This is a genomic window from Neobacillus sp. Fa239, assembly GCF_055395235.1.
Genome location: NZ_AP041611.1, coordinates 2,551,132 through 2,781,817, shown reverse-complemented (window position 1 = coordinate 2,781,817; position 230,686 = coordinate 2,551,132). Strand labels below are relative to the sequence as shown.

Here is a 230,686-nt window from a genome sequence, read left to right as displayed (position 1 = left end):
AATTTCAGTTCCATCAATCAGTTGATTTTGATCGACCATTCCCACGGTAAATCCTGCAATATCATACTCGCCGTCCTGATACATCCCAGGCATTTCAGCGGTTTCACCGCCAATAAGTGCACAACCTGCTTGTACGCAGCCTTCGGCTATCCCATTTACAATCGCTTCAATTTTTTCAGGGATAATCTTCCCGCAGGCAATGTAGTCTAGAAAAAAAAGGGGCTCGGCCCCTTGGACGATGACATCATTCACACACATGGCAACAGCGTCGATTCCAATGGTATCGTGCTTATCCATCGCAAAGGCAATTTTTAATTTTGTACCGACCCCATCCGTACCAGAAACAAAAACCGGCTCCTGTAATTCCTTTAAATTTGGCTTAAAAAGCGCTCCAAATCCTCCTAATCCGGATAAAACTTCAGGACGGAAGGTCCTTTTTACATGTTTTTTCATTCGTTCAACGGCTTCATTTCCCGCGTCTATATCGACGCCAGCCTCGCGGTATGAATCGCTCATTCGCCCCACTCCTTTACGGTAAACTTGCTGATATTTCTTGCATATTGACGTTCTTCAAAGCTCCGGCCATAATCTCCGGAATGGCCTTCCGCCAAAACCTTTCTAAGTCGTATATCGACTGTGAGATTACTCTTGTACCATTATGATGAATGGTTAAATCTGTTCCTTTTACTATCCCGATTTCTCTTATTGGAACATTCATTTCTTTGGCTATCTCACTTATTTTTCCAGCGTGTTCAGGTGAAATAGAAAGAACAATGCGAGATTGGGATTCACTGAACAAGCTAAAATCCGTTCGATGTTCATCTGTTACTTGAATTTCTGCTCCCAGATTCCCGCAGATACAGCTTTCGGCAATAGCCACAGCGAGCCCCCCTTCTGCTGTGTCATGTGCAGATTGTACAAACCCTTCTTGAATCACTCTAAGTGTAAAAGCCTGAACCTTCTTCTCCAATTCAAGATTGATTTCCGGTGGACGGCCTTCCGTCTTCCCTGTCCTTAATTTTTGATACTCAGAACCTCCTATTTCAGCTTTTGTTTCACCTATTAAGAAAATCGAATCCCCCTCTTTTTTAAATTCTTGAGTGGTGATATGATCGACATCTTTAATTAGCCCGACCATTCCAATCGTTGGCGTTGGAAAAATCGCTTCCCCTTTTGTTTCATTATAAAGGCTTACATTCCCTCCAATGACCGGGGTATTCAGCTGTCTGCACGCTTCGCTGATTCCGTCTGCGGCCTTTTCAAATTGCCAGAAGATTTCCGGTTTCTCCGGGCTGCCAAAGTTTAAATTGTCGGTAATCGCCAAAGGCTCTGCCCCTGAACAAACCACATTTCTTGCTGCTTCGGCGACCGCGATGGCTCCTCCTGCATACGGATCGAGATAGACATACCTCCCGTTACAATCTGTCGTCATCGCCAATGCCTTCCGGGTCCCGCGGATGGCGACAACGGCAGCATCAGACCCCGGTATAACGGCGGTATTGGTTCTGACCATATAGTCATACTGCTGATAGATCCATTCCTTGCTCGCGATTGTAGGGGATGCCAAAAGCTGCCGGAGAACAAAATTATAATCATTTGGTTCTTCAATTGCCGCTACATGGTCCACCGAAGAAAATTTTTCATAATAGGCCGCTTCTTTTGATGGCTTACAATAGACCGGTGCATCCTCCGCCAGTTTGTCTGCGGGAATATCCACCACGACTTCACCCATGTGAAGCAAGCGGAGCATGTTATCATTTGTCACTTTTCCTATGACAGCAGAATGAAGACCCCATTTATCAAAAATCTTTTCTACTTCCTTCTCTTTTCCCTTCTTCGCCACAACCAGCATCCGTTCTTGCGATTCCGAAAGCATCATTTCATATGCACTCATGCCCTTTTCACGCTGCGGAACAAGGTCGAGATTCAACTCAATCCCATTTCCTGCTTTACTGGCCATTTCCGAGCTTGAGCTTGTCAAGCCTGCCGCGCCCATATCCTGTATGCCAACCACATGACCTGATGCAATGAGTTCTAACGTTGCCTCGAGCAGCAATTTTTCCATAAATGGATCGCCCACTTGGACCGCTGGTCGTTTAGCTTCTGAATTCTCACTTAATTCTTCTGAGGCAAATGTTGCCCCGTGGATACCATCTCTTCCTGTAGCAGCTCCGACATAAATGACAGGATTATCGATACCCTTCGCCAAGCCTTTTTGAATTTCATCATGATTGATTAAACCCACACACATGGCATTAACGAGCGGATTTCCTTCATAGGAGGCATCAAAATAAACCTCTCCCCCAACAGTAGGAATTCCCATGCAATTACCATATCCGGCGATTCCTGCGACCACATTTTCAAATAGATATTTGGTTTTCGGATTATCTAGTTCCCCAAAACGCAATGAATTTAGTAGAGCAATGGGGCGGGCACCCATAGAGAAAACATCACGAATAATTCCTCCAACACCAGTCGCCGCTCCTTGATAAGGCTCGATGGCAGATGGATGATTGTGGCTTTCGATTTTAAAAACGACTGCTTGATTGTCCCCTATATCCACAATACCGGCTCCTTCTCCGGGGCCTTGCAGAACATGAGGGCCTGTGGTGGGAAATCTCTTTAATACCACCTTGGAATTTTTATAGCTGCAATGCTCGGACCACATCACACTAAAGATGCCAGTTTCCGTATAATTTGGTTTTCGGCCAAGGATTTGCACTACTTTTTCAAATTCCTCTTCGGTCAATCCCATTTCCCGATAAATTCTTTGTTCTGAAATTTGCTCAGGAGTCGGCTCTCTATGCTGTTCCATTTTGTTTCCTCCAATAACTTAAAATAGATGAAAACATCCGTTTGCCATCATCTGTTCCAAGCCATTTGTGGACGGCGCGCTCAGGATGGGGCATTAATCCTAAAACATTTCCTCTTTCATTGATCACTCCGGCAATTTCAGCAATCGAACCATTTGGATTGGTACCCTCATATCTAAAAACAATCTGATTATTTTTTTCCAGCCGGTTCAATGTTTCTTCATCACAATAATAGTTCCCGTCTCCATGGGCGATTGGGATACGGATTTTTTCGCCTTCCCGATACTCTAATGTAAAAGGGGTTTGGTTGTTTTCCACTTTTAAACTGATTGTTTCACAATGGAACTTTAACCGCTGATTTCTTCGCAGCGCCCCTGGAAGTAAGCCTGCTTCCGTTAGAATTTGAAATCCGTTGCATACGCCCAAAACTAACTTGCCCTCCTCCGCTGCCATTTTCACTTCCTCCATGACAGGAGAAAGACTGGCCACAGCCCCCGGACGCAAATAATCGCCGTAAGAAAAACCGCCCGGCACTAGGATGGCATCGTATTTTGAAAGGTCTGATTCCAAATGCCACACGTATTCAACAGATTGTTCAATCGTATCTAAAACAGCCTTATACATATCAACATCACAGTTCGAACCAGGAAATACCAGAACAGCAAAATTCAACTTTTAGCACTCCCTTCTCGTCATACTTTTGCTACCTCAAATCGATAATCTTCAATTACCGTGTTTGCCAGCAGTTTCTCGCACATGTCCTTGACTCGTTGTTCAGCCATCTGTTGGTCCTCATTATTGATTTCCAGTTCCATATACTTGCCTATCCGAACATCCCCCACTTCCCCATAACCAAGGGAATGCAGAGATTGTTGAACTGCATTCCCTTGTGGATCCAACACACTTTCCCGTAATGTTACATACACCGTTGCCTTATACACCTAAACTGCCTCCAATTCTTTGTAAAATTTCTTGATAGGCTTCTTCGACATGTCCCATGTCTCTTCGGAAGCGGTCTTTATCCAGCTTCTCTTTCGTATTTGCATCCCAAAATCGGCAGGTATCCGGTGAGATTTCATCAGCTAAAATGATTTTTCCTGTTGAAGTCCTGCCAAATTCCAGTTTAAAATCAACCAAAATGATTTCTTTATTTACTAGAAAAGCTTTTAGGATTTCATTGATTTGGAGTGCCTGATTACGAATTTCCGTTAATTCCGATCCTGAAGCAAGGCCTAGAACAGAAACATGGTCATTGTTAATAAAAGGGTCGTTCAGCTCATCATTTTTATAGTAGAATTCCACTATGGCTTTCGGAAGTTCATTTCCCTCCTCCCATCCCAATCGTTTAGCAAGCGAACCTGCCGCAATGTTACGGACGACAACTTCAATCGGAATAATCACGACTTTTTGAACCAGCTGCTCTCTGGCTGAAATTTTTTCGATAAAATGATTTTCCATTCCTTTCTCCGTAAGCAAGCCAAGGAAAATGGAACTGATTTCGTTATTCATTGTTCCTTTTCCCTCTATTGTTCCTTTTTTCTCCCCATTAAAGGCCGTGGCATCATCTTTATACTCAATCCAGTATTTTTCCGGATCGGATGTTTTGAATACTTTTTTAGCTTTACCTTCGTAAAGCTGTTCTAATTTTTCCACTTTTTTCTCTCCTTTCCAATTTCAATTCCAAATCTGAAGATCTTGGATTTGTTTAACTAAATCATCGATTGTGGAACCTAAAAAATTAATATGGCCCATTTTCCTATTTTCTTTTGCCTCTTTTTTTCCATACAAATGCAATTTGGTTGTTGGAGGAAGCTTTTCGATTTTATCTACCACTTTGCTTAAATGCTGGCCTAAAATATTAACCATTATAATCGGGCTTAAAAGGGATGTATCCCCAAGCGGCAATCCGCAAATGGCCCGAATATGCTGCTCAAATTGGGAAGTGATGCAGGCATCCATGGAGTAATGTCCGGAATTATGGGGTCTCGGTGCCAATTCATTGACCAGAATTTCTCCCTCTTCCGTAAGAAACATCTCAATGGCAATCAAGCCTACGACTTGTAAAGATTCTGCTATTTTTATCGCAAGGGCTTCCGCTTCACGCTTTTGCTCTGCCGTTATCCTCGCCGGGACAATCGACTGGTGAAGAATATTATTGATATGAATATTTTCTGCAGGAGGGAATGTTTTTGCCTCCCCTTGTATATTTCTTGCTACGATTACGGACATTTCCTTGCTAAAGGGAATAAATTTTTCAATGATCATGTCCTTGTCTGCTTTTTTCCAGGTCTCTACTGCACTTGAAATTTCATCATGACTTCTTATCACCCATTGGCCTTTTCCGTCATAGCCGCCTTCTGCCGTTTTCATGACAAATGGAAAGCCGAATCGTTGGGCAGCAGTGCCTATATCATTTTCTGTTTCGATGACCAGAAATGGAGCCACAGGCAGCCCATGGGACTGCAACGTAGACTTTTCACGGACTCGGTTTTGGGTGGTTTTTAGAAGTTCACTTCCTTGCGGCACAAACGCTGTATCTTGCAAAACCGCTGCTACATGCGCATCGACATTCTCAAACTCATATGTAATGACATCGGATGAATTGGCCAATTCCTTTGCAGCATCGAGGTCTGAGTAGGAAGCGATAATTTGGCGGTCGGCGGCTTGTCCGCATGGTGAATCAGTTGTCGGATCCAAAGTAATGAACCGATACCCCATATTTCTTCCGGCAATCGCAATCATTCTTCCTAGCTGCCCACCTCCCAGGATACCAATGGTCGAACCGGGTTTAATAACTTTCATGTAGCCCTCCTCCTTAGAGAAACTCTTCAATTATGTTAACCTCTGTTCTACCTTTTTACTTTTTAAAATTCCAAAACCTTCGTAATTTTTTCAGATTAGAAAATTTAATAGGATAGGAATTTAACTATCGCCCAAAAATAAAAGATGAAAAATGACTGGGAGATGGAAAAATGGATTCTGAAATGAGAGAAAAATGTGGGGTCTTTGGCATATTCAACCACCCGAAAGCAGCAGATTTAACTTATTATGGGCTTCATGCCCTCCAGCACCGTGGACAGGAAAGTGCTGGAATCGTAGTCAGCGATGGAAAGTCGTTTCGACATCACCGGGGAATGGGGTTAGTAAACCAAGTTTTTTCCCGGAATACTCTCGATGGACTGATTGGCCATATGGCGATTGGCCATGTTCGTTATTCCACTTCCGGTGCAAGCCTGCTACAGAATGCCCAACCACTTGTTTTTAAGTACAGCGAAGGTGATTTAGCTGTCGCCCATAATGGGAACCTTGTGAACGCAAGGATTGAGCAAAAAGTACTTCAGCAGCAGGGGGCTATCTTTCAAACAACCACCGATACGGAAATCATTGCCCACTTAATCGCTAGATCCAGCAAAAAATACTTTTCCGAAGCGGGTCCCGAGGTTCTTAAACGGCTTGATGGCCCCTTTGCCGTTCTAATCATGACCCAAAAGCAAATGTTAGTCGGATTGGACCGTAATGGTTTACGTCCGCTCAGCCTTGGCAAAATTGGCGAATCGATTGTCGCCTCCTCGGAAACTTGTGCTTTAAATGCTGTCAATGCCAAGTTCTGGAGAGATGTTGAGCCTGGTGAGTGGCTTCTGGTTGATGAAAATGGTGTTAAAACGGGAAGGTTTGCTGAAATGGGCGAGGTTTCGCTTTGTTCTTTTGAATTTGTATATTTCGCCCGTCCTGATAGTGTGATCCAAGGGAGAAGCGTTTTAGCCTTACGCAAAGAATTAGGGCAAATTCTTGCCGAAGAACATCCGATTGATGCGGATGTGGTGGTAGCCGTCCCTGAATCAAGTGTTCCTGCTGCTCTCGGGTACTCCCAGCAATCGGGAATTCCTTATGAAATGGGGATTATCAAAAATCCTTATGCCGGAAGATCCTTTATTGAACCAACCCAAGAATTGCGGGATTTAGCTGTTCGCCTCAAATTAAGTGCTGTGCAAGAAGTGCTCGAGGGAAAAAGGGTGGTTTTGGTTGATGATTCAATTGTCCGCGGAACAACAAGCCGGCGCATTGTTGATTTGATCAGACAGGCAGGTGCTAAAGAGGTGCACGTTAGAATTAGTTCTCCAATGGTTAAAAATCCTTGCTTTTATGGCATTGATATGCCTACAAAAGACGAGCTGTTCGCCAACAAGCATGAACATGAACGGGCAATGGGGCAGGTAATTGGGGCGGATTCATTAGCCTTTTTAAGTATTGATGGATTATTAAAAGCAGTGGATGTAAATCTTGCGGATACTAGCAATCGTTGTATTGCCTGTTTCAGTGGGGCATATCCAACCAAATTGTACTTAAAATGAACCATCTACGAAAATTAGAAAGAAGGACAATCAAACCTGTTGTCCCGTAAATGTTAAAAATAATGATGATACCGTACACGGCATTCAATTTTTTGCCAAAAGCACACAAAATATGTGTGCTTTTTGACATAGTTTATAATGACCACTGGCTAAAATCAAAATAATTTCTCCTTACCCCTTCAAACCTAACCGCTCAAAAATCATATCTACATGTTTGAGATGGTAGTTATAATCAAAACAATCGGCGATTTCTTTCGGTGTAAGCAATGATGTGATTTTATCCTCAGCCTCAATCAAACTGCGGAATGGTACCTGTTTTTCCCAAGCCTCCATCGCCTTTGGCTGCACTGTATCATACGCTTCTTCGCGTGACAGCCCCTTATCAATCAGGGCAAGAAGAACGCGCTGCGAATAAATCAAACCAAGCGTGCGGTCCATGTTACGCTTCATGTTTTCCGGATACACCGTCAAGTTTTTAATAATGTTGCCAAAGCGGTTAAGCATGTAGTTTAGGGCAATCGTAGCATCCGGCAGGATAACCCGCTCAGCAGATGAATGTGAGATATCTCGCTCATGCCAAAGCGGCACATTTTCATAAGCAGTCAGCATGTAGCCGCTAACACTCGGGCCATTCCTGTCATGTTCTCTGATCCAATCGGGTTTCGTTTATGCGGCATGGCGGAAGAGCCCTTTTGCCCTTTTGCAAAAAATTCCTCCACTTCGCGTGTTTCACTTTTTTGCAGACCGCGAACCTCAACGGCAAATTTTTCGATCGAAGTCGCAATCAAAGCAAGAGTAGCCATATAATGAGCATGGCGGTCACGCTGCAATGTTTGGGTGGAAATCGGCGCCCGCTCAAGTCCAAGCTTTTCACAGACATACTGCTCCACAAACGGGTCTATATTGGCATAGGTGCCGACAGCACCGGATATTTTCCCAACCCGGACGCCATCCGCTGCCTGTTTGAACTGCTCCAGGTTCCGTTTCATTTCCTCATGCCAAAGGGCTAGTTTCAGCCCGAAGGTTGTCGGCTCGGCATGAACACCGTGTGTGCGACCCATCATCACCGTAGATTTATGTTCCATCGCTTTATTTTTCAAAATCTCAATGAAGTTTTCGATGTCTTTCAGCAAAATGGCATTTGCCTGCACTAATACATAAGACAGAGCGGTATCAACAACATCTGTTGACGTCAAGCCGTAATGGACCCATTTGCGCTCTTCTCCCAACGTTTCGGAAACAGCACGGGTAAAGGCGACAACATCATGTCTCGTTTCTTCTTCAATCTCTTTAATCCGGTGAATATTAAAGGAGGCATTTTCCCGCAGCTTTTTGACATCCTCCTTCGGGATTTCCCCTAATTCCGCCCATGCTTCACAGGCAAGGATTTCAACCTCCAGCCAAGCATTAAAGCGATTCTGCTCGGTCCAGATGGAACCCATTTCCGGCCTAGTATAGCGATCAATCATATTTTTATCCTCCGATCTTTTCCATCACTGTTGTCATCCAAATTGGTCCTGAATTTCCGTTTTCTCCGTAATGCGGTTCTGTGTTATGGTTTGGAGCATAATCTTGTTATTCAAGCTCTTCACTACTTTCAAGGACTTCTGTTCTAATGGCCTCACGTCTTTTTTCTAGCTTTTTTGCAAGTTCCATATCTTCAACTGCTAAAATTTGCGCTGCCATAAGCCCAGCATTTGTGGCTCCAGCATTCCCAATCGCAACCGTTGCTACAGGTACCCCGCCTGGCATTTGGACAATGGATAACAAGGAGTCCAATCCATTTAACGCCCTTGATTGAACAGGAACGCCAATCACCGGCAGAGTGGTCTTCGCCGCGACCATTCCTGGAAGGTGTGCTGCGCCGCCTGCACCCGCAATTATTACTTTTATACCTCTATCTCTTGCATCTTCTGCGTATTTAAACATCAAATCTGGTGTACGGTGGGCAGAAACAACTTTCTTTTCATAAGCAATTTCGAGCTGATCCAAAATTTCGCAAGTGTGCTTCATCGTTTCCCAATCGGATTTGCTCCCCATGATGACACCGACCAAAATCTTCATCCTTATCCCCCTTTGTGAAATACAGTATTCTCTGCTAACTTCATTTCTCTTGGATAGTGTGCACATGCTCTAGGATAAAGTGTCTTTACTCTCAAATTTAAATCTCAACTCAAGATTGATTGGAAGTCATGCCATCAGCCATCATTAAATGATCAAGTTTCATTGGTCCTGGCTTAGGATGAACGCTAACGGCGTGCCTAATACATAAATAAATCCAATTACATCCTTATTGTTTTTCATCAATCACCCTTATAATCCCACATTAAGTTTTGTATAACTCCTAAAAACATGTAAAAAAATACGAAGAAAAGAAGAATGGAGTGTTAACATTGTCTTTTTGTAGCTATGAAGAAGGAAAGTTTGAAATTGATTACAATATTAATTATCGTGAGTCCATACCAGACGTTGATCAATTTTAAATGGAGATTATTTGACCGATGATGCCTTTACGGTTTTTTACGATGAAAAAACAGGGGAAGTTATTCCTGTGGAATATCTGAACCGTCATAGTGGATTTACGGAAGATGGTAGAACCTTAATGGTCATTGATGGAATGGTGTATAGTAGGCGATAAATCCCGATACTGGAGGTTTAAGATGCGTTCAAGAGAAATTACTCTTGAAATTTCTCGAATTTAACCAATTTTAACCAATTTGTTAACTTTAAAAAAATATGAGAAAAAAGTGTAAATAAAAAGTAAATAGTCGGCGGCAAAGTGTAAAGAAAGACGCAAATTATGGTGGGATGGAGTTCAAAAGTGGAAATGTAGTCCAGAGAATATAAATTTCGAAAAAAACCTTTAGAAAAACAAATCGCGGATTAAAATCGTGATGTTGAAGCAAAATAATCTAAAAGTTGATAGACTGCTTGATTAAAAAGTGAGGGAAGGAAACGACATGATTAAGCTACCAAACAAATGGAAGGAATTCATACAAAATCTAAAACAATATATCTATATTTTGTATCTTGCATACCGTCATCCGAAAACACCATGGTATGCTAAAGCATTATCACTCGTAATCGTCGCCTATGCATTAAGCCCGATCGATTTTATTCCAGATGTGATTCCCGTATTGGGTTATTTGGACGAAGTCATTTTGCTTCCCTTGGGTATTTGGGGAGCGTTCTCTTTAATACCGAATCATGTATTGCAAGAATGTCGGGTATCAGCAAGCCAAGCCCCTAAAAGGCTGCGGAAAAATTGGACAGCGGCGATTATCATCCTGCTCATTTGGATTAGTCTCGCGACATCGATTCTTTTCAAATGGGTTATTTGAAAAGAATCGAATAAACAAAACCTGAGTCCAAATGTTGTTGGACTCAGGTTTTTTTAATTTTCAGCGTTATTAAGGATAAATCTAATTGTCCATTGGCCCTTTTGATTCAATATCCCATGTGTAATAAAGGTTATATTAGGACTTTCGGGTCTGTAATGATTTAGTTGTGCTTCTATCGTTCCTTTATACTCGTTTTTGCTTACTTCCTTATACGAATCGGAATTCTCACGAACTAACGTATGTCCAATCCAAATATGCGGACTTTCCATTAGGCTCGTGGCATGAGGATTAACTTGAATATTCGAATTGGAATGGATCGTATAATGCAGCCTAATGTTTTGACCGTGGTTTACGATGGAATATCCATTGATCGTTAGCTTGATACCGTTATCTTCGATTGAACCTAAGCCCTGATTTGTTTGGGATTCAGCACTGACCAAAGTAAGGGAAGCAAAGAAAAAGAGCAAGCAACTGAATAAGGCGACACCGATGAATCGCATGGTATAGTTTGACAAAATCCTCATTTTACCACCATCCTTATTTTTCATTTATATGTCTTAAAACAATCTGAGTCCGAATGACAAAATCGGACTCGGATTGCTTAGAGAATACGGGCCTCTGTTGCGGAAACATCCTCACGAACATTTTATTTCTTTTTGGATAACCATTCCGCTAGTGCTTCTGCATCTGCACCTTTTACTAGGCCGGCTGGCATACGATCGCCGCCGTTTAAGATTTGATTCAATATTTCTGCTTTGGACATCGTTTTACCTATATGTTGAAGATTTGGAGCCGTTGCACCTTGAAGATTATCCCCGTGACAAGAAACACAACTTCCTTTGTATATCTTTTGCGGGTCAACAACCACGTCGGCTTGCCCTTGTAAGTTAGCATTTTCATTAGGGGCTGCGATCTTTTCCTTACCGCCGAGTCCATAAACTACAACCCTTGTTCCCCCTGTAATCACCGCGACAAATTGTTTGCCGTCAACCATATAAATGGAAGGAGCCATTTTGATTTGTTTTCCTCCGCTTTTCATGCTCCATAATACTTTTCCATTTCTAATATCAAGAGCATTCACCGTTCCGTCCGCTTCCCCGTAAAAAGCAAGTCCTGAAGCAGTACTTGTCAATCCACCATACATTGGATCGTCGGTGTTGAATTGATAAACTTTTTTCCCTGTATTAACGTCAATAGCTGTAATGTTACCAGAAGGATGTATATTTGCTGGTAAAGGAAGTATCTTCGTACCAGGAAAGGTATTGTTATCTTTCGCAATCTCATTACGGTCTTTTGCTGCTAACATTAAATTCGGACTATTAATACCCGGAATAAGTACATAGTTGGTTTCCGGATCATAAGTCTCTGGGGCATAGCTTTCTCCACCTGGTGTACCCGGCCATTGAAGCTTAACTTTATTCTTATCCTTCGGTGGTATTGAATGTTGAATTTTTACAAACGGTACCCCATCATAAATGGTTTTTCCAGTTTTTGCATCCCATGCATACCATTTCCCATTCTTTCCACCCTCAACTACAATTTTCTGCTTTTTCCCGCCGACCTCGGTATGGAGAACCATCGGTGTAGCGGCAGCGTCATAATCCCAAACATCGTGATTAACTTCTGAAGATGCCCACTTCAATTTCCCCGTTTTACTATCCAAAGCAACAATGGAATCGGTATAGGGATTTTTCCCTTTTCGATCATCATCGTTAAAGTCAGGAGCTGGATTACCCACTGCAAAATACATCATATCCGTATCTGGATCGAACGACATCGGTGTCCATACCGAGCCTCCACCTGTATATTTACCCTTCACCCAGCCCTTTCCTCTTTCAGGAATGGTCCAAAACGGTTCTTTCCAAAGTGGCTCGAGGCTATCTGCATTAAACGCCATGACGAAGCCTCGTGTACCATTATCTCCACCACTGCTTCCAACGTAAATGTTACCATCATAATACATTGGAGCCGAAGATTCATAGTATCGGTTTTCTAATTTTATGGAAGGAACATAATCCCAAAAGTTGACCATTTTTATCAGTTTTCCCGTTTTCGCGTCAAGTTTGGCCAATCGGTCGTCTATCATTAAGACATATACATTTCCATTGGCCACAGCGACACCTCTACTTGCTACGTTGGACTGCCATGGCAGACTATTAAGATGATCAAGTACATCCTTAGGGGGTGTCCAATCCCAAAGTTTCTTCCCGCTATCGGCTTTGATGGCAAACACATGATTTTTTGAACTAGTCACATATAAGACCCCGTTTTGCACGACAGGGAAATCTTCTTGTAAATTTGGAACATCTTTATTCCATTCCATGATATCCTGCTGCCAAACAATCCCCAAATTCTTTACATTGCTTTTTGTAATCTCTTTATAGGGCACATGTCGGGTATGTTGAAGGTCATAACCCCAATTTGGGAATCCTGTTTCCTTTACTTGATTTGCCTGGTTGGATTTCTTTGTTTTTACCTCGTTATTTGCAGTGTTCTGTTTATTATTGGTTTGACAGCCAACCATAACCATACTTGCCAACAAAACAGAACCTGTTGCCTTTAAAAAACGACTCACGAAAATACCCTCCTTACACTGTGAAAAATCAATATGAAGTGAATTCTGATGGTGAACTGTACCACTTTGTGCTTTATTCCCTCCTGAAGACAATTTATTTAAATAAGAACAATGGTATAATTACCTAAAATACCTAAATTATACAGACTGTGAACACTCCACCCTTGCCTTTTTTTTGATTTGAGAGAGAGATGTTTTTTACATCGTCTGCCTCAGATCGATGATTAAACCCTTAAAGATCAACCGTTTCTAAATTAAATTTTTATAATGCTGTGATGTGTGGACAAAAGCATTTTTTAAGCATAAAAAAGCCCCCTGTCAAAATGGAGGCCGCCGAACAACTGACGTTATTTCTTCTTCATTAGCCAGTCCCATAAAAAAAGACGACTCTTGTTCAAATTTTTGAATGTGGAGTCGTCTTTTTTCAATTTCACCATAGGGCAGACTCATTTGCATAATAAAAAAGTGCCTGTCACCGCCCTGTTCCTGTCGAATGAGATTCGACAGGAACAGGGCGGTGACAGGCACCATAATAAAATTTAATACAATGGAATACCCTTCTCTAAATATTCAATTTGTTCTTCTGTGAATTGGACATTTTCCGCTAGTAAGCAATTATTCAATTGTGCATTCGTATAGCATCCGACAATCGGAATTGTCGAAAATGGTTGCGATAATAGATAGCCCAACACTACTTGGGTCACGGTAAGCGAATGTTCTTTAGCTAGCTGTTGTACTCTTTTTAACCTATTTTCGTTTTCCGAGGAATCATTTTATGGCGGTTATCCCTTACTTTCATCCATTTTCCAATTGTTTTCTCACTTATACTAGGTTCGATTGGAAATTTATATATTTCTTTCTTGATTTTACAATGAATTTCTGACTTCAACAATTTAGAATATAAAGGCTAAATTGTTTGCTCTTACATTTGCATTTTCCTCATTCCATACAAATGTTCTAAAAATATAGATTGATATAGTTTTCCAAAATAAGTGGTTCATTTTAATCTTTTCCGTTTAGATTAGGATCAAGACGATTCATAAATTCATACTCCTTTTCAAGATCGCTCAAAGTTAATTCATAAAGATGTTTGTTATTTTTTTTATAAATGCCGACTTTGATGAGTTTATTTATTAAAGTTTGCCTTTTTAACTGGACTGCATTTCGAAGCACGGTTCCCATTTTCAACACCTCTATCCAAAATTTCTTTAAGCTTTTTCATTATAAAAAAACTCGTTTTGAATGTGTGTCGATATTTCTCGAATTTACCCAATTTTAACCAATTTGTTAACTTATAAAAATATGAGATAAAATTGTAAATAAAAAGTAAATAGTCGGCGGCAACGTGTAAAGAAAGACGTAAATGATGGTGGGATGGATCAAGTGAAAATGACGCTTAACTGGACATGCATAGGCCAATCCATGAATAGATGAAGGGGTTTTTGCAAAGTCTTCTAGTAATGAGTTCTATTTTCGGAGGAAAAGATGTTTTCATTACGTGGCGATGCTCATAAAATCTATTTAAAATTAAAAAAGGCGTCAAGGAATGAGCAATCGTTTCATTCTGTAAAAGCATTGAAAGAAATGGAAGAAATTCTAAAATTTTATCATTCCATTGATAGTGACACACTTAAAAAAATCTATCTTTGCATGATTAAAGAAAACAATGGATCAGGAATTATACCACTGCTCGTATCCTCAGGTCCATGGCTCTTACTCTTATTTTCTAAACAATTACAGGATTTTCTTTTCAAAGATGGAAGCTGGCTTTGGGTGTTTTTTGTTTTCATTTATATAACCATACTGACCGCAAGTGTAATCCTTCACTTTCACGAAAAATCTTGGGCTTCCGTACATATCGAAATCATTCAGGAAATTTTACAGGAAAGAAAAGATTCAACTTAGGACCAATGATATTTTTCCATCTCTTGTTTGAATGGCTATTTGTTTAAATAAAAAGGGAAACCAGTAATCCATTGGTTTCCCTTTAAGGTTCATCTTCTCATAAACCATCCCGCTATCGCCGGGAAGCTCTCGAATTCCTTCTTCATATCACGAAATGAAATCGTACCATTTCCTCTAGTAAGCTCCCAATCTAGCGGATATTCGTGGCAGTTCAATGGGGGCTTATGAAATGTATGGGTATAGAATTGGATGGCCGCTTCCTGACTGCTGGCATAGATAAAGACAAAAGCCTTTTGATTCACCTTTAAGGAGTAGATGCCTACCTTATGAATACCTAATGGATTGTTTTTAATCATTTCCGCTACTTTCTGATGATTGGCTTGGTCTAAGTCTATATTGGCTGCGTCGTCCTCTAATGAAATTTTCTTCTCCGCTAATAAATGATGGATGTAATGGGCCAAAGTGGATTCTTCAAAAAGGAAACAATCCTCGTACAGATCTTTCACAAGCATGTGCTAACACCTCGTTATTCGTTTCTTTATTCATCCGTACAAGGACTTTGTCCGTTTCGCTCTTCTATTCTTCCAGTATGCGCGTTGTAATTTACCTGGAGGAATCCGACAGAACCATTCCGGTTTTTCGAGACTATGATTTCAAGAGAATCATCATCGGAGCTCTTGTTATAATACCGATCACGATACAAGAACAAAATGACATCGGCATCCTGTTCCACACTGCCCGATTCTCGAATATCCGCCATCATCGGCCGTTTATCGGCTCTTGATTCCACCGATCGATTCAGTTGCGCCAAACAAATGATGGGACAATCAAAATCCTTCGCCATCGATTTCAGGGATTTGGATATTTCCGTCACTTGTTGATGAGAATTCCCGCCATAATTCTGACTGGAATGAATTAAGGTTAAGTAATCAATAAAAATAATCGGTTTCTTGTAAGGAAATTGATGCATCATCTTCCTTGTTTTCGCTCTCATTTCGGCAATCGTTTGCCCGGCTCCATCAAAAATTTGCATATGGGTTTCCGTCAGATCCCCAATCACATCCGACCATTTATTCTTTTGATTCTGATTTAGCATACTTTTCGGATTCCGCATTCTGGAGCGGTTAAAGTCCCCAGTCGAAGCGATTAATCGGGACGAAATCAGCTTTTCAGGCATTTCCAAGGAAAATACGAGGGGCAGAAACCCTGCCCAACCGGTTATTTTGGCAAAATGAAGCATCACATCGGTTTTACCCATTGATGGTCTTGCTGCCAGGATCGTCACTTCCCCGCCATGAAAGCCTCCCGTCATATTATCGAGCTTTTGGAACCCGGTTGGCGCACTATTCGAGGCTGCTGGATCCTCCCATGGTGCCTCATAGATATTGGCCATTGCCTGTTCAATGGAGGTGTGATCCTCCATCTTCACTTGGTTTATGTGATCCAATTCGGCAATGACTTTCGTAATCCCACAATCATTCATGGCAGCTAACGTCAAGATATTTCTCTTTTTCCGCTCCTTCCACAGTTCAAGGATAAGCTTTTCTGTCCTATCAAATTTCTCCACATCTGCATACGATAATAGCTCCGAAAGGTAAGACATTCCTCCGAAGGATTCAAGGTCGGGTAAGGTGGTCAAGCTGATCAAATCAATATTCTTGCCCGCACGCTTGAACTCCACCATTCTTCGCATTAATTCTTGATGCCGGGTCCCTTCAAGCTGTTCAGGCTGTACCACGGTATCCTTCAGTAAATAATCCTCTTTCATCAACGTTCCTAAGAACGTTTTTTCAGCGATACTCATTCCTTTTCACCTGCCGTTAGATCGAGTATAAATTCAGTTCGGATCTCTCTTCCAGCAGGAGGCGTATCGGTAAATGGCCTTGACTTATGGACAGGCTTATGGAAATCACCATATGTATCAATTTCTTCTACGGAAAGTAAAGATTGATTTTCCCAGTTTTTTAGAATCCCCACTAAATAGTGAAGCGTCCGCTTGTTATTGGCACATGCGATCTTCATGGCCTTTAAAATCACTTCTTTCGGCTGTAAAAAGGACGAATCATCTAACCAGGATAACAGCTGCTGTTTCGCATTCACGTTCGTAAAACCAAATCCATTGGCGTCCCAAAACTCCATAATTTCTTTCACATCATCTGTAAAATGACTTACTATGTCAGGATTGAAAGCATTTTGTTCTTTTTGCTCAAGGTTAGTTTGAGGCTGTAGGGGCAGATCGTTCAGTTCGTCTGATTCCATAAAATAGGGATCATTTTCCTCTTCCTCTTCCTCACCGAGAATCATCTCTTCTTGTTGATAAAAAGATTCATAAAGGCTGCGAATGTCCTGTTTGAGAATGGAATCCCCGACGTAACGGATCAGCGAGAGATCCTCGACCTCTATTAATTCGGAAGAAATACAATCGATAACCGGTTTCCCGCCTTTAAGCAGGTTATCTTTCCCCCAGTTCTTAATCGCCAGTTCTCTTGTTTCAGGATTGTAACGAATCAATTTGTGATGTTGGATGAAGCGTTCCATGATGGATTGAACACTCTCAATTGAATAACCTAAATCAAAAGCCATTTGTTTTTTCGTTATTTTATAGATGCCAATTTGTGTCGTTTGCGGGTTTGTAAGCAAATATAGGTAAAAGTATTTGTCCTCTGGGCTCATTTCCTCCATCACAATCGGATTCTTCCAAAATTCAGTCCGCACCATTCGATATTTTGCCACGATCAACCACTGTCCTTTCTTCTGCTAAAAATTTCTTCATTATTGATATAGAGATAAATGGCGTAAAAGGACGGTATGGTTTTTATAAAAATGTGAAGGTTTTATGACTGGTGATAATCCTTGGTAATTTATCTCCAAAAAAAAACACTCACGCATGCTGAGTTAACAACATGATGTGAGTGTATGATCGTATATGGATTATTCTCTATATTTGGATAGAAAGCTTGTTGTTGTTGTTGTTGTTGTTGTTGTTGTTTTTCTTTTTGTTTTTCTTTTTGCCCACGTATCGTATGCGGCAGTTGCAAGAAGAAAGGAATCACCTAAAATTACTACATAATCTAATGAATTCATGCCAAAAATATTTGATTTCGTTTTTAATAGTAAACATTACTGGAATCCACCTACCTATAGTTACGGCCTGTTAAAGTGGCCATGATTTGGTTTTTTTATTTTGTTGCACGATGTTGTTGTTTTTGTGAATTATTTCACAATGGTAATTATAACAGGTATTTATATTTGTAACGAGGAACCTTGTCACAAGTTTGTGAATGAAGAATATGGTAATGATGTCCGTTGGGCAACCACATACACCAAACAATAGATTGAAAGAATTTAGTTAAAAATAATCGATTCAACTCCTTATTGAATACCCTCCAGTTCGTCCAACAAGGAATTAATCGAAAAAATTTAAGATTCAAACAAATTCAGAACTGCTATATAATTATTGTAAGAATTCTTACAATATAATGATTGGAACGGAGATGTTAATTTGGTTAACTTTTATGCGTTTGTCATGTTATGTGTTTTTTTAATTATTTTACCGGGGCCCGATACGGCTATTGTGACAAAAAATACGATCTCGGTTGGGAAATTTGGAGGTCTTAAAACAGCTTTTGGGACTTGTTGTGCCCTTTGTATCCATACTTCTGCTGCAGCATTAGGACTTTCAGCAATCATTATGAAATCAGCCTTATTGTTTTCTACTTTCAAATACGTGGGTGCTGTTTACTTACTTTATTTGGGTGTTAAAGCTTTATGGTCTTTAAAGAAGAGGGATGAAATAGCAGCAAGTGTTGAGGTGAACACAAAAAAACAGCTTAAAAGCACATCTTGTTTTAAACAAGGATTCCTTACCAATTTACTCAATCCCAAAGTTGCTGTCTTTTTCTTAACCTTTTTGCCTCAGTTCGTGGAACCTGGGAATCATACATTTTATCCGTTTTTAGTAATGGGGATCACGTATATTGTCATGACGGCTGTTTGGTTTTTACTTTATGTTTCCTTAATTAACCGTATTAGTGCTTTCATGAAAAGACCAAAAACGAAAAAGATGATGGAAGGAATCACAGGTACTATACTAATAGGTTTTGGAATAAAACTTGCACTAGAAAAAGTTCATAACTAATTTATAACTATCAAGAGATGAGGAAACCACTATCGGGGTCAGTTTTGAGGTAGGAAACATCAAATAACAAGCTAAAAGGGATATTAATTCGCGTATGAATTGGTATCCCTTTTAGCTTGTTTACTTTTTTGGTTATCTGCTATTTTTTAAGACTTTGATAATTTCTCACTTCTTCAGGGTCTTTTTGTTAGACAAAAGATCAAATGATCTTTAGGATCTCAAACATGTAGATGATCTGCACGGTATCCACGCAGCCACAACACGCCTTTAATTGTCTAAGATAAAAACCCTTCGAAAATCATGGTTATCTGTAAGTATCTCTGATGCTATTGTGATGGAGCCGAATGGTACTTGAAAAATTTTTATTACTATAGGTTTCTCCATAGAAGTGTGCATCCTTATAAGTGTGAACCATATCACCATAGCTTCAAAAATCATTTCTTCAGACTCATTGTACGGTGCCCACTAGAGAATTTCCATAGGATTCACCTCATTTGTCGCCAACGAACGTCTTCTATATCCAATAGAATGGGCGTGCTCGAACCCTTCCCTTTTATCATAATGCAGCCTTTTTTCGGTATCACTGTCTTTATAGTTCACTGGTTACACTTAAAGGATTATTGGTTTTCCTTTACGTTTCATTTTTTCCATCAGTTTATGACCAAGCCCCTGTCCACGGGCATTTTTCGAAACGAAAAGGTAATCAATAAAGACAATATCCGAATCACCAAACTGGCTTGTATATAAATGGATTTATTGGAAATTGCTGCATACTTTTTGTTGCTTATTAAAACAATATTAAGTGAACTCGCCATTTAGTTCTTTATCAACTCATAGGAGGAAATTACTTGGATCACTTAATTATTGCAAGGTCTTTATTTGGGACCACTATGGCATTCCATATCATTTTTGCCACAATTGGTGTCGGTTTACCCATGATGATCTTGACGGCTGAATTGCTTTATCAAAGAACGAACAATAAGGATTATGCCATTATGGCCAAAAGATGGACAAAGGCATTTGCGATTATATTAGGGGTTAGTATTCCCACCGGAACCATTGCAGGTGTGCAGATCACCTTATTGTGGCCCGGTTTTATGAAAGTCATTGGAACCGTTATGGCATTACCTTTCCAAATTGAAATATATGCATTTTTTTTAGAGGCCTTATTTATGTCTATATATGTTTACGCTGCAGACAGAATTTCACCATGGTTCAGGAATGTAAGTCTTTTATTCGTGGCAATAGGCGGTTTAGCATCAGCTGTTTTAATCACAAATGTACATGCCTTTGAGGGGACCCCTGCCGGATTTGACATTAAAAATGGCAAAATTATTAACGTCAATCCTTGGGCAGCTTTTTTTAATCCCAGCTTTGGCATTAACGCTTTACACGTTGCTGTCTCTGCTTATATTGTTGGAGGGTTTATTGTAGCGATGGTGGCGGCCTTTAAGATGCTCAAAAGCGAATATGGAACAAGAGTATACCAATTCCACCAAAAAGCGCTCATGGTCGGACTTATTGTAGGCGGGCTATTCTCCCTATTCACCGCTTTAAGCGGACATGAAACAGCTCAATCCCTCTATAAATATCAGCCGGAAAAATTAGCCGGAGCGGAAGGCTTGTTTAAGACTCAATCCTACGCGCCTTTAACGATTGGAGGATACACGGACGCAAAAACGGAATCGGTAAAATGGGGAATTGAATTGCCATGGGGGCTAAGTTTTCTGGCTGGAAATCGTTTTGATACGGTTGTGAAAGGTCTGAATGATTTTCCCAAAAAATATTGGCCACCCTTATTCATCCATACCCTCTTTAATGCCATGGTGGGAATTGGCATGTTACTGCTTTTAATTGCAGCAATCGGCTTTTTTTGGAACAAAATATTAAAAAAGGAACTCTTTCCAAATTGGCTGTTGTGGATTTATGTTGCCTGTGGTCCACTTTCCATTTTGGGCATTGAGTTTGGCTGGATTTTTGCCTGTACCGGAAGACAGCCCTGGACGATTTATCATAAGCTTTCCACAGCTGACTCAGTAACAACGGCCGGAAATTTAGGTATTCTATTTATTTTGTTTGTTGCTATCTATATGGTGTTAGCGATCTCTGCTGTCTTAGTTCTTTTATATTATTTTAAAAGGAATACAGTCCTTGAAGATATCAATCGTACAGAGCAAAAAAATGTTTCATTTTCAGGCTCCAATACTTTAGGAGGAAAATAGATGGATGTTTACCTGGCGATAACGATCTTATGGGGTTTTGTCTTTATTTATTCCATTATGGCTACAATGGACTTTGGTGCCGGATTTTGGTCGATGATCTACATCAATAAAACAAAAACAAAAGCGACAAATATAGCAAATCGCTACCTTTCCCCTACATGGGAGGTTACAAACACCTTTATCGTAGCCTTAGTTGTCGCTATTTACAGCTTATTTCCTAAAGCCGCCTATACACTTGGCACCATTTTGTTGATTCCCGGGAGCATTATTTTGCTTCTATTGACAGTCAGAAGTGCGTTCCTGGTTTTTTCCCATATTGCCGAAGAATATAAAAAGCCGCTCACGTATATTTCCGGGTTATGCGGAATTTTAATTCCGGGCATGCTTATCAGTGTTCTGCCCATCACCCATGGGAATTTTGTTGATTTTTCAAATGGCGGCCAGCAGCTAAATCTGTCCAGGCTATTTTCAAGCTTAAACGAATATGCCTTTATGGCATTTGCCATTTCCAGTACGCTTTTTCTTTCATCGTTGTTATTGGCGGATTACTCCAAGGCTTCGAATGAAAAAGAAGCCTACGACACCTATCGCCGAGATGCTCTTATTATGGGACCTGTTTCTCTAATAACAGCCTTTTTAATCATGCTTACATTAAAAAATGAAAGCAACTGGATTTATGATAAAATGATGCAAAATTTGCCCATGTTGCTTTTATCCTTATTCCTTTTTCTTGTTGGAGGTCTTGGTTTAATCCTTCCTTCCTTTAAACCTGGATATAGAGGGGTACCGCGTCTCTCTGTTATTGCAGTTACACTTCAATATATGACAGCAAGCTACGTTTACGGACGTGCCCATTTGCCTTATATAGTCTATCCAGACATAACCATTCATTCAGCTTTTACAGACCCGAATTCTTTTCGGGCGGTTTTCATCACCTACATTGTCGGATTCGCCATTTTGTTTCCGGGCTTTGTTTACTTTTGGAGCTTGTTTATGAATGATAAAAGGTACCTAAGGATTAAAAAACCCAAAGCGGATATAAAATAAAAGGGCTGGCCATTACACAGTGATTGCAACAAATGTCCATCGTACATCATGGGAATTTTTTATTTTATTTCGCGTATCCATTTTTAAAATGTTGGATTCTAAACATAAAATGATTTAAGAGGTGGAACAAATATGACATTGAAACAACAAAAAGTTGACGTGACAGACCGAGTAATAGGCAAAATCAGAAATGGAGAAATGGAGTTATTTTTAGAGGATACCCCTATTGGAAAAATACAGCTTCCCGAAAATATACAATATGAATTAGAACATCATTTTGAAGCAAATCAGCAGAAAATATATCAGCATATCACCGTAACCGATGATTCAGATCCCAAATATACGGATTGTGATGATGGAGGCTGGTGTTAACCTGCTCTGATCCACCTTATCTGTTTTCCTCGTGAAGATTAAAACTGGCATATTAGAAGGGAATTTTTTGTTTAACTAAATTAATGGTCTAAAAAAATATAATTCTCCATTTTAAATCCTTCCAATATCTAAGATAGTAGAGCAAGAGAATTACAGAAAAAAGTAGCGGAACATCCACCCGCTACTTTTTCATTTAAAAATCGATATCGATCGCTTCTTTAATGGACCCTGAAACTTGTTCGCTTTCGAGTAATTGCCCTTCTTTCAAATCGTCAACTTCCTTAGCATCTTCCATGGCAGGCTCTTTGTTAATTGGATTAGCAGATTCAACTGGTCGAATAGTAAGTTCATTTTTTAGTAAGTTAATCTCACTTAATAACTCGCTTTTAAGGGACTTTAACAACGTTTGGAATTGATCCTTATCTAATTTTTGCTCACCGAGTTTCGTGACAAAATCCCGTAACTCGTTTGCTTGAACGGACCCCGTTCCAAGAAGATTATCATCAAGACGGGAGGCAAATTCTTGTTTTAGTAAGTTGATCTTACCTAAAAACTCTTCACGAAGTGTATCGATTAAGGAATTTGTCTTGCCCTTTTCCCATTGATCTAAATCCTGCTCAACTAGCTTCGTTAAATACTCCTCCAGTTCATTCTCCTGTGCTTTTTTCTCAAGAAATGAATACACCTTTGGAGAGATTTTCGAAGATTTTAAAGTCAACGCTTCCCCTTCGTCTTTACTTTCTGCTTTCATATTGATTCCTCTTAATCCATCCGTTTGGAGATTTGCAGCAGATAAAAAAATATTTGAAAGAGCGTAAAATGGTGCAAACATTTGTGCACCCAAATGGGAATACATATTGTTCAATTCGAAAGCGGATTTTTGTCCAAGAAGATCATCTTTGTTGCTCATATGTTATTCTCCCCTTCTTATGCGAAAACTACGTTTGTTTCATGTCTGCTTAAAATTTCTAGACCATATAAATTTAACTTTCTTGAATCAGGTAAGAATAAATGATTTTGCTCTCTAATTTCGACGCCATACCTGGTATCAATCGACTCTTCGATGAATCGTTTTAGGATTCCGGCTATTCCACCAATATAAACATATTTATAGACCTTATCTTTAGGGGATGGGAATATGTTTTCAATTTTCGTTAATAAAATTTGTGTATATTCCTTTAATGACTCATGGATTTGCTCGGTAAGATCCACTTTTTTCCCGCTATTTCCATCCCGTTGCTCCATTTTTGTTTTATCGATTGTTTTGATAATGAATACTTCTAAAGAGCGAACATCATCAAAGTACTCTAGTAATTTTTCATTTCTCAGTTTTTCGATATGTTTTAAGTACGAAATGTCAGTGAAGCAGTTCAATGAATCCCTGCTCTTAGGAGCTTGAAGTCCTGCTTGGAGCAAGGCAAGATCAATGGTCCCTCCCCCTAAATCCACAATTAGGGTCTCCTCGTTTTTAAATGAATTTGCCTCCTCACGATCTTGCAAATCAAAATCTTTTTTAATTGCCCAACGAGCAACTTCGCTTTCGATTCGGCATTTGCTTGTTTCCACGTGTATGGTAATGACTCTCTCTAATCCTGGTGTTAAAATCGTTACGTGATGCTCTCCTTCAAATCGACTGGCCATTTTATTTTGCATATCACTGAACTTATTCGTTTTCTTTAGCAGCCAAATTGGAAGCATGGTTGAAAAATAATGAATGACCACTCGATTATCTTCTTTGCTGTTTCCTTTTAATACATTGTAATAAGCAACGGAAGCCAGGAACATCACATAAGGAATCATAGATTCTGTTTTATCATGGAGCTTGTTGATATGAATGTTTCCTAACACTTGTTTTTCCGCTGAATCCCCCACCAGATAATATTTCTCTACACCGTCTATTGTGGTTGAGATGAGCATATTTTGAAGAAGGAATTGTGGGTCATTAAAAGTAGACGGAAAGTGGCCGTCTGCTTTTTCCTTCGTTATTTCTACTACATTTGTGGGAATCTCAAAATAGTAACCATCCACAAGGGTTTGAAAAATTGAATTACCAAAATCGACATTTTGACGTTTTATATCCATTATTTCTCCTCTTTTCATGCTTTTTCCTGATATTAAGTATATATTTTTCTTTTCTGTTTGTCTAAATTTGCTAATAATTTTTTAGATTTTGATAAACTGGTAGTTTAAGAGGAGGTGTTAAAAATAACAAGCGTTTCTACTTATTGTAGAAACGCAAGTAGGCAAAGCTCTAAAGTTTTTTATTACTGGTACTAGTACGATGGATAAGGGTATGGGTAAGGATAAGGATAGGAGTATGGGTAAGGGTAAGGGTAAGGGTAGGGGTATCCGCCAATGCCTGGTCCACCTAAACCAAGACCTGGATAATAACCAAGTCCAGAGCCTGGTCCACCTAAACCAAGACCTGGAGCAAAACCAACGCCAGAGCCAGGTGCGCCTATACCTGGACCTCCATAACCAAGACCTGGACCAAAACCAGCGCCAGAGCCTGGTCCGCCAAAACCAAGACCTGGAGCAAAACCAACTCCAGAACCTGGTGCACCTATACCTGGACCACCAAAACCATGTCCTGGACCATGACCATGCCCTGGACCATGACCGTGCCCATGCCCTGGACCAATCCTCTCATATGTTGGACTATAAGCATTATAATTAAGAATCACGTTCATCCCCCTCATTTAATTTACATTAAGCATATGCATATTGGGGATAAATTCTTGGGTATTCGTCCAGATTCTAAAATATTATATGATAAATGCGGATAGGCAAATTCAGAGTGTATTTTGGAACACATAAGAGGCGGATCGAGTTTTAGATATTAGAATAGAAAAATTTATCACATAAAAAAAGCGATCCCTGATTATTCAAGAATCGCACTACGTTCGCTTTAGTTGCTTTGTTTTAACGCGTTAATTCCTTAACTCTTTCCTCCATATTTCTAATATGCAAATCCATTTGTGGATAAGGTATATGAATGTGATTCTCGGTAAAAATCCTATTAATTCGAAAGTTGAGATTACTTTTTATCGAACCTAATTTATTTGGATCCTGTATCCAGACATTCAATTCAAAATCCAGTGAAAAATTTCCAAAACCAACAAAACTTACAGATGGTTCCGGTGTTACTAGAACAACTGGGGAAACGAGATGTTCTTCCATCGCTGCTTCGATTAGGAGGTCACGTACTTTTTCCACATCTGAACCATGAGCAACGCCAATAGGAATGACAAGGCACATTCTCGGGTCACCAAATGACCGGTTGATGACTTTTTGTTGTAAAAAATAGGAGTTTGGTACAATAATATGTTCATTCAGTCCTGTTTTGATAATGGTTGCTCTCATATTAATTTTTTCAACATCACCAGTAATATTCTCAATAACAACGCGGTCCCCGACTTTAATTGGTCTTTCAAAAAGTAAAATAATCCCTGAAATGAAATTAGAGGCAATATTTTGAAGTCCGAATCCGATACCGACGCTGAGAATTCCTGCAAATACCGTTAAGGCACTAAGATTAATTCCAACAGTGTTTAAACTCATTATAATGGCAATAATCATAATCGAATAATGGACAATTCGGTCAAAAGTAAATCGCGTACCTTTATCGAGGTTGTACCTGTGATATATTCCAGGTAATATCAAATTCGTTAATAATTTTGACAACCGGATCGCTAAGGAAATAATCAGGATGGCAACAATGATAAGAAAAAGAGTAACATCAACAGTTCCAATTTTTATGATTTTTGCAAACATCCATTTTGCATTAGAAAAGTACATAAGTAAAAAGATGAGAGCTCCATAGAATGTGAACCAATTCACCATACTCTTCAACGCGTCAAAGTATTTCGGAAATTTCCTTGCACTCCTCAAAAGAAACATTCGTATAAGATAAATTCCTAGAATTACACCAATAATAATAAACAAACTACTATAATCAAAAGCTCGAAACCATGCAGTATTTATTGAAAACTTCAACTACGTGCATCCCCTTACCATCTTTTAATCTGTAAAAACAGCCGATTCATATTATAACATTTATACTAATCTCATTCTCGAGGTATTTTAGCCCATTTTTTAATGATTTTGTTTGGTGAATGACTTCTCCCCATGCATTAATATATCATCACTAAATCAATATGCCCATATGCACATGTTGTCAATTTGATAAATGTGTTTTAATTGACAATCTAATTGTTAGCGAGTTATGATTCCTCCATCCCCTCCAGGGGGATAGGAAATTTAAAGAGGTGTTTTATTTGAGTTCTCATAAATTACCAGAAGTAATTAGCCGACTTTCAAAGATAGAAGGTCACATCCGTGGGATCAAGAAAATGGCCGAGGAAGGTCGAAGTTGTGACGAATTATTATTACAAGTTAGTGCCGTTAAATCAGCCGTTAATAATGTTGGAAGAGTTATTTTAGAGGATTACTTAGAAGACTGTGTAGTGGAAGGCATTAGAAAGCAGTCTGACCAGGAAACGGTTGAAAATATAAAAATAGCACTTAAGAAGTTTTTATAATATTGTTTCTTATTTTGGGGAGTGAAAAATGAATAGTATAAAATTATACAGTAAGTTCGTAAAACCATATTGGAAGCTCGTTGTTATTACATTGGTTATCGGAATTATAAAGTTTGGGATTCCCTTAACTTTGCCTTTAATTATGAAGTATTCAGTGGATTCGATACTTTTAGCAAAAATATCCTTGAGTCAGAAAATACTACACCTTACCTATGTTATTTCAATGGCATCAGTTTTATTTATAATCATTCGTTTTCCAGTTGAATATTATCGTCAATATTTTGCTCAAGAAATTACAAGTAGGATTCTTTATGATATTCGTGACCGACTCTATGGACATTTACAAAAATTGTCCCTTCGTTTTTATCAAAACAATAAAACTGGAGAAATCATCTCCCGTGTCATGAACGATGTAGAGCAAACAAAAAACCTAGTAGAAACAGGTATGATGAATATTTGGTTAGACATGTTCACCTTAACGATTGCTTTGGGTTTTATGTTTACAATGAATGTAAAATTAACTTTCATGGCAATCGCTATTCTTCCCTTCTATGCTATTTCTGTAAGGACCTTATATAAACGTCTAAAATTATTAACAAAACAACGTTCCCAATCTCTTGCAGATGTGCAGTCTTATCTTCACGAACGGGTTGCAGGGATACCAGTGGTAAAAAGTTTTACACTAGAAGAATATGATCAGAACCAATTCGATAAGAGAAACCAAAATTTCCTTAACAAGGCGTTGGCTGTAACCCAGTGGAACGCTTTAACGAATGCAATTATTAATACATTAACTGATATTGCTCCTCTCCTTGTCATTGCCTATGGGGGATATAAGGTTATTACGGGAGAACTTACTTTAGGTACATTTGTAGCCTTCTTTGGCTATTTAAATAATATTTATAGTCCTCTACGCAGGTTAGTCAATTCATCTACCCTCCTAACCCAGGCTACAGCTTCTTTAGATCGGGTGTTGGAGTTATGGAATCAACCTTATGATGTCTTGGACCAACCATCTGCTAAGGAACTGACAAAAGTTAATGGTGACATTGAATTTAAAAATGTTTGGTTTAGATATGATAAAAATTCGGATTATATTTTAAGAGACATAAATTTAACTATCCCTTCTGGCCGAACTGTTGCATTGGTTGGAATGAGTGGAGGAGGAAAATCCTCTCTTATAAGTCTAATTCCTCGTTTTTACAATATTGATAAAGGTAGTATGACTATTGATGATATAAATATAAATGACTTTACTCAACAAAGTCTAAGAAGTCACATAGGTATGGTGTTACAAGATAATATTTTATTCAGTGGCACTATCCGAGAAAATATTTTATTAGGTAATCCTTCTGCATCTGAGGAAGATTTGATTAAGTCTGCATTGGCTGCTAACGCCCATGATTTTATTCTCAATCTTCCAAATGGATATGACACAGAAATCGGTGAAAAAGGGGTCAAATTATCAGGAGGGCAAAAACAAAGAATTGCGATTGCAAGAGTTTTTCTTAAGAACCCGAAAATATTGATCCTTGATGAAGCAACATCAGCATTGGATTTGGAATCAGAAGCACTAATACAAGAGTCACTTGAAAAATTGGCAAAAAACAGAACAACCATTATTATTGCTCATCGCTTATCGACTATTACAAGTGTAGATCAAATTATCTTTATAAAAGATGGAGAAATAGTCGAGCAAGGAACTCACGAAGAGTTAATGAACAAAAAAGGATTGTATGAACAGTTGTTTAACATTCAAAATTTAGATAAAGGTAAGATTGAATTTGTGATAGAGTACTAGGATTGAGAGAAAATGATAGAACTAACTGGAATAGTGATTTAACATAAACAGCCTTTATACAAAGGCTGTTTAATGTTTATTTTCACTCATTTAGTCGAATAAGAAAAGGCTACCGAAGCAGCCAACCTTCTTAATTTCAAGAGCCGTTTTTCGAACAAAATTTCCAATTATTTTATTTCATACCAAATTGTCGAATTATAGTCTATCCATTTGTCTATTTGAACTTTATTAAAATATTTTTCTCCATTAATTGTAATGTATGGTATAAATTCATAGGTATTATAAATTGATGAGCTTCTTCTTTCTAAGTCTTCGTTTTTAATAATTGAATTAAGCTGATCAACAGATATACTTAAATATTCTGCAGTTTTATCAGTTGTTAATAAACCACTATCTATCCTGTTATTATTGGGCGTATCTATACGACCATACGCTTAGTCTATTCTACTTTTTTTCTTAGAAAAATTCTTGTTAAAGTCTAAAAAAGACCTCCATTTTGAATTAAATATAACATGATTCCTCCCAAAGTTCCGGTCAGTATAAAATCATGTTGGGATGTCGTTAATCCGATGAAAAACCAGGTAATTATAATGGAGAGAAACCATTTTGATGGAGAAACCTTTGACTGTTTCCATTGCTTATTAAAAATAATGTATTTGAGGAACAAAAAACAAACAAACGTTAAAATACTCGCAAATAATTCTTCAATTGTCAAAAGGCATCCCCCCATCGTTTTGATAACCCAAAGTAGCTATAGATCTCTCCGCATTGACAATACATGTCAATAGTATATTCATCTAAAAAAAATACTTTCACAGGCAATCAACAACAAAATAATACCACTGATGATCGTTCCAAATTGACCTAACGTAAAGGAACCAATTCGAATATTAGCAACTCTGCGTCCTAGAACAACCCCTAACCAAACCATTACGAAGCTTCCAACGGCTGCTGTCAAAGATATAGCTAAGGGGGATAAACCAAACAACCCCGCAGTTAAACCGTTCGTAATTGCATTTGCAGAAAGAGCTATGCCAAGTAAACATGCTTCCTTAAATCCGATTTCTCCTGATTGGTCCATATCTGCCTGTTCAGGGTTTTTCAAAATGGTACCTATGTTTTTTCTCCCTTCTAGACCGCTTTTTACTGTTTTGACACTATTTCTATTTGGGGTCGCTAGTACAATTATTCGAATCCCAATAATGATTAACAGAAAAGCACCAAAAAAGATTGGAAAAACTCCGGGAATCACTGAAGATAACCATTTACCACATAAAATACCTGCTTCACTAAAGAAAAAACAGATAACAGCGATAATTAAATTCGCCCGAACACCAATTCGAATATCTCGGATTCCATATGAAATACCCACACCCAAGTTATCTATACTTGAAGACATGGCAAATGCAAGGATTACGAGCCAATTCATTACTTCCACTCTCCTTCTTTCGCCATGTTATGGGAAAAAGAAGTAAAAGTTCCTATCCGTTGAAAATTTCTAAAAAAAAATCAACACCCATGAGGTGCTGTATGTTGACTGATACTCTCTTTTCATTTAACTCTAGCGATCTAGTTAGATAGTGAAAGTTGAGGATGAAATTTATGATGACGATAATTCAAGGAAAAGAACTTGCAAAAGAATTTTTAAAAAATTTTTTAAGATGAAATTGACATTTAGTGCAGCAAGCATAAGCTCACAAATATGTAAAAATATTAGTGTATAAAACTAGCACTAGAAAAAGTTCATAACTAGGTAATAACTGTTAAAATGTTTTCGAATTTATATGCGAAAGCATTAGAAAAAACCGATTAAATAACAATCGGTTTTTTCTGATTTCCATATAACGTCATCTTAAAGTAACGCCCTAGTAAGTGAAATACGGCTTAACTCTTCGAATATAAAATATTTATTCTGAAGTGATTGGAAAACTAAAACGAAAAGTTGTCCCAATACTTTCTTCACTCTCTACACGTATTTTTCCACCCATAGCCCTTACAATGCTATAAACAACCATCATTCCAAGACCCGTACCCTTTGAACCTTTTGTTGAATAATAAGGTTCACCAAGTCTGTCCAATTGTTCTTTTGACATTCCTATCCCATTATCTTTTATTAAAATCGAAACCTCCTTACCGTTGCTTTTTGCATCAATAGACAATTGACCACCACGGGGCATCGATTCAATTCCATTCTTGAACACATTAAAAAAACACTGATGAAATTTTTGTTTATCCCCTACAATAGAACCTAACAATTGAATATTGGTGATAATTTCAACAGAATGCTGGTTAGCAGTTGGCAAGAGAATGTTTACAACATGATTGAGCTCTTTCTGAACATTAATTTTTTCAACCTTTTCCAATGAAGGTTTTGAGAATGTTAAATAATCATTAATTACCTTTTCAGCAGAATCTAGCTCCTGCAAGATAAAGGATAAATACTCTTCTTGTTTTATCGATTGAGGGTCCTCTTTCAGTAATTGGACAAATCCCCTAGCTGCTGTTAATGGATTACGAATCTCATGAGATATAGCGGCTCCCATTTGTTCAACAGCTTGAAGTTTTTCTGACTTGACTAGTTTTTTCCTCATATGAATATTGTTGTTTATAAATTCAATTGTTATGGAGATCATTGCAATACCTAATGATGGAACCACTAAATATGCAAAAAAAGCATCAAATTTGTAAATTTTGAAATTCATAAACTGCAAAGGTAAAATGTGTAGAATACTCACGATGATCCCTAAAGTTACTGAAATATAAATACGGCGTAAAGGATGTTGTTTCCAAAATATAAGATTTACTTTATACAGTAAAATGGATAAAGGTAAGTAAAGTGCTACATTTAATATAAAGAATTTATCGATTCCATAAAATGCTCGAATCAAAACTAACATAAGTGACAACAACGGACCAATTCCTAAATAAAGACCTCCAATAATCACTGGAACTGCTCTTAGGTCTATAAAAATTGATGGTACTGGACGATAGGAGAATTGTATACAAGACCATATTAAGATTGTACACCATAAAAAAAAGAACCATTTAGGTATTTTAAAATTATATTTCGTCCCACACCATATTAATGCAATAAACAAAATCATCATTAAAAGGGAGAGATTAAAAAATAGGTGTTCTGTTATCTCCATTATTGCCCCTCCGCTTAATTGCTAAATTTTATTTTATTATAGCTTTGTTAAAAGCACAATATAGAGGGGATAAAATCTTGAATTCATAATATTTGAACCCAATATTTATGTATCTTTGAAATTTTTACTTTTTCCTGGTTAATTAATGCATGCTCTTTTCCCATGCACCTTTTATGACAACTTCCGTTTCCTTTGCAGCTTTTTCCAGGCTGCTGATTTCTTGTGCCGATAATACGATCTCGGTTGCGGATACGGCACCATCGATATGTTTCGACTTTGTTACACCGATAATCGGAACGGTTCCTTTCGCGATGGCCCAGGCGATCGCTATTTGTGCAACATCCACACCATGCTTGTTCCCCACATTCTCCATCATTTCGATTAAATTGGCCAGCTTATGCAGTACCTCCGGATTAAAAGCTTCTCCGCGTCTTGTCCCGGCCTTAAATGGATTTTGGGAACTATAGCTGCTCGTCAGCTCCCCTTGTTCCAATACCATATAGGAAAAGAACACGATTTTATTTTGATTACACCATTCAATAATCCCGGCCTCTTCTGAAGAGCGGTAGAGCAAACTGTAGTGATTTTGCACGGCAGAAAGTTGCAGTCCTTCCCTTTCAAGAATGGAAGCGGCCAGCTTTATTTCCTCTAAATTATGATTGGATACACCAGCGTGTTTTACTTTACCGCTTTTCATCAACGGAATCAGTTTGGCGGTCCATCTTTCCACATCTTTCGGATTGTGGATCCAATAAATGTCCACATGGTCAACGCTGAGCCGGTGCAGACTTTGATTGAGCATTTCTTCCACCGCATTTTCCGGCTGTTCACCGCGCGGGGTGAATTTTGTTGAAAGGTGCACATGATTTCTCTCTTTAATAAAATTCCCCAAAATGGTTTCGGAAGCGCCCATCCCATAAACGGCAGCCGTATCCCACAAATTAAATCCGGCATTCATGGCCGACTCAAAAACAGGCTGTAGGTCATGATCGGTTAGATTGTTGCCAAAAACGGCATCTCCCCCATTGACTCCATTTCCCCAGGACCAAGTCCCAAGTGCAATCGGAGGAATTTTTTCATCTCTCATTTGAACATATTTCATTTATAGCCCACCTTTGCAAGTTTCTAGCACTGTATCATTATCGTCATGTAAATTGAAAAAATTCAAGAAAAAGGATTGGTTGCTAACCTTCCATCAGGCGGAAGAGATCTACCCGCTATTCCAAAAAACGTATAAGTATTTAAATCAGGAATTTTATGCTTTTATTATATCCACATTATCCCTAAGCGCTTAAAAATAGTTGCCCTTTACGTATTATAAATAGGAGAAAAATCCCAACTTAGCTTTAAGAACATTTTGGGAAAGATACTAGTAACACTAAGATACTAAATGGGGTGGCATGAAGTGGAAAAACAAATTCAAGAGTTGTCAGAACAAACGGAACACAAAGAAATAGTAAAATATACGCAGCATGTACTGGAGGCTATTGATAAATTAACGGATGAGCATCGACGGATCGTATCTTTAAACTCACTAGCTGGGATAAAACCCAACGGGGAACGGGAACATAGTTTTTACAGAAGTATGCGTGATATAAAGCGAATTCTTATCACTGAATTAGAAAAAACCATTGAGGATTTTAAGCATCTTGGTGACAAACATTATGTTAGAAATTATCCAGATGGCGTAAAAGAATAACGAACAAATGGGCATGTGTTTTACTATTAACATGGAAATATAGCATTGAGTAACATTTCCCTTCTTCCACGGAACTACCAGCTAGAAGACTTATTGAACTATGGCCCCCCTATAGTCATCTGGGTCCGTGAAGGTCCGCTCTTTATCGGTTGGGGCGCTGGGGTGAGCACCAGGTTTGATAAATAAGCGGAGAAATCACTCTTAATCAGGAAATTGCACTGAAAATACCTTAAATAGACGGAGAGATTCCGCCTATTGACTCGAAAAAGGTGAAAATGGGAGATATTTCTTTGCATAACCGGAAATCCTTCCCTTATTTCTCCCGAAAAGAGCTCCATTCTGGATTTAACCGAAAAATCTCCGTTTATTTTAAATATCACTGGTTACTCTAAGCATTTTAAGATAAATTGTCTTATAAATTGTGGGTAAAATTGTTGGGGTGCATCTCCCTATCCAAATTTTTATGTAATTTCCACTCAAATGGCAATAAAAAATGAGTGTCAACTTCATATGCAAATTGACACTCATTTTAACTACCATTTTTAATGTTTGTGATAGGAAACAAGGCGGTCTATTTGGTTCGCCCATTTTGTTTAATCATTTTGTTTGTATCTCATATCCTTTAACAACTTATCTCATAAAAAAATGTCTTTAAGAATCAGCAATCTTATAATTTTTATGATTGACTATTGTTGTTAGAGGTACGTTTTTTTCTTCATTGTATCCGTATTCAACAATAACAGAATTTTCTCTCACAACCGTAACACTTCCATTATAACTTTTCCCTTCACGCTTAAATAAAATATTGTCCCCGATTTTAGCAGTTGCCATTTTATCACCCCGAACTTATTATTTTCAGCAAAGATAAAATGATGCAAGAACAATGAAAATAAAAGCTGTAATTTTTTCGAATAAAAAAGAAGGCTGCCGCAGCAAAGCCTTGTTAAATTCATGCCCGCAATAGTTTAACAAGAAATCTTTAAAGTTGAAGATTATATAAAGTCCGATTCAATATTTATCTGATTTTCTCCGCCAACTCTAAAATAATTCCCTCTGGACCACGAACGTAGCATAACTTATAACTTTCTTCATATTGCTCTATCTCACTAAAGATTTCCGTGCCCTTCTTTTTCAATTTTGCAACAATAGCTTCAAGATCTTCAACAGCAAAACAAATATGTCGGATACCCAGCGTATTTGCAAAAGGTTGCTGAATATCTTTTTCATCTGCCGGCGTATAAAATTTGACTAGCTCTATCCAGGCCTGACCATCTGGCATCCCCAATCCTACACATGCCGTTTTAACATCATTTAGCCCGACGATTCTGTCCAATTGTTCTCCATCCATTTCCCATTCCGCTTTCACTTCAAGGCCTAAATCAAGAAAAAACGCTTTAGCCTCTGAAAGATCATTTACGTTTATACTCACATGATCTATCCTATTGATCTTCATATCTCATACCTCCTATGTTCCTGTTATTTTCAATACCAGTGTTCGTGTAAGGTTTGTTTGAAATTCTAATTCGCTTAAATCAGGAAAATATCCTTCATCAAAAAACCTCCGTTAGCAAAAGAAGAAAGCCGCCAAAAATGGAAGCCAGATCTCACAATCTTTCTTGTAAAAATAGAACTTTATATACTTTTCAATATCTTCGCTGGATTTCCCGCCACTATGGAATTAGTAGGTACATCTTTCGTAACAACAGAACCAGCAGCAATAATTGAATTATTACCAATAGCAATTCCAGGTAGGATAACACAACTGCCACCAATCCACACATCATTTCCTATTGTTATTGGAATCGCATAACCACTCTTGTTTCTATCTTTAGGTTCAATTGAATGACCGGCGGTGTATAGTCCAACATTAGGACCAATCATACAGTTGTCACCAATCCTTACTTCTGCCATATCTAATATTGTACAGTTATATCCAGCATAGAAGTTGTCTCCAATGTGGATGTTGTATCCTAAGTCAAAGTGGAAATTATGCTCAATACTCGGATTTACTCCGACACTTCCGAATAATTCCCTTATAATTTCATCTTTTCTTTCTGAATCTTCGATTGGACAATTGTTAAACTCTTGAACAAGTTTATGGCAAATGATATTTTTCAAACTTAGTTCTTCCGTACCTCGTTCGTAGTAGATTTTCTCTTTATCCTCCATATCTAGTCTCCTTTCTTCAGTTATTTATAAAATACCACATTTTCTTCAAGTAACCTCTCACGTTAGCGGAACAAGAAAAGCGATTGCCCTTGTAGAACAATCGTACCCGTTACATCTATTTTCATTTTAAATCTTCGTTCTTTAGCTTTGGAACTTTTTGTCGAAAATCAATCTTTTACAACCATTTTTTAAGACGATAAAATAAATACATGGTTAATTATTTTGAAAATTAAAACTATTTCACGAAAGGGGTGCCGTTTATGTTGAAAACTGAATTTTGCCTGCATCAAAAGAAGATTATCACATTGCCAGCTGATGTCATTAAACAGATCGAGGAAAATCAAAATTTAGCAGCTTTGCGGGTTGATTTCGAAAATCGTTATACCCTTCAAATTATTGTGTTTCCAACACAGTGGGATTGCCCTACCCGGGATCTGGAAATTTCCCTTTATAAAAAGGAAGAGAATCATTTGATCCAGTTGAATAAATCATCTGTTTTAAATTCATCTCTATTGCCCTCCCTGTTGGGAAAACATTCCCTTCGAACGGAAAACGGCGAAATCTTGGAATTTAGTATCATTGCCCATTAACTCTTTTCCATTTTATTTGCGGTTACTACTATTAAAATGAACTTTCCATTTTTAATGTCAAAAAAGAGATTAAAAGTCATCACATAAATGCACTATACACCAAACTACAACAAAAAAATGTAAAGTAAAAAACATAACATTTCGCACCGCTTTTTGCGGTGCTTTGTCTTGAAAAAACAGCTGAATCTTATACTTTAAGTAAAATCCTTCACAATCTCTTGTGAGGAGAAATATCACATAAAAAAGGAGCAGCATTTAGCCACTCCTTTAACCAATATTTTCACGTCGTTTTTGTCTATTTCTTTGTAATTCGCTTTGTTTCCATATGTATTTTTGCATATACAATTTAAGCACTTCTGCCATTGACTTTCCATTTCGTTCAACAGCATCCTGAAAGGTATCTTTTACTTTTTGTGGAACATCGATCACTAATTGAACATTTTCTATATTAACTTGATTTCTCTTTTTACCTCCATCTTGTGTTTTTTCATTTTTATGACACATGACTTACTCCTCCTGCTGTATTTTGTTATGGATACCAACAATAATTCGAATTAATCTCAAGAGATAAAATATTTCAAATATTTTTTTAAATTATATCAACTGAAAACGCATACATTATAATTTTTTTATCTTCAAATTTCGACATAATTTCTTTTTCTCGATAAATGTGTTTAAACATAAAAAAAGAGGAGCATTTCAGCCACCTTTCGTAAAAAAATATTTACTTAATTCCTTGCACAAAATGCTACTCTGGGATTGGACAATTTTTGTTAAGCATCCAGCCATGGGCATTAAGAATGATTTTACTTCTCTAATGGGCGGGGTTTTTATTACTTGATTTTTCTATTCCTTGTTGAACTAAAACGCCCAGTTTACTTTAAGTGTAATGGTTCACAAAGTTCTATCTAATGAATGTTATTCTTTCTGAAATTACCTCCCTTAACTTCTGCCATATCATATACTGTTACGAAAGATTTTGGATCTATTTCGTTAATAATTTCTTTTAGTTTAGTTTCTTCTAAGCGGTTAATGACACAGGTAATTTCAATAAACTTTTCGTGAGAAAAGCCGCCATAAACCTCGTTGAATGTTGCACTTCGTCCTAGACGGTCACGTATAGTCTCCACTATTAATCCAGGTTGAGTTGTAATTATTTTAAAGGTTTTAGAGCCGCTCAAGCCTTCTTCTACTATATGAATCACCTTTGAAGCTATATAGTAAGCAATTGCCGATAGGATTGCTCCTTGTAATCCAAATACGGTTGAAACCACAATAAATACAAAAACATTTAAGAAAAGAATGAAGTCACTTGTCCCAAACGGTAATTTTCGAGATAGTAATACAGCAAGCATATCGATTCCATCTAACGCACCGCCATTACGTAAGGCTAAACCCATTCCGAATCCGAGGATAATACCACCTACAACGGTGATTAACAAAGTATCCCCTTCAATAATAGCTGGTGTATGGTGAAACACAATCGTACCAATAGATAGTGAAACAATTCCGATAATCGAAAAAAAAGCAAAACTTTTTCCGATTTGTTGATAACCTAACCAGATAAATGGGATATTTAAAATAGCAATCAGAACTCCTAATGGTAGTCCGAATAGTTCGGAACCAACAATACTTAAACCAGTAACTCCTCCATCTGATACGTTGTTTGGGATTAATACTGATTCTAATCCATATGCAGCTATAAAGCCCCCAATAATGACTAATAGTCCTCGTAAAATCAATTTTATTTTATTAGACCTATGCTTTTTGAGTGTACTCATATAAATCCTCTCTTCATATAGGTTTTTTACAAGTGTATCAAAAATCTTCTTTAATTACTGCGTTATTGAACTCCTGCCCGTTAGTGGAACAAGAAAAAGGCTTTACTCTTGGCGAAGCAAAGCACTATGAATTAATTTTTTATTAGATAAAATATATTAGCCCTGAAATTACAAAAGCAATTATGCCGATGAGACCAGATATTAATGCAATCCTTGTTCTAAAACTTCTGTCTTCAGAAGTCTCTGTATTAAAATTTGCTACTTGTCGGTCTCCATCTACCCAAGCCCCGATAAAAATACCTGAAATAATAATACCCACTATCCCTACGATCAGAAAAAATTGAAACAATAAAACTCCCAGTTTTTCAACACTTTACAAATACATACGCATTAAAATTATCTTTGTTCCATATAATTTTTTCGATACAAAATGGAACAAGAAAAAAAGTCGCCGTAACGACCACTAATTGATGTACAAAAGCACTCCGTTACTTAAATTGTAATTCTTCACAAAATTTTTATGTTAAAAAAGGACTGTACTAAATTGAACAATCCAACAGCGAAAAATTATTTTTAAAAACTAAGAATTCTTGATAGTTTTTATAACTTTATCAGCAGAGTAGGCTGATAAAGGAATTGCTATTATGAATATAATCCACATACTCATTACATCAGCTGCTGGGCTTAAAGGAACGATCTGATTGAAAATATTGTTAATGATATTCAAGAAAATATAGAAAAAAATGCACATTAAGAATACAAAAACAAGTTTTATTATAATCTCCCCTTTTAAATCAAGCCAATTTTAATCAATAAACTCTGAAAAGTCATAAATGTAGAATTGCATTAGGTTCGTTCGTAAGTGCTTCCGAATGATCCAAACTCGCTTTAATAATCTCGTAGCTCATTATTAGCACCTCCCTGTTTGCTACCAACGTAATAACTGATTTCTTTGTATAATTCAACCTAGCAATTGGATTATCCTTCTTCAAGTAAACTGCCCCGTTTGTTGAATAAGAAATGGGATTGCCGCAGCACCCCACTCATGCACCCAGCTATTTGAATATAGACTGAAAAAAATTATAGCTGTTATATCTTTTCACTTTTTCAAACAAATACTGCACTCCATACAATATATACGCTTTATAGTGTATAAAAATAAAGAATTGAAAATAGTTTAAACGATTTAATCGAACAATTTTAAATACCTTAAGAATAGGTATTATACAAAAAACAAATAATCCGTCAGCAATCACATTAATCAATGCAAATTTTTTAAAGTTTCCATACGAAAATTTAAGGAACCACATAGAGATAGGAATGTAAGGTCCAATATCAAAAGGAAGTTCATCCCTAATAAATGATTGTGGCTTATCGTAAAACCTCCACCACTTCTTCTTACGTCCATACAAATGATTAATACTTTCAAAAATGCCTATAAAAACACTCGCTAAAAAATAACGTTTGATACTACGCCTACCTATAAATAATAACGATAACCAAGGTATCAGTATTACAAATATATTAAAAACTTTGTGTCTCTTTGAAGCCATATGTATATTCCTCCTTACCTAATTATTCTATTCTTTTTAATGTATCCCAAATTATAGTTAAAAAATCTTATTGCTTCTCGAACTAAACTGCCCCGTTACATAAGAAAAGCCGCCAAATAGGCAGCTGGAACTTCAACTCTTGCATCAGTTTGTTTAAGAAAGCCCTTGAATTTCGCATTTTAAACGTTCCTTTAATCCAACTTACTTTTTTAAGTTTTCATTTTAAGGTAGCAAACCAACCGCCGAAATTATAAGTTTTGAAGAAACGTGTAACATGTTGAAAACCTGCCTCATTCAATAATTCATTAATCCTTTCTTCCGACACAATAGGAATTTTATAAAAACTCTCCAGGAATTCACTGATTTCCTCGGGTGTACCCCCTTTACTTTGAAAGTGCTTTTTCCAGGCTTCTACTGATAATTGAAATTCAACTGAATCTTTGTCACCATACAAACTTACAAGTACCAAAGGGGACCCTGGCTATTCTAGATACCATTTAGAGGATTTTTGGAATCTTTTGTAAACATCGTCCAGCCATCCTGTATTTTGTTCTCTTTCCAACTGATGATTGGTTAATATCCAATGGGTAATATCCATTAGTTCCTCTTCAGTAAGGACCCTTTGAACATTTGCTAATTTGTCCAGCCAAGCAATGGCATAAGATTTTTTCTAGGAGATTGTAGACTTTATTGAAATTGTCAAATTGTTCGTTCCCTAAATTATTTATAGTATTTAAATATATCCAAGATGCAACCCAATTATCAATATCCAATCCCCTTCTTCAAGTTCAAAACTATTTGCAAAATAAGACGTTTGTTCAACTTCCTTTGTCCATTTGAAAGACATTTTTCCACCTTCTAATAAGTCATTAAAAAATATAGCGGATCGTTACAAGAAATCACTTCATAATTTACACTTGATTGCAATTTTTATTTTGGTTGCTGAAGTTTAAAATGGAAACTCCTAACTGAACCTGCCGGTTGGCTCCAATATAGCGGGATATGAATTTTTATCGTCGATGACATACAGAGCATTTCCGACTGCAAACATATCAACGAATGGCTCTCCGTTGTGTTCTTCGAAAATAGACAATAGAAACGGACCAGCTTTCTACAATTAAAACTCTTCTTTTAAAATAGAATACATTTTTAAATCTTGATGTTTTCCCTTTACAAACATCCCTTTTCTAATGATCCCTTCAAATGACATTCCCGTTTTTTCCATCACTCGTGCTGAACCGATATTTTCTAAAAAACACCTTGCTTGAATACGAACTAAATTCATTTTTTCAAAACCGAATTTAATTACTTCTTTTGCTGCCTCAGTAGTTAAGCCCATTCCCCAATAGTCTTGAGAAATAACATAGCCGATTTCAGCAATTTTGTGATTTGGTTGCCACCAAACAAAGTCGATAGTCCCTATGAGTTTTCCATTTTCTTTGTATTCGATTCCCCAAGGAGCCACTTGACTGATTTCATATTTGTGTAAGACAAAGCCAATAAATTCTTTTGTGTCGGATAATGTTTTATGTGTATTCCAAGTAACATACTTAGATACTTCTTCATTTGACCCATATGAAAACATATCTTCAGCATCATCTAAAGTAACTTTTCTAAGGACAAGACGTTCAGTTTCTAATATCGGTAAATCACCATATATTTTATCAATCTCCATATGATCCCCCCTCCAATTTAACTCGATAAACACTAATTCTATAAGGGTTTGTATTACTCCTTCATGTTGAAATAAACTGCCATGTTCGTGGAACGTTAATGGTGTCGTTAAAGGATTATTACCATTGAATTAAGAATATAAAGTAATAAAATTCTAAAAAATTGGAGAGTGGAAACATGATTCATGATATGAAGGAATATATAAAATATTTAGATGGGATTCATAAACGGACGATGCAATATGTGAAAGCAATACCTAATGAACTCCTAGATTGGAAACCTTCTGAAGAAAAATTTTCTACAGGAGATTTATTGCGGCATATCGCATCATCTCGACTAATGTTTCTAGGTTTATTTGAACATGGTTCGTGGACGTACACAGGACATGATCCTGGTAAAGGAACTTCTCTTGAGGATATTTCAAATTATATAGAGGCAAGTCAGAAAGAACTAACAGAGGGTCTATTAAAAGTTGCCAACGATATATTGACAAATAAAGTTTTAACCCTTCATGGTCATGAAGTTAGTGTTTGGAGAATACTTATGGCCATTCCAGAACATGAAATCCATCATCGTGGACAAATCTCTACTTATTTGCAAATAAACAAAATTGAACCTCCTCAAATTTTCGGCTTAAAAATTGAGCAAGTTAAAACATTGTAATTTAAGAAAGAGCTTTGGACATCAATTTCGTTCCGTTTTTTTAACATAAAATCACATAAAACCTTCGAAACAATCAATTAAACAATTCGATAAACATAAAAAACGCTTCAAGCGAACAAATCTAAAGGGTTCCGTTTTGAGGTGCTTTTTCCGAAATAATAGTCGTATTGGCATCGGTTTAAAAAAGTAAAATTAGCGGAGATTCTTCGGTTAATTGCAGAATGGAGCTCGTTTCGGGGTACATAGGGGGAGCTTTTCTGATTATGCAAAGCAAAATCCCTCATTTTCGAATTTTTTGAGTCAATAGGCGGAATCTCTCCGTCTATTTAAGCTTTTTTTTATGATAATTACAAATTAAGCGAAATTTTTCCGCCTATTTATCAGCTCGGATGCTTAACATGATTCCGCAACCGATAAGTGCGGACATCCTTGATCCTAGATGCGGTATCTGCAGCATTTATCGACCAGCTTATAAAGTTCAATAAAATTAGTACTCAAAACGGCACTGTAACTGACAGAAGTTTTGACCCTCTTTTTTATTCGTACAATACCTGAATACGGAACCCATTTCGAACAAATCACAGTGCGTTTTCTTGTGTAAATATATTAAGATTTTAACTGCGAATCGACTACAAAGGCTGGGTACATATTGACGATCAAATAAAAATTTGTTTCAAAAACAAAAGTACAAAGGATCACACCTCTGTACTTTTTGCATTTTGGAAAAAAATCACCCATTTATTCTTCTTAATCCATATTCAGTTGTTTTTTTGCCGATGATATTTAGATATGTTCTGAAACTCTTGATCTCAAAATCTCTATAAGTTCTTCATCCATAAATGTATAGTCATCAGGAATGTCTAAACAAATGACTTTCTTAGCTCCATTTAGCATTGGTCCATATTTTTCTCGCAGTCTTCTGATGTGTTTTTTTTCCATGACAAAAATTATATCCGCCCAACCTATATGTCCGCTAGTTACTTTAACGCGGGCATTTTGCTCTGTCCCCGCCGATCGAACTTGATGTCCGTTCACTTCGTGGAAAATTTTCTCTGCAGTTAAACTTCTCCACTTGTTGCGACTACAAATAAATAATAACTTTATTTTTCTCACCTTCCTCTTTATGATCATATCGTTCTTTCAAGAACTTTATTTCTGATACTTAAAGCCGTAGTAATACTGCAGCTGGTTGTTTAGGGTAAGCACCTAACTTTGAAGAAGAAGATTTTTACCGTCTTTTAAAAGGGATTGTACTATCGTCCGAAAAACAAACAAGCGTATTCAAAGAGTAATAAAAAATAACCCTGGTATATCTAAGTTGCTATACTTTTCCATTCATATGCTAATCTATTCTTTAAATTATTCCGGGACGTGAATCCGTATAAGAATTCACGCTAGAAACTTAGTGTAAATCACCTTATTGCTACCCTTATCAGAACCCGTAAGCCTAATGTACTGGTCTTTTTAGTGATGAATTTTTTTCGTAGGTTTTATATCCGGGATTACGCTCGAAAGAATGCGTTACTCTTTGTCTTCCGTTTTTTTTGCTTGGTCGAATTTTTCCTGAAGTTCCACCTCACGGTCTTCCTCATTGTCCCGGATGACTTTCGCCAAAACGAACGCAGCAGAAATCGCCCAAAGCATAGACCCTGCATAATAACCCTTTTCAACCAATTGCCAGCCAGCGTTATAAATTCCAACGATAATAAATGATAAAGCCAAAACGAATGATGTCCAAGCCATAAACGTGAAAGCTTGAGTATTGCGTCTTCTTTTTTTCAAAATTCTCACATCCATGCTTTTTATCATCATTGTATTAAATTCGTGAACAAAAAATGTTCTTTTCTAACATCACATTTCCTGATAGTTAAAAAACGGCTTTTCTTTAACTTTGTGGAGAAATACACTTAACTAACTTGCCGTTACTTCAATAAGAAAAGACTCCAGTATAGGAAGCCATTTATCTTTTTATTTATAAATCTTTCTGGTCAACATTTAGTTCAATCAAATTACCATCTGGGTCTGCACAGAAAATTTGTGCGAATCCACTTTTTCCGTACGGTTTTTCAATGATTTCAACTTCATTTTGTTTTAACCATTTAAGAGTGTCATAGTAGTTCTCGACTCTAAGGGCAAAGTGACCTTCTCTACTGGATAAGCTTTTATCCTGCCGAATGGTCTGTGAAGATGGTTCAACTATTAAGTGGATTTGCTTCCCCTCTATTTCATACCAGGCACCCGCAAAATCAAAATCAGGACGAGGTATCTCTTTTAAACATAAAGTATTCGTATAGAAATCTTTTGCTCTTTTCAAATTTGTGACAGTAAGACTTACATGATGGAGACATTTATATTTAATCAAAACCTTCACTTCTTTCATTTCAATTCATTTAATTTTTACTTTACTTACAAAGGATCAAACGATTTCGCCTTACTAATTCCAAAGCAATTAAATAAATAATAATATAAATTGGAAAGGAATAAAAAACACTCCATTTAACAGTGGAATAAAATCCAATCCATTCAAATAAAGGTTCGCCTAAAAATGAAGTCAATGCGGAATAAATTACCGCCTTAAAAAAGGGATTAAAAGTTGGTTTAAATTGTAACCAAAGCATAAGAGTGACAGGTATTAAAGTAAAATCCCAAGGTAGAAACGTTGGAATGGTAGGCAATACTCTCCCAGAATAATGCCAAAGCCCAAATATCAATCCCAAAAAATCAAACCAAGAAGCAACAATTAACCCAAAACTTCCAGCTAAAAGTAATCTTGCTTCACTTCCACGTTTACGAAGTAAAATCCATACAATCCAAGGAATTTATTGATAAGGCTGCTGAAAGCCAAAACTCCCGGTGCCATAACGTATGTCCATTCCAGTAGTTTATATAATCCACTTCTACTCGATGGATTCTTTGAAAAAACTTATCAGAGTTAATAATCTCTTCTTTACTGATTAATTGTTTCACTTTATAGTCACCTTTAAAAAGATAATTTCTATACCAGTTTCCCCCATCCTTGTTCACCTATTCTGCTCCATTAGGAAAGCACAATGACAGCTTTATCATTAACTCTCGCACTCCGTTAGTGGAATGAGAATCTAGCCACCTTAATTCGGGAATTTTCTATTTAATAAACTCAATAATAATTGTTTCATACCCCACCTCATTCGGTTTTAAATTGATTTTACCATTTATAAACAATTTTCAGAATACAAAAAGAAAGCAAACCCCATAGATGATTACAACAATGGCTGAGAAAAAACAAAAGCTGCAGCCAAAATAGGCAGCAGCTTTTGTTAACATACTAGAATTTATTGTAATAGCTCCTGATAGTTTTGAAACCTTTGTTTTTAAAGTTATATAGACTTTAAATTTCACCGCCACATATAGTCATTCGCGTTCCGGATAGAGTACTCGGCTAATAAATTCCTTCGTCCGATCCTTTTTTGGGTTTTTGAAAAAGTTTCTCGCTTCTCCTTCCTCGATGATTACTCCTCCATCCATAAAGATAATCCGATCGGCCGCTTCCTCTGCAAACTTCATTTCATGGGTAACTAGCACCATTGTCATGCCTTCTTCGGCTAGACCCTTGATAACCTTTAAAACCTCTCCAACTAATTCGGGATCTAATGCGGATGTTGCTTCATCAAAAAGCATTACTTTAGGATTCATCGCTAAAGCTCTGGCAATGGCTACTCGTTGTTTTTCTCCACCAGAAAGTTGATGGGGGTATTTATAGAGGTGCTCTCCCATTCCAACTTTATTTAGGTAATAAACGGCTTGTTCATGTGCTTCCTTTTTGGATTTTTTTCTAATTTTAAGCTGTGCGAACATTACATTTTCTAAAACATTTTTAAAGGAAAACAAATTAAATTGTTGAAATACCATTCCAATATCTGCTCTTATTTTCGCAATATGCTTTTCGTTCCTTTTAAGAATGGGGTCAACAAACTTTTCTCCATCTAAAATGATTTCACCGCTGCTTGGCTCTTCCAAATAATTTAAGCATTTCAATAGGGTTGATTTACCTGTCCCAGAAGGTCCGATAATGACTACCTTTTCTCCTTTTTTTATAAAAAGATCTATTCCCTTTAGTATTTCTTTATTTTTAAATGATTTACGGAGATTCTTGACCTGGACAATATAATCATTCATTCAAATGACATCCTTTTCTCTATCATTCTTACTAATTTTGCAAGAGGAAAACTAATAATAAAATAAGTTAAAGCAAGGATTGAATATGATTCTATTGTCAAAAAGCTCTGTGACGCATATGTTTCAGCCCGAAGAGTGATTTCGCTAACGGTAATTAATGATAACAAGGATGTATCTTTTATCATCATGACCAAATAGTTCCCAAACACTGGAATGGCAGCTCTTAATGCTTGGGGCAATACAACTTGGTAGTATGCTTGTTTTGTCGTAAATCCTAGTGATAAAGCTGCTTCTTTTTGCCCCTGATCAATGGCAAGGACACCTGCACGAACGACCTCGGACAAATATACACTATAGTTAAGTGCTAAACCGATAATGCCTGCCAATACAGGATTGAGCTCCATTCGAAATTCAGGTATAAAAAATTGGACGCCAATCATGATTAACAATGGCACAACATAATAAATAAAAATAAGTTGAACTAATAGAGGTGTCCCTCTAATTAGTTCAAGTAATACAACCAAGACAAATCGCAGCCATTTAAACTTGCTTAAACGCCCCATGGCAATTAAGATTCCTATAATTAGAGCAATTAAAAAGGCAAATATAGTAACCTCAAAAACAACCCACAACCCATGAAGCATATTTGGTACCAGGTCATGAACTGCCTTTGGAAAATTCAATGCTTTTAAAACATTCAACTATATCACCCTTATTTAATATTTGTCATTTGATCTTCCCCAGTAGGAACCATAAAAGTCTTATCAATCCCATATTTATCAAATACCTGTGCGATAAAACCATTATCCTTTAATTTTTTCATTTCTTGATTAATGGCATCCAGGAGTGAAGTATCAGAACTTTTTGGCCCTGCAACAGCAATCATTCCAACATCTTTTGATTGATAATCAGGGGCTAATTTTAATGACAAGTTTGCACTCTGATGCAATGTGTAAGATCCAATAAATCCATCCAATAATGTTGCATCGACCTTACCTGTATTAACGGCTAAAAGCATGTCATTGGTTGAAGTGAATACAACCACTTTACCAATCTTACCTTCTTGTGCCCACTGGTTGGCAGTCGCAACAAATATTCCGCCCTTTTGAACAGCAACCGATTTATTTTTTAAATCTGAAAGAGATTTAATGGAAGAATCGTTGCTCACAACTAATGATTCTCCTTCTTTAAACCAGACATTACTGAAATTGATAACTTTTTTTCTATCAGGATTAACATAAATTCCTTCAGCCGCAATATTGATGCTACCTTTATTTAATTCGACAAAAAGTTTATCAAAATCAATTTGTTTCCATTCTACTTTCTTAATTCCAAGATCTGCGGCAATCTTATTAAATATTTCAATATCCATCCCCTTCCATACTCCATTATCAATATACGTAAACGGTGCCCCTTGACCATCTGATCCTATCGTCAACACACCGTTTTGCTTTGCTTCTTCTAATTGGTTAAGGGATTTTTTACTGGCGTTATTTGATGTAGAATTACCACATGCTGAAAGACCGATTAACAATAAACATGCAAAAATACTAACCATCATTCTTTTCATACCATTTCCCCCTTTGTTTTTTGAAAAACTCTCTAAGTCCTTACCAGCTTGTGCTCGCACTTGCCAAACAAATGTTACGAATGACCGTTTCCATTAAGGTTCCGTTTAAAGGCCTCTGGGTCACATTTGTACTCCCATTTCAAACGAATACGTCTCATACATAACTCGTGTTAAATCCTCTACATTCGGTTGCACCAATGGCACAGGCGGCAAGTATTTTGCCGCAGTACCAGGATCCTTAAGCCCTGATGAAGTCAGTAAAACAACAACGGTATCGTTCCTGTTTATACGACCATCAAGAAGTAAACCTTCAACGGCCGCTACTGCCATTGCAGACGATGCTTCAGCAAACAAACCTTCTTCTTTTGCCAACCGTTGCTGCATGGCGAGCGTTTCCTCGTCCGATACTGTAAAACCGCTGCCTCCCGAAACGTATAACGTTTTTAATCCTTGATAGGTGCCAACAGGCGTTGCAACAGAGAAGGCCACAGATGGACCACTTGGCACTTCGAGCGGCACCCTACGCTGCAGTTCCACTGTTTTGGCTAGGGCGCCAAAAGGCTCGATGGCAATCAATTTCGGCAGCTTGTCAATCAAGTTTAACTGCTTTAGATTGAGAAATCCCTTCCAAATTCCAAGCAAAGCATCTGCATATGCGGTGGGTACCAGAATCTTATCAGGAACTTCCTTCAAGTCCTCGATAATCTCAACCGCTATGCTTTTATAACCGTCCAGAGCGTATGGATTACTTCCGATCGGGGGATAGACAAAACCACTCATCGGGTACCATCCTAGGTTTCGTACCCCATGTTCCATCAACGTCCAGCGATCTCGTGGCGTAGGTGTTGCTACTAGCAACGCCCCGTACGATTGCATTAAGGTTTTCATCGTTTGCGGGACGGATGTCGTCGTAAAGGCGATACATGGCAACCCTGCGCGTGCCGCATAGGCCGCAGTAGAAGCTCCGTGGTTTCCTGTGGAGGAGACGGTGATCACATTTGCCCCCATCTCTTTCGCTTTTGTGACTCCAACACTACAGAGCCGATCTTTATGAGACCATGTGGGATTGCGGGACTCATCTTTCGCGTATAGGTTGACCATACCAAGTTGTTGTCCAATTCGCTCCAACCGGACAAGCGGTGTGTTCCCTTCGTTTAGAGACACGGGAACGGTCTCTTGTTTTACCGGGTAGAGGTAGCGGTAAGACCAGATTCCCGGTTCATTCGGTTTACGAAGAGTATCTCCTTGTACCCCCGCATTGAGAGCCTTTTTTTGGACATCTACTGTCGTCGTGTAGTTGGAAGTCACTCCTTCTTCAAGACAATGAGGACAAGCGCCGAAAGCCCAATCGGCCTTCGGTTCACGCCCGCAGCGAATGCAAAACAATTCTTTATGTTCGCTCATCGCTTTTTACTCCCAAGCACGTAAAGCTCTTTTGGCGACTCTATGAATAGGCGGCATCCGTCTTCCGTCACAACCAGTGTGTCTTCTACTTGCACTCCGCCCCATCCTAACTCGTAATACGGTGTCTCTAGGCAAAACGTCATTCCAGCCTCTAACACTTGCTTGACCCCTGGCGCAACCGTCGGGCTTTCGTAAACCTCCATTCCTATTGCGTGCCCTACATGATGTCTTTGATAATGTGGAATGCCCGCCGCGCGGACACTGTTTACCGCGATGTCAAAAAGCGTTTCCACAGAAACTCCCGGACGGACGGCCGCTATCACATCCATCAGCCCTTTATATATCGCTGAATAATATCTCGATACCTTTTCCGACGGGGTCCCCACTACTGCTGTTCTCGCTATATCCGAGCGATACCCTTTATACACACACCCAAGATCAAATCGGATGATATCTCCATCATTAATCATTCGTTCGGTAACAGGTGTATCCGCATACGCTGAGCGCTCACCGCTTGAAATAACCGTAAAAAAAGGTGATGCTCCTTGTGACACAACATACTGCTCGTAGGTCTGGGCCAACTCCCTTTCTGTCATGCCAATTTCAAATCGTTGACATACTTCTTCGATACCATCGCGCGCAATTTCCGCAGCTCGTTGCAAACATTCCACTTCTTGTGCTTCCTTTAGCGAGCGACTTTGTTTCAGCAAGCCCGCTCCGCGAATGACCTCAGAAATGTTGAACTGCTCCTGGAACTGCAACCAACAGTCCACGTTTATGCCGTCTTCTTCAACGGCTATTCTTCGAGCAGATGGGGCTAACTCCAGGAAAGCCCTATTCAATGCCTCTAAAGGTGTTGCCTGAGATTGATCATAACGTTCCTTTATGGCGTGTGAATTGGAATTTAATCTACTAAATACAAATTGAAAGTTTCCATAACCAAAGAATAATGAAGGTGGAAAGCCTCCTTCTATAGCTGAGGGTAACTCCGCCCTCCCTGCAATCAATCCCACACGTCCTTCTTGGTTCACAACCGCGTAAACCTGTGTCCCACGTAAAATTTGATGACTGATGCTGGTGTACCCTGTCAAGTACTGAATACTTTCCAACGTGGTGGCGATGAGCAGGTCAATATCATTTTCGACCATGGCTTTACAACAGTTTTGTATTTGAGCTTCCGTATTGCGACTCACGGCAAGCATCCTCTCTTTTTCTAAACTTTGTAATTACATCTTGACTTAACCAATCTATAGTCTAGTAAAATTCTTCTAGACTATTGGAACTTCATCTTCCACCCGAAGTTCCTTTAAGTACTTGTAGATACTAAACTTGGACACCTGTAGACGGGCCGCTACCTCATCGACTGCTCCTTTCATCAAAAATACCCCTTTTGCGTCCAATTCGCGGACAAGTTCCATTCGTTGGTCTTTGTCGAGAAGCCGGCTTTGGTTTTGTATCTCCTCATTGAGTACCTCATCGATCACCTCTTTGAACGTAGATGGAAACTGAATGTCATCTTTAACCGAATCGTTATCACTCATGTTTTCACTAAAGTGAAGTCCATTGATCAAACGTTTTGCCGCTTCAAAATCAGTGAGATCAATATTGACTCCGAGACTCCCAATCACTTTCCCCTTTGAATTTCGGATAAAAATGCTAGATGACCGAATCAGTTGGCCGTTTGGCCCCGTCACCTTGACGTTGAGGATATCTTGAACGCTATCGCCATATTCGCGATAGACTTTCAACAACCGTCCAGTCAAGGGAGCACCCACCGTTCTTTTAGTAAGGTTTCCTGCCAGGTGAACGAGTGAATGCGCAGGATCTGTATAGTCATGTATCACAAATTCATAGTTTGGACCTAGTATTGCTGCTAAACTGTCCACGACAGGTCTTAACAGTTGCAACGGCGATTGTTTTTGCAATACTACGTACTCCTTTCTAATTCATTTTCATGAAGTGCAAATTGATTTACTGTACTTCAGGTCTATTCAGATATCCCCTGCCACATTTGTGGCAATCAACTTACTGCAGGTGAATGTTTACAAATGTTTGGAATGAAGACCTAACATCTTACAAACATTTGTATTCAACCTAATATAGAATTAGAGCAAAATTATTGTTGCTAATTTCAAATTTTTTGTAAGTGAAGTAAAGCGAGGTTAGTTTGGCTCTTTCATCTCCAAAGGATTTGTTTCTCTATGTAGAAATACTAGAGTTATAGGACGTAAGAACAGGATGAAAACGGTGGAAAAGACGAGCTAAAACACTGGAGATCTGAAATATATAATGTATAAAGGAGAACGGTGCTTATTCCTGGAAGTCGATGAAGGTCGAGGGTCGCAGCAACCTAGTGATTTTTAGTGAAGAAGTTTATAAACGATTAGGAATTTAACGATATGGAATACTTTCGACAGACCGTCTTTTTGCCGAACATAAAAAAGAAGCTGCCCGAGTTTGAACAGCTCATAAAGTAGCTATGATATAATTTGACCAAGTGATCTCAGGCAAAAGCCTTTCGCAAAGTCGAGAAAAAAGCTTTAGCAATCCTGGAATTGTTACTTTTCACTGGATTTCAGTTGTTCATAATGGAGAGCCATATCTTTTAATGCTGCTACCAGCGCATTTGTTCCCTTACCACAATAATAAGTTTGGATTCCGTCGATTGCTTCATCCACTCCGTCCTTTAAACTAATTCCCTTCAATAGTTGTCCTATGAAATTACGTCCATGTTCTGTAGCCAATGTACAAGATGCTTCTATTATAACCCCATATTTTCTATCTATTTCTGCGGTAATCGTCAATGTATCATAGACACTTTTGGCTGCCATTCCTTGGGGTAAACGTGCGTGTCCGGCAATAAAAAGAGTTTTTTCATTAAACATATGAAACTACACCTCTTAAAAAAAATTATGTAAATGACTTGTGCTTATTCTATTCATTTCACCTGTACTGGAATACGCCATACCGTAGCTCCAGGTCGCTATGCAATCCCGCACAGTTGATTCCCATTATTGCTTTTATTTTACCACGTGTAGTTTCAAAAGTAACCCTATCAGATACATCGTGTATCTTCTCTATCTTTGTATTTAATTGAATCTCGCATTATTTGTTTTATAACCGGAAAAATCGGTGATTACCTCGGCATTTGGCAAAGTTTTTTCGATCCGACTAGGATGAAAATACTCTCTTTAAAATCCTTTTCAAATTATTTATTGACAAATAGATTTAATTGTGTGAACATTAAGATAGTTCACGGGAAAAGAGTTACCCTCTCTTTCATTCTGAACAAATGATTTAATGATCCTAATATAAAATAAAAACTGCCTAAATTCGTCCGATCTTCTTAGCAGAAGAATAAACACGAACAAAAGCCAGTTTAAACTACCTTTTTGGGGTTTAAACTGGCTTTTTTTGATTTCAAAAGGAGGAGAACAGTAATGGCCGGTGCCTTAGCAGGTGTCAGAATACTAGATCTGACAAGGGTTTTAGCAGGACCCTTTTGCACCATGATTTTAGGTGATTTAGGTGCCGAGGTAATCAAGGTGGAGGGGACATTCAATCAAGATGATACCCGTGCCTGGGGGCCTCCCAACACGGGTGGGGAAAGCGCCTATTATCTTTGTGCGAACCGAAACAAGCAGGCAGTCAGTTTAAATTTAAAAACAGCAGCGGGGAAAGAAGTTTTTAAAAAGCTGGTCGCCTATTCTGATGTGGTTGTGCAAAATTTTAAGACTGGAACAATAGACAAAATGGGATTGGGTTATGAAGTAATGAGAGAAATTAACCCACAAATAATCCTTGCCTCCATAACAGGTTTTGGCAATAACGGGCCTTATAAAGACCAAGCGGGCTACGATTATATCATCCAGGCAATGAGCGGGTTAATGAGCATAACTGGGGACCCTGATTCCGGGCCCCAAAAAGTCGGTGTTGCGATTGCAGATGTACTTACTGGTTTATACACGACAATCGGGATCCTTGCGGCACTAAATGAACGAAGGGATTCGGACCAAGGGCAGGAAATCGATATCTCACTATTTGATTCGCAAATTTCTGCTTTGGTGAATGTAGCCAGCAATTATCTGATTTCAGGTAAAACACCAAGGCGGTTTGGAAATCAGCATCCTAATATCGTACCCTATCAGGTCTTCCCAACACTTGATCAGGAAATGGTGGTCGCTGTAGGAAATGACGGGCAGTTTGAAAAGTTTGTCCACATTCTTGGGATGCCGGAATTAGCAAGTAATGAGAAATTTAAAACGAATCCGAAGCGTGTAGAACATCGTGAGGAACTGATTCAAATCATCAGTGAGAAACTGAAAGTGAGACCTGCACAATATTGGCAAGAATTAATGCTATCAGCGGGAATTCCAAATGGACCAATCAACAATATGGAGGAGCTATTTAAAGATCCTCAGGTTCAAGCCAGAAATATGTTAATTGAGATGTCCCATCCTACCGCCGGCAAAATTAATTTGGTAGGAAGTCCTTTAAAGCTATCCCGTACTCCGGTAGAGATGAGAAGACATCCCCCCCTTTACAACGAGCATACAGAGGAAATTTTATCAAAAGTAGGATACACAAAAGATCAGATTAAAGAAATGGAAAAAATGGAGATCATAGGAGGAATAAAAAATGATGAATTTTTCACTCAGTGAAGAACAACAAATGGTTAAGAAGATGGTCCGCAGTTTTGTCGACAAGGAAATCATGCCTTACATACAGGAATGGGATGCCAACCAACATTTTGAAAAAGGAATCATGAAACGATTGGCAGATTTAAATTTAATGGGGGTTTGTATTCCGGAAGAGTATGGCGGCATCGGAATGGATTACAATACCCTGGCCATTGTTTGTGAAGAATTGGAACGGGGAGATACCGCATTCCGGACAGCTGTATCCGTTCATACCGGACTAAACAGCATGACCTTGCTGCAATGGGGCAACGAAGAGCAAAAGCAAAAATATCTGGTTCCACAAGCAAAAGGTGAAAAAATTGGCGCATTTGGCTTAACAGAGCCGAATGCCGGCAGTGATGTTGTCGCAATGAATTCGACAGCCCGAAGAGACGGAGATTTTTATATTCTTAATGGATCCAAAGTATGGATTTCACTCTGTGATTATGCGGATAACTTCCTTATTTTTGCAAAAACAGATCACGATTTGGCGCATAAAGGGATAACAGCATTTATCGTGGAGCGTACATTTACAGGTGTAGAAACAAGGGGATTCAAGGGTAAACTGGGAATTCGTGCAGGTAATACGGGTGAAGTCTTTTTATCAGATGTAAAAGTGCCAGTGGCTAACAGACTTGGTGAAGAAGGAGATGGCTTCAAAATTGCAATGGCTGCATTAGATAATGGCCGGTTCACCGTAGCCGCCGGTGCTGTTGGTTTAATCGAAGCATGCCTGGAGGCAAGCCTAAAATATTGCCATGAGCGTAAAACATTTGGAAAAGAAATTGGAAAACACCAGCTTGTTCAACAAATGATTGCAAAAATGAGCTCCAATCTAGAGATTTCTAAATTGCTAGTTTATAAAGCTGGCTGGTTGAAAAATCAAGGAAAACGGAACACACGTGAAACCTCCATGGCCAAATGGATTGCTTGCGATGCCGCTTTTGAAGCTGCCAATGATGCTGTTCAAATCCATGGGGCATACGGTTATTCCAATGAATATCCCGTGGAGAGATATTTACGAAATTCAAAAGCCCCTGTTATCTATGAAGGGACAAGGGAGATTCATACAATAATGCAAGGTGAATATACGTTAGGCTACCGTACGGATAAGCCTTTGGACAAAGCACTTCCAGCGTGGCCTTTTGCAAAGGAAAAGTCTGCTCAATTAAATTAATGCATACAACGATCCATTTTAAAATGCAGCCATTTGCACAAGGAACTGGCTGCATTTTTTTTCTATAATTAATTAGAACTTCAATGCTCCCTCATTCTCTCAAGATTTAAACATGGTTTGATAAACTAATTCACGCATTAAAATACATTTTTATAGGATAGTAGATTTTTTTATTAGGACCGAAATTTGACAAGAACATGCGCATTATTTTACGTTTACAAAAAGCCGCCAGTACCGTCGCCCGGGTCTTCCTTATCCGAAATGAGATTGCTTATATGATTTTCCTGTTCTCAGTACGCGGCTGAACAAAAAGTCACTAATTCCTAAAATTTATTCACAGTTGAATAAAATATGCAAAATTGAATGCAAATAGGAGAATAATATTTCTTTCTAAGTTTAATTTACTGAATATTACTATAATTTCGAATTGGCACAACAATTGCATATAAGATTAAAAACTACCATTTTTTTAAGGAGGTTGAAAAAATGCAAGAAAATTCGAACAAACAAACAGACGGATCTGCGTCAGAACATCATGATAGTGATGCTGCACACCTGGCAGCGCTTGGTTATGAATCTGAATTTCGCCGCGACATGAGCCCATGGGCAAACTTTTCGCTCGGGTTTACTTACCTTTCCCCAGTCGTAGGTGTGTACACAGTATTTGCCTACGCGCTTGCATCAGGCGGTCCACCCATGATTTGGAGCCTTATCATCACTGGTCTCGGACAATTACTAGTTGCACTTGTCTTTAGTGAGATTGTTGCACAATTCCCTGTTGCAGGAGGAATTTATCCTTGGGCCCGAAGATTATGGGGGCGGAAGTATGCGTGGATGACTGGCTGGGTTTATTTAATTGCTTTGTTTGTAACAATTGCCAGTGTTGTGTATGGAGCCGGACCTTTTCTGGCACAGATTTTGGGTTTTCAAGTATCAGTGGACTCGACGATTATTTGTGCAATACTCATTCTGGTACTATCGACGATCATCAACTTTCTTGGCACAAAGGCTCTCTCAGCTGCAGCAGTCATTGGTTTTACTGCCGAGATTATCGGTGCGCTTGCAGTTGGCTCTTGGCTCCTTCTCACACAAAGGCATCACGGTCTTGGTGTGCTCTTTAATTCTTTTGGTGCACAAGGCAGCCATAGCTACTTATATGCCTTTGCTGCGGCCGGTTTAATTGGGACTTTCCTATATTTTGGGTTCGAAGCTTGTGGTGATGTTGCGGAAGAAGTACCTAATCCAGGTTCACTGATCCCTAAAGCGATGAGGAGGACGATTTATATTGGCGGTGCTGCAGCCATTTTTGTTTGCCTTGCCTTAGTACTTTCCGTTGCTGATATCCCTTCAGTGATCTCTGGTAAAGACGTAACGCCTGTTGATACATTATTAAACGCGGCATTTGGTCCTGTTGGTGCGAAAATCGTAATGGGTATTGTATTGATTTCTTTCCTTTCATGTACAATAAGCTTACAGGCAGCAGCCAGCCGCCTTGCATATTCGTATGGACGTGATGACATGATTATAGGAAGCCGATTGTTAAAGAAGTTTTCGGCTGCGCGCCACATCCCGCCATATTCGTTACTGCTTTCAGCCATTGTTCCGGCCATCATTGTTCTTGGTTCAAAAGTGTCTACAGATGCCCTCACAAAGATAGTCAGTTTTGCGTCGTTTGGCATTTATGTTGGATTCCAAATGGTTGTCCTTGCTGCACTTCGTGCCAGACTAAAAGGCTGGAAGCCACGCGGTAAATACCAATTGGGCAAGTGGGGACTGCCTGTCAATATTGGTGCGCTTGTCTACGGAATCATCGCAATGATCGACATGTGTTGGCCAAGAACGCCAGACGCGCATTGGTATGATAACTATATCGTGCTTGTTTCGGGAGTCGTAGTGGTTGGTGCTGGTTTACTGTATATGATGATTCATCGCAGCTACGGTTATAGCAGTATGCCGTATAATGATGCGATACCGAAAAAAGAATCCTCTCAACAAAGTGTTCATGCCTTGAATAATCTTGATTTACAGGCAAAATCAACGAAACAGTAACTTAATAAATTATACTAAATAAAGTCGAGGGTAATGTCGAGGGCACTGAAAAACTGAAGGTTTTTCAATGCCCTCCTGTAAATATCAACCTAATGGCCTTTATTTCTTCTTCAGTTTAGTTGGTTTTAAATTGATCCGGTGACATTCCTAAATAATTTTCACTGATTAACAATTCCCATACCGTCAGGGCAGAAGCATCAAAATAATGTTTCTAACTTAACAGAACCCCGTCTACATCGAAAAAAATCGAATTAATCATCCTCCCTGCCTCTTTCCAATTGCTTCGATTGGTTTAGAACCGCTATATGAGATCTTTCCACCTTTTTGCAATGCATCCTCCAGAAGTGATTCCACCTTGACTAATGCAGCCTGATCTATTAACGGTCCAATATCAACGTTCTCGTCAAGACCATTACCCACCATAAGTTTTGCCAATTCTTCTTGAAAAAGTTGAATAAATTGCTCAGCAACACTTTCTTGTACATAAACTCGATTGGTACAAATACAAGTTTGACCGGCATTTCGGAATTTTGATTGAACAAGTCCGGCGGCTGCTTTTGATAAATTGGCATCATCCATGACAATAAACGGAGCATTCCCGCCAAGCTCCAGTGATACCTTTTTGACGGTTTCGGCTGCCCCTCTCATCAATTTCTTCCCTACCTCTGTTGAACCAGTAAAAGTAATTTTCGTTACTCGTGGATCTTTTAGCCAGGCCTCTCCGATTTCTGAAGATTTTCCAGTCACTACATTTAACACACCGCTTGGGATACCGGCTTCATGGGCAAGCTCTGCCAATTTTAGTGCTGTTAGCGGTGTCTGGTTAGCTGGTTTTACAACGGCGGTACATCCTGCAGCTAGGGCAGGGGCGACTTTTCTGGTAATCATAGCAGCCGGGAAATTCCACGGGGTGATGGCCGCAATCACACCAACTGGTTCTTTTCTTACCAAAATCCGTTTATTTGGATGGGACGTCGGGATGGTTTCTCCGTATACTCTTTTCCCTTCTTCCGCATACCAAGAGATGAACCCATTGGCATACACTACTTCTCCCAATGCCTCTTTTAAGGGTTTCCCTTGTTCAATTGTCATGATTCTAGCAATTTCATGTTTATTTTCTTCTATTAAATAGAACCATTTCATTAAAAGCTGATAGCGTTCATCCGCTGTTATTTTCGACCATTTCTTAAATGAGGTATAAGCTGCATCGACCGCTAGGTTTGCTTCAACCGTTCCGCCAATTGGAATGGCTCCTACTAATTCCCTTGTAGCTGGGTTGATTATTTCAGTTATTTCCTCGTAATCACTACCAACCCATTTCCCATCTAAGTTCATTGGATAAACTCGATATTGCTGCTCCAGTTTTTTCACACTATTACCTCCCCAAGGAAGCAGCCGGATTACCTTCCACTACTGCTTTTATGGCTTCCTCTAGAATTTGCAAACCTTCTACAAGCTGGTCATCCGTAATCGTTAAAGGCATAAGGATTCGGATGACGTTACTGAAGATCCCTGCGCTCAATAAAAGAAGGCCGCGCTCTCCTGCCGCTTTTACAATTTTTCCAACCGTCGCTTTATCAGGAGTTTTATCCTTTTTGTCTTTCACAATTTCCATCGCGCACATTGCACCAAGACCACGGACATCTCCGATACAATCAAACCGGTCAGCTAAAAGCTGCATCTTTTCTATCACACGAATTCCTAATATTTCTGCTCTTTCATTAAGATTTTCGCTCTCAATAATGTCGAGAACCGTCAAAGCAGCTCGGCAGCCAAGCGGACTACCGGAATAAGTACCTCCAATCTCTCCAACCTCCGCCGAATCCATTATTTCTGCCCGTCCAATCACACCGCTGATTGGAACGCCGGCTCCCATAGATTTTGAAATGGTAATTAAATCAGGGACAACCCCAAAATGTTCGATGGCAAAGTATTTTCCTGTACGGGCAAAGCCAGTTTGAATTTCATCTGCCACAAACAGCATTCCGTATTGATTGCAAATCTCTCTCACTCGTTTAATAAAAGCTAAATCTGGAACAATAAATCCGCCCTCCCCTTGAACAGGCTCCAAAACCACGGCAGCGATCGTTTCCGGCGCCACTTCATTGATTAAAAACTGCTCGAATTGATCAATCATCATGGCACTGTATTGCTCTTCATTCATTCCGTCTGGACGGCGATAAACATACGGGTAAGGCGCTTTATAGACCTCTGGGGCAAACGGTCCAAATCCAAATTTATAAGGCTTTACCTTACTTGTCATCGTCATCGTCATTAACGTACGGCCATGGAATCCACGTGTAAAAGAGATGATTCCTTGGCGCTTTGTATACTTCCTTGCTATTTTCACTGCATTTTCAACAGCTTCAGCACCACTGTTAAAAAAAGCAGCCTGTTTTTCAAAATCTCCGGGAGCGATCCTGCAAAGCCTCTCAGCTAGCTGAATATACGATTCGTACATCATCACATTAAAGCCTGTATGAATGAATTGGCTTACCTGCTCCTGCAAGGCCCAAACAACCCTTGGATGGGAATGTCCCACGTTAAGTGTACCGATTGCCCCTGCAAAATCGATATACTTATTCCCGTCAACATCTTCGACGAGTGCACCTTGTGCTTTTTTCACGAAGGATTGAATATTATTACTGATTGCTTTTGGAACATATTTGTTTCTCCGTTGCAATAGTTCCTTGGATTTTGGACCGGGTATTGATGTTTGGAGCTTAACAAATTTCTTTTCCATTTCCACTTTATCTGCTCCCCTTCTATTGCATTCATACCTTTTAATATATTATTCTTCCACCAGATAGTACTTGTTTAAAGGTTCTGACCACTTGATCAACCTCATTATAGCCAATTGTTAATGCCGGCTCGATTCTAATTGTTTTCGAGTTGATCAATGTTCCGGCAACAAAAATGCCATTATCAAACATTCCTTTCGAAACCTCATAGCCGATTTCATCCTTATGGAATTCGATTCCTATCATCAACCCTTTTCCACGAATTTCTTGCACTTTATCTTCATGGCCTTTAGCAGCTTTTTTTGAGCTCTTCAAGGAAATACTCTCCTACTTCAGCAGCTCTTTCCGGTAATTTTTCTTCTATTAAAATTCCAATTGTGGCAATTGCGGCCGCACAGGCAAGTGGATTGCCCCCAAAGGTTGTAGTATGCATAAAAGGATTTTCGAACCAGCTTAAGTAGATAGTGTCTCCATATTCATATTTTTCTCACTTAAAATCTTCTGATACTTTCTGCTTACGGATGATAGGCTGATTTCTAAAGCTTTTGCAGCTTTAGTTGTCGTCTTGTATTGTTTCATAGCTTGTATAATCAACTGTTCTTCGACATCATCAATTGCCTCTTGTAATGGTATAACTCTTGTAATAATCGGCTTCATTTTTTTATATTCGTAGCCAAGCGATAAGAACTGACTAACAAACTCAGCATCTATCGCCTGTTCATCGGCAGATACTACTAATCTTTCAATAATATTTTGCAATTCACGAACATTTCCCGGCCATAGCTTTTAGAAGTGTTGTAGTCGTTTAAGAAGCTCTCCGTCATTTTTTCTTAAGCCTGCTTTCGACTTCTTCCTCTTTCCAATAGTACCCTTGATTGTTCTGACACCATTCAAAATAGGAGACAATCACGCCGCCGGAATTGGCGAGGATTTCTGGCACAACGAGAATCTTGCGCTCATCAAGAATGGATATTGCCTCTCTCGTCGTCAGTCCATTGGAACACCCCCTTTTGTCGGTCCTGGCGCATCATTATGCTGTGCCAGATATGCTTGAAAAATCTGTATTTCCCCATTATCCATTCGTAGTGGGATACTTACTTCTAAAAATCTCATTGGCGTCTTTAAGAATTCAATTACTCGAGAAGGATAGTTTAAGATACTAACTGCTTCTTTTAATGTTCCTTGAAACTCAAGGAGCGAATTGTCTCTTTCTTTTATTAATGCTTCATTCTCTTCGATTCTTAAAGATTCCATTGCCATGTTAACACCTCATTTTTTATTGTTATTAATTCTAAAAGCAATTTTCGTGCCAACATTGAAAAAGGTTGATTTTTTAGGCTTTTTAAAGATAGGTAAGAGAAAATGAAATAGGTCAATATGAAGAAATGAATGTGGTTATTCGTTTTTGCATAGAATTTACCACTTTGAAAAAGAGGGAAATTCCTTCATAAAAAAACGCATCCTATATGCCGTAGGACGCGTTTTGAAAATATTATATTGAAGTAGTGCTTTCCGCTTCTTCAAATTCAAAATCGGCAACCTTGACCTTAAAGAATTTGGTTTGAAACAGCAGATAGATAATCCCGATTGCCGACCAAGATAGTCCACCTATGAGTGCGTCTGATTGCAAATTGGACCACAAAATCCCTGTTGAGCCTGCCCCAATAAGTGGCATAATCAGGAAAGAAAAAATATCTTTTGCTGTTTTGTATCTTTTTTTGTGAAACACGAAGTAAGCGATTACCGATAAATTTACGAAAGTAAAAGCAATCAATGCCCCAAAGTTAATAAAGGAAGATATTAATTCTAAGCTAAAAGATATAGCAAGCAATGAAATGATACCGACCAAGATGACATTAAAAGCAGGTGTCCTAAATTTTGGATGTACATAACCGAACAGCTTCCTTGGGAGCACCTCATTTCTTCCCATTACATATAATAACCGCGATACACTAGCATGTGAGGCGAGACCGGAAGCCACGGTAGCAGCAAAAGCACCTGCAAGAAAAACCAATTTAAAGAGTGTCCCTCCAACATACAATCCGATTTCCGGCAATGTATCGTCGGTGTTTTTGAAATGCTCAACAGTAGGGAATAAAGACTGTGCAAAATAACCACCAACGAAAAAGATGGCCCCGCCGATAAAAACGGTTAACATGATCGCTTTCGGCATGGTTTTTTTATCAATTGCTTCCTCAGCGTACATGGTCACGGCATCAAATCCGATAAAGGAAAAACAAACTACGGTAGCGCCTGTTAACACAGCTCCAAGATGGACATTTGAATGATAAAGAGGTTTAGTTGTTAAAATTGTTCCCTGCCCCATTCCATGTGAAAATTGAACAAAAGCAAGAACAATAAATGCCGCGATTAAAACAAATTCAAACACAACAAGCAAGGAATTCAAACTGGAGGTTTTCCCCATACTCCATACATTAATTCCAGTAACGATGGCAACATAAACGACCACCCAAATCCAAGCAGGAACCTCTGGAAAAATGGATTGCATGTAAATACGAATAATCAGTGCATTCACCATTGGCAGAAGGATATAATCAAGCAATGCTGCCCAACCGACTAAGAAACCAAGATGAGAGTTCATGGTCTCCCTTGTATATGTATAAGCTGATCCAGCGCTTGGGAATACCGATACCATCTTTCCATAACTTATCGCGGTAAACAACATAACAGCGAGAGCAGTCAGGTACGCAAGCGGTACTACTCCATTTGTTTCATTAGACACAATCCCAAATGTATCAAATACAATAGTTGGAGTCATATAACCTAATCCAAGAAAAACAATTGCCCATAATCCTAGTGACCGTTTAAGAGTGACATTCTCCATTTATCAATTCTCCTTTTTAGTCCGCATTATCAATTGAAAGCGATTGCATTTTGTTATTTTAAATCTTAAACTCTTAAATCGTTAATAAGCCCCCCTAATATTTTAGTTTAATATTTCAATATTTTAAATAGTTGCAATTTTTGTACCAACTATTTTTTTACACAAATTAAGCTATAAACGAAAATAAACAAGGTTTTAGAGACTTCTTTTTTAAAAAAAGTCTCTCATTTTATGAAAATTTGCATATCATACTCATATTTGCATAAAAAAGCAGCAGATTCCGTCTGTTGGAATCCGCTGTTTTTAATAAAATTATTTCACAAATCGATGATGCCCGATCGTCGTTGTTACAGTGCGAGATAAAATCCATTTGCTTGTTTATGTTTTTGGGTTATAGAAATATAAAGAACTTTTTCCTTTTTTTGGAAGTTCCCTTAAAAACTCAACCTACTTGGGGACTTTGTATTTAGCCAGCTTTTTCTGACAGAAACCTACGATATCAGCTACAGACAAACTCTCCTCTTTCTTATAGAACCGATAAAAATTTATGTGGAAAATTATAGAAATGTATTATAGACTATAATAGTGTAAATATTTTAATAGGAGGAACTATTCATGTTTTTAACTATTGATGGGTTTGTCAAGGCTTGGGAGTTCGAAAGCTCTTCAACGCAAAAAATGCTTGACGCTTTAACCGATGAATCTTTGAAGCAATCCGTTAAACCTAATGATCGTACCCTAGGTGGTATTGCTTGGCACATTGTCACTGCCCTTCAGGGTATTATGGGACAAACAGGTTTAACCTTTGATGCACCATCTCATCATGCTACCGTTCCTACTACAGCAAACGAAATCGCAGATACTTACCGCCAAGCTAGCCAATCTTTAATCAAAGCTATTAAAACACAATGGACAGATGAAACCCTAACGGAATCTTGTAACATGTTTGGACAATTCGAATGGGCAAAAGGATTTAGCCTTTCTATACTAATAAATCATCAAATCCATCATCGCGGACAAATGACCATCCTTATGCGCCAAGCAGACGTAATCGTTCCTGGTGTATATGGTCCTGCTAAAGAAGAATGGAGCCAAATGGGTATGGAAGCTCCTGCAATTTTATAAAGGTAGTACCAACTTTATTTACGAAAAAAGAAGAAGCCGGTTTTTCCAACGATAAGAAGGAATAACCGGTTTTTTATATTTAAAGAATCTGACGTTAAGATATATGATGAGTATCTATGGTTACAAAACATATAAAATGATAGGATTAAATAACATTATACGTTAGAAATGGAAAGCAAAGAATAGGAGAGAAACATGGAAGGTAAAACACATATTGTTGGGGGTTTAGCAGCTGGCGCTCTATATTTAAACTTGGGAGGAGCCGTTAGCCATGAAGCTCTTTTTTTTGGTAGTTTAGCTCTAGGTGCTTTAATACCGGATATCGACCATACCGGTTCATCGATTGGCCGAAAGATACCGTTGATTGATAATATAGTCAGCTCTGTATTCGGTCATCGTTCCTTTACTCATAGTCTTTTGTTTTTAGTTTTAGCATTCTTCTTATTTCAGCAGACTTCCTGGCCTAAAGAAATTGAATTCGGTATCTTGCTTGGAATGTTCAGTCATATGGTCCTTGATATGCTCACAAAACAAGGAATTAAGTTTTTATGGCCTTTAAAAATCCATATAGGTATACCTGGTGGAATTCGTACTGGCGGTGCAATTGAACAAGCATTTTTCACAGTTTTAGTCGTATATCTTTTTTATGTAGGTTATCATATTTATTTATAAATCCGGAGCTTCCAGGTGGCGAATATGGTAATTGGTATTGCAATAAGTACATATTACTGATACTTTTAACATTTTTAAATAATTATAAGAATGAAGTACGGAAAGCTGTTAGATTGGAATTTCTATGAATGGTTTGTTTGTTAAGAGTGAATTTGTTTGAATGTCTTTCTGATACCAATAATAACTGATGGCACGAGAAACGATGCGATTGCCCGTCGCACAAAAAGGGGAATGGATTTCACCATTCCCTTGACGACATGTCAACCTTATTTGAGTTTTTAAAAACTAAATTAGAAATGAAAAGTAATAATGAAAACCCTCTCAAAATAAGTTGAGAGGACTTTTGATGATTATTTCGATTTTCCACGACTCTAACCTATAATTGTGTAAATTAAATATAAAGGAAATTTCCTATTCCTTGAACATTTCTTTTTTGTCCGATGATAAACAATTCAAAATACCACTATTAAACAAGAAATTTTTCACATTAATGTTTTCTTCTATTGTAAGCTTTTTACCATGGGCTGCAGGATTCCGGAAATGCCTTAAAGAATCAATTCTTTGCGCGTATTTTTTATACGTGCTGGAATCTGTGAAATGTTTAATTGGAGTTGTTTCTATGTACTGCACAATTTCGTTTAGTGACCTATTTTTATCACTTTTTCCTCTGAAACCAAATTGTAAAATAAAAAATAAAGGAAAAAAGTAGGATATGTATAATTATATTATTTAAAACAGAAAAATTAGGGAGATCATGTATGGTAAACGATCAAATTGGCACTAAACCTAAACAGAATGATGATATATTACCGATTAATTATGATTTATTAAAATTAATAGCTGAAAATGCTCAGGATATTATAACGATTTCATCTCCTGAAGGACGTGTGGAGTATATAACTCCATCTGTCCATAAATTACTGGGATATACGCCGGATGAAATAATTGGTACTTTATCATATGAAACATTCTATCGTGAAGACTATGTAAAACTAGCACATTTAAACTTTTTTCAGAATTTAGAAGAGGATAGCTTTGAGTGTCGTGTAAAACATAAGGATGGTCATTATGTTTGGTTTGAAACCAATGTTAAAGCGATTCGAGATGAAATGGGAAATATACAAAACTTTATTGGTGTCGCGCGTGTAATAACCGAGCGTAAACAGGCAATGGAAGAAATAAGGAAGGTAAAAGAAAGATTAGAATCTTTTATTAAAAATAATGCCGATGCCATGTGGGTCATTGATATGGAAGATACAGTCTTAGAAGTGAACCCAAGCTTTGAAAGAATGTTTGGGTGGTCGGAAAAAGATGTAAAGGGAGAAAAATTACCGATTATTCCTGAATTCCTCAGAGATTCGATGGCTCAAATTCATCAAAACATAAAAATGGGTGAAACCATAAGTGGTTTTGAAACCATTCGACAAAAAAAGGATGGTCAATTGCTTGATGTGGAAGCAACGCTATCCCCTATTCGGGATAGCAGCGGTGCTATTATTGGATTAACAGGTATATGCCGGGATAGTTCTAGGAGAAAGCGAATTGAAGATGAACTGAAAGTAAAAACATCACAATTGGAAATGTTTATTGAAAATAATGTTGATGCGATTGTGATTTATAATCACGAAGGTCGCGCACTAAAAGTAAATAAAACCTTTGAAAAGGTGTTTGGCTGGTCTAAGGAGGAAGTCTTAGGACTTAACTTACAACATGTCCCCTACATTCCTGATGAAAATTTAAATGAAGCGAATCAACTGTATGAACAAGTAAAAAATGGACAATCCATTATCGGTTTAGAAACGGCTCGAAAAAATAAAAATGGGAATTTGGTAAATGTATCGGTAACCGTTTCTCCTATTCATGATAACAATGGTAATATGAACGGTTGGTCGATTACCTTTAGGGATATTACGGAATGGAAAAAGGCACAACAATATCTACAGAATTCCGAAAAATTAGCTGTAGCCGGACAATTGGCTGCCGGGATTGCTCATGAGATTCGAAATCCGATGACCGCTATAAAAGGATTTAGTCAATTAATGCAAGCAGATTCAAATTGTAAAAGCCAATATTATGAAATCATCTCTTCCGAAGTAGAACGAATTGAACTTATTTTGAGTGAGTTATTAATTCTCGCGAAACCTCAATCAATCAAATATGATAAAAAAGATATTCGGGTTTTATTATCTCAAGTTATGACCCTTTTAGATTCACAAGCAATCATGAACAATATTCAATTTGCGACAGAATTTAACCCGGGCATTACTCATATTTACTGTGACGAAAACCAATTAAAGCAAGTGTTTATCAATTTCATTAAAAATTCCATTGAATCCATGCCAAATGGTGGAAGAATTACGATCGAAGTCAAAAGTGAACATAAATCAAGGGTGTTGATTCGGCTTACTGACCAGGGTTGCGGGATACCTAAAGAAGTCCTATCGAGATTAGGAGAACCTTTTTATTCAACAAAAGAAAAAGGAACGGGCTTAGGTTTTATGGTAAGTAAGAAAATCATCGAAAACCACTCAGGTGAAATAAGTGTGGATAGTGAAATAAATAAAGGTACTGTCATTGAAATTAGACTCCCCATTTAATATTTATAAAATATATAAATGCACAAAACCTAAAATAAAAAACCCAATTTCTCAGTATTAAAATTTGAGAAATTGGGTTTTTTATATTGGTAGGACCCAAAGTTAATTAAACCTATTACTTTGTATTAAAAGAAATTTTGATATTTCATCGTAAAATAATAAACAAGAGTTAAAAGAGCTAAAATCGAAAAGTTATAAAAGCTAAACCTTATAAGGTACATCTTACTTTTTTGTGGATCTCTCTTAATAAAAAGTTTAAATGAAATTACACTTGCGAGGGAAGCAACAATCGTACCAAGTCCACCTAAATTCACACCTACTAATAAAGGCTGCCAATTTACGGAGAATTTTGATAAAAAGATCGCAGCTGGTACATTGCTTATCAGTTGGCTTAAAATTATGGAACTGAAAAAGATTGATGTGGGACTTTTGAGATTTTCGCTGGCAAAAGTGTGTACTACCTTTAATTCCGATATGTTTCCTATAAATATAAAAAAACATATAAAAGTAATAAGCAATAAATAATCAATTTTCTTCAATAATTTTATATCAAGTATACATGCGGTTCCCATTGCGATGATGAACGCAAGTTTGTAGCTTAAAACCCCTAGTATGGATGCAGATATGATGCCAAATAGTATTCCCCATACTGTTGCCTTTTTTTTATTTTTTATCGGAATATACGGAAGTTCCATTTCCAATGTTTTACTATTCAACCTTTGATTAAGAAAGAATAACAGAACAATTCCAAGAACCACTAATAGAAGAATTGTTGTAAAAAATTGTATAGGCTTTATTCCGTAGTTAGTAAATATGAAAAGATTTTGAGGATTTCCCATTGGAGTTAGGCTGCTTCCGATGTTAGCCGCAATTGTCTCTAGTATAATAGTATCTAACATAGAAGTTTGTATAATCTTACTAATTATAAGTGTTAATGGTACAAATGTTAGTAATGCCACATCATTCGTTACAAGCATGGAACTAAAAAAGCATAATAAAATTAAGATTGTTGAAACACTTTTACTATTATGACATTTACTCAGTATAGCAATGGCAAACTTATCCAATAGTTTAAGATCTTCCAAAGCCTTAACTACGAGCAAAAGATTAAATAAACTGACTAATACTTTAAAATTTATATATTCTAGTTTTGGTGTATGGAATAAACAGCTTACGATTGCTAACAAGAGTGATATGGTAAATACAATGTCTTTTTTTAAAATTCCAAATTTCAATTTCACTTTTTTTTCGTTTTCCACATGTATATATTCTTCCATCAATCCCCCTCCAGTACCATCTATTCTACTACACACCTCTTTTTTTTGCATTTGAAATTTAAATGCACCTAAAAAATGCCATAATCTCCATGAAATTATGGCACTTTTTCGTATTGGGGGTAATGAATTGTCTTGACTTGATGGCCATGGGGGAGCGTCAAGGAATGCAGTTTCCTGGCACTACCCCAAATAAGTTCAATGCTTTACATTATCCATTTTTATTTAGTAAGCATTACAGAAACAAACAGGCCATTTTTGGGGTAGACCATTACTACATAAGCCTTCTTAAGGATAATCCCGTAGTTTTATATTTAATGAAAACACTTAAGACTTTCAAGAAGGAAGATTTAGTTGCCACGATACTCCAAACCGATCATTTAGCCAGCCAAACCTCTGACTAAAACCATAATTCCCAATTGGCATAAGTGCTTGTCCACCCTGGATAAGTTTCTGATAAAGGTTGTTAATTTCTCCTTCAGTTTCACAAGTAACAAAAATTGAAAATGAAGGAGTAAAGGAAAATTGATGCTTCACATTACTGTCAATGCACATAAATTCTTGCCCTTTTAAGGAAAAAGTAGCCTGCATAACAGTTCCTTCGTCTCCAGCTTCATTCGCTCCATAACGAACAATACTTGTAATTTCTGAATCGTCAATGAATGAAATGTAATGATTCATCGCTTCTTCTGCTTTACCATCTTGAAACATTAAGAATGGTGTAACTTTTTCCATTAAACAACATCTCCTTTAGTCAATTGAAGACCTTTTTCAAAGTATCCATTTAAGTCGTACTTTAAGTTAAATGTAATATCAGATATCATTCCTAATAAAAAAGAAAATAGAGCAGTAGAATAGATTGCCTGTTTCTTACTGTGTTTTTGAACAAAGTAAGCTGCTGCATTAAAAATAATTACAGAATTTCCATGTATATTGGAGTATGGTCACTTAACTTAATCCATTCTTCGAAGGACCCTACCTCAATAATGCTTAATTGTTTTAGGATAGTCTCGGATGCAAAAACATAATCAATGTGAAATGGCATATCTTTGTCCTTTCTAAAATAGTGTGTTGGTTTAGTTTCTTCGCCATGTTCTTCATTAAAATAGGTATGGTAAGCACTCACTATACCAAAGCTTTTAAGCAACTCCACAACTTCTGAATGTGTCCCAACTCTTTTGATACAATCAAATATCTTATTACTGTTCCAATCACCTGCGATAATACAGGGGGCATTAAGCAAACATTTATAGTAATTTAACGCTAAATAAATTTGACCTATGTAACTATAATATTGTTTTTTTGTATTTTGTGCCCAAATTGCAAACAATATGAAATTTTGATCACCTGAGACTACCAAAGGAATTATATAACGGAAATCCTTGTTGTAAGAGGGATGAATATCAATTTGAAACTTATTGTTTAATGTAATTATTCCAATTCCTTTATTTAAATTATCTCCAAACCATTGAAACTGATTGATAGATTGTAGATTTTTACTTTTGCCCCATTTTTCTGGAGCTTCACACTCTGGAATGACTAAAATATCAGCTATATAAGGGAGTATTTCTTCAATTTTATCCCTGAATCGCATTGCTGCAATCCATGTAACAAGTTTCATTTATTGAGACCCCCATCTTAATAATCTTTTGCTCTGGATTCTTTTACTATTCAACATAAAACAGCGTTTCTCCTTTTTGAAGAAACGCCCCCTTTTGTTGAATATATTGAATAACAACCACCGAGTAGGGTATTGAAATCGTAAAAAGCGACTGCAACGTAGCAATCGCCTTTTTAATTCACTTAAACGATAGAACAAACAAGTTATGGGTTGGTTGGATTGTTGGCTTTGATTTTAGAAGCAGTAAAAATGATAAAATTTGTATCCATGGTACCGCCGACAAAGAAAGATACATCACTTCGTAAGTTACTCGTTTTGAGTTCATATAGGACTACCCCTGAGGGAGAGGCCTCAGCTAAAGGTGTCTTATCTAAAAATGAAAAACCAGTTGTTGTAGCTGAAATAAATTCTACTAATGGAGGGATATTATCGATCGTGCTAAATATTTCAGTTCCATTGCGGAAGATAGAATATTGTATAAATAAAGTAAAATCATTAGGATTTATGGATTGAATAGTTGCATGTAACAAGACGCGATCACTCGGATCATCTATATGCAAAGTGGCTGTCCCTATAGTAATAGGTGACAATCCAATAGGTATATTAACGAAATCAGTTCCCGGTAATACACTTCCATCAAATTCTGTAAGCAATCCCTGTTCACCGTTAACTGGTGTAGGTGAAATGTTAATTACGGGATTGACGTTAATTGTTGGGTTAAAAGTATTCTTATTCGTATTTTCAATGGGACAACAACATGGATCCTTATCGCAACGTGGACAATTTTTTGAATCAGACATTTTTTTACTATCAAGCAATCACATGCATCTCCTTTCTTTTAAATACTATATTATATAGACATGTTGTCCTTCCTGCTTGTATTCTTGTGACACAGCGAGCAATAATTCACAAAAGGATAAAAGATAGTTGTCCATTCAAGAAGGCGGACAAGAGTCCTATCCATTGAAATGGATAGGACTCTTGTCCGCGTTACCTAAATAAGCACCTTATTATAGTCAGCGCACTACTTCTGTTCCTGCTATCCAGTCATAAATATTTTTCCTTTTTTTATTTGTGAGTGGAATGATTAGATATAATAATATGACAAGATTGGCAGCATATAGAATCATATAAACAGTAAACTCAGAAACGTCCGTTGGAAGCATTAATCTCCATATACCGAAGTGAGCAGCCTCCCAAGGAAGAAACTTGATAGCTGTTCGAATAACTGAGCGGCCGATTCCAATTCGCTGACTAACACCGTCTACAACACGGATACCCATTTTTCGCTTTCCCCATGTTCCCTGCCATTTAGAGGACTCACATAAAATGAAATAAAGAGAAACTGGCAACGTCAACATAAAAAAACCTGTTAATTCAGCTTTTTCTGGGGAACTTGTAAATAAGGGGTTTAAAATTGGTCGAAATGCAAAAGAAATGCAACCAATAAAAATACCATATATAACGATTACTAGATAATCTAATAAGAAAGCGTAAATACGGATTTTAAATGCCGCGTAAGACATAATTTGATCGGCTCCTCTATTTCCGTCTCATGTTCTCCCAAAAAACATCGCCTCACCCATAAATATTTATATTCAGGACGGCAAATTACTGAACTATTCCGCTCCCCCATTATCAATTCTTTATGAAGTTGATAGGCTTTGAAAAAACGAGTTCAAATGTTAATTAATCCCTCACTTTCCCTTTATAACCATCTAACATATAAATATATGAAGGTCTTATAATTGAAATGGAAAGAAGGAAAATGAATGCCAAGCGGGATGTATCAAGTTGAGGTAAATTTACCAATCAATGAGGTTTGGAATTTTGTTAAGGATATGGATAACTGGGCGCCGCTTATTCCTGGATATATTCAACATCGTAAATTTACAAACCGTCAATCTACGTGGGAATTTTATAGTATCATCGGATTCATAAAGAAAAAGATTAGCCTGATGGTAACTATAAAGGAATGGATTGCACCGACAAAGGTTACTTTTAATTTAAAAGGGGTAAATGATAATTTTTCAGGCGAAGGATATTTCTTTGCAGAAAAAATAGATCAAAATAAGACGAGGATGACATTTTCTCTTGAGATTACTGCTGGAGGTGCAATGGGAGAGATTGTTAATAAGTATTTAAAATCTTACCTTCCCAAAGTAACGGAAGAAATGGCAAAGGCCATCTCTAAAAAATTGGAAGAGCTTCATAGGATACGACGTAGAAAAACCTAATATAGGTGTTTCTTTTTTTTGATGACAGGATTATTCCTGCCGTTTTTCTCCGACACCTGGTATTTCTTCAAGACCTTCTTAGTGGAATTTCCTAGGCATTGGATCAATTCATTCAGAAGTGATCAAACTTGTAACTCCCCTTTTTTTACGAAGCCCCGCAAAGGTTTTTGCAGGGCTTTTTATCATTGACTTGTTAAAGCAGAGAAATCCGAGGCTTTTTTCAGGTCTTTATCGGAAATGGTCACCTTTGCTTTTTTAAACTCAGCTGTTAACACTTTCTGCATCATGTCACTTGTTACTTTCGATTGTTTCACTTGGTCAGTGAGCGTGCTTTTCATTTTATTGAATGATTCTTTTGGTTTAATGCCAGTGACTTGGATGATATGATATCCATATTGCGTTTTTACCGGGGCACTTATTTGATTTAATTTTAGGGCAAATGCAGCTTTTTCAAAGTCCGGGTCCATCACGCCTGTTCCGAACCAACCAAGATCGCCGCCTTTTGATGCGCTTCCTGTATCTTGCGAATATTGTTTTGCCAAATCTTCGAACTTCGTACCCGCCTTCAATTTTGCCTCAATTTCATTGGCAGTCTTTTCATCGTTTACTAGGATATGACGAGCTTGAATATCGGGTTTATAGGCAGCATATGCAGCCTGAAGTTCTTTGTCGGTCACTTTAATCGTTTTAAACACAGCTTTTTGCTCTAGAAGATTGAGTTCTGTCGCATTTCGAAAGTCATTTTCATCTTGGTATCCATATTGCTGGAGACTAGAAAGAAATTGGTCTCCTAGCTGATCCTTTGCTTTTTTCACTTGAGCATCGATGTCTGATTTGGAAACCTTATATTCACTTGACAGCACTTTTTCTACAGCAAGCTCCTGGAGAGTCTGCGCTCCGTATTTTGTTTTCATTGCTTGATATAATTCATCCTGAGAAATATTTCCTGCACTGGATTTCATGACCACGCTATTACTCGTATTACTGCATGCAGATAACGCGAACGCGCTGATCATACATCCTGCTAGAACCCATTTTTTCATTTCTTCACTCCTACTTTTGTCTATTACTTCCCCAATGCTAAAGGATAAATATGAACAAATTATTATCGAATAAGGAATAGATTAATAAATATAAGAAAAAAAATGAAAATTGCTTTCTCCCATTGATTAAGATGGAAACGCCGTCATCCATTGGACTATCAGTGAAAAGAAAAGAAGATATTCGCCTAGTGGTAAAACGTTGATAAACCGTAATTTCTTGCACTATCTGAAAAATTGAACGAAACACTAAGAGGAAATGGTAATTAGAGGAGCGACCGTTTTGGATGCTATTTTTTATTAGCCAAGAAAAAGACATAGTGATAGAATAGTATCTTAATAAAATATCTCGATGCATCGTTAGCATGGTAGGAGAGTGAAAAAATGGCAGAAAAATTCGATTCAAGGCAAGAACGAAAGCAATCAGAAAAAAGAAAGGAACAAAAAAATAAAAATCCTTTAAAAATGATTTTAATGGCTTGCCTGCTGCTTTTGGTCATTTCGGTAGGAGCCGGTTCCGTCACATTTGCCGCCATGGTCAAGGACGCACCTCCCATCGACCCTGCCAAACTGGCAAATCCGCTTCCAGTGAAATTTTATGATAAAAACGGAAAATTAATCTATGAATACGGGGAACAGATCCGTACTGATATTACGTACAGTCAGCTTCCTAAACAATTGGAAAATGCTTTTATAGCCACAGAAGATGCCAACTTTTATCAACACGGCGGGGTGGACATCCGGCATACGATAGAAGCCGCGTTCGCCAATATAACCGGGGGATTCGGCTCCGAGGGCGGAAGCACGATTACCCAGCAGCTCGTGAAAAACACCTTGTTGACTTCTCAGAAAACCATCAATCGAAAAGTGCAGGAATGGTATCTCGCCGATGAAATGGAAAAAAAGTTTTCCAAACAACAGATTTTAACGATGTACTTAAATAAAATCTATCTTGGCAATGGAGCCTATGGTGTGGCGGCTGCCGCCCAAAACTATTACGGGGTGGATGCGGATCACCTAAGTCAATTGACGCTTCCTGAAATGGCGATGCTTGCCGGGCTTCCGCAAGGACCGAGCCGGTTCGACCCGACCCAATCAGGAAACGTAAAAGCAGCCACCGAACGCCGAAATACGGTTTTGAATCGCATGTATAAACAGGGCTACATTACAAAACAGCAAATGCAGGTTGCGATGAACGTCTCTGTGACAAAAGGACTCGTATCGCAAACCAAACATTCGATGCCTTTTCAAAGCTTTTTAGATGCGGCGGCAAAAGAAGTGGAATCAAAGCTTCCCAATTTGGACCTTGGTACGTCCGGATTATCGATCTATACGACACTGGATCCAAAAGCGCAAGAATACGCAGACAAAATGATGAACACAAATCAGGTGATTGCTTACCCGAACGCGAGATTCCAGGGAGCCTTTGTGTTCCTGGATACACATACCGGGGAGGTTCGGGCAATCGGCAGCGGACGAAATCAATACAAGACAACCTTTATGGGTAACAATTTGGCAATTAGTCTTAAACGTCAGCCGGGTTCCACGTTTAAGCCGATTTTTGATTATGGTCCGGCGATTGAAAACCTGAAATGGTCAACTGGTCACCAACTGAATGACGTGCCGACAACCTATTCCAATGGGCAAACGATTCAAAACTGGGATCACGCATCTCACGGATGGCTATCGATTCGAACGGCACTCCAGGAGTCCTATAATATCCCTGCCCTTCTCACGCTAAGAAGTGTAGGGTTGGATCGTGCACAGGACTTTGCCGAAAAACTCGGCATCACGTTCCCGCAAAATCAGGTCTATGAATCCTATGCGATTGGAAGCAACACGGTGAATCCGCTTGAGATGGCAGGAGCCTATAGTGCTTTTGGAAATAGCGGAATTTATAACCAGCCGACGTTTGTCGACAAAGTGGTTTATCCGGACGGCGAATCGGTTAACTTTAACCCGCAGTCCAAACAGGTGATGCATGAATACACCGCCTATTTGATGACCGATATGATGCGTTCAGTCGTCCATTCCGGGACAGGTATGACGGCAAATGTCCCGTGGCTGGATGTGGCTGGAAAAACGGGAACAACCAATTTTGATGCCAGCACAATGGCACGTTACGGCTATCCATACGGTGCGACCAATGATAGCTGGTTTGCTGGGTTTACCCCGCAGTATACAATGGCGGTCTGGACCGGTTATCCAGAGAATGGTCCGGGGAATTATCTGGATGAAAGTGAAACGAAAATCGCCCAGCTTATGTTTAAAGATATGATGGAGAATTTCGGAACAGATACATCAAAATTTACGAAACCGGATGACGTCTATCAAACGGGAAATGAATGGTATGTGGATGGCGGTGAATCAGCGGTCGTTCCGAAAACGCCGCAAATTTCTCAAGGAGATTCGAGCGGTTCTGGGAGCGGCAACTCGAATGCAAAAACGAATGTCAACGGCTCTGGCAATACAGGTCAAAATGATAATTCAAATGCCAATAATAATACGAATCAAATAGATAATTCAAATACGAATGTAAATACAACCAATGGTTCTGGAACGACAAATTCGAATGGGAATGTACCTGGAAATACAAATCCTAGTACAAATTCTACTGTTCCTGCCAATCCAACACCGGCGCCTACGCCTACGCCGGCACCGACACAAAATACAAATACAAATACAAATACAAACAAACCTGGGAATACTAGTCCGAATGGACCGGGTAAATAGGGATAAATCCAAACAATGCAGCTCAAAAAAGCTGCATTGTTTTTGTTATTGGCAAAAAAAATATGATCTGGAGGGTGAATGAACAGGAAAAGCTTACGTTGAATATTTTTTATTTTATATAGACTCTTCTTTAGATGATGGTAAATTGGCTGCTTTTCCAATTTCCGAATTTCTGATACCCATTAATAATTAATATTTAGGTGATATTAGTGGAAGCACCCTTTCAGTAAGTTCTCCAAGAAACTGATTAGGTTGAGCAAAACAGGCTAAATGACCTGCATTTTTGATTGTAACAAATTCCTTGTAAGGTGCTGATATTTCATCAAAATAGTCTTTTGCTAATTCGATTGGAGTTATAATATCTGTATCTCCTTGAAAAATAAAGATTGGTAATTCAAAACTTTTTCCTATTTTATTAAAGTCAAAGGGAACTAAATCTTTGTAAAGGTGATCAAGGGAAAATGACATACCTTTTAAATAATCAACTATATCATGTACTTTATGGTCAGGGGAAGAAACTAATGATGGCAATATTAAATCCGTAATCATATTAGGAACACCTCTAATAGCTTTGACCAGAAACCGGTTCCTTTTTTCATAATCTTTTCGGGTCCAATCAGAAGGATTTGATCCCATCTTTTCAACCAATTTAATACCTTTTGAGACCCCCCCTTTTTTAAGGGCATCCAGTGTTAATATATGTAAACGACCTTTAAGATCTGGGGCATTCTGGTCAGTGCTTACATATGCCCAAAAAAGGTCTGGTCTTTGTTTTGCCATCTTTAAACCAATCAAACTACCAACAGAGCTTCCAATCAAGATCACCTTTGGTTGACCTACTATTTTACACAAGTATTCTGTCACTTCAATCCCATCTTGAGTAAGTCTTTCGAATGTGATTTCTCCACAAGCTTCTTTACCATTTTTCCGAAAAGTCTTTCCAGCACCTCGTTGATCCCACTGTACAACTGTAAAGAATTTCTCCCACGAACGCAACAAAGGGTTGAAAATGGAATAGGTACTACCGGGCCCCCCGTGAACAAATAACAGGATTGGATTATTATAATCCTCACCTCGTATCGTTATCCATTGTTCTATACCTCCGATTTCTACGTAACAACTTTCAACAATTTTATTTGGATTGTCAATTTGAATGATATTTTCTTTCTTTTTACGGTTTTTCCCTCGCATAACTAGATCTTTCAAGAGATTATATGAGCCCATAACTCACCTCTTTTTCATTTATTGTACTTACCATTAATACGGAAAACCTTAATTAAAATTATGATGAGCTCCTTTTCCTTATTACCTTTATAGTTATCTGACCCTTATGTGGATTAAGAAAACAAGGCTGCTACAGCAGTCTTATCCATTATTGAGTAACCCGTGATATTTAAAATTAGCGGAGATATTTCGGTTAAATTCAGAATGGAGCTCTTTTCGGGGGAAATAAAGGGAGGATTTCCGGTTATGCAAAGTAAAATCCCCCATTTTCATGTTTTTTGAGTCAATAGGCGGAATCTCTCCGTCTATTTATGCTATTTTCAGTGCTATTTCCAAATTAAGAGAGATTTCTCCGCTTATTTGTCAAACCCGGTGCTTAAACTGCCTCCCACCGATAAGAGCGGACCGACACGGACCACAACCATTATTTTACAAGGCTATGTTAATTCTTAATGTTGATTTTCAGCCAAAACAATAACCGCCCCGTTAAGGGCGGTTTATTAAGCAATCATTCTCCGTTAGCAGAACACCTTGTACGACTATTTCTCCAACTCATAGCGGGCCGCTATAATGCCCGACTTGAACGTTCGGCTGGACAGCAGCTTAAGCCTGATTTTCTCGCCGTCGCCCTCGAATACCGATTTTCCACCGCCCAGGACGACTGGACAAATTGTAAGCAGGAATTCGTCGATCAGGCCGAGCTTAAGCAGCGTCTTCGCCGCTCCCGGGCTGCCGAAGATAACGAGATTTTTGCCGGGCTGCTCTTTGAGTACCTTAATTTCCTCTGCGATATTGTCCTTGATCAGCATCGTATTGTTCCATTCCACCTTGTCCATCGTGCCGGAAATGACGATCTTCTTAACATCCTGCAGCCATTTGGCATGCTCTATTTCGTGCCTCGACGCATTCGGATCGTCCAGCACTGTTGGCCAGTAACTCTCCATCATGCGATACGTCGTCCGTCCGTAAACGGGAGCTCCGACTTCGGCTACGACCTCCTCAGCATATTTCTCAAATTCCTCATTGTACGGAATCCACCCGAGTCCTCCGTTCGAATCCGACGCATACCCGTCCAGCGACACATGCATGAACAATACGAGTTTTCTCATGTCCATTTCTCCTCCGATTTCAAATTTAATTTGTTCGATTTTTTTTGCCGTTGGCCCGCGTTTCATCCTGCTGTTACGTTCATTATAAATCATTATGTTACGTAAGGTACAAGTGGAAATCTGAATTTTTTTTAGGACAACATTGTTGCGCAAAACTGACCCGTTAGTTCAATAAGGAGGGGCATCTTTTAAAGCTTATTCGGACCACTTTTCCTCATCAAAAACCCATTTATTTTTATGTAAGTCAAAGGATTTAACGTCATCGTGGAAACCAAAATAGGCAGGTAACTTAACGGTTTGTCCGTTTGCCTTACTCCAACAGGTAACAAACAATTCCATAACAGCTTGTGTTTCAGCTTTGGTTATTTCTTCATCATTCTGTTCGTAAAACTCCCAGAACTCGTCTGATTCGTCATCAGAAAGGTTGTAGTATTCTATATCTCCAAGCAATTCGTAATTACCAGCAAAAATACTGTTATCGTTCCCTTCATAAAAAACTTCATTTGCTTCTCTGTCAATAGAAAACATCATAAAGGAAAGGTCGAATCGTTTCTTGTATATTTTTAACCAAAATATCAGAGTTCTTTTGAAGATTCTCTTTTAACGAATGAATATCATTTTCTTTTGTGAACACTTTATCCCCCCATCCTTCAATAAGTATCTTTTCATTTACTATCAAACATTGAATATAAAAGATTATACTCGTTATTGCACAAACCTGCCCACGTTACTTGAAGAAGACAAAAGCGACCTTCGTTATTGAAGTATCGCACCCGTTTGTTTAAGTACAATATTTCACAAACTTTTTTGTAGTAAGAAAAAAAGAACTTCATGCTAAAGAGTTCATACATGGGAAATCTGACCTTTTAGAAGGTTAAACCTTGTCCAAAAAGACCGCTCTAAAACGTTAGAACGGTCTTTCCTTATATGTTCAAATTTCAACTACTGCTCTCGTGAACACTTTCATCATGATGTTGACGTTGGTGAAGACGGGAATGATCTGAACTTGATTTATTAACAATTGGGGATACACCAATTGTCTCTGGAAGACTGTTTCTTCTGATAATACTTTGTATAATTGTAAAGGTACCTGGAGGTGTATTCGCTATACCCCCGCCACTCGTAGCGGTGTTGAATTCGATCAATGTTCTTAGAATGGTAGCTGTCCCATCACTTGCAATAGCCCCACCAACTCCATTCGGAGCACTGTTTCTATCAAGCGTTGTCTGTATAATAGTAAGTCTCCCATCATTTACGATAGCTCCACCATTACCAGACGTAGCAATGTTGTTACTGAACCTACTTTCTGAAATATCCACTCTAGTAGCAAGTGGAAAAGAATTACTTAAAGCACCGCCAGAAGTAGCGGTGTTGCCAGTGAACGAACTCCTAAGAATATTAACTCTACCAGAATTTTGATTTGCTATAGCCCCGCCGGTAGTAGAAGATTTGTTGTTTAAGAACGTACAATTTACCACACCCAATCTGGCACCATTATTAAGGATCGCCCCTCCACCTGCACCTGTGATATCATTACCATTTTCCAAGGTTAGGCGAACGATTCTTACTGTTGTATTTGCTCCGCTAATATTAAAGATACGTGTAGTACTACCGCTGATTGTGATTGTCAGACCAGGTCGTCCAAATATACTTATTGTTTTATTAATATCGATCGGATTGATTAAAGTTATGGTACCAGAAACAGCAATGAGAATATCGTCACCTGGATTTGCTGTATCAACAGCATTACGAAGTGAACCTGAACCGCTATCATTTGTATTAGTGACTCTAATTTCTGACATATTGTTCTTCTCCTAATTTTTTAATCAAGGACGTGTCCTAATTTATTCTATTCAAGGAGAAGCTAATTGTGACAATCTTTGACATTACCTCTTATGAAATGACTTTTTTATTCAAAGTGGATTCTGCCTATTTGCAATTCCGTCTTCAACCAACCTGCCAGTTAGCACCAGAAGAAAGCCGCCAAAATTGGCAGCTGTGATCTCCAACTCAAGCACCCGTTAGCAGAAATAGCCCCTGTCCTGCTCTTTTTAATGTTTAGCGGGTGTATTTATCCTCGAAACGATAAAAGCCCTCTTGGGATTCTTGTGGGCTTACTTTAGGTTTGTGCGAAATAGGATTGCTTTAGATTTAGCTACAATTTCTTGTTTATCGTTATAAATCGAACACTCCGTATGAATTAAAGTTTTGCCCTGTTTTTCAATTTTGGCATTTGCCATCAAGTATGTACCAGTAGCGGGTTTCAAAAAAGAAACATTTAAATCAACGGTTACAGCTTGTTGTATACCATCTTCATTTGCTGGTAACAAGTTTGATACGGCTACATCAGCCAATGAAGAAATGATACCACCATGTATAACCCCTGCACTATTAATGAATAGGTCCTGAACTGGCAATATAATTTGCAAATTATTATCATCAAGCTTTTTGTATTTCAAACCTAAAAATTCGTCAAATGGCTGTTTTATAAACATCTCATACACCTCTTATATATTTAATTTACCGCTACTTTACATATTCTTTTAAGTTCTTAAACAATCCTGCCTCCGTTACTTGAATAAGAAAAACGATCCTTCTTACTGAAGAATCGCCCCCATTAATTGAATAATATCTCTGTCTGAGTCAACGGTATAAGGTGGTCTTCCTGATCAACCTTAATAAATGTACTTTTTTTGTACAAGATAAATATAACTGATAGCTATCATTGGGTCATTGCTTAAGGTTCTTTATAGTTGATGATGAAATGGAAGAAATAAGCGAAGCTTAAAGGGGTTTGCTTGAATGATATTAGTCTTTTATCTTGTGTTGAATGTGATTTCCATATTTCTATTTGTAAAAAAAAGAAATATTTGCATATTCTAGAAATCATGATTTATTGGATGATGGCAACTTATCTTTATCAAACCTTATGAATTATCACATTTCATTAACCGCATTGTTCTTTTTCCAAACCTAATGGTTACTTATCTAAATTTTTTTCTATTATCAATTTGTTACAGTTTTTAACACACTTTTATCCTGCACTTTATTCATTTTCATATTCGCCCCATTCCATTTATTTATAATAGTACTTAATTACCTCCAAAACTCTTTTTCAAATAACAATTTTGTATGGCACAGCCATAATCCTTCTTCAACTATCCTGCATCGTTAGCTGAATAACAAAAAAGGATTGCAACTGCAATCCTTCTTGAACTCAAGCACCAATTAGTTTAAGTGGAATTTTTCACAAACTTACTTTCTGGGAATAGAAGAGAATATTATTATTTATTTTGAAGAAAATCAAGGAACACTGATAAATGTTCATTTTTAATCCTCTTTACGGAAATAGAATCCACTTCTTAATAATCTTTTTAGCAGTAACCCTATAAGAACCCCAGGAATCACACATAACATAGGAAACCACACATTCCCCAACAATATTCCAAATAATTGTACTTTTGTAGAATACATAAGCCATTGATAATCAGCTTGTTCAATCGCTTTTTTTATGTCTCCCTGAAAACTTGAAATACTTATTGTGTTAAAATTACCTTGAACATTAATGAGAAATTCTAAAAACACAAACACATTACCTTTTATTGGTTTACCATTAATAAATTGACCGAATCCTGGGAGTGCAATACTCCATAACAACGCTTCTTTACTATTAGCCACATTGTTTTATTCCTTTTCAAAATTCTTTTGTAATTCGAAGTTGTTCAATCAGGAATACTTCTGTCATTAGCATACGGTGGCTTTTCAATCCAACCTTTCTTTATCATTAATTTACCGAAACGACCGTAAACCAACAAATCTCTCGCTATTGATTTTTCACAATCAAAAGTAATATCTGCCCTCATATTCGTAGTAGCAGCAGCACTATAATACGATATTGCTGAAGCAATAAATAAACCTGCGTGAAACATAAATAACCTATCAGAAAACGGTGAAATAGTTGAATCAGTAACCTCAGTGTCCAATGTATTTCCAGTGGTAAGGTCTTCGTTAATTAATAAATTTGTGAAGGTCCCAATATGGTCATTTAAAGCATCAATTAATTTTTCAAAAAAGTTCAAAACTTCTTTGTCCTTACATACCTGTTGACCAGCAAGAATAAAAGACTTCATTATTTTACTTTTTTCGAGATTATAGTAAACGTTTCCAGCCTCAATTGTGTTCATTGTTCTTCGTTTTCCAAACACATCAGTAACATAACTGAGTTCATTAATAAATTCTACTTTATCTGGTGTGGAATAAAACGGTGGCACTTCAAAATTGTTTTTGGAAACAAATACATCCATAGTCATATCATATAGGTTCATTGAATCTTGATTACATTGGTAATAAAAGTTCCGTAAGTCTTTACGAAGACATAAACTTATAGCTAGTCCATATTGTTGCAAACCCTGCATTGTCATTGACATTATATAAAATAAACCGTATTTATCCGTAAATAAAGACGGTGCCTCTAAGTTAACATCTGATTCAGAAAAACCTTCTGGAATTGGAAAGGTTTCTTTGTTGAAAAAATCTTTTAAAATTGCTATATGATTTTGCCCCATTTTTACAGCAGTTTTATAAATGTTTTGTATTTCTTTATCTTTAATAATATTTAACATATATTTATTTACACATAAAGACATTGTTTCATTAATATAATGAATCCAAATGTTTGAGATTTCTGACGAAGTTAGCCGTTGGTTTTTCTGCAATTTTGAAACCACCTTTTTCCATAGTTAAAATCTGTAAGGACTAGGTATATATTCTCCGTATTCTCATCGATTATGTGTATGTTCTTAAACTATCCTGCTCGTTAATTAAAGAAGCTAGTATAAATACTTTAGACATAATTTTCCTGAAAACATGCAAAAAACAGTGTGATTTCATATGAGAAACACACTGCTTTTATAACTGTTTTTATATTTGCTTTTTGCTATGCGGGTACCTCAAAAGAGAACGGCTTAATAGAAAACTACAGTTCTTTTTTTCATTTATAATCAATATTTACTAGTAAAGGGGTCCTGCCGACTAAACGCGGATATTATACGCTTATACATTATTTGGAAGGAGAAACCTTGATTTCCTTATGCTAAGCAAATTCAAACCTAAAAAAGCCGTTTCCTGTACGGTTCTAAGAATCGATTTTTTTATTTATCTAGGTACACTAACTCCCCCGATAGTTTAAGTGTAATGTTTCATAATTATAATTTCCCGGTTACTTTTATACTGATTGACCTTCCTATATTCTTCATCTATAAAGAGTTCATCGTGATTGTCAAATGTCAGATTCCTTTAGATAAGTGATTTGCGAACTTCGTCTGCACTTTTCTGGTATCATTTCATACCGGGAAAAGAATTGCTTTGATTATCAGCGCTAACCACTACCTGATCCATATGGTCAAATTCCCCAACTCGTTTCGTTTTTCCATATCTGGACTTCTCATCCTTCTCTTGTTCAGGTTTAGGGGCTTTTAGATCAGCCCGGTCCAGGAAAAAGGTAGCAAGGGTTCCCCCTACTAATCCCCAAAAAGGTGCCCCAATATGAAAAATGGATATCCCAGAGATCGTAATTAAAAATGAAAATAATGCACCAGTTTTAAAACGCCCTGAAAAACTCATCTTTAATGAGTCAATTAACACATTAATCATAGCCAGACCCCCAAGCATCTGAATCAATGACGAGGGAATCCGATAAGGCACCGAAGCCGCCATCGGGGCAAAAACAGCCACTAAGCAAGACAATACCCCCAACACAATCGCTGCTGTATATCGGCTTCCTTTTGTACCCGATTCTTTACTTGCTAAAAGTGCTGTCATTGGACCGGCAATGCATGCCGAATGTCCACCTAAAAATGAACTCAGAATGGACCCAATCCCGCTCCAACTTGTCATAGAGTTAATAGGAGGAAAATAGCCCTCACTTTCGAGCACCGCTATACCTTGGGCATTTTGGATAGCTATGACGGTTAACACTAACGGCAGAACAAGTTCTCCCATAACGGAAAATTGAAAGGACGGAAGAACGAAATGGGGAACAGCTATTGAAAATGTGATACCTTGAACATGCATTCCCGGTAACACTTCTAATAAAACAACCGCAGCAAGGATCGCTCCTAATATAGGAGGGAATTTTTTAGACAAACTTGTAAAATAGGAAAGAATCAGAAATACTAACAATGGAATCCCATTTAATAAAGGATTTCCAAGGACAGATTGAAACATGGCTGTTCCAAAAGGGAGAAGAACACCTGAAACCATTCCCATCATGACCGGCATAGGAAGTACTTTCATTAATTTATCAATCATGCCGGATAATCCTAATATAAAAATAACCACTCCAGTAATCAGATAGGCACCAATTACTTGACTAAATGAATGATGAGCTAAAGTAGCTCCCACAAGAATGGCGCCAGGTATTGAGAAAGCATAGCCAATTGGCTGACGGAAATAAAAAGAGAGAATGAGGGTTAACAATCCTCCAACCCCGTAAATCGCAAAAATCCAAGACGTTACAGCTGAAGCCGGGAGGTGTCCCTTGGCAGCCGCTTGTAAAACAATTAGTAATGGGCCAGTTGCCCCAAATAACCACCCGACAAATCCATTTGAAATACTTCCAATCGTTATTAAACGAGGAAATTCAACTATATTCTTCTTCCACAAATCAAATCCACCCCTCCATAATTTCAAAACTCACAGTATATTATGATATACTATTTGTATTCAAAAGTATAGGAAACTAATTTAGGAGGGGCCCACCATGAAGGGGTTAGAGGATGAACAAACTAAAAAGTTAATTCTTCAAATGGGAGGGATGCTCCGAAAAATCCGAAGCCAGCAAAAATTGAGCTTGGATGAACTCGCCGAGAAAACTGGCGTGAGCAAGCTAACTTTAGGCAAGATTGAAAGAGGAGAAACAAACCCTTCATTAGGGGTAGTCTGGAAAATAACGGAGGGACTGTCCATTCCATTATCAAGAATACTAGTAATGGATGACCAGATTGAACTTTCCCGCTGGGGAACGGGATTTACGATTTACGGTCCTGAAAAAAAGTGGAGAATAGAAACAGTGTTTCGCAGTACAAATGGCCCCACAGTGGAAATTTATCGTGCCTTTCTTCAGCCTAATGCTTCCTATTCTCCCGATCCACATCATGAAGGTGCTATGGAGTTCGTTACGGTTATGAGCGGAACAATAAACTTTCAATTAGAAGAGAGGGTCTATGATCTTAATCAATTTGATTCCATTAAGTTTGAGGCTGCCAGCAAGCATTCTTATCTAAATACCGCAGATAGAGAAGCCGTACTTCACATTGTAGTAAAATACTCTTCTTAACGCCTATTTTTTTAGGGGTAGCTGTCTAAGGAAGATTTTCTGCTACATTTTCTTTTGTGTATATCGCCTTAATATTCTAACCTTTTAAAATTGTAACGGTTTTCCATATCTGACATGATTATTTCAAGGATTAGTTTTATTGAAGAAATAGTTTTTGAATTATTGTTCCAATCATCAAATTACCGACGTCTTTATTGATTTATCAGGAGTTCAAAATGGACTAACGCCAGAAATAGCTTTATGGATGCAACTTATGCCAAATGCACTATGCCTAATGGGTGTAATTTTCCCTGTATCATCTGCTCTTTGTTTGGTGGTCCAGTTGATGAACGCATGATCTAATCGCTTCCCGATCACCCACCCTCTTTTAAGGCACGAGGTTTGATCTTAATCTATCCCCTTTCCTCAATTCTGATATTAAAGTATTTCTATACAGTTTCGTTCATATCAGTACATTTCTTCACTATCTTTTTTTCATTTGAAAAAAGTTGAATTACCTTCTTACAAATTTATTTCCTTGATTTAGTTCTATTACCTAAGATGTTGCCTCCGGAAGAAAATGATGTGCCAGCGGAGAAACACCATGGCGACTGACTTTGGTTAGATGCAAACTTTGTGACTAAAATACATAAAAACCAATAAAAAATAGAAGCCTAACAATTAAGTACATTTCTGTAAAACTCGTTGGTTATTAGCATGAATTAGATTTTAAAAATTATGGAGGATTGCAATGGAGAAAAAAATAGTTGCACTCGATGTATCGAATTTATGGGCTCCCTATATGAATAACACGATGGCTCTATGTGTAAACAAATATGCATTGCAAACTATTCAAGATCCAGAAATTAACGCTGTTTTTTGCAATGCTTTGAATATAGCAGAGAACATTGTTCAAAAAATTACCGTCATTTTCAATCAGGAACATTTTCCGATTCCCCAAGGATTTACAGAGGAAGATGTCCATTTAAACGCACCGCGATTGTTTTCAGATGAACTCTGGCTGTTCTATTTGCACCAAATGTCGATACACGGATTGACCGCTTATTCACTTGGAATCACCGCTTCCCGTAGGCGGGACGTTCGTCAATTCTATTTCGAAACATACAAGGAATCTTTTGAATTGTACGAAACTACGTTGGGCATGCTGCAATCGAAAGGCTTCATGGAACGTCCCCCCACTATAGCGCTTCCGGAAAAAATCGAATTCGCGGAAAAACAAAACTTTTTAGCCGGCTGGTTCGGGCACCAACGCCCATTGAATACAATAGAAATCTCTAGTCTTTATTTTAATTTGCAGAAAACCATCTTGACTAAATCCTTGGCTCTCGGTTTCGGCCAAACCGCCAAAATAAAAGAGGTTCGCCGGTTCATGGAGGAAGTGGTACAAGTGGCAGCTGAACATATTGAAATTTTTACTACCATCCTTCATGAAGACTTCATCAGTTCTGCGATAACATGGGACACCTATGTTACAGATTCTCAGATTGCGCCATTTTCGGATAAGTTGATGATTTTCCATTGCGCATTTTTAATTCAAGCTGCGATGGCTTATTATGGAACCGCCTTATCCGGCGCCATGAGGCGCGACCTCGGGCTCAAATATTCGTCTGCCATCGCAAGGGATGTCAAGCTTGCGGAAGACTGCGCAAATATCCTGATTGCCAATGGATGGTTTGAGGAACCTCCAAGTTCCGTTGATCGACGAGAATTATCTTAGTGAAACTTCACCATAACTGCGATTTTAAGAAGTACACAAAACCCCTTGAGACTCAAAGGGTTTTAACTCGTGTTATTATCAATTATCCAGCAAGTACATATTGCTGAAATAGTGTTTTTGTGCTGAATGAAGAAATGCTCACTCGCCATTTAGTAGAAGCTCTTGATATGCATGAACAAGTATCCGCATATATGGTAGAAAAAGGATGGTACCATGCTTGGGATACAAACGAACAGATCAGTTTGGATTTAAATAATATCAATACAGCATTGAATTTACCGACATTATAAAAAAATTCCAGGAACAGTTTAACACTCACCAAATAAACTGTTCCCATTAAACCAGTTTGAGTTTATTTGGCACAGGGCAGAAGTAAATAAAGTTAATACCTCTTGCTTACTCGTGTTTGTTTTACACTATATAATGAAAACAATTATTTGACTATTTTTATTATGAAAAGGTCGGAGCAGGAAATTCATCAATTTTGATGCGAAGTAAACTATAAGGTTTCTGTCGTAAGTCTTTTCCATAATGAAATCTAGGCTGTCGATGTAATTGGTTCACAATGACATACAAATATTGATCAGGACCAATTGAAAAAGTATCCGGCCACAAAATCCTCGGATCATGTGCGATAGTTTCCATTATGCCATTGGACAATATCTTACGGATACTGTTGTTTTCATAATCTCCAGCATAAACAGTTCCCTTTGCATCGGTGATCATTCCATCAGACGCACCTTTTTCTCCCCAATACTCCACATGATAAGGTAAATCCATGTCCGGTATCGTTCTGTCTCTCAGGGCTTCTGTGGAGATTGAGAACAAATGACGACTGGTTAGTGGAGCAAAAAATAATATCTTTCCATCGGGAGAAATCGCAAGACTATCAGACGCCAATCTAAATGGAGAAGTTGAACCGTCTTTGTTTCGATTCATTAAAATTTGACCTTCTACTTTCGGTAAAAAATAGGGATCGGGTGAAGTTGAATTTGCCCCATTTAACCGTCTAAACGCGTTTCCATTTGATAAATCTACGACGATAATAGCTCCTGGTCCACTTGAAGAAGAATCCGTTATATAGGCATAACCAGCTTTTCCTACACGAAAATCAAAACGCACATCATTCAGATATGTTGTAGGCAGGACAACATCTTCTGTAAAGGTATATACATTTCTTATTGTATTGGTTTCTAAATCAACAGCGACTAATTTTGCCCCCCCTTTAATAGGTTCAGAAAAATTGGGTGCCGCTGTATCTAATATCCAAAGTGTTCCCCTTCCATCAGCAACTACACTTTGGACACTGATGAAAGTCATTGTGATATTCTGGGGATTAACCAAATTGGTTTGTAAATTAGGATAAGGCTGCAATTTATCCTCAACAATTTCCCCCACCGTAAATTTAACATCGTCTCCCCATTTCGGAAAGCAAATGAAAATACGACCGGTTTCTGAAACAGTAACACCTGTAGGCATAGCCCCATAAAATGCATAAACTAGTTCTAAATTACCGAAAGATTTTTCACTAGGTAACATAGGTTTCATAATATCCTCCTCAAACCTTCAAACGGGATATCACCTATATATGTTTTATATTTTTTCTAGTGCATGTTTCTTAATAAGTTTTTCTATACGAAAAGATGATTGAATTGATTGTTTTCGAAATTTTAATAAGTCTGTCAGAAGAAAGGAAACATTTTAATTTAAAGGTCTCCTGTCCAACCATACATAGGAAGAACAGTTACTGATATTAAGAAACCAATCGTAAAACGAGTAATAAATGAACCAATAATAGCAATACGTTTATCTTCAAATTTCATCTGGAGCATTATTAGTACAGATAATAATCCAAATATTAGACCAGATATAATTCCTAAGAAAATGCTGTTCATTGGCAATAAATATCCTTTATCTAACTAACTCATCAATTGATATGATTCTTTTAAAAGAACTAAAAACTCTTGATTTAGTTCGTCTACACTATTAAATCTAAAGTTATTGTGAAATCTGTTTTTGGAAACTTGTTCAATTTTAGTAATCTTCTCGTGTTCAATTTGATGTTTTGTTACTAAATTAAAATCTAACCATTTCTTTTTTGGATGAACTCCTCCAAAGGAAGATTTATTCAAAAGGTGTATAGAAGTCTTTTTAAACTCAATTTCAAAAGGTCCTATTTCTTTCAATAAATCGAGTATTTTTGAATATATTTCATAAACATTAGATGCCTTATTTGAGAATAATTCATCTTCTGACATATCGCCATCACCTGCTTTCACCTTAACATATTAAAATGTATTACCTTTATTTTGCCTCTTGTTACATCATTTTACCATTATCTTTATTCAAACTGCCCGTTAGCGGAACAAGAAAAGCGACTGCTCTAACTGAACAATCGCTACCCATAGCTATATAAGGATTTATTATTCTTTTCCCTCACTTGATTCAATTAACTTACTTATTATATATCCAACGATATATTCTCTCTGTGTTTTTTCTTCAATATCATCATTCTCAACAAGGTCATCAATTATCTTACTAATCAAGTTCCATAATGTAGTATTTTTAAATTGCGTATAAGGATGAGACACCATCTATTTACCTCCTTCACTCAAGCTACCCGTTAACTTATTAAAATTTATGAATGTCTAAAATACTTCCCAGCGTCTGTCTCTCTTCTGTTTGGGAAACTTTCCTTTGCTAAATCCTCAAGATGAAGTGTTCCGTGTATGCTATTAACTTTTTTCTTATCCACCATTTTTGAGTAGAATCTTGTATAGAAATCAGTGTCATCAAGGTTTGGGAAGTCACTTGCAAATGCAATATCTTGACCATTTGAAAAGTAAGCCAATTGGGTCCCATTCATCAATCAATTCTTTAACAGAACTATATTTATTCAAAAATATTCCACACCTTAAAAGTACATTTTCTATATGGTTATATTCACTTATCTTATTCAATCATCCTGCACCTTTAGCTCAATAAAAAAAGAGCTACCGCAGCAACCAATTATGAAAGCTCGATATGCTCTGAAACTCTTGACCTCAAAATCTCTATAAGTTCTTCATCCATAAACGTATATTCATCAGGAATATCTAAATCTAAACAAATGACTTTCTTATTTTCTTTTAACATTCTTCCAAATTTTTCTCGCAGTCTTCTGATGTGTTTCTTTTCCATAACAAATATTAAATCCGCCTAACCGATATGACCACTATTTACTTTAATGCGGGCATTGTTCTCTGTACCAGCAGACCGAACTTGATGTCCGCCTACTTCGTGGAAAATTTTCTCGGCGGTTAAACTTCTCCACCTGTTACGACTACATATAAATAATAACTTTATTTTTCTCACCTTTCTTTCAGAGATCATAACGGCTTAAATAAACTTGTTTTCTGAAATTAACTGCTTCTTTACTTTAATAAGGAAGGTAATTACCCTTAGTTCATTACTTGACCCTTTTATTCTATTCAATAAAACTTATTTTATTTTCCTGACACCATTCAATTGCAATTTGTTTGAAACACTCGTCACGGTATGAATACCACTGATCTTCAATTTCAAAATCTATTATTTTGCCCTTAAACCTTCTAAAGGCACCCTTTCCTTTAATTGCCCTTAATAAGGATTCCTGCTTCCGTTGATCCCTTACTGTTAAGCAAAAATTCTCCATTATTTCGTATTCATCCACTTCATATTGAGTAGGTAACTCAATATAATTTTCAAAGTTTTCAACCACATCTATGGCAATCATTCTATTTTCTTGTTCCCATTCAGGTAAATGATCAAATGGTTTTTCGTCTTCAGCAGCTCTCAAGTCATCAGATGTTACTATCACTATTTCACCCGTTCTAATATTTAGTAAAGACCGTGACTCTTCCAACTGTATTTCCATTTCATCAATTATATCTTTTAGTTTGACTTGAATATTCATTATTAGATCACCTCTTGTTATTTTTTTACTAATACACCCCTATTGTTTAAGTACAACATTTCACAATCTTGATTTTGAAATAAGAAAAATGGCGACTCTCATCTTGAAAAATTAAATTTTCATTTGCTAACCATTTCTGTTCTAAAAAGTTTAATTTTTTTTACTGTTTCTTGGCTTTTTTTTGAGCTTTTCATTTCTATTTTTGTTTGCCTTGAACATCCAAGTAATAATATCAACAAATCTCTCAATTACATATTCAAAAGCCGACATGGTATTTACCTCCGTGGAGGTTTTTTGGTTTTTTACTCAAACTTTATCAAAATACCCCAAAATGTAAATGATTCCATTTTATTTATTATTTTTAAACAGTTGAAGAACAGAAAAATAGGAATAGCCATAGCCATCCCGTCTTAAATATAAGCACCCGTTTGTTTAAGTACATCTTTTCACAATGTTGTGCCTTGAGTAACATTTTAGCGATATTACATATGTCAAAGACAAAAAAACACATTGTACGTTTGAAGCAGCAGCTATGTAATTTTTATATCCACTACCTATTCGATTATGGATTAATGAATGTCCTTTTTCTTAAACCGACCACCATAAACTGCAGAAACATCTGAAGTAATGGTAAATGCTTCAGGATCTATCTCCTTAATAATATCTTTTAGCTTTGTATCCTCTAGCCTTGTAAAAGCACATAGAATAACACGTTTATCTTCACCGCTGTAAGAACCTTCTCCATGGAGAAAAGTGACGCCACGCCCTAATCGTTCTGTAATGGCATCTGCTATCTCATCGGTGTTATCACTAATGATATATTTGCATTTCATATCACCTAATCCTTTTACCACAATATCAATGGTTTTAAACGCAATAAAATAGGTAAGCATTGAAAACAAAGCATTTTCTATAGAAAATACAAAGGCAGCCAATGAGAAGATAATCACATTCACAGCCATGATGATCTCCCCGACTGAAAATGGCACCCTTTTTTCAATTAAAATAGATAATGTTTCAGTACCATCTAAAACTCCTCCATTTCTGATTGCTAAACCTACCCCAATTCCACATATGACACCGCCAAAAACAACTGACAGAAGCTGATCATGTACCATTGGGTCTATATGATGCATGAATGAAGTAATCACAGAAAGAGCTATGATTCCATAGAGCATACTAAAAGCAAATGTTTTACCGATTTGCTTATAACCTAAGAAGAAGAAAGGTAAGTTTAAAATGACTAAAAATATACTAAGGTTAATTGAAGTTACGTGACTTAAAATCATAGATAAGCCCGTCACTCCACCGTCAATTATATTATTCGGAATTAAAACAGCTTCTAACCCGTAAGCCATAATACTGGCACCAATTGTAATAAAAAAAGACCTTTTGACAACATTTCTTACAGTTAATTTTTTATGTTTTATTTTCTTTTTTTCTTCACTTGTATTCATAAAGCTTTCCCCCTTATATTTATATATTTTAAAAATCACAGAGAATATGTGTTTTTTCAGGACATAGCTTGTTAGATAGTAAATAAAAATTCAATTAAACATGAGTAAAAAATTATTCATTTGTCTCGAAAACACAAAAGGAGCTTGTTACCAAATAGGCATAATAATCCCATGGTGACAGGCTCCTCCATATTAGTACGTAATTTTATTCTTTATAATTGTATCACATACCGGAGAATATTCTCTTTTGTATAATTAAAATATGTGTTCTGGTAGTTCAACTAACGCCCCCGTTACTTTAAGTACAGTCCTTCACAAACTAATAATTCGGTGAATTAGAATATTGTATTACCCATGATGAAGTATTACCCCTATTCACATTAATATAGCTTTTTATTTATTAATTCAATTAAAACTTTAACAAAACATGCCAACAAAATGTAAATCGGAAAAGAATAAAAATATTTCCACTTGTATAAAACATAAATTCCCATCCAATGAAATAGCGGTTCTACTACGAAAGATATTAAAGCGGAAATAAGAATATTGGCTAATACGAAGTTGAACCATTTATGCCCGTATTTTTGATAGACCAGCATAAAAATTACTGGTAAATAACTTAAATCAAATGGTACTAAAGGCGGGATAAATGCCCAATACAGGCGAATTGGATAAGCCCATGCCCCATGATTAGTTCCAATCATATCGAATATAAGTGAAAAAATCCCAAAAATTTAACCGTAGATTAAAATCAAAAGAGTTCGCTTTTTATCAACAATTTTTACCCATACAATCCACGTTCAAATTGTTCCTAACAATGTAAATGCCCAAATGTGAACTATTTGATTTTTAGTAAGTTGTTTAGCCATCATATAAACAACTGAATTAACAGCTAAAACAGAAATAACCAATAACACCATTATCTAATTTCACCCTATATAATAAGAACATTTTATTTATCTTACTTATTTTTTCCTATTAATAGTGAATAATTCCAATCTAATCATATTATAATTTTCTAATTAAACTAACCTACTTACTTTAGTGGAACAAGGAAAAGGGCTGCCGCAGCAACCCATTCTTGAACTCTTGCACCGGTTACTTTAAATGTAATTTTTCACAATCTCTCTCCATATTAATATGGAAAAGGCGATACCCCCTAAAAGCATCGTCAGCACCCATCCAAATATTTAATTTTGTGGTTATTCATCTATTAAGATGGGATGTTTAGGACCATCTATGGAACATGAAAGTTCTACTTCGCAGATTCCTGAGTTTTTCCACAAGAGGTCATTTATCTGCTAATTTTTTTCGGTCTGGATAGGTTGGAGGCTGTTCGAGCCATCTATTTTTAATCATTAATTCTGCTCCGTCCTTCATATAATTCCCCACTTTTTTCGTAATGTTCGCATATTTCACTTGTATATCGGTCCGGAGGCTTGCTGTTGCGGATAGGGCGTACAGCCCGAAACCAAAGGCGGCAAGCTGATCGATAAAGGTAAGCATCAGCTTATCAGAATAGGGCGCTTCCGTCGAATCCGTTACGAATACATCCCAAGCTTCCGGCACCACAACATCTGATTCCAAAAGGGAATTGGTCAAGTCCTCTATGATTTCCTTAGATAATTGGCTTCCCTCTTCAAAATGTTTTTTCACTTCTTTATCGTTCGCCACTTGGGTAAAAGCGGTGCAAATCATCATCCCAATTGTATTCACCTTGATATTGAAAAACAGATGGGATACCTCCATGACATTCAACGGGCGTTTTTCGCCGAAAATCGGCATTCCCCCTAAATAGTGGTTGGTCGTCACGAATTCATTACGTTCAGGGACGGGAATAATGGGCGGTCGGATATACTCCCCTCGCTCCATTAATAAATCTTCCACCTTTATGTACGATTGTTTTGCTTGATCCAGGTGTCCAATATGCAGGTTCTTTACATCCTTCCGAGAAGATAGTGCCAACAAAGATACATCTTTAGTCATGGCAGCTTTCGATGCTATTTGCAGATAATATAGGACAAGCCCGTCGGTCAGGAGTTTCGGTGCCTGTACATTCACATCATTTTCCGTGAAACCGACTGGTTCTTTCATTCTTTCCATTTTCATGATCGAGGAAATCTGCTGAACGAATTCTTCCATAAATAGGAGCTCTTCTTTAACCAATTGGCTGATTGTTGCATCCTCTATATGTGCGGATATGTGCCTGAATAAACCAATTTGCATGGTGGTTTCCATATAGGAAAACCATAATGTGCCTATTTCTGAAGAGGTTAGATTTACTTGTTGCTCCATCGTAACACCCTTTCAATTTCATTCTATTTATGATTCCCTAGAAAAGGATATCTATTCCAGTTTGGCTAATAAGGTTTATCTCTTCTTCTTGAACAAACCTGCCCGTTAGCCATCCATGAAGCACAGCTTCACCACAAAGGATGGAATTTTAAATCGTTCTTCCATGGTAGTTTAACAAGCCCCTTTTCATTTGCTCCACATTCAGATAGAAGTTTGAAATTAATCCGTTTTTAGTACTAAAGTGGTAAAATGCTTGAGATAATATCTCGCTTACATAATTAATCCTTAATTGGTAAAAATCTTTAATACCAACATAAAAAGGGGTAATATAAATGTTTTCATCTACCAGAAAGAAGCTCGATACAATTATAAAGATGGGTATTGGAGCTGGATTGCTTACAACTATTTTCACTGGCTCTCTTTTTATATTTGCTATTTCAATCATTCGTAAAATTAATAAGATAAACCAAAAGCTTGGGAATTAGTCCTTGCTTTTTTAGTTCGCCTTATTCTTCAAACACGCATTTAAACGTTTTGTTTTCTTCCACAAAACTGCAACCGTTAGTGGAACAAGAAAAGCGATTGCTCCTATTGAACAATCGCACGTTGAAGAAAACTCAAACATTCTACGGCGTTTTTATACGGTTTTTATACAGTGGTAAAACCAAATTCTCAAAATTGGCTTACAATCGTAATTAGTGAACTTTCCATTATCGAGTATCTCTTTTTCCCTACTCAGTAACAATGACTAGGATTATCTTCTAAATAAAAGACATCACTGCCATCCCATCGAGATTTATCCACCTTCAAATGCTTTCCATCCCACAATGACCACCGCAGCGATCATTGTCGTAAATCGATCTTTCACTCAAGCACCAGAAAGTTTAACAAGAAAAGCGTTCTATAAATGAAATAACCACTTAACTTCTAACTTTTTGAGGGGTACAAACAACATTAATATTTCTTTACCTCTTTTACAATAGTTCGTTCCACTAATAATTGATAAATATAAATAACGATTGCTGTTACAACTGACAATATGTAAAAATGTTTTGGTCGCATTTTCTTGAACTCGAATACTCCAACTTTAGCGGAAAATTTTGCGATAGGGAATGCAAGGAGATAATCTAGTACAGCATTTAATGTTATGTACTCACTGTATCTTTAACAATTGCTTTCAATTGTGCTGAAGGAACCATTGAACTCTCTTCGTTTGCTGCTGCTGAAATTCTTTTTAACCTTTTCAAGTTAATTAGCGGACCAGCGACACACATCAGAACTAGCACTCCCAATGTTACATTTATCCATGCTACCTTCCATCCCCAAGTAGTGATTACCAAGTACAATCCTGGTATTAAAACAAACAACACTGTAATGGGTAGAAATTCATCCAACTTTACTCCCTTTTTTGCTAAAGCTTGTAACTGTTTTGTCTCATTGCAACGAAGCATATTAATCCTGGTTTTCCACAGTATAGCCTACTGAAACAAACATGGCTATCGCTCCTAAAATATGTACCGCCAAAGCTACTTTGTACAACATTGTTGAATACCCCCATCGTTTTCTTTAGTGCGTAACGTAAACATTTTACTCAAGAGAATTACCTTTAAAGATAGAAAATGGATAATATAAATTTATTAAATTTAGAAAATTTTTGATTGCCCTTCGTTATTTATATCATCTTAGTATTGTGGTATTTAACGACATACCTATCCGCCCCATAAATCTGAACACTAGTACAAAAATAAAAGCTGCCGATTTGGCAACTTTGCTCTTCAATTACATACATACTGTCAATAACTGGATGTTTCTTCCTATGTTTTGTGTGTGAACTGTTTCCATTTTTAAGGAAATTTCTTAGGATTAAAAACCTATTTTAAATTTATCTCTTTCAAAATATTGGACACTATGTTATTATCAACCTTAAAGTTTCATAAATAGTTCCACAAGCTCTACTGGGGGGGTCCGATGGCTCGGACTGAGAAAAGAATGCGTAAAATTCTTTGACCCTTTGAACCTGATCTGGATTATACCAGCGTAGGGAAGTAGTTTCGAGGCGTCATCGTTTTATTGGGTACGCGCCACTACTTTTTGACGATTAATCAGGTTCTGTGCAAACAGAACCTTTTTTTATTGTCTTTTATTACTTGATTGACCCTAAAGGTTACTGGTAATGAACTATGCTGTAACTTCTAGATCGCAAAATTAATCTATTTTTAGGAGGAAGTTACATGCAAAAACAAGCACATGTAAACATTGAGTTGAAATCGCAATTTACCGGAAGTAAAAAAGTCTATGTCGAGGGCTCAAGACCAGATATTAAAGTCCCAATGAGAGAAATTGAGTTAAGCAGAACAGTTACTTCCTTTGGGGAGGAAGAAAATGCCCCTATTCGTGTTTACGATACGAGTGGACCATACACAGACTCGAATTACAATATAGATGTTAGAAAAGGGCTTCCTGCTTTACGCAAGAAATGGATTCTCGAACGTAATGATGTTGAGGTGTATGAAGGAAGAGAAATAAAACCTATAGATAATGGATACCTTGAAGGTGATGAGCGTGCCAATCTTGAATGGTTTCCTTCTAGTGACAAAACGACTCTTCGTGCAAAAGAAGGGCAAAATGTCACACAAATGCATTACGCTAAAAAAGGGATCATTACTCCTGAAATGGAGTTCATAGCAATTCGTGAAAATGTAGATCCAGCCTTTGTTCGTGACGAAGTTGCTCGTGGAAGAGCGATTATACCGTCCAATATTAATCATCCTGAGAGCGAACCCATGATTATCGGACGTAATTTTCATGTGAAAATCAATGCGAACATTGGTAATTCTGCTGTCACATCTTCCATTGAACAAGAAGTTGAAAAAATGACATGGGCGACTCGATGGGGTGCCGATAACATTATGGATCTATCAACAGGGAAAAATATTCATACGACTAGGGAATGGATTGTTAGAAACTCCCCTGTTCCAGTTGGAACAGTACCAATTTATCAAGCTCTTGAAAAAGTGAACGGAATTGCCGAGAATCTAACATGGGAAGTTTATCGTGATACATTAATTGAACAAGCGGAACAAGGCGTCGATTACTTTACTATTCACGCTGGTGTGTTATTACGGTATATCCCTTTAACAGCTAAAAGGACAACAGGGATTGTATCCCGTGGCGGTTCTATTATGGCTCAGTGGTGTTTAGCTCATCATCAAGAAAATTTCCTCTATACTCATTTTGAAGAAATTTGTGAAATTCTGAAACAATATGATATTTCCGTTTCGCTTGGCGATGGATTACGTCCAGGCAGCATTGCCGATGCCAATGATGAAGCACAATTTGCTGAGCTCGAAACCCTAGGCGAATTAACAAAAATTGCCTGGGAGCATGATGTTCAAGTGATGATAGAAGGTCCAGGTCATGTACCGATGCACATGATTAAAGAAAACGTGGATAAGCAAATGGAAATTTGTAAAGAAGCTCCTTTTTATACTTTAGGACCTTTAACTACAGATATTGCTCCAGGATATGACCATATTACATCTGCTATTGGCGCTGCAATGATCGGGTGGTTTGGAACAGCTATGCTTTGCTACGTAACACCAAAAGAACACCTAGGCTTACCAAATAAAGACGATGTCCGTGATGGTGTAATTGCCTATAAAATTGCCGCCCATGCTGCTGATTTGGCTAAAGGTCACCCAGGTGCTCAAATTAGAGATAATGCGTTATCAAAAGCACGCTTCGAATTCAGATGGGAAGACCAATTTAATCTATCATTGGATCCGGAACGGGCAAGGGAATACCATGATGAAACCCTTCCAGCAGAAGGGGCAAAAACAGCTCATTTTTGCTCCATGTGTGGTCCGAAATTTTGTTCGATGAGAATTTCTCATGACATTCGGGGGATGGCGAATGGAGAAACATTGAGTGATGAATTAGACATCGAGGAGGGCATGAAGAAAAAAGCAGAGGAATTTGTCCACGATGGATCAAACATTTATCGATAATTTCAGCCACAACGAGATAAAGAATTTAAAGGAAGAAGTAGAAATTCTCCAGCAAAAGATCCATCATTTGCAAGAGATCATCCAATACATCCAGTATCATTGTAAACATATATTCTTGGAAACCTCGGGTATGAGGGAATGCAAGAAGTGTGGTTTCGCTGAGAGTACCTATTATTGATTTAGCACCAAAGTTAGATGAATCTTGTTGAGTAAATATGATAGGCAGCCTGTCGAAACAGGCTGCCTATCTTATTAATGGGTACAAATCTGTAAAATTATTCCGCTTCCCCAACGACTGAAAAACGTTCATTTTTATGTTGTGGATTTTCGATTTCATCTAAAACAGCGATTGCGTAATCGGCATAGCTGATATAGCTTTCACTTTTCGAATTAAGGATTAATTGGTCTTTCCCCTTTTGGTAAGAACCTGTTCGTTTACCTTCTGGATTAAAGAACGCTGCTGGGCTAATATAAGTCCATTGAATTCCTTTTGTGTCTTGTAGCTCTTTAAGGTTTTTCATCATGTTTGAAGCAGTAGGAAAATAGGCTGCAGGGAAATCTGGAGTCTCTAGTAATCGCACAGTTTTTGCCTCATCTACAAATAAGCTTCCTGCTCCGCCAACAACGATTAATCTTGTCTGTGGAGCACCTTTAAGTGCTTCGATTAATACTTTGCCAGCTTCTACATGCTGATGTTCTTGTCCTCGTGCATTAAATGCATTTACTACTACATCAAAATATTTTATATCTTCTGAATTTAAATCAAAAATATTTTTTTCCAGAACAGCAACTTGTTCATTTTGAACCTTTGATGCATCTCTGACAATTGCAGTAACTTCATGACCTCTTTCTACAGCTTCTTTTAAAATAAGGCTTCCTGCCTTACCACTGGCACCAATAATACCGATTTTCATTTATAGTCCTCCTATATCATTCGTATAGATGTAACAATTGCTATTACATGTAACTATTTTAATTACAGGTAGGAACTTTGTCAATACACTAGAAGAATCCTTTTCTATTTTCTCTCTTTTTTTAGTTATACAATTTGTAATTAATGAGTAAAATGACAGGTGCACTTCTCGTATCCGAGAGTGCACCTAATTTCCAAACGCTTTCGAAATTCCTTCACCAATTCCATTTGATCCACCAGTAATAATGCAGCGTCATTATGACAGATTACTCCGTGCTTGTTCAGGGTGCTCAAATTGAATAAAGTTCAAGTGTTTCATTCGGTTTATGACAGATAATACTTCATTAATTCTAGGTAATTCAAGCCATCTTTCGAAACCAGGAAAAAAGGAAGAAAATACAACATCCACTCCTTCTCTCTCCATTTCTTCGAGAGCTTTTTTGATCTTTTCATGAAGAAAGATGTGGCGATCCTGATTACTTATAGCGATTTTTCGAATTAAAAAGGCAATAGCTGCAAGCTGGGCGTGTGATGTGATATTGTAAAGCCCTCTGATATCAATTTGTTCATCACCAATCATCATGTATCCCATGGTTGAAACCATCAGCTTTTCTGTACCACTGCCCTGTGGATAGCTCGAAAAGTGATCGGTTGTTATTTTTCTATCTATCTCCCATTTTGTAAGGGGGATACGTTCTTGTTGTTTGTCGTGTTCACATAAATTTTTTGCTTCCTGGGTTACGTTTTTTGGCACAAAATTGTCCATCAGGATGACTTGATCGGCAACGGATAAAAATTCACCGCTCCCTCCAATAACAAGAACGGAAGATACGCCAACAGCCTCATAAAGCTCCCTGACACGTTCCGTAAAAGGGGTAATGGGTTCATGCTTGATTAATGAACGCATTTTGATGTCTTGAATCATAAAATTGGTCGCACTTCTGTCTTCATCAATTAGAAGAAGCTTACACCCATAGTTGATTGCCTCCATAATATTTGCGGCTTGAGATGTGGAACCTGAGGCGTAGTCAGTTGAAAACTGTTCAGCCGAACGATTGGGTATCCATTTTATGAAAGGCGTAATATTGATATTTTTTATGGAACGGCCTTCTTCTGCAGATATTTCCATTGCACTTTGATCTGTAATCACAAATTCTCGTCCGTCTCCTATGATGTGATTGTAAATCCCCGCATTTAGTGCATCCAGCATTGTGCTTTTACCCGAATAACCACCGCCGGTGATGACCGTCACACCATGTTTTATTCCCATTCCTCGTACACCACAAATTTCAACTTCTACATCTTCCGGGGATGTAAAAGGCAAGGCATCCTTTAGTGGCCCGCTGTTGTCTTTATTTCTTGGCAAAATGGTGCCATTCGCAATAAACGCACAATAACCACTTGATTTCAGCCATTCGCGAATCATATTTTGTCTTTTTACCAATTCATAGGCAGCATTTAATCTGGTGAGATCAAACTTGGCAATTAACTCCTCCACTTTTTTGGGAAGCATTTTGCAGAGCATGCGCATAGCTTTATCATTATTCTTGAATGGAAGTTGAACTGTAATCATTAAGCAAAGATACCATTTTTTCGAGGTGACTTCGACAAAGGATGCATTACGTTGCAACACCACATTGGTTGGACGAAAACAATAAAAAGCACCATTTTCTTTATCAGAACGTGACCGGTTATAAATCAATTCATTTAATGCCTCAATATGATCAACCCATTCTCTTAATGCAAAATCTGAGAGAACAACTTGATTCATATTTTCATCTAAGCCGAGACGGTCAAACGGTATTTTTATGGTGATACATGGCTTATCTTGAGTGAGTTTATGTGTCCGTTCAAGTAAAAAGGCAACATCATTATTCCAATAGATTGGGTCTTCATAAATCATACTGTAAGATGATTGTCCGGATTGTAATGAGCGAAAATATTGAGCGAGTCTTTTAATAAAACATCATCCTTTCATATTTGAAATGCGGTGAATGACGGGTAACGATATCTCAAGAAGGGGGTCCCTTATCCTTTGGAACAAGGTATCGTCGAAATGGATGGACCCCTAATCTCCAGGTATGAGCCTGCCCAAACATCAAGCGGCACTGCTTGAAATTTTCTTCTAAGTAATTCCAGTTCAATACATATTCCCCCTAATTGAGTTCAGATCAATTTGTAAGACGTACGATTAAATCCTAACCAATTTCAAAATAAAACCACTATTGTTGCCTCTTTTTTTCCTAAAAAAATAACAGCCACTCCGTAAGTGGCTGTCATAGATCGGCAAAGAAAGCTTAAAAGTTCCTTCTGCCTAAATATAAAAAGCCCTGAGAGTGAAACCTACCCTCAGAGCCTAATGTTTTCGTAAAAAAATAACTAAAAAGCAGCAATATGAGGATAAGACGTATATTTTTTTGTTAACATTGTCCTCACCTCATTACGTTTTATTTTTACAGCAACACAATCATAACATGAATTTAACCATTTGAAAATAGGCGTATCGTTTCCCCTAATGAACCCATACCGCAATGGTTTTCATCTCACTTCCTTTTTAATAAGTATTCTTGTCCTTAGTTAAGTAACCAGCAAAAGTAAAATAAGCGGACATTTTTCGGTTAAATGCAAAATGGATCTCGTTTCGGGGTATATAAGAGAAGGTTTTCCGATTATGCATAGAAAAATGGCCCCATTTTCACGTTTTTCGAGTAAATAGACGGAATCACTCCGTCTATTTAAGCTATTTTTAATGATAATTTCTAATTAAGCGAAATTTTTCCGTTTATTTATCTGATCGGTTTCTAACCTAATCCTTATCTGATCGGTTTCTTAACCTGATCCGCCAACCGATAAGAGCGGACAATTCCATTTTCACGTCCAATTCCTTGCCCTTGGAAACTAGGAAGGGCTAGGTAGTTGGATACCGCGCCAGCTGCTTACATCGCATTGTCCATATTCATTATCACCCACTGCAATCATCGTGCCGTCAGATTTAAGTCCGATGGTATGAGTGCAACCCGCCGCAACTGCTACAATATTGCACCAGTCACTTACATCGCATTGACCATACTCATTCCATCCCACAGCCGCCACAGTACCGTCCGATTTAAGTCCGATCGTATGACTACTACCCACCGCTATCGCCACAATATCGCTCCAGCCGCTCACATCGCATTGTCCTACCTTATTTTGACCAACAGCAACCACAGTGCCGTCCGATTTAAGCCCAACAGTATGAAGATAACCCGCTGCAACCGCCACTATGCCGCGCCAGTCGCTTACATTGCTTTGGCGATACCTATTATTACCCACAGCCGTCACCGTTCCGTCCAATTTAAGACCGATAGAATGCCAGTCACCCGCCGCAACCGCCGCAATATCATGCCAGCCGCTTACATTGCATTCACCTTCATTATTTCGTCCCACGGCTACCACCGAACTATCCGATTTAAGCCCAATGGTATGACGCCAACCCGCCGCAACCGCTACAATATCGCGCCAGTCGTTTACATCGCATTGGCCATGTTTATTCCAACCCACAGCCGCCACAGTACCATCAGATTTAAGACCGATTGTATGAGCATTACCCGTGTTCGTCGCCATATGAACATTAGCAGCAGCGACCGCCATAATATCGAGCCAACCGCTTACATTACATTGTCCAAATTTATTATCACCCACAGCCGTCACCGTTCCGTCCGATTTAAGCCCAATGGTATGACGACGACCAGCCGCTATTGATTCTCTAGTCCCCCGTTTGACGTTAAACACCGCTTCTTTCGGTGAAATGTAATCCATGTTTTACCTCCTTGAAAACTCAACAGTATTTTAATAATTAAGTATGTATCATCTTTAATATAAAAAGCCGTGGGTTATTCTAAGCCGTTCTCTTTTGGAGTACCCGCAGCTTTAAAAATTGGCTTGACCGTAAAATCGGTCCTTGTTTTAAACAAGAATTCAATGTTCATATAAACTCTTCTAGAAAATTTTGTGCTTTTTATGAAAATTTAATTTTAATAACGAACAATAAACATTTAAACTAAGTAAGGAGAAAGGCTTGAAGTAGATTTTGAAATTACTTATATAAAATTTCATCCACCTATATACCATAAGCTGGACGGAGTCATTGAAATTCCATTAGTTTTTCATGCACATTATTAGCCAACCTCTCCTGGATATTTTTTCAGAAATTTATATTATGATGGAGCCTAGTGGAGACTCCGTTGTGATTTCCAAGAAAGTAATGCAAAAATAACCTTTACAGGATTTTATTAATAATCATAGAACATATTAGTAGTTTTCATAAGTATGGTAACATGCCTTTATTTTATCAATATTGCACATTAATGAAATTACTCCATATTAAATGGAAAGGTGAGCTGCATGAATGAATTACGTTCAGATTCAGTAAGACGAAAAAGAAAATTAAAAAAAGAGGCTAAAGTTGGTCTAGTTGTAGTGACGTTAGTGATTATCTTTGTATTTTGGGCAATACATCATATTTTTGAGTCAAAAAAACCATCTGCTCATATATCAACAGCACATGCCGTTTCTAAAGGAGTTCCAAAGGGATTTTCAAATGTTAAAAAAACATCTGATATGCATCAGGATGTCTCAAATGATGCTGCGATTGATCGTTATTTGAATAATCTACATTTCAATGGTACAGCTTTAGTGATTAAAAACAACAAAGTAATCCTTGATAAAGGATACGGTGAAGCCAATTTCGAAAAAAATATTCAAAATAGTGCTAATACCGTATACTATATTGCCTCTATTTCAAAGATATTTGTTTCTACTTCTATTATGCAACTTCAAGAAAAAGGGTTGCTAAATATCAATGACCCAGTTTCTAAATATATCCCTGACTTTCCATATGGAAATCAAATCAAACTGTATCACTTATTAACTCATACATCAGGTATTCCAGAACACTCAGAAACTGCTAAAGCCATATCTCATGATGAGCTAATGAAAAAGATAGAAAAAGGACATTTGCGGTTTGCTCCAGGTACCGGTTGGCTTTATAGCGATTCAAACTATGCCATTCTTGCTTATATTCTAGAAAAGGTAACTCACAGCACTCTTCAATCCTATGTTCAACAACATATCTTTTCACCATTAAAGATGTATCATTCTGGATTTGGCGATGCTTTCAACGAAGAACCACAACCATCAACAGGATACAAACTGAAACATCATAAATTGGTAATACCCACCTTACCTGATATGTCTCAATTGTTTGGCTGTGGAGATATTTATACAACAGCCTATGATATGTATTTGTTTGACAAAGGACTTTATAATGGAAAATTATTATCAAGCCATTCATTAACTAAAATATTTACCCCTGTCCGACACGATTATGGCTTCGGAATGTATCATAACCCAGGTAGTTACTCCGACCATGGTGTGCTTCCAGGATGGAATACTTTAAATAGCTTTAACTTAACAGGAAATAAATTTGTTATTTTATTCACTAATGTCCAAAATAAAATCAAATCACTTGGTGTTGTAGATAATCATATATATGGATTGTTAAGAAATAAAAAATACACATAAAGCGCGGATGGTTCTGCGCTTTATTTAAATGACTTAATAAATCGGCGATGAACCTAATAACCTTGACAGCAGACTACTACCAATAAAAAAATACATAAAAAGAGCCGAATAATATAATTTCCGGCTCTTTTTACATCTTATTTAGTACTAGCAGTCAATGAATATAAATTCTTAGTCACCTTTTCACTATAAGAGTAGTCACCATAACAATATGGATACCGCGATTTAAAAAGATGTTTTTTGCAAGCATAAATCTTAGGGTGCTTTTGAACTTGTAATAGGGAAAAATCTTTCGCTAATTCTTCTCTATGTTTTCCTCCATGTTTTGCTACATAATTAATGTAACCCATACCCATATTATAAGCTTGAATAATGGTCGCGAAATCTACCTGTTTTTCCTGACCGTAAGCAAGGATTTTTCGAAAATGTTTTACTCCTATTTGAATACTTTCATTTGGAGAAGTAATCGAATTCGGAGGTAATCCTATCGATTCTGATGATTGCATGGGGTCTCCGCCTTTACCATGACTTTCTTGCTGCATTAATGCAATGAGAACTGGGGTGTATTTTTCAAGATGGTATTTTGCTAATTCATTATGAATAAGCGGAGCGTATTTTTTAACTTTTACAAATGGATCCCGTTGAAAATAAGGAAGATCATTGTTCCAATAACAGAAAGTGAATAATACAACTAATACAAAGAAAGGCACAAGCAAGACGAAGCTGGATTGAATCTTATTCAGTCTTCGTGAAATCATTTATAGTTCTCTCCTATTTTTATTCCTTTATTAATTATATAGCATAATTTCTCGATAGTATCTAGAGAAACCCTTCTTATTATGTCAAATTTAGGCTTCTTGGTTATTCGGCCCCTTTCGAGAAAACTAAAATGACCCCTAGAGGACCATCCTAAGGGTCATTTATCTTGTTCTTTCATTCGTTTGTTTAGAATCTAATAACAGCTTCTTAATTTCCTTCAGTTCGTCTTCCATTCGGTGGAGGTGTTTTTGCATATCGTCAATCTCCTGCTCCGCTTTATAGTTAATGGCGAAGTCAATGATTGACTCGTGCTTATCCTTTGCTGCCTGTCGGTTTTGGCTCATCATAATCACAGGAGCTTGGAAGGCTGCAATAAAGGATAGGCACAGATTCAGTAAAATAAAGGGCGGTTTATCAAAGTGGAATTGCGTAAATGACAACGTGTTCCATATTATCCAAACAAATAAGAAGGTTGCAAAATAAATAATAAATTTCCAGCTGCCGCCGAAGGCAGCGATTCGATCTGCCAAACGATCAGACCAGCTTGTTTTTCTTTGGTATGTTTCATCTAAGTTGGTTAGAATGCTCTTCTCATAACTATCCACTAGTCGATCAATTCGGTGAGTATTTTCCTGATTTAACTCAATATCAAATCCCTGAATTTGGGCTGCTTCCTTACTTTGCGGTTTTTTAATAAATAACGACATTTTTGACATTTTGACTACCTCCTTGGTTTTAGGCAGTCAGATCCAACTTTATCCCGTAGAAGAGGAGCTGTAGCCACTCTCTAATATGGTTTTTATTTTTGATCCAACGACCAATAGACTAGCTGGTTCTGGCTCCGGTTCAAATGAACTTCGACTATCCATAGAATGGCTCAACCCCCTCTCAAGTATCGATATGATGGCTCAATAGTTTACTCATCTTGACAGAGCCTTGTCACTGCATATATCCGAGACAATCTGGTGATGGAAACCTGAAACAAAAGTATGACTTTATAATTTACATTATCCATTCATAATCTATAATTAATATGAAAAGTAACACGATTTTATCATTAAATTTGGTTGAAATAATTTTTTTCATTATTTTCCCCTCATTTTGTCTCACAGTCCCTAATATAACATCCTATTTTTAAATTTCTTTAATAGTAAGGTGAAAATTTTATTAATATTCAACTTTGACATATCCTAATGAAAATCCTTTAGAAAAAGATAATGACCTATTCAGCAGATGAATAAGTCATTTTGATTTTTTTTCAGGTTGAACAAATCGTTCTAATATTTATTGTGCAGTTACTTTTGAATCCCATTTTTTTTGATGTAAACATTTTTAGAACATGATACGATTAGAAAAGTTGAATACTATAATCTACAACCACCTCGTTTTTACAGTCAAAGTACCTCTTGCTTTTTTGTGATAAAGGAATAGTCCTCATTCCTCTTTTTATTCTCGGAAATAAACCATTTCAATTTATCTCGAAGTCTCACTACCTCTCCAACGACAATAATGACTGGTGGTTGGAATGAAGCCTTTGCAGCCTCTATAACAATGTTCCATAACTCTCCAGTTAGTACCTCTTGCTTTTCAATTGTACCGTAACGGATTAAGGCAACCGGTGTCCTTCTGTCTCGACCGTTGGAGATGAGTTGTTCCTGAATATAAGGGAGATTCGTCATCCCCATATAAAAAACAATCGTATCAACACCCTTAGCTAGATGAACCCATTCATTCTCCTTCATGATTTGGTCTGCACGACGGTGTCCAGTTATAAAAGCAACTGATGAGGAACAATCACGATGTGTTAAAGGAATACCTGCATATATGGGTGCTCCAATACCAGATGTGATACCAGGTATGATTTCAAATGGTATTTGATTTACCGCACACCTCTCTGCTTCCTCTCCGACACGCCCAAAAATACTTGGGTCCCCACCCTTCAATCGGACAACAGTCTTACCTCTCATCGCGTAATCAATAAGAAGTTGATTGATTTGTTCTTGTGGGATCGTATGATTGCCTTTCTCCTTGCCACAATCAATTAGTTCAGCATCTTTAGATGCATAATGAAGTAATTCCGGATTGACCAATCTGTCATAGACAACGACATCCGCAGCCTTCAACATTTCCATTCCCTTTATTGTGATTAATTTTGGATCACCAGGACCTGCCCCTACAAAAAACACCTTTCCAGAACGTTCCATTAAGCGAGCACCTCACTCTTCTCTAATTGACCTGCCAAACTTAAAGAACAATCAATAGGTTTTTGCATCTCAAGTTTTGTTACTTTTACCGCACATGCTTTGAATTCTGGCATAAAAGATTGCGGATCAAGTTCTGGTAAAGTCAACTGGTTAATACACTCAAACCCTTCCCAGTGAAAAGGTATGAACACAGTATCTTCACGGATACCTTTTGAAAATTTAACCGGCAGAACTATCTCACCTCGTCGAGATTGTACGCATGCATCACACTTATCTGTCAACCCAAGGTTAGTTGCCGTTACAGGGTGGATCTCTATATACGGTCTGGATTCCTTATTTAATTCAGGCGTTGATCTTGTCTGCACCCCTGTCTGGTATTGAAGCAAAATCCGTCCCGTCGTTAGAGTCAACGGGAACTCATCATCCGTTTTCTCCAGAGGGAATTGATGCTTAATCGGTAGCACACGTGCTTTACCACCTTTATGATTAAAAATACCATCATTAAACAAACGCGGTGTACCAGGATGAGATTCACTTGGACAAGGAGAGAATACACCTTTCTCTGCCTCAATTCTTTTATAAGAAATACCAGAGTAGTCAGCAATACCCCCTTTACTTGCTAAACGAAGCTCCTCAAATATTTGTTTTGCATTCTGATAGGTGAAATATGGTTTTTTCCCAAGAAGAGAAGAAATCTCACATAGTATTTTCCAGTCTAATTTGGCATCACCAGGCAGTTTCCTTACGGCGCGGCGCAAAATAACCCTTCCTTCTAAATTCGTCATTGTCCCTTCGTCCTCTAAATAAGTGGAACCAGGAAGAATCAAATCCGCAAGTGATGCTGTTTCAGACATAAGCGTGTCAATCACAATCAAAAAATCGAGTTTTTTTAGTGCAGTCTTTACGAAATTTGTATTTGGACTAGATACTGCAGGATTTGACCCCAGCACCAGTAGTCCACGTATTTCCTTTTGATTCATTTTTTCAAACATTTCATAAGCTGACACCCCTTTTTCAGGGATTGAAGCTTCATCAACTCCCCAGACTTTAGCCATGTGCATTCGATGCTCTGGATTTTCTATTGATCTGTATCCTGCTAACTGATCCGCTTTTTGCCCGTGCTCCCTGCCTCCTTGACCATTTCCCTGTCCCGTAATCGTTCCAAATCCACATCCATTTTTTCCAATTTTCCCCGTCAAGAGCACAAGGTTAATAAAATTGCGGACGATTTGAACACCTCTCGCATGTTGTTCGACCCCTCTGGCAGTAAAGATGAACCCTGTCTTCGCTTTGCCATATAAACGAGCCGCCTCCACAATCATTTCTTTTGTTATCCCTGTCATTCGCTCTACTTTGGTCAATTCTATTGCACGAGCAAACGCAAGAAGCTCGGCTGCTCCTTCTACGGAACCCTGTATAAAGGAATGATTGACGTAGTCCTCATCGACGATAACTTTTAGCAGCCCATTTACAAGTGCGGCATCCGCACCTGGCTTTACCTTTAGATGTAGGTCTGCTATTTTTGAAGTGGGCGTTTCCCTTGGGTCAATGACAATAATTTTTCCTCCATTTGCTTTTGCTCTGCGGAAATAGGGCATCATGGTTGGCTGGCATTCGGCGACGTTAGAGCCGGCTAAAATGATACACTCAGCATCTGGAATTTCACTTAAGGGATTGGTAAACCCTCTGTCCATACCGAATGCTTGATTGGCTGCACTAGCAGCAGAAGACATACAAAAACGTCCATTATAATCAATATATTTAGTACCTAAAGCAACACGGGCAAATTTTCCAAGCAGATACGCTTTTTCATTGGTTAATGCCCCGCTCCCATAGACACTCATCGCATTTTTCCCGTAATTCTTTTGAAGGGAAGTAATCTTTTCATAAATCCATTCATAAGCTTTTTCCCATGAGATAGGGGTAAAGGACTGATCCTCTTTTAACAAAGGGGTTTGTAAACGAGCAGGACTAACCGCATGAGAATGGGAGTAAATGCCCTTTGGACATAGTCTACCTTCGGAAACTGGATCACTTTTCAGTGGTGTAGCCTTGTATTTTGTTGTCTGATCTGACCTTTCCTCATCAAGATTTATTTTGCATTGCATACTGCAAAAAGGGCATTGTGTCTCGTAATGGTTTTTCCTATAACGAGGATATTCTCGCTCCCGGAATCCCTCCAAAAAGTTCGACATTTTCCTCTCCCCCTCTTATAGTGTGATGTATACTTCGTCTCCCTTGATGGACACATCATACTTCCTTACACAACCATGGTCAGGGGCTTGTACATACCCATCCTTTAAATCAATTTTCCAATCATGCAACGGACAAAAGACATATTCACCAGACACAATCCCTTCTACTAAAGGTCCTCCTTTGTGTGGACAACGGTTTTCAACAGCATGAAAGATACCATTTGTTAGATGGAAAACGGCAATAGAACGATCTTTAATTTCCACAAGTTTCCCAACATTTTCTTTAAATTCGTTAATATTTCCAATTTTCATCTCTGTTAAAGCTCTCATGAACATGTTTCCTCCTTTCATCTATTAAAAATGGACCTTTTCAAACATTTGACGAACGGATTGCTCTTCAATCGCTTCTTTCCATGGATCCTTGATGGATGCTAATGCTTGATCCAAGCGTTCTATTAAAGCAGACCGGGTTGCATCTTCACTAAGTGCTTCCTGTATATTCTTTAAGCCAACCCGTTCAACCCAGTGTGAGGTCCGTTCTAAATATTTTGCGGTTTCACGGTAATACTGAATGAAAGCAGCTGACCATTCCATTACTTCTTCTTTCGTTTTAACCTTTATAAACAGATCTCCCGCGCGCAACTGGACTCCTCCGTTTCCACCTACATAGAGCTCCCATCCTCCATCCACACCAACAACCCCGATATCTTTAATCCCGGATTCTGCACAATTACGAGGACAAGCGGATACCGCCATTTTCACTTTATGGGGCGTCCACAAGCGTTCAAAGCGTTTCTCCATCTCTATCCCCATTTGGATGGAGTCCTGAGTTCCAAATCGGCAGAACGTTTCACCGACACAAGTTTTAACCGTCCGCAACGCTTTTCCGTATGCATAACCAGATGGCATATCCAAATCCGCCCATACGTTTGGAAGATCCTCCTTTTTCACACCTAGCAAATCTAGACGCTGACCTCCTGTAATTTTGACCAAAGGAATTTGATATTTGTCCGCCACATCTGCTACTTTCCGTAATTGTTCAGGATTGGTGACACCTCCATAAATCCTTGGGACAACAGAATAGGTACCGTCCTTTTGAATGTTGGCATGTAACCTCTCATTCACAAATCGGGATTTCCGTTCATCCTGATACTCGGTCGGATAAACCATACCTAAGTAGTAATTAAGAGCCGGACGGCATTTTGAACAACCTTCCTTTTGATTCCAATTCAGTACATGCATTACTTCTTTAGTCGAAGACAGTTTCATTGAACGAATAGCCTCCACTACCTCGTCACGGCTCAATGTCGTACAAGAGCAGATGGGCTCGTTCTCCACCCTTTTAAACCCTTCTCCGAGTGTACATTGCAACAAATCCTGGACTAGCGGCTTACATCCACCGCACGATCGTGAGGCGCCCGTACATCCCTTTATCGAATCTACGGAGTCCATCCCGAGCTCTTTAATGGCGTGGACAATGGTTCCTTTTGAAACTCCATTACAGCCACAAATGAGTTCATCATCTGACATGGCAGTCACCTGAGTAATATTTGAACTTACTTCATTACTTGTTTCGTTGCAAAATAGGGATTTTAGCTCACTCTCATGAACCCCATTTCGAATCATTTGAAATAGACGCCCACCCTCTTTGGTTTCCCCATAAAGAATGGCACCGACAACCTTTTCATCTTTAATGAGAACCTTTTTGTACACACCACGAAAATCATCTTGAGAGCGCAAAGCTTTTGTGTGGGGTTGATCCATAAATTCACCTGCAGAAAAGACGTCTACACCTGAAACCTTTAGTTTTGTTGAGACTACTGATCCTTCATATAGATTTGTTTCTACGTTGGAAAGATGTTTAGCCAGTATCGCCCCCTGTTCATAAAGAGGAGCAACTAAACCATATACGGTTCCGCGGTGCTCTGCGCATTCTCCCACAGCATAAATGTTTGGAATGGATGTCTCTAAATAATCGTTTACCACGATTCCACGATTCACCAGAATGCCTGACACTTTAGCCAAGGAAACATTAGGTCTGATGCCAACAGCCATCACCACCAGGTCTGCCTCTAGTACACTACCATCCTTAAAACGTAACCCTTCCACTTTCTCTTTACCAATTAATTCCACGGTCTGCTTGTTGAGGAGAAATTTCATCCCCTGCGATTCTAATTCCGCTTGCAATAGTTTACTCGCTGTCGGGTCCAGCTGACGTTCCATTAAGTTATCGTTCACATGAATGACCGACACATCCATTCCTAAATTCAACAAACCGCGGGCTGCCTCCAGCCCCAGTAATCCTCCACCAATCACAGCTGCTTTCTTATACGTTTTGGCTGCTTCAATCATCTTCTCGCAATCTTTTATATCTCGATACGATATAACATTCGATAAATTAGCACCTTGAATTGGAAGAATAAAAGGATTCGATCCTGTGGCTAAAATGAGTTCATCATAGCTTTCGATTATTCCTCCATCAGTAATGACGAGGTGCTTTTCGTAATCAATTTCCACAACAGTGTGACCTGTATGCAATTGTATATTGTTTTTCCTATACCACTCCCAATCATTTAAGACGATGTCATCAAATTTTACTTCGCCTCCCAGAACATTGGACAGTTGAATCCGATTGTAATTGGGATAGGGTTCTGTACCAAAGATTGTGATATCAAATGATTTTTCTTTGAGTTTCAATATGTGCTCAATACAATTGACCCCTGCCATACCATTTCCCACTAATACAAGCTTTTTTTTCATTACTGGTTCAGCCCCTTCTTATTTGGTCTTTATTGTATGAGATTGTAAATGCCGGAATCTATAATGATGTAAGATTAATTAACATGGAATTTAAAGAAATAAAACGGATTGGGTTCTTTAAAGAAAATTAAAGCGCCTAATCCGTTTTATTTTTTCTTCCTTCCTTTCTCCACCCATTTACTTTACTTGAAACTATTTATTAAAAATTACGTTAGGAAACCTAACACAAAAGGTGACATATTAACAAATTTCTTTATAGTAAAAAATGAAAATATCGTATCGCGATATTTTGTACCTATAGTAGTTTACTCAATACAAAAAAGTGACATGGAAAAGGGAGGAACTTGCGTGGAGAACCATAATTTTAAAGGACGTACGAAAGTTTTACTTTTAACAACCCTGGCTTTTTTTATTACATTCACAGTGTGGTTTAATATGGCACCTTTTAACACGGCATTGGTCAAGGCTTTTCATCTGTCGAAAGAGCAGTTAGATACTTTACTAATCGCCAATCTTGCATTAGCTATTCCAGGGCGTGTTGTAATTGGGATGCTTGTTGATAAGTATGGGGCAAGGAAAATTTATTCTATTCTATTAATCTGCATGAGCATCCCTTGTTTCACCTTCGCATTGTCTAGCAATTATGGGCAACTATTGATTTCGAGATTATTTTTGGCTCTCATAGGAGCAGGTTTTGTCGTGGGAATCCGAATCGTTTCAGAATGGTATCCCCCTAAACATGTAGGTGCGGCTGAAGGAATTTATGGAGGCTGGGGAAATTTCGGCTCGGCTGCTTCTGCAGTAGTTCTTCCGACACTTGCCCTTCAATTTGGGATGGAAAATGGCTGGCGTTATGCTATTGGAATTACGGGTCTTATTTCTTTGATCTATGGTTTCCTATTTTATCGATTGGTACAAGATACACCTGATGGAGTTAGTTATAAGCTACCTAAAAAAAGTGGTGCTATGGAAGTTTCTAGCTACCCAGATCTCATTCTCCAGATCGTAATGAATTTTCCAATGTACGTCGTCCTAGGGTTCATGAATTGGAAACTTTATGCCCAATTACATCTATTCAACAAGTGGGTTGGATTTTCCATTTTCATTGTGCTAGCATTTCTCTATCTATATCAAATATCTATTATTCATTCTGTGAACAAAGTGCATTTACGAAATACAATTACCGAGGATGAAAAATACTCTTTTAAACAAGTAGCAATTCTTGATTTTGCTTATTTCGTAACATTCGGGGCAGAACTGGCGGTAGTATCCATGCTGCCGCAGTTCTTTGGGAATACATTTAAACTTGGAATACGAGAAGCAGGTCTTGTCGGCAGCAGCTTCGCCCTCTTTAACTTTCTTTTCCGCCCTGGTGGTGGCTGGTATAGCGACAAATTTGGCAGAAAGAAAACATTGATTTGGGTCATGGCAGGAGTAGCTCTTGGTTTTCTTGCTATGTCACGGATCAATTCGAATTGGTCTATGTGGCTAGCCATTGCTGTGACAATTACTTGCGCAGCCTTTGTTAATGCAGGATGTGGTGCTGTTTATGCCATGGTCCCATTAGTGAAGAAAAGAATTACAGGTCAAGTATCGGGTATGGTTGGTTCATATGGTAATATCGGCGGTACAGTATTCTTAACTTTGCTCAGTTTTGTAAGTCCTTCAACCTTATTTGCCACAATCGGTATTGCAGCCGTTTTGTGTTTCATCTGTTCCTTTTTTCTTAAGAATCCAGAAGTGGATTCGATGGACAACCAAACTTTTAAATATGATTCTCAGGATTTGCAAAAGGAAGGGGCAGAAAAAATAATTATCCCATTTCATTTAAAATAAAGGTATTTTAACTTAAAAAAGACAAGAATGATAAAAAAAGAAGATTCATAACCATCCTTTTGAATGTATAACCCCCTTCAGATAGGTTGAAGGGGGTTTGCTTGTGTAACTGCCTGTCATAAAGGGTTGTTATTTAAATGAATGATTTTAAAAACTGCCTGTTCAGCTGACTGAAGTGCACCTTCCAGATGTCCACTATATTGTGAATTCGTCTCTGTGCCGGCAAACATAATTTTCTTTTCCCATACACCTTCTACTGGTGGTTGACCATAACTCTGGTAATTTTTAAGAGGACTGGAGTCTTCCTCAACAGCCGTTTTAGAATCGCTGGACCAATCTTTATAAAAAATAGCCTTTACGTTTTTAGCTTCACTTCCAAAGAGCTTACCTAACTGGTCAACAACCAATTCTAAAATTTTATCTTGACCCAATTTTTTACGTGCTTCTGGAGGCATTCCGAAGAAACCAAATAATGCACCAGAGCCTTTATTAGGAGAGGCATCATATATTTCTTCTAATGGACCAACGGCACTCAATACATATCCAGAAAGTCCTAATTCCCTCCAGAAGGGACGGTCGTAGACTGCAACTACCTTGGCCTGCCCCGCCATCCAGGTGGGTTTTTTTATCATGTCAGACATAAGATTTGGAGGGAGTGAAGGCGAAAATTCAATGTGATGCGCCACAAGACGAGGTGGCAATGCCAAAATAACAGCATCTGCAGGAATTTCTTTTCTCTTTCCATCAGAAAGTTCTGCTTCAACCGTGATATCACCCGCTTCATTCAGCTGAATTTTCTTTACGCGCGTTTCTAGTTCAACTATTTCTGAGGGAATCGTCTCTGCTAAAGCATCGATAAGAGACTGCACTCCTCCAGTCAATCGGAGCCATTTTTCGTCAGAGTTTTCTTGCATCACACAGCGCTCTGGTGGCTTGATTTGGAATCGTTCTATAAGTATTTCGCCTTCCTTATATTGTTCAAAAGTTTCTAAATTTAGTTCTTGAACAAGGTTAGCAATATGGTATTCTGACTGTGGCCAAAACCACGTCGGCCCAAGGTCAAATTGGCCTAGGTCAGGTCTGCTAGGATCAGAAGTACTCAAAACCCTGCCACCGATCCGATCTCTAGCCTCTAAAACCCTACATTTAATGCCTTGTTCAGTAAGTAGTGATGCAGCACGTAGGCCACTTAAACCCGCACCAACAATGATTACAGGATTGTTCATATTTTGTCCTCCTTCTGACAGTGTATATGTTGTATGAATAAAATATATAAGATTGGGGTCTAGAAAACTCATTCTAATTCATATAATCTTCATAGTTTTCAAACATCTTAACACGCAAAAGAAAACCATACAATATCATAATTGTATGGCAAACAATTTTTTCAAATACTTCATATTATACCAGACTTCAAATTACATCTAGTTTCCAATATGATATAGTGTTTTGTTATGGCTAAATATAGCAATTTAGAATTTTATCAAGGTTCATTTATCCCGTATAGTGTAGTTATAATCGATTCTATTGAAAAGGAGTTTAATTCCATGAATCAAATCGTTGAACTTTTTCGTGCTATTCCTACCACCTGTATTTCTGATGCTCTAGATGGATTGAATAACCTGCATCCTAGTATCAAGCCTCTCCAAGAAGAATATGTAGTAAGCGGAAGAGCCTTTACGGTAAAAATGCCGGTAGGTGATAATTTAGCTGTACTGAAAGCGATTCGAACGGCTAAACCTGGAGATATTCTCGTCATCGATGCGAAGGGCGACGAATACAGAGCGATTGCGGGCGATTTTGTCGTGGGCATGGCCAAAACGTTGGAACTGGGTGGAATTGTCGTAGATGGTGTCATACGTGATGTAAAAGGAATAAAAGAACTGGGATTTCCTGTATTTTGTAAAGGGACAACGGTTGCGGCAAGTGGTAAAGCAAGTGTTGGTGAACTAAATGTCCCTATATCTTGCGGGGGCGTTTCCGTAAACCCTGGTGACATCATTGTCGGAGACGCAGATGGAGTGGTGGTCATCCCTAAAGATAGAGAAGATGAAATATTCAAAAAAGCTGAGGAAAAGCTTTTCAAAGATCAACAAAGAGAAAATTCCATTTCTGGTAACAAAGAAGCGACGATCCAATACTTGGATTCCATGATCTCCAAATAGTGAAGGAAAAACTTAAGGGCTGCGATATTGGCAGCCCTATTTTTACTATCAATAATAATTAAGAATAAGAGCTTTTAGTTCAATTATTATCTCAGTTTATCATTCCCAGTCAAGAAAAACGTTATCAATTAAGAGCTTTTGATCGTTTTCCGTCTTCGTGGGGATCCTTTCTCCATGATGACATCGCTTTTGCATAAACTCATACATAACAGTCTTTTATTTAATTCAAGCTCATTTGGGGAAATCAAGTACTCTTCCACATTCATTGCCTGTACCATCCCTTCTTTGATTTCGAACCTACAAGTCCTGTAAGTTCCATTGCGGCAGGAATAAGGGATATTGATTCCCCTGGCGGATTGCTGCATCTAGAATGATTTCATTAGGATTGACTGTGAATGTTTGGTCGAAGGACTTAACCTTTACTTTAAACTCAGACATGGAGTTTGTCCTCCATTTCCTCTATTTTCTCTCTCATTCTACTTTTAAAAGGTTCATAGTCCCATTCCGTGTGTTTGACCCGAATCCATTCGTCCCACTTTGCAAGTGTATCTTCCTTCAAATCCTCCAGTGCATCTATATCCCCTTGCAAGCGATGCAGCAGCCATTTATGACCGTATTGCAAATGAATACTTTCGTCCGCCCAATCATAGTCGAAGTCTTGGCTAACGAAGTGGCCTTTCAACTGGAAACGCATGCCAACGAAAAATTTCAGATCAATGGCTTGGCCCAAAAATTGGGCGTACACCGTTCTTATCTCAGTCATTCTTTTAAGCAATTATATGGAATTTCTCCCCGGGAGTTTCTAGGGTGAAAATACGTTCGGCAAAACAGTTATTACTGAATACCGATTTGACGATGGAAGAAATCGCAACAAAGCTCGATTTCTCTTCCTCTTCCCATTTCAGTAAATTTTTTCTTTCTTCTGTGGGCGTATCCCCGATTAAATTTCGCAATCAACAACGTAAAATAGGACGGGATTGATAATAGGAACATAGATCTGAAGGGCTAGTGGGGCAGAAAATCAAATACAGGAACAAGATCAAAAAAAAATCGCCATTATCCTGAACATTGAGGAGGATAATCGGCGATCTTCATTCGCTAATTGAGGATTTTGGTTAAAACGTATCTTCTTTGCATATGAGGAATTGAACAAAGTATCAGTGACATAAAAATATAAAAACAAAAAAATGGAGAGTTATTTACTCCCCATCCGCTACAACTATTTCATAACCCAATGGTTGTAGTTGATTTTCGAAAACATCTCGTTCAACTATGAAAAATGTTTTGTGGTTATCGGAAACGACCACTTCACTTGGACTTTTATCAACTTGCGCTTCCATTAGGTTATCATACATTAAACCTAAAAGGTCTGATAAATTTACGGACATTAGAAACACCTCCTGTTCATGTGATTCTATCAGAATATTGTGGATAGCAAAAGAGGAAAATTCATTCTCCTATTAAAATTGTTTACCGTCTCTTAATCTATTACCGTAACACCAACCACATCCTCCATTTTAACCCGCTGAAATTCACCAGGCTTTACTTCAATACGAAGCTGGTGCGAAATAGGGTCCACGTAATGAATACTCCCAGTGATTTCATCTGTAAATCCATCGAGCCATACCGTAATCTTAACTGCCAGATTATATTCCATCACATAGCCTATTCGTTGGTCGAATTCGTCCATTTCGTAAGGGTCGATGATCGGCTTTTTAATCCGCTCGTCATCTTTCCATACATCACGCTGCGCCTTTATTAGTTCTGGCATTCCAAAGGCGAACTGCCACTTCTTTTTACCACGGTCACGAATCGCCATTTTAATCACCTCATACTTATTATATACGAACAAACGTTCCGCATGTATACAAAAAAAATACGACGAAGCCAATTACCCGTCGTATTGTAAATCTTCTTCGCACGTCCTGCAATACAAATTACCTTTATATATTTCGTTTTCATTATCCATGTATATATTACCGCAACGATTGCATTTATACTTTTTATCTTCATTATTTTGTGAAAAATTCGGATCGAAATATGGTGTAAGATTATTTACGTTTGCTGCGTAAAGCTTGTCAATGAGTGACACTTCGCTATCTAACTCTTCGTCCCATAAAGTCTTTTTTGAATGTTTACGGTTATAATCATTAATTTTCAAGAAATATCGCCTCCCGATAAATTTTATGCGGTAAATTAAATAATTTGCCATATAAAAAAACGCCAACCAAAAGGATGGCGCTATTGATCCTTAAACATCGAACGTTGCATTTCAAATGCTAACGGTAAAAATGATGCAGTTTCCATTTTATCTATCGACGATGACGTAAAGCCATTTCGGTCATAACGAAGGGCTGCGATATTGGCACCCCTTTTATAATTTGCTCTTCATTTTATTCTTCAGTTGTTTTAGGTATTAGAACGGAGCCTTCCATTAATCTTCGAGCACTTCTACTCAGGGTCACTTTCTTCACAACCCACCCTTTATCATTCTTTTCAGCAACTGCCCCTACTTTTAAGGTGCCAGAAGGGTGACCGAAACGAAGCTCAGGCATCGTGCCTCCTAACATTCTACTGATAATGGTTCCCGGTATCGCAGCAGTTAGAAATTTTACTACATCTCTTCAAGTTCGTAGATCATACTGTGCACGCCTGGACTCAGTTGTTCTAGGTTAGCCATATCTTCGGCAGTGGCTCGACCCTCTTCTGACTGAAAGGCTTTTTTGATATCTTCCATGCTGTCCCATTCAAGCTCAGCCACAAGATAATATGGATCGCCGCCTCTAACTGGAACTGAATGGCGGCTTCTCGAATATCGTCGAAGACCAGGAAGTTTTTTTGCTAAGGGAATATGCACCTCGCGGTAGTGTCGCTCAAATGCTTCAATATCTACTGGTTCGTTATATAGAACTAAAAATCTGACCATCAAACCCCTCCTATTTTATAACAGGTGACTTTCCATTTTCAGAATATCATGTCGAAAATTCTCTGTGATGAAGCGTTGTATGGCGAGTCGGGTTTTTAGCTTTTCGGCATTTTGCTCATATCCATATACAAAGCGTTCCACCGATGACCGTCCGGATCCGCAAAACCGCAACCGTACATCCATCCACCCTTTTCTCCAGGCTTGCTGAATACAGTGCCGCCTGCACGTTCGGCTTTCAAGGCGAGCTCATCCACTTCATCCCTGGAGTTCGCCCCCAGCGAGAATAACACTTCAGTACCTTGCCACGAATCCGCAACCGCATTACCAGTAAAACCGCGGAACGCGGATTCCGGGAAGAGCATCAAAACAACCTGATTGTCGCCGACTATCAAGCTGAATGATCCGTCTTGACTCACATACCGCTCATTCAACCGAAAACCGAGCTGCGTATAAAACGCCATTGATCGTTCTGGTTCTCGCACTGGCAGGTTCAACCATAATTCTCTCGACATACTAACAACCTCCTGATATAGAGATGCAGTGATAACTCACCCCTAAATAAATTCAATATTTATATAATCTTTCCTTCTTGTTTTGGAAATAATATCCCTATACAACTAATCAGGATTCTTCAATAAATCGTTCAAACATTTCAAACAATGCCATCTTTTGTTCCGTATGTTTAAAACATTTAATGCTCTGGGCACTTCTTGTACCTTTCCTTTGTTTTTTCCTTGTTGTAGACATAAAAAAATCCACCTTTCATTCAGAGTTTGGTGGATTGACACACTAGTATTCATATTATGATTTCATTTGTTCTATCAACTTCACCATGGCGTTTTTCATTTCTAACTGAGAAAGGAAAACACGGTTCCCATGCCCAGGGAGTATCCATTCGAACTTTTCCTTAGCTAACCTCTCCATAGATTCGGTTTGTGTTTTCCATGAAAACCAGCAGACATCCCTATGTGCGGATAAACCATTTAGTTCATGATCCCAGGCTAAATGATCACCTGAAAATAGATATTTATTGCGATAAAGCAAAACCATATGTCCTTTTGTGTGACCAGGAACCATTATAAACTTATAATCCGGATGCCATTCTATTGAATCCATACCTTGTATCACATGTTCTGCATCAGGTTGGGACTCTTTTTCTAGTGCATGAATAAATCGCTCAGCTTGAAATTTTTTAGCGTATTTGTTTGCATCCCCAACATCATCTTGATGAGTCAGGAAGATATATTTAATTCCCCCCATTTCCTCGAACCGTTTAACCAACTGAGGTGACCAGCGTGGAGAATCAATTAGCCAGTTCCCTTCTGGATGGAGAATTAAATAACTACTCGCCCCCCAAGAGTGTCGTGAAGTAAATCCACAATAAAAAATGTTGTCGATAATAGGCAAAGGAAAGTCCTGTATAGCTGTCGAGAGTCCATCCTTTTGCTCACTTCCAATTGCGCCAGTAGGACAGGATATAAGCGCATAAAAAGCTTTAATGACTTCAGGATTTTCATTCGGTTGATTTGTCACGGCGGAAAAGTTAGCAACTTCAGAAAAAGTATGTGGTGCAATTTGACGACATTGATCGCAATTGATGCATTCTGAAGTGACATAAAAGTTTCCTGGTACATTGGTATTCAGTCGTTTCCCTTGATTCATTTTGCACGCCTCCGTCCGAAAATAGCTATATTCGTAGTCCTCGTATAGAAAAACCCAAATGGGCACCACATGAAGGATCTTACCATAATGCAAGAGGCTGTTTCATGCTAGGTTTTGGGTAGATTGAGTCTATTTGCTCCAAATCTTGCTGCGTTAATTGAATCTCAGCTGCTTTCACATTACCTTTCACATGGGCAGTATTACTGGATTGGGGTATAGCAATTGTTTGACCATTTCGAATACACCATGCTAATAAAATTTGAAAACTATCTGAATGATGTTTTTCAGCCATTTCCTTTAAAACTTTTTGTTTCGTTAGATTCGTACCAAAGCTATCACCCCTTGCAACTGGGGCATAGGCGATTAATGGCATTTCTAATTTGTTCATCATAGGTACTAAATCGAATTCAATCCCTCGATCTCCCAAATTATAACGTACTTGATTGGATGTACATTTTATTCCATCAGGTAATTTCATTATTTTTTCTAAGTCATCAACATCTATATTAGAAACACCCCATGACTTAATTTTCCCCTGACTTTTTACTTTCTCCAAGGCTTCAATCGTTTCTTCAAAAGGAATATTCCCTTTCCAATGGAGTAAGTATTGATCTAAATAATCTGTATTTAATCTTTTTAAGCTATTTTCTAAACTAATCGGTAATTGCTTTTTTGAGGCATTTGAAGGAAGAACTTTTGAAATGAGAAATAATTCTTCACGGTTATAAGGCTTAATAGCATGTTCAACTAATCTTTCTGCATTTCCATTTCCATACATTTCAGCAGTATCAATAACTTGAACGCCATGATCAAGACCAACTCTTATTGCTTCTATTTCTTGCTCAAATTTATCTGCTTTGTCTCCCATATTCCAAGTGCCTAAGCCTATAGGAAAAACTTTCCTTCCAGCAATTTTTACTTTATTCAATTTTTCCACTCCTCACCTGAAAATTTTAAGACTACTAATCTTGGACAACAGCTGATTTAGAATGTTGTTTTGTAGGAATAAGCATATAGTTTCTTAGTAAAATAGTTACCAAGCTTAGCAATAATGATAGGATTCCCACCAATATAACATATTGTGTGCCCATTTGTGATATAAATAACCCGCCTACAGCTGCTCCCACTGTTGTTCCTACGTTACAGGCTGATATAAATAAGCCATTGGCAAAATCAGGAGCTTCGGGAGCTGAAGACGTAATCAAATATTGATTAATATTTGCCATTATTCCCCCAGCTAATATTCCCCAAATGAAAGTTATCATTGCCATAGGTACGGCAAACTCTCCTGTGAAGAATAAAATGATGTAAACAGCACTCATTAACAAAGGAAAAAATACTACAGATTTGGCGGCACTACTTGTAAGCAACTTTCCTGTGACGATGTTTCCAATTATGTTGGCTCCACCGAAGATGAATAATGTTAAACTTATGAAATTAGGCGACATATTTGTAACATTTTCCAGATAATCAGCAATATAACTATAAACCCCAAATACAGATGCGTTTAATAAAATGACCGTCACGATGGACACCCATATAATAGGCTTTTTTAATACAGAAAGTTGTTCACCATACGATTGTTTTTCTTCAACAGGCATTGATGGTACAAAAATCAATGTCGCAAGGAACATAACAGCATTAACAATGACAAAGAATGCCATCGCCATATCATATGAAACAGCACTAGCAATAAAACTTGCGATTGGTATCCCGGCTACCATACCAGCAGATACTCCTATAAATACTTTAGAAACAGCCTTGGGAGCTTCTTCTTTACTTACTGAGGAAGCGGCAACTGAAAATGCCATAGAACAATAAATGGGATGAAAGAGACCTAGAACAATACGAGCAATTAATAGAATGGTAAAGTTAGATATAAAGATGGATACCATGTTACCCAAAACGAAAACTCCTAATACAAGTACCATAACCTTCTTACGATTTACCCCGGAAAATAATAACGGCATCGTTGGTCCAGATATAGCGATAGCAAGAGCAAAAAAGCTAACCGTCAATCCTGCTGTTGAAATGCTGACCTTAAAGTGTTCCGCAATGGAAGGCAATAATCCAATAACCCCCATTTCGGTATTTAAGATACCAAAAACTCCTATGGTTAATATAAAAATCAACAAATTATTTCGTTTAGTCAAAAAAACAACTCCTATCTGAATAAATTACCCACGAAAGAAAAATTTCGCTAGGACTGGGCTGACGGATCTCAACGTCTTCGTAGGTCAGGAGATAACATCCTTTCTTACTGTTGTTTTCATCCTTCGTTATTTATTTTAGCTTGCTTTTTGTATATATCCTATTACTTATATCTCATATCATGATATGTTTGAAATGCATATCATAAACATTTATACTAAAACATTATAAAGGAGGAGTCGCATGTGGAATTAAGAGTTTTACGATATTTTCTTACAGTTGCGAGAGAAGGAAGCATGACGGCTGCTGCTGATGTTTTGCATGTGACACAACCAACCTTGTCAAGACAATTAAAAGACCTTGAACAAGAATTAGGGAAAAAACTATTTATTCGCAGTAGTCACAGTATCAATCTTACAGATGAAGGAATGCTCCTGCGAAAGAGAGCAGAAGAAATCGTTGATATGGTCGATAAACTAGAGTCGGAATTTAGTTCCATGGAAGAAACGATAAGTGGTGATGTTTACATAGGGGGTGGGGAAACAGACGCCATGAAACAGATTGCACGGGTAGCAAAAGATTTACAGTTAAGTTATCCAAATATCCGGTATCACCTCTACAGCGGAAACGAAGACGATGTGACTGAACGGCTTGACAAAGGATTGCTTGACTTTGGTATTTTAATTCAACCGGCTGATTTATCAAAATACAATTATATCGATATCCCTGGCAAAGATGTTTGGGGTGTTGTGATGAGAAAAGATAGTCCTCTTGCTTTCAAAGATACCATTCAGGCAGTGGATTTATTAAATGTTCCGCTGATCTGTTCACGACAGGCTATGAAGCAGACATTTTCAAAAAATGAATTTGCAGATTGGTTTGGTGAAGACTTTGATAAATTAAACGTCGTGACTACATACAACCTTGTATATAATGCTGCTATCATGGTTGAAGAGGGTATCGGTTATGCAATAACCCTTGATAAACTAGTGAATACGACTAGCGATAGTAATCTTTGTTTTAAACCGCTAGAGCCAAGACTTGAATCTGGCTTAAATATTGTTTGGAAGAAGCATCAGGTTTTTTCTGCTGCAGCTGATATGTTTTTAAAAGAAATTCGGTTGAAATTTACAAATTCTTTATCAGATATATAGGAGAGACATTGGTGCTTCTGCCATGTTTGCGTGGCAGTTCCAAAAGGCACTTAAACTAAACAGTTAGTTTAAAGTACATTCCTTCACAAGCTCTTTACAAAACACAAAAAAGGATGGAGCCAATTCGATTCCAACCTTAATTTTGATATTAGGATGGTCTTCCACTAGCCTTTGATATCGGTAAATGTGATGCTTTCCTTACAATTTAGATTCAGGACTGTTCGGTTCCCTTATCGATTTTTCCACTATTTTCTGAAACCCATATATAATAACTGCTAAAGAAATACAAAACACATACCACAACGTATGACTTAATTTTTTTAATTTAAAAACTCCTACTCGTTCCCATATTTCAGCAAAAGGATAAGCACAGATAACATCCAATACTGCATTTGTTATAAAATATTTAAAAAAATTGCCGTATGTAAGTTTAAATATCCATAGTGTAGCAACAAAAAAAGGACCCAATATATATGTAAAATCAACCAAACCGGGAGATATAGGATTTTTATTTACCCACCATTTTCTCTTATTAGCAATGACACTGAACATACTTATGAATAAATTGGTAAAACTCGCCACAGGCAAAAATCTGAAAAATGATTTTTTTCCAAGAAAAGGTACAGTTAGCCATGGAATAATTAGCATTCCTAAAGCAAATGCCATTTTTTTATTATCTTTAAACATATAAACACCCCTTTAATAGTATTTTTATATTAAATCTATCGTTCAGAGATTAAGTTTCCCAATATGGAATAAAATATAAAAACCAAAACAAAAAAACTAATCGACATTTCGATTAGCTCTTTGAACATTTATTGATTCGCTTTTTTACCCCATACTGCAACTGTAACAGTACGATTTTACCCCCATGTTACTTATAAAGTTCTTTATACCACTTTGCAGCAGCTTCAACTTCTTCCATGGTTAATTGATGACCCCTATTCTCCCAATGAAGTTCAACTTTCGCATTAGCATTTTTTAATAAAGATTCTAATTCAGCAGATTCCATTGGAGAACAGATTGGATCATTTGTCCCAGCTGCAATAAACACTGACTTACTAGATAAATCGGGTAGATCCATTCCTTTTCTCGGTACCATTGGATGATGAAGAATCGCACCCATTAATGCATTTTGATAGTGAAATAATAAACTCGCTGCTATATTCGCTCCATTTGAGTATCCAATAGCGATTATATTATCTCGGTCGAAACCATACTTTCCTGCTGCTTCATCTAGAAACTCATTTAATTCTTTTGTTCGGAAAACGAGGTCCTCCACATCAAATACTCCTTCAGCCAATCTGCGGAAGAAACGAGGCATTCCATTTTCTAAAACATTCCCTCGAACGCTTAATACGGATGCCTCATCATCAATTCTGCCTGCAAGGGGCAACAAATCTAATTCATTACCACCGGTACCATGAAGCAATAATAGTGTTGGTTTTGTTGGGTCTTGACCCTTATTAAATATATGTTTCATTATTTATCTCCCTCCAGAACACGAACCTCCACAGGAGGTAACTTTTCTTCTAAATCTTCTCTTTGTGACTCTAACCAAGACGGCAGCATAAGTTTTTTTCCAAGTTCATCGACTGGTTCATCCACTGCAAAACCTGGTGGGTCGGTTGCTATTTCAAAGAGGATACCCCCAGGTTCATGAAAATAAAGGGCTTTGAAATAGTTTCGGTCAAGAATCTCAGTCGGGTAATATTCTTTTTCCAAGAGAAGTGTTCTCCACCTTTTATGTTCTTCTTCATCCTTCGCTCTCCATGCTATATGGTGAACTGTTCCTGCTCCCATCAGACCTCGGACTGAAGGATTTAAGTGAATATCAACGGTGTTTCCAACATTTCCTTCAGATTTAAATCTTAGAAATTCATGATCTTGACCAATGCATTCCAACCCCAAAACGCTTTCTAGAACATCCGTAGTTTTATGAGGCTGTGCCGAAAAAAGAATGGCACCGCCAAATCCTTTAATTGCATTTTCAGCCTGAATTTCGCCAAAGTTCCAAGTGTTCAATGGACCTTCCTCTCGTTCTGTCAGTTCAAGGTGAAGTCCATCAGGGTCGGTAAACTTCAAATATTTCTCACCAAATCGAGTGGAGGAAGTATACTCCACTCCAAATTTTCGTAACCGATTTTCCCAAAATGGAACTGAGCCCTTCGGTATAACATAACTGGTCACACCTACCTGACCTGTTCCAATTCGACCTTTTAACTGATTAGCCCATGGAAAAAATGTAATCACAGTACCTGGTTACCCCGTTTCATTCCCAAAATAAAGATGGTACACTTCTGGTCGGTCAAAATTGATGGTTTTTTTAACAAGCCTTAAACCCAATACTCCTGCATAAAAGTCTATATTTCGTTGAGCATCGTTTACCATTGCTGAGATATGATGAATTCCAGCTGTTCTTTGCATTTTTAACCCTCCAATTCACAAAATGTGATGTGGAACTATTTAGGTCTTTCTTGTCAATCTAATTCTCTTACTACAAACGGCAATAATTTTGCTTCAATTTTTGCCCTATGAGGTTCATACTGTGCTGGCAGCATTAATTTTTCACCCATTGTCTCTTGTGATTCATCATGAGCAAATCCTGGAGGATCTGTTGCAATTTCAAACAGTATTTCTCCATGTTCTCTGAAGTAAATGGCATTGAAGTAGTTTCTATCCTTAACAGGAGTTACTCCATATCCTTTGGATGCAACGTAGCTTTGCCAATCTAATTGATCTTGATCATCAAATGCTCTCCATGCGATGTGGTGGACAGTTCCAACACCCATTTGCCCGCGCCCAATTGGAGTCAATTTTAGGTCAATAATATTACCAATATCAGCAGTAGAACGATAACGAGCGAAATCTCCTTCTTTGCCAACTAATTCTAGTCCCATTACTTTTTCTAATAATTCACCTGTTTTGTTTGGCTGTGCTGATAATAGAGTAGCTCCGCCAAAACCTTTAATAGCGACATCCGGTGTAACATCACCAAAAGTCCAAGTATTGACTTCTCCTTCTTCTCTTTCCACTATTTCCAAGTGAAGACCGTGTGGATCATCAAATTCCAAATATTGCTCTCCAAAACGCTCCACTCTTGAATATGAAACCTTGAACTTTTCAAGTCTCTTTTCCCAAAATTCCATGGCACCCATAGGAACTACATAAGAAGTAACGCCTACTTGACCGTCTCCAATAATTCCTTGACGAGCCCCTGCCCATGGAAAGAATGTAATAATGGTTCCTGGTTTTCCGCCTTCATTACCGAAATAAAGGTGATAGGTACCTGGATCATCAAAATTGACTGTTTTCTTGACCAAACGTAATCCCAAAACGCCTGCATAAAAATCGACATTTTCTTGAGGATTTCCTACGATTGCTGTTATGTGGTGAATACCCATTATTCTCCTACTCATTTTAAACACTCCTTTATAATTTAAAATCCAGTTATTTAAATAAACGTAATACTTTATTTTTTTCATAGTCCATTAATTAAAACCAACGAAATTACTTTTAATTTAAGAATCCTTAATTCCAGATATTTTAGAATAAAAATGCATCTAAAGCATATTGACCTGGACCAATTAAAGCTATACCAATAGCCACTGCAATCAATGTTAGATTATATTCATACCCATTAGCTGTTGCCCACAATCCGTTTGGAGCATGTACTTTAACAATAGCCATTACCATAGTTCCAGCAATCATAATACCCGCTAGTGGAGTTAATAGTCCTAAGGCAAACAATATTCCTCCAATTAGTTCAGCTAATCCTGCAAATAGAGCCATTGTTACTCCAGGCTTCATGCCGATGGATTCTAACCATCCACCCGTTCCTTTTAATCCGTAGCCACCGAACCAACCAAACAATTTTTGCGCACCGTGCCCAATAAATAATACTCCAATTACCAAACGTATTATGAATAAACCAATATTTATCATCTTAAAGTCCTCCTAAATTATATTTTATCTCGAATTCGAGATATTATTTCAAAAAAATGCAATCTTAACCTTTATTCCTTACTTTCTTCAAAAGCTGCACCAATGTCTCGGCTTCATCAGAACCTAATTGTCTCATGAATGGCTTTAGATGTTTGCATTATTACCAGAAAACATAGATTATTGCATTTCCTCTCCATGTAGTTCACCTCTTTAAAAATCTCGAATTGAATTATCTTGAATCTGAGATAATCATAATGCTTGTGAATTTTTTTGTCAATAACCTTTTTTATTTTACATACTGTATCCTTCAATAAGTGTTTTTTAAAGTTCCTCAAGATTTCAAAGAGAAAGGCAGGGATGGATTTTTAATCTTAGAGTTGCCCAAAAACCAGACCCAAGATCAATTTGGGTAGGAAGCATTGACTGTTTCGTTGATATCAGTACATTCCTTCACAAACTCTTTACATAACACAAAAAAGGATGGAGCCATTTCGATTCCAACCTTAATTTATTTCATTTTTTATTCTAAATCCTGCTTAAATAATAATTAATGCTCCGATACAATTATAAAGAGCCTGGACCATTCCAAGCTCTCGGTTTTTTCGTTATGTTGTTAATACTGGCTTTTTACTTCTTAATTCGTTGTTAATATACTTTCTGTTTTTAAATATAAATTGAATTAGTTCTTTTTTTGGTAATTCCACTTCTTTTTCGTCACAATAATCTGGCCCTTTACCGTGAATCGTCCACTTTTTTTCCTCTTTATAAAACATTAATGTCCATTTCCCATTTCGGATATGATCTTGAAAAACAAAATATAGTTTATTCCCTTGATAATCATAATCTGCTAGATCTAAGAAGATATTTAGAAAATACTCAATGTCTTTCTTGTAAACAATTAATTTCAAACCTTCTTCACCCACCTTGTATTTTCTAGTATTTTATCATAATCTTTATCAACTATACTAAGGAATTAAAAAAGAATCTCCCTATGATACAGGAAGATTCTTGGTAAAACTTCTTTCTTATTTTTGGTCATTTTAGCTTTGGTTTAATTTTGCGACTCCTAATGCAAAATGTTCGTATAATTCTTTTTCAACTGTTTCAGATTGACTTTCAAAACATTTAATCATTAGAAATACCTCTGTTGAAGCTTTATTTTTTATTTTTCTATATAGTTTCTTTCTATTAATGATTAATTCAAAGACAAAACCTAAAGCAAATCCTATTAACAACCCAATAAGCCCCCATATAATTTCATAAATAGTACCATCATACTTTTCCCGAAATCTCATCATAATAACATTTATATATATATTTTGTTCCTAGTAGGTAACAAAATATGTCTGAATACAATTAAAAATGAACTTTGATGGCAAAATACTATTATTGGTAGTAAATAATACTTAAAAGGGGAAGTTCTGAAAGATGCTAAAGGAGTATATGATTCTTGCAGGAATGTGGATATTCGGTTTTATTGGTTTTATTCCACGCAAAGATCGGCGCAAAGGAATATTAGCCGCTATAATGTTCCAGCACGGTGTTAACGATCGGTGAATTAATGGTGGAAAAAAACACTGAGCTCATTAAATACATACATTGGGAATGGTATATCAGTTGGATTACAATATTTATTTCATTCTTTATCGTGCGCTTATTTAGTGTTTGGTTTTACTCTAAGGCTAGCACTTAATACTTCTGGCATTTGTATCAGCAGCTTTATCTCATTGAGGTTAAAACAAATTGTTTTTTATTGCCTTATTAAGCTATTCTGCCCTTGATGGAAGATATGGATCTTAGTAATAAAGGGTGTTAATCCAAGAAGGATTAACACCCCAATCAACCACCCATGAATCGAATCATAGGCTGCTTATTAATCTATTAACCTTCGACATACATTTAGTATAGCCGCGCACGAACTTCAATACCCTCTAATCCGAATGCTGAACGAATTTTGCGGGCAAATTCAAGGGCGTGCAGTCCATCCCCATGGATGCAAATCGTATCTGCTTGTACTTTGACGTCATCCCCTTGCACGGAGCGGACGACGCCTTCTTTTACCATACGGATGACCTGCCCAACAGACTCTTCGTCATTGGTCAGTAAGGAATTGGCTTGACTTCTCGGCGTCAATGTCCCATCTGGTTGGTATGTCCTATCTGCAAATACTTCATGGGCGGTGTGCAGTCCCAGTTTTTCTCCGGCTTTAACAAGCTCACTGCCTGCAAGGCCAAACAAGATTAAACCTGGATCTGCCTTGAAAACAGCTTCAGCAATCGCCAACGCGAGCTCCGGATTTTTGGCTGCCATATTGTACAATGCCCCATGCGGTTTGACATGCCGTAAGCTTCCCCCTTCTGCATGGGCAAAAGCATGGAGAGCTCCGATTTGGTAGAGAACGATATCATAAGCTTCCTGTGGAGAAATAGCCATGTTCCTGCGGCCAAAACCTATTAAATCCGGCAATCCGGGATGAGCACCAAGCGCAACGCCTTTTTCCAATGCCATCTTAACTGTCTCTCTCATCGTTGACGGGTCTCCGGCATGAAAACCGCAAGCAATGTTGGCAGACGTGACATAATTTAAAATTTCCTTGTCATTTCCTTTTTGATATGTACCAAAACTTTCACCCAAATCACAATTTAAATCAACAAACATCTTCATTTCCCCCTGCCTTGATACGGTAAATAAATTGCCAAGCCTACGTTAAAATACAAAAAGCGTCTCCTATTCACGAGCGAGTCGCATTGCGGGTGATCAAATCGATTCCACGGGAGAACGTTTTGATCATTCCCTCTAGTTTCATCATCTCTTGCTGTGCTTTCTTCAAAGAAATTTCCTTAAAACTGATGGTTGTTCCAGGTTTAGCTTGAGCTAAAATCGGTAAATCAACAGATGCAACGAAACCGATCTTTGGATAACCTCCCGTGGTTTGCCTGTCTGCCATGAGGATGATTGGCTGACCATCAGACGGGACCTGAATCGTTCCTGCCGTTACAGCCTCAGAAAGGAGTTCGAGCGGCTGCTCCAATTCCAGCCTGAGCCCGGATAACCTGTAGCCCATTCGGTCAGATTGCGGAGTAATTTGGAATTCTTGTTCAAATATGGCGCGTCTGCTTTCATGTGAGAATTGATCGAACTGTGGTCCTCGAATGACACGAACGGTTGTTTTTTCATAAGAAGGAAGCATGGTTTCACCAATGTACCAGTCTGCAGCCACAAACTGCCTCGCATCACGTTTATTTTTCAGCTGCCCAATAAGATGCATGCTCTTGTCATTAGGCTGGTTCATTTGCAGGTGATCGCCTTTTTTTAGTGGACGTCCTTTATACCCGCCAATTTCTGCCCGTAAATACGTGCTCCTGCTTCCAAGGATTTGGGGCACATCAATACCGCCTGCAAAGCTAATATAGGCACGACAGCCTTTTTTCGCTTGACCAAACTCGAGGACACTTCCTCCTCTCACCCAGACGGGACGCCAGGATGGGACCGGATTTCCATCAATCATTGGGGCGAATACCCCTCCGCATATGGCAATCAGCTTGTCTTCATAAAACTTTAACTTTGGTCCAAGAAGAGTGATTTCCAGGGCAGCATCGTTCTCAGGATTACCGACAAGTCGGTTAGCAAGCCTTAGTGCGAGTGTGTCCATCGCACCGCTCACGATGACACCATGCTGTTGATGACCGAATCTCCCTATATCTTGTACGGTCGTGCATAGTCCTGATTGAAGTACTTCCACACTCATGAATCTGCCCCTCCCAATGCAACGTATTCTTCCCGTGTAACCGGCCTGAAACGAACTATGTCTCCGGCGCGTAGTAAGCTTGGCGGATTTTCATCTGGCTGAAATAAGGCCAACGGGGTTCTCCCGATCAGCTGCCAGCCGCCAGGACTTTCAATAGGATAAATCCCCGTTTGTTCCCCGCCAATTCCGACACTCCCATAAGGAATAACTAAGCGTGGCGATTGACGTCGGGGTGTACGGATCCGTTTGTCCATACCTCCTAAATAAGGGAAACCGGGAGCAAAGCCGATCATATAGACAAGGTATTCAGCCTCGGAATGAATCCGAATCACTTCGTCCGGTGTTAGACCATTCTGTTTGGCGACTTCCACCAAATCCGGGCCGAAATCTCCACCATAACAAACCGGAATCTCCACCCTTCTCGCTTCTCCTGCCTTCCTGCCCGCAAATTGCGAGAGAATCTCCTTCATTTTGCCAAGGACCCATTCATATGGAAACGAGACCCCCAAGTGAAACAAACGGATGGGGTCATAAAAAACGGCCACCGTCGTAAAGCCGGGGACAATTTCAACCATCCCATCAAAAGGATGTTCCTCTAAATAACCTGATAATGCCATTACTTTTTCATGTGTCCTACTGTCAATGCCATCGCCGAGAGTAACGACAATTCCTGAATCTCCAAGGGGACAAAATGGGTTGAAAGGCATACAATTCCCCTCCTTCGTCCTGTGATATCGAATGATTGAAAAAAAGAGGAGAGTTCTACTCCCCCTCCATTATTAGCTGATTTGACCGCCAAGAGCAACGATGTCTTTTTCAAAAGTAACAGCTGTCTCGATTGCTACCTTTAAACCATTTACAATCGTTTCTAACGCCGTACTTGGCTGACCCGGATATTTCACTGCCTGTTCAGGAAGAAACGGAATATGAATGAATCCTCCAATAATAGGATCATCTAATAATGCAAGCTGATGCATTAACCCGTAAAACAAGTGATTGCACACAAACGTTCCAGCTGTTTGCGATACGGAAGCAGGAATCCCTTTATCCTGCATCTCTTTCACCATGGCTTTGATCGGTAAAGTAGACCAATATCCGACGGGGCCGCTCTCCACAATCGCCGTACCAAGGGGCTGGTTGCCATCATTGTCCTGAATACGGGCATCATCAACATTGATCGCCACCCGTTCGACGGTAATATCGGAACGTCCACCCGCCTGCCCGACACAAATGACGATGTCAGGCTTGGTTTCAGCGATGGCCTCTCTTAAATGATCAAGCGATTTAAAGAAAACCGTAGGGATTTCGCGAACCTGTATTTCATATTTTTCCGAAACGATTCCTGCCAATTCTTTCACAGCTTCCAACGCTGGATTGACAGTGTCACCACCAAACGGATCAAAGCCGGTAACTAATACCTTTTTCATTCTTCTCCCTCTTTCTATCTTGATTGCACTTCCTGGTAACCCAAACGGGAAGATATTTCCCCTGCAGCATTCTTGATTAAGTCAATCAATTCCAGATGCCGGGCCTCCCCAAAGCGTGAGTCAGGACCGGCAAGGCTGAGTCCGGCAGCAAGAATGCCGGTATGGTCAAAAATCGGTGCCGCAATGGAAACCGTATCATTTTCCAATTCCGAATAACTGATGGTATACCCAGATTCTCTTGCTTCTGCCAAAACCTGTTTCATTCGCTCTTTATTCGTAATCGTCCCATTACCGATGGGGGCCAGTTCCGTTTCCTGTAAATAGTGTTCCTGTTCCTCTTCTGGTAAAAAGGCAAGGATAATTCTCGAACAAGCCCCTGCATACAACGGGGCTCTTCGACCAACCTTTGTATAAAGCCGGACTGGATGCGGCGTGTCCACTTTTTCTATATAGATGGCATCATGGCCATCCTTGATAATCAGGTTAACGGCCTCTTTTGCCGTATCCCTAAGTTCCCGCATGACCGGCAAGGCGAGCTGCCTGATATCCAGCCGATCGGCAACTAATTGACCAAACTGTAAAAATGGCAGCCCAAGCAAATATTTGCCCTGATTGTTTTTTTGCAAAAATCCCATCGTTTCGAACGATCCGACCATTCGATGGACAGAGGTTTTCGGCACCCCCAAAAGGTCCACCATTTCATTTAATGACAGTTCCGAATGATGTAAAAAAAGATTCAACACATCCATCGATTTCACAACTGTTATATTTTTGTTTTGCATCCCGTACTCCTCATTTAATCAATCTTATTATAGCGAGAATAAATACATAAACAGAACATTAACACCTAAAATAATCAGGGCAGTTGGAACTTGCACCTTAATGACTTGATATTTATCCTTTAAATCCAGCAACGCGGCCGGAACAATATTAAAGTTTGCAGCCATAGGTGTCATCAACGTTCCACAATAACCGGCAAACATGCCGATTGCTGCCACATGGTTGGCGCTTACGCCAAACTGTTGGATGATGAGAGGTACCGCAATACCTGCTGTCATGACCGGGAAGGCAGCAAAGGCATTTCCCATAATCATGGTAAACAAGGCCATTCCTATACAGTAGGCAAATACGACCCAGAAAAGAGAATGGGTTGGAATCACATTGCCTACCAATTTTGAAACCACTGTTCCAACACCAGCCGATGTAAACACCGTTCCTAACGTCGCCAGCAATTGCGGAAGCAAAGCAGCCCAGCCAATCGACTCCATCAATCTCCTGGATTCCTTAACAGCCGTTTGAGGCTTGCTTTTTGTTATCAACAAGCCGACAATCAGCGCAATGAAGCCGGCAACTCCTAACGATACAAGGGTCAGACTCGTTTGATCAAGCACAAAGGTGCCGCCGATTTTGACTCCTTTTAACCCTAATGATCCCGCCACTGTGACAATCGGAATTAATAGCGCAGGAATAAGGAGCTTATTGCCTAAGCGTTTACGGTTAGTCTGTCTTTCTTCCACACTCGCCTCACCGTAACTGCCAAGCTTTAACCCGCCGAAGCCCGCAATGACAACAAGAACAATGGCCAGAAGCCCCATGTAAAACGGTGGAATGACTTTGCCAAATGCAAGGGTTACCCCAAATAGTCCATAGAAAAGTCCTGATGTGAAACGACGTGAATTTTTGCGGTCCAAAAAGGTATAAATACTTCCTGCCATCGTGAGGATTCCTAGAAAAATATAAACATCTTCAAGAGAAATAAACATGGATTACGCCCCCTTTTTCTTCGAAGTATTTTTGCCTAAATTCTTGCCAAGAGTGCGATCGAGTGAGCGATCAAATAGATATAACCGAATGGCATGGACGATTAATACGGCAATCGCGGTTGGAATCGCCCATAAGGCCATCTTCAATGGATCGGAATGAATATGGTTTTGTTCAAAGAATCCTTGCATTAATAAAATCGAGCCGACCGCGACAAACACGTCTTCCCCGAAAAAGACTCCAATATTGTCTGCTGCAGCAGATTGAGCGCGAATTTTGTCCCTAACTTCGTCAGGAACCTCTCCATATTTAGCCTCGGCGGCACCTTCTGCCATTGGCGCAACAAGCGGACGAACCATTTGGGCATGACCGCCAATCGAAGTAAGACCAAATGCTGCAGCCACTTCACGAATAATAAAGTAAATCGTCAAAATGCGTCCTGTAGTTGCTGCTTTTATTTTGGCAACAATATGTTCCGCCTGATCACGTAAACCATAACGTTCCAGCAGCCCGATAACCGGTAGCGTCACAATAAAGACAGCCATATATCGGTTGGTCGCAAACGCTGAACCAAACTCAGTGATAATGGAATAAAGGGACTGATGGGCAACAAGCCCTGTAACAAGGCCCGCCACTGTCACAACCAATAAGGGATTTAAACGAATAATAAAACCAATAATAACGATAACAACTCCAATTAAAACCATCTTCCCATCTCCTCTGCATGATTTTTTCTTGTTGATAAAACTTAATTTTTAAAGCGGGCGAGATCGTTCAAGTCCGATTCGGATTGTTCCATTTTCCAATGGCTCCCTCCTGAGCCGAACATTCACCTCTCGTTCGTTCATCCAATCAAGGATTGCTTGATGAACTATATGGTGAGCATGCTTGCATGCAGCCAATTCTTTGTCATATACCGTTTCGTCATTCACTTCCGTCATTAAATCCGCGGTTACCCACTGACTGAATCGTTCAATGAAATCATATGATCCCTGATTTGAACTGCTTTCTCGTGTATACGCAATACTTCCATTTGATAATTCCACTGGAAAATGGACAGCATCGAAATCGTTCCCCCAACGCCTGTACGTGCTTACCCACATGGCATTGTCTTCGGCCACGGTGTGGTCTTCATCCAGTCTTTTCGTTACGAATGAACGAAGAGAAGCATGTGCCTCACGCTGCTGAGGGGAAAAGTCCGTTAATTCACGCCAAATCGTATACATCCGACTGATTGGAATCCAATAGGAGACCGGAAATCTTGGCGGACTATTATAACCGCTGAAAGGTTGAATCCATTCATGGGATGGAATCCCGTGGTCGTCGAGCACAACATCCGGCATCCAACGCTGCCACACCATCGGATAAACCCTTGCTTCGCCAAACGGGGCATCCGGCTGGAAGCGATACTTCGCATACTCCAACCCGCACGCATTATAGCGGGCGGCATGCAGCTTCCAATAAGGATGCTCGGCTGCCATTCGCGAGTGCAGGGCGGCTCCATCGACATTTTCAAGCGGTACCACAACAAGGTTGATGCGGTTTAATAGCTCTTTATCGTCTGAGAGCTGCTCAATGAATTGAAGGGCGGCATTGGTGCCAGACACCTCATTGGCATGGTGTCTGGCATTAAGGAAAAAGGTCGGTTTGTACAGACTGTGCTTTTGGAAGGAGGAGATCGTTTCCCCTGTTCTCCCCTTCGCAAACAGCTCAACAAGCCAAATCCATTGCCCATTAAAGGAAAAATCAATCGGGACCGCTTGTCCAGGCAGCCTCGATTTCCGTGCCTCCAGCCATTTTTCAACATCTTCATTCACGAACACATCGGAGTCGAGTGACTTTTCGTTCATGCTCTCTTTCGTACTCGGAGGCTTTTGGAGGCCCGGCGATGTGTTCGCCAGCCACTCTCCGCACGATTTTTCCAACTCAGCATCGGGTAATCCGCTAAAGTAAAAGGACAATTCCCCCCCAGACTTCGTTACTGCCGTTATTCTTCCCTGGTTCATGAGTCCTTTAGGAAACGGATGGATGACCATTTGTTCTTCATTTTCATAAACCAGCTCTGCCTTTGACTCCGTTGGCATGGCGTATAAAGCAATTTCCGCTTTCGGCTCCCCGCCGATTTTTTCATGCATGAAGGGTAAAATGCCCCCTGGCGCATCCCAGCCTGAATCTCCAACCCGTCTCCCATGGTCATGCAGTGCATGGAGGGTAAAGAAATAAATGTCTTCATGCAAGGCTTCCAAAACCGAGCTTACTTCTTCAAGGTGCGGAAGCCTTACATCTACGGCATCCATTTCGACGTGGCACTCAAGGCGCGAAAATTTCGGAACACCTTCCTGCTCTTTAATTTGCTTGACCAACTGCGGAAGCACAAACTCCTGGTACCAGATCCAGAAACGATATTGGTTTGTTTGGAAAGATTGACTCGCAAATACCTTGTTTTCTCCTTTTGAATAGATCCGGCATCCGGCAAAAGGAACCATCACATTTCCACGTTCAGGCTGATTTAGCATATAAGGGCAGCTCCGGGCCCATCCTTCCCAGCAGGGCGAAATCAGTTCCCGGCCCTGCTTGTCTCTAGCAACCACTTGAAACATTGGCGCAGAATGCTCATCGTTCAATTGCAGCTGAATTCTGTCTAACGGCAAAGACAATTCCGCTGACAAAATCGCATCAAACGGATACAGCTCTTGTAAAAATCGGTGAACAAGATCAAGATGCTTTTTCCCCGGCTGAAAGGCCCTGGCTTGGATTTCAATACTATGAATCTCCTTTTCTTGTTTGAGCTTAGGTAATACCTCCTCTATCGCCCAATGCAAGCCGGATTTATTGGCATCCCGAAAAATAAACTCTGCTTCCATTCCCAAACGGTCGTTCAGGTTGGTCTTTAACTTATGACTCCACGTATGGAAACTTTCTCGACTTACGGTTGTCGTGATTTCAATAGAAAGCTGCTTGTCTTCTTGATCAAGCTGTCCAAGGGTTTCCAACAAATAGGCTGCCATATCCGCCAATTCCCCGGAATCCTCCCATTGGGCGGTCCAAATGGGCTGATCTTCTGTAACGGATAAAGTAACGGAAGGAGACCCGCTTCCCTTTTCTGTTAAATACCGATTCCACAGCTCAGAAGGATAGGCCAAATTCTCTGGGATATTGAACCGATTGACTTTTCTGAATTTTAATTCAGCATAAGCTTGCATCCCCAGCTGAGCCCTGGAGCTGATGTCTTTATTCAAACTTTTAAGGGCCGTAAATCGCTGTGTCCATGTATCTTGTTCTCCACTAGTTGATGGAAACCATTCATGAATCAATTCCCGGGTCGCTGGAACGATTTTGTCGGCATGGGCACGTATACGAAGTGCCGGAGTGCCTGCCAATTCGGCAAGTTCCCATTTGGTTTGATGACTGGCCTCGTCTGTCGTTTCACAAGAAATGAAGAATCGTCCGCCATTTTCCTCACCCGTACAACTTGTCATCGGAAAACATACATATCCCGCTGACAAAGCCAGTCTTGCTGCCAGTTCAACATTAGCAATCGTTAGATCTAATGAAGAGCTATTTATTTTTAATAAAACATCAAGGGTAGGAAGTATTTCTCCTTCTTTCTGCTGATAAAGCCCTTCCGTTGTAAAAAGCGTATGTAGCGAATAGGTCTCAAGTTGTTTCACACTTTGCTGTAAAGAAGATTGTCGTAAAACATTTGTTTCTTTCGAAATAAATAGAAAAGACTCTCCTTCTTTGTAAGCCTCCATAAAATGATTGGTTACTAGGGATCTCGCAGCGTGCAATGTCATTTCCGGAGAAGTACCAGTAATGACAAGCAAAGTCTGATCTTCGTCGTGACTAACATATAAAATTCCTGACTCCCCTATATGTTCATTTCGGACGGCTAGAAGCGCCTCTGACCTTTTCCCGAGAACTTGAGTTAAGTATCCGCTTTCAAAACCAATCACGACATGAAGGTTTGTAGTTCCTCCGGCAGGCGCAGGATCTAATTGATCAACGATAAACAGATGGTCAAAAATCGGATGAGGGAGCTCTGCTAAATGCAAGCCAATTCTTCCGGCTATCTCCACCATAGCAGCAGTCTCCCAGCTTGTTTGATGAGATGGAACCGTAATACGCGCTTTTATTCCCGTTGGAGCTGCTTGCTCATCAATGGAATAAAAGACTCCGTTTTTACTCCATAATTGTCGAATATCTATCATGTTCTTCCCACCTTTCGTTGTTCCGTTTTTCGGAATTGCTGTTCCGAATTATTACTTAAATCATAATATTTATAAAATTTAAAATCAACATTATTTGTTAAAAAAATAAGAAATGGATAGAATTACAAAATCTTAGAAACTAATAGACGATCTACGATCCGTTAAGTCAATAAAATAAAGCTGCCAAGATGGCAGCTTTATCTTAATCTCTTGAACCCTTAAGTTTAGGAAACTTTTATAAGGACGATTTATGTATTCCTTTTTCATTCCTTTTGAATTTCCCTTTATTTTGCAGGGAATTGTATGAAATATATCGAATTAAATATGGACGTATGTTTATTAAAAAGTTCAGAAAGAAGTACTTTCCCATGAGGAGGAAAAAAATTGAAAACGATTGGTATTATCGGGGGAACTAGCTGGGAGTCGACCCTTCATTACTATACAGCCCTTAATCATGGCATTCAATCGGATCTTGGTGGGCTTCATTCAGCAAAAATCTTGCTGTGGAGCGTGGATTTCGCAGAAATTGAAACTTTACAACGAGCAGGTGATTGGGAAAAAGCTGGTGAAATCTATGCAGAGATTGCCCGTAAGCTTGAACAAGGTGGGGCAGAATGTATCGTAATCGCTGCGAATACGATGCACAAGGTAGCAGATTCGATTATACCTGCTGTTTCCATTCCACTCCTTCACATCGGGGATGCTACAGCAAAAGCAGTACTCGAATCGGGAATTTCTCGTGTTCTTTTTCTCGGTACTCGCTACACGATGGAACAACCATTCCTGACAGATCGCCTCTCAGCATTAGGACTGGACGTCATTGTGCCTGAGACGAGCGATATTTTAAGTGTGAACCGGATCATATACGAGGAATTGTGTCTTGGTCGAATTATCGATTCCTCTCGGGAAGTTCTCTTGAATATTATCGAACGCAACAAGCGACATGGAATTGAAGGTGTCATTCTGGGGTGCACTGAGCTTGCCATGATTCTGAAGCATGAGCATGTCGATCGGCCAATTTTTGATACGACAACAATTCATGTTGATGCTGCTTTACGATTTATTTTAGATAGGTAATGTTAAAAATCATTCTATTGTCTTCACTTTTTCTATTCAGTAAAGATAAATGATAGATTCATTTAGGTTTTTTTGCATACAAATATAAAAACAAAAATGGAGAGTTATTTAAAATTAGCGGAGATTTTTCGGTTAATTTCAGAATGGAGTTCTTTTCGGGAGAAATAAAGGGAGGATTTCCGGTTATGCGAAGAAAAATCTCCCATTTTCATGTTTTTCGAGTTAATAGGCGGAATCTCTCCGTCTATTAAAGCTATTTTCAGTGCATTTTACAAATTAAGAGAAATTTCTCCTTCTATTTATCAGATCGGGTGCTTAACCAGCCTCCCAAAACAGATAAGAGCGGAACTACACGGATCCAAATAAGGGAAGCATTCAGGCAACCAAAAATGGATATTAAAGATGGCCTAGGAATCGTTCATAGCAGAGACTACATCAGCCTCTCAAGCATTTTTGAAGTTAGAGATTTGCTGGTTTTAGTGGTCCGTAGAAATAAGAAGCTGTCGCTCCACCGTCAATTAGGAAATCAGCCCCGGTAATAAAAGCTCCCCGCTAAAAAAAGCCTTGATTGAACTGATGTCAGAAAAAAGTTTTGATGACATTACGATACAGGATATTTCCGATACGGCCAATGTTAGCCGAGGAACCATCTATCTTCATTACATGGATAAGTTTGATCTATTGGATAGACTCATTGAGGAGCATATTGACGAAATGGGGGAAATCTGTGAAGCAACCTCCTCAGTAGAATATACAGACGCAAATTTGCCTTGGTTTGAATACCTTAAAAGTCATTATTTATTCTTTTCAACGATGTTAGCAAGTAAAGGGGCTCCTTCCTTTCGTAGGAAGTTCCATGAGTTTTTAATCGAAGAATTCAAGGATGAAGTCGATACATCACAAGGAAAGAATCATGAATTAAATGAAGATGTTCTTCTTCAATTTATTGTCACTTCATATGTTGGGGTCGTAGAATGGTGGATCACGAATGGAATGCCTTATCCACCTCAAGTCATGGCAGAACAGGTGGGAATTTTGTTAGAGAGGAATCTATAATAAGCATTGAGTGATTCCTCCTAAAAAAATGACTATATTGAGGTTTTTAATGAAAAAACCTAAATCACAAAATAGGAGACTTCAAAAGCTTCTCTTATTTATCGATTTAGGTTTTGTCTGAATGATCAATAAGGAAATCAGGGTTTTGCTTTCAAAAAAGCTATTACTGAAACAATATTACTTAGAAGCTAAAGCTCCAACCACAGGATGTGGAACATAAGGCTCTTCCAAGTACGCAACTTCTTTAGTGGTTAACTTTACCGATAGAGCACCCACGGAATCTTCAAGGTGAGAAATTTTTGTAGCACCAATAATAGGAGCTGTGACTGGTTCTTTCTGAAGTAACCAAGCAAGAGCAATTTGAGATCTTGCCACACCATGTTTTTCCGCCAACTCCGCAACTCGTTCCACAACAAGACGGTCGTTATTTTCAGTGGCACCGTATTTTGATTTCTGTGTTTGATCTGTTTCAGAACGAAGAGTGTCTTCCGACCAATCACGAGTTAGTCTGCCTGACGCAAGAGGACTATATGGGATCACGCCGATTTTTTCTTCCTTACATAGCGGCAGCATCTCCCGTTCCTCCTCACGGTAAATGAGGTTAAGGTGATTTTGCATCGAAACAAATCTGGTCCACCCATTTTTCTCAGCCACATGGTTCGCCTTCAAAAACTGCCATGCGTACATAGCAGAAGCACCTATGTATCTTACTTTACCAGCCTTTACTAAATCATGGAGGGCTTCCATCGTCTCTTCAATTGGTGTATTGTAATCCCAGCGATGAATTTGGTACAGGTCCACATAATCAGTCCCAAGACGTTTCAGACTCTGATCAATTTCTCTCATAATATGTTTTCGTGATAATCCTATACTGTTCGGGCCTTTGCTGTTTAAGTCTTTTCCCAATGGAAAATAAACCTTCGTTGCAATGACAATTTCATCTCGATTGGCAAAATCTTTAAGGGCACGTCCGAGAAATTCTTCACTCGTTCCATCGGAGTAAGTGTTCGCAGTATCAAAAAAATTGAACCCTAACTCAAGAGCTTTTTTCATAACTGTACGACTGTTTTCTTCATCTATTACCCACGGATGCATCCAACGTTCCTTTTCTCCAAAACCCATACAGCCAAGGCAAAGTCTGGATACATCCAATCCTGTATTTCCAAGTTTCGTATATTCCATTTGCAAGTCACTCACTTTCCAAATATTTTTAATCGTCAATTTTAAGTATAAAAATAAAAGTGAGACTTACAATTGTTAAATGATTAAAATTTGTTAATTAATGAACAATTCCATTAAAATTGTTCATTATTTTTATGAAAAAAGGATTCTAACGCTGCCACCGAGTTTAAAGTTAGAAAGGATGATTCTGCAGCCACTTTGCATAAGCAGTCATTCCGTCCTTAAGTTGAACCTTTGGGTGATACCCCAAATCTTCTTTGGCTCTTGAGATATCAAATTTAGCATTCTGGTCAAGGACATCAATGGTTCCATCGCCAATTTGGATGTCTGCATCAGGAAATAGTTCTTTCAAATAATCTACCAATTCTGCATAAGAAATTTGTGTTCCCGCTGTAATATTATAAACTCCATGTCGAAGATTAGATGCCGGAACGGTCAAAGCCAGAATCGAGGCGGCAGCTACATCTGTCACATGAACATACTGGAACCGGTAATCAATCCCTTGTTCTTCAATGGTAGGAACGTGATCAATCGCATTCCGAACTAATGTCTTCATATAGCATTGCATAAATTGACCGGGACCATAAATCCAACCGGGCCGCAATGACGGAATTTCCATTCCATACAACTCTGAATAAACCCGTCCTAATTTTTCCGTAAACACCTTTGTGGCTCCATATGGGGTGGTCGGATTCAACGGGGCATCTTCATTAATCGTCCCTTGCTCCTGATTATTTCCATAGGCACACTCAGAGCTGAGATTGACAATTCGCTTGACCCCGTTTAAACGGGCGGCCTCGAAGACATTTGTGGTTCCAAGTGCGTTCGTCATAACGGTTTGGTAAGGAATCTCACGTGAAAAATAAGGATGTGAGATTGCGGCCGTATGGATGATTCCTGTTACATTATGTTTTTTAATGGTCTCAATCAAGAGCGGTAAATCTAAAAGATCACCTTGAACATAGATGAGATTGGAATCCGGATTATGATCGAGAGCCCTCCTATCGAAACTGACAACGGTTTCTCCCTGCTCCCGCAGCATCCGGACAAGGGTTGAACCTAAAAAACCCATCCCCCCAGTTACTAGAACACTCATGAAAAGTCCTCCTTAACTGTTTGGCCTCTTTTTGCATCAGCTAGTAAACTTAAAAATTCAAAAACAATCGTGGCACCTGTCAATGCGGTGACTTCAGTCGGGTCTAGTGCTGGAAGAACCTCTACCAAATCAAATCCAACAAAATTTAACCCCTTTAACTGCCGGAGGAGGTGTTGCGCTTCGGCACTAGTGAACCCGGCAATTTCCGGGGTACCCGTTCCAGGCGCATAAACGGGATCGAGAAAATCAATATCAAAAGTGAGGAAAACTTTGTTTTGTCCCACTCTCTGTCTGGCTCGTTTCATCGTTTCATCCAACCCGATGATCCGCATCTCATCGGCGGTTATCACCTCAAATCCGAGTTCCCTAGCTTCATTGATATCGTTCGGATCATATACGGTTCCTCTCATGCCGATTTGAATGGAACGGGAAGGATCAATGATTCCTTCTTCTAATGCCCTGCGGAATGGGGTTCCGTGCGTATATTTTTCTCCCCAGTATTCATCCCATGTGTCACCATGTGCGTCAAAATGAACCAGTGACAAGGGGCCATGTACACTTGCAACCGCTCTCAATTCTGCCAGCGAAATGGAATGATCTCCGCCAAGAACAATAGGAACCGTCCCATTTGCAACCCATTCTTTCACATGGGAGGTAATATTCTGATGACTTAACCCTGTATTTCCAGGAATGACCATGATGTCACCACCGTCGACACCATCCAAATAATCGCTGGGGCGAATCTGGTGGTACACGTTAGCGGGACGCAGCAACACGGAACTTCGGCGAATGGCTTCCGGTCCAAAACGTGCCCCGCTTCGGTAAGTGGCTGATGTATCGAATGGTGCTCCGAGGATGACAAAATCTTTATTCGATATTTCCTGTTGGTATGGCAATCTCATAAATGTACGGATACCTGCAAACCTTGGCATGGTGGCTGGGTTTGGCAACTCAAATTTTTCTGTCATTTACTTCCCCTCATTTCTAATATGGATATTCATCTAATACAAGTTCTCCATTGCTCCAAGCCTCATAAAGATCCTTTGGCGTACAATACCAAATATCTGAATGGGACTTGATGAATGTAATCAAATCATCCAGCATTTTCATTCTGGAAGCCCTTCCGATAATCTCAGGATGCATGGTAAGAAGAAAATAACGTCCTTCCTCATACATCGCACTAAATTCCGCCTTCCACATCCGAAGAACCTTTTCTGGATCCTCAATGGCGAAACCAGATTGTGGTACCGCAGAATAGGCAAATTGCTCCCAATCATCTAAAAGCCAAGTGACAGGAAGTTCTAAAAGCTTTCCTTTGTCTGCTGGCACGACATAAGGGACATCGTTGCCCATAAGACTGCTATCAAAAACAAACTCATGCTTCTCTAAAAGAGCCAGCGTCTGTTTGGTCACTTCCCATAATGGAGCCCGAAATCCTACAGGGGTTTGACCCGTTATTTTAGCTAATATTTCTTTTGACTTTGCTAATATTTGATCCTCTTCTTCATAGGAGAGTGTATCTGTCCTTTCATGGAGATACCCATGACAGCCAATATCATGTCCTTGTCCATGGATTTTCTTCACTAATTCTTCATCAATTTCTGCCGTATAACCTGGGATAAAAAACTGCGCTTTTAACTCGTGTTTGTCGAGAAGCCGGAGAATTCTGTCCACCCCAACCCTACGCCCATAGGCTCCAGAAGACAGCAACGATAACCGTTTATGATTTTCCTTATCAAGGATCCAGCCTGACTCTGCATCTACATCAAAGCTCAGTGTGACGGCAGCTTTTTTTCCGTTTGGCCATTTAAATGTGGTCATCATTCAAGAAAACCTCCTTTGATCCATTTTTCATATTTCCCTACCTTGCGGACAATTGTAGATTGATTGACACATAAAATCTCCGCCATTCGATAGGTTGAACCATATTCCTTGTATGCCCTTCGGAGCAGTTCTGCCTCTACAAATTCAACCGCATTTTTTAGCGGGATGATTCGATGGACAGTAATAGCCGATTTCGGTTTCTCCGTATTCATTGTTTCTGGGAGGTCATGAAGACCAATTCCGGTCCTTTTTGATGTAAGCACCAGTCGTTCCAATAAATTTTCAAGTTCTCTAATGTTGCCAGGCCAATGAAAGGCTAAAAGCTTCTGTCGGACCTCTGCTTCAAGATGCTTCATAAGTCCATACTTCTCATTAAATTTGTTTAACGAACTATCTATTAATTTAGGAATATCTTCTGTCCGGTGCCTTAGGGGAGGAATGTGAATAGGTATGACATTCAGACGGAAATACAAATCCTCCCGAAACAACCCCTCCGATAAAAGTTTTTTTAGATCCTTATTGGTGGCAGCGACAATTCGGATATTGGACTTTCGAATTTTGTTACTGCCGACACTTCGGTATTGATGTTCCTGAATCAGCTCAAGCAGCTTAACTTGTATCTGTAAAGGAAGTTCACCGATTTCATCCAGAAATAGTGTCCCTCCCTCAGCAAGCTCTACCAGACCCTTTTTTCCATCCTTCCGTGCTCCAGTAAATGCACCCGACTCGTACCCGAATAATTCTGATTCAAAAAGGGTTTCAGGAATCACTCCGCAGTTCACTTGAATAAACGGCCCTTTTTTTCTGAGACTCCATTCATGAATTTGCTTCGCAATGTTTGATTTTCCCACTCCCGATTCCCCAGTAATTAAGATGGTAGAATCCACCGGTGCCACCTTACTTACTACTTCAATGACTCCTTGCATGAGCGCAGATTCTACTACCATTGGAACATCCAAGCCTTTTGACATTTCCACTAATTCCGTGCGATAGGTTGATAGAAGGTTCTCTGTATCTTCTAATCTTCTTTCCATTTGTTTCATATCCGTAAGGTCTCTACAGTTAAAAATGATTCGAATTAAATGGTCTTCCTGATCTAATACGGGATTCCCCGTCACGTACAAAATCCGATTATCTTTTGTTTTTTGGACCGTTGACATACGCTTCTTATGTTTGATAATGCTAGGGGTTAATGAAGGCGAAAAATAACCATCTACACTTAAATCCTGGGCCTTCCTGCCAACCATTTGCCCTTCTGTGAGACCGTATTGTTTTTCTCCAGCAGGATTGACTCGAAGGACAATCCCGTGACCATCTGTCACAAAGATCTCATCATAAGAGGATTCAAAGATAATCTCCAGATCCTTATTTTTTTCTTTTAAATTTTCCACTTCTGTCGTTTCTTCTAAATAGCAAATCCAATAAGATTCAAGACTTGTGTACCGGCATTGGAAGATCTGCTCCCTAATCGAAATAGAAGATCGCATTTCTTGGCCATTCGGGAATAATTTTTTCGACTCTTCAAGAGAGAAGTTGTTTTGAGCGGTTTGATTGGAGTAAACGATCTCTCCTAATTGATTCCATACGATTACAGGGTTAGGGTTCGCATCTAATAGAAACCAAGCTAACGTTTCTGGCAATTGCTCCGTTTTGATCATAGGTCACCTCCGAGTAATAGGATATAAAATGCAAGCAAACATCCCCCAATGTGTTTTTGCATTATTGAATCCTAGAAAAATGGCCCTGGGCAGAGCCACCTTCTAATAATGAACCTTTTATTTGGCTTGTTCGGAAATCTCCAAATTGATCGTCGCTTTTTTCCGATTTCTCTTCCCATATAGGACCCAGCCAATACCTGTAATAATAATCCCTGCTCCTAAATACCAAGCATTATATAAATCTTCAGGACTAACTGGCACAGCTCCTGCTGTATAACCGATGTACCCTAAGACCCCAATGGCGAAAACAGGAAGTATGGAGGCAATTGTAGCTACCCCTTTGCTCTTCTGCATAAACATTGCCCTAATAAAAGATACTAATATTGCAATATAAGAGAATACTAACGTGATGGTGATCACATCATAATACCATTGCAGTTGAGCAAGCGGCTTGATCCAAATTAAAACAGTGGCATACGAACAAATAATGAGATTGACGAACCATGGTACCTTACGTTTATTAATCGAACTAAGCACCTTTGGCAAATGCCCTTCAATACTCATCCGGTAAGCAGCACGAGAACCGGAAGTTAATGAAATTTGCAATCCTGCACACGCGGAAGTAATAACAACAAACAAGGCAATCCAGCTGAGTGCAGGCGGTAAGTATACATGCGCAACAGCCGCAATAGGACCACCATTCCCGCTTTCAACGATGGAAGATAATTTTTTCACAGGAACAGCGTATTGCCACCCAATGGCCGCGATACTGTAGATGATAAAGGCAGAGGTTACGACTAATATAAGAGAGCGCTGTATTGTTCTGACAGGAACCTTCGCTTCTTCAATTAAATTAATGGCAGAGTCAAAGTTTGCGAGCATCCAAACTCCAAATAAAACCGCAGGTCCCATAACAGACCAGCCCCCTGCTTCTTTAACAGAATAAAGCGAAGAAAAAGATAGATCATGTACTTGTGGATGAATAATTCCGCATAATCCAAGTCCGGCAACAACAAGGATTTCAAATATCAAGAATGTACCAGCGACTTTAGCGGTGATATCGATTCCCCTCAGACATACCACCAAGAATAATAGAATTAATACGGTGCCGATCAGTTTTGCGGCAAGTTCTCCATGCAGCCCTGGAATCAAGGCTTGAATATACTCCGTACCGATAAGGGCGGTCATTGGCGTCACAGTTGCACAACAGATGACATAGGACCAGCCTAACACCGTTGCAGCATGTGGATGAATAAACTTCTCAGAGAAGGTAAACACTCCTGCCGCAGAGGGTGCTTGCCGAGTGAGATAGACCATCGTTAAAGCAATAACTAGCATCGGAAAAAAATAAGCAATCAAAATGGCTAGAGGTGAAGCTTTCCCCGAGATAGAATAAAGAATTGACATCGACGATGCAGCCACCCATGCTGGTGCATTAAAGCCGAGTGCCGCCATGACCACTTCAAACGTATTGAGCCGGCCTTTATTCAAGGTTGTCGGCAATTCTTTAATCGTACCGTGTCGGTCATACCCGATAAATTTAGAAAATCCCATACCTTTACCCCTTTCTCATCCTTGATTTATCTATCATGATTTTAAGCGATGTTTTAATGTCCACTATGATATTAGCCGTTCATAACCCCTCCCCCGTTCACTCCGACAATTTGTCCTGTCATAAAGCTTGCTTCCTCTGAAGCTAGAAAAAGAATAACATTCGCTATTTCACTAGGATCGGCCAGTCTTTTTAGCGGATACTTGGCTGCCTCTTCTATCACATAATCTGGCCCTAACCTTTCTACTAAAGGAGTGAGAGTTCCTCCTGGAGCAATGGAGTTTACATGAACACCTTTTGGCCCCCATTCCCTTGCGAGCGCTTTCGTTAAAGAAATAATTCCACCTTTAGCCGCACTATAATGGACCAACTGTTCACATCCTAATTGTCCAAGGTCAGAAGATATATTAATAATTCTTCCTGAACCTTGATTGAGCATATGTCTTCCAGCTTCTCTGCAGCAATAGAATGTCCCGTATAAATGCACCTTGATCATGTTATCCCAATCGTTATCCGTTAACTCAATCGCAGGTACTTCCTGCAGATATCCCGCGTTGTTTACTAAAATATCAAGATTTTCTATGCTGCTAAACATTTCTCTAACCTGTTCCGGATCCGAAATATTCCCAAGTTTAAGTTCAGCCTGAACTCCAAGGTTTAGCAATTCTTCTTTTACTAGATAAACATTTTCTTGGTTGGGAAGGTCATTAAGATAGATCTTCGCTCCTTCCTTAGCAAAAGCAATGGCTGTTCTTTTTCCAATGCCGCTACCAGCACCAGTGATCAATACTTTTTTATTTTCAAACCGTTTCATGTCATTAACCTCCATTGTAAGCGTCTTCATTTTTATTATTGCAAGAACTGTGCCAATATTTAGTTGCACCATTCTTAAGGCAATATTGCAGTAAAAAAGAACTTAGATAATGCAATATTGCATCAATACTATTAAACTAAAATTAAGAAGATTCAGAATTGCATTCCTAAATGTACATGTCGCTTAGTTTGTCACTGTATAATGCAAGATTACATTGTATAGTGCAATTTTGCATTATGAGAATGCAGAAATGACCAATGTTATAAACGTATCGAGTCTATTAATCAATTTATTGTACATAATATATTATAATATTCTGAATTACAAGAATTCAGGATTAATCAGGACTTAAAAAAGGTTTGTCAAAGGATTTGTTCCTCGTATGTAGAAATAATAGATAAAGGAGAACAGTGCCTACAGCTAGAAGTTGAGGAAGGTCGAGGGCTTTCGACTGGCCTTGGAAAGGAAGTGTCCATTGAAGGATATATTAAAAATCATAATAGGAAATATCTTCATTACTGTTTCTTATGCTTATCTGATTGTTCCGTATAAAATCATTAATGGTGGCGTTACCAGTGCAGCCTTAATTTTACATGCTATGACGGGAGGAAATATCGCCCTGCTTGCAAATATGGTAACTTTCCTGTTACTACTATTCTGTTTGATTTTCCTTGGGAAGGATAATTTCCTTAAATCTATTTTAAGCAGCTGTTGTTATATGATCTTTTTTAACTTTTTTTACGCAATCAGGATCAGTATCCATTTAAACGTTGTTCTTGTTGTTCTGATCGCCTCTTTCTTATTGGCTATAGGGTATTACTTATGTTTGGCGGCCAATGCATCGACGGTCGGGTTCGATGTCATTGCCCTGATTTTACATGTTAAAAATAAAAAAATAGATATCGCTGTTGCGATCAGATGCATTAATCTGTTGATCTTATTGATTGGCCTGACCGTTTACGGTTTCACCTCGATTATTAGTGGGATTGCTTTTACGATCATCTATTCCTACATACTGAGTAAATTTTTGAATTGGAATCGGCTGGGTGGAGGACTTTCTCATTCAGGTTAAGACGCATTCAAGCTGCCTGTCGATAAACTTACATGCATAAGGCTGTATTTAGAAATGGAGAGTAGATAACTATGAATATTAAACTTGCTGAGCAGCACCAACAGCAGTCTATATGTGAATGTGTGAATGCGGCATATAGCATATACATCGATCGAATCGGGAAAAAGCCAGCTCCCATGCTGGCAGACTATATGGAACTCATTTCGAAAAATCTTGTCTATGTAATCACTGAGAATGAACAATTACTAGGTTTTATTGTACTGATTCCGAAAGAAACTTTTTTGTTGATAGAAAATGTAGCCGTTCATCCTAGTTTCCAAGGACAGGGAATTGGACGTAAATTGATTGAATTTGCTATAACTTTTGCTGAAGAGGCACATCTTCAGGAAGTAAGCCTATACACTAACGAGTTAATGACGGAAAATCTTATGTACTATCCCAAATTGGGATTTATGGAAGTGGAGCGTCGAATAGAGGATGGTTATAGGCGTGTATATATGTCAAAATCATTGTGATTTGGTATTGCTGTTAGTTACCTCTGTAAATAACTGCTCCTAAAGAAATCTGCCTGCGAAAAATGGTAACGGTTTTACTTATGAGGAAAATAAGCGGAGAAATTTCTCTTACCTAGGAAATTGCAATGAAAATAGCTAAAATAGACGGAGAGATTCCGACTATTGACTCAAAAAACATGAAAAATGGGTGATTTTTCTTTGCTTAATCGGAAAACCTCCGCTTATATACCCCGATCCGAGCTCTATTCTGCAGTTTAACCGAAAATTATCCGCTAATTTTAAATATCTTTTTTAATCTTACATGCACTCCTCTTACTTAGCATTCCCGTTACTAATACATAAAACATACTTGAAAGGTAATTTGGGGACAATAAATAAAGGAGCTGATAAGTATTGAAAATCAAGTTATTAATATTAGCATTTTTAGTTATTAGTTTTCTCGATATGCCAATATCGCCGAAAGCAGAAACATCAATAAACCATAGATTTTTCCGTGAATTATCCAGCCAACTCTGCAAAAAGAGTTGCTTTGTAGTTTTTCACATTTAAAGATTTTTACTACGATTCTTCAATATCCAAACTTTTGAAAGAAATGATGGCAAGCTTTGAATTAGCAAAATAATATAAATTAAAAGAGGATGCCCTCTAAAAGTTATACTTTTGGGACATCCTCTTCTTTTTACTATTTTGGTACTCTTATTTAGCTGTAAGTTTTACTGAAATATGCTTAAGACTGCCATTCCGGTATAAGCCAATATTCACGTTATCGCCGATTTTGGCCTTTGTATATAAATATTCCCTTAATTTTGTTGAACTAGTAATTGGTGTTCCATTCATTGAAACAATGACGTCTTTTGGTTGTAATCCACTGCTGGCTGCAGCTGAATGGGAGTCGATATTGGCAATCATAACGCCTTGGGTAACATTGGAAGGAAGGTTCTGCCAATAATATTGCGGAATCTGGCTTAAATCTACCAACCCTACGCCAAGATATGGGCGATCAATTTTACCATTTTTAATTAATTGGTTAATGATTGGAATGGCGTCATCGCTTGGAATCGCGAAACCTATTCCTTCTACACCAGTTTCTGAAATTTTTGCACTATTAATACCCATTACCAAGCCTTGAGAGCTGATTAAGGCACCTCCACTATTCCCAGGGTTAATCGCAGCATCCGTCTGGATAACATTTGTATCCCAATCGCCTGCAGATGTCGATTCGGAAATGGTTCGATTCATCGCACTTACAATTCCGGATGTGACTGTTCTTGATAAATCAAGTCCGAGCGGATTCCCAATCGCATACACTTGGTCACCAGGGCGGAGGGTTGAAGAATCCCCAAATTGAGCGGTGTCGGTTACATATTTTGAATCGATTTTTAAAACGGCAAGATCTGTTAAAGCATCGGTTCCCACTAATGTTGCTTTAGTCTTTGTTCCATTATATAGTGAGATATTTATTTTAGATGCACCTTCAACAACATGGTTATTCGTTACAATATAGGCGTAATTACCAGCCTTTTTAAAGATAATTCCTGAGCCGGTATCAGTAGGTTGGGAATTGTCGATTGTTCCACTTGAATCACTGGATCCATTAGAATTTCCAAAATCACCAAAGCTGCCATCCCCACTATTACCATCACTATTACCAAAGGGATCATTACTATTACCAAAAGGGTCATTACTATTACCAAAAGAATCATTACTATTATCTTGCTGTTGATAGTTTTCAATGCCGACAATTGATTTTGAAACTCTTGCAACCGTATTGGCAATCGATCCTGAATTGCTTGTAACTGCCGGACTAGCTGCTACTTGATTAACCGGAGCTACATCGGCTGCTGATTGTGAATTTGCTGTATTGTTATTTAGGTTTTTGAAAGCACTGGTATATGGAAGAACGGTTAAGGTTAAAACAGAACCAACAACACCAGCTGCTACCGTTGAAACAATTCCTTTAAAAACCTTTTTCCCACTTCTCTTTGGTTCCACATTTTTATATCGATACGTGTTTTCCTCATTTAAGGTTTGATTCATACTGTTTTGTAGTTCCTCGGTCCAATCTGGTTTAGATGATGAATTTTCATTTGAAAAATCATTCTTAAAATCCATCGTAATCACTACTCCCTATTCAATATTTTATAGTCCTACTATAACCATCAAATATGAATAAATTATTAACTATTTTTAAAAGAACCTTGAAATTTCATTAAAAGCGCCCGATTGTTTAACAATTTTGCTTTACTTACTTTCATTAATATTGGAGATATTAATTGAAAACTCCCCAAAACTCAATTGTCCTAAAGCAAACTTCGTACTTTGAACAAATATACGTTCATTTTTAGTTAGTTCACGTTTTGCTACCTTTTCAATCCATTCATGCTCTATGTCTAAAATATCTAAAACATGCTTTTGTTTTGAAAAAGCTTCATAGTATCTTAATCCAAATTTCCTCTGGGATATAGCATCAATATGTATGCCATCTGGATTTGCAGTTAAGCCTTTTGATGTTACAAAATAGCAATTTTTTTCGGTATGAGCAATTTTAGATAATATCTGGTTTATTTGTTTATATTCTACAGCGCTTTTTCCAAATCCAACCTCTCCAAGATAATGTCCCAACTCACCGATAATAATCGGGATATCTGGTGCATTCAATTCTTCTCTCATGTGTTTTAATAATAAAAGTAACTTATCTTCATACGTCTTATAACGTTCTCCGTAACTGTCGCTTTCTCCTTGATGCCACAGAATTCCCACTATTTCACTTGTTTCCATAGCAAATTTTGCTTCAGAAATCGCATGTCTTGTTAATAGTCCATCAATTGCCCAATCATCAATAGAGCTCCCTCCCTCGGCACATGGTATGACCCCAATGGACTCACCCGGATGATCCTCTGTCCAAGCCTGAGCAAAAGAGGCAGCCGGACCAACACCAGATACGTGACGATCAAAATTAAGTGGTTCTGCCATCATTTGCCATCTACCGTTTCGCAACATATTTATGTGCTCATTATAAATCGGAGATACATCCTCAATAAATCCTCTGCCTGCCATATTTGATTGTCCGATTAATAATATAGATTTCATATAAAAACCTTCTTTCTTTGTTTACAAAGGTCTAATTAGACTAAATAAGATTTAGAATATAGCCGTAGCACCCATTTGTTAAACTCTAGCACCAGATCGTTGTATAACGAAAAGGTATTCTTGGTTCTTGAAGAATAATAGCCATAGTTATTCAAATAACTTTGAAAATAATATTGCTACACATGGTCCAATTACTGTGAATCCAATAAATAATGCAATAATCTTCATAGATTTAGATAAGCCTTGGGGCTCCTCATTTAATTCATCTAATTTTTGATTTATTTTTTTAAGTTCTAATAAGATTGCTTTATTCAAATCTTCTTGCATCCTTCATCTCCTCCATAACATCCATTATAATGCATTATTGGATATTATTTGATTTTTTATTTAACAAACCTGACATTTTAGTTAAATAACATATGTTTGTATTTTTCGAAGCGCACAATATTCCATCCAATTTTATATTGAAAAAATACAGTAATCACGTTCTAGGTCGGAATGTCTCTTTTGCATTATTTTGCAGAATGTTCAAAAAGTAATTAAATATGAAAGTGCCAATCATGATATACTTGTATAGAGGGAAACTATCATTATCAGAGAGGTGAATCGTATGAATTCCATTGGCCAAACCATTAAGACAGCTCGTGAATTTCGGAAACTGACCCAAGAAGAACTGGCACTTAAAATGAGGATAGGAACACAAACGATTGAAGATTATGAATCCGGGGAACAAATTCCAAGTGATCAAACACTCTTAAAGTTCTCTACCGTCCTGGATATCCCTGCTTCCGAGCTTTTGAAGCAGCAAGAGATTTAAACAGCTTCGCATAAAGTCCATATTGTTGATATTTAAATATAAATCAAGGACCACAAAAATAAGGTCCTTGATTTTATTCTTATTGAAGAGAAGGAATCCGATAGTAAGTACATTTCTTTTCTCTCTTTAATAAAACTATTTTCACAATGAATACTTTTTCAATGCAATTACTGCATTATGCCCGCCAAACCCAAATGAATTGGAGATCCCTATTTTGAGATTTGTTTGTCGGGCTACGTTTGGTACATAATCTAAATCACATAATGGATCAGGCTGTTCTAAGTTGATAGTAGGCGGAATGATGCCCTCTTGGAGACTTTTTGCTAATGCAATTGCTTCAACTCCACCAGCTGCTCCTAATAAATGACCTGTCATCGACTTATTAGCCGTAACGGGTATCTTGTATGCTTGTTCGCCAAACAATTTTTTTATAGCATTTGTTTCAGATATGTCACCTAACTCTGTACTTGTTGCATGGGCACTGATTACATCTACTTCATCAGTAGAAATGGACGCATCTTTTAAAGCCATTTTCATGGCAAGATAGGCTCCTTTACCTTCTGGATGTGGAGAAACCATGTGATAGGCATCAGAACTAGCACCGTATCCAATTACTTCAGCATAAATTCGTGCATTTCTAAGTAAAGCATGTGTTAAAGATTCCAGTATTAAAATTCCTGCACCTTCAGACATTACAAATCCATCTCTATTTGCATCAAAAGGACGACTAGCAGCATTTGGTTCATCATTCCTCGAAGACAACGCTTTTGCGTTCCCAAAACTGGCTAAAGACAATTCTGTTATGGCTGCCTCAGCCCCTCCAGCAAATGCTACATCAGCCGTACCATACCGAATAATTCTGAATGCCTCTCCAATAGCTGTATTTCCAATTGCACAAGCGGAAACAGGTGCCATAGAAGGTCCCAATGCCCCCCATTTGATACTTATTTGTGCTGAAGCTGCATTTGCTATCATCGAAGGCACCATGGTTGGACTTACCCTTTGTGGTCCTCTTTCTCGAAGTACATCAATATTTTGCATCAAAGTCTCAATTCCACCAATTCCCGATCCAACATATACACTAAGACGCTCTAAATCTATTTCCTTAATGTTCAGATTGGAATCGCTCCATGCTTGTTCAGCTGCAACGAGAGCGAATTGACAAAATCTGTCCATACGCCTAGCTTCCTTCTGACCAAGTATATCTTCAGCATTAAAGTCCTTTACTAATCCAGCAATTTTGGTTTTATGTTTACTTACGTCAAATGTATGAATGGAAGAAATTCCAGACCTGCCTTCGGTTAAATTCCTCCAATATGTTTCAACGTTGTTTCCTAAAGGCGAGACAACTCCCATACCTGTAATCACAACTCGTTCCATATTTATGCCCCCCTAGTAAAAGATTATCCATATTTTCACACAATACGTATCCTATTACAAGTTGTTGTTTATCCTAGTATAATTAGTAATATGATTAACACTTTGTGACAGGAGTAACGTAACATGAATAGTAAAACTAGATTAGAAGCCCTTTCCACTTTTTTAAAGTCTAAACGTGCGAATATTCAACCTCAATCACTAGGATTTCCAACAGGAGCTAGGAGGAGAACACCAGGATTAAGGAGAGAGGAAGTCGCCCAGTTAGCGGGAGTGAGCACTACCTGGTACACATGGCTGGAACAAGGGCGAGATATTAAGGTTTCTTCTTCTGTACTAGATTCAATAGCAACTGCTCTACAATTAAATAACGATGAACGAAAGTATCTATACGATTTAGCATTAGAAGTAAACACAAATGTGTATAAACAAGAAGTTTTACAAACAAAAATTTCCCCTTCTTTAGAAAAAATTTTAACAGAATTAAAATATTGCCCTTCTCTGATCACTGACCGACATTTCCAAATCGTCGGTTGGAATTCTGCTGCAGCCTATGTATTTTTAGATTTTGAACAAATTCCCATTGAACAGAGAAACTTAATCCGCTTAGTGTTTACGAGGAAAGAATTGAGGTCTTTAGCTGTCAATTGGGAGCATTTTGTAAAAGGTTTTCTATCCATCTTTCGGGTTTATTATGGACAATATATGGGGGATGAATGGTACACTCAATTTCTCGAAGAAATGACGAATCTTAATCCAGAGTTTGAGTCTTTATGGCAAGAAAATCAGGTAAATATGGCACCCGAAGTTTTAATTGAATTTAGGCATTCCAAGGCAGGAAAAATGCTATTTAATTTATCTTCTTTACAAGTTCATGGTAATACAGATTTTTGGTGCAGCATTTTTACTCCTGTTGAGGGTTCATCTACTGAAGAAAAATTGAAGAGAAGGATGAATATAAGTGAAAAAATTTAGATAAAAATCATAGAGAAGAGCTTCTTCTGGACTGATCTTACTTTCAATAAATTTTTTTGAAATAAAAACCCTGATTTTTCTGCCTATCGGAGAAAATCAGGGTTTTTATAATGACTTCTTGTTTTCGAATTTTATGATATGGAAATAATGTCATGTTTCACTAACCCCACCGTTAATTTAAGTGTAGTTTTTTTATTTTATCGGTACAAAATTATTTACGGTACTCATTTTATGAGCTATTAAGTAAATAACAAAGTAAATAGGAAAGGAATAATAAATATGCCAATCATTCATAACATAAAAACCTAACCAAAGAAATAAAGGTTCACCAACAAAGGCACTGAAACCTGCGAAGAACAAGGCCTTAATGATAGGTGATATGGATGGTTTAAACTGAATTAAGGTCATAACAAAAATAGGGAAAATGGTGAAATCCCAGGGGAAATAGGAAGGGATAGTTGGAAATACCTTACCTGTGTAATACCACTTACCAAATTGAACTCCCAAAAAATCAAAGTATGAAGTAATGATAATTACAAAAAATCCCACAAATAAGAGCCTATTCGAACTTTCTTTTTTTCTAAATTGAATCCAAAAAATAACCGGAGCTATTATGAATAGTAAGCCTACCCAAAAGTCCCAATGCAACAATGTGTGCACCTTCCAAAACGCTATATAGTCTTGATTCGCTTTGGTATTCATTTCGTAAAATTTACCTACTTTTTCTATCTCTTTAGGGTCCTGTAATGACTTCATACTAATACTCTCCTTAATGGGGTATTGTTCTCACCTTCAAAATTGTCATTACAAAATATTATTCCAAATTTTTTCATTTAAAATTCTTTACTCCTTCTTCTTAAACTGCTGCCCCGTTACTTGAATTAGAAAAAGCTTTACTCCCTATTGAAGTAAAGCCCACATTCCTTTAGGTATCTGTTTTACAAATTTCCTTTTTTATATTAAACAATCAATCTTTCCACCTATATTAAATTCCCTAAGATAAACCCTGCAACGAACGCTGATGTATTACCAGTTTTGGTTTTATAAATAGGTAGCCCACTTATAAACTTCATGGGGTTTATTAATGCTTCATGGATTGCCTTATCTACTATTTCAGGAATATCCTCAACATCGACAGTTGACGGAACAAAAAATTGATTGGCTAGAACATCTGGACTTGGTAGTTCCGTTGTAATTTTCTGCAAACCCATTTTGACAAAAACTCCTTCTGAAATATCAAAAAAGGACAAATCCATTTCGGTAGTAATCACTGGGATCTAAGTCCATTAGTTCGTTAGCGTTAATGATGTTTCCATCCATAATACAAACATCGCCTTGTTTTTCTTATTGAGCTGCTTCAGCTCTCTGGTAAATTCGAAAGGCTGGAACAATGGTGTCCGAAACAATTTCTTTTCCATTTTCGCGAATGAAGTCCAATTTATAATAGGCATCAAATCTTTGGCTGATTTCCGTTTTCACTAGTTCGGGCGGAGTGACGACGATGAATTGGAACTTCAGTTTTTCGGCAACTGAGAAAATTGGGTCAAGGACATGTGCCGACGCAGCTTGTCCGAATGGATTATCACAAACTAAAGGAACCCAGCTTTGATCGGTTTCGTTTTTAACTGATAATAACATCATCATCATGACCATTCTGGCTGATAGCTTTTGACCTCCACTGCCATCGGATTTCGTCTTTGAACCTTGATTAATAGTCTGCCAGGTTGAATAATGCTCTCTTTGCGGTTTCCCGTACATAAAGGCATTATCCGTTCGCATATTATAAACGAGCAGCTCAGGATACCGATTTCGTAGTGATACAAACAAAATTTGCTCATCACTAATGAGTTGTTTTATTTCTTGGTCTACAGCTTGATTATTACTATCAATCACATCAAATTGTTTGGTAATTTTGTTAATGGCAGCGACAAAATGCTGCTTCAGCAATGGCTCGATATCTTCAGCCTTTTTAGGCAAAATGTCTTCTTTTAGCTGGACGAGTGGAAAGGTTCCTCGTTCATTTTTCAGCTTCATTTTGGCAATCATGGAACGAATCGCCTCTGAAATGCTCATGACCTTCATGCTGGCACGGCTTGCCCAGAAATTTTGAGCCCTTTCTGCCCTTTCCTTGTCACGTTCTAATTGTTCCAATCCACTTTGAGAAAAACGCTTCATATTTTGAACGATGCTTTGAATATGCGAATAATGCCTCGTATCCATATGATCTAATGTGGTTAATACTTCATTTTTAAAACGAATCTCCCACTCTTTTCCTTCAACTGTTAGCTTTAAATTACGCAAGGATTGTTCGATTTTTGCCTGTTTCTCTTGACCCTCTTCCTGTATGGCTTGATGCTCTTCACACCAGGATAAAATACAGGCTTTTCCTTGACTCTTAATTTTTTCAACATCCGTATCCGTAAATGCGGCCGCTTCCTCCTTCAGGATCACGGATAGTGTTAACAAATCCCCTTCGAAACTCGCAATGTTCGCTTCTGATTCTTTTTGGCGCTTTTCCGTCTGCTTTACTTCCTCTAACGTTTTTTTCGTTTGGTCTTTTATTTCGACTTCCTTTACTTCTAAGTCAAGGTCTTCCCATTCTTCAGGTTGTTTTTCATGCTTTGCAGCTTTTTTACCTGACTTGTCACGTTGTGCGTTCGCATGCTTTAGGGACGTTTCTGCCACGGTTACAGCCGTTCCTTGTTCCCGTTCTTCTTTTTCCGCGGCTTTTGCTTCCTTCTGTGCGGTTTGCAGCATATTTTCCAATATACTAATGGGTTCATCCGGTTCAGGAGCTTTATTCCATTCGTGGTTATGCGTATTAAGTTTTTTCTCTAATTTCTTTTGCTGTATTTGTTCTGTTTCTATTCTTGCTTGAATAACCAGTAATTCTCTAGCCTGTTCTTCTTTTGATTTTTGAAGCTGTACTAACTCTATGATGCTCCCATTTATCTCTTCTAATAAATGTGGTGATAAACGTGGGACTTCATCACAGTTCTCTGCTTTTGCATCAGTAGGAAATGCCGCTGTTTCAATAAAGACGGCGATCTCCTTAATATTTTGTTCGTTTGAAAGCTTCCATTCTAAATAGGTTTGATTCCATTGGTTTTGTCGTTCAACTATATTTTTGTGTTCTTTATCGATTTCGACCTGTTTATTGATCAGGGCTTCCTTTTGTTTCTCTTTTTCAAGTTTCACCCGTTTATTCTCTAGATGAAGTGTTTTTCCTTGATCAAAATCCTCTAAGGTTTCCACATCTCTTTTAAGCTTTTCTATTTTTCGAATGGCCTTTTGCCGCTGCTCTTTAAGCTGAAGCTGCCATTCTTTCTCTTTTTCCTGTTGTGTGGTGATTTCTTGTAATTCGGTTTTCTTAGAAAGAAGAGAGTTCTCTTCCAGAATCAAAGCTTTCTCGAGATCCATACAAAGCTCACTTGATATCAATCGATCCATTTCTTTTAAAATAAGGCGTAAGGAAGTTTCTGTTTTATCCATTTCAATAAGAGTATCTTTCTTTTCTTCTATTTGCTTAGCAATCTTTATTTTCCAGTTAGTAAATAGATTTTTATCCCTTAATAGTTCTTTCTCCGTTCCGCCAATGATCACAAAGCTCTGCGATTGATTTTCGCTGTTCATTTCCTTACGGATGAAAATCGGAACAGGACTTTTAAACATTCTTCCTGAAAGAACCTGCTGATTAATTTTTTGCCATTGCTGCCCACTTACGACCACCCCATATGGAAGAAGTGGATTTGCCTTAAGATGGGTCGCCATTTCCTCTGCACGTAAGGATTGGAGAAATTGAGTTCCATAAAACACATCAATGCCCGTCTTTTCATCGATCCATTCTTTTAATTCTTTCACATCTTTATTAGGAATCCAGAAGGGCTCATCATTTAAGGAATGATCCAGTTGTATGACCCAAAGGTCTTTTTTAATTTGTTCACCTTGTTCTCTATTTTTTACTAAGATCTCTTCAATCTGTAAGACATATTTCGATAGAAGCGCATGTGTGAACGGTACAGTGACATCAGCTAATATCCCATGGAGCTTATCTAATAGTTTTGTTTCTTTTGGCTTTTGCTCTTCCATTGCAGCCTTTAACTCTTCACATTTTTCTTCTGAAAACTGAATCGATTGACTGAGCGTACCATGTGAAGTAGCAAGTTGATTTTGCCGTCCACTAGATTCTTTCTCTTTTGCTTGTAGATCTTCTACCAAAGCCTTTTTGTCATCCATTTGTTTAGAAAGAAACTGGGTAAAGCCCTTTAAGTCATAGGTAATGCGGTCGCCAAACTCTTTGATGAGTGCTTCTTCCTTCGACTCAAATGTATGGTTTTGTGTATATAAAAAATCAATTTCAGTACTAAGCTGAGCTATTTCTTTTGTTTTTTGTTTATCCAGTTGCGACAGTTCGTTTCCTTTTTTCTTTAAAAACATTTGATATCCCAAATACTGCTTTACAGCTTCTTGTATGCATAGATAGGAATGCTCCCATTGCCTTTTAGCTTCTTTTTTGATCTCATCCATTCTTTGATTCACTTGCTCTAAGCCGCTATTTTGTTCTAATGTCGCGATTTGCTGTGCAAGAGCGCGAATCCTTTGTTCGTTTTCATACCACTCTTTCAATAAAGCCTGAAAAGCTAGCTTCTCTTTTCTTTCTTGTTTCTCCTGGACGATTGCTTGAAAGGATGCATGCTTATTCCTTTCTTCAACTAATTTCTTCTCCCAATTTAGTACCTCTCTATGAGCCTTGGCGTAGTCTAAGTTGTCTTTTTGAAAGCGTAAATCCGCTTGCGTGATCGTTAATTTTTCAATGTCTTTTTCGAAAGTAAGCCGCAATTCCACTTCCAATTGCTTCAAATGCTCTAAAGCTCCAAGGAGTTGTCTTCCTATCTTTATACTGTCATTAACAATTTCTTTATGCTTTACACCTTTTGCTAGATTCTCTTCAAAAGGGACAATGTCTTCTAAAAATTCCTTATGGGCTTGCTCTCTTTTTAAGAGAACAGGCAAATCCTTCGCAATACTTGCCTGACTCTTGAAAATCTCCACAAGATCGTTCTTTTGATGATCCGTCCGATGCAAGACTTGGCTAACAGTAGGAATGATCCGTTTTTGGAATAGAGAATGATCATCCTCCGCTCCCTCAAAGAATTTCCCAACGCCGCCTTCATCCTTATTAATGTCCTTCATAATATCCCAGTCTTTACGGTTAATTCCATATGTATCAAGAATGCGATAGTGCCTTTTCGTATCACGGTATACGTCATATCCATTCCATTTTAAATAGTCCTTCAAGCTTTCCGTGTCAGCAACCTCATCATTTTCATAGAGTGGAATATGCTCCAGCGATACCTCTTCTTTTCGTTCAAATTCTCTAGTATAAAAGGTAATAATAGGGAGGATCTTCGCTTCTTGTTCTAACGTTTTGTTTTCCATTCCACTTTCTTCACTCATCGAAATCCGCTGTTCGGCTGAAAACATTCCTCCCGTTACCAGATGCCTGCGGTCAGAACCATCCAATTCCCATTGAATGAGAACATGAAAGGTATACGGAATAAATTGCTCTTTATTATTAAAAAAGAACTGCTGATAATAACGATTGTTTTGTTTACCCCATGAGGTGCCAGGTTTAAGGATTTGGAAAATGGTTTGCAAGAATACACCTTTCCCTCCGCCATTCATCATCGCAATGAGACCATTTGTTGATGTCTTTTCATTATGGAAGTTAAAAGTGGTGTCTTTGTATTGCTTTTGCATGCCATCATACTTCAGGCCAACAATTCTAATACGATGGATTTTCGGCATGCTGATTCTCCTCTGTCGTCATTAATTTTTTAAGTAATTCATATCGGTCATAATCGTGATAAAGGTATTCAATACGCTCAAAAAGCTCATTCCTAGGTATCACCTTTGGAATATCATCTCGATCCAGAATGACGATCAGCCCCTCCGTCTCTAATAGGCGCATAGCGCTGGCGATTAAACCAATTCTGGTTCGTCTATTAATTTTTTTAACACCATAATCATCCGTGTCGACCTCCATGTATTTCCATGTTGTCACAACTTCCTTCATATCGATTCGTTCTTCTTCTCCGAATGTAGGTTTTTCTTTTAGAATACGATCCCAATTCATCATGAGGTCGTTGACTTGACGCTCTAATGCGTAGTAGCTAATTCCTTCCCGCTTCGTGCGGATTTTTGCAGCCTGGTTGCGGTCAATGTCTGCTAAGAAAGACATAATGACAACGCTAATAAGATGAAAGTGTTTTTTCGTTTCAACTTGCTTGTGCTTCTCTTTCAAATGTGAAAAATTCGTCGCAAAGACGGATCCGGTGGGCTGGACAATTAAGTGGATCCGTTTAGGCGATTCAATGATATATGTACCTGATTCATCTGCTAATAAGAGAACGGTCTGTCTTACTTCCGGAACAAAGTACGTTTGAAAGTGCTCGCTGTTTTCGTCAATGACTTTATCTTTTAATAAAGTAAAATAGACAGCTGAAGCTTTTTTGATTGATTCTGCATTCATCCTTTATTCCTCCTGGACACATATCTTAAAGGGTGTAATTTTCGTTTGATACCATAGGAATGGCTCTGCTCGATGATCGAACATGGTATAGATCTTCAACCCTTCAAACACTTGAAGTTGTGGGTATTCCTGCATTAGTTTATAAAGAAGAATTTCCCTCTCATCACTTAATGTTTCTTCCTTCCGATGCATCACTTGAACCCTTAGCGGTTTTTTATCAAGCATCATCCATAAATCAATCGTTTCAGATTCTTCAAACCATAAATCCTGCACTTCCAATGGCAGTGTTGATAAATCAGATAATGAAAACTCTCCGTATGTTTGTAAATGTTGAAAAACATAACTCCATGCCTTAATAACAGACCCCCAGTCCGTCACTCGCAGACGAGTAATGCTTACTTCTGCCTCCTCTTCGATGACAACATCCGTTCGTTGTTTTTCATCAAATTCTTGTTCTCCCCAAATCCAATCAAGCGGCAAGATAAATTCATTCTTCGGTGAAAATAAGGGAGAAAGGACTCTTTCGATCGCCTCGAAACTTTGAACTCCTTCCTTCAAGAGCCTATTTTCATAAATATGTTCTCGAAAGGAAACCAGGCTTGTTTCCCAAAACAAGGAAGGATTTTCTGCTTTTAATTTCATCTCATAGGAGATATTCTGAATGACTAGTTTGGCAAAACGGTCATGCAGCTGCCTTGTATGTCCAATTTTTTCTTGTAGTAGAATCAATTCTTTCTGAATAAAGTCATCCTCTTCGTTTCTACGTTTCGTTTTTTCTATCATCCTAGTAATGGTCCGGAAGTGATTTTTTTCTTCTTCAAATTGCTTTTCAATTTCAACACGATTGTCGGCCCTTTGCCATTCTTCTTCCATTAATAAGATTTTGGGATTATTCATCATTTCCTTTTGGAAAGTGAATTCTTTAGCCATTAAGCGGTTTACGCGTGAAATGAGGTGATCGAGGTTACGAGTAGCTTTTCTAAAATTACCGTTTTTAATCAGCTGCATACTATAGAGTTGCTCTATCGTTATGGAGAATTCCTCCGCCATTTCCCTGCTCATAAAAATCATTTCTTGAGAAACATCTGTGAGTTTATAAACAATGGTTCCGCCAAGCTCTAGATTCGTATAGATTTCATCCATCGTGACATATCGAAATGTTTGCGTTTCCCAGGATTGTCTTATTTCATCGTAATATAAGGCTTCAAACGGTTTACTATACTCTTCTTTTCCCTGAAATAAAAGACCGCTTGTAATCCGATCAATTTGTTTTTCGTCTGCTAAAAGCTTCATTTGCTTTATGGAATCCTCTACCATAAACTTGATATCTGATTTCCGCCGATGATCATCATCATTTAATTCTCGATAAAAGATGGTAAGGAGCACTTGCATGAGAATCGTTTGGATATGAGGCTTCAACTCGCCTACTTCCATTCCTCTACCAAGCTCGAAAAGTGGATTCAATCGTTGCAAACGCTTGCCGAAACCTTCCCATGATTCGTTCACATCCATCTCCTCCATGTTTCGATTGTTAGTACTTCTTGTGGAATCCGCTTATTTTCCTTCCATAATTGCATTAATAGCTCTTGTTCCTCTTCTGTAAACCATTGAAAAAATGGATCCCGGTATTTAAGGTTTTGGGTTTGACCGATTTTCTGGTCATTCCTTTTCTCTATACATTCAAGCATTTTGCGATAAATTTTCAAGGCAGGCTGAATACAGCAATCCGGGTATTTTTCGATCAGCCGAATAAGGATCCCGTATACTGCAGCATCAAGATCTCCTGCGTAGTAGAAAAGATAGGAGGTTTTGGGAAACATTCGAAAGAAAAAGGCAAAGCTCCGTTCAATTTTGGTCCCTTCACCATAAATGATTAGTTCAGGTGCATAATCGAGTTTATTCGCTTCCAATAATTTAATGGAAGTATGAAAGAAAGATAGATTTTCAACGATTAGTACTCTCTGAATATCTTTCATTTCTTTCCCTTGTTTCATCCAAAATACAAAAGGCTCCCCATAGTTCACCATTTTAAGTTGGTCTTCAGATATTCCAATTCTAGCTAAAAAGCCTTTTCCATCAGGAAAGCTATCACTATCCATTAAGAATTTTTCGTGACCAAAGAGCTCTAGGCTTCTTTCTTCTAATGACACGATTTCCCGTTCCTGACTGGACTTTAGAAACGTATAAACATTCTGGATTCGCTTCCACTCGTCTTTCGTTTGCCATTCGGGATGCCGTTCGTAGTAGGAAAAATCAAACCGATCCATTATTTTCATCATCTCAAGACGATCCCATTTGGCTGCTTGACCTTTTGCATTTACCCAGCAATATAATGGAAGTGCTGGTGTTTTACCATTGTATTGATTATTTTGAATAGGAATAAGTATTCCTTCAGCTTGCAAAGTTTCTATCGCACGATAAAACAACGAATAACCGTCCATTTCAAAATAATCATCCATTAGCTTTCGCAACTGAAATTCTAAATCGTTCATATGTATTTTCTTTTTTTGTTTAGGGTGTTGAATATCTCCAATAAAACCTCTCACCCGTGTTTCAATAGCATCGATTGTACTCACCTACTTAAATCTTCATAGTTTCATGCATTGATCCCTAATCCCTTTTCGGATACATTCTATTATAAACTAGTTGCATTATTGCAGGTAAAAAAAAGCCCAATTTCTCGATGTTGAGTGAGAAATTAGGCTTTCTTTTCATTAATATAAACCCTTGTCTACGTTAAGTTCTTCTCTTAATTTTTGTACGGAAGATGCACTACCTGTCACAATAAGGTGATCACCAAGGAATAATTGGGTATTTCCATGCGGCACAATCGACTCTTGACCTCGAATAATCCGAACGACAATCGCGTCTCCCAAAATCGGAAGAGTACGTAACATTTCATGATGGTATTTTGAATTATTGAATTCAATTTGGTACAGGCCTTTTTCTTCTGTCGTAAACAACATCGCTACATCTGGAGATTCAATCATGGCACGCATCATTGCTTTTGTAGAAAAGAATGAAGAAACAACATGGATTCCTCTTTCTCTTAAAAATTCACTATATTTAGGTGTTTCCACACGAGCTACAATATGCTTCACATCTTGATTCCCTGCCATTTCAGCAATTTTAACATTATCTTTTTCATTCGCCGTAGCTGCTACTAATATATCTGAGGCAAAGAGATCTTGTTCATTCAGGGATTTTAAAGAGTACTCTGTTATCTTTCTTAATTCAAAATTCACATGCGAATGATCGCTCATTTCTTCATTATTTTGATGATAAACGATGACATCAAAACGATTAAAGTCAAGTTCACTGGCGAGTGGAATCGTGAGTGAATTAGCCCCTAAAAAGACAACCTTCTTTTTCGAAATCGTCACCTTATGGAAAGGAAAAATCCGTTTAAAAAGGGCTGGAGTAATTAAACATGTGACAATCGCCAATAAAATGAGGGCTGAAGACATTTGGGAAGTGATAATATGAATTTGTTCTCCAACTTTTGCTGCTGCTACAACTAGAGATAAAGTGGAAGTAATTAAAAATCCCGAACCTAAAACAGTTGGCCAATCATACCACTTCTTTAAAACGAGAATAGGGATTAATTTGGATAACAGGAGGCTTACAAGTAATAACGGTATTAAAATTAAAACACTTTTATTTGTAAGCAGTGGCCAAATATTAAGATCAACCCCTACCATGACAAAAAAGATTGGAATTAAAAAACCATAACCAAATGAATCTAACTGCCTAACAAGTTCTTTGTTTGGAGCTAATAATGATACCAAAACCCCTGCTATAAAGGCCCCCAAAATATTTTGTACCCCAATTTGCTGAGAAAGACCAACCAATAAAATGATTAAGGCAAACACACTCCGAGTTCCGATTTGAATGGTACTTGTTGTCAAGCTTTCAAAAAAAGTACGATTCCTAAAAAAACGACCTATTAAATATAGGACAAGCCCTGCAGCAAACAAAATGATGATTAACCATAGATTTCCTCCACCTTTTTTAAGGGAAACCAATACGGCTAGTAAAATCATCGTCAATAAATCAGATATGACGGTAATTAACAAGATAATCTGACCAATACTCGTTTTTACAATTCGTGATTCCTTTAGCGTCGGCATTACAACCCCTAGCGAGATGGTTGAAATGACAAGCGTCATAAAAAATACGTCACCTGTAAAATGTCCTAGATATAACGCCCATGACAATATGTAAGAAAAAATAAGAATCAGCCCAAAAATTAGGCTAGAAATCAAAACTCTGTTGGGTTCTAATCGTCCGTTTGGTAATTGACTTCTCTTTGTATTTGTAAAAACGGTAAAGTCAATTTCAACGCCACTAAGAAACATAAGAAAAATTAAACCTAAACTGGACAATGTTGAAATTAAAGAACCTGGATGGATCCAATTAAACCCGCTCTTTCCAATGACAAGTCCAACGAGTATTTCAGCAACCACGACTGGAATCATTTTAAGTCGAAGTTTTTGGAGAAGAATCGGTGTTAATAAAGCTGCAATTATCACAATCACGAGAGACCCAAAGGATACATTTTCTGTCATGGAATCCCACCTTTCAATATAACTTCCGTTAACAATTTCGGAAAATCTTTCCTAACATTAGATTTGCTGAACTTCATTATAAATTAGGGATTGTAAAATCTTTGTCGATTTCATTGAATTTTAACAAACAATTCAATAACGTTATCTTTCCTTAACATTAGAAAATCATTTGTCGTTTGTGTATCATTCTGTTTTTTTTGCTGGAAGTCAAAAGGGAAAAATCAACAATAATAGCAGCCTTTTTCGGCTACCGTGTTCTTTTGATGGGGAGTTTTGTGATAAAAACCAGTATTTCGCATCAATTTCGGTCATTAAATTCACTCCAAAAATAACATTATATTAGAAAGAAAAGAGCATCATTTCCGCGGGGAGGTCTTTTCAGGACAAAAAAAGAAAGAGCTACAGATGCACGAACATCTGTAGCATTGTACCAATTGGTACTACTAATGGATATATAAATTGCGTAGAGCCCACTTCAGCAATGGGTACTTATTTTTGTACTGACCTTTTGGGTCTCTTCATTTCATCCTTACATCATGATAATTGCCACAATCGTTGCAGCAGCTAAACCAATGATAACAGGGAGGAAATTCCGCCTCGTCAGTGCCTCTGGATCAACTCCCGTTACACCGGCAATATCCAGAACTCCCCACGGAACAAGAGTTCCACCACCGCTCCAAACAGAGCCCATTTGACCCAATGCAGCCAGTACGGCAACATTCGCTCCGATAGGATGGCCGAGTGCTTGAGCTAAAGTCCCTACCAAAACGAGACCAGAGAATCCTGATCCATCAAGGCCAGCAATAATTCCTACTAAAACAACAATAATGGCAACAGGGATAGCTGATAAAGGAACATGGTGTGCTAGTGCATTTCCAAGATCAAACAAATAACCTGGGGCACCTTTCCCTAGAATCTGTGGTGAAACATCAGGTGATCCCATAAAGAAAAATCCAGCTATAGGAATAACAGGAGCGAAAATTTTGATGGAGAAAATGAAACCTTCCTGGATATTCTTCATTACGACTACATAGGCTTTTCTACCATGTTCGATGAGGGCAATAATGGTGAAGAGGAGTAAGCTTACCCCACCAATGAGGGCAGTTGCATCTCCTCCCTTAAGGGATAAGGTAATGGTTAGAATAATGGAAATAAGGAAAGCAAGAGGAACGACAATAGCCGCAAACTTAGAGGCAAAACTAAACTCGGTCTGAATTTTTTCTTCCACTAATTGATCATTTACTATCAATCCGCTCTTCATATCTCGCCGTAAAAACCAATAAGAAAGAATAAGACTAACTAATCCAGTAACGATTACCAAAGGGATACTTGCTTTAATCAGATCCATAATCCCCACTCCAGCTGCGGAGCTTGTGAGCTTCGGAGCACCTTGAATGATGAAATCTCCTGATAACGCGATTCCGTGTCCGAAAAGGTTCATCGTCATGGCGACACCAATGATCGGCAATCCAGTACGTAGAGCAATGGGAATCATCATGGGTCCAACCATCATGGTGGCTGGTGTTGGCCAGACAAAAGCTGAGATGATCCCTTTTATCAAACCCGTTCCCCAAAAGGCACTTCCTGGGCCTTTAAATAAATGTCGAAATGGTTTTAACAAGAGCTGGTCGGCTCCAATTTGTTCAAGCAGTTTCAGCAATGCAATCATGAGTCCGATAATAATGATAATCCCTAACAATTCTTGCGCACTTGATAAATTGGCGTTATACACAACCTGAATTCCTTTTACGAAATCTCCAGTGAACACCCAGCCCATAAGAAAGGTACCCAAAATACAAAGCGGTATGACACCTCTCCGCATTGCCATCCCTATAATAACCAAAATTACCACAATCAAAAAAATCCAATGAGATGCGGTTAACATAGACTCCCTCCTTACATAAAGTGATGGAACCGTTCACAATATTATATGGTTGGAAATACTTGTCTAATTCTCATATATTGATTGTGGAACTATAAAAGCAAAAAAAGATTGTAGTATCATATTTTACCTGGACGATTATAGAGGATAAGAGAGCTCTGACACTATAAAATTGTCAGAGCTTTTTTAGTTAATTCGTTGTATCTATTTCGTAATTTTGTCTCTTAGAGTAAAAACTTATAAAGATAAATGAAGCGACTAAGAAAATGAAAAGAATGACTCCCACGATTTCGAAATCTAGTTCTGCCCAAGGGTTAAAGAAAGTAAATGCCAGATAGAAGGAAACTCCGTATGCCAAGACGACAATCACCCAACCCATTAGTCTTGATGCAGCTTGACCGATTTTACTTGACTGGTTCACCATCTTATAGACAATCAACGAATCAATTGTATCTGTAATCATCATGCCAAACATAAAAACTAGCCCTAAAATTAAAGGAGTATATTTACCTGCATTTCCTGCCGCCAAAGACCAGACAGCGGTTTGACTTACCGTCTCGGCTGCCAAGGCAAACAAAGCCCCAACTAAAATAATTAGAAAAGGATTTGTTGTTCCCTTTGCAATTTTTGGAATAAACTTTCCCTTTAGTCCGCTCAGTTGAAACTCTTCGTGATTGTTTCTAGTGCGTAACAGATTATATGTATTTAACGTACCAATAAGGAATAAAGAAATAATCGAAACCCATGATGCAATATTGTCAAAAAAAGCTGGAAATGAAAAATTATCTATAACCATTCCTAAAATACCAGCTGTTACAGCTACCATCCCTCCGTGACCCAATGAGAATAATGTACCCACCCAACGTGCAAACGAACTGTCCATTCGCCAATTATAACGGGTTTGTCCATCAATAAAGGCAAGATGATCCGCATCCAACCCATGTCGAAGCCCCAATACAAAAACAAGGAAAAAAAGTGATACAGTTTCCATTTAAAAATTCCTCCCCTTTATAAACAGTTCCACCATAAAAAATCAATCAAGGGATTCATCGTTTTTTCAACATCTTTGGCAGGAACTTTCCCTTAATTCCTCTAGCTTTAAAATTTTTATCTTCTGTCGACTTTTTCCTGATTTCCCCATTCCTCAAAAAATATTAGATTCCGAAGTGTTCTTCTTTTCTCCCAATTCGCTTGCTCTAGAATGGGGGAGGATGGATATTCATTGGTGTATCCAATCGAAATTAAGGCGACTGGATCAATATGAGGAGGAATCTGCAAGATATCCCTGACATCATTTTTCTTATAAAAACTTACCCAGCCCATCGCTAATCCCTCTGCATATGTCGTAAGCTAACCCCCCTTTTGAAATCAATCTTTGTGAATCTTTCAAATCATTTTCTATTCCTTACTTTCATAATGAAATAAATTTATCGGAACACCCTTGTAAGCAAGTGACATTTCCCTTATTATGTGTGAAACCACCAATTCACTGTTTGGAAGATTTCCATCTAGTAAAATACCCGCGACCGTTCCACTGTGGGCGACAACGATTCCTCCCTGATAGCGATGGGCCAGCTGATCTAATAGCGGAAAAGCAGGCTTTGACAATATTTTTTGATTCACCCGTGCACTGAGGGTTGCTGCCTCCCCAATCAATGTTAAATTTTTTTCCTTAAACCCTTTTTTAACAAGTTCAAAAGCTTTCATAAATTCTTGTTGATCGTTCTGACTGTACTCTTTGGGAACTTCATTAAATTCAATTGTGTTGATCATTCCCCCAAGGTCGAAACCAACAAGGATGAATGAGGGTAAGACCCCAAAGCTTTCAATCAGCTGACCGTGAATATAGTCATAACCCACGACTTCCTCATACATTACTCCATCGGTAGGTTCCACATTTGCGGCAATCATCGAGATCATTTCATTTGTGAGCGGAAGACTATAGCTGTCAGCAATTGCTCTTAATGCAGCAACAATATCCGCCGAACTGCTGGCCATCCCCTTGCCTTCTGGGATATTGGAGTGTATTTCGAGATACCCGCCTCCTCTGATCCCAAAAAGTTGGAGTAACAATTCCCCCGCTTTTTTCGCTTTCGTTTTGGAATTTACGACCCTTATCCGGGAAACGGCTGTGTCTGGAACAAATCTAGCCTCACTTCGTAAACTACGGATGGGCAAAGTGATTAAAAACGGGCGCTCTGCCATGATTCCTTGGACCAATTCTCCAAATGTGCCATTGCAGCTTCCTTTTCCTAGTTTCATTGTTCAGGCTCCTATCCTCCTACTTCATGCCCAGCTCCACTACGATCGAAAGGACCATAAATAACACGACACAGATAATGGAGGTTGTTTTCATAACCGTTACGGTAAACAAAATATCATCTGCTTCGATCTTCCGTAATGGTTCACCCATCTTTGCCCGTTCAGAGGCCTTACCGAAATAATAATTCGTTCCTCCAAGTTGTACCTGCAGCGCCCCTGCGATTGTCGCCTCCGGGTAACCGCTATTGGGACTCGGATGAAGTTTGGCATCGCGTTTCATCATTTTCCAAGCGCCTTGCACATCGAGATGTTTGATTGAACAAGCAATCAATATCATTCCGACCGTTAACCTGGCAGGCAGATAGTTTAATAGATCATCTAGTCGGGCCGATGCCCAGCCTAAGTTTTGATATTTTTCATTTTTATATCCAACCATCGAATCTAACGTATTTACCGCCCGGTACAACATTGCAAGCGGGGCACCACCAATCAGGGCAAAGCATAATGGTGAAATGATGGCATCGACAATGTTTTCCGCAACAGTTTCTACAGCCCCCCGCGAAATTTCACTTTCTTCAAGGTTTTCCGTATCTCTTCCGACAATCATTCCCAAACTTTTTCGCGCAGCCTTTACATCCTGATTTTTCAAGTGACGGAATACTTCTAGCCCTGCATCAGCCAATCCTTTTGTCGCGATGGTCGTTGAAATGAACCAGATTTCCGCAAAGACAGCAAGTACATGATTCAGCTGATTGAGACCGTAAAGCAGCAACGAAACGATTAAATAGCTGCCCCCAGCAATCAGAATGGGGAATAAGAGTCCTGTCAGTTTCAAATACCTTTCCTTTACGATGAAAGAACGAATCGTTTTTTCCAAAAGACTAATAGACTTCCCGATGATCACCACCGGATGTGGCAGCTTACGGGGGTCACCGATGATTCGATCAATAAGATAAGCAATTACAATATAAATGGCATGAACTAACATCGAATTCTCAGCCCTCCTGATTCCTTACTGCTTCATATGTGGCCTCATAAACAAGGCAGCCAATCGTATTCCCAATCGTGGTGGCGGTACCGGCGAAAAGATGGGTTGGAAGATAGTCTGCTTGACTGGCAGCCAAGACAACCGAATCCGTGGTCGTTCCTGTCGCAAACTCTCCAGAATCCACTTTTATTGTTAAATCTTGCATCGCTGCGGCCTTTGCCTCCGTTGCGGTGATAATTCCGTTAATCATCGCAGCCTCTGTCAAACGGCCATCAATAAACAGAAAGGTATTAATCGTTCCGCATTGGTACGCTGAATAGGCCTTTCGCTTTCTTCCTGCCCTTTCTCGATTTCCTACACCTGCGGTGACACAGCAGATAATCCGAAACTCATCACCATATTCTTCTTGGATAGAGGCACAATGAATTTTAGCCGCTGTTTGTAAGCCTGCGGTCTGTTCCAACGGGTATTCCCATTCGATGATTTTTTGTTTCATTAGTAGAATGGGGTCATTGGAGGCATAATCCAATGGGACCTGCCAATTGACAAAATGGCTGACCCGTTGGAAGCCCCCGCCATGAACGGCACTACTGAAGGCAGCCAATCTCCGTGGAGAGTGAAATAAGAGATGGTCCTCTTTTTTCACTATCGTTATTTCCGGCCATATTCTCGATGTATACTGATTCTGCTTTCGAAATGGCTGCACCTTTCTCTCCTCTCTCTAATCACTAATTGGATATCGTAAACAACTTTGTTTGGTCATTCCACTCCATCACCATAGCTTAGATCATAATGGGGTCCACTCTTTGCTTACTTCAATTAAGGCTTGAATCAAGCATTGATTTTCTTCTTCGGTTCGAATCGCAATCCGAAAATCCTGATCCGTTAGCCCCGGGTACATGGCACAGGAGCGTATTAAGATTCCTTTATGACCCATGCGCCACTGTAATTCGGCCGCCGTGATGTCAGCTGATATCCTAACTAACAGAAAATTCGCTTGTCCTGGAAAAATCCTCCACCCTAAATTCTTTTCAATGGCTTGTTTGACATAGCTTCTTTGCTCCTGAATCAGGGTAATCGTTGCTTCCTCGTATACCTTTTCGTTCAGGACCGCTTCACCAGCCAATAGGGCCATTTGGTTGACACTCCAAGTTACTTGTTTCGTCTGCAGGTTTAAAATCAGAGTTGGATCGGCCACCATATACCCCAGCCGGAGACCAGGGATCGCATAAAACTTTGTCATCGAGCGAACTAGGATTACCTGTTTCCAACGTTGCAAATCCTCCAGCAGCGTAATTCGTGTTTCGATCGAGAGAAAATCAATAAATGCCTCGTCTATGATCAAATATGTATTTGTCTTCTCTGCCTGTTCTGCCATCTCGACAAGTTCTTCCTTCGAATAGGTGACACCAGTGGGATTGTTGGGATGTCCAACAAATACAAGATCGGTATTCGCTATTAATTGAAGAATTTCCAATCGATCCGGCTTAAAATCATTTTCTTCTCTGCCAAACAATGGTTCGATGTTTGCCCCATAAGCTTTAGCAAGCTGTTCGTATTCCGAAAAGCATGGATAGATGACTCCCACCGTTTCAGGCTGTAATCCTAAAACCGCAAGGGCGATACACTCTGCTGCCCCATTTCCAATTAAAATCTGTTCTGGTGAAACGGAGTGCTTCTCCGCCAGCTTTTGTTTGAGAACACGATGGACGGGATCGGGATAATGGACAATCGACTCTAGCTGCTCCTTTATCAACTCGATTAGATTAGGTGGAGGACCGAGTGGATTAATATTCGCACTGAAATCTAACAGATGAGCAGAATCTTTACCAAATAACTGTCGGGCCGTCAGTAAATCGCCGCCATGTCCAAATTTTTCAATGTAGACCATTAAAACTCAATTCCCTTTACGGCAGGAATTCCTTCATTATAATAATGCTTAACGGGCTTCATTTCGGTTACTAAATCCGCGCAATCGATGATTTCCTCTTTGGCTGACCGTCCGGTAATCACCAGATGCATCCCCTTAGGGCGCTGCTGAATCAACTCTAGTACTTCTGTTAACGGAAGGACATCATCTATCGGGAATTTATCAATCGCGAGCGCATTATTTAGTTCATCTAAAATGACAACATCATAGCCGCCAAACTGTACTTTTTCTTTAGTAAACGCCCAAGCTGCTTTAAGGGCTTCCCGATGTTCATCCGGTGTTTTCGTCCAGGTAAAGCCGACTCCTGTCTGTACCATTTCAATCCCCAATTTCTCGAACGTAATTTTTTCCCCATACGTTCGATCAGGCGATTTGATAAATTGAATCATGAGCACCCGTTTCCCTCGTCCGGCGGCACGGACAGCAAGTCCAAGGGCCGCCGTCGTTTTCCCTTTTCCATCACCGGTATAAACTAATGTAAGACCGCGCTTTGCTTTGTTTTCTGTTACATTTACCATATGATACACTCCTCGTTATAGCCAGACTGTTTTTTCTTTAAAGGATGCCCGAACCGGCACTTTCTCCTTTTTTAATACTTCTGGACGGGGTAACGGATAAACAAATTTCTCTTCGATTTTTGATTACCGCTATAATCGACATCTTAGTCCTTCCCGATTCCTACTACTTGCTTTTCTTCTGCTTCTTGAAACCACCGTAATTTCTCGCGCAGGCCGACCACATCGCCCACAAGAACAATCGCCGGATGAGTAATCCTGGCTTCAAGGGCCCGGGCTTCGATATCCTTTAAACTTCCGGTCACCGTCTTCTGCTTGGTTGTCGTCCCCCATTGGATAATGGCGGCTTTCGTATCAGGGCTTTTTCCGTTTTCGATTAATCTCGAAACAATATAGGGTAAATTCCCAATTCCCATATAAAAGGCAATCGTATCGATTCCTTGAGCGAGGGCTGGCCAATTTAATTGATCCTCATCCTTTTCCGTTCGGCTGTGGCCAGTGACGATTGCGAAGGAGGAAGCATAATCGCGGTGGGTCACAGGGATTCCGGCATAAGCAGGCGCTGCAATACCAGATGTAATACCAGGCACCATTTCATAGCGGATCCCATGTTCCGCGAGAATTTCCGCTTCTTCACCGACACGGCCGAAAATACAGGGATCGCCTCCTTTTAATCTGGTAACCGTCTTGCCCTGACTGGCTTTTTCAATTAACAGCTGGTGAATTTGATCTTGAATGATCTGATGTCTTCCTGGCAGTTTTCCGCAAAAAATAAGCTCTGCCTCCGGCTTTGCATATTTCAGCAGTTCCTCATTTACTAAGCGGTCATATAAAATCACGTCCGCCTGCTGGATACACTCCATCCCATAAACCGTAATCAGCCTAGGATCTCCCGGTCCAGCACCAACAAGATACACTTTTCCATTTGTCATCTTCTCGCTCCTTTCCTACGTTACTCATTTGAGATTCCAGCGGATGCAAAGGTGTCCATTTCTTTCAGCATTAAGGCCGCTGATTGTAAGATAGGATAGGCAACTGCTGCCCCGCTTCCTTCGCCTAGCCGAAAATCTAAATCAAGTAGTGGCTTCTTGCCTAATAATTTCAGCGCTATTTCATGTCCAGGCTCGACGGAACGATGGCCGACAATCATATACTCCGCTGCTGCCTCACATATTTCCCTTGCCAAAAGAGCTGCGATCGTGCAAATAAATCCATCTACTAATATCGGGATTCGGTTCTGAGCGGCAGAGAGCATGGCACCTGCCATCCCGGCAATTTCCAAACCGCCAATTTTAGTTATGATATCGATTGGATCATTCCGGTCAGGGTTTCTCTCCTTTAGTGCCCGTGTAATGACCTCTTGTTTATGACGAATTTTTTCTTGTGCAATCCCTGTTCCTCGGCCGACAAGAGTACCGATGTCCTGTCCGCTTACTAATGCTGCGATCGCACTGCTTGGCGTCGTATTGCCGATCCCCATTTCACTAACAATTAAACATTTGATTCCCTGTTGAATCATCTGTTCCGCTCGTTCATAGCCAACAGCAATGGCCTGTTCGGCTTCTTCTCTTGTCATTGCATCCTTCTGGCAAAAATTGTTGGTTCCATAGCGAATTTTCCGATTCACAAACCCTTCAGCCTCAATATCTGCTGCCACACCGATATCAACCACTTCAAACATGGCTCCGATTTGCCGGCTAAAAACATTGATGGCTGCACCGCTGTTTAAAAAGTTCATGACCATTTGCACGGTTACTTCCTGCGGGAAAGCGGACACCCCTTCTTCGACTACACCATGATCAGCGGCAAAAACGATCACACCGGGCGGTGACACGACCGGGAAAGCTTCAGATGTCATTTCCGACAGATGAATGGCTAATTCCTCTAATCTGCCCAAACTGCCCGGAGGTTTGGTTAATGTATCGATATACGCACGAACTTGCTGTCCCATTTCTCTATCAAGAGGCTGGATTGCTGTTTTTACGCTGTTCATTGGGTGATCCCCCTTTTTTGGTAATCCTTCATTAAATTTTCAATGACATCCAGTTTAACGTGTCCCCTAACATGTTCTGCCAGCCTTTCAAACGCTTCTTCCCGCAATTGGTTAAAAGATGGGCGCTTGTGAATGGGTTCCAATCCTTTTTTACAGCGGAGTTGATTAAGCAATTCCTCACGAAATTCATCATTATGGAATATCCCATGAAAATAAGTACCAATGATGGTTTCGTCTGGGGATTGACAGCCATCCCATTTTTCATTTGTAAAAATAACTCCCTTGGACGCTCCTGTCGCCACGGTTTCACCCATATGAATCTCGTAACCTGTCACATGAAAGTTTTTTCCAAAAAGATGCAACTTCCCATTTGATAGAATCGTCGTCTTTTCTTTCGTAATGGTCGTTCCAATTGGTAGTAACTGAAGGCCTTCCATTTCTTGATGGAGAGACTCGATCGAAAACGGATCCTCAATTTTATCACCGAGCATTTGATAGCCGCCGCAGATCCCGAAAAGAATTGAGTGTTTCTTTTTGTGTAATTCAGCTATTTTTTGGGCGATGCCGCTCTTTCGTAAAAATAGCAAATCTTCCATTGTATTCTTGCTGCCCGGGAGAATGACTAAATCTGGATGGTGTAATTGATCCGCTCTCGTTATAAAACGGACATGACAATCCGGCTCGACAAAAAACGGGTCGACATCAGTGAAATTGGAGATTTTCGGATACTGGATCACCGCGATATCCAATTCTTTTTCAGTATTTTGAGTGGATGTATATTGATTTAAAATCACGGAATCCTCGGCATCAATATTTAGATTCTCCAAGTAAGGAATCACGCCGAGAATGGGTTTTCCTGTATACTCCTCAAACCACGTTAAGCCGGATTCTAGCAGGCGGAGATCGCCACGGAATTTATTGATGATTACGCCAATCACTCGATCGCGGTCTTCTGGTTCCATCAGCTGAAGGGTTCCTACTAAACTGGCAAACACTCCGCCTTTTTCGATATCCCCAATTAAGATCACAGGGGCATCCGCCATTTTGGCGACCCGCATATTGACCATTTCCCGATCATTCAGATTAATCTCGGCAGGACTGCCTGCCCCTTCAATGACAATTCGTTCATAATTTTGGGACAGGGTGGATAGGGATTGTTGAATAAGCTCCAATCCCGTTTGATAGAATTCCCGGCGGTACCTTCCTGCTTCCATATTTTTATATGGTTTACCATGGACGACAATTTGGGATTGGTTATCCCTGTTCGGCTTTAGTAAAATCGGGTTCATATCGGTGGTTGCCTGAATCCCTGCGGCTTCGGCCTGAACTCCCTGTGCTCTGCCGATTTCTTTTCCATCCACTGTGATGTAGGAATTTAACGCCATATTTTGTGATTTAAACGGAACCGTTTTATATCCGTCTTGGGCGAAAATCCGGCAAAAGGCGGTCACGACAACACTTTTGCCGACATCCGAATTGGTACCTTGAAACATAAGTGGAAGAGCTTTAGCCATTTTCTTTGAACTCCTTACATTTCTTTACCCAATTTTCAACAAGCTCTGGGCATGAGCCAAAATGAAAATGGGTATACCCTGCAATTAAATTACCTTTCCGATAGCCCTCCTTCTTAAACCCACGCATTCCTTTCGTTTGGTAGGCCGGTTCAACATCCGTTCTCGGATGAAAAGTAGAATAGTGAAATTCATGGCCTCTTGCTATCAGATTTCCCGCCAACAAGAAATTTTCTCCTTCTGAAGTGATTTCACGGTATCCCAAAGCCGCTAGCTTCGTTTGCATTTTCACCTTACCAGGGATCATCCCGACCATTTTGTAACTCGTTTCATCGGTTGTTTCCAACGATTCGGTTAAATACATAAACCCGCCGCATTCCGCCAAGGTTGGCAGACCTTTTTCAATAGCCGTTCGAATCGAGGTATTTACTTCTGTCTTTAATGCCAGCTCCTCGGCAAATTCCTCTGGGAAACCGCCGCCGATATACAAGCCATCCACCTGTTCCGGCAGGCATTCACCTTTTAATGGAGAGAACTCGATCAGCTCAGCTCCCGCGGCTGCTAACATGTCGAGGTTTTCCTGATAGTAAAAATTAAAAGCGGCATCTCGTGCGACTGCAATTTTTACATTTGCCTGCTTCGCTCTCTTAAACTGGAATTCTTTTATCTTTAAGAGGGGAGCTTTGGCCAAGTCATATAAAGAATCTACATCGACGGTTTCAAGCACTAAATCACCAAGCTGCTCAAAAAATGGATTCAATTCTCCTCGTTCAACGGAGGGAATCAACCCTAAATGCCGTTCCGGAATCGAAAGTTCCTCGTTTCTTTTCAAATACCCAAGGACGGGAATTCCGCATTCCTGCTCTATCGCGGTTTGGACAATTTTAAAATGTCCTTCGCTGCCCACCTGATTGGCGATCACCCCGACAATATTGGCTTCCTCCAGAAACGTTTGAAATCCCTTCACAATAGCCGCTGCACTCCGGGCCATGCTGGCACAATTCACGACCAAAATGACTGGACTTTCGGTGATGAGACTGATTTCGGCAGTGGAGCCCGTATTGTTTATCGGATTTTTTCCATCAAAGAATCCCATGACTCCTTCGATGACGGAAATATCCGCTCCTTCACTTGCACGGTTGACAATCTCTTTGACCATCTCATGGTTGAGCATCCAGCTGTCAAGGTTTCTTGACGGTCTTCCCGTGACGGCCGTATGATAGGTCGGGTCGATATAATCTGGACCGCATTTAAAGCCCTGGACGGTATAACCTTTTTTCCTTAAAGCAGACATCAGCCCAATTGTCAGCGTCGTTTTTCCGACACCACTGCCTGTCCCTGCAATCACAATCCTGCGAGTAGACATTCTATTTCTCTCCTTCCTCAATAGGGATCACCGCTACTGATATGGTGACATTACCTGATTTCTTCTTCATCAACGTTAGATGTTTCGCTGTGCTGTACAATAAGGCAGCTGGCTCACTGACGCCGTAGGCACCGGTATATTTAAAGACCGTTTCAGAAGGGTTCTGAATTTCAATGGCATTCAATTCAGCCGGTGTGTAATAGATAAACTCCCAACGGTTTTTATTCGCCACTTCGAGCAGTCCCGCTTCATCCTTTTTTAGATCAATCGTGCAAATTGCTTTGACACTTTTTTTCGAAAATCGTAATTCCTCAAGCGTTTCGTCGATCACTGCTTCGATTTCCGCTGCAGTGGTCCCGCGGTTGCAGCCCATTCCAAGGACAATCACCTTTGGTCGATATAAAACACCATTTTGTAAAATCTCCATTTCGTCTTCGGATAATTTCCGATGGGTTACTACTAGGGCAGCATCCGGTTTTTGTGCCATCGCTTCTTGGATCGATGAATACGGTTGAATATTCCCAGGGAGCGGGCGGCTATATGGCCACCAGTCTTTTTCGCCTGACTCTTGAACCACGGCGATTTTTTCTTCGTTCACAACCGAAGCGCTAACGGGCGTCAGCTTTTCAGCCGAGTCCCAATTCCAGCCAAACCGTTTACCGAACAAATCAACCGCAATCGTTTCCTGTACATCTGAAGCTGTGGTAATAATGGGACGTGCCTGTAGGGCGGCTGCTACTTCTTTCGTTAGTTCATTGGCACCGCCGAGATGGCCTGACAGCACGCTGATCACATGTTCGCCCTTATCGTCAATAACGACAACGGCAGGATCTGTTTTTTTATCCTTTAAAATAGGCGCAATCATTCGGACCACGGCTCCAAGGGATATGATGATGACCAGACCCTTATAGGCTTCGAAAAGAGAGGGCAGAAGAAGGCGCACACTACCGGTGAATAATTGGATGCCCATCGCCCGCTCGTCTCCTTTTTCAAACTTCTGCATATAATACACATCGGAATTTTGAAACGAATGTCCCAGCTTGCGGGCCAGCTCCACCCCATGCTTTGTGATCGCAACAACGGCATAGTCACCCTTCTGCTGAATGACCGCCTTTTGCGCCTCTTGAAGCTCGATCATTACGATTCCACCCCCCGGCGGAATCCATGTGTAAACGTTTTGTCATATAGCTTGGAACGATAATCTTGTTCGTGAATGTTTTCATCTAGCGCCCAGCCGGCTAAGATCATCGCCTGTTTACGAATCCCATTCACCCGCATATCTTCATCCAACCGTTCCAGAGTCGTCCGGACAATCTTTTGATCCGGCCACGACGCTTTATAAACGACCGCAACAGGGGTATCCATACTCCAGCCAGCCCCGGTCAATTCCTTCACAAGCTTCTTCGTTAAAGTGGCACTTAAGAAAAGAGCAATCGTACAATGATGTTTTGCTAAATCCGCAAGCTTTTCAAATTCTGGTACAGGTGTCCTGCCTTCGGCTCTTGTCAGGATGACGGTTTGTGTTAAATCAGGAATCGTCAGTTCGGCTTGCGCGGCTGCGGCGGCAGCAAACACTGAGCTCACCCCCGGAACAATCTCTACTTCGATTCCTTTCTTCTTTAGCAAGACGATTTGTTCCATAATCGCCCCATAGACAGCCGGATCGCCCGTATGGACACGAACGACCTTTTTCCCTTGCAGGATTCGGTAAGTCATGACGTCAACCATTTCTTCTAAATGCATTCCGGCGGTTTTCAATATTTCGGCAGAAGGTTTTGCTTTCGCAATTAAGTCCTCGTTTACAAGCGAATCCGCATAAAGAACGACATCAGCCTCCTGAAGATGCTGAAGACCTTTTACCGTGATTAAATCAGGATCGCCTGGCCCGGCACCAATGATATAAAGCTTCATTTTCTCACCACCATTAATGTTAAATATTCAAGTTCCGCTCCTTCGAGCTCATCTGCCCGCCAAATAATCTCCTCATCCGATGTGACCTTTGTAACGACTGAAGCCTTGTCAAGTAAGTCTAAATCACGTAAAACTTCAAGCATTAAATCAATAACTTTCGCTACTTTTATAAAAATGACACAATCATTGTCTTGAATAACTTTTTTCATGGTTTCATAGTCATCCCGTGCTGGAACAATCGCCACATGCTCATCCCCATCAGCCAATGGAATTGCCAGCCTAGAAGCCGCTCCATTGATGGACGAAATTCCCGGAACGACTTCAATCGGAACCTGCGGATATTTTTCCTGCATCAAACGCATCATATGAATAAACGTGCTATATAAAAGAGGATCCCCTTCCGTTACAAAAGCGACATCCTTCCCCTCTTGCAGCTTTGCCCACACATTTTCCACGGTTTCCGTCCATTTTCTTTCCAAGGTGTCTGGATCCTTTGTCATTGGAAAGACAAGTCCCAGCATTTCTTTTTCGTTCGGTTGAAAATAGACATCTATGATTCGATGGGCATAGCTTTTGCTGCCCTTTTGTTTTTTCGGATAGGCAATCACTGGTGATTCCTTTAATTTACGAAACGCCTTAACGGTAATGAGTTCCGGATCCCCCGGTCCAACCCCTAGGCCGTATAATGTTCCTATCATCTTTATTCCCCTTCCTTACGCCACGCTTCTATTATGTAAATCGGATTTAATGCATCAAACCTTGTCAGATTCAAAATAGGTTTGCTTCTGGATATTTGGGCTAGAGTAATATTCGTCTCATAACCCTGCCCTTTAAATGACAGCATTGCTTCTGAAAGATTTTCAATCGTGACAGCATTTAAAACGATGCGGCCGCCAGCCTTCAATCGGCTGCAGCAAATATTTAAAATGTCTTCCATTCCGCCTGCAGTCCCGCCAATAAAGATAGCATCTGGATCTGGGAAGGTATCTAATCCCTCTGGGGCTTTCCCATGAATGAGTGTTGCATCCACACGGAACTTGGCTAAATTTTGCTTACAGTTTTCCAGGTCGCCCTCATTCTTTTCGATGGCAAACACTTGTCCTTCTCTGGCGATTTTCGCTGCCTCAATCGCAACAGAACCTGTGCATGTCCCAATATCCCAAACCGTGCTGTCTTCCTTTAATTTTAGAGCACTTATGCTTAAGGTACGGATTTCCTTCTTGGTGATCAAACCTTTATCTGGTTTTCGCTGATAAAACTCCTCATCGTCAATGCCAACCGACCACTGTGGGCTTTCCCCGTTTTTCTTGAGGATCACCACATTGAGGGGTGAAAACTCAGCATCCTTCATTTCCTCGAGGGTAAACTTGCGGCATTGTTCTTTGTCACTGCCAAGGTTCTCTCCCACAAACGCCTCATATTCAGTCATGCCAAAGGAAAGCAAATACTGAGCGATGTTATTTGGTGAATTTTCCGTATCAGTTAAGATTGCGACCGTTTTTTTTCCATCCACTCGCTGTGCCAGCCCTTTTATACTCCTGCCGTGAACGCTGGTGAAATAGGCATCCTGCCATCTTTCTTTCATTCTGGCAAAAGCAAGCTGAATCGAACTTAAATAAGGATAAATGTTCAAATCGATTTTAGAAGATAAATAGCTTCCAATTCCGTAGAACAACGGGTCTCCGGAACCTAGAATCACTGCGTTTCTCGTCTCCGACTGCAAACGTTCCACCAGTTGAGAAAGTCCGCCCTCAATCGCGATTTTTTCGCCAGTGAATTCTGGAAAAAAGGAAAGATGTCTCTTTCCTCCTACTAATATTTCACTTTCATTAATCCACTTTTCGTACATCGGGAGCAGGCTGGCTTTGCCTTCGTCCCCAATGCCAATCATTTTAATCGATGCCATTCTTTCGCACCGCCTTTCCTAACAATTCTCCCTTCATCGTATAAAGGGTCGTATCTATATCGATGCCGCCATCAACTTCCTTTAACGCAGCAAGACAGCAATGGTCGCTTAGCCGTTCGAAAAAGGAAAGATGGCCCTGTACTGTCATCATATCTCCAACCTGTGATGCCGTATTGGCCGTTCGAATTTCTTCGACTAGTGCGGCATCAGCACCGGAACGGCTTGCCACCTCAGCCAAAAAGTCAAAATCTACTGGGGAGCTTTTCGAGTGGACCATCATAATCCCCATTGCCACCTTTGAGAATTTCCCCATCATGCCAACCATCGAAACTCTTTTTACCCCTTGCTTCTTGCATTGTTTAAGGGTAAATCCGATAAAGTCACCCATTTCGATAAAAGCATCCTCAGTCAGTTCAGGGAATTGCTTCATGGCATTTTTCTCACTTCGTCCGCCTGTTGTGATCACAACGTGTTCGCAGCCACTGGCCCGGGCAACACTGATCGCCTGGATGATACTGGCTTTATAAGCGGCTGTGGAAAATGGAACGACAATCCCACGGGTCCCGAGAATAGAAATTCCGCCAATGATACCCAAGCGTCCATTGAGTGTTTTTTTGGCTATTTCTTCACCCTCTGGAACCGAAATGACGATCTTAATTCCTCTCGTAATCCCAAATTCTTTTAAAACCCCTTCTGCCGTCTCACGGATCATCTTGCGTGGAACAGGGTTAATCGCGGCCTCGCCGACAGGAACGGGCAATCCGTCCTTTGTGACGCGGCCGACCCCTACTCCCCCATCAAGGATGATACCTGGTTCATCAACCCATGACACGGTGGAAACGATTAAAGCCCGATGGGTGGCATCCGGGTCATCCCCCGCGTCTTTAATCGTACTGGCGCTGGCCGTTTGTTCTGTATAATCACAGTTTTCGATCTGAAACGTAGCGAACCTTTTAATGGGCAAATAAATCGTAGATTCTGTTTGCGGTTCACCAGTTATTAAGGCCGTTAGTGCCGCTTTTGTTGTAGCGGTTGCACAGGCCCCTGTCGTATATCCTTCCCTCAGCTTTCCTTTTGGTACCTCTTGCATAGGTTATGCCCGGTCGGCCATTATGGAAATGGCATTTAATGCTGCAACGGTCACGGTGCTGCCGCCTTTTCTGCCAATATTGGTGATGAAGGGGATATCGAGCTTGGCTAATTCTTCTTTTGACTCAGCGGCGGAAACAAACCCAACTGGCAGACCAATGACAAGACCTGGTTTCGCTTCGCCTTCTTTAATTAGGCGGATCAGTTCGAGTAAGGCGGTTGGGGCATTCCCGATGGCATAGATGCCGCCGTCCGCTTCTTTGATCGCTTTTCGCATCGAAATAATGGCTCGTGTGGTATTTAACCGTTTGGCTTCTTGCATAACATCCGGGTCAGAAATATAGACCTTGATTTCTCCGCCGTACTTTTCAATTCGTGCTTTATTAGCACCACTTTGAATCATCTGAACATCGGCCACCACTTTTTTCCCGCTCCGTATCGCGCGTATGCCGGACTGTATGGCGTCAGGATGAAAGAGGACGCTCTTCCCGAGTTCAAAGTCCGCGGATGCATGGATGATCCGCTGGACAATCGGATACTGTTCTTCGGTAAACGAGTGCTCTCCAATTTCTTCATTAATCATTTCAAAGCTTCTTCCTTCAATTTGTTCCGGTTGAACCGTTAAAGGTTTAAATTCAGTTCTAAAATCCAATTCTCTCACTCCTGTATTAAAATGATTGGTCTGTTTTGGCCGTTTGTCTGGAACCGACCTTTTTATGTAATTCCTCGATGACATCGACAAAATGAGCATAGACGGTTCCATAATTTAATTTCGGTCGGCCAATTATGACGACATCAATCCCCAGTTCCTTGGCGGCTTCCACCTTTTGATCAACCGATCCGACTTTCCCGCTCTCTTTAGTCACCATTAAGGTCACACCATATTGCTTATAAAGGGCTTTGTCGAACTCTTTTGAAAATGGTCCCTGGATCGCAATAATATTTTTCTGCGGCAGACCTAGCTGCTCACATTTTTCCATATTATCCACCCGAGGCAGCATCCGGGCGATCAAGCGGATGCTCGGATTATCTAATAGTTTTTCAGTGAAAATTTGAAGCGTCTTGCTTCCTGTCGTCAGCATCACCACGCCTTTTTTGGCCAATGCAAGCTCCGCTGCTTCCTCGTAGCTTTCGACGACTGTCATGTTGTCATATTGGAAAGTTTGAGACTCCCGTTCATACCGGATATAGGGAATTCCCGCCGTTTGCGCTGCCTTGATTGCGTTTTTCGAAGCTTCTTCCGCAAAAGGATGACTCGCATCGACAACCGCTTGAATCCCTTTTGTGTCAATCAATTCCACCATGTCTTCATCCGTTAATCTCCCTACTTGAACAGGTATTCCTGACTCCGTCAGTTCAAACGCTGCATTTTCTGTGACAACGGAGGCCAGGAGAGCGAATCCTTCCTTTTTTATTTCTAAAGCAAGGGCTCGTGCATCACTTGTACCGGCTAATACGAAAATCATCCTCTTTCCCCTGCCTTTTGCACGGCATGTTCATGATCATGGTGATGGTCATGGTCATGATGGTCATGGTCATGATGGTCATGGTCATGGTGGTGATGATGATCGATATGTTGCATCACATTGAGACGGTATTGGCAGGTATCGCAGTTCATCTTCACCTCATCACGAAGGGCTTCTTCCACTCGTTCTATTAAAATAGTCTGTAATTTTGGATGATAACCAAAATAGTCTGCCAATTGAAATTCAATCGCGGAGTATTGATTTTGAATAGGAACCATCATATCTTCTAACCGTTTTATCAAGATTCCTGTGAATAGAAAGTAAGGCAGGATGACCACTTTTTTTGCTCCTAGCTTTATACAGCGCTCAATCCCTTCGTTCACAAGAGGATTGGTCACCCCCATAAAAGCAGGTTCGACGATTTTATAGTTTGTTTTTTCCCATAGTAATCTAGCAATTTTATATAAATCACTATTCGCATCCGGATCGCTTCCGCCCCGTCCTAACAAAAGGATCGCCGTTTCGTCGTCTGATGCCTCCCAATTCTCGCCAATTTCCATTAATCTCGTTTTTAAAATTTCAAAGGTTTCCTCATGTACACCAATTGGCCGGCCATAAGTAAATTGAACAAGTGGATATTGCTTCTTTGCCTCATCAATGGCTGCTGGAATATGAATTTTAGAGTGCCCTGCCTGTAAGAGCATGATTGGAATTACGACAATATGGTCGGCCCCTTTCTCCACACATAGGTCGATGCCTTGAGTCACTGTTGGTCGTTCAAATTCTAAAAAGCACGTCTTCACCAGTATAGAATCGTCCCAATTCCCACTCATCTCACCGATGAACTCGCGAACCTGCTGATTTCCCTCTTGATCTTTGCTCCCATGCCCCACAAATAAAATTGCTTTCAAACTATTTCCTCCTCTTTGTTTGTAAATGCATTCCCTGATAATTGGCCACTAGACTTCTTCCCTTTACTCCCCGCAAACAGCCGCTTCGATTTTAAGGTTTGGTGTAATATCCTGGTACACAAAACCTTGCACCGCTTTGACCCGTTTAAAAAATTTATAGAAACGTTCATTCGGATAAGCCTTTTGTTTGTACTCTTGAACAATCCCCTCTATGACCTCGACAATTTGGTCCGGATGGATTCCTTCCGCTGCGATTTGGCCGGGATGTGCCGTTCTTCCAGCTGTCTTTGCCCCTAGAAATAAATCAAACGCTCCTTTGCGGTAGACAATGCCAATATCCTCTTTTACGGCTCCATAACAGGCCATTCCGCAGCCATTCACGCCAAGTTTTAATTCTTTTGGGAGTTCCATGCCGCCAAGCCTTTCCTGCAGCTCATCGGCATAAGGGATGGAATCCTTCTTTTCACCGTCACAAAAATCACAGGCTTTTACGGTTAATACGTCACCGACAGGAGCAATCAAAAAGTTTGCCGCCGTTAGTTTTTCAACAATCACATCAGGATTAGAGGTTAAAATTTGCAGCTTCATAAAATGGTCTTGTGTGTACTCCATGACACCTTCTTCTCCGACAATTTTGGAAAGAATGACCATCTGATTCGCGGTAAATTTTTTATTGGCGACACCAGAGCTGACCGCTACCTCAAAAATAGATTGAAAGTCTTGCTTCACCAATAAACCTTGAGCTCGTTCATCGTTCTCACCAAGGATCATTTGCAAGGCTTCCTCAGCCAGTTCTCTTGGCGACTCTTTCATTGGGGTTGGGGTGACTTGTTTCTTGTTCACCGGTGTTGCATCTTCCGTTTGCTCCAGTGCCCATGGTTCGGCTTCCTTTTGCAGACGCTGATGCGGTTTCAACGGCTGTATTGCCTGATTTAATGTATACTTCCGCTGATAACCGCGCGGAGTAATGATCAATCCTTCGTAGAAAAATGTTGAAGAGTTGCCAATTAAAACGGTAGTTAACATGCCAATTTCATGTTCGAGCATCTCTTGTAAATTGGTTAAAACGATCTTTTGACTATCACGGTAAGCACTTTTTACCAATCCTACAGGAGTGTCTGGCGAGCGATATTTTAAGAGAATTTTTTGAGCTTCCATAATCTGCCGTGTTCTTCTCCCGCTTTTTGGATTGTATAAGGCAACCACGAAATCAGCTTGAGCGGCCGCTTCGATTCTTTTCTCGATCAAGCTCCAAGGTGTCAAATGATCACTTAAGCTGATCGTACAGGCATCATGCATGACCGGTGCGCCTAATAAAGCAGCACAGGAGTTGATGGCGGAAATGCCAGGGACCACCTCCACTTCTACCCCTGAGTTTTTTTTCCAGCCTTTTTCGATTAGCACTTCATAAACCAGTCCTGCCATTCCATATACTCCGGCATCACCGCTCGAAATGACGGCTACCCTGTAACCGTGCTCGGCTTGTTTCACAGCCTCCTGGGCCCGGCTCACTTCTTCTGTCATTCCTGTGCTGATGATTTGCTTTCCAGCTATTAATCCCTTGATTAGATCAACGTATGTTTTGTAGCCGATGATAATATCACTTTCTTGGATGGCTTCTTTTGCCCGTCCAGAGATATGTTTTTCATCACCAGGGCCAAAACCAATAACGAATAATTTGCCTTTCATCCTATTACGCCACCTTCCAAAATTTCCAAAATCCAGATACTATCGGCTGTTAAACCTTTTCTTTAACAGCCTTTTGTATTCCTTCGATGCATTCCGACCCTTCTGGCTGTATGAATCCTTGTTCGGAATAGTGATAGATCGCATGCTCTTGAAGGCAATGACCTTCCGCCAGATGACGCCTTACAATTGTAGTTCCCACTTCTGGGCTTACGTTTTTATACCAAGTCCCTGATGGATAGACGATGGCAACGGGTGCATCCTTACATCTTCCATTGCATCGTGTTCTTGTTGTATGAATAAGTGAATCTAAATCTAAATTAGCAATTTCATTCCGAATGGCTTGTGTTGCTTCCTCCCCCCCTTTTCTCATACAGCTGCTGCCGTTGCAAATGAATACATGGTGTTTCGTCCCTTGTAAATTCCAAGTAGTCATGTCACACACTCCTTTTCGTTTTTTACGCAAAAAAGCACCCCTATGGACATAGGGGTGCAGAATATATACACAAAAAAATGCGATGTATGTTCAGCACTTCTACCTATGTTCCCGTAGGTTGATTGAAGCTCTTAGGTAAAGGCAGGTCTCCTGACTTAGGTTCATCATTCCATTGCGTCTTCCCGAATTCCTTCAGTGACATCTGCAACGAACTCCCCATACAGTGGCGGGTACCGTGACGGATTTATACCGTACTTCCCTATTAAGCACAAATTTTTAATGTGCACCTATCCTAATCTATTTAATTGTTAAAAAGGCTTGTTTCCTCTAAAGCAATACTTGGATCATAAAAAATGATTTTGAATCATCATAACGCAAAAATCCGTTCAACATGAGTTGAACGGATAAAACGTAAGCACAAAGAATGTTAATAAATAATCATTTTTGTCCAAACGTTCCATCTTCTCAACCCCCGAAGAAATTAGAAACTTTAACAGCTAAGACAGGTCTCCTGACTTGTGTATCTTCCTACTTTAGACCCTTCCCGTATCGTCTATATATACGTTTCAGTGGTTTGTCTATTTCGTCCACACTCACAGTTGCGGGGACAGTTCTGGTATTGCACCAGATTCCCTATTAAGCCCTAAGGCATCTTAACTAATTGTTAACAAATTAGTATTTAATTTATGAGATATTATTATACTAGTCTATCAGATTTAATATTTCAAGAGTTTATTAAACTTCTTTTACGAAAACGCTGCCCGCCAATAACTTCATCTTGTTTAAATAATTATCAATAAGCCGAAAATATACAAGTTTTTATTAATTTCCTTGCATATTTCGGCTTTGTTACATTCAAAAAACATCCTTCATAAACATCATTTTTTAATTGCCATATACAGCTACGTGTTTGTCTTTTGCAGATCCATTCCAATAAGTTTCGATGATATGGTGTGCGAATTAGTTAAATAGCCTTTCCAACCTTCGTTTTTTAACATAATTTGTAATAAGAAAGCACCATTGTACCAGTTGCGATTTAGTTGCAACTCAAATAAGGAGGTATTGATTTATTAAAAAAATTATTATGAACGAATCGATTCAATCCAATGTGGTAAGGCTTGTATCGGAAAACGGTCAACAAGTGTTACCGACAGTTCAGGCGCTTAAGATGGCAATGGAAATGGGATTGGACCTTGTCCAAATCAGTGAGGCAGATCCACCGGTATGCAAGATTTTAGATGGTGGAAAATACAGATATGAATTACAAAAAAAAGAAAAGCAGAATAAACAGAATCAGGTAACCATCGAAACAAAAGAAATACGCATGTCCATCACGATTGACGAAAATGACTTTCAAACAAAAGTTAAAAGCGCGATTGGCTTCTTAACAAAAGGGTATCATGTAAAGGTGAGCGTCCGTTTTCGCGGGAGAGAAATCACCCATTCAAACATTGGGGAAGAACTTCTCAGCAATTTTTGCCAAGAGGTCAGCCACTTGGTGAAGTCTAAAACAAACGCCACATTGCAAGGCCGCATCTTGTCGATTTTGTTGAAACCATAAAAAAGAGCCTATTAAAGGCTTTTTTTATTGGCTCAATTGTGCGATCAGCGAGAACTAATCAAAATTTTGCAGTATTGATTGGTTTTAATGGTGCAATTCCTTATTTCAAATCCGAAAAAACTTATAAATTAAAAACGGTAGGTTTATTTTTATAGTGGTTTAAATTCATGCCGACTTGATGCAGGCAAGCTTTACGGTGAAAGTAGGAATTTTGCTGATTGCCTGCTTTTTTGTAAAAATATTATTTTTAAAAAAGGATTTGTTGATATTATTGTAGAATTCTGAAAATAACGACTTCTTGATATACGAGGTGATAATATTGAAAAAGCAGTTCATTTTTCTTATAATTTCGCTATTTTTAGTTTTTGTCTTGTTTTTCATGTTCCATGATTTCCGTTCAAAAAAAACAATCATTGCTGTACTTGATTCAGGAATAAGTCAAACAAAAAGCATAAAAAAGGCTCATGTTTTAAATGGATTTAATTTTATTAATCCCTTTCAAAAACCGAAAGACAAATACGGGCATGGGACAGAAATGGCAGAAATCATTTCTCAAATGTCACCAGATAACGAAATTCTTCCTGTAAAAGTGGTATCCGACAGGAATACAATCAATCACCCCTTCATGGGACTGGCTATTCTTTACAGTATCGTAAAAGGTGCAGATGTAATTAACATGAGTTTTTCCTATACCCCAATGGATTTTTTTACATCTTTGATGATAAAAGTTGGAGAAGCAAAAGGGGTGGTATTTGTCGCTGCAGCAGGAAATGAAGGAAAAAATAAGGTTGATTTTCCTGCGGACCAAAATGGTGTGATTGCGGTTGGTGCTTATGATACAAAAACGAAAAGGATTGCAAGCTTTTCAAATTATGGAAGTAAAATCGCTGTATACGCTCCTGCCGATGATATTCCTAAAGTTTTGGGTAAAGGGACGAGTATGTCAACAGCATTTGTGACTGGAATTGTTGCGGATATGATGAAAGATGGTGTAAAAAAGGATAACATTAAAAAAGAACTGAGTAAAGACTGTGATTTATTAACCCTTAAGAAAATGAATTATGAAGCCATCGACATAAATTCTGCCTTCGCAAAATATATGAATAAACCCTATTTGGAATTAGACCAATATAAAACTTTTTCAAGAAATAAATTTCAAGTACTAAATCTGAAAACAGAAAACCTTGAGAAATTGACTGTTAAAATAAATAACAAGGAAATGAAAACGTTTACTATTTCGAATCAATTGTTGATTCCTCTTATATATGGGATGAACAACATCCGGTTAACAGGTTACGGTGCGAACCACTTAAAAACCGTGAAAGATGCGGTTATCCTATACGAGCCAAAGCCCCCTGTAGTCCAAGATGAGTATTATATTAAAAACGGCATAAAATATGTATTATTTACCATTCGGGATTTATCGTTAAAAGAATTGAAGATTAACCATAAGAGAGTTGTTCCATCATTTATGGATTTGGAAGATCAAGATACCATTTATTCTTATCAAATGAAATATCAGAAGAATATCACCATAGAAGCAGAAGATTGCGCTGGAAACCGAACGGTCAAAACAATGGAAGGGTAATTTTTTAAAAAGAAATAGTTTAAGTTTGCTAAAGCATGTAGTGAGGATTAGCAAGGAAAACGTAAGCTTGTAAAAGAGCTTCCTGCGTTGAATGAAAAAGTAGAAGTTTCCTTATAATTAAAAAGATCTTGTCCTATGTTGCCAGGGCTGGGTCCTTTTTTGATTAGTAGATTTAATCCAGTCCGGTATTTTTGCCGGTCCTTTGACAGTAAACGACGTTCTACCATGAATGTCGTTTTTATGTTAAATCACTTATTTACAAACTGGATCTTATTAAAGTAACCTGCTACCGTTAGCAGAACAAGAAAAATGGCTGCCGCACAATCTGTTTCGTTAATCAGGCCAAAAAAATGCGATGCCTTATGTAAGCATCGCACTCCGTTAGTTGGAAAACGATTAACTTATTGTAAGGTTATCTCATCTCCAACATTCACCTCACCTATACGTTCAACCTTAGCCCATACTCCAAAAGTACCACTATGATTATTAACCAAGTTTCGGAGAACCCGAACATCCTGTCTTAATTCCTCTTGTGGATTATTCACCATTACACACCTTTGGAGTGGAGCAACAACTCTCAGGACAACCCTAGGTCCGACATTGATTAGTCGGTTCAACAAATCATCTTCGAGATATCCCGTTGATTCTGTATCGATTAAAACGTTTGCTCGAAAACGACGAGGGTCTACTGGCTCTCCTATTTCCTGACTCAACATATGTAACGCAGAGGTCGTAATGATACTTATTGGACCCTCGTCAAAATGAGATATTGACTCTTCAAGTGTCAAAGTTACTTGAAACCCGAGCCAATCAGTCAATGCCTCGTTTACAGCATTATTTTCACACCGATAATCAGTTCCATCAGGCATAGTTACAATTGGAGTAGTACCCTCATATCTTGCTCTAAAATTAAATAACCCGTCTATCAGTTGGAAGCGGCGTGTTGTCTTACCACTACCAAACTTTCCTTTTATGGTTTTTATAGCCCACAGACGGTCTCCCAAGAGACCTCGATTATCAATTGAAACTGCTGATAAAGACTCTCCTAAAATTGATTTTACAGGAAACCGACGGATTTCTTTGACTACCCCTACAAGTCCATTCTTATAATCCAAAGTTCTACCCCCGTTTTTCCCTTTATAGGATTTTATTCTCCAATATTCATATTAAACCCTTCTTCAAGTACCCTGCTTCGTTACTGCAATAAGAAAACGGGACCGCCGCAGCCATCATTTAGTGTTACCAGCCGGAATATGATCTTTTACTCAAGCACCCTTCAGCCATCGATGAAGCAGAGCCTCACCACAGAAAATGGAATTTTAATCGTTATTCCATGGTAGTTCAATATCTTTTTTTTTTCATATGTAATTAAACCAAATCAATAAGAAAAGGGTACATGGAATACTAAGCAGTAAAGCTAATTTGTAATTAACAAAGTGTAGACGTAACATTGGGAACATCACTGCATCAAATAATAAAGACCACAAAATGTTCCAACCATGATAATGTTTAATTGAGTGAAAAAATTTTAACCCAATCAATTCGATTACAACAAGTGCAACAATCCAACCAAATACATATAAAATACATTTCACTCTTGTTTTAGGAAATTTAGATAAGTATAAAAAAATTGCAGGACTTAAGATTAAAATGAGATAGATAAAGTATGATGCTTCACTATTGAAAGTTTAGCTCAATAATAAAAAAATGGGAATCACAGTAGCCATCCAATTCCTCTATGAAAGCACCCAATTATTTCAAGTGAAATAATTCACTATCTAAATGAATTATTTGGAAAGGGAAAAATTACAGTTTAAATCTTTTAATTAAAGTTCTTCTGATATGAATATGTATATTCTGCTTGTTTGATTGGTTCGTTAAGAAATAGGCTCAACTTATTAAATCAAATTTTTTTAAAGAATTGTAATTGTCACTTAATAAGCAAAATGCCTTGCTCCAAAGTAGAAGCAAAGCTAAGGATTAAGTAGAGGTTTTATCTGTGTCCTCCTTTTTGAGAATTGCATACTCCCGGATTCTTGCATTCATAGAAAGATGTTATTTGATCTCAGATAGGAAACTTTTTGTCCGAATGCCTGAACGACGTAATGTGACACTTGCTTTTACATCAATAGTTGCCCTTGCAAATTCTTGATCCCAGTTTCCTTTTACTTTTTTGAAATATTGGTAATCTCCATGTTTCATTTCATCACCAAACCCAAATATATCAACTTTATAGGTTGTTTGGACTCTTTTGATCGTACTCGAAACGATTTGTTCGATATACTGTTCTGTTTTTTTCTCCAGTTCTTGATAGGTTTTCGTTTTGTCCAAAGCTACATTACACTGGGTTCCAGTTAATTGCGATTCAGCATTTATGTTGATTGTAAAATGAGGTACTTGACGTTGAACACTTGCCTTTACTTTTGAATTGGTTCGAAAAACACGTACGTTTAAATATTTGTTTTTTTCACAGGGGATAGCAAGTTCCGTTTTTTTCAGCTTATTTTGAGTCCATAAGTAATTTCTCGTATGATAAACGGAAAGATAGCCGATTAATTTCTGATTTTTAAACACACCCATTCCGACAACTTCGACCAATGCAGGTGGGGTAAGTTGTTTCATATTATCGACGCTGTTCCCCTTTTTGGGAGTCCCTTTAATCGTGACGACTGCTGCGACTGGCTGGCGACCTTCTGATGTCCAAGAATCGATAATATCTTTTTTACGGACATCTGGATCAGACCCCCACTGATTAACCGCATTTCCTAATTGCATGTGCAATTTTAGAGTGGAAGCTTTTTGGATTGGATAAGACACTTTTAAAATGTCAGAAGCAGGTACACCTTTTGCGACAACGACATTAAAGTCTTCCCGAATTTCATTGTATCGTTCCAGATAATCAAAAAAATCCATTATCCCTTTTTTGGCAATCTTTTCGCTAATAATCGCTATTCTCATATGAGATAAGACCATTTTTTTTGACAATCCTATATTCATTCTTTGGGCAATTTCAGGGATCGAATCACCTTCAAGGCTATGGACTACAGTTGGCGTGTTTCCTGATGCCTGGTTTGGATTTAACTCTATCGTATTTAATTTTTCGACCGTCAATCTGTACTTCTTTTTTTCTCCTTTATCAATTGCCATCCCTGTAATAATCGCAACTTGATTCAACTCTTTAGAATCCCAGCATCCAACCAACAAAAAAAGAAGAACAAAACAACACACGAACAAAAGACATTTTTTCATGGTGTTCCCCTTTTTTTCGGAGGAGAAGGCGAAATGCTATCTAACTGATTTAATGGGGCCTCCGTATTCATAAATTTAGGACGCCTTTTCATCTGAAACAACGGAAGTCTTATAAGCACGTCTTTTTGATCTTCCACAATAAATGGAGCCATTGGCGCTAAATAAGGAACACCGAAAGACCGGAGACTGACAAGATGAGCAAAGATGGCACACAAGCCTAGAAACACTCCATATAAACCAAATATCCCTCCTAAAATCGTTAACAGAAATCGCAACAACCGTGTTGAATTAGCAAAACTATAAATAGGAGAAACAAAACCTGCAATGGCGGTAATGGCGACAACAATGACCATCGTGTTCGAAATAATCCCTGCTTCAACTGCTGCCTGACCAATGACGAGTGCTCCCACAATTGAAACTGTTTGCCCAACGGCTCTCGGCATCCTCGTTCCAGCTTCCCGTAAGATTTCAAATGTTAAATCCATTAGCATCAATTCAACGATGGCTGGAAAAGGAACATTTTCCCGTTGTGAAGCGATACTGACAAGCAACGGGGTTGGAATTAATTCAAAATGATAGGTAATAAGTGAAACAAAAATAGCTGGAAAAAGAAGAGAAATCAAAAAAGAAACATAACGAACCAACCGAACAAACGAACTCATCAGAAAAGGTTGGAAATAATCCTCCGATACAGAGAAAAAGTTCGTCAGAACGACGGGAACTGATAGGACAAACGGACTTCCATTAACAAAAATGGCAATTTTCCCGGCAGTTAACTGAGAAGCAATCGTGTCGGGTCTTTCTGTATTATACACAAGGGGAAAGGGAGTGTATGTTTTATCACCAATGAGTTCCTCAATATTGCCGGAATCAAAAATAGCATTAATATTAATACGGGAAAGCCTGTTTCTTACTTCCTGGACGATTTTTTCATTGGCTACCCCTTCCATATAGCCAATCGCAACAGGAGTTTGGGTATCTTTTCCAATCGAAAATCCCTCGAACCGAAGATTCGGATTTTTAACTCTTCTTCTTATTAAACTTATATTGGTGCTGATGGATTCAATGAATGAATCTTTTGGACCTCTGAAATGGTCTGAGTGCTTGATTCACTGATCGATCTGTTTTCGATTCCTTCGATATGAATCGCTAACGCTTCTGGCACTCCTTCGACGATTAAAACAGCATAACCGGAAAGAATATGGATTGCGATTTGATGAAAAGTGTCCGTAAAAGAATATACAGCTCCGCTAAAAACGTCTTTGGAAAAAACATCGAATCCATTTTTGGTTAAAATTTTTCGTTCGTGAATTAATGCACTATTCAGTGGCTGCATGATTGTTTCAGTGATGATTTTTGCATCTGTCATGCTTTGAAGATAACAAATCATTCCTTTTTGATCCCCGATATGAATAGACTTTAATACAAGATCCACGGTTTTTCCGAAAATTCGTTCCAATTCCATTTGATTCTGCTCCAAATTCCTAGATAGCGTTTTGCTCTCACCATCAGGGACGATTTCCGGACTTGTTGTTTCATCATGATGAGTAAATTCCTTTTTTGGAGAAAACAATTTTCGAGATACCCGCATCTTTATCCTCCTCCCTGAATCGATGATTTTCTTTGTTTCCATACAAGCAGAAGAAGGATGATAGCAGGAAATCCAATTTGAAATGGAATGTGCAAATAAAATGGAACAAACTTTACTCCTTCTTCGATGTGTTCAGCAAAATTTTCCGTAATCAGAACGGAAGAAATAGCAATTAGTATGCCCATTGGGAAAACTAGCGGGCGAAAGGGAATATGAAATATGTGTTCAATCCCTTTCAAACCAGAAAAAAAATAGAGCGTTACTTTTACAATAATGCCCATCATTAATAGAAATACAACGATGGCTTCCAATCTTTCAATAAAATTAGCAATAGAGACATTCCTTAGCGCACTTAAAAGAGGAAAGTTGGATCTTATTCTTTCATCAGCACCAAGTGAACCAATTTGTAAGATTGTCGCAATCGTTAGAATAAACCCTGAAATTCCTACTGCTGCCATACTTACTTTCCCCGCATATTTCCATTTACTTGTGTATGCCATGACGACCAAAAACACGATCATTTCTCCAAATGGAAAGCCCATTAAAGAGGGAAATATTGCTCTCACGATCGGTGTAACTCCGTCTTGTAAAGGAATCTGCAAATTTTTGAATGTAAATACACCTCCGATAATGAGAAGGAACCAAATGACCCCAATAAACAAGATGATAAAAGGTGTAAAAAGTTCTGTTAATCGAGCTAAATTCTCCAAACCCAGATACATGATATACGAAATCAAAAGCATTAATGTACAAGAAATGATCTCAAGCGGCGTGTTCGGCAAAATCGCAGCCGTCATGAGTTCGCCAAAATCGCGAAGCACACGAGAGGCTAAATAAAAAAAATAAACTACATATGCAATAGACAGGAACGACGAAAACATTTTTCCGATCGTCATCTCTATAATTTCAAATAAATTTCTCCCGCTACCCTTGTACAGTAGGACAGTATACCCCCAAACAAGTAAGATTCCATAAAAAGTTGCAATCAAAATGGCTAACCAGGCATCTTGTTTGGCTTCGTTTCCCAACCCGACAATAACGGCACTACCAAATTCAAAATTAATAATCAATACGAATAATTGCCATAAGGAGATTGATTCCTTCATGAGCCGCCCTCCCCTTGAACAATTTTTTTTCTTTGTTTCCATAAAACAAGGACAAAAATCAAGGAAGGGATCCCGATTTGAAAAGGAAGATCGAAAAAAATGGAATGAATTTGAATTCCCTCTTTAGTCAGTTCAGGGAAATTCTTCGAAGAAAGGATAGAGAAAATAGCAACCAGCATCCCCATCGGGAATACAAGAGAACGGTAGGGAATGCAAAATACATGTTCAATCCCCTTAAGCCCCACAAAGAAATACATGCTTACTTTTCCAATTATGCCAATCATCAAGATGAATACGACAATGGATTCCAACCGTTCGATAAGATTTCCAATTGAAACATTTCTTACGGCACTTAAAAGGGGGAAATTCGCCCTCATCTTTGCATCCAATCCGAGTGCACCAAGTTGCAAAATGGCTGAAAAACTTAGTAATAAACCAGAAATTCCAACAGCCGCCATCCCCACTTTCCCGACATACTTAAATTTACTTGTGTATGCCATAATAATGGTAAAAACAATCATGTTTCCAAATGGAAATGTCATTAATTGAGGGAAAATGGCTTTGGCAACTGGTGTAATCCCATCTTTAAAGGGGAATTGCAAATTTTTCAGCGTGAATTCTCCACTGATCATAAGAAGAATCGTAATGAAAAATATGAACAGAATCATATATGGTGTAAACAATTCATTCAGCCGTCCTAAGTTTTCCAAACCAAGGTAAATAATATAGATAATTAAAATCATAAACGTCCAGGAAATCATTTCGAGCGGCGTGTTTGGCAGGATAACGGTTGTGATTACTTCCCCGAAGTCCCGAAGAACGCGGGATGATAAATAAAAAAAGTACATAACATAGGCGATGGTAAGAATGTTGGAAAACATTTTACCCCCTGCTGTTTCTATAATTTCATAAAGATTTTTTCCAGGCACTCTGCTTAAAAGAAAGGAATATGCCCACACAATCCCTACTCCATAAATCGTTCCAATAAGAATGGCTAACCAGGCATCCTGCTTCGCTTCATTTCCTAAGCTTAAAACCATGGCACTGCCCAGTTCAAAATTGACAATTAAAATAAATAATTGCCACAATGACAGGTTTTCTTTTGGTTCATTTGTCATTTGGTTCCACTCGCTGACCGATTTTTTTTAAGACGAACATCTGCCAGAATACTCATGGAAAGTCCGCTAAGCCACATCAGTAAGACAATCCATTTTCCTGAATCGACAGATGTTTTTAATAAATGAATAATTTCGCCCATAAACGTTGACTGGTAGACAAACATATCAATGATAAAGATCAGTCCGAAAATTAATAACATGATAAAAAAATATAGAAATGTGACCATGGAAGCCTCCAAATTTATTTTACAATAGATAGTTTCCCAAATATTTCACAACATAATCATTGAAAAATAAGTGAATATTGTGAGCGTATTTACTAATCTTTAACAAAACAGAGACATTCATTAAATAAAAAAAAGAGCTAAGACAGTGAATGCATTACTGGGTTTCACATCGAAGCACATCGGAGAAATAAACTGATTTAAAACTGTTATAAATATGGCAAATATAACAAATGAAATGTTTGTTTTTACAAAGGGAAAACCTCCTAATAAATTCCGAATGAAATAACAATACTTAATTATAATTATAAACCTTCTTGAATTAACCTGTAGTTGAATAACAATTGAAAAAAGACTGCCGAAACAGTCACATTTGTTGTTAAACTAAAGCCCCCACGCTACATTGCTTATATTTTTTCACAATCTAAAAATAAAACAATGTTCCATGTTCCATGTTCCATCTATTATTTGATGTAAAATCTCATGTATCTCTTTTCTTCTTTTGCTTGTAAGATTTTTGAAGCCAATTCATTAACTTCTACAGCCTTTTTACATTATTACCCAGTTTAAGTAAGTTGAATGGAATATTATTACCTCATCATTTTTTATTTCCACTTGAACATCTCTTTAAAATCATTGTAACAATCAGAACATACCCAAAAATACTTATCATTTGTCGTAGAAGCTTCGTTAATATATCTGGATGGTTTTTATCCATAATCTTTTGACTACAAAACTCACAGTGTTCGTGGTCTGTTTTTGTGGGAGTAAATTTCTTCAGGGTAAGAGTTTTACCAAAAAGATATTTTTCTTGATTAGTAAGTCTCCAATCATTTTTATCAATATTGTTTCCTCCATTCAAATACACCTACGATACAAATAATTAAAAATACAGAATATGTAAAGCTAATCGTATAAAGACCCTTGTATGCATACAGACCAACTGATAAAATATCCACTAAAATCCAAAAATACCAGTTCTCGAATTTTTTAGTAGAAAACAGTACTTGTGCAACCAAGCTGGTAGTTGCAATAAATGAATCTAGAAAAGGTGAACTCGCATCAGTAAATTTAGTTAATAGGTAACCCCAACCGTAAGATAAAATGGGTGTTATATAAATTATTAAAATCCAACCGTCTAATGTGAGTTTTGTCGTTTGACAAACTGCCTTCTCTCCGCGATTACGTAACCAAAACACCCATCCATATAGACTTAACACGAGAAACATTCCTTGAAGCATCATATCTGCATAAAGTTTTGCAATGTAGAAAATCCGTAATAATAAAATAATGTTTACAATACCAATTGGATAGTTCCATATGTTTTCTTTTGCTGCTAGGTAAACACAGACTAGTCCGAAAAAACTTGCCACTACTTCAATAAAAGTTGAATCTTTATAGTAAGCGACTGCTACAAATATCACTAATACGACATAATTTATTAAATTGTTTTTCAATCCCTTCCCTCATCCCTAATATACAAAGTAGAAATAAATTCTTCTAAATATATAGTATAGAATTGATATTTAAATAATTCCTTATTTAACTAAACTCCATCTATATAGAAAGGAAAATCTCACGATTTCTCTTGTTTTCTCCTAATTTCGTAGTAGTTTGTTTTAAAATCCATTTGAATATTGGAATTATAGTGTACTAAAGGATAATTTTGGGGGCAAAGTGAAAAAGAAACTAATAGTTAACCAAACCAACCTTATCCAAAAGTTGGATAACTAGTTAAAGTATGGTCGCACTGGTGGATCTCCACATTTCTCATGGAGGTCAACCCTCCCAAATCTCACAGAGTCTTTGCTCCAAAATTCCTTCGTCCAACCTTTCCATGAGGTGGATGTCAGTCATGCTGCCCGACAGGGTCTTTGCCCGTATTTTAGTTGATTTACTGACTAATCCGTGCTTCAAATGTCTAAAACAATAAAACTACTACCTAATGAATTTCACTAAAAGAAATTAAGCTGCTATCTGTAATTCCGCCATATGAGGAATGTCCCTTAACATACGCTCTTCACTAAATTCACACTGCTTTTTACCGATGGTAAACAGAATTCTTATAAGCTTGTTACATATTGCAATCAGCGATTGCATCTTTTTTAATGGATTATTTGGGCGTTTTGTAAAATACTCATGTAATGCTTTAAAAGCTTTATTTTTAGCGACCAAAGGCATCGCCACCCGAACGAGGAGTGCTCTTAAAGTCTTCCTTCCTCTCTTGGTAATTTTGGTTTGTCCTTTGTGCTTTCCAGATGTATTTTCCTTAAGACTAAGCCCAGCTAATTTGATAATCTGCCGTGGGTGGGAGTAGTGACTTAGATCTCCTACCTCTGAAAAGAATCCGGCAACTGTGTCTTTTCCTATTCCCTTTATTGCTACCATTTGTTCAAAGCCACATGCTTGTATTTAGCAATATCAACACCTATAATTAATGTTTGAGAAGTAATTTGAGCAATCTTTTCATTTTGGTTATAATTCATTTAAATAGCCTCCTGGTAATTTGCTTGTGTCCTTTTTGCCGCCAAGCTTTGGACACTCATATCTTACCAAGGGGCTTTTTTATATTCAAACCTCATATTTCTTCAATACAGGAATGCTGCCCATTTAGTTGAAGAACGATAATAAAAAAGACTGCCGAAACAGTCCATTTGTTGTGAAACTATAGCCCCCGTTAGTTCAACAAGGACATAATTCAATTTCTATTAAGATTTTGGTAGACTCTAGTACATTTTTTTCTTTATATGTACAAGCCGTGTCCGACCTCTTTTAGAAGAATATATTAAACTACTAAATCTATTCTTTTGAAATGAGGAATGTTTTTTTGAGTAGTTTTGATTTACAAAATATAGCGAATCAGTTTCCTGATGTCGCTAGACCGCCTCACCATATGAAACCTGGTTCGGCATCGTTTACTCCCTCCGGTTATTCTCCCCAGCAGATTCGGCGCGCTTATGAGATTGAGCCGTTGATTAGGTCAGGCATTACCGGGAAGAATCAGAACGTCGCGATTGTGGTTGCACACGGCAGCCCCACGGTTGAACATGATTTGCAAGTCTTCAGCAGACAGTTTGGCTTACCACCTGCAAAGTTGAACATCTATTTTCCTCAAGGGCAGCCAGATCACTTCGAATCTGAATGGACAATCGAAACAGCCATCGACACACAATGGGTCCACGCCCTTGCACCGGATGCCACCATCCACCTCGTTGTTGCAAAAACTGCATTTGCTGTTGACCTGTTTGGGGCTGTTGACTTCGCGAATACTTTGGATGTCCAAGCAGTCTCGATGAGTTGGATTTTTCCTGAGGCATCGTTCGAGAGCGCGTTTGATCACCTTTTCCAACATCCCGGTAAAGTCTATTTAGCCGGATCTGGGGACGTCGGCGGACAAAATCACTATCCATCGGTTTCCCCGTTTGTGGTGTCCGTTGGAGGGACTACGCTGTTGCTACGCCAGAATGGGAGCAGAATTGCCGAAACCGGCTGGGTGGGCTCCGGAGGGGGACCAAGCCTCTTCGAACCTGAACCAGACTACCAGATTCCATTCGGCATCCAATCCGGTGGAAAAAGAGCTGCTCCAGATGTGTCCTTTCTTGGAGACGGTTCCACAGGTGTCTCCATTTTCACCAGCACACCAATCGATTCTGGATCAACCGGATGGTTCGTTTTTGGCGGCACAAGCTTGGGAACTCCTTGCTGGGCAGCCATCATCGCATTAGCCAATCAGATTCGGAATGTGCCCTTAACGGATGGGCATCAAGAGCTCTACGATCTGGCAAAGGGATCACAGTACGCCAGAAATTACAACGACATCACCGTTGGCTGCGCAGGCTCTTTCTGCTGTACACCTGGATATGACTTTGTGACAGGACTGGGAACTCCTCGGGCAAATCTACTTGTTAGAGCATTGGGTAGAGACCCTGACACAGTTGATGATGAATCGAGCTCAGATCATGGACATCACCATCATCATCCTCATCACCATCATCCTGACCATGATGATTCAAGTTCTGATTAGGTTCACCAACATTTTGAAAATCAGGGTAAAATAAAGACTAGCTTAAAAATCAAAAGGCTAGTCTTTTTTATTTTTTCTAATTGTACTAACCTTTTATTTCATACAAAAAGCTGGCTATTGTAGCGGGCTCTTATTGAACTAACCTGCCACGTTCGTATTATAAGGTTAGCCAGAATGCTAAATATTTCTGGTTGACCTTATTTATTTTGGTCCTATTATATCAGTAGCCAGGGTAGAACGTAACTGCCCGTGGGGCTTCGACCCCGTCAACTAAACCGTTCGCCCCCTACTTGTAGAAACATGATTGAGGCTGGTTGGGACTTAGATCTCGTATAACAAGCGAAGCTGTGACACTGCATGGAGGAATTAGGGGTACTGGCAAATTACTAGTTTAGGAGGAGGATTTAGAATGAATCCAGTCGTTGGTCTGGATATTTCAAAAGGGGAAAGTCAAGTTCAAGCGTTTTTAGATAAAGGCAAACCATACCGAAAGAGTTTTAAAGTATCCCATACTGTTGAGGGGCTTAGTTATCTTGTAACGTTTCTGGAGGATGTGAAAAATGAGTCTGGTAAGAAACCCTCAGTAATTCTAGAAGCTACAGGGCATTATCAAACTCCTGTTGTTCATTACTTGGAAGAACGAGGATATTTATTGATTATTATCAATCCATTGATTTCATACAAAGCAAGGGGGTTCAAGTTTAAGAAAAGTAAAGATAGATGCCTATCTTCTTTGTGAATTGTTTTATAAAGAAGAGTTAGAGCCTTATAAAAAGCGTGGTGTCCAATTATTAAATCTTCGTAATCTTACTAGACAACATGAAAATATTACTGGAGTCACTATACAAACGAAGCTTCAATTTCAGGCTATTCTTGAACAAGTGTTTCCAGAATATAAAGGAGTTTTTGGCGATTTATATTCTGTGGTATCACTCTTAACGCTTTCAGAATTCCCCTCTTCCGAGGACATTATTAAAGCGAGTGAGGGAACAATTAGAGACAAGATATTTGAATTATGTAAAAGCCGATCAATTAGGTGGGCAACAGAAAAAGCAATTAAACTGAAAGCTGCGGCAGATCGAAATCCATTTGAAAAGGCAATTTATCAAAGTCATATTTTAAGCCTCGGTATGTACATTAATATGATTCTTCAATACAAAGAGCACCTATCAAAGTTGGAGTCGGAGATAGATGCCCTCGCTAAAGAAATTGAAGAATATAATATTATCAAATCTATCCCAGGTATCGGAGAAAAAATCGCGGCAACGATTATTTCAGAAATTGGGGAGATAGATCGATTTAATGATCCTAAAAAGCTTGTAGCATTCGCAGGAGTGGACCCTAGTGTCTTTGAATCTGGTAAATTTTCTGCCACAAAAAATCGAATCACGAAAAGAGGTTCAAGTAGACTTAGACACGCCTTATATATGGCTGTTCGTTGTGCGATTCGTGATTGCCGTAAAAAGAAAACAACGGATGAAATCATCCCTCGCAACAAGAAAATGCGAGAGTTTTACGACAAGAAACGTGGAGAAGGAAAGCCCTTTAAAGTAGCTGTAATAGCATGTGTAAATAAGCTCTTGCATTGGATATTTGCCCTTTTAAAAAACAAAACGACTTTCCAAGATATAGCGTAGAACCTAAATTAAACTAAATAGCACAAAACCTTCCAATAGTGAAATTAAAGGAAGGTTATTTGGCATGCACATTTTTAGTATATCATGTGTTTTTTAAGATTTTCATTGAAAAATATTGACAAACTATTAGCTGGTTTAGTTAAAGAAGATAGTATAAAGACTTTAAAAATGATCTTGTTAAAACGTGCAAAAAGCAGTGTGATTTCATATGAGAAACACACTGCTTTTATAACTGTTTTTTATAATTGCTTTTTGCTATGCGGGTACCTCAAAAGAGAACTTTTTAACACATTGTTACGGCTTTTTTTGATTGAATATCGAACAAATCAAAATCTCTTATAGAAAAAATAGGAATGTAGTCCATATAGGAACATCATCCAAAAACTTACCGCTACCAATACCAAACTCAAAGCAAACATCCCGACTGCAATACATTTCACAGCATCTATATTTTTCAACTTTTTCCAACCCTATCATCATATCACTGTTACAGTATTATATTATCACGAAAATCAATTAAAGTTTCATGAAAATCAATGGAAAAATCAATGAAACGAAACATTATGCAGAGATTCGATATAGTTCTGGGCGCCTTGAGAGTCAATAGATCCATCCCCTGCTGCCGTCACAATCTGGCGCAGGTGTTTATCCCGAACATCCCTAGCAGCGAAATTGCCAGGAATACTTGAACGACAGCCCTGTTCTTCAACTCTTGCATCCGTTACTTTAAGTGTAATATTTCACAATCTTAGAAAAAAAGGATGTCAATTCATCCCTTTAGTTGACAATCGAGTAGAGGGAAAATAAGTTGATTATTTTCGCCCCTCTCACACCACCGTAGGTACGGTTCCGTATACGGCGGTTCAATTTATATTACAGTGTGTACTTTTAGATAATGTTCTAAAGCAGAGGGAAGTCCCCTCTGCTTTAGTCTTTTGTTTGAGATTGCTCTCTGAACAACCTTCGATAGTCCGATGTACCGATAACCTTTCCGACAGAAAGTTAATCATTTCGCCTCTTCCTCTGGGATCCCCAGTTGAACAAGCGATTTGATTCGTTTCTTTGATACCTTCCATTGCTTCCAGATGATAACTCTAATTCTGGAGCGAAGCTTCTTATCTATCTCAGTCATCGCTTTTTTCATATTCGAGATTCTAAAGTAATTAACCCACCCAATTGTGACTTGTTTTAGTTTTAAGATTCGGTAGTCTAGCGGAACATTCCAATTTCGCTTTGTTAATTTCCGAAGCTTTCGTTGAAATTTTTGTATTGACGTGAGATGGGGCTTTACTTGGTATTTCTCATTCTTAGAATCGTAATAATATCCGAATCCTAAGAATTTCAAATCTTTTGGACGGGAGATTTTACTCTTTTCTACATTGACTATTAACCCTAATTTATTTTCTATAAATCTCACGATTGTTTCCATCACTCTATTCGCTGCTTTCTCACTCTTTACGAAGATGAGGGTGTCATCAGCGTATCTCACGAATTGGAGTCCTCTACTTACTAGTTCCTTATCCAGTTCGTTCAACATAATATTACTCAGCAGTGGGCTTAGGTTTCCTCCTTGCGGAGTTCCAATTGGTGTTTCTTCATATTTTCCATTCACCATAACTCCACTGACAAGATATTTCCTTATTAGGAAAATGACATCTCCATCATCTATGGTATTAGAAATGATTCGCATGAGTTTATCGTGATGGACTGTATCGAAAAATCTTTCAAGGTCAATATCCACAACCCAATCGTATCCATCATTCAGAAATTCCAAGCTTTTAATAATTGCCATATCACAGCTTCTTTTCGGTCTAAAGCCGTAACTGAATTCGCTGAACTGCTTTTCGAATATTGGACTGAGTACTTGATGAATGGCTTGTTGAACTACCCTATCCACTACTGTTGGTATTCCCAATTTGCGCATCTTTCCATTTACTTTTGGGATCTCCACTCTTAAGGCAGCTTGTGGTTGGTATTTTCTTGTTCTGATGCGCTGACGCAGCTCATCTTTATTCTCCCTCAGATATTGTTTCAGTTCATCGACCGTTATTCCATCGACCCCACTAGCACCTTTATTTTTATATACACGCAAGTAGGCTTCATTCATATTTTGATTACTTAGAATCTGTTCTAAAAGTTCCACACTCGTTTCTCCTTCCCTCTCACGTAGTAAGTGATAGCTCCATTTTGGTTAGCTTTTGAGATACGCTCATACTTTCACCATTATTACATTCGGAGTACGTCACTTACGCATCCTTGGTGTTGAAACACTATAAATTGTTCAGCCCTTCATGAACTAACTTTCACTACAATGGCTTCTGCTGACTTCTTGCGATTAACCATTTTCGACTGTACTTCCGTACATCCAAAAGACCTCCCAGGGTAAGACAACTATCTTTACTCTTTTACTCGCCTGATTTACTCTAAAAAGTTACGCACATCTTTTGGACTTTGACTTGTTTGGGAGCCTCTTCCCTTTATAAAGCCTTAGTATCAGATTTCTGTTCGTCGAGCCAAGATTTTATTCCACGCTTCCTTCAGCCCTTACCTCACGGTAAGTACCTTGCGCTTCCTTAGTGGTTGGTCGATGTGTACCCCCACAGTGGACTTTCACCACCTAGATAGTTGCCATGCCTGGCACACCAACAAAAAGAGTTGCCGAAGCAACTCCTAGTTTTACTCTAGCCCAAGTAAATTTAGCAATAACCCATTAAATAAACTTAGCAAACCAAGCTACATAATACGCGGCAGGAATAAATAGTAATTGAGCCAAAACAGTACCCAAAAATTTAGAACTAATCATTGTCAAAGAATAACTTTTTAAATATATATAATTAGTTTGTTTTTTCATTACTCTATCAGCTAATACAGAAGCCTTCGGGTCAATAAACAATGATAATAAAATTGTTGCTATGCCATTTATAATCCCAGAAGACATTGATGCAGCCTGAGAATAATCTTTAGGCACTAACATAGATGCATATATTGAGGATAATACACCAATGGTAAAAACAGCTGAAATGATAACATTAATAACGAAGAGTCTTTTCGGAATAGTCTTCCAGGTAATTCCCTTTAGATATGTAAATCTAGGTAGCCTAAAACACATAAAAAGTTTTCTTATACCATTTCGATTGAATTGATTAGCAAACAGTGCAATTATTGAGCCACTTTGATTTGAAAGTTGAATGATGGCTCTTGAAAAGATATTAATGAAGCTCGGGAACAACAGAATGGCGAACAAAACGCCAATTGAAGTAACACCGATTAAAATTCTATATTGTTCCTCAATGTAGTGTAATTTGTTTATATCTGGTGCCTCTGCAATCAGTTTAGCTGTCAAAGGTTGTTGAATCATCGTAGAAAACCTTGAAACAATCACCAGTGTACTAAACAAGGATAATGCTGTTGCAATTAATTTTACTCGTGATCCTGAAATTCTAGTTGAATAAGCTAATGTTTCAATCATTGTAATTATCAATATGAACAGAGAAATTAATAAGACCTTGCCTGTAATTAGTTCCATAAATAGCCCCTTAAAATAGAGATAGCCATATTATATATTAAATTATTTTGCTTTGGAATATTATTTAGAAGTGCCAAAAATTCTAATAATTTTGATTTCCTTCTTCAAGTAACCTGCTCCTTTAGTTCAATAACAAAAGGGAGCGCCGAAGCAATCCCATCTTTAACATAAGCCCTCGTTCAACAAGAAACCTCTAGCGAAAAAAGGCACTTACAATTTGTTTCTCCGTTTTTTTGATAATGCTCCTAAATAAAGTACAATGAGTAAATAAACAAACCCAAATGTAACAAGCGATGCCATGACGGAAAATCCAAAGTGAGCATTCAACAAATAGACGCTGTAGGTTCCAAACAGCATGAAGGTGTTGTCAATAAAGTTTTGAACAGCGATGGTTTTACCAACTCCAAGCACCTGGTGCCCCTCTTCCTGCAAGGTGGCGTTAAGCGGAATGACATACATCCCGGCAAATACACCAAGACATAGAAGGAGAAGGTAAGTAATAACAAGAGCGATGAGCCCTCCGGCAACAAATGGGAACAGAATGGCAAATACAGCGACCAGCCAACCATAGCGGTTCGCTCGGTAAAACGTCTGGATGCTGGTAAACTTTTTGGCTAATAGAGCACCGATGACAATCCCAATGGCGGTCATTCCTATGATGGCAGTAAACGGGAGACCGCTCTTAATCCCAAGATGTACGGGGATCCATAAAAGAAGCCCGTTTTTAATGACGACACTTATCATCCAAAAGGAGCCGCTCCCGATTAAGGAAAATTTCATACGGAAATGCCGGAAGGCTTCCCTCACATCCCGAAAGAACAGGAACGCTTCTTTTCGGTATTCTAGTTCTTTGTTTCCTTCTTTCGCCGGAATTTTTAAGGCAAGGAGAATCGATAAAATATAAATGGCAAGACAGCACATTTCCCCAAGGGTGGTGTGAGCGGACAAAATGCCTCCCGCCAAGGTTCCCAAAATAATTGCTAGAATGGTTGTACTCTCGATTTTTCCATTGGCGTCCAGGAGTTCGTCCTCGGTCGTGGTTAATTCTTTTAATATTCCGTATTTTGCCGGACCATAAATGGCGGCTCCTATCCCAATGATTCCGTAGCAAAAAGCAGGGTCCACTTTCATGATAAGAAGCAGAATTCCAAGCGCTTTCACGGTATTCCCAACAAAGAGGACTCTTGACTTTTCGTTTCTGTCGGCAAATGTTCCGACAAATGGCGCGAACAAAATATAAGCAAATAGAAAGAACGTTTCGACGAGAAATATATATGGATTGTTGTCGTCATGGGTTTTTAGACTGTTTTTCAACATGAAGGCAATGACCAAAATCGCGGCGCCATCGGTAAAGGCAGATAAAAATTGAGTAAGCAAAAGCGACCGAAACGGTTTTCTCATTGACTATTCCTCCCTATTTCTGCGAATTGTTTTAAACGGACATAATCCGTCTTGCCGCTTCCAAGCAGCGGCAGGTCTTTTATGAAAAGGAGCTGGCTTGGCACCATAAGTGGCGAATACCCTTTTTCTTGAATAAAATGTCGCAGTGTTTCTTTTTCTTGTGCATTTTTCGTCGTGTATAAGAGAATTTTTTCGCCTTTTCGCCCGTCTTGAAGAGAGACGGCAGAAAATCCTTCGTGTATGAAACATTCGCTGGCTATTTGTTCCACCAAATTCAGACTGATCATCTCGCCGCCGATTTTCGCAAATCGCTTCAAACGGGATACAATTTTGATAAATCCGTCCTCGTCTACCTCTACCACATCTCCTGTATCATACCATTCTCCGCATGCTGCGAACCCTGTCTGGTGCAGCAAATACCCTTTCATGACATTCGGACCCTTCACAAAAAGATTTCCGCCGTTCTCGATGCCCTCGACTGACGTGATTTTGTACTCAATCCCAGGGAGAAAGCGACCGACGGTGGTTTTTTTGTAGGCAAGAGGCGTATTAAGCGATAAAATCGGCGAAGTTTCTGTAATCCCGTACCCTTCAAAAATCCGGATGCCGAATTTTTGAAACCATAGGTCGCTCACCTCAGGTTTTAGCCGCTCTGCTCCTGCGAACACATAACGGATCGAAAAAAAGTCATATGGATGGGCAAATCTTCCGTACCCAGACAGGAATGTCGATGTCCCAAAAAGGATGGTTGCATTTCGGTCATAGGCGATTTCCGGAATGACTCGATAGTGCAAAGGGCTTGGATATAAGAACGTTTGCACGCCGAGCAATAACGGTAATAAGGTTCCAGCTGTCAGACCGAAGGAATGAAACATGGGCAACGCATTCATGATTTTATCTTTTGAGGTAAAATCAATGATGCTTCTTGCCTGATAGATATTGGAGTAAATATTTTCATGTGTTAAGACGACACCCTTGGGCGCCGATTCGCTTCCTGAGGTAAAGAGGATGAGTTCATTCTCTTGATAGGTGGATTTCTTTTTTTGAAAATACGCCGTGAACCCTGCCTTCTTATCACTGAAACTTATGCGAAAGAGCGATTCGGTATCGGTTTCTGGATTCCATTCCGTGACGATGGTCTCTTCTTTTTTATCTAAAAAGAGAATCCGTACCTTTTTCTTTTTCAACGCATTAACCAATGGTTCGAACCCTCCTTTTTCGATGAACATCTTTGAGGTAATCACCGTTTTAATATCTGCTGTTTCACAGCAGGTGAGGAGAGTCTGACTGCCTGCGCTGAAATTAAGGATGGCGGGTGTTTTCCCTATCCGGAATAAAGAGAAAAGGAGGACGACGTGAGCGTTCGAATTCGGCATGAGCAAGCCGACCCGGCGGTCCTTATCTACTAGTTTCACGAGCTTTTCACTCAGGACATACGTGTTTAAAAGCAAATTTTTATAGGTTGCGACGCCGCTTAGATCTTCCGATATCCTAAGTGTAGATCCATGTTTCTTAGTAGCCGTCAGCAATTCATTGAATAAGTTGATGTTGTTCTTTTGCTGAATCTGGAAGCGACCATTCTGCAGAACATGCAAAATGGCGTCTGTCGCCTTTTCTTTTTGTTTTTTTATCGGGATATTTTCCATTTTCGGTATGGTGAATGGTTGGTCGATCAAAAGTTTTACTTTGGGGAAAGGAACGGTTTTGTTTAAATGGTTTAAATAGGAAAATTCACTTCGGTCGAGTCCATCAATTGTGACAGGAATCAATTTCGCTCCTGTTTTGATGGCGATGTAGCCAACACCTTGATAGATTTTCATTAATCCTCCGGTGAGGGTGATTCTGCCTTCCGGGAAAATGACGAGGGATTTCCCGTTTTTCAGCATTTTCACCATATCCCTGACGGCATAAGGATTTAATGGGTCTACAGTGATGATATTTCTGCCCTTAAATATCCGTGTATATTTTTTTGCTATGTCGGTATTCGAGACGAAATACACATCGTCCTTCGGCAGATTTTGGAGAAGAATGACGGCATCTACCAAGGATGTGTGATTGGGAATGATGATGCTTGGTTCCGTAATCGACAAATGTTCTCTTCCGACGATCACTGTCTTAAATAATGGATTGACGAGTGATAAAAGTACATCCGCCAGTTGTATCATGAGATTCCCCCTTCTCTTTAATTATACTGAAAATTCATGGAATTCATTTTTAAAAAAAGCGCAAAATTCGCAGTCTTTTAAATGGAATTTAATTCCTTTCAACGGATTATTTTGCATCAAAAATAAGGAGGGGTTTGATGAAACTGTGTTTTCATAATTTTTTCTAATTGGGTATTTTGACGTCCTTGTGGGAGGATTGCTAGGTTTCATATTCATCATTTGCAGTAGAAAGGACTTCATCAGAGCAGACTGCACCTACTTTTTGGGGATGTCGTCCACTTCTCTTCCTCCTTTTACAATTTTTGTTATTATTTTTCATTTTGAACAGACAAGCTATCAACGATTTTCTTTTGTTTTCTTCTAATTTTATTCTCTGGATCGGGAGAGAACATCTCCTCTAAACTAGTAGAGTAGAAGAGAACCTCTCTACCTTACGGTAGATTGTGTAGATGTAGCATCATATGAACGAATTACAAATCCTTTTTCAAAAGAATAATAACCTTCATGAACTTTATTTTTGTAAACGATATGCTCACCATTTCTTAGTTTCATACTGTATCTACTCTCTTTCCTTCCAAATACTTTCCTTGTACGATAAATTGAAGCTGTAGTTCCATATCCAAATATTGAAGCAATTATTACAAATAGGGACTGAATAAATGTAATTCGAAGCTCATAATACATTACAATCGCTGAATAAACTCCTAAGAAAATTCCATTAAGAAAACTATTTCTAATTATTTTTTAGTGTAATCTCCGCCATCTACTACAATTAGTGTATATTTACTGTAGTCAAAGTCACCATTAACACTTGTTATCGTTGGTGTACTAGTGGCAGGAACGCTCGGACTGACTACGCTTTCACTAGTCGTCTTTTCCGCTTCATCGTCAGGTGTACTTTTTTTGCTTTCAACAGTGGCTGCTTTCTTGTTGCTTACTTCTTGAGTTTTATTTTTTTGGCATTTTCCTCTTTGCTAGTTGCTTCATTTGATGAACAAGCTGAAAGGAAAACTAATAAAAACGCCATAAATAAGTAGGTTAATTTCTTCATAAATTGTCCCCTTTTTGTAAACATTTGTAGAAATACCAATACTATTATACTGCTAAAATACTTCAAAAAAGGAATAAATTTATATTCCCCATATGATAATCCTTCATGTTATTAAGCTAGTTATGGTAAAACTCCTTATTCCATTAAACTGTCCTTTAGCTGAATAAGAACCACCGTTTCAATTTCGTGAAACAGGTCAATAATTCCTGAAAAAAAGAATTTTTTGGGAGAGATGAACTTGTTCTTATCTCAAGTTTGGGACACGTATGAATCTGATAAACGTATTGAAGGTTTTTCTCCGCAAAAATTAAAAGCATATAAACTACAGTCCAGCTTACTTATACGCTTTTTTAATGATGTTCAACTTGATACGATCACTACGGATCAATTAAAAGCTTATTTAGCAAAATCAAGTGAAAGCCTCAAGCCTGCTAGTTTGGCTCATCGAATTCGTTTTATGAAATCATTATTTCGATGGTCTCATGAAGAAGGACATATCCCGAAAAATCCTGCTGCTAAAATAAAAGAGCCTAAAACCGGAAAACGAATCCCTAAATTTTTGAACGAAATGGAAATTGAACATTTACGTGAAGCCTGTTACAGCCCTATGGAAAAAGCTTTGTTTGAATTTATGTTTTCCACCGGATGCCGAATAGGAGAAATTGTTTCCTTAGATAGAAACAGGATTAATTGGTCAAACCGTTCCGCCGTCATAAGATGTAAAGGCGATAAGGAACGTGAAGTCTATTTTAATATCCGCAGTGAAATTTGGTTAAAACGATATCTGGATAATCGTTTAGACCGGGATCCTGCTATTTTTGTCACTGAACGTGATCCCCATCGAATGAGCATCGCCCAGATGCGTTACATTATTAAACGCATTTCCAATCGCGCCAGCATCAGCAAAGATATTCATCCACACCAACTTAGGCACAGCTATGCTACCCACCTATTGAATAATGGAGCTCCTCATGATGTTATTCAAAGCTTATTAGGTCATGAAAAAAGTGAAACGACCCGGATATATGCCCAGCTAAGCGGGAGTATCAGGCAGGAATTATATAGGAAATATTTTTAACATTAAAATAAGCAACGCAATCGCGTTGCTTTATTACACTATTGCTACCCGTTATGAAGGAAGAGACTTAGTATCGGAGGTAGTACCAATAATATTATTGAAATGATTATAAGTATTTTTGATACTTTTTTTTGGAGTTTTTTTCGACTTTTCCCAATAAACCAAGTAGACCATCACATAGTAAACTGCAAATGATTAAAATATAGAACAAAAAATAAAATTAGAATCGCTAATTGCACCATCCAGCCATATTTATCGATATTTTCGATGTTACCTAAATTTGAGTAAATAAATCGTAAAAAAGTCCCTAAGGAAAATTCAAAATACACGAAAAATACAATAATAAGGGCTCTGGTGCAAAAACAATGATCCGTAAGTAATTTCTTAAACTTGGATATACTGACACTATTAATCTAATAAAGGATGTGTATCAGTATGAAAAAGCTAGTAGAATTCAAATGGAAACATTATCAGCCTGACATTATTTTGTTAACGGTTAGATGGTACCTTCGATATGGCCTCAGTTTTCGTGATTTAGTCGAAATGATGGAGGAATGTGGCTTATCCATGGCTCACACCACGATCATACGTTGGGTCCATCAATATGGACCTGAATTAGATAAGAGAGTTCGCTTTCACCTTAAGAAAACAAACGATTCTTGGCGAGTAGATGAGACCTATATCAAGGTAAAAGACAATGGATGTACTTGTATCGTGCAGTAGATTCCGAAGGAAACACTCTTGATTTTTATCTAAGTGAATCAAGAGATAAACAAGTAGCCAAGCGCTTTCTTAAGAAAGCCTTGAATTTTTCGCATGTTTCAAGACCGCGTGTCATAACGGTAGAAAAAACCCAGCCTATCCTGTAGCCATTCAGGAGTTAAAAGAAGAAAAACAGATACTAGAAGGCATCCAAATAAGGCGAATAAAATACCTAAACAACATCGTAGAACAGGATCATCGGTTCCTTAAAAAACGAGTCAGTTCTATGTTAGGGTTTAAATCTTTTGAGACAGCTACGTCCATTCTTTCAGGAATAGAAGCTATGCATATGATAAAAAAAGAACAGATTGATTTACGGGATCAGTCTGTCCAAAATCAGAAAGAATTCATACATCAATTGTTCAGACTTGCAGCATAAGGGACGAGTCCGTTAGGAATAGATACGTTTTATTCTTTTTTATTTTATTTTCGCACCAGAACCGTTTATTTTAGATAGATTATATTATTTTCCTCAAATGTTGCTTTGAAATAAAGTTTGATCAAATATACCCACACAAACCCGTATTTTACGGTAAATAAGAAAAATCCATTTTGAAAAAAAGATTGATCAAAATGGATTCTTCTTAAGCATATTTAAGTTTCGGTTTTATAAAAAAGTTTGATCATTTTCTACCTTCGATCCTAACAATAGCGACCGATTGCTGAAGATCAAGATATTGTTCATAATTGCTGCCTTTAGCTTGTTGAATTAACGAGACCCGTTTGTCCTTTTCGTGTGTAGCATAACACCTTCCAATTGGTCCGAAGAAGACTATTAATGTTCAAGTAATTTAAATGCGGTATGAATGAACATTTCAACCCCTTTTTCTAATGCATCCTCATCAATTGTAAACTGAGGATGATGGAGTGGATTGACTATTCCTTTCTTTTCATTTCCCGCACCCACCCAGAAGTACGTTCCCGGTGTTTTTTGTTGAAAAGCAGAGAAGTCATCACTAGCCATAATCGGCCTTCTATGCTCAAGGGCTTCATGACCAAACACTTCACATATTGTTTCCTCAATTACTTTCGTTACATGTTCGTCGTTAACAACAGGGGCATATCCAAAAATATATTTAAACTCATATGTTGCACCGTGTGCTTCCGTGATACCTTTAATCAATTTTTCCAATTTTACCTTCATAACTTTACGTAAATCAGGATTTAATAATCGTATTGAACCACCTATCTGAACTGATTTGGGTAGTACATTGAGATTTGTGCCTCCATTAATCTGAGTAACTGAAATAACAGCGTTTTCAAGAGGGTCAGTCCCCCTTGAGATAATGTGCTGTATGTTTGAAACAACTTGTGTGGCAATGGCAATGCTATCAATAGTCTGATGAGGTAACGCTGCATGCCCGCCTTTGCCATGGATAGTGCATATAAAATTATCCGATGAAGCTGTCATAGGACCATAAATGATTCCAATTTTACCGACCTCAAGTTGAGGTAAAAGGTGAAGTCCGATGATGTAATCTACACCCTCCATTACTCCTGTAGTTACCATCTCCTGGGCACCTCCCGGATGTGATTCCTCGGCATGTTGGAACAGAAAACGTACCTCACCCATGATTCGCTCTGATAGACTTGCAAGAATTTTCGCAGTTCCTAATAATATGGCCGTATGCCCATCATGTCCACAGGCATGCATAATACCAGGGATTTTCGAAACAAATTCAAACGTATTTTCTTCTTGGATAGGCAGTGCATCCATATCAGCCCGGATGGCCAAGATTTTCCCAGGTCGTTTCCCAATCAGACGAGCCATTACACTAGTTTTGGTTGGTCGAGAAACCTCTAATCCACCGAACGACTGAAGTGTATCATAAACGAACTTAGACGTTTTTTCTTCATGGAAAGATAACTCTGGATTTTGATGAAGAAAACGTCTCCATTTGACCACATCATATTTCACGTGGTTAACAAGGTCACTTAGTGTTTGCATTGTTTCCGTTTTCATAAGTACTCCTTCCGTATTCAAATCTCTAGTAAAGAACAATTTCCCTCTTTTTATTGTCCTATTTCTGATCCAATTTGATGAACGATATCTTTTTGGTTTTTCAACAAACGTTTCATTGGATAGTAGTAAAGAATCGATGAGATTATTAAACCCACAATCCAAGCCACATCCGCTCCGCCCATTGCCTTAGCAATCGGTCCTACAAAAATTGAAGTGTTGGCGAACGGTACTTCCACAAGAGAACCGACAATATAAGAAGTGATTGCAATCCAATTAAATCTGCCGTACTGACCGTTGACGTCAAATATATCTTTAACGTCGTATTCACTTTTACGCAAGAAATAAAAGTCTATTAGATTAATTGCTGTCCACGGCACCATAAAATACATTAGTAGAGTCAAGAAATTTGAAAAGTTATGCAAAAAATTGCTTTGTGCCCAGATTGGAATTGCTGTACAAACAACTACTACACATAGCATCAGCCAAAATCGAACTTTTGGTGTTCCGCGAAGTTTAGTAAAGGGCTCCAACGTACTTATTAGAGACATGAAAGCTCCATAGAAACCGATCGGAGTAGCAGAAATAGTACCAAGAATGATTATCACATTAATTACAATTGAGAAATGGGAACCGACAACCATCGAAAGTCCTTTCGTTGGTTCATCCGAAAAGTTTGGAATTAAAACTGCCAATAACGCTCCAAGGGACATCATCCAAATACTACTAATTACAGTCCCAGCATAAGTATAAAAAAATGTCTTTCCGACGGGTGTGTCTTTTGGTAAATAACGGGAATAATCAGCAACATATGGAGCATAAGTAAGCTGCCATGTTGCCATTATGCTGACTACTAATAGAAAATTTGCAGCATTAAAATGACCAAGTGACCAACTATGAGCTGGCATATGCATTTTCAATGCTAAGCATGTAACTACAAAAAACACAACAGTAAAGACAATCGAAAGATACCGATTTATAGCATGAATCAGTTTATATCCATAAAGAGCAATCACAAAGGCGATACAATTGCTAATCACAATTGCGAGTGATAATGGCATGGGTAAAATGTGTGTAACGGCTTGAGCATTAAGCACTGCTCCAGTTGAAGAAAACCCAATGTACATAATCAGCACTAGGACGAGAGGGAGAATAGCTCCTATTACACCAAATTGGGCACGACTTTGGATCATTTGGGGAATACCCAATTGGGGACCTTGTGCAGAATGATAAGCCATAAAAACCGCGCCAATTAGGTTGCCGATAACAATTGCTACTATGCTCCAAAATAGATTTAATCCCAAAACCACTGCTAATGCTCCTACTACTAGGGAAACAATTTGCATATTTTGGCTAAACCAAATAGTAAATAAACTTTTAGGATTTCCATACCGCTCATTTTCAGGAATAAAGTCAATGCTATGTTTTTCTACTTTCATACTTTTTACTCCTCTCATCTCTCTAAAGAATTTTGATCATTGTATAAACTTAGTACCTCTCAATAACTCTGTACCAGATCATTAATATCTGTATAAGTGTTCTTTATTCCTATATTTTAATGGAAATATACCGCTATCAGTCTTGAAATCGCACTAAAATTATCAACAATAAACTTACTTTATTTCTTCATCACTTTTAAATTTGAGGTTTCATTAAGTGAAGTTGAGCTTTCGGAAATTGATAACCTATATTCTTGAAACCTTTTATATGCATCGCGGACAGCCGAAATTATAGACTTTTTCCCAGTAGCAAAGTATCGACGTTCAATACTTAATATAGGAGCATCTATCCCGTCATTTAAAATATTGTGACCTATTAATAATGAAGCAATGAATTCTCTCCCTTTCTCTGTTACAAGAGTGCTTGATGCATCAATGATTTCACCTGAAGGGTCAATCTCTAATCCGATAGATATAACACCAATCATTTCTTTCCCTGGAACACCTTCCGGAAGCCGAGCGTGGCCTACACACACAATAGAATAATAGTTATTTTGGTCCATTTGACTTTCTCCTCCTAATGGTATTAATAATAATTTAAAGAGCTTACAAACATGCTAGTAAGGAATTTTATCAATCGGCAACGTTAAAAGCCCAATATTGAAAAAACCACATCCTAGTAAGAAAAAACAAAAAGCGATGGCAAATCCCCAAATAAATTACTGGGAATCCGCCATCGCTATCATAAGGGGCTACCTTATGGGAATGACAAATCAGCAAACCAAATATTCTGAAATTAATAATATCATTGTTAAAATACAAAGTCAATATGATTTAACAGCGAATATGATAATTTAAAAGTGTTTCTAATCATCTTTTAATAAGAAATCGAAATTTCCAGAAACATATCCAACTCTTATTAATGGTTAAATTTTTTCATGATAAATGAGATAAGAAAAATATCCCATGAGTCGGCGTTACTTATGATATACTGAAATGGAATATTTTTCATAATTTAATAGATAAGGAGTATCAAAAATGAAAAAAATAACTTCGCTTTTTGTAAGTGTTTGTTTGCTCACACTATTCTTAGCATTTAACTCGACTGAAGCTCAAGCCGCAAGCTATGACAAAGCCTACGCAGCAAAAACTCTTTATGTTAAATCCTCTCCAGGCTCATCGTATAAAACATTGGGGAAAATTAAAACGGGTACAACCGTGTACATATATGGTGGTGTTCCCGTTGGTAAGGATCAAGGAAACTGGTATTCTTATCAGCAATATGGCTTCTCCAAAATAAAATACAACGGCAAATTTGCTTATGTCAAAACGGACGACCTAAAGTTTACCAGTCCATATAATTGGGCACCCGGAGTAGAATCTGCTGTGATTAAAAGTGTTTATGCCAATCATTATGTTACAAAACACGATAAGATAAAATTAGTGAAATTGGCTGGCTCCAGCACTCATGGACATCCAGGCTTTTACACGATGTATGTACAGCAAAATGGAAAAGGCAAATGGTTTGAGCTTGTCACGATTAACTGCAAAACTGGTTGGTATCACGGCTAATTTTTAATTTGTGCTATTTAACACCATATAAATGAAGGAGTGTAAAATCAATGAAGAACGTTCTAACTAATACAATGATTTTAGCTTCTTAGTACTCTTGATAGACGCAATTCTGTTACCGTTGATATAATAGAATCTGTATGAATAAAAGGGAGGAAATAAAATGAAAAAGTGGGTAAGTGCCCTCTTATTGTCGATTTCCTTGATAACAGAAATCAGCGGCCCGAACTTAGAAGTTTCGGCAGCGACGCATCAGACGTATGTCCAAATTAAAAACCCGGCTGCAAGAAACAGTACGGAGACGTTAACAGCAAAAGTTTCGCCGAATTCAACCGCGTACATAGCCGTTCATTACAAAAGTGGTCTAAGCAAAGCGAAGGGTTTAGGACCCAAGCGCTCTAATTCTAAAGGGTATGTCTCTTGGTCGTGGCATGTGGGCAGAAACACGACGATCGGTACTGTTCCTGTCACCGTGATATGCAAAGGTCACACCGCCACCACAAAGTTCAGGGTGGTTCACTAGAAATATTGAAACCCACCGCTGCGCTAATCAAAATCGTTATCTTCCAAAAACAGGGCAATCATTTGTCCTGTTTTTGCATCAATTCTCTCACTTCCTCTTTATCCTTCAGCAAGCGCGATGCTCCTAATCATTTAACTTCAATATGAATGGCTGCCGTTTTTGGCAGCTTGCTCTTCATGAATCGGCCCTGTTAGCGGAATTAGGAAACCTTAATAATTCTCTTCAATTTGCTTTATTGCTTGATTCAAAGCCTGAGAAATTTTTTTAGCATAATCTAAATTTAACCATATTTCTGTGTCTCCATTTTGTAACTCCGACACAGCAATTCCAATCTCTTTGTTCCTAAATAAACTTACAATAATAAGACTTTCATCTTCCTTGTCTTGATTTATCCTCAAAGTTATTATTTCTTTGCGTTCTTGTGTCACCAAATCACCTCATTTGACGATAACAATCGTAATATTCAATGCCGATAATTATAAATCCTTCCTCAAGTAACCTGCTACCGATTGTTGAAACCGTTGCTGTTTTTTGTTTAGTTCGAGTGCGTTCTATTCTTTTATCCAAAGCCTGTTCAACTAGAACACTTAATCACTTGTAACATCCTGTAAATTCACAAATGGAAATTTTTTAAAATTTCTAGTTTCTCCATTGAAAATTGGAATTCATTGTTTATAATGAAGCGAAAATTTTATTAACAGTTCCATTTGACTACTGGAGGGATAAAATTGAGCTTCAAACTAGTGAATGTTGTTAAATTGAAGGAAAAAAAGCCCAACACCACTTTTGTTCCCAGTGAGTTGGTGATCCGCGAATTAAAAAAAGGTGATCAGGTCAAATTGAATTTTGTAACCGATTCATTGGAAGGAGGATATGGCTGTGAAGAGTTATGGGTGGTGATTTCAAAAAGAAAGTGGAACCTTTTTACTGGAACTCTTATAAACCAGCCGAAAAAAATAAAATGCTTGGTAATGGGACAAAAGATTTCTTTTGGTGCGGAACATATTTGTCATACTGAATTTGTTGATGGCGCATTTCTTCAAATAAATAATTACATTCAAATTCGTCTTGAGCCAAATGATTGTACAACTGCTACAACAGAAGTTGAATATTTGATTGAATTTGAAAATGATTATTTATCATTTGTGATTGATGAACATGACCCAGAGGAACTTAAAATTAATATGAAATCATAATCAACAGAACCACCAGCCGGATTGGCTGGTGGTTCTTTCATTTTATAAAAAGGTTTTTAAATCGTATCAAATTAAAATTCAGCTTGATATTCCTTGTTGCCTTGCTGCATGCTTTCGCTGACTTCTTCCAACATATCAAATAGTTGGTCTCAATCAATCAATTTCACATTATGCCTTTTAGCTAACACTATAGCGTTTTCGGTAAAATATGAATTTGTAATTACATATGCTTCATCACATTTATAAACAAACTTTCCAGAAAAAACTTCCTGGACTGCTTTATTTGAAATTTTGGCTTTGTACCTCTTACATTGTATCGCTATTTTTTTACCGTTTTTCTTTGCAGTTATGTCTACGCATTCATCACCAGAAGCCTTGGTGGTTTGAACATTGTCATAACCGCTTTTTTCAAGTAAATTTTGTACGAAATTTTCAAATTGTACTCCTGGCATTTTATCAATTTCTTCAAATGAATAGCTCAATTTTTTTTTTTTATTCGTGCTTGTTCCATTCTCCAACTTGAAACGATTGATGATTCATTATTTACAATCTCTTCTGCACTTTGTACATAATTTAAATCTTTTGTTAATTCTGTTCTATGATCAATATATTGTTTTTTTAATGAATCACCTTTATTTCCAACCAAATAACCAACAACAATTATGATTCCACTTGGCACTAATGCTTCGAGCCAGCCCCATAAAAACAAGAAAAATATATATCCCCAAATACCAAGGTTATAACAAATGAGATTAATTTTCTCACAAAATTTTCCTGTTTTTCCATATTTATTATAAGCCTGATTGTTTGCTTCATTATATTTTGAATAATAAATTTCCTGTGCAGGTTTGATTTTCTCTTCTAAGCATTTATTACAATTCAATTCGACTCTATTTTTTTCCATATTAAAAGATTCATATACTGCCGAATCGTATGAATTACTGTAACCAACCAGCTCACCATGTTCGGGACAATACATTTGTAATTTTCTTGATGGTTGAACATAATTATTGGTTTTCTTTTTATAACTCCGATTTCGATGATAAAATCCCATTTTTACCAATCCTCCCTAATTAATATTACCATTTTTAGCCAATCCAAATGACAGTAAATTTTTATATTTTTAGTCATAAGAAGTTTGAAATTATTCGGCAAATATTGGTTAATCGGTTGATATCACATCCTAATAGGAGGAAAGACAAATGAAAAAGAAATTAATCGTAGCAATCGTAGTATGTTTATCTAGCATTGGTGGAGGATGGACATTTGCAGCTAATTCTTAGATAATTCACCAATTCATTATAAGACATCTTACCAGCGAGATATGGAATACAATTAGCAAGCAATTAAAACAAATTGAAGAAATTGAGCAGAATATCAAGGATGGAATTAATTTATGGGGGAATTGATGACATGATAAGAAAAGATTTAGCTTTAGCGGTATCAATAGGAGATAACTAATGCGAATCAATAGTGTTATCTAAAGCATTGGGTTAATCCTTATAATGATTGATGGCATGTTTTCCCCTCACCTCAAGGGTATTGTATTGAGAATTTTTCCAAAGTAAATCAACGAAAGGAAAAATTTTTATTAGTTATCCCTGAGTTCTCTACAAGTTGCGTGAGTAAATATAACTAAACCAATTATAGAAAAAGTAGGTATTCAATAGTCATTAGCACTCATACAATTTTAGTACCAGCAATGTAAAAGCAATTAATTGAAACACTAAACAGGGAATGAGGTGATCCTCATTCCCTGTTTTTTTATGAGCCGGCTAAGATTTGCGAAAATCTTTTTTGTAGTAAAGACCCTGTTAGCTTAATAAGAACACTTTATACATTTTTCTCTCCAAATGGTGGAAAAATGAATAAAAATCTATATATGTTTCCACAGATAATGCTCTTTAATTTATATGTATTATTTTATTTAAAAAATTTAGGAAACCTTGCGCTCTTTAGTGTTCTTTAGTTCCCTTAAGCTTTCTTTTATTAACTCTCTTTGTTCCTCGGTAATAATAAAATCTGTAAGACGATCCTCAAAATGAGCTATACGTCTTTCCAACTCCTCTATAGTAAGGTAATTAGTATTCTTCATAAACTCAACAACTCCTCCTCTTATTATAATTTATAAATAATTAGTGTTCTTCATAAAATCCTCCAAAGCCGCTATTGGCTACGGGATATTTAAGTAAAGGAAGCTATCCAAAATCTATTTCTTCAAGTGGAAGTTTCATTTGAAATCCTTTTGATCCCAGGATCCCTTATTTAATTTTCCCATTGTTTAAGAACTTGTTCTTTTGCTATACGATAAACTTCTTCTTCTGTTTGGTTTTTGGTAGCTATTACGTTGGTTTGATAAACTTTACCTTTATGCGTTACATAGATTGTATACTTGTACATTTTGTTCTTTCCCCTCTTATAATTCTAATAATTCTAACTTTTCATTCATTCCATTTCACTAATAATTCAATTTCATATAGTTATTCCTATGAATGTTTTTTAGCTTTTTTATATTTTACAAATAATGCGAAAGTTATTAAAGCTAAAAAAAAGGTCAAGATTTGACAAATTCCCAACTTAACAAAAATTAATATACTCACTAGCAAAAGTAATGACTGGAAAAGTCAATAAAATCAACAAACTTTTTATGATTCTAATCTCTTATATATTTTGTTACACTTCTTGAAATGCAGAAAAATGTCGAAATATAAAAACTAAAAAAGGCTAGCTCCTGATACAGAACTTAAATTACCTTTTTGTTTTAATCCTTCAAATTAAATAACCACAAGGTAAAAAACCACCTTAGATAAGATGGTTTTCTTGCTTATTTATTAAACTAACGCACCCTTTAGTGTAAGTAGATTTCTTCACATCTTGTTGGTAATTATGTTTTTTTATTAAAAAAGCCACCAGTATGTCGGCAGCCTTGTTATTAGTACCTCGTCTATTCACTCAATATAGTGATGGATAGAATTAAAGAACAGCCAACCCTTGTGAACCAAGATAAGGAATATTAGTCCAGGCAGCAACCTGCACTCTAACCAGACTACCATCATCTTCTATATTAAATACTGATACTGTCCCCTGATTTCCGTTAAGGGTGTAAAAATGCCGTCCATCTTTACTCACTCCGACATCCATCGGCAGACCAGGTGCTGTACCTGCGGGTGTACTCGTAATATGCCTTACCACCGACAGCGCTCCATTGCGCTCGATTCGGTAGGTGGATATGGTGCCACTTAAAGTGTTGGTAATAAATGCAAAACGTTCATCCTTTGTTGGTACAACCCAGCATGCAGTTTTATATCCGTTTGGTACAGAGCCGCTGATCACATGAAGAATCCCATCATCGCTCAATAAATAAGATGACAGCGCATTTGAATCTGCTTCTGTAACTAATAGGATTCCAGAAGATAAAAAATAAGTGCCTAATGGTCCTTTACCATAAGAATTATTAACAATTGGTCCTGTAACCATACCATTTTTATTAACATGGAATACACTGAGATGGTTTGAGGTTAGTTCGGTTATAAGGATTTTACTACCATTAGGAGTAAAAAGAACCTGCCCCGGTTGAGCATTGAAAGTGCTGAGGGAGTGGGTGGAGCCGGGAAAAGGAGTAAGGCGACCATTATCATCAATGTGAAAACCTGTGATATTGGAAGTAAAATTGTTTGCGGGATTCCCTACATTGGATACATAGACAAGGTTACCAAACACATCAACACTGTTGGGCTGAGCACCTCCAGATGGCTTCACATCCACGAGGACAGGTGTTCCGTTTTCGGTTATGAAGAAACTGCTAATACTATGGCTTCCTGCGTTAACTGCAAGTAGGAAACGTCCATTACGGGACAAAGTTAGGGCACCTTGTGAAGTAAGGGGATCGACACCATCGTTTACTGTTGCAGTGGAAACTTCCTTTGTTCCAGTACCTTTTCCATAAGTTGGGTATAATCCGATAAAAGTGAGCATTCCATTCATATCCCTGTAAAAGGCAATGATTTGATTCATTATCTCATTATTGGTCATCATATATACCATACTCGCAGCTCCACGAAAATATTTGTTCATAATCCGCAACTCTCCTCCTTTCATAATTTTATATGGTGCTTTTGCCATTTAAATTCTCCAAATGGATTAATAATTGGTTCAAACGAGAGATGAATTATCATCCTCTTATCCCACTAATCCGTTTCTTCAATAAGAAAAAGCGTCTCTACTTAATGTAGAAACGCTCCCGGTAGCCATCCAAGTAGCAGAGTTGCCCCACAGAAGATGGGATTTTAAATGAAATTTTTCACATATAGGTCTTTCCAATAATAAAAAAATAATTGTTTACATTTGGCGACGGTACGCAAACGCACCCTTAACCATACACATACCTAAATTGCAGTGTGTTGTATAACATCACTTAAATATCTTTTATAACTTTTTTGGACGTTTAAAAAGAACCTTTAATCTTTTTTGCTGATATTGCCATCGGGTAATCCTTTTTAAAAGTCCGTAAGATACATGAATTTTTTCCTTCTCTAAAGCAATACCAGGCACCAGTTTCATCCACAATGATTTAGGAAAGGCTACCAATTGGTCAGGATATACACTTCTATGTCCAATGGTTATATATGCTGTAATGCAGGCACCTACTACATATATTCCTGTTAAACTGCCGAATAACTCGTAACCCATAAAAACTGCCGCGATTGGAGTATTAGATGCCGCAGCAACCACAGAAACCATACCAACTGCAGCCCCTAAAGCAGGATTGATACCTAAAATATTTGCTAATACATTCCCAGCTAGTGCTCCAATCACAAATTGTGGCGTAACAATTCCTCCGTAAAAGCCAGAACCTAATGTAATCGAAACAACCAGGGTTTTCCAAAACCATCCTAGATAAGACATTCTTTCACCGCTTAAGGCTCGGTCCATAATTGGCAAGCTCAAACTAAAATAATCCGTTGGTATTATCATAATAAGAATAGATAAAATGAGTCCACCTAAGAATGGCATCATTGGCGACCATATATGAAATCTTTGCTGAATAGAACTGAAAAGCCTGCGAACTCCCTCAAATAATTCAATAAATAACCACGAAATAAGACCACAGATAATTCCAATTACAACAATTTTTAAAAATAAGCCTTCTGAAAACGGATAGGAAATATTTATCGGATAATAAGCATACGTAATTCCCCATAATTTACTTACTTTAAATGAAGTCACTCCCGCAATAATTGCAGGAAATATAAAATCATGCCGAATTCGTCCAATAGCTAAAACTTCTATTCCATAAATCGCTCCTGCAATCGGCGTCCCAAATACACTTGCAAATCCAGCGCTAACTCCGCATGCAACAAGACGTTTTTGGAGTTCAGGATTTAAGCGGATTAAACGTCCAAAACAAGAAGCCAGTGTTCCCCCAATATGAGAACAAGGACCTTCTTTACCTGCAGATCCCCCTGAAGCAAGTGTAATAATTGCCGCAATTGGTTTAATAGCGATAGTCTTATAGGGCATTATACCGGATTGTTCATGAACCGCTGCAATGACAGAATCTTTTTTATCCTTAGATCCATTTCTATAGCCATAATACAAAATGAGACCATTCAAAATCCCGCCAATAGGCAAAAGAATCATATGTATCCACAACGGCAACTGCCAGGCTTTATCTGTTGAAAAATATAGCCCCTTTAAAAATAGACTTGTTCCTGTACCCACAATAGCTCCAGTAAATGTAGCTAAAACAAACCACCGTATGAGTGTAGCTATCATCACAAGTGGCTCAACAAATCTTATGCGAGACAATACTACCACCCCTCAATGAAAAGATAGCATTTTACAGAAGGCATGTCTAATTCTCAAACTGCCAAGTGATTTTGGCAAGAATATCCGCCAAAATGGCAGCCGGATCTTAAAAAGCTTGCACATGTTCGTATTATAAGGTCACATAGATATTTCTGATAAAAAAATTGCTCAATTCCAATTCACCAAAAATATTTTTTTAAATGATTAAATAATATAGAATAACTTATTTAATTTTTTGAATTTTGGGGGTATTAAAAAATGTCGTTACTTGACCGTCGGATTAGTAAA

At 38.6% G+C, this 230,686-nt stretch carries 210 protein-coding genes, 16 pseudogenes and 3 riboswitches (2 of these 229 running past the window's edge); of the genes and pseudogenes, 49 read left to right on the top strand and 177 right to left on the bottom strand.

Going from position 1 to position 230,686, the window contains the following annotated elements; all coding sequences use genetic code 11:
- The 6 genes in view from purM to purK are tightly spaced (at most 21 nt apart) and all read right to left on the bottom strand, a layout consistent with a single transcriptional unit that may run on beyond the window.
- Positions 1 to 516, bottom strand: the start of a protein-coding gene (purM, locus tag ACZ5XR_RS13395; protein ID WP_464502113.1) for a phosphoribosylformylglycinamidine cyclo-ligase. 525 nt of this gene lie to the left of the window's left edge; only the first 516 of its 1,041 coding nucleotides appear in the window; the start codon lies at positions 514 to 516; its stop codon lies beyond the left edge, outside the window.
- Positions 517 to 529: 13 nt separating this feature from the next.
- Positions 530 to 2,815 carry a phosphoribosylformylglycinamidine synthase subunit PurL gene (gene purL, locus ACZ5XR_RS13390; protein ID WP_464502112.1) on the bottom strand — a complete coding sequence of 762 codons (2,286 nt, stop codon included), beginning with the start codon at positions 2,813 to 2,815 and terminating at the stop codon, positions 530 to 532.
- A complete protein-coding gene (gene purQ, locus ACZ5XR_RS13385) occupies positions 2,802 to 3,485 on the bottom strand; it encodes a phosphoribosylformylglycinamidine synthase subunit PurQ (protein WP_464502111.1) in 684 nt (227 codons plus the stop codon). The genes purL and purQ overlap by 14 nt, the downstream gene beginning before the upstream one ends.
- 20 nt (positions 3,486 to 3,505) lie before the next feature.
- Positions 3,506 to 3,754 carry a phosphoribosylformylglycinamidine synthase subunit PurS gene (purS, locus tag ACZ5XR_RS13380; RefSeq protein WP_464502110.1) on the bottom strand — a complete coding sequence of 83 codons (249 nt, stop codon included), beginning with the start codon at positions 3,752 to 3,754 and terminating at the stop codon, positions 3,506 to 3,508.
- Positions 3,747 to 4,466: a phosphoribosylaminoimidazolesuccinocarboxamide synthase gene (gene purC, locus ACZ5XR_RS13375; protein ID WP_464502109.1), complete on the bottom strand. Its 720-nt coding sequence runs from the start codon at positions 4,464 to 4,466 to the stop codon at positions 3,747 to 3,749. Before purC ends, purS begins: the two co-directional genes overlap by 8 nt.
- Positions 4,467 to 4,487: 21 nt before the next feature.
- The gene (purK, locus tag ACZ5XR_RS13370) at positions 4,488 to 5,615 is read right to left on the bottom strand and encodes a 5-(carboxyamino)imidazole ribonucleotide synthase (RefSeq protein WP_464502108.1); all 1,128 of its coding nucleotides are present in this window, start codon (positions 5,613 to 5,615) and stop codon (positions 4,488 to 4,490) included.
- 155 nt (positions 5,616 to 5,770) lie between these two features.
- On the opposite strand from purK, the gene purF reads away from it, so the two are divergent.
- Positions 5,771 to 7,165: an amidophosphoribosyltransferase gene (gene purF, locus ACZ5XR_RS13365; protein ID WP_464502307.1), complete on the top strand. Its 1,395-nt coding sequence runs from the start codon at positions 5,771 to 5,773 to the stop codon at positions 7,163 to 7,165.
- Between the two features lie 171 nt (positions 7,166 to 7,336).
- On the opposite strand, the pseudogene purB reads toward purF, so the two are convergent.
- Together purB and purE are read right to left on the bottom strand one after the other, a co-directional pair.
- A pseudogene (gene purB / locus ACZ5XR_RS13360) lies at positions 7,337 to 8,634 on the bottom strand (adenylosuccinate lyase).
- A 106-nt stretch (positions 8,635 to 8,740) separates the two neighbouring features.
- Complete coding sequence (purE, locus tag ACZ5XR_RS13355; protein WP_464502107.1) at positions 8,741 to 9,229, bottom strand: 5-(carboxyamino)imidazole ribonucleotide mutase; 489 nt, start codon at positions 9,227 to 9,229, stop codon at positions 8,741 to 8,743.
- 430 nt (positions 9,230 to 9,659) lie between these two features.
- Between purE and ACZ5XR_RS13350 the strand changes: the two genes are divergently transcribed.
- Both ACZ5XR_RS13350 and ACZ5XR_RS13345 read left to right on the top strand, forming a co-directional pair.
- A complete protein-coding gene (locus tag ACZ5XR_RS13350; protein ID WP_464502106.1) occupies positions 9,660 to 9,803 on the top strand; it encodes a hypothetical protein in 144 nt (47 codons plus the stop codon).
- 322 nt (positions 9,804 to 10,125) lie between these two features.
- Positions 10,126 to 10,506 (top strand): YkvA family protein, encoded by a 381-nt coding sequence (locus tag ACZ5XR_RS13345; protein ID WP_464502105.1) that lies wholly within the window; start codon positions 10,126 to 10,128, stop codon positions 10,504 to 10,506.
- A gap of 53 nt (positions 10,507 to 10,559) precedes the next feature.
- On the opposite strand, the gene ACZ5XR_RS13340 is transcribed toward ACZ5XR_RS13345, so the two are convergent.
- From ACZ5XR_RS13340 to ACZ5XR_RS13325, 4 genes and pseudogenes are all read right to left on the bottom strand, one after another.
- Positions 10,560 to 11,030 (bottom strand): hypothetical protein, encoded by a 471-nt coding sequence (locus ACZ5XR_RS13340; RefSeq protein WP_464502104.1) that lies wholly within the window; start codon positions 11,028 to 11,030, stop codon positions 10,560 to 10,562.
- A gap of 122 nt (positions 11,031 to 11,152) precedes the next feature.
- Positions 11,153 to 13,081 carry an outer membrane protein assembly factor BamB family protein gene (locus tag ACZ5XR_RS13335; RefSeq protein ID WP_464502103.1) on the bottom strand — a complete coding sequence of 643 codons (1,929 nt, stop codon included), beginning with the start codon at positions 13,079 to 13,081 and terminating at the stop codon, positions 11,153 to 11,155.
- 539 nt (positions 13,082 to 13,620) lie between these two features.
- Positions 13,621 to 13,833: pseudogene (locus ACZ5XR_RS13330) on the bottom strand (aldo/keto reductase); the annotation flags it as partial.
- A 250-nt stretch (positions 13,834 to 14,083) separates the two neighbouring features.
- Positions 14,084 to 14,263, bottom strand: coding sequence for a Fur-regulated basic protein FbpA (locus ACZ5XR_RS13325; RefSeq protein WP_464502102.1), 180 nt, complete (start codon positions 14,261 to 14,263; stop codon positions 14,084 to 14,086).
- Positions 14,264 to 14,566: 303 nt separating this feature from the next.
- Between ACZ5XR_RS13325 and ACZ5XR_RS13320 the strand changes: the two genes are divergently transcribed.
- Positions 14,567 to 14,986, top strand: coding sequence for a hypothetical protein (locus ACZ5XR_RS13320; protein WP_464502101.1), 420 nt, complete (start codon positions 14,567 to 14,569; stop codon positions 14,984 to 14,986).
- Between the two features lie 89 nt (positions 14,987 to 15,075).
- Here the strand turns inward: ACZ5XR_RS13320 and ACZ5XR_RS13315 are convergent, their stop codons facing one another.
- The 3 genes from ACZ5XR_RS13315 to ACZ5XR_RS13305 are packed head-to-tail and all read right to left on the bottom strand — an operon-like array spanning position 15,076 to position 17,719.
- On the bottom strand, positions 15,076 to 15,498 hold the full coding sequence (locus ACZ5XR_RS13315) for a hypothetical protein (protein ID WP_464502100.1): 423 nt from the start codon (positions 15,496 to 15,498) through the stop codon (positions 15,076 to 15,078).
- Between the two features lie 26 nt (positions 15,499 to 15,524).
- Positions 15,525 to 16,790: a DnaB-like helicase C-terminal domain-containing protein gene (locus ACZ5XR_RS13310; RefSeq protein ID WP_464502099.1), complete on the bottom strand. Its 1,266-nt coding sequence runs from the start codon at positions 16,788 to 16,790 to the stop codon at positions 15,525 to 15,527.
- Positions 16,787 to 17,719, bottom strand: a complete 933-nt coding sequence (locus ACZ5XR_RS13305; RefSeq protein ID WP_464502098.1) for a DnaD domain protein — start codon at positions 17,717 to 17,719, stop codon at positions 16,787 to 16,789. Before ACZ5XR_RS13305 ends, ACZ5XR_RS13310 begins: the two co-directional genes overlap by 4 nt.
- Before the next feature lie 793 nt (positions 17,720 to 18,512).
- Between ACZ5XR_RS13305 and ACZ5XR_RS13300 the strand changes: the two genes are divergently transcribed.
- Complete coding sequence (locus ACZ5XR_RS13300; protein WP_464502306.1) at positions 18,513 to 19,124, top strand: LysE family translocator; 612 nt, start codon at positions 18,513 to 18,515, stop codon at positions 19,122 to 19,124.
- A 304-nt stretch (positions 19,125 to 19,428) separates the two neighbouring features.
- Here ACZ5XR_RS13300 and ACZ5XR_RS13295 read toward each other — a convergent pair.
- A pseudogene (locus ACZ5XR_RS13295) lies at positions 19,429 to 19,844 on the bottom strand (GNAT family N-acetyltransferase); the annotation flags it as partial.
- A 128-nt stretch (positions 19,845 to 19,972) separates the two neighbouring features.
- Between ACZ5XR_RS13295 and ACZ5XR_RS13290 the strand changes: the two are divergent.
- The 3 genes from ACZ5XR_RS13290 (at position 19,973) to ACZ5XR_RS13280 (ending at position 22,765) form a co-directional block, all read left to right on the top strand.
- Complete coding sequence (locus tag ACZ5XR_RS13290) at positions 19,973 to 21,346, top strand: cytochrome ubiquinol oxidase subunit I (protein ID WP_464502097.1); 1,374 nt, start codon at positions 19,973 to 19,975, stop codon at positions 21,344 to 21,346.
- Positions 21,347 to 22,393, top strand: coding sequence for a cytochrome d ubiquinol oxidase subunit II (locus tag ACZ5XR_RS13285; protein WP_464502096.1), 1,047 nt, complete (start codon positions 21,347 to 21,349; stop codon positions 22,391 to 22,393). It abuts the gene before it with no gap.
- A 132-nt stretch (positions 22,394 to 22,525) separates the two neighbouring features.
- Positions 22,526 to 22,765, top strand: a complete 240-nt coding sequence (locus tag ACZ5XR_RS13280; protein ID WP_464502095.1) for a YusG family protein — start codon at positions 22,526 to 22,528, stop codon at positions 22,763 to 22,765.
- Between the two features lie 193 nt (positions 22,766 to 22,958).
- On the opposite strand, the gene ACZ5XR_RS13275 is transcribed toward ACZ5XR_RS13280, so the two are convergent.
- From ACZ5XR_RS13275 to ACZ5XR_RS13260, 4 genes are all read right to left on the bottom strand, one after another.
- Complete coding sequence (locus ACZ5XR_RS13275; RefSeq protein ID WP_464502094.1) at positions 22,959 to 23,675, bottom strand: hypothetical protein; 717 nt, start codon at positions 23,673 to 23,675, stop codon at positions 22,959 to 22,961.
- 17 nt (positions 23,676 to 23,692) lie between these two features.
- Entirely contained in the window at positions 23,693 to 24,847 is a 1,155-nt protein-coding gene (locus ACZ5XR_RS13270) for an Alp7A family actin-like protein (RefSeq protein ID WP_464502093.1), read from the bottom strand.
- Between the two features lie 191 nt (positions 24,848 to 25,038).
- Positions 25,039 to 25,449 (bottom strand): hypothetical protein, encoded by a 411-nt coding sequence (locus ACZ5XR_RS13265; protein ID WP_464502092.1) that lies wholly within the window; start codon positions 25,447 to 25,449, stop codon positions 25,039 to 25,041.
- Positions 25,450 to 25,687: 238 nt separating this feature from the next.
- Complete coding sequence (locus tag ACZ5XR_RS13260) at positions 25,688 to 26,761, bottom strand: mechanosensitive ion channel family protein (RefSeq protein WP_464502091.1); 1,074 nt, start codon at positions 26,759 to 26,761, stop codon at positions 25,688 to 25,690.
- A 281-nt stretch (positions 26,762 to 27,042) separates the two neighbouring features.
- Here ACZ5XR_RS13260 and ACZ5XR_RS13255 point away from each other — a divergent pair, with 281 nt between their 5' ends.
- Together ACZ5XR_RS13255 and ACZ5XR_RS13250 are read left to right on the top strand one after the other, a co-directional pair.
- Positions 27,043 to 27,306 carry a metal-sensitive transcriptional regulator gene (locus tag ACZ5XR_RS13255; protein ID WP_464502090.1) on the top strand — a complete coding sequence of 88 codons (264 nt, stop codon included), beginning with the start codon at positions 27,043 to 27,045 and terminating at the stop codon, positions 27,304 to 27,306.
- Positions 27,307 to 27,334: 28 nt separating this feature from the next.
- The gene (locus ACZ5XR_RS13250) at positions 27,335 to 29,107 is read left to right on the top strand and encodes an ABC transporter ATP-binding protein (RefSeq protein ID WP_464502089.1); all 1,773 of its coding nucleotides are present in this window, start codon (positions 27,335 to 27,337) and stop codon (positions 29,105 to 29,107) included.
- A gap of 793 nt (positions 29,108 to 29,900) precedes the next feature.
- Here ACZ5XR_RS13250 and ytaF read toward each other — a convergent pair.
- The 3 genes from ytaF to ACZ5XR_RS13235 all read right to left on the bottom strand — a co-directional run bounded on the left by ytaF (position 29,901) and on the right by ACZ5XR_RS13235 (position 33,358).
- Positions 29,901 to 30,536 (bottom strand): sporulation membrane protein YtaF, encoded by a 636-nt coding sequence (gene ytaF / locus ACZ5XR_RS13245; RefSeq protein ID WP_464502088.1) that lies wholly within the window; start codon positions 30,534 to 30,536, stop codon positions 29,901 to 29,903.
- Between the two features lie 478 nt (positions 30,537 to 31,014).
- Complete coding sequence (locus ACZ5XR_RS13240; protein ID WP_464502087.1) at positions 31,015 to 32,256, bottom strand: ATP-binding protein; 1,242 nt, start codon at positions 32,254 to 32,256, stop codon at positions 31,015 to 31,017.
- 142 nt (positions 32,257 to 32,398) lie between these two features.
- Positions 32,399 to 33,358, bottom strand: coding sequence for an aldo/keto reductase (locus tag ACZ5XR_RS13235; RefSeq protein ID WP_464502086.1), 960 nt, complete (start codon positions 33,356 to 33,358; stop codon positions 32,399 to 32,401).
- A gap of 303 nt (positions 33,359 to 33,661) precedes the next feature.
- Here ACZ5XR_RS13235 and ACZ5XR_RS13230 point away from each other — a divergent pair, with 303 nt between their 5' ends.
- Positions 33,662 to 33,955: a hypothetical protein gene (locus ACZ5XR_RS13230; RefSeq protein ID WP_464502085.1), complete on the top strand. Its 294-nt coding sequence runs from the start codon at positions 33,662 to 33,664 to the stop codon at positions 33,953 to 33,955.
- 651 nt (positions 33,956 to 34,606) lie between these two features.
- On the opposite strand, the gene ACZ5XR_RS13225 is transcribed toward ACZ5XR_RS13230, so the two are convergent.
- From ACZ5XR_RS13225 to ACZ5XR_RS13215, 3 genes are all read right to left on the bottom strand, one after another.
- A complete protein-coding gene (locus ACZ5XR_RS13225; RefSeq protein WP_464502084.1) occupies positions 34,607 to 34,786 on the bottom strand; it encodes a DUF2187 family protein in 180 nt (59 codons plus the stop codon).
- A 184-nt stretch (positions 34,787 to 34,970) separates the two neighbouring features.
- Entirely contained in the window at positions 34,971 to 35,408 is a 438-nt protein-coding gene (locus tag ACZ5XR_RS13220) for a VOC family protein (RefSeq protein WP_464502083.1), read from the bottom strand.
- A gap of 179 nt (positions 35,409 to 35,587) precedes the next feature.
- Complete coding sequence (locus ACZ5XR_RS13215; RefSeq protein WP_464502082.1) at positions 35,588 to 36,124, bottom strand: sugar O-acetyltransferase; 537 nt, start codon at positions 36,122 to 36,124, stop codon at positions 35,588 to 35,590.
- 260 nt (positions 36,125 to 36,384) lie between these two features.
- Between ACZ5XR_RS13215 and ACZ5XR_RS13210 the strand changes: the two genes are divergently transcribed.
- Positions 36,385 to 36,714, top strand: a complete 330-nt coding sequence (locus ACZ5XR_RS13210; RefSeq protein ID WP_464502081.1) for a hypothetical protein — start codon at positions 36,385 to 36,387, stop codon at positions 36,712 to 36,714.
- Positions 36,715 to 36,981: 267 nt separating this feature from the next.
- Here the strand turns inward: ACZ5XR_RS13210 and ACZ5XR_RS13205 are convergent, their stop codons facing one another.
- From ACZ5XR_RS13205 to ACZ5XR_RS13185, 5 genes are all read right to left on the bottom strand, one after another.
- Positions 36,982 to 37,218 carry a hypothetical protein gene (locus ACZ5XR_RS13205; RefSeq protein ID WP_464502080.1) on the bottom strand — a complete coding sequence of 79 codons (237 nt, stop codon included), beginning with the start codon at positions 37,216 to 37,218 and terminating at the stop codon, positions 36,982 to 36,984.
- A 404-nt stretch (positions 37,219 to 37,622) separates the two neighbouring features.
- The gene (locus ACZ5XR_RS13200) at positions 37,623 to 38,495 is read right to left on the bottom strand and encodes a YitT family protein (protein ID WP_464502079.1); all 873 of its coding nucleotides are present in this window, start codon (positions 38,493 to 38,495) and stop codon (positions 37,623 to 37,625) included.
- Positions 38,496 to 38,637: 142 nt separating this feature from the next.
- Positions 38,638 to 38,814 (bottom strand): DUF5316 family protein, encoded by a 177-nt coding sequence (locus tag ACZ5XR_RS13195; RefSeq protein WP_464502305.1) that lies wholly within the window; start codon positions 38,812 to 38,814, stop codon positions 38,638 to 38,640.
- Between the two features lie 736 nt (positions 38,815 to 39,550).
- Positions 39,551 to 40,048: a hypothetical protein gene (locus ACZ5XR_RS13190; RefSeq protein WP_464502078.1), complete on the bottom strand. Its 498-nt coding sequence runs from the start codon at positions 40,046 to 40,048 to the stop codon at positions 39,551 to 39,553.
- Positions 40,049 to 41,165: 1,117 nt separating this feature from the next.
- Positions 41,166 to 41,723: a GNAT family N-acetyltransferase gene (locus tag ACZ5XR_RS13185; RefSeq protein WP_464502077.1), complete on the bottom strand. Its 558-nt coding sequence runs from the start codon at positions 41,721 to 41,723 to the stop codon at positions 41,166 to 41,168.
- Between the two features lie 176 nt (positions 41,724 to 41,899).
- Between ACZ5XR_RS13185 and ACZ5XR_RS13180 the strand changes: the two genes are divergently transcribed.
- The gene (locus ACZ5XR_RS13180) at positions 41,900 to 42,385 is read left to right on the top strand and encodes a DinB family protein (RefSeq protein ID WP_464502076.1); all 486 of its coding nucleotides are present in this window, start codon (positions 41,900 to 41,902) and stop codon (positions 42,383 to 42,385) included.
- 783 nt (positions 42,386 to 43,168) lie between these two features.
- Here ACZ5XR_RS13180 and ACZ5XR_RS13175 read toward each other — a convergent pair.
- The 12 genes from ACZ5XR_RS13175 to ACZ5XR_RS13120 all read right to left on the bottom strand — a co-directional run bounded on the left by ACZ5XR_RS13175 (position 43,169) and on the right by ACZ5XR_RS13120 (position 52,399).
- Positions 43,169 to 43,489: a low molecular weight protein tyrosine phosphatase family protein gene (locus tag ACZ5XR_RS13175; RefSeq protein WP_464502304.1), complete on the bottom strand. Its 321-nt coding sequence runs from the start codon at positions 43,487 to 43,489 to the stop codon at positions 43,169 to 43,171.
- Between the two features lie 417 nt (positions 43,490 to 43,906).
- Positions 43,907 to 44,128 (bottom strand): YiaA/YiaB family inner membrane protein, encoded by a 222-nt coding sequence (locus ACZ5XR_RS13170; RefSeq protein ID WP_464502303.1) that lies wholly within the window; start codon positions 44,126 to 44,128, stop codon positions 43,907 to 43,909.
- A 229-nt stretch (positions 44,129 to 44,357) separates the two neighbouring features.
- A complete protein-coding gene (locus ACZ5XR_RS13165; RefSeq protein WP_464502075.1) occupies positions 44,358 to 44,747 on the bottom strand; it encodes a VOC family protein in 390 nt (129 codons plus the stop codon).
- A 40-nt stretch (positions 44,748 to 44,787) separates the two neighbouring features.
- Positions 44,788 to 45,186 (bottom strand): CBO0543 family protein, encoded by a 399-nt coding sequence (locus ACZ5XR_RS13160; RefSeq protein WP_464502302.1) that lies wholly within the window; start codon positions 45,184 to 45,186, stop codon positions 44,788 to 44,790.
- Positions 45,173 to 45,409, bottom strand: a complete 237-nt coding sequence (locus ACZ5XR_RS13155; RefSeq protein ID WP_464502074.1) for a hypothetical protein — start codon at positions 45,407 to 45,409, stop codon at positions 45,173 to 45,175. The genes ACZ5XR_RS13160 and ACZ5XR_RS13155 overlap by 14 nt, the downstream gene beginning before the upstream one ends.
- A gap of 366 nt (positions 45,410 to 45,775) precedes the next feature.
- Entirely contained in the window at positions 45,776 to 46,540 is a 765-nt protein-coding gene (locus ACZ5XR_RS13150; protein WP_464502073.1) for an amino acid ABC transporter ATP-binding protein, read from the bottom strand.
- Positions 46,537 to 47,241, bottom strand: a complete 705-nt coding sequence (locus ACZ5XR_RS13145; RefSeq protein ID WP_464502072.1) for an amino acid ABC transporter permease — start codon at positions 47,239 to 47,241, stop codon at positions 46,537 to 46,539. Before ACZ5XR_RS13145 ends, ACZ5XR_RS13150 begins: the two co-directional genes overlap by 4 nt.
- 11 nt (positions 47,242 to 47,252) lie before the next feature.
- Complete coding sequence (locus tag ACZ5XR_RS13140; protein WP_464502071.1) at positions 47,253 to 48,110, bottom strand: substrate-binding periplasmic protein; 858 nt, start codon at positions 48,108 to 48,110, stop codon at positions 47,253 to 47,255.
- 120 nt (positions 48,111 to 48,230) lie between these two features.
- Positions 48,231 to 49,514 carry a threonine synthase gene (locus ACZ5XR_RS13135; protein WP_464502070.1) on the bottom strand — a complete coding sequence of 428 codons (1,284 nt, stop codon included), beginning with the start codon at positions 49,512 to 49,514 and terminating at the stop codon, positions 48,231 to 48,233.
- Positions 49,511 to 50,716 (bottom strand): M24 family metallopeptidase, encoded by a 1,206-nt coding sequence (locus tag ACZ5XR_RS13130; RefSeq protein ID WP_464502069.1) that lies wholly within the window; start codon positions 50,714 to 50,716, stop codon positions 49,511 to 49,513. The genes ACZ5XR_RS13135 and ACZ5XR_RS13130 overlap by 4 nt, the downstream gene beginning before the upstream one ends.
- A 66-nt stretch (positions 50,717 to 50,782) precedes the next feature.
- Complete coding sequence (locus ACZ5XR_RS13125; protein WP_464502068.1) at positions 50,783 to 51,421, bottom strand: helix-turn-helix transcriptional regulator; 639 nt, start codon at positions 51,419 to 51,421, stop codon at positions 50,783 to 50,785.
- Between the two features lie 651 nt (positions 51,422 to 52,072).
- The gene (locus ACZ5XR_RS13120) at positions 52,073 to 52,399 is read right to left on the bottom strand and encodes a DUF3870 domain-containing protein (RefSeq protein WP_464502067.1); all 327 of its coding nucleotides are present in this window, start codon (positions 52,397 to 52,399) and stop codon (positions 52,073 to 52,075) included.
- A 555-nt stretch (positions 52,400 to 52,954) separates the two neighbouring features.
- On the opposite strand from ACZ5XR_RS13120, the gene ACZ5XR_RS13115 reads away from it, so the two are divergent.
- From ACZ5XR_RS13115 to ACZ5XR_RS13105, 3 genes are all read left to right on the top strand, one after another.
- Positions 52,955 to 54,175, top strand: a complete 1,221-nt coding sequence (locus ACZ5XR_RS13115) for a CaiB/BaiF CoA transferase family protein (protein ID WP_464502066.1) — start codon at positions 52,955 to 52,957, stop codon at positions 54,173 to 54,175.
- Positions 54,156 to 55,370: an acyl-CoA dehydrogenase family protein gene (locus tag ACZ5XR_RS13110; protein ID WP_464502301.1), complete on the top strand. Its 1,215-nt coding sequence runs from the start codon at positions 54,156 to 54,158 to the stop codon at positions 55,368 to 55,370. The genes ACZ5XR_RS13115 and ACZ5XR_RS13110 overlap by 20 nt, the downstream gene beginning before the upstream one ends.
- Positions 55,371 to 55,856: 486 nt before the next feature.
- Complete coding sequence (locus tag ACZ5XR_RS13105) at positions 55,857 to 57,419, top strand: APC family permease (protein WP_464502065.1); 1,563 nt, start codon at positions 55,857 to 55,859, stop codon at positions 57,417 to 57,419.
- Positions 57,420 to 57,537: 118 nt separating this feature from the next.
- On the opposite strand, the pseudogene ACZ5XR_RS13100 reads toward ACZ5XR_RS13105, so the two are convergent.
- The 8 genes and pseudogenes from ACZ5XR_RS13100 to ACZ5XR_RS13065 form a co-directional block, all read right to left on the bottom strand.
- Positions 57,538 to 57,678: pseudogene (locus tag ACZ5XR_RS13100) on the bottom strand (HAD family hydrolase); the annotation flags it as partial.
- A gap of 14 nt (positions 57,679 to 57,692) precedes the next feature.
- Positions 57,693 to 58,754, bottom strand: a pseudogene (locus tag ACZ5XR_RS13095) (NAD-dependent succinate-semialdehyde dehydrogenase); the annotation flags it as partial.
- 40 nt (positions 58,755 to 58,794) lie between these two features.
- On the bottom strand, positions 58,795 to 60,162 hold the full coding sequence (gene gabT / locus ACZ5XR_RS13090) for a 4-aminobutyrate--2-oxoglutarate transaminase (RefSeq protein WP_464502300.1): 1,368 nt from the start codon (positions 60,160 to 60,162) through the stop codon (positions 58,795 to 58,797).
- Positions 60,163 to 60,202: 40 nt separating this feature from the next.
- Positions 60,203 to 60,617, bottom strand: a pseudogene (locus ACZ5XR_RS13085) (aminotransferase class III-fold pyridoxal phosphate-dependent enzyme); the annotation flags it as partial.
- Positions 60,614 to 60,940: pseudogene (locus ACZ5XR_RS13080) on the bottom strand (AAA-type ATPase lid domain-containing protein); the annotation flags it as partial. The pseudogenes ACZ5XR_RS13085 and ACZ5XR_RS13080, both read right to left, overlap by 4 nt.
- A pseudogene (locus tag ACZ5XR_RS13075) lies at positions 60,895 to 61,160 on the bottom strand (glutamate dehydrogenase); the annotation flags it as partial. The pseudogenes ACZ5XR_RS13080 and ACZ5XR_RS13075, both read right to left, overlap by 46 nt.
- A complete protein-coding gene (locus tag ACZ5XR_RS13070; protein ID WP_464502299.1) occupies positions 61,148 to 61,240 on the bottom strand; it encodes a Glu/Leu/Phe/Val dehydrogenase dimerization domain-containing protein in 93 nt (30 codons plus the stop codon). The gene ACZ5XR_RS13070 and the pseudogene ACZ5XR_RS13075, both read right to left, overlap by 13 nt.
- 412 nt (positions 61,241 to 61,652) lie before the next feature.
- A complete protein-coding gene (locus tag ACZ5XR_RS13065; protein ID WP_464502064.1) occupies positions 61,653 to 63,005 on the bottom strand; it encodes an APC family permease in 1,353 nt (450 codons plus the stop codon).
- A 615-nt stretch (positions 63,006 to 63,620) separates the two neighbouring features.
- On the opposite strand from ACZ5XR_RS13065, the gene ACZ5XR_RS13060 reads away from it, so the two are divergent.
- The 3 genes from ACZ5XR_RS13060 (at position 63,621) to ACZ5XR_RS13050 (ending at position 67,399) form a co-directional block, all read left to right on the top strand.
- Positions 63,621 to 64,130, top strand: coding sequence for a DinB family protein (locus tag ACZ5XR_RS13060; RefSeq protein WP_464502063.1), 510 nt, complete (start codon positions 63,621 to 63,623; stop codon positions 64,128 to 64,130).
- Between the two features lie 195 nt (positions 64,131 to 64,325).
- Positions 64,326 to 64,802: a metal-dependent hydrolase gene (locus tag ACZ5XR_RS13055; protein ID WP_464502062.1), complete on the top strand. Its 477-nt coding sequence runs from the start codon at positions 64,326 to 64,328 to the stop codon at positions 64,800 to 64,802.
- A 758-nt stretch (positions 64,803 to 65,560) separates the two neighbouring features.
- The gene (locus tag ACZ5XR_RS13050) at positions 65,561 to 67,399 is read left to right on the top strand and encodes a PAS domain S-box protein (protein ID WP_464502061.1); all 1,839 of its coding nucleotides are present in this window, start codon (positions 65,561 to 65,563) and stop codon (positions 67,397 to 67,399) included.
- Positions 67,400 to 67,524: 125 nt separating this feature from the next.
- On the opposite strand, the gene ACZ5XR_RS13045 is transcribed toward ACZ5XR_RS13050, so the two are convergent.
- From ACZ5XR_RS13045 to ACZ5XR_RS13025, 5 genes are all read right to left on the bottom strand, one after another.
- Positions 67,525 to 68,676 carry an SLC13 family permease gene (locus ACZ5XR_RS13045; protein WP_464502060.1) on the bottom strand — a complete coding sequence of 384 codons (1,152 nt, stop codon included), beginning with the start codon at positions 68,674 to 68,676 and terminating at the stop codon, positions 67,525 to 67,527.
- 333 nt (positions 68,677 to 69,009) lie between these two features.
- Positions 69,010 to 69,408, bottom strand: coding sequence for a VOC family protein (locus ACZ5XR_RS13040; protein WP_464502059.1), 399 nt, complete (start codon positions 69,406 to 69,408; stop codon positions 69,010 to 69,012).
- A 178-nt stretch (positions 69,409 to 69,586) separates the two neighbouring features.
- Complete coding sequence (locus ACZ5XR_RS13035) at positions 69,587 to 70,294, bottom strand: endonuclease/exonuclease/phosphatase family protein (protein WP_464502057.1); 708 nt, start codon at positions 70,292 to 70,294, stop codon at positions 69,587 to 69,589.
- 203 nt (positions 70,295 to 70,497) lie between these two features.
- Positions 70,498 to 71,112 carry a hypothetical protein gene (locus tag ACZ5XR_RS13030; protein ID WP_464502056.1) on the bottom strand — a complete coding sequence of 205 codons (615 nt, stop codon included), beginning with the start codon at positions 71,110 to 71,112 and terminating at the stop codon, positions 70,498 to 70,500.
- A 198-nt stretch (positions 71,113 to 71,310) separates the two neighbouring features.
- Positions 71,311 to 71,820 (bottom strand): RDD family protein, encoded by a 510-nt coding sequence (locus ACZ5XR_RS13025; protein ID WP_464502055.1) that lies wholly within the window; start codon positions 71,818 to 71,820, stop codon positions 71,311 to 71,313.
- 246 nt (positions 71,821 to 72,066) lie between these two features.
- Here ACZ5XR_RS13025 and ACZ5XR_RS13020 point away from each other — a divergent pair, with 246 nt between their 5' ends.
- Positions 72,067 to 72,531, top strand: a complete 465-nt coding sequence (locus tag ACZ5XR_RS13020) for a CoxG family protein (protein ID WP_464502054.1) — start codon at positions 72,067 to 72,069, stop codon at positions 72,529 to 72,531.
- 182 nt (positions 72,532 to 72,713) lie between these two features.
- Here the strand turns inward: ACZ5XR_RS13020 and ACZ5XR_RS13015 are convergent, their stop codons facing one another.
- The gene (locus ACZ5XR_RS13015) at positions 72,714 to 73,574 is read right to left on the bottom strand and encodes a peptidylprolyl isomerase (protein ID WP_464502053.1); all 861 of its coding nucleotides are present in this window, start codon (positions 73,572 to 73,574) and stop codon (positions 72,714 to 72,716) included.
- A 381-nt stretch (positions 73,575 to 73,955) separates the two neighbouring features.
- On the opposite strand from ACZ5XR_RS13015, the gene ACZ5XR_RS13010 reads away from it, so the two are divergent.
- Complete coding sequence (locus tag ACZ5XR_RS13010) at positions 73,956 to 76,304, top strand: transglycosylase domain-containing protein (RefSeq protein ID WP_464502052.1); 2,349 nt, start codon at positions 73,956 to 73,958, stop codon at positions 76,302 to 76,304.
- Between the two features lie 189 nt (positions 76,305 to 76,493).
- Here the strand turns inward: ACZ5XR_RS13010 and ACZ5XR_RS13005 are convergent, their stop codons facing one another.
- The 4 genes from ACZ5XR_RS13005 to ACZ5XR_RS12990 form a co-directional block, all read right to left on the bottom strand.
- Entirely contained in the window at positions 76,494 to 77,528 is a 1,035-nt protein-coding gene (locus tag ACZ5XR_RS13005; protein WP_464502051.1) for an alpha/beta fold hydrolase, read from the bottom strand.
- A gap of 539 nt (positions 77,529 to 78,067) precedes the next feature.
- Positions 78,068 to 78,637 (bottom strand): dihydrofolate reductase family protein, encoded by a 570-nt coding sequence (locus ACZ5XR_RS13000; protein ID WP_464502050.1) that lies wholly within the window; start codon positions 78,635 to 78,637, stop codon positions 78,068 to 78,070.
- A 195-nt stretch (positions 78,638 to 78,832) separates the two neighbouring features.
- Positions 78,833 to 79,168 (bottom strand): hypothetical protein, encoded by a 336-nt coding sequence (locus ACZ5XR_RS12995; protein ID WP_464502049.1) that lies wholly within the window; start codon positions 79,166 to 79,168, stop codon positions 78,833 to 78,835.
- Between the two features lie 407 nt (positions 79,169 to 79,575).
- Positions 79,576 to 80,439, bottom strand: a complete 864-nt coding sequence (locus ACZ5XR_RS12990) for a right-handed parallel beta-helix repeat-containing protein (RefSeq protein WP_464502048.1) — start codon at positions 80,437 to 80,439, stop codon at positions 79,576 to 79,578.
- A 68-nt stretch (positions 80,440 to 80,507) separates the two neighbouring features.
- Between ACZ5XR_RS12990 and ACZ5XR_RS12985 the strand changes: the two genes are divergently transcribed.
- Entirely contained in the window at positions 80,508 to 80,639 is a 132-nt protein-coding gene (locus ACZ5XR_RS12985) for a hypothetical protein (protein ID WP_464502047.1), read from the top strand.
- 112 nt (positions 80,640 to 80,751) lie between these two features.
- Here the strand turns inward: ACZ5XR_RS12985 and ACZ5XR_RS12980 are convergent, their stop codons facing one another.
- The 4 genes from ACZ5XR_RS12980 to ACZ5XR_RS12965 form a co-directional block, all read right to left on the bottom strand.
- The gene (locus ACZ5XR_RS12980; protein ID WP_464502046.1) at positions 80,752 to 81,132 is read right to left on the bottom strand and encodes a PaaI family thioesterase; all 381 of its coding nucleotides are present in this window, start codon (positions 81,130 to 81,132) and stop codon (positions 80,752 to 80,754) included.
- Between the two features lie 835 nt (positions 81,133 to 81,967).
- The gene (locus ACZ5XR_RS12975; protein WP_464502045.1) at positions 81,968 to 82,315 is read right to left on the bottom strand and encodes a hypothetical protein; all 348 of its coding nucleotides are present in this window, start codon (positions 82,313 to 82,315) and stop codon (positions 81,968 to 81,970) included.
- Positions 82,316 to 82,359: 44 nt separating this feature from the next.
- Positions 82,360 to 83,352, bottom strand: coding sequence for a DUF3231 family protein (locus ACZ5XR_RS12970; protein ID WP_464502044.1), 993 nt, complete (start codon positions 83,350 to 83,352; stop codon positions 82,360 to 82,362).
- A 622-nt stretch (positions 83,353 to 83,974) separates the two neighbouring features.
- Positions 83,975 to 85,300, bottom strand: a complete 1,326-nt coding sequence (locus ACZ5XR_RS12965) for a benzoate/H(+) symporter BenE family transporter (protein ID WP_464502043.1) — start codon at positions 85,298 to 85,300, stop codon at positions 83,975 to 83,977.
- Positions 85,301 to 85,397: 97 nt separating this feature from the next.
- Between ACZ5XR_RS12965 and ACZ5XR_RS12960 the strand changes: the two genes are divergently transcribed.
- The 3 genes and pseudogenes from ACZ5XR_RS12960 to ACZ5XR_RS12950 all read left to right on the top strand — a co-directional run.
- Positions 85,398 to 85,973: a helix-turn-helix domain-containing protein gene (locus tag ACZ5XR_RS12960; protein WP_464502042.1), complete on the top strand. Its 576-nt coding sequence runs from the start codon at positions 85,398 to 85,400 to the stop codon at positions 85,971 to 85,973.
- 730 nt (positions 85,974 to 86,703) lie between these two features.
- Positions 86,704 to 87,690, top strand: coding sequence for a DUF3231 family protein (locus ACZ5XR_RS12955; RefSeq protein WP_464502041.1), 987 nt, complete (start codon positions 86,704 to 86,706; stop codon positions 87,688 to 87,690).
- A 128-nt stretch (positions 87,691 to 87,818) separates the two neighbouring features.
- Positions 87,819 to 87,980 (top strand): annotated as a pseudogene (locus ACZ5XR_RS12950) (spore coat protein); the annotation flags it as partial.
- Between the two features lie 160 nt (positions 87,981 to 88,140).
- Here ACZ5XR_RS12950 and ACZ5XR_RS12945 read toward each other — a convergent pair.
- From ACZ5XR_RS12945 to ACZ5XR_RS12900, 10 genes and pseudogenes are all read right to left on the bottom strand, one after another.
- Entirely contained in the window at positions 88,141 to 89,238 is a 1,098-nt protein-coding gene (locus ACZ5XR_RS12945) for an L-dopachrome tautomerase-related protein (protein ID WP_464502040.1), read from the bottom strand.
- 158 nt (positions 89,239 to 89,396) lie between these two features.
- Positions 89,397 to 89,585 carry a hypothetical protein gene (locus tag ACZ5XR_RS12940; RefSeq protein ID WP_464502039.1) on the bottom strand — a complete coding sequence of 63 codons (189 nt, stop codon included), beginning with the start codon at positions 89,583 to 89,585 and terminating at the stop codon, positions 89,397 to 89,399.
- 24 nt (positions 89,586 to 89,609) lie between these two features.
- A complete protein-coding gene (locus tag ACZ5XR_RS12935) occupies positions 89,610 to 89,948 on the bottom strand; it encodes a DUF5655 domain-containing protein (protein ID WP_464502038.1) in 339 nt (112 codons plus the stop codon).
- A 165-nt stretch (positions 89,949 to 90,113) separates the two neighbouring features.
- Positions 90,114 to 90,284 (bottom strand): hypothetical protein, encoded by a 171-nt coding sequence (locus ACZ5XR_RS12930; protein ID WP_464502037.1) that lies wholly within the window; start codon positions 90,282 to 90,284, stop codon positions 90,114 to 90,116.
- Between the two features lie 44 nt (positions 90,285 to 90,328).
- Positions 90,329 to 90,556, bottom strand: coding sequence for a hypothetical protein (locus ACZ5XR_RS12925; RefSeq protein ID WP_464502036.1), 228 nt, complete (start codon positions 90,554 to 90,556; stop codon positions 90,329 to 90,331).
- Positions 90,557 to 90,699: 143 nt separating this feature from the next.
- Positions 90,700 to 91,035 (bottom strand): annotated as a pseudogene (locus ACZ5XR_RS12920) (low molecular weight protein tyrosine phosphatase family protein).
- 121 nt (positions 91,036 to 91,156) lie between these two features.
- A complete protein-coding gene (locus ACZ5XR_RS12915; protein ID WP_464502035.1) occupies positions 91,157 to 91,624 on the bottom strand; it encodes a UPF0158 family protein in 468 nt (155 codons plus the stop codon).
- Between the two features lie 569 nt (positions 91,625 to 92,193).
- Complete coding sequence (locus ACZ5XR_RS12910) at positions 92,194 to 93,081, bottom strand: YitT family protein (RefSeq protein ID WP_464502034.1); 888 nt, start codon at positions 93,079 to 93,081, stop codon at positions 92,194 to 92,196.
- Between the two features lie 380 nt (positions 93,082 to 93,461).
- Positions 93,462 to 93,806, bottom strand: coding sequence for a CBO0543 family protein (locus ACZ5XR_RS12905; RefSeq protein WP_464502298.1), 345 nt, complete (start codon positions 93,804 to 93,806; stop codon positions 93,462 to 93,464).
- Positions 93,807 to 94,371: 565 nt separating this feature from the next.
- Positions 94,372 to 95,376: a DUF3231 family protein gene (locus tag ACZ5XR_RS12900; protein WP_464502033.1), complete on the bottom strand. Its 1,005-nt coding sequence runs from the start codon at positions 95,374 to 95,376 to the stop codon at positions 94,372 to 94,374.
- A 332-nt stretch (positions 95,377 to 95,708) separates the two neighbouring features.
- Here ACZ5XR_RS12900 and ACZ5XR_RS12895 point away from each other — a divergent pair, with 332 nt between their 5' ends.
- Complete coding sequence (locus tag ACZ5XR_RS12895) at positions 95,709 to 95,861, top strand: hypothetical protein (protein ID WP_464502032.1); 153 nt, start codon at positions 95,709 to 95,711, stop codon at positions 95,859 to 95,861.
- A 660-nt stretch (positions 95,862 to 96,521) separates the two neighbouring features.
- On the opposite strand, the gene ACZ5XR_RS12890 is transcribed toward ACZ5XR_RS12895, so the two are convergent.
- On the bottom strand, positions 96,522 to 96,770 hold the full coding sequence (locus tag ACZ5XR_RS12890) for a hypothetical protein (protein ID WP_464502031.1): 249 nt from the start codon (positions 96,768 to 96,770) through the stop codon (positions 96,522 to 96,524).
- A 553-nt stretch (positions 96,771 to 97,323) separates the two neighbouring features.
- Positions 97,324 to 97,437, top strand: a riboswitch (TPP riboswitch).
- 170 nt (positions 97,438 to 97,607) lie between these two features.
- Here ACZ5XR_RS12890 and thiC point away from each other — a divergent pair.
- A complete protein-coding gene (gene thiC / locus ACZ5XR_RS12885) occupies positions 97,608 to 99,383 on the top strand; it encodes a phosphomethylpyrimidine synthase ThiC (RefSeq protein ID WP_464502030.1) in 1,776 nt (591 codons plus the stop codon).
- Between the two features lie 275 nt (positions 99,384 to 99,658).
- Here the strand turns inward: thiC and ACZ5XR_RS12880 are convergent, their stop codons facing one another.
- From ACZ5XR_RS12880 to ACZ5XR_RS12870, 3 genes are all read right to left on the bottom strand, one after another.
- A complete protein-coding gene (locus ACZ5XR_RS12880; RefSeq protein WP_464502029.1) occupies positions 99,659 to 100,297 on the bottom strand; it encodes an NAD(P)-dependent oxidoreductase in 639 nt (212 codons plus the stop codon).
- A 255-nt stretch (positions 100,298 to 100,552) separates the two neighbouring features.
- Complete coding sequence (locus tag ACZ5XR_RS12875; protein WP_464502028.1) at positions 100,553 to 102,199, bottom strand: P-loop domain-containing protein; 1,647 nt, start codon at positions 102,197 to 102,199, stop codon at positions 100,553 to 100,555.
- A 995-nt stretch (positions 102,200 to 103,194) separates the two neighbouring features.
- Positions 103,195 to 104,094 carry an RCC1 domain-containing protein gene (locus tag ACZ5XR_RS12870; protein ID WP_464502027.1) on the bottom strand — a complete coding sequence of 300 codons (900 nt, stop codon included), beginning with the start codon at positions 104,092 to 104,094 and terminating at the stop codon, positions 103,195 to 103,197.
- 585 nt (positions 104,095 to 104,679) lie between these two features.
- On the opposite strand from ACZ5XR_RS12870, the gene ACZ5XR_RS12865 reads away from it, so the two are divergent.
- Complete coding sequence (locus ACZ5XR_RS12865) at positions 104,680 to 105,858, top strand: serine hydrolase domain-containing protein (RefSeq protein ID WP_464502026.1); 1,179 nt, start codon at positions 104,680 to 104,682, stop codon at positions 105,856 to 105,858.
- A 137-nt stretch (positions 105,859 to 105,995) separates the two neighbouring features.
- On the opposite strand, the gene ACZ5XR_RS12860 is transcribed toward ACZ5XR_RS12865, so the two are convergent.
- From ACZ5XR_RS12860 to nirB, 6 genes are all read right to left on the bottom strand, one after another.
- The gene (locus ACZ5XR_RS12860; protein WP_464502025.1) at positions 105,996 to 106,616 is read right to left on the bottom strand and encodes a lysozyme family protein; all 621 of its coding nucleotides are present in this window, start codon (positions 106,614 to 106,616) and stop codon (positions 105,996 to 105,998) included.
- Positions 106,617 to 106,778: 162 nt separating this feature from the next.
- Complete coding sequence (locus tag ACZ5XR_RS12855) at positions 106,779 to 107,333, bottom strand: DUF1003 domain-containing protein (RefSeq protein ID WP_464502024.1); 555 nt, start codon at positions 107,331 to 107,333, stop codon at positions 106,779 to 106,781.
- A 678-nt stretch (positions 107,334 to 108,011) separates the two neighbouring features.
- Entirely contained in the window at positions 108,012 to 108,821 is an 810-nt protein-coding gene (cobA, locus tag ACZ5XR_RS12850; RefSeq protein WP_464502023.1) for a uroporphyrinogen-III C-methyltransferase, read from the bottom strand.
- A complete protein-coding gene (nasC, locus tag ACZ5XR_RS12845; protein ID WP_464502022.1) occupies positions 108,821 to 111,016 on the bottom strand; it encodes an assimilatory nitrate reductase catalytic subunit NasC in 2,196 nt (731 codons plus the stop codon). The genes cobA (ACZ5XR_RS12850) and nasC overlap by 1 nt, the downstream gene beginning before the upstream one ends.
- Positions 111,017 to 111,031: 15 nt before the next feature.
- Positions 111,032 to 111,352, bottom strand: coding sequence for a nitrite reductase small subunit NirD (nirD, locus tag ACZ5XR_RS12840; protein ID WP_464502021.1), 321 nt, complete (start codon positions 111,350 to 111,352; stop codon positions 111,032 to 111,034).
- 18 nt (positions 111,353 to 111,370) lie between these two features.
- Positions 111,371 to 113,776, bottom strand: coding sequence for a nitrite reductase large subunit NirB (nirB, locus tag ACZ5XR_RS12835; RefSeq protein ID WP_464502020.1), 2,406 nt, complete (start codon positions 113,774 to 113,776; stop codon positions 111,371 to 111,373).
- A gap of 348 nt (positions 113,777 to 114,124) precedes the next feature.
- Here nirB and ACZ5XR_RS12830 point away from each other — a divergent pair, with 348 nt between their 5' ends.
- Positions 114,125 to 115,612: a nitrate/nitrite transporter gene (locus tag ACZ5XR_RS12830; RefSeq protein ID WP_464502019.1), complete on the top strand. Its 1,488-nt coding sequence runs from the start codon at positions 114,125 to 114,127 to the stop codon at positions 115,610 to 115,612.
- A 116-nt stretch (positions 115,613 to 115,728) separates the two neighbouring features.
- Here the strand turns inward: ACZ5XR_RS12830 and ACZ5XR_RS12825 are convergent, their stop codons facing one another.
- Complete coding sequence (locus ACZ5XR_RS12825) at positions 115,729 to 116,838, bottom strand: flavin monoamine oxidase family protein (RefSeq protein ID WP_464502018.1); 1,110 nt, start codon at positions 116,836 to 116,838, stop codon at positions 115,729 to 115,731.
- A 321-nt stretch (positions 116,839 to 117,159) separates the two neighbouring features.
- Between ACZ5XR_RS12825 and ACZ5XR_RS12820 the strand changes: the two genes are divergently transcribed.
- Positions 117,160 to 117,777 carry an RraA family protein gene (locus tag ACZ5XR_RS12820; protein WP_464502017.1) on the top strand — a complete coding sequence of 206 codons (618 nt, stop codon included), beginning with the start codon at positions 117,160 to 117,162 and terminating at the stop codon, positions 117,775 to 117,777.
- Between the two features lie 128 nt (positions 117,778 to 117,905).
- On the opposite strand, the gene ACZ5XR_RS12815 is transcribed toward ACZ5XR_RS12820, so the two are convergent.
- Positions 117,906 to 118,142, bottom strand: coding sequence for a 2Fe-2S iron-sulfur cluster-binding protein (locus ACZ5XR_RS12815; RefSeq protein WP_464502016.1), 237 nt, complete (start codon positions 118,140 to 118,142; stop codon positions 117,906 to 117,908).
- On the bottom strand, positions 118,075 to 118,215 hold the full coding sequence (locus ACZ5XR_RS12810; RefSeq protein ID WP_464502464.1) for a hypothetical protein: 141 nt from the start codon (positions 118,213 to 118,215) through the stop codon (positions 118,075 to 118,077). The genes ACZ5XR_RS12815 and ACZ5XR_RS12810 overlap by 68 nt, the downstream gene beginning before the upstream one ends.
- Here ACZ5XR_RS12810 and ACZ5XR_RS12805 point away from each other — a divergent pair.
- Positions 118,148 to 118,588 (top strand): AraC family transcriptional regulator, encoded by a 441-nt coding sequence (locus ACZ5XR_RS12805; RefSeq protein WP_464502015.1) that lies wholly within the window; start codon positions 118,148 to 118,150, stop codon positions 118,586 to 118,588. The genes ACZ5XR_RS12810 and ACZ5XR_RS12805 overlap by 68 nt on opposite strands.
- A complete protein-coding gene (locus tag ACZ5XR_RS12800; protein WP_464502014.1) occupies positions 118,585 to 118,758 on the top strand; it encodes a helix-turn-helix domain-containing protein in 174 nt (57 codons plus the stop codon). The genes ACZ5XR_RS12805 and ACZ5XR_RS12800 overlap by 4 nt, the downstream gene beginning before the upstream one ends.
- 218 nt (positions 118,759 to 118,976) lie before the next feature.
- On the opposite strand, the gene ACZ5XR_RS12795 is transcribed toward ACZ5XR_RS12800, so the two are convergent.
- The 10 genes from ACZ5XR_RS12795 to ACZ5XR_RS12750 all read right to left on the bottom strand — a co-directional run bounded on the left by ACZ5XR_RS12795 (position 118,977) and on the right by ACZ5XR_RS12750 (position 124,518).
- A complete protein-coding gene (locus ACZ5XR_RS12795) occupies positions 118,977 to 119,165 on the bottom strand; it encodes a hypothetical protein (protein ID WP_464502013.1) in 189 nt (62 codons plus the stop codon).
- Positions 119,166 to 119,257: 92 nt separating this feature from the next.
- Complete coding sequence (locus tag ACZ5XR_RS12790) at positions 119,258 to 119,596, bottom strand: YolD-like family protein (protein ID WP_464502012.1); 339 nt, start codon at positions 119,594 to 119,596, stop codon at positions 119,258 to 119,260.
- A gap of 72 nt (positions 119,597 to 119,668) precedes the next feature.
- Positions 119,669 to 119,938, bottom strand: a complete 270-nt coding sequence (locus tag ACZ5XR_RS12785) for a hypothetical protein (protein WP_464502011.1) — start codon at positions 119,936 to 119,938, stop codon at positions 119,669 to 119,671.
- Positions 119,939 to 120,170: 232 nt separating this feature from the next.
- Positions 120,171 to 120,371, bottom strand: a complete 201-nt coding sequence (locus ACZ5XR_RS12780; RefSeq protein ID WP_464502297.1) for a PrpF domain-containing protein — start codon at positions 120,369 to 120,371, stop codon at positions 120,171 to 120,173.
- Positions 120,372 to 120,391: 20 nt separating this feature from the next.
- Positions 120,392 to 120,703: an EthD family reductase gene (locus ACZ5XR_RS12775; RefSeq protein ID WP_464502010.1), complete on the bottom strand. Its 312-nt coding sequence runs from the start codon at positions 120,701 to 120,703 to the stop codon at positions 120,392 to 120,394.
- Positions 120,704 to 120,798: 95 nt separating this feature from the next.
- Positions 120,799 to 121,215, bottom strand: a complete 417-nt coding sequence (locus tag ACZ5XR_RS12770; RefSeq protein ID WP_464502009.1) for a VOC family protein — start codon at positions 121,213 to 121,215, stop codon at positions 120,799 to 120,801.
- Between the two features lie 109 nt (positions 121,216 to 121,324).
- Positions 121,325 to 121,450 (bottom strand): hypothetical protein, encoded by a 126-nt coding sequence (locus tag ACZ5XR_RS12765; RefSeq protein ID WP_464502008.1) that lies wholly within the window; start codon positions 121,448 to 121,450, stop codon positions 121,325 to 121,327.
- 54 nt (positions 121,451 to 121,504) lie between these two features.
- Positions 121,505 to 122,365, bottom strand: a complete 861-nt coding sequence (locus tag ACZ5XR_RS12760) for an MBL fold metallo-hydrolase (protein WP_464502007.1) — start codon at positions 122,363 to 122,365, stop codon at positions 121,505 to 121,507.
- 79 nt (positions 122,366 to 122,444) lie between these two features.
- Complete coding sequence (locus tag ACZ5XR_RS12755) at positions 122,445 to 123,293, bottom strand: aldo/keto reductase (RefSeq protein ID WP_464502006.1); 849 nt, start codon at positions 123,291 to 123,293, stop codon at positions 122,445 to 122,447.
- Between the two features lie 34 nt (positions 123,294 to 123,327).
- Positions 123,328 to 124,518, bottom strand: a complete 1,191-nt coding sequence (locus tag ACZ5XR_RS12750; RefSeq protein ID WP_464502005.1) for an MFS transporter — start codon at positions 124,516 to 124,518, stop codon at positions 123,328 to 123,330.
- A gap of 243 nt (positions 124,519 to 124,761) precedes the next feature.
- Between ACZ5XR_RS12750 and ACZ5XR_RS12745 the strand changes: the two genes are divergently transcribed.
- Complete coding sequence (locus ACZ5XR_RS12745) at positions 124,762 to 125,670, top strand: LysR family transcriptional regulator (RefSeq protein WP_464502004.1); 909 nt, start codon at positions 124,762 to 124,764, stop codon at positions 125,668 to 125,670.
- Positions 125,671 to 125,868: 198 nt separating this feature from the next.
- Here the strand turns inward: ACZ5XR_RS12745 and ACZ5XR_RS12740 are convergent, their stop codons facing one another.
- The 15 genes and pseudogenes from ACZ5XR_RS12740 to ACZ5XR_RS12670 form a co-directional block, all read right to left on the bottom strand.
- Positions 125,869 to 126,357 carry a hypothetical protein gene (locus ACZ5XR_RS12740; RefSeq protein ID WP_464502003.1) on the bottom strand — a complete coding sequence of 163 codons (489 nt, stop codon included), beginning with the start codon at positions 126,355 to 126,357 and terminating at the stop codon, positions 125,869 to 125,871.
- 187 nt (positions 126,358 to 126,544) lie between these two features.
- The gene (locus ACZ5XR_RS12735; protein ID WP_464502002.1) at positions 126,545 to 127,153 is read right to left on the bottom strand and encodes an alpha/beta hydrolase; all 609 of its coding nucleotides are present in this window, start codon (positions 127,151 to 127,153) and stop codon (positions 126,545 to 126,547) included.
- Positions 127,153 to 128,097 (bottom strand): annotated as a pseudogene (locus ACZ5XR_RS12730) (ring-cleaving dioxygenase). The gene ACZ5XR_RS12735 and the pseudogene ACZ5XR_RS12730 overlap by 1 nt, the downstream one beginning before the upstream one ends.
- 53 nt (positions 128,098 to 128,150) lie before the next feature.
- Positions 128,151 to 129,089, bottom strand: coding sequence for a ring-cleaving dioxygenase (locus tag ACZ5XR_RS12725; RefSeq protein WP_464502001.1), 939 nt, complete (start codon positions 129,087 to 129,089; stop codon positions 128,151 to 128,153).
- Between the two features lie 127 nt (positions 129,090 to 129,216).
- Positions 129,217 to 129,615: a DoxX family protein gene (locus tag ACZ5XR_RS12720; protein WP_464502000.1), complete on the bottom strand. Its 399-nt coding sequence runs from the start codon at positions 129,613 to 129,615 to the stop codon at positions 129,217 to 129,219.
- A gap of 605 nt (positions 129,616 to 130,220) precedes the next feature.
- Complete coding sequence (locus ACZ5XR_RS12715; protein WP_464501999.1) at positions 130,221 to 130,523, bottom strand: hypothetical protein; 303 nt, start codon at positions 130,521 to 130,523, stop codon at positions 130,221 to 130,223.
- Positions 130,524 to 130,655: 132 nt separating this feature from the next.
- Positions 130,656 to 130,850, bottom strand: a complete 195-nt coding sequence (locus tag ACZ5XR_RS12710) for a hypothetical protein (RefSeq protein ID WP_464501998.1) — start codon at positions 130,848 to 130,850, stop codon at positions 130,656 to 130,658.
- A gap of 664 nt (positions 130,851 to 131,514) precedes the next feature.
- On the bottom strand, positions 131,515 to 132,273 hold the full coding sequence (locus tag ACZ5XR_RS12705) for a LamB/YcsF family protein (protein ID WP_464501997.1): 759 nt from the start codon (positions 132,271 to 132,273) through the stop codon (positions 131,515 to 131,517).
- 73 nt (positions 132,274 to 132,346) lie between these two features.
- Positions 132,347 to 133,363, bottom strand: coding sequence for a 5-oxoprolinase subunit C family protein (locus ACZ5XR_RS12700; protein WP_464501996.1), 1,017 nt, complete (start codon positions 133,361 to 133,363; stop codon positions 132,347 to 132,349).
- Positions 133,360 to 134,070: a 5-oxoprolinase subunit PxpB gene (gene pxpB, locus ACZ5XR_RS12695; RefSeq protein ID WP_464501995.1), complete on the bottom strand. Its 711-nt coding sequence runs from the start codon at positions 134,068 to 134,070 to the stop codon at positions 133,360 to 133,362. The genes ACZ5XR_RS12700 and pxpB overlap by 4 nt, the downstream gene beginning before the upstream one ends.
- A gap of 72 nt (positions 134,071 to 134,142) precedes the next feature.
- Positions 134,143 to 134,790 carry a pyroglutamyl-peptidase I gene (gene pcp, locus ACZ5XR_RS12690; protein WP_464501994.1) on the bottom strand — a complete coding sequence of 216 codons (648 nt, stop codon included), beginning with the start codon at positions 134,788 to 134,790 and terminating at the stop codon, positions 134,143 to 134,145.
- A gap of 14 nt (positions 134,791 to 134,804) precedes the next feature.
- Positions 134,805 to 135,572, bottom strand: coding sequence for an IclR family transcriptional regulator (locus tag ACZ5XR_RS12685; protein ID WP_464501993.1), 768 nt, complete (start codon positions 135,570 to 135,572; stop codon positions 134,805 to 134,807).
- Positions 135,573 to 135,599: 27 nt separating this feature from the next.
- Positions 135,600 to 136,553: a DUF979 domain-containing protein gene (locus ACZ5XR_RS12680; RefSeq protein ID WP_464501992.1), complete on the bottom strand. Its 954-nt coding sequence runs from the start codon at positions 136,551 to 136,553 to the stop codon at positions 135,600 to 135,602.
- Between the two features lie 3 nt (positions 136,554 to 136,556).
- Complete coding sequence (locus ACZ5XR_RS12675; RefSeq protein ID WP_464501991.1) at positions 136,557 to 137,258, bottom strand: DUF969 domain-containing protein; 702 nt, start codon at positions 137,256 to 137,258, stop codon at positions 136,557 to 136,559.
- 48 nt (positions 137,259 to 137,306) lie between these two features.
- Entirely contained in the window at positions 137,307 to 140,762 is a 3,456-nt protein-coding gene (locus tag ACZ5XR_RS12670) for a M14 family metallopeptidase (RefSeq protein ID WP_464501990.1), read from the bottom strand.
- A gap of 384 nt (positions 140,763 to 141,146) precedes the next feature.
- Between ACZ5XR_RS12670 and ACZ5XR_RS12665 the strand changes: the two genes are divergently transcribed.
- A complete protein-coding gene (locus ACZ5XR_RS12665) occupies positions 141,147 to 141,839 on the top strand; it encodes an aspartate/glutamate racemase family protein (RefSeq protein WP_464501989.1) in 693 nt (230 codons plus the stop codon).
- A 525-nt stretch (positions 141,840 to 142,364) separates the two neighbouring features.
- On the top strand, positions 142,365 to 142,895 hold the full coding sequence (locus ACZ5XR_RS12660; protein ID WP_464502296.1) for a TetR/AcrR family transcriptional regulator: 531 nt from the start codon (positions 142,365 to 142,367) through the stop codon (positions 142,893 to 142,895).
- Positions 142,896 to 143,072: 177 nt separating this feature from the next.
- On the opposite strand, the gene ACZ5XR_RS12655 is transcribed toward ACZ5XR_RS12660, so the two are convergent.
- The 7 genes from ACZ5XR_RS12655 to ACZ5XR_RS12625 all read right to left on the bottom strand — a co-directional run bounded on the left by ACZ5XR_RS12655 (position 143,073) and on the right by ACZ5XR_RS12625 (position 151,021).
- Complete coding sequence (locus ACZ5XR_RS12655) at positions 143,073 to 144,077, bottom strand: aldo/keto reductase (RefSeq protein ID WP_464501988.1); 1,005 nt, start codon at positions 144,075 to 144,077, stop codon at positions 143,073 to 143,075.
- Positions 144,078 to 144,249: 172 nt separating this feature from the next.
- Entirely contained in the window at positions 144,250 to 145,173 is a 924-nt protein-coding gene (locus ACZ5XR_RS12650; protein WP_464501987.1) for an NAD-dependent epimerase/dehydratase family protein, read from the bottom strand.
- Positions 145,170 to 146,141, bottom strand: coding sequence for an agmatinase (gene speB / locus ACZ5XR_RS12645; RefSeq protein WP_464501986.1), 972 nt, complete (start codon positions 146,139 to 146,141; stop codon positions 145,170 to 145,172). Before speB ends, ACZ5XR_RS12650 begins: the two co-directional genes overlap by 4 nt.
- A 16-nt stretch (positions 146,142 to 146,157) precedes the next feature.
- On the bottom strand, positions 146,158 to 146,997 hold the full coding sequence (locus tag ACZ5XR_RS12640) for a polysaccharide deacetylase family protein (RefSeq protein WP_464501985.1): 840 nt from the start codon (positions 146,995 to 146,997) through the stop codon (positions 146,158 to 146,160).
- A complete protein-coding gene (locus tag ACZ5XR_RS12635; protein WP_464501984.1) occupies positions 146,994 to 148,655 on the bottom strand; it encodes a sigma-54 interaction domain-containing protein in 1,662 nt (553 codons plus the stop codon). The genes ACZ5XR_RS12640 and ACZ5XR_RS12635 overlap by 4 nt, the downstream gene beginning before the upstream one ends.
- 117 nt (positions 148,656 to 148,772) lie before the next feature.
- Complete coding sequence (locus ACZ5XR_RS12630) at positions 148,773 to 150,209, bottom strand: APC family permease (protein ID WP_464501983.1); 1,437 nt, start codon at positions 150,207 to 150,209, stop codon at positions 148,773 to 148,775.
- A 71-nt stretch (positions 150,210 to 150,280) separates the two neighbouring features.
- On the bottom strand, positions 150,281 to 151,021 hold the full coding sequence (locus ACZ5XR_RS12625) for an SDR family NAD(P)-dependent oxidoreductase (protein ID WP_464501982.1): 741 nt from the start codon (positions 151,019 to 151,021) through the stop codon (positions 150,281 to 150,283).
- 475 nt (positions 151,022 to 151,496) lie between these two features.
- On the opposite strand from ACZ5XR_RS12625, the gene ACZ5XR_RS12620 reads away from it, so the two are divergent.
- Both ACZ5XR_RS12620 and ACZ5XR_RS12615 read left to right on the top strand, forming a co-directional pair.
- Positions 151,497 to 152,093 (top strand): YitT family protein, encoded by a 597-nt coding sequence (locus tag ACZ5XR_RS12620; protein ID WP_464501981.1) that lies wholly within the window; start codon positions 151,497 to 151,499, stop codon positions 152,091 to 152,093.
- A gap of 71 nt (positions 152,094 to 152,164) precedes the next feature.
- Complete coding sequence (locus ACZ5XR_RS12615) at positions 152,165 to 152,608, top strand: GNAT family N-acetyltransferase (protein ID WP_464501980.1); 444 nt, start codon at positions 152,165 to 152,167, stop codon at positions 152,606 to 152,608.
- A gap of 696 nt (positions 152,609 to 153,304) precedes the next feature.
- Here the strand turns inward: ACZ5XR_RS12615 and ACZ5XR_RS12610 are convergent.
- The 3 genes from ACZ5XR_RS12610 to ACZ5XR_RS12600 all read right to left on the bottom strand — a co-directional run bounded on the left by ACZ5XR_RS12610 (position 153,305) and on the right by ACZ5XR_RS12600 (position 156,025).
- Entirely contained in the window at positions 153,305 to 154,720 is a 1,416-nt protein-coding gene (locus ACZ5XR_RS12610; protein ID WP_464501979.1) for a S1C family serine protease, read from the bottom strand.
- Between the two features lie 129 nt (positions 154,721 to 154,849).
- Positions 154,850 to 155,698: a sialate O-acetylesterase gene (locus tag ACZ5XR_RS12605; RefSeq protein WP_464501978.1), complete on the bottom strand. Its 849-nt coding sequence runs from the start codon at positions 155,696 to 155,698 to the stop codon at positions 154,850 to 154,852.
- A 147-nt stretch (positions 155,699 to 155,845) separates the two neighbouring features.
- Positions 155,846 to 156,025 (bottom strand): hypothetical protein, encoded by a 180-nt coding sequence (locus ACZ5XR_RS12600; RefSeq protein ID WP_464501977.1) that lies wholly within the window; start codon positions 156,023 to 156,025, stop codon positions 155,846 to 155,848.
- A 283-nt stretch (positions 156,026 to 156,308) separates the two neighbouring features.
- Here ACZ5XR_RS12600 and ACZ5XR_RS12595 point away from each other — a divergent pair, with 283 nt between their 5' ends.
- Entirely contained in the window at positions 156,309 to 156,515 is a 207-nt protein-coding gene (locus ACZ5XR_RS12595; RefSeq protein ID WP_464501976.1) for a helix-turn-helix domain-containing protein, read from the top strand.
- Between the two features lie 141 nt (positions 156,516 to 156,656).
- Here ACZ5XR_RS12595 and fabF read toward each other — a convergent pair whose 3' ends face one another.
- Positions 156,657 to 157,895, bottom strand: coding sequence for a beta-ketoacyl-ACP synthase II (gene fabF, locus ACZ5XR_RS12590; protein ID WP_464501975.1), 1,239 nt, complete (start codon positions 157,893 to 157,895; stop codon positions 156,657 to 156,659).
- 123 nt (positions 157,896 to 158,018) lie between these two features.
- Between fabF and ACZ5XR_RS12585 the strand changes: the two genes are divergently transcribed.
- Positions 158,019 to 158,867, top strand: coding sequence for a helix-turn-helix transcriptional regulator (locus tag ACZ5XR_RS12585; RefSeq protein ID WP_464501974.1), 849 nt, complete (start codon positions 158,019 to 158,021; stop codon positions 158,865 to 158,867).
- A 192-nt stretch (positions 158,868 to 159,059) separates the two neighbouring features.
- On the opposite strand, the gene ACZ5XR_RS12580 is transcribed toward ACZ5XR_RS12585, so the two are convergent.
- The 29 genes and pseudogenes from ACZ5XR_RS12580 to ACZ5XR_RS12440 form a co-directional block, all read right to left on the bottom strand.
- Positions 159,060 to 159,623: a CBO0543 family protein gene (locus ACZ5XR_RS12580; protein ID WP_464501973.1), complete on the bottom strand. Its 564-nt coding sequence runs from the start codon at positions 159,621 to 159,623 to the stop codon at positions 159,060 to 159,062.
- 224 nt (positions 159,624 to 159,847) lie between these two features.
- Positions 159,848 to 160,138 carry a hypothetical protein gene (locus ACZ5XR_RS12575; RefSeq protein WP_464501972.1) on the bottom strand — a complete coding sequence of 97 codons (291 nt, stop codon included), beginning with the start codon at positions 160,136 to 160,138 and terminating at the stop codon, positions 159,848 to 159,850.
- Positions 160,139 to 160,211: 73 nt separating this feature from the next.
- Positions 160,212 to 164,675, bottom strand: a complete 4,464-nt coding sequence (locus ACZ5XR_RS12570; RefSeq protein ID WP_464501971.1) for an AAA family ATPase — start codon at positions 164,673 to 164,675, stop codon at positions 160,212 to 160,214.
- Positions 164,653 to 165,399: a DUF6063 family protein gene (locus ACZ5XR_RS12565; protein ID WP_464501970.1), complete on the bottom strand. Its 747-nt coding sequence runs from the start codon at positions 165,397 to 165,399 to the stop codon at positions 164,653 to 164,655. Before ACZ5XR_RS12565 ends, ACZ5XR_RS12570 begins: the two co-directional genes overlap by 23 nt.
- A gap of 3 nt (positions 165,400 to 165,402) precedes the next feature.
- Complete coding sequence (locus ACZ5XR_RS12560; protein WP_464501969.1) at positions 165,403 to 166,911, bottom strand: hypothetical protein; 1,509 nt, start codon at positions 166,909 to 166,911, stop codon at positions 165,403 to 165,405.
- On the bottom strand, positions 166,902 to 167,975 hold the full coding sequence (locus ACZ5XR_RS12555; protein WP_464501968.1) for a Wadjet anti-phage system protein JetD domain-containing protein: 1,074 nt from the start codon (positions 167,973 to 167,975) through the stop codon (positions 166,902 to 166,904). Before ACZ5XR_RS12555 ends, ACZ5XR_RS12560 begins: the two co-directional genes overlap by 10 nt.
- 138 nt (positions 167,976 to 168,113) lie before the next feature.
- Positions 168,114 to 169,967 carry a monovalent cation:proton antiporter family protein gene (locus ACZ5XR_RS12550; protein ID WP_464501967.1) on the bottom strand — a complete coding sequence of 618 codons (1,854 nt, stop codon included), beginning with the start codon at positions 169,965 to 169,967 and terminating at the stop codon, positions 168,114 to 168,116.
- A 529-nt stretch (positions 169,968 to 170,496) separates the two neighbouring features.
- Positions 170,497 to 171,852 carry a hypothetical protein gene (locus ACZ5XR_RS12545; RefSeq protein WP_464501966.1) on the bottom strand — a complete coding sequence of 452 codons (1,356 nt, stop codon included), beginning with the start codon at positions 171,850 to 171,852 and terminating at the stop codon, positions 170,497 to 170,499.
- Positions 171,853 to 172,039: 187 nt separating this feature from the next.
- The gene (locus tag ACZ5XR_RS12540; protein ID WP_464501965.1) at positions 172,040 to 172,840 is read right to left on the bottom strand and encodes a HoxN/HupN/NixA family nickel/cobalt transporter; all 801 of its coding nucleotides are present in this window, start codon (positions 172,838 to 172,840) and stop codon (positions 172,040 to 172,042) included.
- 116 nt (positions 172,841 to 172,956) lie between these two features.
- Positions 172,957 to 173,199 (bottom strand): annotated as a pseudogene (locus ACZ5XR_RS12535) (5,6-dimethylbenzimidazole synthase); the annotation flags it as partial.
- Between the two features lie 48 nt (positions 173,200 to 173,247).
- Entirely contained in the window at positions 173,248 to 174,111 is an 864-nt protein-coding gene (locus ACZ5XR_RS12530; RefSeq protein WP_464501964.1) for a GHMP family kinase ATP-binding protein, read from the bottom strand.
- A gap of 19 nt (positions 174,112 to 174,130) precedes the next feature.
- Entirely contained in the window at positions 174,131 to 175,099 is a 969-nt protein-coding gene (cbiB, locus tag ACZ5XR_RS12525; RefSeq protein WP_464501963.1) for an adenosylcobinamide-phosphate synthase CbiB, read from the bottom strand.
- A gap of 7 nt (positions 175,100 to 175,106) precedes the next feature.
- Positions 175,107 to 175,805, bottom strand: coding sequence for an adenosylcobinamide amidohydrolase (locus tag ACZ5XR_RS12520; RefSeq protein ID WP_464501962.1), 699 nt, complete (start codon positions 175,803 to 175,805; stop codon positions 175,107 to 175,109).
- Between the two features lie 81 nt (positions 175,806 to 175,886).
- Entirely contained in the window at positions 175,887 to 176,990 is a 1,104-nt protein-coding gene (gene cobD / locus ACZ5XR_RS12515) for a threonine-phosphate decarboxylase CobD (RefSeq protein WP_464501961.1), read from the bottom strand.
- On the bottom strand, positions 176,990 to 177,547 hold the full coding sequence (cobO, locus tag ACZ5XR_RS12510) for a cob(I)yrinic acid a,c-diamide adenosyltransferase (protein WP_464501960.1): 558 nt from the start codon (positions 177,545 to 177,547) through the stop codon (positions 176,990 to 176,992). The genes cobD and cobO overlap by 1 nt, the downstream gene beginning before the upstream one ends.
- Before the next feature lie 143 nt (positions 177,548 to 177,690).
- Entirely contained in the window at positions 177,691 to 178,476 is a 786-nt protein-coding gene (gene cobA, locus ACZ5XR_RS12505; RefSeq protein ID WP_464501959.1) for a uroporphyrinogen-III C-methyltransferase, read from the bottom strand.
- A 20-nt stretch (positions 178,477 to 178,496) separates the two neighbouring features.
- Positions 178,497 to 179,537 (bottom strand): nicotinate-nucleotide--dimethylbenzimidazole phosphoribosyltransferase, encoded by a 1,041-nt coding sequence (gene cobT, locus ACZ5XR_RS12500; protein ID WP_464501958.1) that lies wholly within the window; start codon positions 179,535 to 179,537, stop codon positions 178,497 to 178,499.
- Complete coding sequence (locus tag ACZ5XR_RS12495) at positions 179,534 to 181,051, bottom strand: cobyric acid synthase (RefSeq protein ID WP_464501957.1); 1,518 nt, start codon at positions 181,049 to 181,051, stop codon at positions 179,534 to 179,536. The genes cobT and ACZ5XR_RS12495 overlap by 4 nt, the downstream gene beginning before the upstream one ends.
- Positions 181,044 to 182,414: a cobyrinate a,c-diamide synthase gene (locus ACZ5XR_RS12490; RefSeq protein WP_464501956.1), complete on the bottom strand. Its 1,371-nt coding sequence runs from the start codon at positions 182,412 to 182,414 to the stop codon at positions 181,044 to 181,046. Before ACZ5XR_RS12490 ends, ACZ5XR_RS12495 begins: the two co-directional genes overlap by 8 nt.
- A gap of 1 nt (position 182,415) precedes the next feature.
- Positions 182,416 to 183,552: a cobalt-precorrin 5A hydrolase gene (locus ACZ5XR_RS12485; protein WP_464501955.1), complete on the bottom strand. Its 1,137-nt coding sequence runs from the start codon at positions 183,550 to 183,552 to the stop codon at positions 182,416 to 182,418.
- Entirely contained in the window at positions 183,552 to 184,325 is a 774-nt protein-coding gene (gene cobM, locus ACZ5XR_RS12480; protein WP_464501954.1) for a precorrin-4 C(11)-methyltransferase, read from the bottom strand. The genes ACZ5XR_RS12485 and cobM overlap by 1 nt, the downstream gene beginning before the upstream one ends.
- Positions 184,322 to 185,023 carry a precorrin-2 C(20)-methyltransferase gene (gene cobI, locus ACZ5XR_RS12475; RefSeq protein WP_464501953.1) on the bottom strand — a complete coding sequence of 234 codons (702 nt, stop codon included), beginning with the start codon at positions 185,021 to 185,023 and terminating at the stop codon, positions 184,322 to 184,324. Before cobI ends, cobM begins: the two co-directional genes overlap by 4 nt.
- Before the next feature lie 2 nt (positions 185,024 to 185,025).
- Positions 185,026 to 186,231 (bottom strand): precorrin-6y C5,15-methyltransferase (decarboxylating) subunit CbiE, encoded by a 1,206-nt coding sequence (gene cbiE / locus ACZ5XR_RS12470; protein WP_464501952.1) that lies wholly within the window; start codon positions 186,229 to 186,231, stop codon positions 185,026 to 185,028.
- On the bottom strand, positions 186,218 to 187,321 hold the full coding sequence (locus ACZ5XR_RS12465) for a cobalt-precorrin-5B (C(1))-methyltransferase (protein ID WP_464501951.1): 1,104 nt from the start codon (positions 187,319 to 187,321) through the stop codon (positions 186,218 to 186,220). Before ACZ5XR_RS12465 ends, cbiE begins: the two co-directional genes overlap by 14 nt.
- Positions 187,322 to 187,324: 3 nt before the next feature.
- Positions 187,325 to 187,972, bottom strand: a complete 648-nt coding sequence (locus tag ACZ5XR_RS12460) for a precorrin-8X methylmutase (protein ID WP_464501950.1) — start codon at positions 187,970 to 187,972, stop codon at positions 187,325 to 187,327.
- A gap of 16 nt (positions 187,973 to 187,988) precedes the next feature.
- A complete protein-coding gene (gene cobK / locus ACZ5XR_RS12455; RefSeq protein ID WP_464501949.1) occupies positions 187,989 to 188,786 on the bottom strand; it encodes a precorrin-6A reductase in 798 nt (265 codons plus the stop codon).
- Complete coding sequence (locus ACZ5XR_RS12450) at positions 188,783 to 189,697, bottom strand: sirohydrochlorin chelatase (RefSeq protein WP_464501948.1); 915 nt, start codon at positions 189,695 to 189,697, stop codon at positions 188,783 to 188,785. Before ACZ5XR_RS12450 ends, cobK begins: the two co-directional genes overlap by 4 nt.
- A 63-nt stretch (positions 189,698 to 189,760) precedes the next feature.
- On the bottom strand, positions 189,761 to 191,386 hold the full coding sequence (gene cobJ / locus ACZ5XR_RS12445) for a precorrin-3B C(17)-methyltransferase (RefSeq protein WP_464501947.1): 1,626 nt from the start codon (positions 191,384 to 191,386) through the stop codon (positions 189,761 to 189,763).
- 49 nt (positions 191,387 to 191,435) lie between these two features.
- Positions 191,436 to 191,819, bottom strand: a complete 384-nt coding sequence (locus ACZ5XR_RS12440) for a (2Fe-2S) ferredoxin domain-containing protein (protein WP_464501946.1) — start codon at positions 191,817 to 191,819, stop codon at positions 191,436 to 191,438.
- Between the two features lie 123 nt (positions 191,820 to 191,942).
- Positions 191,943 to 192,125, bottom strand: a riboswitch (cobalamin riboswitch).
- A gap of 178 nt (positions 192,126 to 192,303) precedes the next feature.
- A riboswitch (cobalamin riboswitch) is annotated at positions 192,304 to 192,490 on the bottom strand.
- A 413-nt stretch (positions 192,491 to 192,903) separates the two neighbouring features.
- Between ACZ5XR_RS12440 and infC the strand changes: the two genes are divergently transcribed.
- Positions 192,904 to 193,380 (top strand): translation initiation factor IF-3, encoded by a 477-nt coding sequence (gene infC / locus ACZ5XR_RS12435; protein WP_464501945.1) that lies wholly within the window; start codon positions 192,904 to 192,906, stop codon positions 193,378 to 193,380.
- Between the two features lie 319 nt (positions 193,381 to 193,699).
- A complete protein-coding gene (locus tag ACZ5XR_RS12430; protein ID WP_464501944.1) occupies positions 193,700 to 194,968 on the top strand; it encodes a S8 family peptidase in 1,269 nt (422 codons plus the stop codon).
- A gap of 401 nt (positions 194,969 to 195,369) precedes the next feature.
- Here the strand turns inward: ACZ5XR_RS12430 and ACZ5XR_RS12425 are convergent, their stop codons facing one another.
- The 9 genes and pseudogenes from ACZ5XR_RS12425 to ACZ5XR_RS12385 form a co-directional block, all read right to left on the bottom strand.
- Entirely contained in the window at positions 195,370 to 196,083 is a 714-nt protein-coding gene (locus ACZ5XR_RS12425) for an MOSC domain-containing protein (RefSeq protein ID WP_464501943.1), read from the bottom strand.
- A gap of 940 nt (positions 196,084 to 197,023) precedes the next feature.
- The gene (locus ACZ5XR_RS12420; RefSeq protein WP_464501942.1) at positions 197,024 to 198,217 is read right to left on the bottom strand and encodes a Ger(x)C family spore germination protein; all 1,194 of its coding nucleotides are present in this window, start codon (positions 198,215 to 198,217) and stop codon (positions 197,024 to 197,026) included.
- On the bottom strand, positions 198,214 to 199,254 hold the full coding sequence (locus ACZ5XR_RS12415) for a spore germination protein (protein WP_464502295.1): 1,041 nt from the start codon (positions 199,252 to 199,254) through the stop codon (positions 198,214 to 198,216). Before ACZ5XR_RS12415 ends, ACZ5XR_RS12420 begins: the two co-directional genes overlap by 4 nt.
- 5 nt (positions 199,255 to 199,259) lie before the next feature.
- Positions 199,260 to 199,808: a spore germination protein gene (locus ACZ5XR_RS12410; RefSeq protein WP_464501941.1), complete on the bottom strand. Its 549-nt coding sequence runs from the start codon at positions 199,806 to 199,808 to the stop codon at positions 199,260 to 199,262.
- Between the two features lie 2 nt (positions 199,809 to 199,810).
- Positions 199,811 to 200,914, bottom strand: a complete 1,104-nt coding sequence (locus ACZ5XR_RS12405; RefSeq protein ID WP_464501940.1) for a GerAB/ArcD/ProY family transporter — start codon at positions 200,912 to 200,914, stop codon at positions 199,811 to 199,813.
- The gene (locus ACZ5XR_RS12400) at positions 200,911 to 202,032 is read right to left on the bottom strand and encodes a GerAB/ArcD/ProY family transporter (RefSeq protein WP_464501939.1); all 1,122 of its coding nucleotides are present in this window, start codon (positions 202,030 to 202,032) and stop codon (positions 200,911 to 200,913) included. The genes ACZ5XR_RS12405 and ACZ5XR_RS12400 overlap by 4 nt, the downstream gene beginning before the upstream one ends.
- Positions 202,029 to 202,259, bottom strand: a complete 231-nt coding sequence (locus ACZ5XR_RS12395; RefSeq protein ID WP_464501938.1) for a hypothetical protein — start codon at positions 202,257 to 202,259, stop codon at positions 202,029 to 202,031. The genes ACZ5XR_RS12400 and ACZ5XR_RS12395 overlap by 4 nt, the downstream gene beginning before the upstream one ends.
- 836 nt (positions 202,260 to 203,095) lie before the next feature.
- A complete protein-coding gene (gene pnuC, locus ACZ5XR_RS12390) occupies positions 203,096 to 203,713 on the bottom strand; it encodes a nicotinamide riboside transporter PnuC (protein WP_464501937.1) in 618 nt (205 codons plus the stop codon).
- Between the two features lie 508 nt (positions 203,714 to 204,221).
- Positions 204,222 to 204,656 (bottom strand): annotated as a pseudogene (locus tag ACZ5XR_RS12385) (transposase); the annotation flags it as partial.
- Between the two features lie 571 nt (positions 204,657 to 205,227).
- On the opposite strand from ACZ5XR_RS12385, the gene ACZ5XR_RS12380 reads away from it, so the two are divergent.
- A complete protein-coding gene (locus ACZ5XR_RS12380; RefSeq protein ID WP_464501936.1) occupies positions 205,228 to 206,280 on the top strand; it encodes a S53 family peptidase in 1,053 nt (350 codons plus the stop codon).
- A 409-nt stretch (positions 206,281 to 206,689) separates the two neighbouring features.
- Positions 206,690 to 207,917: pseudogene (locus tag ACZ5XR_RS12375) on the top strand (IS110 family RNA-guided transposase).
- 545 nt (positions 207,918 to 208,462) lie between these two features.
- Here the strand turns inward: ACZ5XR_RS12375 and ACZ5XR_RS12370 are convergent.
- The 5 genes and pseudogenes from ACZ5XR_RS12370 to ACZ5XR_RS12350 all read right to left on the bottom strand — a co-directional run.
- Positions 208,463 to 208,606: pseudogene (locus tag ACZ5XR_RS12370) on the bottom strand (thioredoxin-disulfide reductase); the annotation flags it as partial.
- A gap of 317 nt (positions 208,607 to 208,923) precedes the next feature.
- A complete protein-coding gene (gene ltrA / locus ACZ5XR_RS12365) occupies positions 208,924 to 210,060 on the bottom strand; it encodes a group II intron reverse transcriptase/maturase (RefSeq protein WP_464501935.1) in 1,137 nt (378 codons plus the stop codon).
- 567 nt (positions 210,061 to 210,627) lie between these two features.
- Positions 210,628 to 211,443 carry a lipid II flippase Amj family protein gene (locus ACZ5XR_RS12360; protein WP_464501934.1) on the bottom strand — a complete coding sequence of 272 codons (816 nt, stop codon included), beginning with the start codon at positions 211,441 to 211,443 and terminating at the stop codon, positions 210,628 to 210,630.
- 210 nt (positions 211,444 to 211,653) lie between these two features.
- Positions 211,654 to 212,844, bottom strand: a complete 1,191-nt coding sequence (gene lplT, locus ACZ5XR_RS12355) for a lysophospholipid transporter LplT (protein WP_464501933.1) — start codon at positions 212,842 to 212,844, stop codon at positions 211,654 to 211,656.
- Positions 212,841 to 215,009 (bottom strand): AMP-binding protein, encoded by a 2,169-nt coding sequence (locus tag ACZ5XR_RS12350; protein ID WP_464501932.1) that lies wholly within the window; start codon positions 215,007 to 215,009, stop codon positions 212,841 to 212,843. Before ACZ5XR_RS12350 ends, lplT begins: the two co-directional genes overlap by 4 nt.
- A gap of 1,289 nt (positions 215,010 to 216,298) precedes the next feature.
- Here ACZ5XR_RS12350 and ACZ5XR_RS12345 point away from each other — a divergent pair.
- Positions 216,299 to 217,138, top strand: a complete 840-nt coding sequence (locus tag ACZ5XR_RS12345) for a tyrosine-type recombinase/integrase (RefSeq protein ID WP_464501931.1) — start codon at positions 216,299 to 216,301, stop codon at positions 217,136 to 217,138.
- 435 nt (positions 217,139 to 217,573) lie between these two features.
- Positions 217,574 to 218,279 (top strand): annotated as a pseudogene (locus ACZ5XR_RS12340) (IS6 family transposase).
- 396 nt (positions 218,280 to 218,675) lie between these two features.
- Here ACZ5XR_RS12340 and ACZ5XR_RS12335 read toward each other — a convergent pair.
- The 3 genes from ACZ5XR_RS12335 to ACZ5XR_RS12325 all read right to left on the bottom strand — a co-directional run bounded on the left by ACZ5XR_RS12335 (position 218,676) and on the right by ACZ5XR_RS12325 (position 221,862).
- On the bottom strand, positions 218,676 to 219,863 hold the full coding sequence (locus ACZ5XR_RS12335; RefSeq protein WP_464501930.1) for an amidohydrolase: 1,188 nt from the start codon (positions 219,861 to 219,863) through the stop codon (positions 218,676 to 218,678).
- Positions 219,864 to 219,913: 50 nt separating this feature from the next.
- Positions 219,914 to 221,299 (bottom strand): purine-cytosine permease family protein, encoded by a 1,386-nt coding sequence (locus ACZ5XR_RS12330; protein ID WP_464501929.1) that lies wholly within the window; start codon positions 221,297 to 221,299, stop codon positions 219,914 to 219,916.
- Between the two features lie 179 nt (positions 221,300 to 221,478).
- A complete protein-coding gene (locus tag ACZ5XR_RS12325; protein ID WP_464501928.1) occupies positions 221,479 to 221,862 on the bottom strand; it encodes a DUF3870 domain-containing protein in 384 nt (127 codons plus the stop codon).
- 475 nt (positions 221,863 to 222,337) lie between these two features.
- On the opposite strand from ACZ5XR_RS12325, the gene ACZ5XR_RS12320 reads away from it, so the two are divergent.
- Together ACZ5XR_RS12320 and ACZ5XR_RS12315 are read left to right on the top strand one after the other, a co-directional pair.
- On the top strand, positions 222,338 to 222,871 hold the full coding sequence (locus tag ACZ5XR_RS12320; RefSeq protein ID WP_464501927.1) for a cell division site-positioning protein MapZ family protein: 534 nt from the start codon (positions 222,338 to 222,340) through the stop codon (positions 222,869 to 222,871).
- A gap of 163 nt (positions 222,872 to 223,034) precedes the next feature.
- On the top strand, positions 223,035 to 223,394 hold the full coding sequence (locus tag ACZ5XR_RS12315; protein ID WP_464501926.1) for a hypothetical protein: 360 nt from the start codon (positions 223,035 to 223,037) through the stop codon (positions 223,392 to 223,394).
- Between the two features lie 209 nt (positions 223,395 to 223,603).
- Here the strand turns inward: ACZ5XR_RS12315 and ACZ5XR_RS12310 are convergent, their stop codons facing one another.
- On the bottom strand, positions 223,604 to 223,822 hold the full coding sequence (locus ACZ5XR_RS12310) for a hypothetical protein (RefSeq protein WP_464501925.1): 219 nt from the start codon (positions 223,820 to 223,822) through the stop codon (positions 223,604 to 223,606).
- 300 nt (positions 223,823 to 224,122) lie between these two features.
- Between ACZ5XR_RS12310 and ACZ5XR_RS12305 the strand changes: the two genes are divergently transcribed.
- A complete protein-coding gene (locus ACZ5XR_RS12305) occupies positions 224,123 to 224,590 on the top strand; it encodes a hypothetical protein (protein WP_464501924.1) in 468 nt (155 codons plus the stop codon).
- A 149-nt stretch (positions 224,591 to 224,739) separates the two neighbouring features.
- Here ACZ5XR_RS12305 and ACZ5XR_RS12300 read toward each other — a convergent pair whose 3' ends face one another.
- The 6 genes from ACZ5XR_RS12300 to ACZ5XR_RS12275 all read right to left on the bottom strand — a co-directional run bounded on the left by ACZ5XR_RS12300 (position 224,740) and on the right by ACZ5XR_RS12275 (position 230,398).
- Complete coding sequence (locus tag ACZ5XR_RS12300; protein WP_464501923.1) at positions 224,740 to 225,042, bottom strand: restriction endonuclease; 303 nt, start codon at positions 225,040 to 225,042, stop codon at positions 224,740 to 224,742.
- Positions 225,043 to 225,068: 26 nt separating this feature from the next.
- Positions 225,069 to 225,644, bottom strand: a complete 576-nt coding sequence (locus tag ACZ5XR_RS12295) for a hypothetical protein (protein WP_464501922.1) — start codon at positions 225,642 to 225,644, stop codon at positions 225,069 to 225,071.
- An 882-nt stretch (positions 225,645 to 226,526) separates the two neighbouring features.
- Positions 226,527 to 226,685, bottom strand: a complete 159-nt coding sequence (locus ACZ5XR_RS12290; RefSeq protein WP_464501921.1) for a hypothetical protein — start codon at positions 226,683 to 226,685, stop codon at positions 226,527 to 226,529.
- A 170-nt stretch (positions 226,686 to 226,855) separates the two neighbouring features.
- Positions 226,856 to 226,990 (bottom strand): BA3454 family stress response protein, encoded by a 135-nt coding sequence (locus tag ACZ5XR_RS12285; RefSeq protein WP_144555969.1) that lies wholly within the window; start codon positions 226,988 to 226,990, stop codon positions 226,856 to 226,858.
- A gap of 573 nt (positions 226,991 to 227,563) precedes the next feature.
- The gene (locus ACZ5XR_RS12280) at positions 227,564 to 228,664 is read right to left on the bottom strand and encodes a lactonase family protein (RefSeq protein WP_464501920.1); all 1,101 of its coding nucleotides are present in this window, start codon (positions 228,662 to 228,664) and stop codon (positions 227,564 to 227,566) included.
- Between the two features lie 351 nt (positions 228,665 to 229,015).
- Complete coding sequence (locus ACZ5XR_RS12275) at positions 229,016 to 230,398, bottom strand: chloride channel protein (protein WP_464501919.1); 1,383 nt, start codon at positions 230,396 to 230,398, stop codon at positions 229,016 to 229,018.
- Positions 230,399 to 230,656: 258 nt separating this feature from the next.
- Here ACZ5XR_RS12275 and ACZ5XR_RS12270 point away from each other — a divergent pair, with 258 nt between their 5' ends.
- Positions 230,657 to 230,686 carry the 5' end (the start) of a chloride channel protein gene (locus ACZ5XR_RS12270; protein ID WP_464501918.1) on the top strand. 1,665 nt of this gene lie beyond the right edge of the window, so only the first 30 of its 1,695 coding nucleotides appear in the window; its start codon is at positions 230,657 to 230,659; its stop codon lies off the right edge, out of view.

Excerpts from the sequence above, each read along its gene's own strand:
- purL (WP_464502112.1), bottom strand. The coding sequence starts at position 2,815 with ATGGAACAGCATAGAGAGCCGACTCCTGAGCAAATTTCAGAACAAAGA.
- purK (WP_464502108.1), bottom strand. The coding sequence starts at position 5,615 with ATGAAAGTTATTAAACCCGGTTCGACCATTGGTATCCTGGGAGGTGGG.
- purE (WP_464502107.1), bottom strand. The coding sequence starts at position 9,229 with ATGAAGATTTTGGTCGGTGTCATCATGGGGAGCAAATCCGATTGGGAA.
- ACZ5XR_RS13345 (WP_464502105.1), top strand. The coding sequence starts at position 10,126 with ATGATTAAGCTACCAAACAAATGGAAGGAATTCATACAAAATCTAAAA.
- ACZ5XR_RS13340 (WP_464502104.1), bottom strand. The coding sequence starts at position 11,030 with ATGAGGATTTTGTCAAACTATACCATGCGATTCATCGGTGTCGCCTTA.
- ACZ5XR_RS13325 (WP_464502102.1), bottom strand. The coding sequence starts at position 14,263 with ATGGGAACCGTGCTTCGAAATGCAGTCCAGTTAAAAAGGCAAACTTTA.
- ACZ5XR_RS13320 (WP_464502101.1), top strand. The coding sequence starts at position 14,567 with ATGTTTTCATTACGTGGCGATGCTCATAAAATCTATTTAAAATTAAAA.
- ACZ5XR_RS13315 (WP_464502100.1), bottom strand. The coding sequence starts at position 15,498 with ATGCTTGTGAAAGATCTGTACGAGGATTGTTTCCTTTTTGAAGAATCC.
- ACZ5XR_RS13310 (WP_464502099.1), bottom strand. The coding sequence starts at position 16,790 with ATGAGTATCGCTGAAAAAACGTTCTTAGGAACGTTGATGAAAGAGGAT.
- ACZ5XR_RS13300 (WP_464502306.1), top strand. The coding sequence starts at position 18,513 with ATGTTATGTGTTTTTTTAATTATTTTACCGGGGCCCGATACGGCTATT.
- ACZ5XR_RS13285 (WP_464502096.1), top strand. The coding sequence starts at position 21,347 with ATGGATGTTTACCTGGCGATAACGATCTTATGGGGTTTTGTCTTTATT.
- ACZ5XR_RS13280 (WP_464502095.1), top strand. The coding sequence starts at position 22,526 with ATGACATTGAAACAACAAAAAGTTGACGTGACAGACCGAGTAATAGGC.
- ACZ5XR_RS13275 (WP_464502094.1), bottom strand. The coding sequence starts at position 23,675 with ATGAGCAACAAAGATGATCTTCTTGGACAAAAATCCGCTTTCGAATTG.
- ACZ5XR_RS13270 (WP_464502093.1), bottom strand. The coding sequence starts at position 24,847 with ATGGATATAAAACGTCAAAATGTCGATTTTGGTAATTCAATTTTTCAA.
- ACZ5XR_RS13250 (WP_464502089.1), top strand. The coding sequence starts at position 27,335 with ATGAATAGTATAAAATTATACAGTAAGTTCGTAAAACCATATTGGAAG.
- ytaF (WP_464502088.1), bottom strand. The coding sequence starts at position 30,536 with ATGAATTGGCTCGTAATCCTTGCATTTGCCATGTCTTCAAGTATAGAT.
- ACZ5XR_RS13240 (WP_464502087.1), bottom strand. The coding sequence starts at position 32,256 with ATGGAGATAACAGAACACCTATTTTTTAATCTCTCCCTTTTAATGATG.
- ACZ5XR_RS13235 (WP_464502086.1), bottom strand. The coding sequence starts at position 33,358 with ATGAAATATGTTCAAATGAGAGATGAAAAAATTCCTCCGATTGCACTT.
- ACZ5XR_RS13225 (WP_464502084.1), bottom strand. The coding sequence starts at position 34,786 with ATGGCAACTGCTAAAATCGGGGACAATATTTTATTTAAGCGTGAAGGG.
- ACZ5XR_RS13220 (WP_464502083.1), bottom strand. The coding sequence starts at position 35,408 with ATGAAGATCAATAGGATAGATCATGTGAGTATAAACGTAAATGATCTT.
- ACZ5XR_RS13215 (WP_464502082.1), bottom strand. The coding sequence starts at position 36,124 with ATGGAGGATAAAGAGAAAATCTACTACGAACGAGGTACGGAAGAACTA.
- ACZ5XR_RS13210 (WP_464502081.1), top strand. The coding sequence starts at position 36,385 with ATGTTGAAAACTGAATTTTGCCTGCATCAAAAGAAGATTATCACATTG.
- ACZ5XR_RS13205 (WP_464502080.1), bottom strand. The coding sequence starts at position 37,218 with ATGTGTCATAAAAATGAAAAAACACAAGATGGAGGTAAAAAGAGAAAT.
- ACZ5XR_RS13200 (WP_464502079.1), bottom strand. The coding sequence starts at position 38,495 with ATGAGTACACTCAAAAAGCATAGGTCTAATAAAATAAAATTGATTTTA.
- ACZ5XR_RS13190 (WP_464502078.1), bottom strand. The coding sequence starts at position 40,048 with ATGGCTTCAAAGAGACACAAAGTTTTTAATATATTTGTAATACTGATA.
- ACZ5XR_RS13185 (WP_464502077.1), bottom strand. The coding sequence starts at position 41,723 with ATGGAGATTGATAAAATATATGGTGATTTACCGATATTAGAAACTGAA.
- ACZ5XR_RS13180 (WP_464502076.1), top strand. The coding sequence starts at position 41,900 with ATGATTCATGATATGAAGGAATATATAAAATATTTAGATGGGATTCAT.
- ACZ5XR_RS13170 (WP_464502303.1), bottom strand. The coding sequence starts at position 44,128 with ATGGCTTGGACATCATTCGTTTTGGCTTTATCATTTATTATCGTTGGA.
- ACZ5XR_RS13150 (WP_464502073.1), bottom strand. The coding sequence starts at position 46,540 with ATGAATGATTATATTGTCCAGGTCAAGAATCTCCGTAAATCATTTAAA.
- ACZ5XR_RS13140 (WP_464502071.1), bottom strand. The coding sequence starts at position 48,110 with ATGAAAAGAATGATGGTTAGTATTTTTGCATGTTTATTGTTAATCGGT.
- ACZ5XR_RS13135 (WP_464502070.1), bottom strand. The coding sequence starts at position 49,514 with ATGAGCGAACATAAAGAATTGTTTTGCATTCGCTGCGGGCGTGAACCG.
- ACZ5XR_RS13130 (WP_464502069.1), bottom strand. The coding sequence starts at position 50,716 with ATGCTTGCCGTGAGTCGCAATACGGAAGCTCAAATACAAAACTGTTGT.
- ACZ5XR_RS13120 (WP_464502067.1), bottom strand. The coding sequence starts at position 52,399 with ATGTTTAATGAAAAAACTCTTTTTATTGCCGGACACGCACGTTTACCC.
- ACZ5XR_RS13115 (WP_464502066.1), top strand. The coding sequence starts at position 52,955 with ATGGCCGGTGCCTTAGCAGGTGTCAGAATACTAGATCTGACAAGGGTT.
- ACZ5XR_RS13110 (WP_464502301.1), top strand. The coding sequence starts at position 54,156 with ATGAATTTTTCACTCAGTGAAGAACAACAAATGGTTAAGAAGATGGTC.
- ACZ5XR_RS13105 (WP_464502065.1), top strand. The coding sequence starts at position 55,857 with ATGCAAGAAAATTCGAACAAACAAACAGACGGATCTGCGTCAGAACAT.
- gabT (WP_464502300.1), bottom strand. The coding sequence starts at position 60,162 with ATGGAAAAGAAATTTGTTAAGCTCCAAACATCAATACCCGGTCCAAAA.
- ACZ5XR_RS13070 (WP_464502299.1), bottom strand. The coding sequence starts at position 61,240 with ATGGATAATGGGGAAATACAGATTTTTCAAGCATATCTGGCACAGCAT.
- ACZ5XR_RS13065 (WP_464502064.1), bottom strand. The coding sequence starts at position 63,005 with ATGGAGAATGTCACTCTTAAACGGTCACTAGGATTATGGGCAATTGTT.
- ACZ5XR_RS13060 (WP_464502063.1), top strand. The coding sequence starts at position 63,621 with ATGTTTTTAACTATTGATGGGTTTGTCAAGGCTTGGGAGTTCGAAAGC.
- ACZ5XR_RS13055 (WP_464502062.1), top strand. The coding sequence starts at position 64,326 with ATGGAAGGTAAAACACATATTGTTGGGGGTTTAGCAGCTGGCGCTCTA.
- ACZ5XR_RS13050 (WP_464502061.1), top strand. The coding sequence starts at position 65,561 with ATGGTAAACGATCAAATTGGCACTAAACCTAAACAGAATGATGATATA.
- ACZ5XR_RS13045 (WP_464502060.1), bottom strand. The coding sequence starts at position 68,676 with ATGGAAGAATATATACATGTGGAAAACGAAAAAAAAGTGAAATTGAAA.
- ACZ5XR_RS13040 (WP_464502059.1), bottom strand. The coding sequence starts at position 69,408 with ATGGAAAAAGTTACACCATTCTTAATGTTTCAAGATGGTAAAGCAGAA.
- ACZ5XR_RS13035 (WP_464502057.1), bottom strand. The coding sequence starts at position 70,294 with ATGAAACTTGTTACATGGATTGCAGCAATGCGATTCAGGGATAAAATT.
- ACZ5XR_RS13025 (WP_464502055.1), bottom strand. The coding sequence starts at position 71,820 with ATGTCTTACGCGGCATTTAAAATCCGTATTTACGCTTTCTTATTAGAT.
- ACZ5XR_RS13020 (WP_464502054.1), top strand. The coding sequence starts at position 72,067 with ATGCCAAGCGGGATGTATCAAGTTGAGGTAAATTTACCAATCAATGAG.
- ACZ5XR_RS13015 (WP_464502053.1), bottom strand. The coding sequence starts at position 73,574 with ATGAAAAAATGGGTTCTAGCAGGATGTATGATCAGCGCGTTCGCGTTA.
- ACZ5XR_RS13010 (WP_464502052.1), top strand. The coding sequence starts at position 73,956 with ATGGCAGAAAAATTCGATTCAAGGCAAGAACGAAAGCAATCAGAAAAA.
- ACZ5XR_RS13005 (WP_464502051.1), bottom strand. The coding sequence starts at position 77,528 with ATGGGCTCATATAATCTCTTGAAAGATCTAGTTATGCGAGGGAAAAAC.
- ACZ5XR_RS13000 (WP_464502050.1), bottom strand. The coding sequence starts at position 78,637 with ATGAGAAAACTCGTATTGTTCATGCATGTGTCGCTGGACGGGTATGCG.
- ACZ5XR_RS12995 (WP_464502049.1), bottom strand. The coding sequence starts at position 79,168 with ATGATGTTTTCTATTGACAGAGAAGCAAATGAAGTTTTTTATGAAGGG.
- ACZ5XR_RS12990 (WP_464502048.1), bottom strand. The coding sequence starts at position 80,439 with ATGTCAGAAATTAGAGTCACTAATACAAATGATAGCGGTTCAGGTTCA.
- ACZ5XR_RS12980 (WP_464502046.1), bottom strand. The coding sequence starts at position 81,132 with ATGTTTATAAAACAGCCATTTGACGAATTTTTAGGTTTGAAATACAAA.
- ACZ5XR_RS12960 (WP_464502042.1), top strand. The coding sequence starts at position 85,398 with ATGAAGGGGTTAGAGGATGAACAAACTAAAAAGTTAATTCTTCAAATG.
- ACZ5XR_RS12955 (WP_464502041.1), top strand. The coding sequence starts at position 86,704 with ATGGAGAAAAAAATAGTTGCACTCGATGTATCGAATTTATGGGCTCCC.
- ACZ5XR_RS12945 (WP_464502040.1), bottom strand. The coding sequence starts at position 89,238 with ATGAAACCTATGTTACCTAGTGAAAAATCTTTCGGTAATTTAGAACTA.
- ACZ5XR_RS12940 (WP_464502039.1), bottom strand. The coding sequence starts at position 89,585 with ATGAACAGCATTTTCTTAGGAATTATATCTGGTCTAATATTTGGATTA.
- ACZ5XR_RS12935 (WP_464502038.1), bottom strand. The coding sequence starts at position 89,948 with ATGTCAGAAGATGAATTATTCTCAAATAAGGCATCTAATGTTTATGAA.
- ACZ5XR_RS12930 (WP_464502037.1), bottom strand. The coding sequence starts at position 90,284 with ATGGTGTCTCATCCTTATACGCAATTTAAAAATACTACATTATGGAAC.
- ACZ5XR_RS12925 (WP_464502036.1), bottom strand. The coding sequence starts at position 90,556 with ATGAATGGGACCCAATTGGCTTACTTTTCAAATGGTCAAGATATTGCA.
- ACZ5XR_RS12915 (WP_464502035.1), bottom strand. The coding sequence starts at position 91,624 with ATGAATATTCAAGTCAAACTAAAAGATATAATTGATGAAATGGAAATA.
- ACZ5XR_RS12910 (WP_464502034.1), bottom strand. The coding sequence starts at position 93,081 with ATGAATACAAGTGAAGAAAAAAAGAAAATAAAACATAAAAAATTAACT.
- ACZ5XR_RS12900 (WP_464502033.1), bottom strand. The coding sequence starts at position 95,376 with ATGGAGCAACAAGTAAATCTAACCTCTTCAGAAATAGGCACATTATGG.
- ACZ5XR_RS12895 (WP_464502032.1), top strand. The coding sequence starts at position 95,709 with ATGTTTTCATCTACCAGAAAGAAGCTCGATACAATTATAAAGATGGGT.
- thiC (WP_464502030.1), top strand. The coding sequence starts at position 97,608 with ATGCAAAAACAAGCACATGTAAACATTGAGTTGAAATCGCAATTTACC.
- ACZ5XR_RS12880 (WP_464502029.1), bottom strand. The coding sequence starts at position 100,297 with ATGAAAATCGGTATTATTGGTGCCAGTGGTAAGGCAGGAAGCCTTATT.
- ACZ5XR_RS12875 (WP_464502028.1), bottom strand. The coding sequence starts at position 102,199 with ATGATTTATGAAGACCCAATCTATTGGAATAATGATGTTGCCTTTTTA.
- ACZ5XR_RS12870 (WP_464502027.1), bottom strand. The coding sequence starts at position 104,094 with ATGGATTACATTTCACCGAAAGAAGCGGTGTTTAACGTCAAACGGGGG.
- ACZ5XR_RS12865 (WP_464502026.1), top strand. The coding sequence starts at position 104,680 with ATGAATGAATTACGTTCAGATTCAGTAAGACGAAAAAGAAAATTAAAA.
- ACZ5XR_RS12860 (WP_464502025.1), bottom strand. The coding sequence starts at position 106,616 with ATGATTTCACGAAGACTGAATAAGATTCAATCCAGCTTCGTCTTGCTT.
- ACZ5XR_RS12855 (WP_464502024.1), bottom strand. The coding sequence starts at position 107,333 with ATGTCAAAAATGTCGTTATTTATTAAAAAACCGCAAAGTAAGGAAGCA.
- cobA (WP_464502023.1), bottom strand. The coding sequence starts at position 108,821 with ATGGAACGTTCTGGAAAGGTGTTTTTTGTAGGGGCAGGTCCTGGTGAT.
- nasC (WP_464502022.1), bottom strand. The coding sequence starts at position 111,016 with ATGTCGAACTTTTTGGAGGGATTCCGGGAGCGAGAATATCCTCGTTAT.
- nirD (WP_464502021.1), bottom strand. The coding sequence starts at position 111,352 with ATGTTCATGAGAGCTTTAACAGAGATGAAAATTGGAAATATTAACGAA.
- nirB (WP_464502020.1), bottom strand. The coding sequence starts at position 113,776 with ATGAAAAAAAAGCTTGTATTAGTGGGAAATGGTATGGCAGGGGTCAAT.
- ACZ5XR_RS12825 (WP_464502018.1), bottom strand. The coding sequence starts at position 116,838 with ATGAACAATCCTGTAATCATTGTTGGTGCGGGTTTAAGTGGCCTACGT.
- ACZ5XR_RS12820 (WP_464502017.1), top strand. The coding sequence starts at position 117,160 with ATGAATCAAATCGTTGAACTTTTTCGTGCTATTCCTACCACCTGTATT.
- ACZ5XR_RS12815 (WP_464502016.1), bottom strand. The coding sequence starts at position 118,142 with ATGCAGCAATCCGCCAGGGGAATCAATATCCCTTATTCCTGCCGCAAT.
- ACZ5XR_RS12805 (WP_464502015.1), top strand. The coding sequence starts at position 118,148 with ATGATTTCATTAGGATTGACTGTGAATGTTTGGTCGAAGGACTTAACC.
- ACZ5XR_RS12810 (WP_464502464.1), bottom strand. The coding sequence starts at position 118,215 with ATGTCTGAGTTTAAAGTAAAGGTTAAGTCCTTCGACCAAACATTCACA.
- ACZ5XR_RS12795 (WP_464502013.1), bottom strand. The coding sequence starts at position 119,165 with ATGTCCGTAAATTTATCAGACCTTTTAGGTTTAATGTATGATAACCTA.
- ACZ5XR_RS12790 (WP_464502012.1), bottom strand. The coding sequence starts at position 119,596 with ATGGCGATTCGTGACCGTGGTAAAAAGAAGTGGCAGTTCGCCTTTGGA.
- ACZ5XR_RS12775 (WP_464502010.1), bottom strand. The coding sequence starts at position 120,703 with ATGGTCAGATTTTTAGTTCTATATAACGAACCAGTAGATATTGAAGCA.
- ACZ5XR_RS12770 (WP_464502009.1), bottom strand. The coding sequence starts at position 121,215 with ATGTCGAGAGAATTATGGTTGAACCTGCCAGTGCGAGAACCAGAACGA.
- ACZ5XR_RS12765 (WP_464502008.1), bottom strand. The coding sequence starts at position 121,450 with ATGTCTACAACAAGGAAAAAACAAAGGAAAGGTACAAGAAGTGCCCAG.
- ACZ5XR_RS12760 (WP_464502007.1), bottom strand. The coding sequence starts at position 122,365 with ATGAATCAAGGGAAACGACTGAATACCAATGTACCAGGAAACTTTTAT.
- ACZ5XR_RS12740 (WP_464502003.1), bottom strand. The coding sequence starts at position 126,357 with ATGTTTAAAGATAATAAAAAAATGGCATTTGCTTTAGGAATGCTAATT.
- ACZ5XR_RS12735 (WP_464502002.1), bottom strand. The coding sequence starts at position 127,153 with ATGAAACATATATTTAATAAGGGTCAAGACCCAACAAAACCAACACTA.
- ACZ5XR_RS12725 (WP_464502001.1), bottom strand. The coding sequence starts at position 129,089 with ATGAGTAGGAGAATAATGGGTATTCACCACATAACAGCAATCGTAGGA.
- ACZ5XR_RS12720 (WP_464502000.1), bottom strand. The coding sequence starts at position 129,615 with ATGATAAATATTGGTTTATTCATAATACGTTTGGTAATTGGAGTATTA.
- ACZ5XR_RS12705 (WP_464501997.1), bottom strand. The coding sequence starts at position 132,273 with ATGTTTGTTGATTTAAATTGTGATTTGGGTGAAAGTTTTGGTACATAT.
- ACZ5XR_RS12700 (WP_464501996.1), bottom strand. The coding sequence starts at position 133,363 with ATGAGTGTGGAAGTACTTCAATCAGGACTATGCACGACCGTACAAGAT.
- pxpB (WP_464501995.1), bottom strand. The coding sequence starts at position 134,070 with ATGCCTTTCAACCCATTTTGTCCCCTTGGAGATTCAGGAATTGTCGTT.
- pcp (WP_464501994.1), bottom strand. The coding sequence starts at position 134,790 with ATGAAAAAGGTATTAGTTACCGGCTTTGATCCGTTTGGTGGTGACACT.
- ACZ5XR_RS12685 (WP_464501993.1), bottom strand. The coding sequence starts at position 135,572 with ATGCAAAACAAAAATATAACAGTTGTGAAATCGATGGATGTGTTGAAT.
- ACZ5XR_RS12680 (WP_464501992.1), bottom strand. The coding sequence starts at position 136,553 with ATGTTTATTTCTCTTGAAGATGTTTATATTTTTCTAGGAATCCTCACG.
- ACZ5XR_RS12675 (WP_464501991.1), bottom strand. The coding sequence starts at position 137,258 with ATGGTTTTAATTGGAGTTGTTATCGTTATTATTGGTTTTATTATTCGT.
- ACZ5XR_RS12670 (WP_464501990.1), bottom strand. The coding sequence starts at position 140,762 with ATGATAGATATTCGACAATTATGGAGTAAAAACGGAGTCTTTTATTCC.
- ACZ5XR_RS12655 (WP_464501988.1), bottom strand. The coding sequence starts at position 144,077 with ATGGAATATACGAAACTTGGAAATACAGGATTGGATGTATCCAGACTT.
- ACZ5XR_RS12650 (WP_464501987.1), bottom strand. The coding sequence starts at position 145,173 with ATGAGTGTTCTAGTAACTGGGGGGATGGGTTTTTTAGGTTCAACCCTT.
- speB (WP_464501986.1), bottom strand. The coding sequence starts at position 146,141 with ATGACAGAAAAATTTGAGTTGCCAAACCCAGCCACCATGCCAAGGTTT.
- ACZ5XR_RS12640 (WP_464501985.1), bottom strand. The coding sequence starts at position 146,997 with ATGATGACCACATTTAAATGGCCAAACGGAAAAAAAGCTGCCGTCACA.
- ACZ5XR_RS12635 (WP_464501984.1), bottom strand. The coding sequence starts at position 148,655 with ATGATCAAAACGGAGCAATTGCCAGAAACGTTAGCTTGGTTTCTATTA.
- ACZ5XR_RS12630 (WP_464501983.1), bottom strand. The coding sequence starts at position 150,209 with ATGGGATTTTCTAAATTTATCGGGTATGACCGACACGGTACGATTAAA.
- ACZ5XR_RS12625 (WP_464501982.1), bottom strand. The coding sequence starts at position 151,021 with ATGAAACGGTTTGAAAATAAAAAAGTATTGATCACTGGTGCTGGTAGC.
- ACZ5XR_RS12615 (WP_464501980.1), top strand. The coding sequence starts at position 152,165 with ATGAATATTAAACTTGCTGAGCAGCACCAACAGCAGTCTATATGTGAA.
- ACZ5XR_RS12610 (WP_464501979.1), bottom strand. The coding sequence starts at position 154,720 with ATGGATTTTAAGAATGATTTTTCAAATGAAAATTCATCATCTAAACCA.
- ACZ5XR_RS12605 (WP_464501978.1), bottom strand. The coding sequence starts at position 155,698 with ATGAAATCTATATTATTAATCGGACAATCAAATATGGCAGGCAGAGGA.
- ACZ5XR_RS12600 (WP_464501977.1), bottom strand. The coding sequence starts at position 156,025 with ATGCAAGAAGATTTGAATAAAGCAATCTTATTAGAACTTAAAAAAATA.
- ACZ5XR_RS12595 (WP_464501976.1), top strand. The coding sequence starts at position 156,309 with ATGAATTCCATTGGCCAAACCATTAAGACAGCTCGTGAATTTCGGAAA.
- fabF (WP_464501975.1), bottom strand. The coding sequence starts at position 157,895 with ATGGAACGAGTTGTGATTACAGGTATGGGAGTTGTCTCGCCTTTAGGA.
- ACZ5XR_RS12585 (WP_464501974.1), top strand. The coding sequence starts at position 158,019 with ATGAATAGTAAAACTAGATTAGAAGCCCTTTCCACTTTTTTAAAGTCT.
- ACZ5XR_RS12580 (WP_464501973.1), bottom strand. The coding sequence starts at position 159,623 with ATGAAGTCATTACAGGACCCTAAAGAGATAGAAAAAGTAGGTAAATTT.
- ACZ5XR_RS12570 (WP_464501971.1), bottom strand. The coding sequence starts at position 164,675 with ATGCCGAAAATCCATCGTATTAGAATTGTTGGCCTGAAGTATGATGGC.
- ACZ5XR_RS12565 (WP_464501970.1), bottom strand. The coding sequence starts at position 165,399 with ATGAATGCAGAATCAATCAAAAAAGCTTCAGCTGTCTATTTTACTTTA.
- ACZ5XR_RS12560 (WP_464501969.1), bottom strand. The coding sequence starts at position 166,911 with ATGGATGTGAACGAATCATGGGAAGGTTTCGGCAAGCGTTTGCAACGA.
- ACZ5XR_RS12550 (WP_464501967.1), bottom strand. The coding sequence starts at position 169,967 with ATGACAGAAAATGTATCCTTTGGGTCTCTCGTGATTGTGATAATTGCA.
- ACZ5XR_RS12545 (WP_464501966.1), bottom strand. The coding sequence starts at position 171,852 with ATGTTAACCGCATCTCATTGGATTTTTTTGATTGTGGTAATTTTGGTT.
- ACZ5XR_RS12540 (WP_464501965.1), bottom strand. The coding sequence starts at position 172,840 with ATGGAAACTGTATCACTTTTTTTCCTTGTTTTTGTATTGGGGCTTCGA.
- ACZ5XR_RS12530 (WP_464501964.1), bottom strand. The coding sequence starts at position 174,111 with ATGAAACTAGGAAAAGGAAGCTGCAATGGCACATTTGGAGAATTGGTC.
- cbiB (WP_464501963.1), bottom strand. The coding sequence starts at position 175,099 with ATGTTAGTTCATGCCATTTATATTGTAATTGCTTATCTTATTGATCGA.
- cobD (WP_464501961.1), bottom strand. The coding sequence starts at position 176,990 with ATGGTCTACATTGAAAAATTTGGACATGGCGGCGATTTACTGACGGCC.
- cobO (WP_464501960.1), bottom strand. The coding sequence starts at position 177,547 with ATGGTAAATGTAACAGAAAACAAAGCAAAGCGCGGTCTTACATTAGTT.
- cobA (WP_464501959.1), bottom strand. The coding sequence starts at position 178,476 with ATGACAAATGGAAAAGTGTATCTTGTTGGTGCTGGACCGGGAGATCCT.
- cobT (WP_464501958.1), bottom strand. The coding sequence starts at position 179,537 with ATGAACAGCGTAAAAACAGCAATCCAGCCTCTTGATAGAGAAATGGGA.
- ACZ5XR_RS12495 (WP_464501957.1), bottom strand. The coding sequence starts at position 181,051 with ATGGCTAAAGCTCTTCCACTTATGTTTCAAGGTACCAATTCGGATGTC.
- ACZ5XR_RS12490 (WP_464501956.1), bottom strand. The coding sequence starts at position 182,414 with ATGTCTACTCGCAGGATTGTGATTGCAGGGACAGGCAGTGGTGTCGGA.
- ACZ5XR_RS12485 (WP_464501955.1), bottom strand. The coding sequence starts at position 183,552 with ATGATCGAGCTTCAAGAGGCGCAAAAGGCGGTCATTCAGCAGAAGGGT.
- cobM (WP_464501954.1), bottom strand. The coding sequence starts at position 184,325 with ATGAAGCTTTATATCATTGGTGCCGGGCCAGGCGATCCTGATTTAATC.
- cobI (WP_464501953.1), bottom strand. The coding sequence starts at position 185,023 with ATGATAGGAACATTATACGGCCTAGGGGTTGGACCGGGGGATCCGGAA.
- cbiE (WP_464501952.1), bottom strand. The coding sequence starts at position 186,231 with ATGGCATCGATTAAAATGATTGGCATTGGGGACGAAGGCAAAGCCAGC.
- ACZ5XR_RS12465 (WP_464501951.1), bottom strand. The coding sequence starts at position 187,321 with ATGCAAGAGGTACCAAAAGGAAAGCTGAGGGAAGGATATACGACAGGG.
- cobK (WP_464501949.1), bottom strand. The coding sequence starts at position 188,786 with ATGATTTTCGTATTAGCCGGTACAAGTGATGCACGAGCCCTTGCTTTA.
- cobJ (WP_464501947.1), bottom strand. The coding sequence starts at position 191,386 with ATGAAAGGCAAATTATTCGTTATTGGTTTTGGCCCTGGTGATGAAAAA.
- ACZ5XR_RS12440 (WP_464501946.1), bottom strand. The coding sequence starts at position 191,819 with ATGACTACTTGGAATTTACAAGGGACGAAACACCATGTATTCATTTGC.
- infC (WP_464501945.1), top strand. The coding sequence starts at position 192,904 with ATGAACGAATCGATTCAATCCAATGTGGTAAGGCTTGTATCGGAAAAC.
- ACZ5XR_RS12420 (WP_464501942.1), bottom strand. The coding sequence starts at position 198,217 with ATGAAAAAATGTCTTTTGTTCGTGTGTTGTTTTGTTCTTCTTTTTTTG.
- ACZ5XR_RS12410 (WP_464501941.1), bottom strand. The coding sequence starts at position 199,808 with ATGCGGGTATCTCGAAAATTGTTTTCTCCAAAAAAGGAATTTACTCAT.
- ACZ5XR_RS12405 (WP_464501940.1), bottom strand. The coding sequence starts at position 200,914 with ATGAAGGAATCAATCTCCTTATGGCAATTATTCGTATTGATTATTAAT.
- ACZ5XR_RS12400 (WP_464501939.1), bottom strand. The coding sequence starts at position 202,032 with ATGACAAATGAACCAAAAGAAAACCTGTCATTGTGGCAATTATTTATT.
- ACZ5XR_RS12395 (WP_464501938.1), bottom strand. The coding sequence starts at position 202,259 with ATGGTCACATTTCTATATTTTTTTATCATGTTATTAATTTTCGGACTG.
- ACZ5XR_RS12360 (WP_464501934.1), bottom strand. The coding sequence starts at position 211,443 with ATGGAACTAATTACAGGCAAGGTCTTATTAATTTCTCTGTTCATATTG.
- lplT (WP_464501933.1), bottom strand. The coding sequence starts at position 212,844 with ATGAGAAAACCGTTTCGGTCGCTTTTGCTTACTCAATTTTTATCTGCC.
- ACZ5XR_RS12350 (WP_464501932.1), bottom strand. The coding sequence starts at position 215,009 with ATGATACAACTGGCGGATGTACTTTTATCACTCGTCAATCCATTATTT.
- ACZ5XR_RS12335 (WP_464501930.1), bottom strand. The coding sequence starts at position 219,863 with ATGAAAACGGAAACAATGCAAACACTAAGTGACCTTGTTAACCACGTG.
- ACZ5XR_RS12330 (WP_464501929.1), bottom strand. The coding sequence starts at position 221,299 with ATGAAAGTAGAAAAACATAGCATTGACTTTATTCCTGAAAATGAGCGG.
- ACZ5XR_RS12325 (WP_464501928.1), bottom strand. The coding sequence starts at position 221,862 with ATGGACCAAAATAACTATTATTCTATTGTGTGTGTAGGCCACGCTCGG.
- ACZ5XR_RS12320 (WP_464501927.1), top strand. The coding sequence starts at position 222,338 with ATGAAAAAAATAACTTCGCTTTTTGTAAGTGTTTGTTTGCTCACACTA.
- ACZ5XR_RS12315 (WP_464501926.1), top strand. The coding sequence starts at position 223,035 with ATGAAAAAGTGGGTAAGTGCCCTCTTATTGTCGATTTCCTTGATAACA.
- ACZ5XR_RS12300 (WP_464501923.1), bottom strand. The coding sequence starts at position 225,042 with ATGCCAGGAGTACAATTTGAAAATTTCGTACAAAATTTACTTGAAAAA.
- ACZ5XR_RS12295 (WP_464501922.1), bottom strand. The coding sequence starts at position 225,644 with ATGGGATTTTATCATCGAAATCGGAGTTATAAAAAGAAAACCAATAAT.
- ACZ5XR_RS12290 (WP_464501921.1), bottom strand. The coding sequence starts at position 226,685 with ATGAAGAATACTAATTACCTTACTATAGAGGAGTTGGAAAGACGTATA.
- ACZ5XR_RS12285 (WP_144555969.1), bottom strand. The coding sequence starts at position 226,990 with ATGTACAAGTATACAATCTATGTAACGCATAAAGGTAAAGTTTATCAA.
- ACZ5XR_RS12280 (WP_464501920.1), bottom strand. The coding sequence starts at position 228,664 with ATGAACAAATATTTTCGTGGAGCTGCGAGTATGGTATATATGATGACC.